The sequence below is a fragment of the Ectopseudomonas khazarica genome, from assembly GCF_017915135.1.
Classification (GTDB): Bacteria; Pseudomonadota; Gammaproteobacteria; order Pseudomonadales; family Pseudomonadaceae; genus Aquipseudomonas; species Aquipseudomonas khazarica.
Genome location: NZ_CP068551.1, coordinates 1,916,664 through 2,144,963, shown reverse-complemented (window position 1 = coordinate 2,144,963; position 228,300 = coordinate 1,916,664). Strand labels below are relative to the sequence as shown.

The 228,300-nt window shown below is 65.4% G+C and carries 208 protein-coding genes, 5 tRNA genes and 1 riboswitch (2 of these 214 running past the window's edge); of the genes, 77 read left to right on the top strand and 136 right to left on the bottom strand.

The features are described from left to right. The 3 genes from JLK41_RS10115 to JLK41_RS10105 all read right to left on the bottom strand — a co-directional run. Positions 1-21, bottom strand: a tRNA-Ala gene (locus tag JLK41_RS10115); it reaches 55 nt to the left of the window's first position. A gap of 171 nt (positions 22-192) precedes the next feature. Further along, the gene (gene gltX / locus JLK41_RS10110; RefSeq protein WP_210390939.1) at positions 193-1,674 is read right to left on the bottom strand and encodes a glutamate--tRNA ligase; all 1,482 of its coding nucleotides are present in this window, start codon (positions 1,672-1,674) and stop codon (positions 193-195) included. A 35-nt stretch (positions 1,675-1,709) separates the two neighbouring features. Then, positions 1,710-2,630 carry a LysR family transcriptional regulator gene (locus tag JLK41_RS10105; RefSeq protein WP_037054083.1) on the bottom strand — a complete coding sequence of 307 codons (921 nt, stop codon included), beginning with the start codon at positions 2,628-2,630 and terminating at the stop codon, positions 1,710-1,712. Between the two features lie 107 nt (positions 2,631-2,737). On the opposite strand from JLK41_RS10105, the gene JLK41_RS10100 reads away from it, so the two are divergent. After that, positions 2,738-3,787, top strand: a complete 1,050-nt coding sequence (locus tag JLK41_RS10100; protein WP_037054086.1) for an HlyD family secretion protein — start codon at positions 2,738-2,740, stop codon at positions 3,785-3,787. Next, complete coding sequence (locus JLK41_RS10095; RefSeq protein WP_037054089.1) at positions 3,777-5,330, top strand: MDR family MFS transporter; 1,554 nt, start codon at positions 3,777-3,779, stop codon at positions 5,328-5,330. The genes JLK41_RS10100 and JLK41_RS10095 overlap by 11 nt, the downstream gene beginning before the upstream one ends. A 471-nt stretch (positions 5,331-5,801) precedes the next feature. On the opposite strand, the gene uvrB is transcribed toward JLK41_RS10095, so the two are convergent. Further along, a complete protein-coding gene (uvrB, locus tag JLK41_RS10090; RefSeq protein WP_210390938.1) occupies positions 5,802-7,817 on the bottom strand; it encodes an excinuclease ABC subunit UvrB in 2,016 nt (671 codons plus the stop codon). 246 nt (positions 7,818-8,063) lie between these two features. Here uvrB and JLK41_RS10085 point away from each other — a divergent pair, with 246 nt between their 5' ends. Together JLK41_RS10085 and JLK41_RS10080 are read left to right on the top strand one after the other, a co-directional pair. Next, positions 8,064-9,260: an amino acid aminotransferase gene (locus JLK41_RS10085; protein WP_047584219.1), complete on the top strand. Its 1,197-nt coding sequence runs from the start codon at positions 8,064-8,066 to the stop codon at positions 9,258-9,260. 215 nt (positions 9,261-9,475) lie between these two features. Further along, positions 9,476-9,551 (top strand) — tRNA-Asn (locus JLK41_RS10080). 615 nt (positions 9,552-10,166) lie between these two features. Here JLK41_RS10080 and JLK41_RS10075 read toward each other — a convergent pair. The 12 genes from JLK41_RS10075 to mtnA all read right to left on the bottom strand — a co-directional run bounded on the left by JLK41_RS10075 (position 10,167) and on the right by mtnA (position 27,324). After that, positions 10,167-10,490 (bottom strand): ComEA family DNA-binding protein, encoded by a 324-nt coding sequence (locus JLK41_RS10075; RefSeq protein WP_210390937.1) that lies wholly within the window; start codon positions 10,488-10,490, stop codon positions 10,167-10,169. An 89-nt stretch (positions 10,491-10,579) separates the two neighbouring features. Next, on the bottom strand, positions 10,580-12,565 hold the full coding sequence (locus tag JLK41_RS10070; RefSeq protein WP_210391211.1) for a polysaccharide biosynthesis protein: 1,986 nt from the start codon (positions 12,563-12,565) through the stop codon (positions 10,580-10,582). A gap of 20 nt (positions 12,566-12,585) precedes the next feature. Beyond that, positions 12,586-13,635: an MraY family glycosyltransferase gene (locus JLK41_RS10065; RefSeq protein ID WP_210390936.1), complete on the bottom strand. Its 1,050-nt coding sequence runs from the start codon at positions 13,633-13,635 to the stop codon at positions 12,586-12,588. Positions 13,636-14,472: 837 nt separating this feature from the next. Next, entirely contained in the window at positions 14,473-14,757 is a 285-nt protein-coding gene (ihfB, locus tag JLK41_RS10060; RefSeq protein WP_003243558.1) for an integration host factor subunit beta, read from the bottom strand. Between the two features lie 266 nt (positions 14,758-15,023). Further along, a complete protein-coding gene (gene rpsA, locus JLK41_RS10055) occupies positions 15,024-16,706 on the bottom strand; it encodes a 30S ribosomal protein S1 (protein ID WP_012018329.1) in 1,683 nt (560 codons plus the stop codon). Positions 16,707-16,854: 148 nt separating this feature from the next. Next, a complete protein-coding gene (gene cmk, locus JLK41_RS10050) occupies positions 16,855-17,520 on the bottom strand; it encodes a (d)CMP kinase (RefSeq protein WP_037054123.1) in 666 nt (221 codons plus the stop codon). After that, positions 17,517-19,757 (bottom strand): bifunctional prephenate dehydrogenase/3-phosphoshikimate 1-carboxyvinyltransferase, encoded by a 2,241-nt coding sequence (locus tag JLK41_RS10045; RefSeq protein WP_210390935.1) that lies wholly within the window; start codon positions 19,755-19,757, stop codon positions 17,517-17,519. The genes cmk and JLK41_RS10045 overlap by 4 nt, the downstream gene beginning before the upstream one ends. After that, positions 19,754-20,863 (bottom strand): histidinol-phosphate transaminase, encoded by a 1,110-nt coding sequence (hisC, locus tag JLK41_RS10040; protein ID WP_134678181.1) that lies wholly within the window; start codon positions 20,861-20,863, stop codon positions 19,754-19,756. Before hisC ends, JLK41_RS10045 begins: the two co-directional genes overlap by 4 nt. Before the next feature lie 87 nt (positions 20,864-20,950). After that, positions 20,951-22,045 carry a prephenate dehydratase gene (gene pheA / locus JLK41_RS10035; protein ID WP_037054127.1) on the bottom strand — a complete coding sequence of 365 codons (1,095 nt, stop codon included), beginning with the start codon at positions 22,043-22,045 and terminating at the stop codon, positions 20,951-20,953. Between the two features lies 1 nt (position 22,046). Continuing rightward, positions 22,047-23,132 (bottom strand): 3-phosphoserine/phosphohydroxythreonine transaminase, encoded by a 1,086-nt coding sequence (serC, locus tag JLK41_RS10030; protein ID WP_210390934.1) that lies wholly within the window; start codon positions 23,130-23,132, stop codon positions 22,047-22,049. A 119-nt stretch (positions 23,133-23,251) separates the two neighbouring features. Continuing rightward, positions 23,252-26,023: a DNA gyrase subunit A gene (gyrA, locus tag JLK41_RS10025; RefSeq protein WP_037054131.1), complete on the bottom strand. Its 2,772-nt coding sequence runs from the start codon at positions 26,021-26,023 to the stop codon at positions 23,252-23,254. A 224-nt stretch (positions 26,024-26,247) separates the two neighbouring features. Then, positions 26,248-27,324 (bottom strand): S-methyl-5-thioribose-1-phosphate isomerase, encoded by a 1,077-nt coding sequence (gene mtnA, locus JLK41_RS10020; RefSeq protein WP_134678183.1) that lies wholly within the window; start codon positions 27,322-27,324, stop codon positions 26,248-26,250. 159 nt (positions 27,325-27,483) lie between these two features. On the opposite strand from mtnA, the gene JLK41_RS10015 reads away from it, so the two are divergent. The 5 genes from JLK41_RS10015 to JLK41_RS09995 all read left to right on the top strand — a co-directional run bounded on the left by JLK41_RS10015 (position 27,484) and on the right by JLK41_RS09995 (position 32,299). Continuing rightward, a complete protein-coding gene (locus JLK41_RS10015; protein ID WP_210390933.1) occupies positions 27,484-28,824 on the top strand; it encodes a TRZ/ATZ family hydrolase in 1,341 nt (446 codons plus the stop codon). Positions 28,825-28,915: 91 nt separating this feature from the next. Then, positions 28,916-29,614, top strand: a complete 699-nt coding sequence (ubiG, locus tag JLK41_RS10010; protein ID WP_037054140.1) for a bifunctional 2-polyprenyl-6-hydroxyphenol methylase/3-demethylubiquinol 3-O-methyltransferase UbiG — start codon at positions 28,916-28,918, stop codon at positions 29,612-29,614. Beyond that, the gene (gene mupP / locus JLK41_RS10005; RefSeq protein ID WP_037054143.1) at positions 29,614-30,285 is read left to right on the top strand and encodes an N-acetylmuramic acid 6-phosphate phosphatase MupP; all 672 of its coding nucleotides are present in this window, start codon (positions 29,614-29,616) and stop codon (positions 30,283-30,285) included. Before ubiG ends, mupP begins: the two co-directional genes overlap by 1 nt. Positions 30,286-30,390: 105 nt before the next feature. Then, on the top strand, positions 30,391-31,131 hold the full coding sequence (locus tag JLK41_RS10000; protein ID WP_037054145.1) for a YciK family oxidoreductase: 741 nt from the start codon (positions 30,391-30,393) through the stop codon (positions 31,129-31,131). A gap of 241 nt (positions 31,132-31,372) precedes the next feature. Continuing rightward, complete coding sequence (locus tag JLK41_RS09995; RefSeq protein ID WP_037054148.1) at positions 31,373-32,299, top strand: GGDEF domain-containing protein; 927 nt, start codon at positions 31,373-31,375, stop codon at positions 32,297-32,299. A gap of 55 nt (positions 32,300-32,354) precedes the next feature. Here JLK41_RS09995 and rluB read toward each other — a convergent pair whose 3' ends face one another. Then, on the bottom strand, positions 32,355-33,470 hold the full coding sequence (rluB, locus tag JLK41_RS09990) for a 23S rRNA pseudouridine(2605) synthase RluB (protein ID WP_037054151.1): 1,116 nt from the start codon (positions 33,468-33,470) through the stop codon (positions 32,355-32,357). 164 nt (positions 33,471-33,634) lie between these two features. On the opposite strand from rluB, the gene JLK41_RS09985 reads away from it, so the two are divergent. From JLK41_RS09985 to gltS, 3 genes are read left to right on the top strand one after another with little or no spacing between them, the layout of a single operon-like run. Further along, entirely contained in the window at positions 33,635-34,360 is a 726-nt protein-coding gene (locus JLK41_RS09985) for an IclR family transcriptional regulator (protein WP_134678186.1), read from the top strand. A gap of 20 nt (positions 34,361-34,380) precedes the next feature. After that, positions 34,381-35,322: a formimidoylglutamase gene (gene hutG / locus JLK41_RS09980; protein WP_210390932.1), complete on the top strand. Its 942-nt coding sequence runs from the start codon at positions 34,381-34,383 to the stop codon at positions 35,320-35,322. Between the two features lie 35 nt (positions 35,323-35,357). Beyond that, positions 35,358-36,569 (top strand): sodium/glutamate symporter, encoded by a 1,212-nt coding sequence (gltS, locus tag JLK41_RS09975; protein WP_134678188.1) that lies wholly within the window; start codon positions 35,358-35,360, stop codon positions 36,567-36,569. A gap of 18 nt (positions 36,570-36,587) precedes the next feature. Here the strand turns inward: gltS and scpB are convergent, their stop codons facing one another. The 6 genes from scpB to JLK41_RS09945 all read right to left on the bottom strand — a co-directional run bounded on the left by scpB (position 36,588) and on the right by JLK41_RS09945 (position 42,060). Then, a complete protein-coding gene (gene scpB / locus JLK41_RS09970; RefSeq protein WP_134678189.1) occupies positions 36,588-37,385 on the bottom strand; it encodes an SMC-Scp complex subunit ScpB in 798 nt (265 codons plus the stop codon). An 81-nt stretch (positions 37,386-37,466) separates the two neighbouring features. Further along, entirely contained in the window at positions 37,467-38,360 is an 894-nt protein-coding gene (locus JLK41_RS09965; protein WP_037054166.1) for a DUF4261 domain-containing protein, read from the bottom strand. Positions 38,361-38,403: 43 nt separating this feature from the next. Beyond that, positions 38,404-39,219: a segregation and condensation protein A gene (locus JLK41_RS09960; RefSeq protein WP_037054168.1), complete on the bottom strand. Its 816-nt coding sequence runs from the start codon at positions 39,217-39,219 to the stop codon at positions 38,404-38,406. Between the two features lie 37 nt (positions 39,220-39,256). Further along, a complete protein-coding gene (locus JLK41_RS09955; RefSeq protein WP_210390931.1) occupies positions 39,257-40,471 on the bottom strand; it encodes a tryptophan--tRNA ligase in 1,215 nt (404 codons plus the stop codon). An 82-nt stretch (positions 40,472-40,553) separates the two neighbouring features. Then, a complete protein-coding gene (locus tag JLK41_RS09950) occupies positions 40,554-41,180 on the bottom strand; it encodes an L-threonylcarbamoyladenylate synthase (protein WP_037054172.1) in 627 nt (208 codons plus the stop codon). 13 nt (positions 41,181-41,193) lie between these two features. Next, positions 41,194-42,060 (bottom strand): PHP domain-containing protein, encoded by an 867-nt coding sequence (locus JLK41_RS09945; RefSeq protein ID WP_037054174.1) that lies wholly within the window; start codon positions 42,058-42,060, stop codon positions 41,194-41,196. Between the two features lie 119 nt (positions 42,061-42,179). Here JLK41_RS09945 and JLK41_RS09940 point away from each other — a divergent pair, with 119 nt between their 5' ends. From JLK41_RS09940 to JLK41_RS09920, 5 genes are all read left to right on the top strand, one after another. Then, the gene (locus tag JLK41_RS09940) at positions 42,180-42,479 is read left to right on the top strand and encodes a YciI family protein (protein ID WP_037054175.1); all 300 of its coding nucleotides are present in this window, start codon (positions 42,180-42,182) and stop codon (positions 42,477-42,479) included. Positions 42,480-42,520: 41 nt separating this feature from the next. Continuing rightward, positions 42,521-42,904: a translation initiation factor 2 (IF-2, GTPase) gene (locus JLK41_RS09935; RefSeq protein ID WP_210390930.1), complete on the top strand. Its 384-nt coding sequence runs from the start codon at positions 42,521-42,523 to the stop codon at positions 42,902-42,904. 3 nt (positions 42,905-42,907) lie between these two features. Then, positions 42,908-43,585 carry a response regulator transcription factor gene (locus tag JLK41_RS09930; RefSeq protein WP_037054180.1) on the top strand — a complete coding sequence of 226 codons (678 nt, stop codon included), beginning with the start codon at positions 42,908-42,910 and terminating at the stop codon, positions 43,583-43,585. Between the two features lie 138 nt (positions 43,586-43,723). Next, positions 43,724-44,137: a Spy/CpxP family protein refolding chaperone gene (locus tag JLK41_RS09925; RefSeq protein ID WP_037054182.1), complete on the top strand. Its 414-nt coding sequence runs from the start codon at positions 43,724-43,726 to the stop codon at positions 44,135-44,137. A gap of 65 nt (positions 44,138-44,202) precedes the next feature. Continuing rightward, a complete protein-coding gene (locus JLK41_RS09920) occupies positions 44,203-45,531 on the top strand; it encodes a sensor histidine kinase (protein ID WP_210390929.1) in 1,329 nt (442 codons plus the stop codon). A 12-nt stretch (positions 45,532-45,543) separates the two neighbouring features. Here JLK41_RS09920 and JLK41_RS09915 read toward each other — a convergent pair whose 3' ends face one another. Continuing rightward, entirely contained in the window at positions 45,544-46,104 is a 561-nt protein-coding gene (locus tag JLK41_RS09915; protein WP_037054187.1) for a nitroreductase family protein, read from the bottom strand. A gap of 116 nt (positions 46,105-46,220) precedes the next feature. Continuing rightward, a complete protein-coding gene (locus JLK41_RS09910; protein ID WP_037054189.1) occupies positions 46,221-46,592 on the bottom strand; it encodes a YkgJ family cysteine cluster protein in 372 nt (123 codons plus the stop codon). A 298-nt stretch (positions 46,593-46,890) separates the two neighbouring features. Here JLK41_RS09910 and JLK41_RS09905 point away from each other — a divergent pair, with 298 nt between their 5' ends. Next, a complete protein-coding gene (locus JLK41_RS09905; protein ID WP_037054192.1) occupies positions 46,891-48,345 on the top strand; it encodes a TrkH family potassium uptake protein in 1,455 nt (484 codons plus the stop codon). A gap of 3 nt (positions 48,346-48,348) precedes the next feature. Further along, the gene (locus tag JLK41_RS09900) at positions 48,349-49,803 is read left to right on the top strand and encodes a TrkH family potassium uptake protein (RefSeq protein ID WP_210390928.1); all 1,455 of its coding nucleotides are present in this window, start codon (positions 48,349-48,351) and stop codon (positions 49,801-49,803) included. An 18-nt stretch (positions 49,804-49,821) separates the two neighbouring features. On the opposite strand, the gene JLK41_RS09895 is transcribed toward JLK41_RS09900, so the two are convergent. Continuing rightward, on the bottom strand, positions 49,822-50,835 hold the full coding sequence (locus JLK41_RS09895; RefSeq protein WP_037054198.1) for an AraC family transcriptional regulator: 1,014 nt from the start codon (positions 50,833-50,835) through the stop codon (positions 49,822-49,824). Between the two features lie 133 nt (positions 50,836-50,968). Between JLK41_RS09895 and JLK41_RS09890 the strand changes: the two genes are divergently transcribed. The 3 genes from JLK41_RS09890 (at position 50,969) to JLK41_RS09880 (ending at position 53,461) form a co-directional block, all read left to right on the top strand. After that, positions 50,969-51,286 (top strand): Mpo1-like protein, encoded by a 318-nt coding sequence (locus tag JLK41_RS09890; RefSeq protein ID WP_037054201.1) that lies wholly within the window; start codon positions 50,969-50,971, stop codon positions 51,284-51,286. Between the two features lie 39 nt (positions 51,287-51,325). Then, positions 51,326-51,913 carry an HD domain-containing protein gene (locus JLK41_RS09885; protein ID WP_210390927.1) on the top strand — a complete coding sequence of 196 codons (588 nt, stop codon included), beginning with the start codon at positions 51,326-51,328 and terminating at the stop codon, positions 51,911-51,913. Between the two features lie 159 nt (positions 51,914-52,072). Next, complete coding sequence (locus JLK41_RS09880; RefSeq protein ID WP_047584563.1) at positions 52,073-53,461, top strand: adenylate/guanylate cyclase domain-containing protein; 1,389 nt, start codon at positions 52,073-52,075, stop codon at positions 53,459-53,461. A gap of 55 nt (positions 53,462-53,516) precedes the next feature. Here JLK41_RS09880 and JLK41_RS09875 read toward each other — a convergent pair whose 3' ends face one another. Both JLK41_RS09875 and JLK41_RS09870 read right to left on the bottom strand, forming a co-directional pair. After that, positions 53,517-54,557 (bottom strand): glycosyltransferase family 4 protein, encoded by a 1,041-nt coding sequence (locus JLK41_RS09875; protein WP_037054208.1) that lies wholly within the window; start codon positions 54,555-54,557, stop codon positions 53,517-53,519. Continuing rightward, the gene (locus JLK41_RS09870) at positions 54,554-55,372 is read right to left on the bottom strand and encodes a UDP-2,3-diacylglucosamine diphosphatase (protein ID WP_037054210.1); all 819 of its coding nucleotides are present in this window, start codon (positions 55,370-55,372) and stop codon (positions 54,554-54,556) included. Before JLK41_RS09870 ends, JLK41_RS09875 begins: the two co-directional genes overlap by 4 nt. 134 nt (positions 55,373-55,506) lie before the next feature. Between JLK41_RS09870 and JLK41_RS09865 the strand changes: the two genes are divergently transcribed. From JLK41_RS09865 to JLK41_RS09855, 3 genes are all read left to right on the top strand, one after another. Beyond that, positions 55,507-56,271: an AraC family transcriptional regulator gene (locus JLK41_RS09865; RefSeq protein ID WP_037054212.1), complete on the top strand. Its 765-nt coding sequence runs from the start codon at positions 55,507-55,509 to the stop codon at positions 56,269-56,271. An 86-nt stretch (positions 56,272-56,357) separates the two neighbouring features. After that, entirely contained in the window at positions 56,358-56,693 is a 336-nt protein-coding gene (locus JLK41_RS09860) for a tRNA-binding protein (protein ID WP_150609202.1), read from the top strand. Then, complete coding sequence (locus JLK41_RS09855) at positions 56,690-57,541, top strand: DMT family transporter (RefSeq protein ID WP_210390926.1); 852 nt, start codon at positions 56,690-56,692, stop codon at positions 57,539-57,541. The genes JLK41_RS09860 and JLK41_RS09855 overlap by 4 nt, the downstream gene beginning before the upstream one ends. Before the next feature lie 54 nt (positions 57,542-57,595). Here JLK41_RS09855 and JLK41_RS09850 read toward each other — a convergent pair whose 3' ends face one another. Then, positions 57,596-58,096 carry a hypothetical protein gene (locus JLK41_RS09850; RefSeq protein WP_210390925.1) on the bottom strand — a complete coding sequence of 167 codons (501 nt, stop codon included), beginning with the start codon at positions 58,094-58,096 and terminating at the stop codon, positions 57,596-57,598. A gap of 114 nt (positions 58,097-58,210) precedes the next feature. After that, complete coding sequence (locus JLK41_RS09845; protein ID WP_134678199.1) at positions 58,211-58,495, bottom strand: Rdx family protein; 285 nt, start codon at positions 58,493-58,495, stop codon at positions 58,211-58,213. A 72-nt stretch (positions 58,496-58,567) separates the two neighbouring features. On the opposite strand from JLK41_RS09845, the gene JLK41_RS09840 reads away from it, so the two are divergent. After that, on the top strand, positions 58,568-60,754 hold the full coding sequence (locus tag JLK41_RS09840) for a patatin-like phospholipase family protein (protein ID WP_210390924.1): 2,187 nt from the start codon (positions 58,568-58,570) through the stop codon (positions 60,752-60,754). A 60-nt stretch (positions 60,755-60,814) separates the two neighbouring features. On the opposite strand, the gene JLK41_RS09835 is transcribed toward JLK41_RS09840, so the two are convergent. The 4 genes from JLK41_RS09835 to recQ all read right to left on the bottom strand — a co-directional run bounded on the left by JLK41_RS09835 (position 60,815) and on the right by recQ (position 67,107). Next, positions 60,815-62,851: a FimV/HubP family polar landmark protein gene (locus JLK41_RS09835; RefSeq protein ID WP_210391210.1), complete on the bottom strand. Its 2,037-nt coding sequence runs from the start codon at positions 62,849-62,851 to the stop codon at positions 60,815-60,817. Between the two features lie 334 nt (positions 62,852-63,185). Beyond that, positions 63,186-63,617 carry a MarR family transcriptional regulator gene (locus JLK41_RS09830; RefSeq protein WP_037054223.1) on the bottom strand — a complete coding sequence of 144 codons (432 nt, stop codon included), beginning with the start codon at positions 63,615-63,617 and terminating at the stop codon, positions 63,186-63,188. A gap of 122 nt (positions 63,618-63,739) precedes the next feature. Further along, positions 63,740-64,900 carry a GGDEF domain-containing protein gene (locus JLK41_RS09825; protein ID WP_210390923.1) on the bottom strand — a complete coding sequence of 387 codons (1,161 nt, stop codon included), beginning with the start codon at positions 64,898-64,900 and terminating at the stop codon, positions 63,740-63,742. A gap of 74 nt (positions 64,901-64,974) precedes the next feature. Beyond that, complete coding sequence (gene recQ / locus JLK41_RS09820; RefSeq protein ID WP_047587487.1) at positions 64,975-67,107, bottom strand: DNA helicase RecQ; 2,133 nt, start codon at positions 67,105-67,107, stop codon at positions 64,975-64,977. Positions 67,108-67,274: 167 nt separating this feature from the next. On the opposite strand from recQ, the gene JLK41_RS09815 reads away from it, so the two are divergent. From JLK41_RS09815 to lapD, 4 genes are all read left to right on the top strand, one after another. Beyond that, positions 67,275-67,859 carry a UPF0149 family protein gene (locus JLK41_RS09815; RefSeq protein ID WP_037054229.1) on the top strand — a complete coding sequence of 195 codons (585 nt, stop codon included), beginning with the start codon at positions 67,275-67,277 and terminating at the stop codon, positions 67,857-67,859. 37 nt (positions 67,860-67,896) lie between these two features. After that, positions 67,897-68,295, top strand: coding sequence for a YbaN family protein (locus tag JLK41_RS09810; protein ID WP_037054230.1), 399 nt, complete (start codon positions 67,897-67,899; stop codon positions 68,293-68,295). 72 nt (positions 68,296-68,367) lie between these two features. Further along, a complete protein-coding gene (gene lapG / locus JLK41_RS09805) occupies positions 68,368-69,048 on the top strand; it encodes a cysteine protease LapG (RefSeq protein WP_037054232.1) in 681 nt (226 codons plus the stop codon). Between the two features lie 10 nt (positions 69,049-69,058). After that, positions 69,059-71,005: a cyclic di-GMP receptor LapD gene (gene lapD, locus JLK41_RS09800; RefSeq protein ID WP_175254248.1), complete on the top strand. Its 1,947-nt coding sequence runs from the start codon at positions 69,059-69,061 to the stop codon at positions 71,003-71,005. A gap of 72 nt (positions 71,006-71,077) precedes the next feature. On the opposite strand, the gene JLK41_RS09795 is transcribed toward lapD, so the two are convergent. Together JLK41_RS09795 and JLK41_RS09790 are read right to left on the bottom strand one after the other, a co-directional pair. Beyond that, entirely contained in the window at positions 71,078-71,419 is a 342-nt protein-coding gene (locus JLK41_RS09795; RefSeq protein ID WP_047587477.1) for a hypothetical protein, read from the bottom strand. A gap of 108 nt (positions 71,420-71,527) precedes the next feature. Next, positions 71,528-79,816: a retention module-containing protein gene (locus tag JLK41_RS09790; RefSeq protein ID WP_210390922.1), complete on the bottom strand. Its 8,289-nt coding sequence runs from the start codon at positions 79,814-79,816 to the stop codon at positions 71,528-71,530. A gap of 447 nt (positions 79,817-80,263) precedes the next feature. On the opposite strand from JLK41_RS09790, the gene JLK41_RS09785 reads away from it, so the two are divergent. From JLK41_RS09785 to JLK41_RS09775, 3 genes are read left to right on the top strand one after another with little or no spacing between them, the layout of a single operon-like run. After that, positions 80,264-81,619, top strand: coding sequence for a TolC family outer membrane protein (locus tag JLK41_RS09785; RefSeq protein ID WP_047585354.1), 1,356 nt, complete (start codon positions 80,264-80,266; stop codon positions 81,617-81,619). Between the two features lie 22 nt (positions 81,620-81,641). Then, positions 81,642-83,801, top strand: coding sequence for a type I secretion system permease/ATPase (locus JLK41_RS09780; RefSeq protein WP_134677990.1), 2,160 nt, complete (start codon positions 81,642-81,644; stop codon positions 83,799-83,801). Positions 83,802-83,813: 12 nt separating this feature from the next. Next, the gene (locus JLK41_RS09775; RefSeq protein WP_150609190.1) at positions 83,814-85,172 is read left to right on the top strand and encodes an HlyD family type I secretion periplasmic adaptor subunit; all 1,359 of its coding nucleotides are present in this window, start codon (positions 83,814-83,816) and stop codon (positions 85,170-85,172) included. A gap of 87 nt (positions 85,173-85,259) precedes the next feature. Here JLK41_RS09775 and JLK41_RS09770 read toward each other — a convergent pair whose 3' ends face one another. The 3 genes from JLK41_RS09770 to JLK41_RS09760 form a co-directional block, all read right to left on the bottom strand. Beyond that, positions 85,260-85,853: a tRNA-uridine aminocarboxypropyltransferase gene (locus tag JLK41_RS09770; RefSeq protein WP_210390921.1), complete on the bottom strand. Its 594-nt coding sequence runs from the start codon at positions 85,851-85,853 to the stop codon at positions 85,260-85,262. A 72-nt stretch (positions 85,854-85,925) separates the two neighbouring features. Beyond that, positions 85,926-87,491, bottom strand: coding sequence for a methyl-accepting chemotaxis protein (locus tag JLK41_RS09765; RefSeq protein ID WP_210390920.1), 1,566 nt, complete (start codon positions 87,489-87,491; stop codon positions 85,926-85,928). A 118-nt stretch (positions 87,492-87,609) separates the two neighbouring features. Then, positions 87,610-88,503 carry a LysR family transcriptional regulator gene (locus tag JLK41_RS09760; protein WP_175253589.1) on the bottom strand — a complete coding sequence of 298 codons (894 nt, stop codon included), beginning with the start codon at positions 88,501-88,503 and terminating at the stop codon, positions 87,610-87,612. A 246-nt stretch (positions 88,504-88,749) separates the two neighbouring features. On the opposite strand from JLK41_RS09760, the gene JLK41_RS09755 reads away from it, so the two are divergent. The 10 genes from JLK41_RS09755 (at position 88,750) to JLK41_RS09710 (ending at position 100,352) form a co-directional block, all read left to right on the top strand. Further along, entirely contained in the window at positions 88,750-89,592 is an 843-nt protein-coding gene (locus JLK41_RS09755; protein ID WP_037053427.1) for a sugar phosphate isomerase/epimerase family protein, read from the top strand. Positions 89,593-89,601: 9 nt separating this feature from the next. Next, on the top strand, positions 89,602-90,636 hold the full coding sequence (locus JLK41_RS09750; RefSeq protein ID WP_210390919.1) for an isopenicillin N synthase family dioxygenase: 1,035 nt from the start codon (positions 89,602-89,604) through the stop codon (positions 90,634-90,636). A 42-nt stretch (positions 90,637-90,678) separates the two neighbouring features. Further along, entirely contained in the window at positions 90,679-91,479 is an 801-nt protein-coding gene (locus JLK41_RS09745) for an ABC transporter substrate-binding protein (RefSeq protein ID WP_047584812.1), read from the top strand. Between the two features lie 48 nt (positions 91,480-91,527). After that, positions 91,528-93,042: an amino acid ABC transporter permease/ATP-binding protein gene (locus tag JLK41_RS09740; RefSeq protein WP_210390918.1), complete on the top strand. Its 1,515-nt coding sequence runs from the start codon at positions 91,528-91,530 to the stop codon at positions 93,040-93,042. Continuing rightward, complete coding sequence (locus tag JLK41_RS09735; protein ID WP_210390917.1) at positions 93,039-93,761, top strand: class II aldolase/adducin family protein; 723 nt, start codon at positions 93,039-93,041, stop codon at positions 93,759-93,761. Before JLK41_RS09740 ends, JLK41_RS09735 begins: the two co-directional genes overlap by 4 nt. 159 nt (positions 93,762-93,920) lie before the next feature. After that, positions 93,921-94,880: an agmatinase gene (speB, locus tag JLK41_RS09730; protein ID WP_037053439.1), complete on the top strand. Its 960-nt coding sequence runs from the start codon at positions 93,921-93,923 to the stop codon at positions 94,878-94,880. Between the two features lie 66 nt (positions 94,881-94,946). Next, complete coding sequence (locus JLK41_RS09725; protein ID WP_152488449.1) at positions 94,947-96,341, top strand: YjiH family protein; 1,395 nt, start codon at positions 94,947-94,949, stop codon at positions 96,339-96,341. Between the two features lie 16 nt (positions 96,342-96,357). Beyond that, the gene (locus JLK41_RS09720) at positions 96,358-97,965 is read left to right on the top strand and encodes a 5-guanidino-2-oxopentanoate decarboxylase (RefSeq protein WP_210390916.1); all 1,608 of its coding nucleotides are present in this window, start codon (positions 96,358-96,360) and stop codon (positions 97,963-97,965) included. Positions 97,966-98,187: 222 nt separating this feature from the next. Further along, entirely contained in the window at positions 98,188-99,528 is a 1,341-nt protein-coding gene (locus JLK41_RS09715) for a purine-cytosine permease family protein (protein WP_210390915.1), read from the top strand. Between the two features lie 92 nt (positions 99,529-99,620). Further along, entirely contained in the window at positions 99,621-100,352 is a 732-nt protein-coding gene (locus tag JLK41_RS09710) for an MBL fold metallo-hydrolase (RefSeq protein ID WP_152488446.1), read from the top strand. A gap of 18 nt (positions 100,353-100,370) precedes the next feature. Here the strand turns inward: JLK41_RS09710 and JLK41_RS25450 are convergent, their stop codons facing one another. Both JLK41_RS25450 and aceK read right to left on the bottom strand, forming a co-directional pair. After that, positions 100,371-100,502: a PA1414 family protein gene (locus JLK41_RS25450; protein ID WP_256663112.1), complete on the bottom strand. Its 132-nt coding sequence runs from the start codon at positions 100,500-100,502 to the stop codon at positions 100,371-100,373. 92 nt (positions 100,503-100,594) lie between these two features. Next, positions 100,595-102,313, bottom strand: coding sequence for a bifunctional isocitrate dehydrogenase kinase/phosphatase (gene aceK / locus JLK41_RS09705; protein WP_210390914.1), 1,719 nt, complete (start codon positions 102,311-102,313; stop codon positions 100,595-100,597). Between the two features lie 194 nt (positions 102,314-102,507). Here aceK and JLK41_RS09700 point away from each other — a divergent pair, with 194 nt between their 5' ends. Further along, complete coding sequence (locus JLK41_RS09700; RefSeq protein WP_047586597.1) at positions 102,508-103,398, top strand: DMT family transporter; 891 nt, start codon at positions 102,508-102,510, stop codon at positions 103,396-103,398. Between the two features lie 171 nt (positions 103,399-103,569). Here JLK41_RS09700 and cysK read toward each other — a convergent pair whose 3' ends face one another. Then, positions 103,570-104,541: a cysteine synthase A gene (gene cysK, locus JLK41_RS09695; RefSeq protein WP_037053461.1), complete on the bottom strand. Its 972-nt coding sequence runs from the start codon at positions 104,539-104,541 to the stop codon at positions 103,570-103,572. A gap of 204 nt (positions 104,542-104,745) precedes the next feature. Between cysK and JLK41_RS09690 the strand changes: the two genes are divergently transcribed. Further along, positions 104,746-105,591 carry an AAA family ATPase gene (locus JLK41_RS09690; protein ID WP_047586601.1) on the top strand — a complete coding sequence of 282 codons (846 nt, stop codon included), beginning with the start codon at positions 104,746-104,748 and terminating at the stop codon, positions 105,589-105,591. Positions 105,592-105,756: 165 nt separating this feature from the next. Then, positions 105,757-106,935, top strand: a complete 1,179-nt coding sequence (locus tag JLK41_RS09685) for a vWA domain-containing protein (RefSeq protein ID WP_037053464.1) — start codon at positions 105,757-105,759, stop codon at positions 106,933-106,935. Between the two features lie 87 nt (positions 106,936-107,022). On the opposite strand, the gene JLK41_RS09680 is transcribed toward JLK41_RS09685, so the two are convergent. From JLK41_RS09680 to JLK41_RS09660, 5 genes are all read right to left on the bottom strand, one after another. After that, on the bottom strand, positions 107,023-108,078 hold the full coding sequence (locus tag JLK41_RS09680; RefSeq protein WP_210390913.1) for a DUF2167 domain-containing protein: 1,056 nt from the start codon (positions 108,076-108,078) through the stop codon (positions 107,023-107,025). 142 nt (positions 108,079-108,220) lie between these two features. Then, positions 108,221-108,745, bottom strand: coding sequence for a DUF2937 family protein (locus JLK41_RS09675; RefSeq protein WP_037053466.1), 525 nt, complete (start codon positions 108,743-108,745; stop codon positions 108,221-108,223). Positions 108,746-108,761: 16 nt separating this feature from the next. Then, positions 108,762-109,535, bottom strand: a complete 774-nt coding sequence (locus tag JLK41_RS09670; RefSeq protein ID WP_037053469.1) for a class II glutamine amidotransferase — start codon at positions 109,533-109,535, stop codon at positions 108,762-108,764. Between the two features lie 4 nt (positions 109,536-109,539). Then, positions 109,540-109,986 carry an HIT family protein gene (locus tag JLK41_RS09665; RefSeq protein ID WP_210390912.1) on the bottom strand — a complete coding sequence of 149 codons (447 nt, stop codon included), beginning with the start codon at positions 109,984-109,986 and terminating at the stop codon, positions 109,540-109,542. Positions 109,987-110,048: 62 nt separating this feature from the next. Beyond that, positions 110,049-110,522 carry a hypothetical protein gene (locus JLK41_RS09660; protein WP_037053471.1) on the bottom strand — a complete coding sequence of 158 codons (474 nt, stop codon included), beginning with the start codon at positions 110,520-110,522 and terminating at the stop codon, positions 110,049-110,051. A gap of 101 nt (positions 110,523-110,623) precedes the next feature. Between JLK41_RS09660 and JLK41_RS09655 the strand changes: the two genes are divergently transcribed. The 4 genes from JLK41_RS09655 (at position 110,624) to JLK41_RS09640 (ending at position 116,500) form a co-directional block, all read left to right on the top strand. After that, positions 110,624-112,660: a S9 family peptidase gene (locus tag JLK41_RS09655; protein ID WP_210390911.1), complete on the top strand. Its 2,037-nt coding sequence runs from the start codon at positions 110,624-110,626 to the stop codon at positions 112,658-112,660. Next, positions 112,660-114,024 carry a TIGR01777 family oxidoreductase gene (locus JLK41_RS09650; protein WP_210390910.1) on the top strand — a complete coding sequence of 455 codons (1,365 nt, stop codon included), beginning with the start codon at positions 112,660-112,662 and terminating at the stop codon, positions 114,022-114,024. Before JLK41_RS09655 ends, JLK41_RS09650 begins: the two co-directional genes overlap by 1 nt. 240 nt (positions 114,025-114,264) lie before the next feature. Further along, positions 114,265-115,887: a methyl-accepting chemotaxis protein gene (locus JLK41_RS09645; RefSeq protein WP_210390909.1), complete on the top strand. Its 1,623-nt coding sequence runs from the start codon at positions 114,265-114,267 to the stop codon at positions 115,885-115,887. Positions 115,888-116,029: 142 nt separating this feature from the next. Further along, on the top strand, positions 116,030-116,500 hold the full coding sequence (locus JLK41_RS09640) for a Crp/Fnr family transcriptional regulator (RefSeq protein ID WP_037053474.1): 471 nt from the start codon (positions 116,030-116,032) through the stop codon (positions 116,498-116,500). Here the strand turns inward: JLK41_RS09640 and JLK41_RS09635 are convergent. Next, positions 116,497-116,805, bottom strand: coding sequence for a hypothetical protein (locus JLK41_RS09635; protein ID WP_210390908.1), 309 nt, complete (start codon positions 116,803-116,805; stop codon positions 116,497-116,499). The genes JLK41_RS09640 and JLK41_RS09635 overlap by 4 nt on opposite strands. 75 nt (positions 116,806-116,880) lie before the next feature. On the opposite strand from JLK41_RS09635, the gene JLK41_RS09630 reads away from it, so the two are divergent. Then, on the top strand, positions 116,881-117,231 hold the full coding sequence (locus tag JLK41_RS09630) for a YajD family HNH nuclease (protein WP_037053485.1): 351 nt from the start codon (positions 116,881-116,883) through the stop codon (positions 117,229-117,231). 3 nt (positions 117,232-117,234) lie between these two features. On the opposite strand, the gene JLK41_RS09625 is transcribed toward JLK41_RS09630, so the two are convergent. The 8 genes from JLK41_RS09625 to rnd form a co-directional block, all read right to left on the bottom strand. Then, on the bottom strand, positions 117,235-119,772 hold the full coding sequence (locus JLK41_RS09625) for a TonB-dependent receptor (RefSeq protein WP_210390907.1): 2,538 nt from the start codon (positions 119,770-119,772) through the stop codon (positions 117,235-117,237). A 97-nt stretch (positions 119,773-119,869) separates the two neighbouring features. Then, positions 119,870-120,829 (bottom strand): FecR family protein, encoded by a 960-nt coding sequence (locus JLK41_RS09620; RefSeq protein ID WP_210390906.1) that lies wholly within the window; start codon positions 120,827-120,829, stop codon positions 119,870-119,872. Continuing rightward, a complete protein-coding gene (locus JLK41_RS09615) occupies positions 120,826-121,350 on the bottom strand; it encodes an RNA polymerase sigma factor (protein WP_037053494.1) in 525 nt (174 codons plus the stop codon). Before JLK41_RS09615 ends, JLK41_RS09620 begins: the two co-directional genes overlap by 4 nt. 127 nt (positions 121,351-121,477) lie before the next feature. Continuing rightward, complete coding sequence (locus tag JLK41_RS09610) at positions 121,478-122,704, bottom strand: hypothetical protein (RefSeq protein ID WP_134677967.1); 1,227 nt, start codon at positions 122,702-122,704, stop codon at positions 121,478-121,480. Positions 122,705-122,804: 100 nt separating this feature from the next. After that, a complete protein-coding gene (locus JLK41_RS09605) occupies positions 122,805-123,254 on the bottom strand; it encodes a YcgN family cysteine cluster protein (RefSeq protein ID WP_037053499.1) in 450 nt (149 codons plus the stop codon). Positions 123,255-123,340: 86 nt separating this feature from the next. Further along, complete coding sequence (locus JLK41_RS09600; protein WP_210390905.1) at positions 123,341-124,273, bottom strand: D-2-hydroxyacid dehydrogenase; 933 nt, start codon at positions 124,271-124,273, stop codon at positions 123,341-123,343. Positions 124,274-124,276: 3 nt separating this feature from the next. Continuing rightward, positions 124,277-124,570 (bottom strand): YcgL domain-containing protein, encoded by a 294-nt coding sequence (locus JLK41_RS09595; RefSeq protein ID WP_047589720.1) that lies wholly within the window; start codon positions 124,568-124,570, stop codon positions 124,277-124,279. Further along, positions 124,567-125,700 (bottom strand): ribonuclease D, encoded by a 1,134-nt coding sequence (rnd, locus tag JLK41_RS09590; RefSeq protein ID WP_134677964.1) that lies wholly within the window; start codon positions 125,698-125,700, stop codon positions 124,567-124,569. The genes JLK41_RS09595 and rnd overlap by 4 nt, the downstream gene beginning before the upstream one ends. A gap of 131 nt (positions 125,701-125,831) precedes the next feature. Between rnd and JLK41_RS09585 the strand changes: the two genes are divergently transcribed. Beyond that, complete coding sequence (locus JLK41_RS09585; RefSeq protein ID WP_175253593.1) at positions 125,832-126,893, top strand: SMP-30/gluconolactonase/LRE family protein; 1,062 nt, start codon at positions 125,832-125,834, stop codon at positions 126,891-126,893. A gap of 42 nt (positions 126,894-126,935) precedes the next feature. Here JLK41_RS09585 and JLK41_RS09580 read toward each other — a convergent pair whose 3' ends face one another. Beyond that, positions 126,936-127,616, bottom strand: coding sequence for a spermidine synthase (locus tag JLK41_RS09580; protein ID WP_150609132.1), 681 nt, complete (start codon positions 127,614-127,616; stop codon positions 126,936-126,938). Between the two features lie 92 nt (positions 127,617-127,708). Next, a complete protein-coding gene (gene gdhA / locus JLK41_RS09575) occupies positions 127,709-129,046 on the bottom strand; it encodes an NADP-specific glutamate dehydrogenase (RefSeq protein ID WP_134677962.1) in 1,338 nt (445 codons plus the stop codon). 358 nt (positions 129,047-129,404) lie between these two features. Between gdhA and JLK41_RS09570 the strand changes: the two genes are divergently transcribed. The 4 genes from JLK41_RS09570 to JLK41_RS09555 all read left to right on the top strand — a co-directional run bounded on the left by JLK41_RS09570 (position 129,405) and on the right by JLK41_RS09555 (position 133,041). Next, positions 129,405-130,259 carry a sulfurtransferase gene (locus JLK41_RS09570; protein ID WP_210390904.1) on the top strand — a complete coding sequence of 285 codons (855 nt, stop codon included), beginning with the start codon at positions 129,405-129,407 and terminating at the stop codon, positions 130,257-130,259. Positions 130,260-130,458: 199 nt separating this feature from the next. Further along, positions 130,459-130,938 (top strand): hypothetical protein, encoded by a 480-nt coding sequence (locus JLK41_RS09565; protein ID WP_037053528.1) that lies wholly within the window; start codon positions 130,459-130,461, stop codon positions 130,936-130,938. 153 nt (positions 130,939-131,091) lie between these two features. Then, entirely contained in the window at positions 131,092-132,366 is a 1,275-nt protein-coding gene (locus tag JLK41_RS09560) for an OmpP1/FadL family transporter (protein ID WP_210390903.1), read from the top strand. Positions 132,367-132,429: 63 nt separating this feature from the next. Then, on the top strand, positions 132,430-133,041 hold the full coding sequence (locus JLK41_RS09555; protein WP_210390902.1) for a response regulator transcription factor: 612 nt from the start codon (positions 132,430-132,432) through the stop codon (positions 133,039-133,041). On the opposite strand, the gene JLK41_RS09550 is transcribed toward JLK41_RS09555, so the two are convergent. The 22 genes from JLK41_RS09550 to moaB all read right to left on the bottom strand — a co-directional run bounded on the left by JLK41_RS09550 (position 133,042) and on the right by moaB (position 152,182). Beyond that, positions 133,042-134,790, bottom strand: coding sequence for a hybrid sensor histidine kinase/response regulator (locus tag JLK41_RS09550; RefSeq protein ID WP_210390900.1), 1,749 nt, complete (start codon positions 134,788-134,790; stop codon positions 133,042-133,044). A 12-nt stretch (positions 134,791-134,802) separates the two neighbouring features. Then, the gene (locus JLK41_RS09545) at positions 134,803-135,864 is read right to left on the bottom strand and encodes a lipase secretion chaperone (RefSeq protein WP_210390899.1); all 1,062 of its coding nucleotides are present in this window, start codon (positions 135,862-135,864) and stop codon (positions 134,803-134,805) included. 45 nt (positions 135,865-135,909) lie between these two features. Then, a complete protein-coding gene (locus tag JLK41_RS09540; protein WP_210390897.1) occupies positions 135,910-136,839 on the bottom strand; it encodes an esterase/lipase family protein in 930 nt (309 codons plus the stop codon). Between the two features lie 126 nt (positions 136,840-136,965). Further along, on the bottom strand, positions 136,966-137,517 hold the full coding sequence (locus tag JLK41_RS09535; protein ID WP_037053543.1) for a glutathione peroxidase: 552 nt from the start codon (positions 137,515-137,517) through the stop codon (positions 136,966-136,968). A 62-nt stretch (positions 137,518-137,579) separates the two neighbouring features. Continuing rightward, the gene (locus JLK41_RS25445) at positions 137,580-137,705 is read right to left on the bottom strand and encodes a hypothetical protein (protein WP_256663111.1); all 126 of its coding nucleotides are present in this window, start codon (positions 137,703-137,705) and stop codon (positions 137,580-137,582) included. Continuing rightward, positions 137,702-138,907: an MFS transporter gene (locus tag JLK41_RS09530; RefSeq protein ID WP_134677957.1), complete on the bottom strand. Its 1,206-nt coding sequence runs from the start codon at positions 138,905-138,907 to the stop codon at positions 137,702-137,704. The genes JLK41_RS25445 and JLK41_RS09530 overlap by 4 nt, the downstream gene beginning before the upstream one ends. 58 nt (positions 138,908-138,965) lie before the next feature. Continuing rightward, the gene (locus JLK41_RS09525; RefSeq protein ID WP_037053548.1) at positions 138,966-139,370 is read right to left on the bottom strand and encodes a MarR family winged helix-turn-helix transcriptional regulator; all 405 of its coding nucleotides are present in this window, start codon (positions 139,368-139,370) and stop codon (positions 138,966-138,968) included. A gap of 73 nt (positions 139,371-139,443) precedes the next feature. Next, complete coding sequence (locus tag JLK41_RS09520; protein ID WP_210390895.1) at positions 139,444-140,175, bottom strand: adenosylcobinamide-GDP ribazoletransferase; 732 nt, start codon at positions 140,173-140,175, stop codon at positions 139,444-139,446. Beyond that, a complete protein-coding gene (locus JLK41_RS09515) occupies positions 140,172-140,744 on the bottom strand; it encodes a histidine phosphatase family protein (RefSeq protein WP_134677955.1) in 573 nt (190 codons plus the stop codon). The genes JLK41_RS09520 and JLK41_RS09515 overlap by 4 nt, the downstream gene beginning before the upstream one ends. Continuing rightward, entirely contained in the window at positions 140,744-141,799 is a 1,056-nt protein-coding gene (cobT, locus tag JLK41_RS09510; RefSeq protein WP_179553932.1) for a nicotinate-nucleotide--dimethylbenzimidazole phosphoribosyltransferase, read from the bottom strand. The genes JLK41_RS09515 and cobT overlap by 1 nt, the downstream gene beginning before the upstream one ends. After that, positions 141,796-142,317 carry a bifunctional adenosylcobinamide kinase/adenosylcobinamide-phosphate guanylyltransferase gene (gene cobU / locus JLK41_RS09505; protein WP_150609118.1) on the bottom strand — a complete coding sequence of 174 codons (522 nt, stop codon included), beginning with the start codon at positions 142,315-142,317 and terminating at the stop codon, positions 141,796-141,798. The genes cobT and cobU overlap by 4 nt, the downstream gene beginning before the upstream one ends. A 54-nt stretch (positions 142,318-142,371) precedes the next feature. Next, positions 142,372-143,823 carry a cobyric acid synthase gene (locus JLK41_RS09500; protein ID WP_210390894.1) on the bottom strand — a complete coding sequence of 484 codons (1,452 nt, stop codon included), beginning with the start codon at positions 143,821-143,823 and terminating at the stop codon, positions 142,372-142,374. After that, positions 143,823-144,833 carry a threonine-phosphate decarboxylase CobD gene (gene cobD / locus JLK41_RS09495; RefSeq protein ID WP_210390892.1) on the bottom strand — a complete coding sequence of 337 codons (1,011 nt, stop codon included), beginning with the start codon at positions 144,831-144,833 and terminating at the stop codon, positions 143,823-143,825. The genes JLK41_RS09500 and cobD overlap by 1 nt, the downstream gene beginning before the upstream one ends. Beyond that, positions 144,826-145,734 carry an adenosylcobinamide-phosphate synthase CbiB gene (gene cbiB, locus JLK41_RS09490; RefSeq protein ID WP_210390890.1) on the bottom strand — a complete coding sequence of 303 codons (909 nt, stop codon included), beginning with the start codon at positions 145,732-145,734 and terminating at the stop codon, positions 144,826-144,828. The genes cobD and cbiB overlap by 8 nt, the downstream gene beginning before the upstream one ends. 3 nt (positions 145,735-145,737) lie before the next feature. Next, positions 145,738-146,391: a 5,6-dimethylbenzimidazole synthase gene (gene bluB, locus JLK41_RS09485; RefSeq protein ID WP_210390888.1), complete on the bottom strand. Its 654-nt coding sequence runs from the start codon at positions 146,389-146,391 to the stop codon at positions 145,738-145,740. Further along, positions 146,388-147,680, bottom strand: coding sequence for a cobyrinic acid a,c-diamide synthase CobB (locus tag JLK41_RS09480; RefSeq protein WP_210390886.1), 1,293 nt, complete (start codon positions 147,678-147,680; stop codon positions 146,388-146,390). Before JLK41_RS09480 ends, bluB begins: the two co-directional genes overlap by 4 nt. Next, a complete protein-coding gene (gene cobO / locus JLK41_RS09475) occupies positions 147,680-148,291 on the bottom strand; it encodes a cob(I)yrinic acid a,c-diamide adenosyltransferase (protein ID WP_134677947.1) in 612 nt (203 codons plus the stop codon). Before cobO ends, JLK41_RS09480 begins: the two co-directional genes overlap by 1 nt. Positions 148,292-148,471: 180 nt before the next feature. Continuing rightward, positions 148,472-148,681: riboswitch (cobalamin riboswitch) on the bottom strand. A 39-nt stretch (positions 148,682-148,720) separates the two neighbouring features. Then, positions 148,721-149,041, bottom strand: coding sequence for a hypothetical protein (locus JLK41_RS09470; RefSeq protein ID WP_037053569.1), 321 nt, complete (start codon positions 149,039-149,041; stop codon positions 148,721-148,723). A gap of 9 nt (positions 149,042-149,050) precedes the next feature. Beyond that, on the bottom strand, positions 149,051-149,575 hold the full coding sequence (locus tag JLK41_RS09465) for a C40 family peptidase (RefSeq protein WP_150609100.1): 525 nt from the start codon (positions 149,573-149,575) through the stop codon (positions 149,051-149,053). 82 nt (positions 149,576-149,657) lie between these two features. Further along, positions 149,658-150,281 (bottom strand): C40 family peptidase, encoded by a 624-nt coding sequence (locus tag JLK41_RS09460; RefSeq protein WP_175253558.1) that lies wholly within the window; start codon positions 150,279-150,281, stop codon positions 149,658-149,660. 150 nt (positions 150,282-150,431) lie between these two features. Beyond that, positions 150,432-151,646, bottom strand: a complete 1,215-nt coding sequence (locus JLK41_RS09455) for a molybdopterin molybdotransferase MoeA (RefSeq protein ID WP_210390884.1) — start codon at positions 151,644-151,646, stop codon at positions 150,432-150,434. After that, a complete protein-coding gene (gene moaB / locus JLK41_RS09450) occupies positions 151,643-152,182 on the bottom strand; it encodes a molybdenum cofactor biosynthesis protein B (protein ID WP_037053578.1) in 540 nt (179 codons plus the stop codon). Before moaB ends, JLK41_RS09455 begins: the two co-directional genes overlap by 4 nt. A 66-nt stretch (positions 152,183-152,248) precedes the next feature. On the opposite strand from moaB, the gene mobA reads away from it, so the two are divergent. The 3 genes from mobA (at position 152,249) to JLK41_RS09435 (ending at position 153,345) form a co-directional block, all read left to right on the top strand. Then, a complete protein-coding gene (gene mobA / locus JLK41_RS09445) occupies positions 152,249-152,833 on the top strand; it encodes a molybdenum cofactor guanylyltransferase MobA (protein ID WP_210390882.1) in 585 nt (194 codons plus the stop codon). Positions 152,834-152,924: 91 nt separating this feature from the next. Beyond that, complete coding sequence (locus tag JLK41_RS09440) at positions 152,925-153,146, top strand: YgdI/YgdR family lipoprotein (protein ID WP_037053581.1); 222 nt, start codon at positions 152,925-152,927, stop codon at positions 153,144-153,146. A 122-nt stretch (positions 153,147-153,268) separates the two neighbouring features. Then, positions 153,269-153,345, top strand: a tRNA-Pro gene (locus tag JLK41_RS09435). A gap of 84 nt (positions 153,346-153,429) precedes the next feature. On the opposite strand, the gene JLK41_RS09430 is transcribed toward JLK41_RS09435, so the two are convergent. Beyond that, positions 153,430-153,666, bottom strand: a complete 237-nt coding sequence (locus JLK41_RS09430; protein WP_047592840.1) for a glutaredoxin family protein — start codon at positions 153,664-153,666, stop codon at positions 153,430-153,432. Between the two features lie 48 nt (positions 153,667-153,714). Then, complete coding sequence (locus tag JLK41_RS09425) at positions 153,715-154,857, bottom strand: DUF5610 domain-containing protein (RefSeq protein ID WP_210390881.1); 1,143 nt, start codon at positions 154,855-154,857, stop codon at positions 153,715-153,717. Positions 154,858-155,178: 321 nt separating this feature from the next. Between JLK41_RS09425 and JLK41_RS09420 the strand changes: the two genes are divergently transcribed. Together JLK41_RS09420 and JLK41_RS09415 are read left to right on the top strand one after the other, a co-directional pair. Then, positions 155,179-156,426, top strand: a complete 1,248-nt coding sequence (locus JLK41_RS09420) for an OprD family porin (protein ID WP_037053585.1) — start codon at positions 155,179-155,181, stop codon at positions 156,424-156,426. A gap of 130 nt (positions 156,427-156,556) precedes the next feature. Then, complete coding sequence (locus tag JLK41_RS09415) at positions 156,557-156,829, top strand: Rho-binding antiterminator (protein ID WP_210390879.1); 273 nt, start codon at positions 156,557-156,559, stop codon at positions 156,827-156,829. A gap of 18 nt (positions 156,830-156,847) precedes the next feature. On the opposite strand, the gene JLK41_RS09410 is transcribed toward JLK41_RS09415, so the two are convergent. From JLK41_RS09410 to JLK41_RS09385, 6 genes are all read right to left on the bottom strand, one after another. After that, on the bottom strand, positions 156,848-157,387 hold the full coding sequence (locus JLK41_RS09410; RefSeq protein WP_037053587.1) for a DUF2058 domain-containing protein: 540 nt from the start codon (positions 157,385-157,387) through the stop codon (positions 156,848-156,850). 126 nt (positions 157,388-157,513) lie between these two features. After that, entirely contained in the window at positions 157,514-158,344 is an 831-nt protein-coding gene (gene mazG / locus JLK41_RS09405; protein ID WP_210390877.1) for a nucleoside triphosphate pyrophosphohydrolase, read from the bottom strand. A gap of 93 nt (positions 158,345-158,437) precedes the next feature. Then, positions 158,438-160,681, bottom strand: coding sequence for a GTP diphosphokinase (gene relA / locus JLK41_RS09400; RefSeq protein WP_210390875.1), 2,244 nt, complete (start codon positions 160,679-160,681; stop codon positions 158,438-158,440). A gap of 133 nt (positions 160,682-160,814) precedes the next feature. Continuing rightward, the gene (gene rlmD, locus JLK41_RS09395) at positions 160,815-162,173 is read right to left on the bottom strand and encodes a 23S rRNA (uracil(1939)-C(5))-methyltransferase RlmD (RefSeq protein ID WP_210390873.1); all 1,359 of its coding nucleotides are present in this window, start codon (positions 162,171-162,173) and stop codon (positions 160,815-160,817) included. Then, positions 162,173-163,078 (bottom strand): cysteine synthase CysM, encoded by a 906-nt coding sequence (cysM, locus tag JLK41_RS09390; protein WP_037053597.1) that lies wholly within the window; start codon positions 163,076-163,078, stop codon positions 162,173-162,175. The genes rlmD and cysM overlap by 1 nt, the downstream gene beginning before the upstream one ends. Positions 163,079-163,200: 122 nt before the next feature. Then, positions 163,201-164,163: a siderophore ABC transporter substrate-binding protein gene (locus tag JLK41_RS09385; protein ID WP_210390871.1), complete on the bottom strand. Its 963-nt coding sequence runs from the start codon at positions 164,161-164,163 to the stop codon at positions 163,201-163,203. Between the two features lie 467 nt (positions 164,164-164,630). On the opposite strand from JLK41_RS09385, the gene JLK41_RS09380 reads away from it, so the two are divergent. Then, positions 164,631-166,715, top strand: a complete 2,085-nt coding sequence (locus JLK41_RS09380; protein ID WP_210390870.1) for a TonB-dependent receptor domain-containing protein — start codon at positions 164,631-164,633, stop codon at positions 166,713-166,715. A 129-nt stretch (positions 166,716-166,844) separates the two neighbouring features. Here the strand turns inward: JLK41_RS09380 and JLK41_RS09375 are convergent, their stop codons facing one another. Next, positions 166,845-168,245 (bottom strand): sensor histidine kinase, encoded by a 1,401-nt coding sequence (locus JLK41_RS09375; RefSeq protein WP_210390868.1) that lies wholly within the window; start codon positions 168,243-168,245, stop codon positions 166,845-166,847. Further along, positions 168,242-168,952 carry a response regulator transcription factor gene (locus JLK41_RS09370; RefSeq protein WP_210390866.1) on the bottom strand — a complete coding sequence of 237 codons (711 nt, stop codon included), beginning with the start codon at positions 168,950-168,952 and terminating at the stop codon, positions 168,242-168,244. The genes JLK41_RS09375 and JLK41_RS09370 overlap by 4 nt, the downstream gene beginning before the upstream one ends. A gap of 115 nt (positions 168,953-169,067) precedes the next feature. On the opposite strand from JLK41_RS09370, the gene JLK41_RS09365 reads away from it, so the two are divergent. The 4 genes from JLK41_RS09365 to JLK41_RS09350 are packed head-to-tail and all read left to right on the top strand — an operon-like array spanning position 169,068 to position 173,683. Next, on the top strand, positions 169,068-171,818 hold the full coding sequence (locus tag JLK41_RS09365) for a response regulator (protein WP_210390864.1): 2,751 nt from the start codon (positions 169,068-169,070) through the stop codon (positions 171,816-171,818). A 9-nt stretch (positions 171,819-171,827) separates the two neighbouring features. Continuing rightward, positions 171,828-172,823 carry a 2-hydroxyacid dehydrogenase gene (locus JLK41_RS09360; protein WP_037053606.1) on the top strand — a complete coding sequence of 332 codons (996 nt, stop codon included), beginning with the start codon at positions 171,828-171,830 and terminating at the stop codon, positions 172,821-172,823. Positions 172,824-172,850: 27 nt separating this feature from the next. Continuing rightward, positions 172,851-173,282, top strand: a complete 432-nt coding sequence (locus tag JLK41_RS09355; RefSeq protein ID WP_047590002.1) for a hypothetical protein — start codon at positions 172,851-172,853, stop codon at positions 173,280-173,282. Positions 173,283-173,284: 2 nt separating this feature from the next. Then, entirely contained in the window at positions 173,285-173,683 is a 399-nt protein-coding gene (locus JLK41_RS09350) for an META domain-containing protein (protein ID WP_037053611.1), read from the top strand. 58 nt (positions 173,684-173,741) lie between these two features. Here the strand turns inward: JLK41_RS09350 and dinB are convergent, their stop codons facing one another. Further along, on the bottom strand, positions 173,742-174,800 hold the full coding sequence (gene dinB, locus JLK41_RS09345; protein ID WP_037053613.1) for a DNA polymerase IV: 1,059 nt from the start codon (positions 174,798-174,800) through the stop codon (positions 173,742-173,744). 81 nt (positions 174,801-174,881) lie between these two features. After that, a complete protein-coding gene (locus JLK41_RS09340; protein ID WP_210390863.1) occupies positions 174,882-175,478 on the bottom strand; it encodes a TetR/AcrR family transcriptional regulator in 597 nt (198 codons plus the stop codon). Positions 175,479-175,672: 194 nt separating this feature from the next. Between JLK41_RS09340 and JLK41_RS09335 the strand changes: the two genes are divergently transcribed. The 3 genes from JLK41_RS09335 to JLK41_RS09325 are packed head-to-tail and all read left to right on the top strand — an operon-like array spanning position 175,673 to position 179,828. Beyond that, complete coding sequence (locus JLK41_RS09335) at positions 175,673-177,130, top strand: efflux transporter outer membrane subunit (protein WP_210390861.1); 1,458 nt, start codon at positions 175,673-175,675, stop codon at positions 177,128-177,130. Beyond that, positions 177,130-178,278 (top strand): HlyD family secretion protein, encoded by a 1,149-nt coding sequence (locus tag JLK41_RS09330; RefSeq protein WP_210390859.1) that lies wholly within the window; start codon positions 177,130-177,132, stop codon positions 178,276-178,278. The genes JLK41_RS09335 and JLK41_RS09330 overlap by 1 nt, the downstream gene beginning before the upstream one ends. 2 nt (positions 178,279-178,280) lie before the next feature. Beyond that, positions 178,281-179,828 (top strand): DHA2 family efflux MFS transporter permease subunit, encoded by a 1,548-nt coding sequence (locus tag JLK41_RS09325; RefSeq protein WP_244976491.1) that lies wholly within the window; start codon positions 178,281-178,283, stop codon positions 179,826-179,828. A gap of 120 nt (positions 179,829-179,948) precedes the next feature. Here JLK41_RS09325 and maiA read toward each other — a convergent pair whose 3' ends face one another. The 4 genes from maiA to JLK41_RS09305 all read right to left on the bottom strand — a co-directional run bounded on the left by maiA (position 179,949) and on the right by JLK41_RS09305 (position 184,695). Then, a complete protein-coding gene (gene maiA, locus JLK41_RS09320; protein WP_210390857.1) occupies positions 179,949-180,596 on the bottom strand; it encodes a maleylacetoacetate isomerase in 648 nt (215 codons plus the stop codon). Between the two features lie 18 nt (positions 180,597-180,614). Then, a complete protein-coding gene (gene fahA / locus JLK41_RS09315) occupies positions 180,615-181,925 on the bottom strand; it encodes a fumarylacetoacetase (RefSeq protein WP_210390855.1) in 1,311 nt (436 codons plus the stop codon). 18 nt (positions 181,926-181,943) lie between these two features. Then, entirely contained in the window at positions 181,944-183,251 is a 1,308-nt protein-coding gene (gene hmgA / locus JLK41_RS09310) for a homogentisate 1,2-dioxygenase (protein WP_150609059.1), read from the bottom strand. Positions 183,252-183,333: 82 nt separating this feature from the next. Next, positions 183,334-184,695 (bottom strand): MFS transporter, encoded by a 1,362-nt coding sequence (locus JLK41_RS09305; RefSeq protein ID WP_244976490.1) that lies wholly within the window; start codon positions 184,693-184,695, stop codon positions 183,334-183,336. 208 nt (positions 184,696-184,903) lie between these two features. Here JLK41_RS09305 and JLK41_RS09300 point away from each other — a divergent pair, with 208 nt between their 5' ends. Next, entirely contained in the window at positions 184,904-185,818 is a 915-nt protein-coding gene (locus JLK41_RS09300) for a LysR family transcriptional regulator (RefSeq protein ID WP_210390853.1), read from the top strand. A gap of 47 nt (positions 185,819-185,865) precedes the next feature. Here JLK41_RS09300 and JLK41_RS09295 read toward each other — a convergent pair whose 3' ends face one another. The 4 genes from JLK41_RS09295 to JLK41_RS09280 are packed head-to-tail and all read right to left on the bottom strand — an operon-like array spanning position 185,866 to position 191,928. Then, on the bottom strand, positions 185,866-187,263 hold the full coding sequence (locus JLK41_RS09295; protein WP_210390852.1) for a DUF1254 domain-containing protein: 1,398 nt from the start codon (positions 187,261-187,263) through the stop codon (positions 185,866-185,868). Between the two features lie 25 nt (positions 187,264-187,288). Continuing rightward, positions 187,289-188,680: a DUF1254 domain-containing protein gene (locus JLK41_RS09290; protein WP_210390851.1), complete on the bottom strand. Its 1,392-nt coding sequence runs from the start codon at positions 188,678-188,680 to the stop codon at positions 187,289-187,291. Positions 188,681-188,693: 13 nt separating this feature from the next. Next, complete coding sequence (locus JLK41_RS09285) at positions 188,694-190,052, bottom strand: DUF1329 domain-containing protein (protein ID WP_210390850.1); 1,359 nt, start codon at positions 190,050-190,052, stop codon at positions 188,694-188,696. A gap of 13 nt (positions 190,053-190,065) precedes the next feature. Further along, complete coding sequence (locus JLK41_RS09280; protein ID WP_210390849.1) at positions 190,066-191,928, bottom strand: DUF1302 domain-containing protein; 1,863 nt, start codon at positions 191,926-191,928, stop codon at positions 190,066-190,068. Between the two features lie 286 nt (positions 191,929-192,214). Between JLK41_RS09280 and JLK41_RS09275 the strand changes: the two genes are divergently transcribed. Further along, positions 192,215-193,162, top strand: a complete 948-nt coding sequence (locus tag JLK41_RS09275) for an AraC family transcriptional regulator ligand-binding domain-containing protein (protein ID WP_175253533.1) — start codon at positions 192,215-192,217, stop codon at positions 193,160-193,162. Between the two features lie 13 nt (positions 193,163-193,175). Here the strand turns inward: JLK41_RS09275 and JLK41_RS09270 are convergent, their stop codons facing one another. The 5 genes from JLK41_RS09270 to JLK41_RS09250 all read right to left on the bottom strand — a co-directional run bounded on the left by JLK41_RS09270 (position 193,176) and on the right by JLK41_RS09250 (position 200,914). Beyond that, on the bottom strand, positions 193,176-194,138 hold the full coding sequence (locus JLK41_RS09270; RefSeq protein WP_210390848.1) for a LysR family transcriptional regulator: 963 nt from the start codon (positions 194,136-194,138) through the stop codon (positions 193,176-193,178). Positions 194,139-194,184: 46 nt separating this feature from the next. Beyond that, on the bottom strand, positions 194,185-195,138 hold the full coding sequence (locus JLK41_RS09265; protein WP_244976489.1) for a LysR family transcriptional regulator: 954 nt from the start codon (positions 195,136-195,138) through the stop codon (positions 194,185-194,187). A gap of 207 nt (positions 195,139-195,345) precedes the next feature. Next, positions 195,346-196,272, bottom strand: a complete 927-nt coding sequence (locus tag JLK41_RS09260) for a hypothetical protein (RefSeq protein WP_210390847.1) — start codon at positions 196,270-196,272, stop codon at positions 195,346-195,348. A 62-nt stretch (positions 196,273-196,334) separates the two neighbouring features. Further along, the gene (locus JLK41_RS09255; protein ID WP_210390846.1) at positions 196,335-199,418 is read right to left on the bottom strand and encodes a YadA-like family protein; all 3,084 of its coding nucleotides are present in this window, start codon (positions 199,416-199,418) and stop codon (positions 196,335-196,337) included. Positions 199,419-199,693: 275 nt separating this feature from the next. Continuing rightward, the gene (locus JLK41_RS09250) at positions 199,694-200,914 is read right to left on the bottom strand and encodes an EAL domain-containing protein (protein WP_210390845.1); all 1,221 of its coding nucleotides are present in this window, start codon (positions 200,912-200,914) and stop codon (positions 199,694-199,696) included. Between the two features lie 592 nt (positions 200,915-201,506). Here JLK41_RS09250 and JLK41_RS09245 point away from each other — a divergent pair. The 3 genes from JLK41_RS09245 (at position 201,507) to JLK41_RS09235 (ending at position 202,458) form a co-directional block, all read left to right on the top strand. Further along, positions 201,507-201,583 (top strand) — tRNA-Met (locus tag JLK41_RS09245). 115 nt (positions 201,584-201,698) lie between these two features. Beyond that, positions 201,699-201,775 (top strand) — tRNA-Met (locus JLK41_RS09240). 134 nt (positions 201,776-201,909) lie between these two features. Continuing rightward, positions 201,910-202,458 carry a cytochrome b gene (locus JLK41_RS09235; protein WP_047587813.1) on the top strand — a complete coding sequence of 183 codons (549 nt, stop codon included), beginning with the start codon at positions 201,910-201,912 and terminating at the stop codon, positions 202,456-202,458. A 215-nt stretch (positions 202,459-202,673) separates the two neighbouring features. Here JLK41_RS09235 and JLK41_RS09230 read toward each other — a convergent pair whose 3' ends face one another. Then, positions 202,674-203,663, bottom strand: coding sequence for a hypothetical protein (locus JLK41_RS09230; RefSeq protein WP_210390844.1), 990 nt, complete (start codon positions 203,661-203,663; stop codon positions 202,674-202,676). A 221-nt stretch (positions 203,664-203,884) separates the two neighbouring features. Between JLK41_RS09230 and JLK41_RS09225 the strand changes: the two genes are divergently transcribed. Together JLK41_RS09225 and JLK41_RS09220 are read left to right on the top strand one after the other, a co-directional pair. After that, positions 203,885-204,391, top strand: coding sequence for a hypothetical protein (locus JLK41_RS09225; protein WP_210390843.1), 507 nt, complete (start codon positions 203,885-203,887; stop codon positions 204,389-204,391). A gap of 16 nt (positions 204,392-204,407) precedes the next feature. Then, a complete protein-coding gene (locus JLK41_RS09220) occupies positions 204,408-205,103 on the top strand; it encodes an SOS response-associated peptidase (protein ID WP_210390842.1) in 696 nt (231 codons plus the stop codon). Between the two features lie 7 nt (positions 205,104-205,110). Here the strand turns inward: JLK41_RS09220 and JLK41_RS09215 are convergent, their stop codons facing one another. Beyond that, positions 205,111-205,326, bottom strand: a complete 216-nt coding sequence (locus JLK41_RS09215) for a hypothetical protein (RefSeq protein WP_244976488.1) — start codon at positions 205,324-205,326, stop codon at positions 205,111-205,113. 587 nt (positions 205,327-205,913) lie between these two features. Here JLK41_RS09215 and JLK41_RS09210 point away from each other — a divergent pair. Further along, a complete protein-coding gene (locus JLK41_RS09210) occupies positions 205,914-206,324 on the top strand; it encodes a hypothetical protein (protein ID WP_210390840.1) in 411 nt (136 codons plus the stop codon). A 7-nt stretch (positions 206,325-206,331) separates the two neighbouring features. On the opposite strand, the gene JLK41_RS09205 is transcribed toward JLK41_RS09210, so the two are convergent. The 29 genes from JLK41_RS09205 to JLK41_RS09065 form a co-directional block, all read right to left on the bottom strand. Then, entirely contained in the window at positions 206,332-206,598 is a 267-nt protein-coding gene (locus JLK41_RS09205) for a hypothetical protein (RefSeq protein ID WP_210390839.1), read from the bottom strand. Continuing rightward, positions 206,595-207,014, bottom strand: a complete 420-nt coding sequence (locus tag JLK41_RS09200) for a hypothetical protein (protein WP_210390838.1) — start codon at positions 207,012-207,014, stop codon at positions 206,595-206,597. Before JLK41_RS09200 ends, JLK41_RS09205 begins: the two co-directional genes overlap by 4 nt. Further along, a complete protein-coding gene (locus tag JLK41_RS09195; protein WP_047586687.1) occupies positions 207,014-207,451 on the bottom strand; it encodes a cell wall hydrolase in 438 nt (145 codons plus the stop codon). The genes JLK41_RS09200 and JLK41_RS09195 overlap by 1 nt, the downstream gene beginning before the upstream one ends. Positions 207,452-207,516: 65 nt before the next feature. After that, entirely contained in the window at positions 207,517-207,972 is a 456-nt protein-coding gene (locus JLK41_RS09190) for a hypothetical protein (protein ID WP_210390837.1), read from the bottom strand. Then, the gene (locus JLK41_RS09185; RefSeq protein WP_210390836.1) at positions 207,969-208,553 is read right to left on the bottom strand and encodes a hypothetical protein; all 585 of its coding nucleotides are present in this window, start codon (positions 208,551-208,553) and stop codon (positions 207,969-207,971) included. Before JLK41_RS09185 ends, JLK41_RS09190 begins: the two co-directional genes overlap by 4 nt. After that, entirely contained in the window at positions 208,550-209,323 is a 774-nt protein-coding gene (locus tag JLK41_RS09180) for a glycine-rich domain-containing protein (RefSeq protein ID WP_210390835.1), read from the bottom strand. The genes JLK41_RS09185 and JLK41_RS09180 overlap by 4 nt, the downstream gene beginning before the upstream one ends. 12 nt (positions 209,324-209,335) lie before the next feature. Beyond that, a complete protein-coding gene (locus JLK41_RS09175; protein ID WP_210390834.1) occupies positions 209,336-209,797 on the bottom strand; it encodes a hypothetical protein in 462 nt (153 codons plus the stop codon). A gap of 10 nt (positions 209,798-209,807) precedes the next feature. Further along, the gene (locus tag JLK41_RS09170; protein WP_210390833.1) at positions 209,808-210,077 is read right to left on the bottom strand and encodes a hypothetical protein; all 270 of its coding nucleotides are present in this window, start codon (positions 210,075-210,077) and stop codon (positions 209,808-209,810) included. Continuing rightward, positions 210,061-210,648, bottom strand: a complete 588-nt coding sequence (locus tag JLK41_RS09165) for a hypothetical protein (protein WP_210390832.1) — start codon at positions 210,646-210,648, stop codon at positions 210,061-210,063. Before JLK41_RS09165 ends, JLK41_RS09170 begins: the two co-directional genes overlap by 17 nt. A gap of 41 nt (positions 210,649-210,689) precedes the next feature. Beyond that, on the bottom strand, positions 210,690-211,325 hold the full coding sequence (locus tag JLK41_RS09160) for a hypothetical protein (protein WP_210390831.1): 636 nt from the start codon (positions 211,323-211,325) through the stop codon (positions 210,690-210,692). Between the two features lie 7 nt (positions 211,326-211,332). Continuing rightward, positions 211,333-213,069, bottom strand: coding sequence for a hypothetical protein (locus tag JLK41_RS09155; protein WP_210390830.1), 1,737 nt, complete (start codon positions 213,067-213,069; stop codon positions 211,333-211,335). After that, positions 213,062-213,514 carry a hypothetical protein gene (locus tag JLK41_RS09150; RefSeq protein WP_210390829.1) on the bottom strand — a complete coding sequence of 151 codons (453 nt, stop codon included), beginning with the start codon at positions 213,512-213,514 and terminating at the stop codon, positions 213,062-213,064. The genes JLK41_RS09155 and JLK41_RS09150 overlap by 8 nt, the downstream gene beginning before the upstream one ends. Before the next feature lie 2 nt (positions 213,515-213,516). Beyond that, positions 213,517-215,241, bottom strand: coding sequence for a hypothetical protein (locus JLK41_RS09145; RefSeq protein WP_244976487.1), 1,725 nt, complete (start codon positions 215,239-215,241; stop codon positions 213,517-213,519). Positions 215,242-215,244: 3 nt separating this feature from the next. Beyond that, positions 215,245-215,754: a hypothetical protein gene (locus JLK41_RS09140; protein ID WP_210390828.1), complete on the bottom strand. Its 510-nt coding sequence runs from the start codon at positions 215,752-215,754 to the stop codon at positions 215,245-215,247. Between the two features lie 40 nt (positions 215,755-215,794). Next, the gene (locus tag JLK41_RS09135) at positions 215,795-219,172 is read right to left on the bottom strand and encodes a tape measure protein (protein ID WP_210390827.1); all 3,378 of its coding nucleotides are present in this window, start codon (positions 219,170-219,172) and stop codon (positions 215,795-215,797) included. Between the two features lie 101 nt (positions 219,173-219,273). Next, positions 219,274-219,585: a hypothetical protein gene (locus JLK41_RS09130; RefSeq protein WP_210390826.1), complete on the bottom strand. Its 312-nt coding sequence runs from the start codon at positions 219,583-219,585 to the stop codon at positions 219,274-219,276. 55 nt (positions 219,586-219,640) lie between these two features. Continuing rightward, positions 219,641-220,006, bottom strand: coding sequence for a hypothetical protein (locus JLK41_RS09125; protein ID WP_210390825.1), 366 nt, complete (start codon positions 220,004-220,006; stop codon positions 219,641-219,643). 77 nt (positions 220,007-220,083) lie between these two features. Further along, on the bottom strand, positions 220,084-220,827 hold the full coding sequence (locus tag JLK41_RS09120; RefSeq protein WP_210390824.1) for a phage tail tube protein: 744 nt from the start codon (positions 220,825-220,827) through the stop codon (positions 220,084-220,086). Next, positions 220,820-221,008 (bottom strand): DUF7210 family protein, encoded by a 189-nt coding sequence (locus tag JLK41_RS09115; RefSeq protein WP_210390823.1) that lies wholly within the window; start codon positions 221,006-221,008, stop codon positions 220,820-220,822. Before JLK41_RS09115 ends, JLK41_RS09120 begins: the two co-directional genes overlap by 8 nt. Continuing rightward, positions 221,005-221,469, bottom strand: coding sequence for a hypothetical protein (locus tag JLK41_RS09110; RefSeq protein ID WP_210390822.1), 465 nt, complete (start codon positions 221,467-221,469; stop codon positions 221,005-221,007). Before JLK41_RS09110 ends, JLK41_RS09115 begins: the two co-directional genes overlap by 4 nt. Beyond that, the gene (locus JLK41_RS09105; RefSeq protein ID WP_210390821.1) at positions 221,466-222,026 is read right to left on the bottom strand and encodes a phage tail protein; all 561 of its coding nucleotides are present in this window, start codon (positions 222,024-222,026) and stop codon (positions 221,466-221,468) included. Before JLK41_RS09105 ends, JLK41_RS09110 begins: the two co-directional genes overlap by 4 nt. Continuing rightward, on the bottom strand, positions 222,026-222,352 hold the full coding sequence (locus JLK41_RS09100; protein WP_210390820.1) for a hypothetical protein: 327 nt from the start codon (positions 222,350-222,352) through the stop codon (positions 222,026-222,028). Before JLK41_RS09100 ends, JLK41_RS09105 begins: the two co-directional genes overlap by 1 nt. Positions 222,353-222,354: 2 nt before the next feature. Next, positions 222,355-222,579, bottom strand: coding sequence for a hypothetical protein (locus JLK41_RS09095; protein WP_210390819.1), 225 nt, complete (start codon positions 222,577-222,579; stop codon positions 222,355-222,357). Between the two features lie 54 nt (positions 222,580-222,633). Next, a complete protein-coding gene (locus tag JLK41_RS09090) occupies positions 222,634-223,659 on the bottom strand; it encodes a major capsid protein (protein WP_210390818.1) in 1,026 nt (341 codons plus the stop codon). 62 nt (positions 223,660-223,721) lie between these two features. After that, complete coding sequence (locus JLK41_RS09085) at positions 223,722-224,072, bottom strand: head decoration protein (protein ID WP_210390817.1); 351 nt, start codon at positions 224,070-224,072, stop codon at positions 223,722-223,724. Then, positions 224,069-225,319, bottom strand: coding sequence for a S49 family peptidase (locus tag JLK41_RS09080; protein WP_210390816.1), 1,251 nt, complete (start codon positions 225,317-225,319; stop codon positions 224,069-224,071). The genes JLK41_RS09085 and JLK41_RS09080 overlap by 4 nt, the downstream gene beginning before the upstream one ends. 77 nt (positions 225,320-225,396) lie before the next feature. After that, the gene (locus tag JLK41_RS09075; protein WP_210390815.1) at positions 225,397-226,977 is read right to left on the bottom strand and encodes a phage portal protein; all 1,581 of its coding nucleotides are present in this window, start codon (positions 226,975-226,977) and stop codon (positions 225,397-225,399) included. Next, on the bottom strand, positions 226,974-227,183 hold the full coding sequence (gene gpW / locus JLK41_RS09070) for a gpW family head-tail joining protein (RefSeq protein WP_210390814.1): 210 nt from the start codon (positions 227,181-227,183) through the stop codon (positions 226,974-226,976). The genes JLK41_RS09075 and gpW overlap by 4 nt, the downstream gene beginning before the upstream one ends. After that, a protein-coding gene (locus JLK41_RS09065; RefSeq protein ID WP_210390813.1) for a phage terminase large subunit family protein crosses the window boundary here: on the bottom strand, positions 227,183-228,300 show its 3' portion. It continues 907 nt past the right edge of the window; 1,118 of the gene's 2,025 nt are visible here — the last part of the coding sequence; its start codon lies off the right edge, out of view — the gene reads right to left on this strand; it ends in the stop codon at positions 227,183-227,185. The genes gpW and JLK41_RS09065 overlap by 1 nt, the downstream gene beginning before the upstream one ends.

The window sequence follows — 228,300 nt, the reverse complement described above, 5'->3', positions numbered from 1 at the left end:
TCCCAGCTGAGCTATAGCCCCATCTCGAGGACGGGGCGCATGTTAAGAGCGCCCCGATTGCCTGTCAACAACATTTTTCCTTCCGGCCCAAAGTTTTTGCCACTAGAACAACTACTTAGAGCCCACACAGGGTAAAACCGAGCGTGACAGGCGCTTTGGCGACGGCAGCAGCAGGCAGGCTCGCGCCACAACTCAGTTGATGGCCGCCAGCAGCTTCTCCCACTCCTTGGTCTCTTTCTTCGAGGTGCCACCGAGCAGCTCCAGGGCCTGGCGCAGGCGGAAGCGGGTCAGGTCCGGGCCGAGAATCTCCATGGCGTCGAGCACCGACACCGAGCTGGCCTGGCCGGTGATGGCGGCGAACATCAGCGGCATGGCATCGCGCAGCTTCAGCTCGAGGTGCTCGACCACGGCCTGGATGCAGCCGGTGATGCGCTCCTTCTCCCACTGCCGCAGCGACTCCAGCTTCCACAGGATCAGCTGCATCAGCTGGCGAACCTGGTCAGGCGACAGCTTCTTGTGCTCGAACAGCTTGGCATCGAGGTTCAGGCCACCGGAGAAGAAGAAGCCGGCCAGCGGTGCGATCTGGCTGAAGGTTTCCACCCTGCCCTGCACGTGCGGCGCGATCTTCATCAGGTACTCGGGGTTGAGCGCCCACTTCTGCACTTCGGCGGCGAAGGTTTCCACCGGCAGCTCACGCAGCCACTGGCCGTTGAGCCAGGACAGCTTCTCCAGGTCGAAGATCGGCCCACCGAGCGACACCCGGTTGATGTCGAAATGCTCGATCATCTCAGCCAGGGAGAACTTCTCGCGCTCGTCCGGCATCGACCAGCCCATGCGCCCCAGGTAGTTGAGCATGGCCTGCGGCAGGTAGCCCATGCGCTCGTAGAAGGTGATGCTGGTGGGGTTCTTGCGCTTGGACAGCTTGCTCTTGTCCGGATTGCGCAGCAGCGGCATGTAGCACAGCGCCGGCTGCTCCCAGCCGAAGTATTCGTACAGCTTGATCAGCTTGGGCGCCGACGGCAGCCACTCCTCGCCACGCAGCACGTGGGTGATGCCCATCAGGTGGTCGTCGACCACGTTGGCCAGGAAATAGGTCGGCAGGCCATCGGCCTTCATCAGCACCTGCATGTCCATGCGATCCCAGGGGATCTCGACATCGCCACGCAGCATGTCCGGCACCACGCAGACACCCTCACTGGGCACCTTCATGCGCACCACGTGCGACTCGCCGGCGGCGATGCGCGCTTGCGCCTCGGCGGGCTGCAGATGCATGCAGTGGCCGTCGTAACGCGGGGTTTCCTTGTTGGCCATCTGCTGCGTGCGCACTTCATCGAGGCGCTCGGCGGAACAGAAGCACGGGAAGGCATGGCCCTTGCTGACCAGCTCGTCGGAATATTTCTTGTAGATCTCGCCACGCTCGCTCTGCCGGTACGGGCCGTGCGGACCACCGACGTCCGGGCCCTCGTCCCACTCGATACCCAGCCAGCGCAGTGCGTCGAAGATCTGCTGCTCGGACTCGCGGGTCGAACGCAGCTGGTCGGTGTCTTCGATACGCAGGATGAACTGGCCACCGTGCTGGCGAGCGAAGCACAGGTTGAACAATGCGATGTAGGCGGTGCCGACATGGGGGTCGCCGGTCGGCGATGGCGCGATACGGGTACGAACGGTGGTCATGAATGCTCTCGGAAGGAAGACACGAGGTGTATTGATCAAGCGGGCGATGTTATCAGGCCTGCCGCCCCCGGCTCCAGCGACCCGCCACGGGTGATCGGCAAGCTGGCGATGAGGAAGTCGAGGAAGGTCTTGACCTTCATGGCCTGGAAGCGTCGTGACGGGTAGATGGCGTAGACCTCGCCCACCGGCAGGCGCGCCTCCGGCAGCAGCTCGACCAGGCGCCCGCTGCGCACCGCCTCCTCGCTGATCATGACCGGCAACCCGCAGATCCCGGCGCCAGCCAGTGCCGCCTCACGCGCGAAGGTGATGTTGTTGCAGGTCATCACCCGCTGGCAGGGCAGGTTCTCGCCCAGCAGTGGCCAATAACGCGGCGCATCGTGCTGCAGGAGGATCGCCCGATGCCCCTCCAGCTCGGCCACGCTGCGCGGCACACCGTGCGCGGCCAGATAGGACGGACTGGCGCAGAGGCGCCGGCCACTCTCGAACAGTTTGCGCGCGATCAGGGTCGAGTCCTGCGGCTGCCCAACCTGGATGGCGATGTCCACGCCCTCCTCCAGCGGGTCGACCAGGCGCGAGGTCAGCTCCACCTCGGCGTTGATCTGCGGGTACTGGCGCATGAACTCCCCCAGCACTCGCCCGAGGAACAACTGACCGAACTCGATCGGCGTGGTGATGCGCAACAGCCCGGAAGGCTCACGCTGCAACTGCATGACGGCCTGCTCGGCCTCGGCGAAGTCGAGCATGATCTGCCGGCAGCGCTCGTAGTAGGCCTGCCCCACCTCGGTCAGGCGCAGCTTGCGCGTGGTGCGATTGAGCAGGCGCACACCGAGGCGCTCCTCGAGCAAGGCGATGCGCCGGCTCACGGTGGACTTCTGCATGCCCAGGCTGGTCGCCGCCTGGGTGAAACTGTGGCACTCCACCACTCGGGTAAAGATCAGTGCGTCATCAAGCCCCATGATTGTTCCTCATAAGCAACAAAGCATGCCAAGTCTAGAGTCTACTAGCGCAAAGGGAACACTGTTAAATTCGCTTACATTTCTCCGCCGCTTCCCGAGCCTCACGCATGCCCGCCAAACTGCAACGCCGTCTTCTCGTCTTCGTGACCCTGCTGGTGCTGATCGCCGGCGCCCTGCTCATCCAGTGGCTGTTGATCGGCCGCTACCAGGAAAGCACCGACAACGCCTACGTGCAGGGTGAAATCACCCGCGTCTCCAGCCAGCTCAATGCGCGCATCGAAAAGGTGCTGGTGCGCGACAACCAGCACGTGGAAGCCGGCCAGTTGCTGGTCGAACTGGAGAACAGCGATTTCCGCCTGGCCCGCCAGCGCGCCCTCGCCGCCCTGGAGACCCACCAGGCCGAACGCGCCCAGGCACAGAGCAAGCTCGACCAGCAAGGCAGCCTGATCGCCGCCAGCCAGGCGGACGTCGCCGCCAGCCAGGCCACCCTGGAACGCGCGCAGATCGACCTTGGCCGCGCACAGACGCTGCGCAAGCCGGGCTACGTCTCCGAAGAACGCGTGACCACGCTGGCCGCCGACAACCGCGTGGCCCGCTCGCAACTGGCCAAGGCCCAGGCGGACCTGCAGGCCCAGCGCCAGCAGGTGGCCAGCCTCGAAGCCGAACTCAAGCGCCTGGATGCCCTGATCCTTTCCGCCCAGGCCGATCTGGAACAGGCCGACCTCAACCTGTCGCGTACACAGATTCATGCGCCGATCAGCGGCATGGTCGGCCAGCGCTCGGCCCGCGAAGGCCAGGTGGTACAGAACGGCGCCTACCTGCTCTCGCTGGTACCCGATCAGGACATCTGGGTGCAGGCCAACTTCAAGGAAACCCAGATTGGCCGCATGCGTCCGGGGCAGAAGGCCGAGCTGCTGTTCGACAGCTATCCCGACACCCCCGTCGAGGGCCACATCGACAGCCTGTTTGCCGCCTCCGGCGCCCAGTTCAGCCTGCTGCCGCCCGACAACGCCACCGGCAACTTCACCAAGGTGGTGCAGCGCATCCCGGTCAAACTGACCTTCTCCGCCGACAACCCGTTGCACGGCCTGATCCGCCCCGGTATGTCGGTGGAGGTCACCATCGACCTGCGCAGCGACGAACACCATGGCGGGTGATGCACTGATCCGCCCCACCGAGGAGCCCAGCCGCCGCGACTGGATCGCGGTGATGAGCGCGATGCTCGGCGCCTTCATGGCGGTGCTGGACATCCAGATCACCAACTCCTCACTGAAGGACATCCAGGGCGCGCTGTCCGCCACCCTGGAGGAAGGCTCGTGGATCTCCACCTCCTACCTGGTGGCCGAGATCATCATGATCCCGCTGACGGCCTGGTTGGTGCAGCTGCTGTCGGCACGGCGCCTGGCCGTCTGGGTCTCGGTCGGATTCCTGATCGCCTCGCTGCTCTGCTCCATGGCCTGGAGCCTGGAGAGCATGATCGTGTTCCGCGCGCTGCAGGGCTTCACCGGTGGCGCACTGATCCCGCTGGCGTTCACCATGACGCTGATCAAGCTGCCCGAGCATCACCGCGCCAAGGGCATGGCGCTGTTCGCCATCACCGCCACCTTCGCGCCCTCCATCGGCCCCACGCTTGGCGGCTGGCTGACCGAGAACTGGGGCTGGGAATACATCTTCTACATCAACGTGCCGCCCGGCCTGATCATGATCGCCGGCCTGCTCTATGGCCTGGAGAAGAAGGCGCCGCACTGGGAACTGCTGAAGACCACGGACTACGCCGGCATCGTCACCCTGGGCATGGGCCTGGGCTGCCTGCAGGTGTTTCTCGAAGAAGGTCATCGCAAGGACTGGCTGGAGTCGCAGCTGATCGTCGGCCTCGGCAGCGTGGCACTGGTCAGCCTGATCCTGTTCGTCATCCTGCAGATCTCACGCCCCAATCCGCTGATCAACCTCGGCGTCCTGCGCGAGCGCAACTTCGGCCTGGCGAGCATCTCCAGCGTGGGGCTTGGCGTGGGGCTGTACGGTTCGATCTACGTGCTGCCGCTGTACCTGGCGCAGATCCAGGGCTACAACGCCATGCAGATCGGCGAAGTGATCATGTGGATGGGTGTGCCGCAGCTGTTCCTGATCCCGCTGGTGCCCAAGCTGATGAAGATCATCTCGCCGAAATGGCTGTGCGCCCTGGGCTTCGCCCTGTTCGGTGCGGCGAGCTTCTTTTCCGGCGTGCTCAACCCGGACTTCGCCGGCCCGCAGTTCAACCATATCCAGATCGTGCGCGCGCTTGGCCAGCCACTGGTGATGGTCACCGTCTCGCTGATCGCCACGGCCTACATCCTGCCGCAGGACGCCGGCTCGGCCTCGAGCCTGTTCAACATCCTGCGCAACCTCGGCGGCGCCATCGGCATCGCCCTGCTCGCCACCCTGCTCGACGCACGCGCCAAGGTCTACTTCGATTACCTGCGCGAATCCATTGTGCCGACCAACCCGCAGGTGGAACAGCGCCTGCAACTGCTGACGCAGACGCTGGGCAGCGAGCAGGCCGCGCTGGCCAGGCTGAGTCAGATCGTCCACGAACAGGCGACGATCATGGCCTACAACGACGCCTTCCACTTCATCGGCATTGCCCTCGCCGTGAGCATGCTGGCGATTCTGCTGACCCGAAAACTGCCGCAGAACATGGCAGGCGCTGGCGCAGCACATTGAGCCCCGCCCGCCGTAGGGTGGATGCCGCTTGTTACATCTACCAGGCACGGTGGATCGACAAAGCGCGATCCACCCTACGCCAACACCTCCCCCGTAGGAGCGGCTTCAGCCGCGAATCCAGCCGTAGGGTGGATGCCGCCTTTTGCATCCACCGGGGACGGTGGATCGATGAAGCGCGATCCACCCTACGCCGACACCTCACCCGTAGGAGCGGCTTCAGCCGCGAACCCAGCCGTAGGGTGGATGCCGCCTTTTGCATCCACCGGGGACGGTGGATCGATGAAGGGTAATCCACCCACGCCGACACCTCACCCGCAGGAGCGGCTTCAGCCGCGAATCCCAGCCGTAGAGTGGACGCCGCTCCATCCGTCCACCACCTACGCACGCAACGGTGGATGAGAAGAGCGTCATCCACCCTACGCGACACGCAGAGGCGTAGCCCGGATGCAATCCGGGGGCGACCGCCCGAGATCAGACCTGCAACAGCCGATCCCGCAGTTTCTGAATCTCGTCACGCAGCTGCGCCGCGGCCTCGAACTCCAGGTCGCGCGCCAGGGCGTACATCTTCTCTTCCAGCTGGCGAATGCGCTTGGTGATCTCGCTCGGCGAGCGCAGCTCGGCCTCGTAACGCGCGCTCTCCTCCGCCGACTTGGCCATGCCCTTGCGCTTGTTGCTGCGCGCCCCCGGCACCACCGCGCCTTCGAGGATGTCCTTGACGTCCTTCTGCACGCCCCTGGGCACGATGCCGTTGGCCTCGTTGAAGGCGATCTGCTTGGCGCGACGTCGCTCGGTCTCGCCGATGGCGCGCTGCATCGAGCCCGTCATGTTGTCGGCATAGAGAATGGCCTTGCCGTTGAGATTACGCGCCGCACGGCCGATGGTCTGGATCAACGAGCGCTCGCTGCGCAGGAAGCCCTCCTTGTCCGCATCGAGAATCGCCACCAGCGACACCTCGGGCATGTCCAGGCCCTCACGCAGCAGGTTGATGCCCACCAGCACGTCGAAGGTGCCCAGGCGCAGGTCACGGATGATCTCCACCCGCTCCACCGTGTCGATGTCCGAGTGCAGGTAACGCACCTTGACGTCGTGATCGCCCAGGTAGTCGGTCAGGTCTTCCGCCATGCGCTTGGTCAGGGTGGTGACCAGCACACGATCGCCCGTCGCCACACGCAGACGAATCTCCGACAGCAGGTCGTCGACCTGGGTACGCGCTGGCCGCACCTCGACCTCGGGGTCGACCAGCCCGGTCGGCCTCACCACCTGCTCCACCACGCGCCCGGCATGCTCGCCTTCATAGGGGCCGGGCGTCGCGGAAACGAAGATGGTCTGCGGGCAGGCCGACTCCCACTCCTCGAAGCGCATCGGCCGGTTGTCCAGCGCCGACGGCAGGCGGAAACCGTACTCCACCAGCGTTTCCTTGCGCGAGCGGTCACCCTTGTACATGGCGCCGACCTGCGGCACCGAGACGTGGGATTCGTCGATCACCAGCAGCGCCTCGTCCGGCAGGTAGTCGTACAGGGTCGGCGGCGGTGCACCCGCCGGGCGCCCCGACAGGTAGCGCGAGTAGTTCTCGATGCCGTTGCAGTAGCCCAGCTCGAGGATCATCTCCAGGTCGAAGCGGGTGCGCTGCTCCAGGCGCTGCGCCTCGACCAGCTTGTTCGCGCCGCGCAGGTACTCCAGGCGCTGCTGCAACTCGACCTTGATGTGCTCCACGGCCTCCAGCAGCGTTTCGCGCGGGGTGACGTAGTGGCTCTTGGGGTAGAAGGTGAAGCGCGGCAGCTTCTGGATCACCTCGCCGGTGAGCGGATCGAAGGCACTGATACTCTCCACCTCGTCGTCGAACAGCTCGACGCGAATGGCCTCGAGATCCGACTCCGCCGGGAAGATGTCGATCACATCGCCACGCACCCGGAAGGTGGCGCGGGCAAAATCCATGTCGTTGCGCGTGTACTGCAGCTCGGCCAGCCGGCGCAACAGGGCGCGCTGGTCCATCTTGTCGCCCCGGTCGAGGTGCAGCACCATCTTCAGGTACTCCTCGGGGCTGCCCAGGCCGTAGATCGAGGACACGGTGCAGACCACGATGACATCCTGGCGCTCGATCAGCGCCTTGGTCGCCGACAGGCGCATCTGCTCGATATGGTCGTTGATCGAGGCGTCCTTCTCGATGAAGGTGTCCGACGACGGCACATAGGCTTCCGGCTGGTAGTAGTCGTAGTAGGAAACGAAGTACTCCACCGCATTGTTCGGGAAGAACGCCTTGAACTCGCCATAGAGCTGTGCCGCCAGCGTCTTGTTCGGCGCCAGGACCAGGGTCGGCCGCTGCACCTGGGCGATCACGTTGGCGACGGAGAAGGTCTTGCCCGAACCGGTCACCCCCAGCAGCGTCTGGTGCGACAGGCCGGCCTCCAGCCCCTCGACCATCTGCCGAATCGCCTCGGGCTGATCACCGGCAGGCTTGAAGCGGGTCACCAATTGAAAATCGGACATGCAGCACCTCGACAAATTAGCTGTGACGCATCCCATCGGACGGCGTCAAAAGCCATGAATTGCGGGGCGAGTTGGCAATAGCGCCAAGTAGAGTCGAATTACCTGGCAAAAGGCCTTAATTCAGGGCTTTGCGCTGTCGCCCCCTGGATTCAGGGTCGTTATACTAACGCCCCGTTTACGCGCTCCCTAGCGCTTTCGTTGGGGACGCCTGGCCACCCACCCCTCACTCGAGCTGCCGCACCCATCATGAGTCTCTTCTCCGCCGTCGAAATGGCTCCGCGCGATCCCATCCTGGGCCTCAACGAAGCATTCAACGCAGACACCCGCACCACCAAGGTCAACCTTGGCGTAGGCGTCTACTACAACGAGGAGGGGCGAATTCCGCTGCTGCGCGCTGTCGCAGAAGCCGAAAAAGCGCGCATCGAGGCCCACGCCCCGCGTGGCTACCTGCCGATCGAAGGCATCGCAGCCTACGACAAGGCGGTACAGGAACTGCTGTTCGGCAAGGGCGCAGCCCTGATCGAGGACGGCCGCGTCATCACCACCCAGGCCCTGGGCGGCACCGGCGCACTGAAGACCGGCGCCGACTTCCTCAAGCGTCTGCTGCCGGAAGCCACCGTCGCCATCAGCGATCCGAGCTGGGAAAACCACCGCGCGCTGTTCGAGTCCGCCGGTTTCCCGGTGCAGAACTACCGCTACTACGATCCGTTCAGCAATGGCGTGAACCGTGGCGGCATGCTCGAAGACCTGCGCAACCTGCCGGCCCGCTCCATCGTCGTACTGCACGCCTGCTGCCACAACCCGACCGGCGTCGACCTGCAGCTGGAAGACTGGAAAGCCGTGCTGGACGTACTGCGCGAGCGCGAGCACGTACCCTTCCTCGATATCGCCTACCAGGGTTTCGGTGACGGCATCGAGCAGGACGCCGAGGCCGTGCGCCTGTTCGCCGAGTCGGGCCTGGAGTTCTTCGTCTCCAGCTCCTTCTCCAAGTCGTTCTCGCTGTATGGCGAGCGCGTCGGCGCCCTGTCGCTGGTCACTAGCAGCCGTGAAGAGTCGACTCGCGTGCTGTCGCAGCTCAAGCGCGTGATCCGCACCAACTACTCCAACCCGCCGACCCACGGCGCCACCGTGGTCGCCAACGTGCTCAACAGCCCTGAACTGCGCGCCATGTGGGAAGCCGAACTCGGCGAAATGCGCGATCGCATCCGCAGCATGCGCCTGGCCATGGTCGAGCAACTGGCGGCGCTGGGCGCCAAGCGTGACTTCGGCTTCGTCGCCGAGCAGCGCGGCATGTTCTCCTACTCCGGCCTGACCGTGGAACAGGTGGAGCGCCTGAAGAACGAGTTCGGCATCTACGCCGTCGGCACCGGTCGCATCTGCGTCGCTGCGCTGAACCATGGCAACCTGGATAGCGTGACCCGCGCGATTCACGCCGTACTCTAAGCCTCGGCAGTACTGCAAAAACGCCGGCTTGCAAGCCGGTGTTTTTGTATGCACCACAACCGCATCCGCAGGAGGGGCTTTAGCCGCGATCGGCTGCCGTCGCGGCTAAAGCCCCTCCCACGGGACCAGCGCCGCACAGACTACATCGCAGTGAAGCCGAAGCCAGAGCAAAGTGTTGACTTCCCCTTTTTAATCAGTAAGATACGCTCCGTTGTTCCGCGATAGCTCAGTCGGTAGAGCAAATGACTGTTAATCATTGGGTCCCTGGTTCGAGTCCAGGTCGCGGAGCCAAATTCAAGAACCCAGCCTAGCGCTGGGTTTTTTATTGCCTGCCGGACTCTCACCAGGGACTACGTCCCAGGTTATTCGCTTCGCTCACCCCTCCGAGGCCGCGCTGAAGCGCGTTCAGCTACGCTGTCGAGTCCAGGTCGCGGAGCCAAATTCAAGAACCCAGCCTAGCGCTGGGTTTTTTATTGCCTGCCGGACTCTCACCAGGGACTACGTCCCAGGTTATTCGCTTCGCTCACCCCTCCGGGGCCGCGCTGAAGCGCGTTCAGCTACGCTGTCGAGTCCAGGTCGCGCTTCCAGAATTCCGGGAATGCCCCGGATGAACAACCTACTGAGAGATCACACCTAGCGCTGGGTTTTTTATTGCCTGCGGACTCTCACCAGGGACTGCGTCCCAGGTTATTCGCTTCGCTCACCCCTTCGGGGCCGCGCTGAAGCGCGTTCAGCTGCGCTGTCGAGTCTAGGTCGCGGAGCCAAGTTCAAAAGCCTCGAGGGCCGCGTGAATCGCCACCTGGTTGGTGCCTTCCCGCTTCCTGCCCCAGAACTGGCCCCGGTCAGCACCCACAAAAACGCAAAAGGCCGGTCAAGGACCGGCCTGGGCAGGGACGCCCGCAAGCGTCATTTCACACTCAGCTTGTCGCGATTCTTCTCCAGCGTCGCCTTGCCAATTCCCTTCACCTCCAGCAACTCATCGACCGTGGCGAAATCACCGTGCTCCTCACGGTACGCGACGATCGCCTGAGCCTTGGTCACACCGATGCCGGCCAACTCACGTTGCAGCGTTGCCACATCAGCGGTATTCAGATTGACCAGACCGGTTTGCGCCACCTGAGCGGCTGCCGCTTTCGCGGGCTCGGCCTTTGGGGTTTCAGCTGCAGTCGCAGCCAGGGGAAGGGAAACGAGGACAGCCAAAAGCAGTGAAGAAAGACGGACTTTCAACATGGGAAACACTCCTTGTAAATGAAAAAGCGAAGCCTTCTTGGCTTCGCCCTCCAAACTACACCTTATCCCCCGGCTGTCAAATCCTCGCCTCAGCGCTCCCGGTTCCGCAGGTGGATCCAGTCGACGATCTCACCCTCAGGCACGTAGCCATGCACCGTTTCGCGCAGCAACATGCGCACACGCGCGTAGTCATCCTCGTCGACGGCTGCCAGCAGCGCCTGAAGACGCACCTTGAGCTCCTCCCAGGGCAGCATGTCCTCCTCGGCACGCATGATCATCGGATGCTCGGTCGGCTTCACATCCTCGCCAATCAGCAGCTCCTCATAAAGCTTCTCGCCAGGGCGCAAGCCCGTGAACTCGATGGCGATGTCGCCATGCGGCGTGCTCTCGTCGCGGACGGAAAGCCCGGAGAGGCGAATCATCTTCTCGGCCAGATCGGCAATCTTCACCGGTGAGCCCATGTCGAGCACGAACACGTCGCCGCCCTGCCCCATCGACCCCGCCTGGATCACCAACTGCGCCGCCTCGGGAATGGTCATGAAATAGCGCGTGATGTTCGGATGCGTCACCGTCACCGGCCCGCCCTGCTTGATCTGCTCCCTGAACAGCGGAATGACCGAACCGGAAGAACCCAGCACGTTACCGAAGCGCACCATGGTAAAGCGCGTCTTGTTGACCTGGTGGACGCCCCGCTCCTGGCCGAAGAGCAACGGCGCCGACTCACGACTCAGCGCCTGCAGCACCATCTCGGCCAGGCGCTTGGTGCTGCCCATGACATTGGTGGGACGCACGGCCTTGTCCGTGGAAATCAGCACGAAGTTGGCGACACCCGCCTTGATCGAGGCCTGCGCAGCATTGGTGGTACCGACCAGATTGTTCAGCACGCCTTCGGCAATATTGTGCTCGACCATCGGCACATGCTTGTAGGCCGCTGCATGATAGACAGTGTTGACCCTCCAGGTCTGCAGAATGTCGAACAGGCGTCCGAAGTTCCGAATAGAGCCCAGGATCGGCACCAGTTTGATAAATAGCGACTCCCGTTCGATCCGCTGCTGCAACTCGCTATGAATGCTGTAGAGATTGAACTCGCTGTGCTCGAAGAGCAACAGGGTGCGCGCACCACTAGCCAGTATCTGCCGGCACAACTCGGAACCGATAGAGCCACCGGCCCCTGTCACCAGGACGATCTGATCCTTGATACAGTGCTCGAACAGGTCCTGCCGGGGCGGCACTGCATCGCGCCCCAGAAGGTCAGCGATATCGACCTCCTGGATATCCTCGACCTTCACGCGCCCACTGGCCAGGTCGGCGAAACCAGGAACACTGCGCACATGCAGGGAATAAGGCGCCAGCGCATCGAGAATCTCTCGTCGGAGCGCACGGGTGATCGAGGGCATTGCCAACAGAATCTCGGTCGCCCCCGTTTCATTGATCATTTGCTGAATATGCTTGAAAGAGTAGACACGCAGCCCCGCGATAGTGCGAGTCGCAATGCCGGAGTCATCATCAATGAATGCAACCGGACGCATCGCTTTACCCAGACGCAAAGCAGCTACCAGTTGGTTACCAGCCGCACCGGCCCCATAGATAGCAACTTTGGAAGTGCCGTACTCGATATCGCGGCGGCGAGCAATCGGTTCAAACCAGTCCCCGATGAAGAATTGGCGCATGACCAAGCGCAAACCGCCCAGCAGCAGCAGACTCAACCACCAATAATTAAAGATCATGGACCTTGGCACGAGCGCCGTCGGTCCGCGATACCAATAAACTGCCAGGGACAATACCAACGTAGCCAAGGTCACCGCCTTGACTATGGTGATAAGCGCATCGTTGCCTACGTAGCGCATCACCGCCCGATACATTCCCAGTCGAATGAATATCGGCAGTGCAATGGCAGGCGCGATCAAAAACAACCAGCCATGCCCATCAAAGGGCTTTGCCGCCTGCCAATCCCCCAAGCGAACTGCAAAGGACAACCAAAGAGCCAACCATATCAGAAATGTGTCTGCCAACAGTTGCAATAGACGCTTCTGACGCCTCGGTAGCGCGACCAGAAACTGACGCAAACCATCCATATAAAATCCCAAGTCATCCATCACTTTGCGCCCGACTGATCTTTAGCAACGCTGTTTTCCGGCATACCCGCGCGCAAACGCCAGGCAAGCAGGCACAAGGGACTGTAGGCGAGCAGAAGCCCAAGGACGCCTTCCAGCCAGCCGGTGACGACCAACATAGCGATTGGCAGCAACCAGAACAGATTGATCGCAATCACCGCCAATGTCACCGGCAGATGCCTACGATAGTGACGTGAGGCGAATTGATAAGCGTGACTACGATGCGCCTCGTATACACGCTCCCCCCTGAACAAGCGACGCAACAATGTATAGGTTGCATCGACGATAAAAACCCCGAGCAGGATCAACCAGCCCCACAGCAACTCCGGCCTCATCCACCCGGCCTGAAGGGATAAAATTCCCAATATGAGCCCAAGAAAGCCGCTGCCAGCATCGCCCATGAAGATCTTCGCCGGAGGAAAATTCCACAACAAGAACCCCAATACGGAAGCGGCAAGCAGCAATGGCAACACGATGTTCCCGGACGGCATTCCAGATGCTGCACAAAGCAAGGCAGCAGAAACACACACACAGATCGCCTCGCAACTGGCAAGTCCGTCGATACCGTCCATGAAATTATAGAGATTGAGCATCCATACGAGGTAGAACGCCGCCACTACATGACCCAACCAGCCGAGCCGCCACTCACTACCGAGAAAGACCAGAGGCGGCAGTCCACCCAACCAGTAGAGTGCCCAAATGGCCGCTGCGAAGTGTCCGAGCAGACGTAAGCGTGCAGCGATGTGCCCATGATCGTCGAGAAACCCCAGCAACGCAGTAAAACCGCCAGCACCTACCAGCGCCCAGAGCACATCGCTAGCAACTGCCAGATCCGACTCACGAGCAATAAAAAGTCCCAACACGTACACCAACACAATCGCCACACCACCGCCTCTCGGCGTAGGGGCACTGTGCGAGCTACGTTCGTTTGGTACATCCATCAAGCTGTAGACCAGAGCATACCGGCGCAGCAATTCCGTCAAAACAAAAGCCAGAACAGCCAGCAAAGCAGCAAGAAACAGGAGCGTCATGATTTCGAACCAACCAAATAATGCATCACAGTCCAGACCAGCGGCATTCGTTGCTAACAACCACGCAAGCCAATCGACTCTACCGCTGAGGGGACTTTATGGACGGCAGAGCAAGTCATCATTGCCCTCCACCCATGAACTGTACGGAACCACAAGCGCGTAATGCCATTCCGGCACAGCGCGCCAGGACTGAACGGGCCTAGGCAGCAACTCCAGACCTCTTTGATAGGCCGCCATCAAGTGGATTGCCAGCCGATTTCTTCCGATCCCAACAAACCGTAGAGAGTTCGGATGTACAGGGTATTCTTGCAAAAAAAATGGCAACGCCTCTTTGGCAGTCCTTGGCAACGCAGGGTCTTCCTGGCAAGCCTGGCCGACCTGTCGCTCTCGCAATGCGTAAGCCTACGCACGTTATAACTGAATTGTCGCCCTGCACTTTGTAAATTTCATTCCGAGTATTCCATCTGGACAACTCTTGATGAACCCTATAGCGGAATATCCCTACGCGCTCTGGCCAGGGGCGATGGCTAACGCTGGCGGATGAGTTCAAAGAATTGGGCGCAATTCTGGAAGACACGCCCCACCAACATGCCTCCCTCTTACAGGCTAAGTTTGGTGTCGCTCCTCGATAGTAGCGCCCCTGATTTCGGTAGCTGAGACAGTCCTGAGAGACGGAGAAGTCAAGCTTCGCAGGCAGCGCTATACGGCGCTAGCTCACTGAAGGATCGGGCCATCGGTGGGAGGCGTCAGCCCTGATGCGTTTGAAAGCGCCTCGCTAGGAGGCCAGGAAATCTCTGACGGCCTGGGCCAGTTCAGCGAGCCAGTTGGAAAATACAGCTATTCGTCTTCATTGACCCGATCCCGCAGCTCCTTGCCTGGCTTGAAATGCGGCACGAACTTGCCGTCCAGACGCACCGACTGGCCGGTTTTCGGGTTGCGCCCTACGCGCGGGGCGCGGTAGTGCAGGGAGAAGCTGCCGAAGCCACGGATCTCGATGCGATCCCCTGTCGCCAGCGCCTGGGACATCTGCTCCAGCATGGTCTTGATGGCCAGCTCGACATCCTTGGAGGAGAGCTGACCCTGGTGAGTGACGATTCGTTCGATCAACTCCGACTTGGTCATGGTTTTCCCTTCTTTTTCAAGCGGCTAGAAGACTCGATGGATCGGTTTTAGCACGCTGGTCAGCTTTTGAACAGCCCAAAAAACAAGGTGTTAGCGCAATATCCGGATTGAGAGTTGATGACTCAGGCATAAGCGCCGCATCACGCACACATTCAGCGGGCGCGGCGAGTGCCGCCAGCCGCTGCATGTCAACGGACCGATGAGAGCCGCAGAAACGAAAAAGGGCGACCCGAGGGCCGCCCTTTTCTTCGATGAATTACCTGAACTTAGTTCTGGTTTTCCATCTGAGCACGGATCAGATCACCAATGGTGGTCGGGCCGGTGCTTTCAACGTCTTGCTTGTTACGCAGTTCCTTCATCGCGTCCTTCTCGTCCTCGACGTCTTTCGACTTGATGGACAGGCTGATAACGCGGGACTTGCGGTCAACGCTGATGATCTTGGCTTCTACTTCGTCGCCTTCCTTCAGGACGTTGCGCGCGTCTTCAACGCGGTCACGGCTGATTTCGGAAGCTTTCAGAGTGGCTTCGATCTCGTTGCCCAGGTCGATGATGGCGCCCTTGGCATCCACCTCCTTCACAACGCCGCGGACGATGGTGCCCTTGTCGTTGAGGGAGACGTAATTGCTGAACGGATCGTCTTCCAGCTGCTTGATGCCCAGGGAGATGCGCTCGCGCTCCGGGTCGACCGACAGGATGACGGTTTCCAGCTCGTCGCCCTTCTTGAAGCGACGCACGGCTTCTTCGCCGGCTTCGTTCCAGGAGATGTCGGACAGGTGAACCAGGCCGTCGATGCCGCCGTCCAGACCAATGAAGATACCGAAATCGGTGATCGACTTGATGGTGCCGGAGATCTTGTCACCCTTGTTGAACTGACCGGAGAAGTCTTCCCACGGGTTGGTCTTGCACTGCTTGATACCCAGGGAGATACGACGACGCTCTTCGTCGATGTCCAGAACCATGACTTCCACTTCGTCGCCGACGTTGACGACTTTCGACGGGTGGATGTTCTTGTTGGTCCAGTCCATTTCGGAAACGTGCACCAGACCTTCAACGCCTTCTTCCAGCTCAGCGAAGCAGCCGTAGTCGGTCAGGTTGGTGACGCGCGCCATGACGCGGGTGTTTTCCGGGTAACGGGCTTTGATGGCAACCCATGGGTCTTCGCCCAGTTGCTTCAGGCCCAGGGATACGCGGTTGCGCTCGCGGTCGTACTTCAGAACCTTGACGTCGATCTCGTCGCCAACGTTGACGATTTCGGACGGGTGCTTGATGCGCTTCCAGGCCATGTCGGTGATATGCAGCAGACCATCTACGCCGCCCAGGTCAACGAACGCACCGTAGTCGGTGAGGTTCTTGACGATACCTTTGACCTGCTGGCCTTCCTGCAGGGATTCCAGCAGAGCTTCGCGCTCGGCGCTGTTCTCGGCTTCCAGGACACTGCGACGGGAAACGACAACGTTGTTGCGCTTCTGGTCCAGCTTGATGACCTTGAATTCCAGCTCTTTGCCTTCCAGGTGAGTGGTATCACGCACCGGACGGACGTCGACCAGGGAACCCGGCAGGAACGCGCGGATGCCGTTGACGTCAACGGTGAAGCCGCCTTTGACCTTGCCGTTGATAACGCCCTTGACCACTTCTTCAGCGTTGAACGCAGCTTCCAGAACCAGCCAGGATTCAGCGCGCTTGGCTTTCTCGCGGGACAGCTTGGTTTCACCGAAGCCATCTTCAACCGCGTCCAGCGCAACGTGGACTTCGTCACCGACCTTGATGGTCAGCTCGCCTTGTTCGTTGAAGAACTGGTCGAGCGGGATGACGCCCTCGGACTTCAGGCCGGCGTGTACGGTAACCCAGTCACCGTCGATGTCGACCACGATACCGGTGATGATGGCACCCGGCTGCATGTCGAGGGATTTCAGGCTTTCTTCAAATAGTTCTGCAAAGCTTTCGCTCATGTTGATTCCTGTTGATCAAGGGCGGGGATTCGCCCAAACCACATTCCAGACCATGTGGGTTCGTTCATGTAAAAAGAGGCCTGCGGGACAAGGACTGGTCTCCCGCATGCCTCCTTGCGAGCTTTCCGACTTAGGACAGCCGGAGCTCTTACCCGGCGAGATCGCGCTCAGCGACCTCACGCAGAATTCGTTCTAGCACTTGCTCGATGGAAAGCTCGGTCGAATCCAGCAGGATTGCGTCTGCGGCAGGCTTCAGCGGTGCCACTGCGCGCTGGGTATCGCGCTCATCGCGTGCCCGAATCTCATCGAGAAGACTCGCGAGATTAACATCATCGCCCTTGGCCTTCAACTGCAGGTAGCGGCGGCGAGCACGCTCCTCGGCGCTGGCCGTGAGAAAAACCTTCAGCGGCGCCTCGGTGAACACCACCGTTCCCATGTCGCGGCCATCGGCGACCAGGCCCGGCATTTCCTGGAACGCGCGCTGACGCTGCAGCAGCGCTTCACGCACCGCCGGCAGCGAGGCGACCATGGAAGCGCCCGCCCCCACCTGTTCGTTGCGGATGGCGTCGGTGACTTCCTCGCCTTCGAGAATGATGCGCTTGTCGATGAACTGCACATCCAGATGCGCCGCCAGTTGCTTGAGCGCTTCCTCGTTGGTCAGGTCGATGCCGTGATTACCGGCGGCGAAGGCCAACAGGCGATACAGGGCGCCGGAGTCGAGCAGGTTCCAGCCCAGCTGCTTGGCCAGCAGCGCGCAGAGCGTGCCCTTGCCCGAGCCGCTCGGCCCGTCGACGGTGATGACCGGGGCGCTCATGCCTTGCCCTCTTCTGCCACGTTGATGCCCACTTCGGCCGCCAGGGCGAGGAAGTTGGGGAAGGAAGTGGCGACGTTGGCGCAGTCGTGAATGCGGATCGGCGCGCTGGCGCGCAGCGAGGCGACGCTGAAGGACATGGCGATGCGGTGATCGCCATGCGCCCAGACCTCACCACCACCGATGGCGCCGCCTTCGATGACGATACCGTCCGGGGTCGGCTCGGCCTTGACGCCCAGCGCAACCAGGCCATCGGCCATGACCTGGATACGGTCGGACTCCTTGACCCGCAGCTCTTCGGCGCCGCGCAGCACGGTGCGGCCTTCGGCGCAGGCAGCAGCCACGAACAGTACGGGGAACTCGTCGATGGCCAGCGGCACCAGGTCTTCCGGGATATCGATGCCCTTGAGCCTGGCCGCGCGTACACGGATGTCCGCAACCGGCTCGCCGCCGACTTCACGCTGGTTCTCCAGGTTGATGTCGCCGCCCATCAGCTTGAGGATGTCGATCACACCGGTGCGGGTCGGGTTGATGCCCACATGCTCGAGCACCAGCTCGGAACCCTCGGCGATGCTGGCAGCGACCAGGAAGAAGGCCGCCGAGGAAATGTCGGCGGGCACCTCGATACGGGTCGCACTGAGCTTGTGCCCGGACTCGACGCACGCCGTGGCGCCCTCGACGCTGACGGGATAGCCGAAGCCGCGCAGCATGCGCTCGGTGTGGTCGCGAGTCGGCGCCGGCTCGGTCACCGAGGTGCTGCCAGCGGCGTACAGGCCGGCCAGCAGCAGGCAGGATTTGACCTGGGCACTGGCCATCGGCATCTCGTACGCCATGCCGGTCAGGCGCTGGCCACCCTTGATGGTCAGCGGCGGACGACCTTCCGGAGCAGTCTCGATCACCGCGCCCATTTCCCGCAGCGGCTTGGCCACGCGATTCATCGGGCGCTTGGACAGCGAGGCATCGCCGGTCAGGGTGGTATCGAACGGCTGCGCGGCCAGCAGCCCCGAGAGCAGGCGCATGGAGGTACCGGAGTTACCCATGTACAGCGGGCCGGCCGGCGCCTTCAGGCCATTGAGCCCGACACCATGGATGGTCACGCGGCCATGATGCGGGCCTTCGATGACCACGCCCATGTCGCGAAATGCCTGCAGGGTAGCCAGGGCATCTTCACCCTCGAGGAAACCTTCGACCTCGGTCGTGCCTTCGGCCAGCGAACCCAGCATGATCGAACGATGCGAGATGGATTTGTCACCGGGTACGCGAATACGGCCGGCCAGTGAGCTACCGGGTTTTGCCAGGAAAATCAGATCGGTCGAGTGCATAGCGTCCACATAGGCCCTGCGGGCCAGAATTTTGCTGAAATGTTCGCGGGCCACACGGGCGCGGGTGAACACGCCCAGCAGTTGATGCCCATCCCCAGCGTCGACCGCGTCGCGCAGGGCGTCGAGGTCGTCGCGAAACGTGTCCAGCGTACGCAGCACGGCCTCGCGATTGGCGAGGAAGATATCGTGCCACATCACCGGATCACTGCCGGCGATCCGCGTGAAATCGCGGAAACCACCAGCGGCGTAACGGAAAATCTCCAGGTTCTCGCTGCGCTTGGCCAGCGAGTCGACCAGGGTGAAAGCCAGCAGATGCGGGAGATGACTGGTCGCGGCGAGCACCTGATCATGATGCTCCACCTCCATCACCTCGACAGCCGCCCCCAGCTCGCGCCACAGGCTCTCGACCAGTGCCACGGCTGACTCATCGCTGTGCTCGCAAGGCGTGAGGATGACCTTGTGCCGGCGGAACAAGCCGGCGTTGGCAGCCTCCACCCCGCTCTGCTCGGAACCGGCGATCGGGTGCCCGGGCACCAGGCGCACGTGCTTGCCGGCGAAGGCCAGGCGCGCGGCACGCACGACATTGCCCTTGGCACTGCCGACATCGGTCAGAACCGCCGTGCCGAGATCGAGCTTCGCCAGCTCGGCGAGCAGCTTCTCCATGGCCAGGATAGGCACTGCCAGCTGGATGACATCGGCACCCTGACAGGCGGTGGCCAGGTCAGACTCGCAGTGATCGACCACCCCCAGCTGCACGGCCAGTCGCCGCGACTCGGCATCCAGGTCGACACCCACCACTTCGCGACACAGGCCACGCTCACGCAGCCCCTTGGCGAAGGAGCCACCGATCAACCCGAGGCCCACCACCACGAGGCGGCCGATCTTAGGGGCATTCGATTGCACGGCCGTTACAGTCACGCCGAGAGCACCTTGGCCAGCGCCTCGAGGAAGCGCGCATTCTCCCTCGGCAAACCGATGGAAACGCGCAGGAAGTTCGGCATGCGGTAGCCCGCCATCGGCCGCACGATCACCCCTTCGCGCAGCAGCGCCTGGTTGATCGCGGCCGTGTCGCGCCCGAAGTCGACGGCAATGAAGTTGCCCTTGGACGGAATCCAGCCGAGCCCCAGGGCGCGCAAGCCGTCTTCCAGCTGCTGCATGCCGGCGTCATTGAGACGACGGCTCTCGGCCAGGTAGTCGCTATCGGCCAGGGCCGCGCAGGCGGCGGCCAGCGCCAGGCTGTTGACGTTGAACGGCTGCCGCACCCGGTTGAGCACGTCGGCGATGGCCGGCGAGCTGATCGCGTAGCCAACTCGCAGCGACGCCAGGCCATAAGCCTTGGAGAAGGTACGCGAGACCAGCAGATTGGGATAACGCGCCAGGTAGTCCAGACCATCCGGCAGCTCATCACCCTCGGCGTACTCGATGTAGGCCTCGTCCAGCACCACCAGTACCGACTCCGGCACCTTGGCCAGGAAGGCTTCCAGCGCCTCGGGGCCGAACCAGGTACCGGTCGGGTTGTTGGGGTTGGCGATGAACACGACGCGGGTGTCGTCGTCGATCGCAGCGAGCATCGCGTCCAGGTCGTGACCGTAGTCCCGGGCCGGCACGATCTTGCCCTGGGCACCGACAGCCTGGGTGGCAATGGGGTACACGGCGAAGGCGTAGTCGCTGAACACGGCATTGAGGCCCGGCGCCAGGTAGGCGCGAGCGACCAGCTCAAGGATGTCGTTGGAACCATTGCCCAGGGTGACCTGCGCCGCATCGACGGCGTAGCGGCTGGCCAGGGCAGCCTTGAGGGTGAAACCGTTGCCATCCGGATAGCGGGTCAGCTCATCCAGTTCGGCACGAATCGCCGCCAGCACCTTGTCGCTGGGGCCCAGCGGGTTCTCGTTGCTGGCCAGCTTGACGATACCGGCCGGATCGAGCCCCAACTCGCGGGCCAGCTCATCGACCGGCTTGCCTGGCACGTAGGGGGAAAGCTTCTGCACGCCTGGCTGGGCCAGGGTCAGGAAATCACAAGTCATAGCTGCAAGCCTCAAGCTCTAAGCCACAAGCCAGGAGCCAGAGCGCCGCTCACTTGCAGCCTGTGGCTCGCAGCTTGTGGCTGCAGTTTAAAGTACCGCCTTCGGATAGGAACCCAGCACCTTCAGCGCCACGGCCTCCTGAGCCAGTTTTTCCAGCACGTCCTTGATCAGCGGATCGCGATGGTGGCCGATGAAGTCGATGAAGAACACATAGGTCCACTTGCCGCTGCGCGACGGACGGGTCTCGATGCGGGTCAGGTCGATGCCGTTGTTATGGAACGGCACCAGCAGCTCGTGCAAGGCACCCGGCTTGTTGCGCATGGAGACGATGATCGACGTCTTGTCGTCGCCGGTCGGCGGCACTTCCTGGCTGCCGATGATGAGGAAGCGCGTGGAGTTGTCCGGGCGATCCTCGATCTTCTCGGCCAGCTTGGTCAGGCCATACAGGTTGGCAGCCATGTCACCGGCGATGGCCGCGCTGTTCCACTCGCTCTTCACGCGCTTGGCCGCATCGGCATTGCTGGAAACCGCCACGCGCTCGACGTTGGGGTAATGCGCATCCAGCCACTTGCGGCACTGCGCCAGCGACTGGGCATGGGAATAGATACGGGTGATCTTGTCGGTCTTGGTGGTCTCGCCCACCAGCAGGTGGTGGTGAATGCGCAGCTCCACCTCACCGCAGATGACCATGTCGTGTTCGAGAAAGCTGTCCAGCGTGTGGTTGATCGCCCCTTCGGTGGAGTTCTCCACCGGCACCACGCCGAAGTTCACCGCGCCGGCGGCGACCTCGCGGAACACCTCGTCGATGGCGGCCATCGGCACGCTGACCACCGCATGGCCGAAGTGCTTCATCGCCGCCGCCTGGCTGAAGGTGCCTTCCGGGCCGAGGTAGGCGACTTTCAGCGGGTTCTCCAGGGCCAGACAGGAGGACATGATTTCGCGGAACAGCCGCGCCATCTCCTCGTTGCCCAACGGCCCCTGGTTGCGTTCCATCACGCGCTTGAGCACCTGAGCTTCACGCTCGGGACGGTAGAAGACGGGCGACTCGCCCTCCTTCAGCTCCTTCATCTTCACCCGCGCGACTTCTTCGGCGCAGCGCGCACGGTCGCTGATCAGCTCGAGGATACGCTCGTCCAGATTGTCGATGCGAACCCGCAGCGCCTGCAGTTCCTGCTCGGACATGTCAGCCATGCTCCTTCTCGAACTCGACCATGTAGGCCACCAGCGCCTCGACCGCATCCAGGCCGACGGCGTTGTAGATGGAGGCACGCATGCCCCCCACCGAGCGGTGCCCCTTGAGGTTGAGCAGGCCACGCTCGTCGGCGCCGGCCAGGAACACCTTGTCCAGCTTCTCGTCGGCCAGACGGAACGGCACGTTCATCCAGGAACGCGCATTGTGCGCGACCGGGTTGCTGTAGAAGTCGCTGTCGTCGATGGTCTTGTACAGCAGGTCTTTCTTGGCGCGGTTGATGCGCTCCATGGCCTCGACGCCGCCCTGCTCCTTCAGCCACTGGAACACCAGGCCGGAGAGGTACCAGGAATAGGTCGCCGGGGTGTTGTACATCGAGCCGTTGTCCGCCGAGACCTTGTAGTCGAGCATGGTCGGGCAGCTCGAACGAGCGCGGCCGAGCAGGTCTTCGCGGACGATCACCACCACCAGGCCGCTGGGGCCGATGTTCTTCTGCGCACCGGCGTAGATCAGGCCGAACTGCGAGACATCCAGCGGACGCGAGAGGATGTCCGAGGACATGTCCGCCACCAGGGGCGTGTCGCCCACCTGCGGAATCCAGTCGAACTGCAGGCCGCCGATGGTTTCGTTGCTGCAGTAATGCACGTAGGCGGCATCTTTCGACAGCTGCCAGTCGTTCTGCCCGGGAATGGCGAAATAGTCGTGCGCCTTGGCGCTGGCGGCGACATTGATGGCGCCATAGCGACGCGCCTCTTCGATGGCCTTCTTCGACCAGATACCGGTCTCGACGTAATCCGCCACGCCGTCTTCCGGCAGCAGGTTCAGCGGGATCTCGGCGAACTGCTGGCTGGCACCGCCCTGCAGGAACAGCACCTTGTAATCACTGGGCACAGCGAGCAGATCGCGCAGGTCCTGTTCGGCCTGGCTGGCGATGGCCACGTACTCCTCGCTACGGTGACTCATCTCCATGACCGACAGGCCCTGGCCCTGCCAGTCGAGCATTTCGGCCTGGGCACGTTGCAGTACAGCGGTCGGCAGCGCGGCCGGGCCGGCGCAGAAGTTAAAAGCTCGCTTGCTCACTTCTCTTCTCTCAATTCATTTCGATGGGTTCACCCCATCCTATGACCTGAACCTGCGATCTGTGGGAGGGGCTTCAGCGGCGACAGTCGCGGCTGAAGCCCCTCCCACGAGGCGCGTATTTATTCCTCGCTGCCTTCCTCGGCGTCGGTGACCGGTGCCTCGGCGCCTTCTTCGGCGACCTCGACGCCCTCCTCACCTTCGAGCAGTTCGTCGTCCTCGACCGGCGTAGGCTCCTGCACACGCTCCAGACCGACCAGGGTTTCATCCTTGGCCAGCTTGATCAGCGTCACGCCCTGGGTGTTACGACCCGAGCTGGAGACTTCGTCGACGCGGGTACGCACCAGCGTGCCCTGGTCGGAGATCAGCATGATTTCCTCGCCGTCCTGCACCTGGATGGCACCGACCAGCTTGCCGTTGCGCTCGCTGGTCACCATGCCGATGACGCCCTGGCCACCACGGCCACGACGCGGGAACTTGCCCAGGCCGGTGCGCTTGCCGAAGCCGCGCTCGGATGCCGTGAGGATCTGCGCACCGGACTCGGGAATGAGCATGGAGATCAGCTCCTGATCCTTGCCCAGGCGCATGCCACGCACACCGCGCGCAGTACGACCCATGGTGCGTACCTTGCTTTCGGCGAAACGCAGCACCTTGCCAGCGTCGGAGAACAGCATGACTTCCTTGGCGCCATCGGTGATCGCGGCGGCGATCAGGGTGTCACCCTCTTCCAGGCGCAGTGCGATCAGGCCGGCGCTGCGCGGACGGCTGAACTGCACCAGCGGCGTCTTCTTCACGGTACCGAAGGCGGTGGCCATGAAGATGTAGGCGCCCGTCGGCTCGGCGACCAGCTCGGGGGTTTCGCCCTCGACTTCCTCGACTTCCTCGACCTCGGCGACTTCGACGGCTTCGCCTTCGATCACCACGCCTTCTTCGTCCAGGTCCTCATCGGCACCGGCGCTCTGCTGCAGGGCCTCGAGGTCGATCTGCAGCATGGCGGTGATGCGCTCACCCTCGTCCAGCGGCAGCAGGTTGACCAGCGGACGGCCGCGCGCGGTGCGCGACGCCTCGGGGATCTCGAACGTGCGCAGCCAGTACACCTTGCCCTTGCTGGAGAACAGCAGCAGGGTGGCATGGCTGTTGGCGACCAGCAGGTGCTCGACGTAGTCCTCGTCCTTCACCCCGGTGGCCGACTTGCCCTTGCCGCCACGGCGCTGGGCCTCGTAGGCCGCCAGCGGCTGGCTCTTGGCATAACCGCCATGGGAGATGGTGACGACGCGCTCTTCCTCGGTGATCAGGTCGGCGATGGTCAGGTCCTGACGCGAGGCGATGATCTCGGTACGACGGGCATCACCGAACTCGGCCTTGACCTTCTCCAGCTCCTCGCGGATGACTTCCATCAGGCGCTCGGGGCTGGTCAGGATACGGATCAGCTCACCGATCAGGGCGAGAATTTCCTGGTACTCGGCCAGCAGCTTCTCGTGCTCCAGGCCGGTCAGGCGGTGCAGACGCAGCTCCAGAATGGCCTGTGCCTGTTCCGGCGACAGGTAGTACTTGCCGTCACGCAGACCGTATTGCTCGTCCAGCCCTTCCGGGCGGCAGGAGTCGGCGCCGGCGCGCTCGACCATGGCTTCCACCGCGCTGGATTCCCAGGCCGTGGCAAGCAGACGCTCCTTGGCCTCGGCCGGCGTCGGCGACGCCTTGATCAGCTCGATCACCGGATCGATGTTGGACAGCGCCACGGCCTGGCCTTCGAGGATGTGGCCACGCTCGCGGGCCTTGCGCAGCTCGTAGACGGTCCGACGGGTCACCACTTCACGGCGGTGACGGACGAACACCTCGAGCATGTCCTTGAGGTTCATGGTCTTCGGCTGACCGTCGACCAGCGCCACCACGTTGATACCGAACACGCTCTGCATCTGGGTCTGGGCGTAAAGGTTGTTCAGCACCACGTCCGGCACTTCGCCACGACGCAGCTCGATCACCACGCGCATGCCGTCCTTGTCGGACTCGTCACGCAGCTCGGTGATGCCTTCGATCTTCTTCTCCTTGACCAGCTCGGCGATCTTCTCGATCAGACGCGCCTTGTTCAGCTGGTACGGCAGCTCGGTGACCACCAGCTGCTGGCGGTTGCCGGACTTGTCGATGTCCTCGACCTCGACGCGGGCACGGATGTAGATGCGCCCGCGACCGGTACGGTAGGCCTCGATGATCCCGGCACGGCCGTTGATGATGCCGGCAGTGGGGAAGTCCGGGCCCGGGATGTACTGCATCAGGTCATCGACGGTCAGCTCGGCGTTGTCGATCAGCGCCAGGCAGCCATCGATCACCTCGGTGAGGTTGTGCGGCGGGATGTTGGTGGCCATGCCCACGGCGATACCCGACGAGCCGTTGACCAGCAGGTTCGGCACCTTGGTCGGCATCACCGCCGGAATCTGCTCGGTGCCGTCGTAGTTCGGCACCCAGTCCACGGTTTCCTTGTCCAGGTCGGCCAGCAGCTCGTGGGCCAGCTTGGTCATGCGCACTTCGGTGTAACGCATGGCGGCGGCGTTGTCGCCGTCCACCGAACCGAAGTTGCCCTGACCGTCGACCAGCAGGTAACGCAGGGAGAAGTCCTGCGCCATCCGCACGATGGTGTCGTACACCGCAGTGTCGCCGTGCGGGTGGTATTTACCGATCACGTCACCGACCACACGGGCGGATTTCTTGTAGGGCTTGTTCCAGTCGTTGCCCAGTTCGCTCATGGCGTACAGCACACGACGGTGGACGGGCTTCAAGCCATCGCGCGCATCCGGCAGCGCACGCCCGACGATCACGCTCATCGCGTAGTCGAGGTAGGACTGTTTCAGCTCGTCTTCGATATTGACCGGGAGGATTTCTTTGGCCAGTTCGCCCATGAGAAGCCTGGTTCCTTTTTCTGGTGAAACTCCGCGTCATTCTTCCTGAACGCCATGGAGCACGTCGCGATAGCTTCGAGCCATCAGCGACTCACGACAAATCAACGAGTTATGTCACGATTCGATGCAGTGAAGGCGGCTGTGACCAGCCCCCCTGAAAACTGCCGGAGATTACCACAAAGCGTGCCGCACACCTACCCCGCGACAGGGAGTGCGCGGCGCACTTAGTGCAGGCGCTTGCGGCACATCAGTTGCGTCATCTTCGCGCTGTCCGGGCGCTCGACCACGCCTTTTTCGGTCACGATGTAGTCGACCAGGTCAGCTGGCGTCACGTCGAACACCGGATTGACCGCATGCACATCCGCTGCCATCCGGTGCCCGGCAACGTCCAGCAGCTCACGCCCATCGCGCTCCTCGAGCAGGATGTCCTCGCCGCTTTCCAGGTTCATGTCGATGGTCGAACTGGGTGCCACCACCATCAGCCGCACGCCATGGTGCATGGCGTTGACCGCCAGCTGATAGGTCCCGATCTTGTTGGCCACGTCGCCATTGGCAGTGATGCGATCGGCGCCGACTATCACCCAGGTGATGCCCTTGGTCTTCATCAGGTGCGCGGCCGCCGCATCGGCGTTGAGACTGACCGGCACGCCGTCGCCGGCCAGCTCCCAAGCGGTCAGGCGCGCGCCCTGCAACCAGGGACGGGTCTCGTCGACGTAGACATGCTCGACCAGCCCTTCCAGGTGCGCAGCGCGGATGACCCCGAGCGCGGTGCCAAAACCGCCGGTGGCCAGCGCCCCGGCATTGCAATGGGTCAGCAGCACCTGCGGATTGCCCTGGTGCTTGCGAATCAGCTCCATGCCGAGCTGCGCCATGGTCAGGTTGGCCTCACGGTCACTGGCGTGAATGCCGATCGCCTCGGCCTCCAGCTGCTGCAGCGCCTGCTCGTCATCCTTGAGCCGCGCCAGGCGCTCGCGCATGCGCTGCAGGGCCCAGGACAGGTTCACCGCAGTAGGACGCGACTGTTCCAGGCGAGCGAAGTCGACCTCCAGTGCAGCGCGCCAGTCACCGCCCGCCTGCAGCCTGGAGCGCGCCGCCAGCACCAGGCCATAGGCCGCCGCGATCCCGATCGCCGGCGCACCGCGCACCACCATGTCGCGAATCGCATCCGCCACCGCTGCCGCGGAGTCGTAGCGCAACCAGGTCTGCCGATGCGGCAACAGGCGCTGGTCGAGCAGATAAAGCGCACCATCGCGCCACTCGATCGCCTGGACCTTCTCCACCGCCAGCAATTGCTCGCGCATCGCGCACCCCACCCTTAACCATCAAAAAATCGCGGATTATACGCAGAGAAGCAGGCGCCAACCGAACAATCCAGCAGCCCCGGCGACTTCAAGCAACGCGCGTTCATCTATACACTGGCGGCCTTCCATGCAGCCTTCAAGCCAGACGGACACGCTCCCATGCCCCAAGCCCCTCTCGACCTTCTGCTCCTGCCGACCTGGCTGGTGCCCGTGGAGCCGGCTGGCGTGGTGCTGCGCGAGCACGGCCTGGGCATTCGCGACGGGCACATCGTGCTGATCGCCCCGCGCGCCGAAGCCCTGCGCCATCCCGCCAGCGAGGTGCGCGAACTGCCGGACTGCCTGCTCGCCCCCGGCCTGATCAACGCCCACGGCCATGCGGCGATGACCCTGCTGCGCGGCATCGCCGACGACCTGCCGCTGATGACCTGGCTGCACGAGCACATCTGGCCGGCCGAGGGCAAATGGGTCGACGAGGCCTTCGTCCGCGACGGCACCGACCTGGCCATCGCCGAACAGATCAAGGGCGGCATCAGCTGCTTCTCCGACATGTACTTCTACCCGCAGACGGCCGTCGAGTGCGTGCACAAGGCGGGCGTACGCGCGCAGATCACCGTACCCGTGCTGGACTTCCCCGTCCCCGGCGCGCTCAACGCCGCCGAGGCGCTGCGCAAGGGCCTGCAACTGTTCGACGACCTCAAGCAGCACCCGCGCATCCGCATCGCCTTCGGCCCGCACGCACCCTACACGGTCAGTGACGACAAGCTCGAACAGGTGCGCATGCTGGCCGACGAGCTGGATGCCGGCATTCACATGCATGCGCATGAAACCGCCCAGGAAGTGGCCGAGGCCGTCGCCAAGCACGGCGAGCGCCCCCTGGCCCGCCTGGCCCGCCTGGGCCTGCTCGGCCCGCGCTTCCAGGCCGTGCACATGACCCAGATCGACGACGACGACCTGGCCCTGCTGGTCGAGCACAACTGCAGCATCGTCCATTGCCCGGAGTCCAACCTCAAGCTGGCCAGCGGCTTCTGCCCGGTCGAGCGCCTGTGGCAGGCCGGCGTCAACGTCGCCATCGGCACCGACGGCGCCGCCAGCAACAACGACCTGGACCTGCTCGGTGAAACGCGCACCGCCGCCCTGCTGGCCAAGGCCGTATCGGGCTCGGCCACGGCCCTGAACGCCCACAGCGCGCTGCGCATGGCCACGCTCAACGGCGCCCGCGCCCTCGGCCTGGACGCCCAGGTCGGCTCGCTGGAAACCGGCAAGCTGGCCGACCTCGTCGCCTTCGACCTCTCCGGCCTGGCCCAGCAACCGGTCTACGACCCGGTATCGCAGCTTGTCTACGCCAGCGCTCGCGACTGCGTGAAACACCTCTGGGTGGGCGGCAAGCAATTGCTGGACGAGGGCCGCCTGACCCGCATGGACGAGCGCGAACTGATCGCCAGGGCCAGGGACTGGGGCAGGAAAATCGGCAGAGGCTCGCCCGAACCTGCGACAAACTGACATACATTGAACGAACCCGCGCCGCCCCACGCCAGGACTTAAACTGGCAACATGACGGCGATACGCTTTCCATGCTTTGAAAGAGATGCTTATGAGCAACGTCGACCGCGCCGAAATCGCCAAATTCGAGGCCCTGGCACACCGCTGGTGGGACCGCGAGAGCGAGTTCAAACCCCTGCACGACATCAACCCGCTGCGGGTCAACTGGATCGATGAACGCGTCAGCCTGGCCGGCAAGCGCGTGCTGGACGTCGGTTGCGGCGGTGGCATCCTCAGCGAGGCCATGGCCCAGCGCGGCGCGACGGTCACCGGCATCGACATGGGCGAAGCCCCGCTCTCCGTCGCCCAGCTGCACCAGCTGGAGTCTGGCGTCGAGGTCGAATACCGGCAGATCACCGCCGAAGCCATGGCCGAGGAGATGCCCGGCCAGTTCGACGTGGTCACCTGCCTGGAGATGCTCGAGCACGTGCCGGACCCCTCCTCGGTGATCCGCGCCTGCCACAAGCTGGTCAAGCCGGGCGGCCAGGTGTTCTTCTCCACCATCAACCGCAACCCCAAGGCCTACCTGTTCGCCGTCATCGGCGCCGAGTACATCCTGCGCCTGCTGCCACGCGGCACCCACGACTTCAAGAAGTTCATCCGCCCCTCCGAGCTCGGCGCCTGGAGCCGCGCGGCGGGCCTCGAGGTCAAGGACATCATCGGCCTGACCTACAACCCGCTGACCAAGCACTACAAGCTGGAAGCGGATGTCGACGTCAACTACATGATCCAGACGCTGAGGAAAGACTGATGCGTTTGCGCGCAGTTCTGTTCGACATGGACGGCACCCTCCTCGATTCGGCGCCGGACTTCATCGCCATCACCCAGGCCATGCGCGCCGCTCGTGGCCTGCCGCCGCTGGCGGACAAGGCCATTCGTGACCAGGTTTCCGGCGGTGCTCGCGCCATGGTCGCCTGCGCCTTCGACGAGGACCCGGATTCCGCGGCCTTCGAGACCCTGCGCCAGGAGTTTCTCGAGCGCTACCAGGAACACTGCGCGGTCCTGACGCGCCCGTTCGACGGCATCGAGGCACTGCTCGGCGACATCGAGCTGGCCCGCCTGCAGTGGGGCGTCGCCACCAACAAGCCGGTGCGCTACGCCGAGCCGATCATGCAACGCCTGAATCTCGCCGAGCGTTCGGCGGTGCTGGTCTGCCCGGATCACGTCAAGCAGAGCAAGCCGGCCCCGGACATGCTGCTGCTCGCCTGCCAGCAGATGAACGTCAAGCCCGAGGAAGTGCTGTTCATCGGCGACGACGCCCGCGACATCGAGTCGGGTCGCGCCGCCGGCTGCCGGACCGCCGCCGTGACCTACGGCTATATCCACCCCGAAGACAACCCGCGCAACTGGGGGGCCGACGTCGTGGTCGACCACCCGCAGGAACTGCGCGCGGTGCTCGACCGCGCCCTGTGCGGCTGCTGACGCAGCAGCCGCACGCGCCACACCAGGCATGCTGCCTGCCCCCGTCTTTCGCTTTATCTTGAGACTTGCAGCCCGAGGCTTGCAGCTCGCCGAAGGAGATTGTTCATGTTCGATTACAGCGCCCGCCCAGACCTGCTCAAGGATCGCGTCATCCTGATCACCGGCGCCGGCCGGGGTATCGGTGCCGCCGCCGCCAAGAGCTTCGCGGCCCACGGCGCGACCGTACTGCTGCTGGGCAAGACCGAGGCCAACCTGAGCCAGGTCTATGACGAGATCGAGGCGGCCGGTCACCCGCAGCCGGTGGTGATCCCCTTCAACCTGGAAACCGCCCTGCCGCACCAGTACGACGAGCTGGCGGTGATGATCGAGAACGAGTTCGGGCGCCTCGACGGCCTGCTGCACAACGCCTCGGTCCTCGGCCCGCGCACGCCGCTGGAACAACTCTCCGGCGACAATTTCATGCGCGTGATGCACATCAACGTCAACGCCATGTTCATGCTCAGCAGCACCCTGCTGCCTCTGCTCAAGCTGTCGCAGGACGCCTCCGTCGCCTTCACCTCCAGCAGCGTCGGCCGCAAGGGGCGCGCCTACTGGGGCGCCTACGCGGTCTCCAAGTTCGCCACCGAAGGGCTGATGCAGGTGATGGCCGACGAACTGGACGGTATCAGCAACGTGCGCGCCAACAGCATCAACCCCGGCGCTACGCGCACCGCCATGCGTGCCCAGGCCTATCCGGGGGAAAACCCGGCCACCCGCCCGCTGCCCGAAGACATCATGCCGCTGTACCTCTACCTGATGGGACCGGACAGCAAAGGGGTCAACGGTCAGGCCTTCGACGCCCAGTGACCCGCCCACTGCGGGCCGCAGGCAGCTGCGGCCCGCCGCATGACAGAAATATGCCACCACCCTGCCCTGGCGGCAGCACATTGCCAGCATTGGCGTCAGACAACCGGCAAACGCTTGCCACGTGACATTTTTTCAACCGGCTAAGTGACTGACTTCACAGGAGTTTCAGCTCACTTGAACCACTTGGCATGATATTCGCTCTAACCCTCTCGTCGCACCATCGCGCCAGAGGTTCTGCTCCATGGTCCCCCCCAGCCGTTCCAACACCATCGATTTCGACGCGGCCAAGCTGCAGCGTCTCGGCTTCGCCGGCAATCGCAACCTGCCGCTCAAGCCCGCCAGCCTTGTGGAGCTGTACCATCAGCTGAGCCTGCAACTGCAGACCAGCCTGGATGCGGAGCGCATCCTCAACCTGTTCTTCCGCGAAGTGCAGCGCCTGGTGCCACTCGACGCCCTGGCCTTCCAGCACCCGTCGCAGGACCTGCGCCTGGAACTGGGGGAACGCGCGCCGCACTCGGCCGGCTATCGCCTGAGCCATGAGGGGGAATACCTGGGCGAACTGATCTTCAGGCGCAAGCAGCGCTTCTCCGAAGAGGAACTGGTGCAACTGGAGGCGCTGCTGGCTTGCCTGCTGTTCCCGCTGCGCAATGCGCTGCTCTACCGCACGGCCCTGCAGAGCGCGCTGCGCGACCCGCTGACCGACACCGGCAACCGCATCGCCATGGACCAGGTGCTGCAGCGCGAGGTGGATCTGGCCCGCCGCAACCTGCAGCCGCTGTCCCTGCTGATGCTGGACATCGACCACTTCAAGTCGATCAACGACAACCATGGCCACGCACTGGGCGACGAAGTGCTCAAGGCCGTGGCCCAGACCCTGAAGAATCAGCTGCGCAACATCGACATGGTGTTCCGCTTCGGCGGCGAGGAATTCCTGGTCGTGCTCTCGGGCACCAGTCGTGAGGGCGCAGCCCTGGTCGGCGAACGCCTGCGCTTCGCGGTGATGGAGCTGCAATGCCTGGACGCCGGCCGCCCCATCGACGTGTCGATCAGCCTTGGCTGCGCCTGCCTGCTGCCCGGCGAGTCGAGTGACAGCCTGTTGCGCCGCGCCGACAACGCCCTCTACGTGGCCAAGCGCGAAGGACGCAACCGCCTGTCGATGGCAGGCTGAAAGCGCACCACGCCGGCAATGAAAAAGGGACTCCATGGAGTCCCTTTTTCATCACTCAGCGCTTGCGGCCAAAGCCTGGGCGCTGACCATCGCCAGTGGGCGAACGCTTGTCCGGCCCTGCCGGACGCGGCTTGCGGGCGGGGCGATCGGCGAGTTCGACCGCCGGGCGCGGCTGGCGCTTCTTGGTATCGCTCGGACGCTCGGCGACCGGCGTACCACGCCCACCCTCACGGCGTTCATCGGCACCCTTGCGCGGCGCACGCCCCGGACGGGCCTCGCCAGCGGCTTCGTCCTTGGCCGGACGCAGCACGCGCTTGCCGCGCACGTCCACCGGCTTGGCCGACTTGCGCTGCAGGCGGTCGAGCTTCTCGCGGGTCTTTTCCTTCATCGCCGGCAACGCCTGCGGGGTGAGCCCGACTTCGGCGCTGAGGATGTCGACCTCGCGCTGATCCATCTCGCGCCAGCGCCCCATGGTCAGGTTGGAGGTCAGGAACACCGGGCCGAAGCGCACGCGCTTCAGACGGCTGACCACCAGCCCCTGGGATTCCCACAGACGGCGCACCTCGCGGTTGCGGCCTTCCATCACCACGCAGTGGTACCAGTGGTTGAAGCCTTCACCGCCAGGCGCTTCCTTGATGTCGGTGAACTTGGCCGGACCGTCCTCGAGCATGACGCCCTTCTTCAGGTTCTCGAGCATTTCCTCGGTCACCTCGCCGCGTACCCGCACCGCGTATTCGCGGTCCATCTGGTAGGACGGGTGCATCAGGCGGTTGGCCAGCTCACCGTCGGTGGTGAACAGCAGCAGGCCGGTGGTGTTGATGTCGAGGCGGCCGATGTTGATCCAGCGGCCTTCCTTCGGTCGCGGCAAGCGGTCGAAGACGGTCGGACGGCCTTCCGGATCGTCGCGGGTGCAGATCTCGCCATCGGGCTTGTTGTAGATCAGCACGCGGCGTACCGAGCCGGCGATCTCTTCGCGCTTGAGCAGGCGCCCATCGAGCGCGATGGCGTCGTGACTGTCGACGCGCTGACCGAGGGTCGCGGCAACGCCATTGACCTTGACGCGGCCTTCGCCGATCCAGGTCTCGATCTCACGACGTGAGGCCAGCCCCATGCGGGCCAGGACTTTCTGCAGTTTCTCGCCTGCAGGGCGTGGTTGTTCGTGTTCGTTCATCTGGGCACCTCCCGGTGTGACAAGGGTAGAAACGGGCGCGAATCATACGCGTGTGGGCTCCTGAAGCCTAGCAGGCCAGGCGCAAGCGGGGAAAATCGCTAAAAATTCCCACCCAGCGGGAACCCGATTTCACTAGACGAAAAAAATCATCAAGGATGCCGAGCATGAACTATTCGAACCCCACCGACCGCCTGCTGCAGATTCTCGTCACCCTGGGCCGCTCGCCACAGGCGCTGTCGGCCAAGGAACTGTCGGCCAGCCTGGGCCAGCCGCTGAGCAGCACCTACCGGCACCTCAACACCCTGCTGCGCTGGGGCCTGGCCGAAGACCAGGGCCACGGCCGCTACCTGCCGGGACCGGCCTGCCTGCTGCTGGCCAAGCGCTTCGACCGCGACTCGACCCTGGTCAGCCTGGCCAAGCCCGAGCTGCGGCGCCTGGCCGAGCTGAGCAAGGAAAGCGTAGGGCTGATGCTGCCGAGCAACGGCCAGGTGATCTGCGTGGAGCTGATCGACAGCCCGCAGCCGCTGCGCTGCTGCTACCAGAAAGGCCTGGCCCAGCCGCTGCTGCACGGCGCCTCGGCCAAGACCCTGCTGGCTCACCTGGAGCCCAGCGAGCTCGAGGCGCTGCTGACCCAGCAGGGGCTGGGCGCCAGTCAACACGCAGCGCTGCGCGAAGAGCTGGAGCAGATTCGCGCCTGCGGCTACAGCACCAGCCTGGGCGAAATCGACGAGGGCGTGTGGGGCGTGAGCGCCGCCCTGCTCGACAGCCGTGGCCGCCTGCACGGCGCGCTGAGCCTGATGGGCCCGGCCAGCCGCGTGCAGGCGCGCGCAGAGCAGCTGCAACGCTGGACCCTGGAGAGCGCCGCGCGAGTCAGCGCGCGCCTGGACTGAGACGAGAGAGAACGAACCCCATGCACGCACACCTGGACATGACCCCCTGGCAAGGCCGCATCGACGCCGGCGAAGGCAGCGACGCCCGGCGCTGGCACCAGTGGGTACAGCCACTGGACCACGCGCCGCAGCCCCCAGGCGTGGCCCTGCTGGGCTTCGCCTGCGACGAGGGCGTGCAGCGCAACCAGGGTCGCCCCGGTGCCTGCGAAGGCCCGCAGGCCCTGCGCCGGGCCCTGGCCAATCTCGCCTGGCACGCGCCCCATGCCCTCTACGATGCCGGTGACGTGCGCTGCGAGGATGCCGACCTGGAGCAGGCCCAGCAGTGCTTTGCCGCCGATATCCGCCACCTGCTCGACGCCGGCCACCTGCCACTGGGCCTCGGCGGCGGCCATGAGATCGCCTTCGCCAGCTACAGCGGCCTGGCCGATCACCTGGCCGAGCACGCCCCTGAGGCACGCATCGGCATCCTCAACTTCGACGCCCATTTCGACCTGCGCCACGCCGAGCGGGCCTCCTCGGGCACGCCGTTTCGCCAGATCGCCGAGCGCTGCGCGCGCCAGGGCCAGCCTTTCCACTACTGCTGCCTGGGTGTCAGCCGGCCCAACAACACCGCCGCGCTGTTCGCCGAGGCCGAGCGCCTCGAGGTGCGCTACCTGCTCGACCACCAGATGCACGCCGGCAACCAGGCGCAGATCGAGCAGACCCTGGAGCGTTTTCTCGGCGAGATCGACCAGCTCTACCTGACCCTGTGCCTGGACGTGCTGCCCGCCGCCCAGGCGCCCGGCGTCAGCGCCCCGTCCGCGCATGGCGTGGAGCTGGCGCTGGTGGAACGCCTGCTGCGCCTGGTCAAGGCCAGCGGCAAGCTGCGCCTGGCCGACATCGCCGAACTCAACCCGCGTCTGGACATCGACGCCCATACCGCTCGCTGCGCCGCACGCCTGGCCGCCTGCCTGCTCGAGTGACCCCTGCCACCGCCCACCCCTAGAGAACAATGACAATGATGACTCTGAACCTCGACGCCCTGACCACCACGGCGCTCGCCTTGCTGCTGCTCGGCGGCGGCGTGCTGCTCAAGCGCCACAGCCGCGTGCTGACCTTCCTCTGCGTACCGGCACCGGTAGTCGCCGGTTTCGGCTTCGCCCTGGTGATCTGGCTGCTGCGCAAGCTCGACGTGCTCGAGCTGACCCTCGACACCGCCCTGCAAGGTCCGCTGATGGTGGCCTTCTTCACCACCGTCGGCCTCGGCGGCAGCCTCGGCCTGCTGCGCCACGGCGGCAAGACGCTGTTCATCTACCTCGGCGCCTGCTGGGCGCTGGCCATCCTGCAGAACCTGGTCGGCGTCGGCGCCGCCGGGCTGTTCAACCTCGACCCGCTGCTGGGCCTGATGGCCGGCGCGGTGTCGCTCGAAGGCGGCTTCGGCGCGGCGGCGGCATTCGGCCCGGTGGCCGAAGGGCTCGGCGCCCAGGGCGCGGCCACGGCGGCGCTGGCCGCGGCCACCTTCGGCATGGTCGCTGGCGGCCTGCTCGGCACACCGGTGGCGCGCTGGCTGATCAGCCGCCACCAGCTGCGCCTGGACAGCCACAACAGCGCCGAGCTGAGCCAGCTCGAACGCGCCAGCCAGGGCAGCGTGGGCACGCTCGACAGCGCCACCCTGCTGCGCCTGCTGACCTGCATCCTGGTGATCATGGTGCTGGGTTTCTGGCTCGGCGGCGCGCTCGACGCGCACCTGGGCGTGGTCCTGCCGAGCTACGTCGGCGCCATGTTCGTGGCCATCATCGTGCGCAACCTGAATGACCGCATGCGCCTGCTGGAACTGCCCGACAGCGCCATCAGCACCCTGGGTGACGTCAGCCTCGGGCTGTTCCTGACCATGGCGATGATGAGCCTGAAATTCTGGGAACTGGAACAGCTCGGCCTGCCGCTGCTGGGCGTGCTGTTGATCCAGGTGGTGATCATGCTGCTGCTGACCCTGTTCGTGCTGTTCCGCCTGCTCGGCCGCGACTACGACGCCGCCGTGCTCTGCGCCGGCTTCATGGGCCACGGCCTCGGCGCCACGCCCAACGCGGTGGCGAACATGGGCGCGGTCTGCGAACACTACAAGGTGTTTTCCTACAAGGCGTTCATCATCGTGCCGCTGTGCGGCGCCGTGCTGATCGATATCGTCGCGCTGCCGGCGATCACCTGGTTCATCAACGCCTTCGCCGGTTGATACAGCGGGCGGCGGACCTCAGTCGTCCGCCGCCGGCCGTGGCTCGGGCTCGTCCGCTTCCAGCGCCTCGGGTTCGGGCTCGGACTCCGGCTCGGGCAAGTCGTCGAAATCGGTCTTGAGCCCCAGCTCCATGGTGTCGAGTTCGGCCAGCAGGCTGCGGAAACTGGTTTCCTCCCGTGGCTCGGCGGCCTCGCCCTCCTCCTGCAGCGCCAGATCGGCGCGCGCCTGCAGCCCTTCCGGCACTTCCGCCTCGTCATCCAGCGCCAGTTGCGGCTCGGGCTCCAGCTCCCGCAGCGCGGCCAGCGGCGGCAGTTCGTCGAGGCTCCTGAGGTTGAAGTGATCGAGAAAGCCCTTGGTGGTGGCGAACATCGCCGGCCGCCCCGGGACGTCGCGATAGCCCACCACGCGAATCCACTCGCGCTCGAGCAGGGTCTTGGTGATGTTGCTGTTGACCGCCACGCCGCGTACATCCTCGATCTCGCCACGGGTGATCGGCTGCCGATAGGCGATCAGCGCCAGGGTTTCCAGCAGCGCGCGCGAGTAGCGCTGCGGCCGCTCCTCCCACAGCCGTCCGACCCAGGGGGCGAAGCGCTCACGCACTTGCAGGCGGTAGCCCGAGGCGACTTCCTTCAGTTCGAATGCACGCCCCTCGCAGCTGCGCGCCAGGATGCCCAGGGCCTCGCGAAAGACGCCGCTGTCCGGACGCTCGTGCTCCTCGAACAGCTCGAACAGGCGCTCCAGGGACATGGGCTTGCCCGCCGCCAGGAGCAGGCCTTCGAGCACGGTGGCAAGCTGGTGCGGATCGGACAGCGTCATGATCAGGTAAACCTGGGGGCAAGAAGTGAAAGGGGCCACATTAAATGCGGCCCGGCAGTCTAGCAAATGCCGAGGGGCGCTTCAGGCCGGATTGGCCTCGTGCGCCGCGATGATCTCGGCGACCAGCAGCGGGTCCGGCCCGTCGAGAAAGTATTCCTCGGCCAGCGGCGCCCGCAGGCGCATGAAGGCGTCCTCGCCGACCTGCAGGGTGTGCCCGGGGGCCATCTGCGCGCCGCTGCTCAGCAGGTAGCTCATCACGTTGTCGAACAGCTCCGAGTAGCGTTCGCCCTCATGATGCCCCTCGGCCAGCACGGCGAAGTCGGCGATACCGAACACGCCACCGCCGTAGGTACGCATCCAGGTGCCCTGCACGCCTTCGACGTCGTATTTGACGAAGCCGCAGTAGAGCGCGGTCAGCGGCATGCCGCGCAGCACGTCCAGGCTCTCGCGTCCCAGTCCCTGGTCATTGAAGATCGCTGCGGGCAAGGAGGTCCTGCCACTCTCGTTGAGCACCGCGATGGCACCGAAATGCGCCAGCGCACCGGCGACCGCGGCCAGCACCACGTATTGCTCCAGGGGGTCGTCGTCATGCCCGGCGTAGTACAGCAGGACATGGCTGGCATGGGCGCGCACCTCATCCTTGAGTGCCTGCGGGTAATGCGCGGGGGCCACGCAGGACTCCAGCGATTGCGCAGGGAACGGCGCATCGAAGCCGAGCAGTCGCACCACGTGCTCTCCCCAGCCGGCCAGGGCGAAGAACTGTTCGACTTCGTCGGACACCTCGCAGCTCGCTGCGGCCATTTCCGGGTGATAGGCACGCAGGACGCGGGTCAGCTCATCCTGATCCAGCTGCAGCGCAGCCGGGAACAGCACCTGCAGGCTGACTCGCCCTTCGCTGGCGGGATTGGCGACCAGACGGGCCGGCTCTGCGGCAGCGTCGTCGCGGCGACCGAAGAAACGCGAAAAGATACTCACCTGAAACTCCCTTTGTTCAACGCTTCCCAGGACGACTCGCGCGTTACGCCTCCACATCCTGCTCGATGCGGGCTCGTACATGGATGGCGGCAAACGGCGCATTCTGCACCAGTTCGACCAGCGATTCCTTGATCAACTCGAGAATTGCCATGAAGGTCACAACCACGCCGAGCCGCCCTTCCTCCGCAGCGAACAGCTCGACGAAGGGCACGAACGCGCCGCCCTTGAGACGCTCCAGCACCTCGCTCATGCGCTCGCGGGTAGACAGCGCCTCACGGGTGACCTGATGGCTTTCGAACATGTCGGCGCGGCGCAGCACCTCGGCCATCGACAGCAGCACCTCTTCCAGGCTGACGTCCGGCAACAGCTTGCGCGCCCTGGCCTCGGGGGCATCCAGCCGGGGCACGATGACGTCGCGGCCGACTCGCGGCAGCTCGTCTAGGTCTTCGGCGGCCGCCTTGAAACGCTCGTACTCCTGCAGGCGGCGGATCAGCTCCGCACGCGGGTCATCCTCTTCGTCCTCGGTCTCGGTCGAGCGCGGCAGCAGCATGCGCGACTTGATCTCGGCGAGCATGGCAGCCATCACCAGGTACTCGGCGGCCAGCTCCAGGCGCACCGACTTCATCAGCTCGACATAGCCCATGTACTGCTTGGTGATTTCCGCGACGGGGATGTCGAGGATGTCGATGTTCTGCTTGCGGATCAGATAGAGCAGCAGGTCCAGCGGCCCCTCGAACGCTTCGAGAAACACCTCCAGGGCGTCCGGGGGGATGTACAGGTCCAGCGGCAGTTCGGTGACCGCTTCGCCATACACCAGGGCGAACGGCAGCTCCTGCTGGGCACCAGCCTGGTTGTCCATCGACGGCGTGACGGGTTCACTCACGGCGAGCGCTCCTTCAGCGGTAGTTCAGGCCCATGGCCATGCGCACCTCGGCCAGGGTGTCGCGTGCCTCGTCACGTGCGCGCTCGGCCCCTTCGGCGAGGATGCTGCGGACCAGATCCGGGCTGTCCTCGTAGTCGATCGCACGCCGCTGCAAGGGCGCCAGCTCGCTCTGCAGCGAGGAGCACAGGCGGCTCTTGCAGTCGAGGCAGCCGATCGCAGCGCTGCGGCAGCCTTCGATGACCCAGTGCAACTGCTCGTCGCTGGAGTACAGCTGGTGCAGCGACCACACCGGGCAGCGCTGCGGTTCGCCCGGATCGTCGCGGTGCACGCGCGCCGGGTCGGTAGGCATGCGCCGCAGCTTTTCCTCCAGCTCGGCATCACTGTCGCGCAGGAATATCGCATTGCCGCTGGACTTGGCCATTTTCTGCCCGTCCAGCCCCGGCACCCGCGAGAACTCGGCGAGAATCGGCTGCGGCTCGGTCAGGATCACCTTGCCGCCACCCTCCAGATAGCCGAACAGGCGCTCCTGGTCCCCCAGGGTGAGGGTGCTCTGCTCCTTGAGCAGGGCGCGGGCGGTTTCCAGCGCCTGCGCATCGCCCTGCTCCTGGTAGGCCTTGCGCAGATTGCTGTAGAGCTTGCCGAGCTTCTTGCCGAGTTTGCCGACGGCGGCTTCGGCCTTCACCTCGAAGTCCGGCTCGCTGCCATACAGATGGTTGAAACGCCGCGCCACTTCGCGGGCGAATTCGATGTGCGGCAGCTGGTCCGCGCCGACCGGGACCTGGCCGGCGCGGTACAGCAGGATGTCGGCGGCCTGCAGCAGCGGATAACCGAGGAAGCCGTAGGTGGAAAGGTCCTTGCCGGACTGACCGTCCTGCTGCTCCTTGTACGACGGCACGCGTTCCAGCCAGCTCAGCGGGCAGATCATCGACAGCAGCAGGTGCAGCTCGGCGTGCTCGGGCACCTGCGACTGCACGAACAGCGTCGCCGAACTGGGGCTGACGCCGGCCGACAGCCAGTCGACCGCCATGTCCATGACATGCTGGGACAGTTGACCGACCTCCGCGTACTCGGTGGTCAGCGCATGCCAGTCGACGATGCAGAAGAAGCAGTCGTACTCGTGCTGCAACCTGACCCAGTTCTTCAGCACGCCGTGATAGTGCCCGAGGTGCAGACGACCGCTCGGACGCATTCCAGAAAGCACCCGACGTTCGGAGTCGTTAAGGCTCAAACCGTTCTACCCAAAATCCAGACAAGGCCACGGAGTATAGGGCAGCAGCGGTCACAACGGAAAAGGCGCGTGACAGCCCATCTCAGAGATCGTGAAACGGCGCGGGATCGCCGCAGCCGACCCGCACGACTTCAGGGCTGTCGTCCGCCAGATTGACCACGGTGGAGGCCTCCAGCCCGCCGAAGCCGCCGTCGATGATCAGGTCGACATGATGCTCGAGCACCTGGCGCATCTCGTACGGGTCGGACATCGGCAGCTCGTCGCCCGGCATGATCAGGCTGACGCTCATCAGCGGCTCGCCGAGCTGTTCCAGCAGCGCCAGGGCGATGGGATGGCTGGGCACCCGGATACCGATGGTGCGGCGCTTGGGGTGCAGGAGCATGCGCGGCACTTCGCGCGTGGCATTGAGGATGAAGGTATAAGGGCCGGGGGTGTGATTCTTCAGCAGGCGGAAGGCGGCGGTATCGACCTTGGCGAACAGGCCGATCTGCGACAGGTCGCGGCAGACCAGGGTGAAGTTGTGCTTGTCGTCGAGCTGGCGCAGGCGACGAATACGCTCGACCGCATTCTTGTCGCCGATGGCACAACCCAGGGCATAGGACGAGTCGGTCGGATAGACCACCACGCCGCCGCCACGAATGATCTCCACGGCCTGTTTGATCAGGCGTGCCTGGGGGTTTTCCGGGTGCACCTGGAAAAATTGACTCACGCTTGCTCCCTGCTCATTGAGTGACAGCGGATGGCTGTGCATGTTCGAAGCGCTCCCAGAGCGCCGTCAGGTCATCGGGCAACGGGCGGTACATGCCCAGTTCGGACCAGTCGCCCGGCGCATGGAAATCGCTGCCGACACTGGCCATCAAGCCAAATTCACGCGCCAGGATCGCCAGGCCACCGACCTGCTCGGCCGGCTGCATGCCATTCACCACTTCCAGGGCATGCCCACCCAATGCCGCGAAGTCGGCCACCAGGCGTCGACGCTTACTGCGAGTAAAGTCGTACTGCCACGGATGCGCCAGGCTGATCCAGGCCCTGGCCGAACGCAAGGTGGCGAGGGTTTCCTCCAGCGTTGGCCAATGCTGTTTGACATCGCCCAGCTTGCCCGAGCCCAGCCACTTGCGAAACGCCTCGGCGCGGTCACGCACATGGCCGGCACGCACGAGGAATTCGGCGAAATGCGGCCGCGCCGGCGCATTGCCACTGTCGCCCAGCTCCTGCTGCACGGCCCGGGCGCCCTGCAGCGCACCCGGCATGCCCTTGGCCGCCAGGCGCCGGTCGATTTCCTCGGCGCGCTGCCAGCGCCCATGGTGCAGGGCCTCGATGGCATCGCGTAGCGCCGGCGCCTCGCGCTCGAAGGCATAGCCGAGCACGTGGATGGTCGCACCACCCCAGGTGCAGGACAGCTCGATGCCGTTGATCAGGCGCATGTCCAGGGCAGTCGCCGCACGCCGCGCCTCATCGAGGCCTTCCAGGGTGTCGTGATCGGTCAGCGCCAGCACCCGCACGCCACGCTCATGCGCCCGGGCCACCAGTACGGCGGGGGCCAGGGCGCCATCGGAGGCGGTGCTGTGGCAGTGCAGATCGACAATCATGGCGGCGCTTTCGTTGAGATTGATGTTTGTTATTATGCCCCACATCCGCGCCAACGCTGTCGCCGTATGGCGCAAATGCTTCATCCCTCCCCCGCTTCGACCCTGAATTAAGGATTGAGATGCTCTACGCCATCATCGCCACCGACGTCGAAAACTCCCTGGAAAACCGCCTGGCCGCGCGCCCTGCGCACCTCGCCCGCCTGGAACAGCTGAAGCAGGAAGGCCGCCTGCTGCTGGCCGGCCCGCACCCGGCGATCGACAGCAACGATCCGGGCCCGGCAGGTTTCAGCGGCAGCCTGATCGTTGCCGAGTTCGACTCTCTGGAAGCGGCGCAGAGCTGGGCCGACGCCGACCCGTACCGCGCCGCGGGCGTCTATGCCAACGTGCTGGTCAAACCCTTCAAGAAAGTGCTGCCCTGAACGGACAGCCGCCACGCTGCTCGCGCCTACAAGGAATCGCCATGCGCTCGATCCCGTTGTCCCTGCTGGTCGCCCTGGTGCTGATCGGCTCTGCGGCACAGGCAGAAGAGGAAACCGTTCCGCCTGCTCCTGCGCCAGTCAGCGTCGACGCCGACGACCACCAGCTGCTCGAACAGCGCCTGGCGCAAAGCGAACAACTGCGCAGCGAGCAGGAAGCGAGCAGCACCGTGCAGTTGCAGCGCCTGCGCCAGGAGAACCAGCGCCTGCGCATGCAGCTCAAGGAAAGCCAGGCGCAGGTGCAACCCAGCCTGCTGAGCGACACGCAGACCTGGTTCGCCCTGGGCGCCGGGCTCAGCCTGGTCTCGATCTTCGTCGGCGCGTTGCTACGCGGCAATCGCAAGAGCCGCCGCGAGTGGATCAACTGAACCATGAGCCGACTGCTGCTGATCGACGATGACCAGGAACTCTGCGAGCTGCTCGCCAGCTGGCTGACCCAGGAAGGCTTCCAGGTCACCGCCTGCCATGAAGCCGGCAGCGCCCGCCAGGCCCTCGCCTCGCAGGCGCCCGACGCCGTGGTGCTGGACGTGATGCTGCCGGACGGCAGCGGCCTGGAGCTGCTCAAGCAGCTGCGCGGCGAACATGCGGAGCTGCCCGTGCTGATGCTTTCGGCCCGAGGCGAGCCGCTGGACCGCATTCTCGGCCTGGAGCTGGGCGCCGACGACTACCTGGCCAAACCCTGCGACCCACGCGAGCTGACCGCCCGCTTGCGCGCTGTGCTGCGGCGCACGGCGCCCGCACCGGCGAGCAGCCAGCTGGAGCTGGGCGACCTCAGCTTCAGCCCCAATCGCGGCGTGGTCAGCATCGCCGAACATGACGTGCCGCTGACCCTGTCCGAGAGTCGCCTGCTGGAGGCTCTGCTGCGTCAGCCCGGCGAGCCGGTGGACAAGCAGGCCCTGGCGCAGCTCGCCCTGGGCCGCAAGCTGACGCTCTACGACCGCAGCCTGGACATGCACGTCAGCAACCTGCGCAAGAAGCTCGGCCCGCACCCGGATGGCCGCCCGCGCATCGTCGCCCTGCGCAGCCGTGGCTATTACTACGCCCCCTGAAGGCGCTGCCGGCGCTGCGTAAACAGCCTGCAACATCGCCTTTACCCAAGCTTTACCGTCGCCTGACCGCCCTTGACCTTGACCGCCGCATACTGAGCCCATCCGGTCGTTACCGGTTTCGAGACAAGGAGAATCACCATGCGCAAGACCCTCACCGCCCTGCTGTTCGCCGCGACCCTGCCGACCCTGGCTTTCGCCATGCCCATGGAAGACGGCGGCCCGCGTCATCACGACCGTGGCCCCGACATGTTCAAGGAGCTGAACCTGAGCAAGGAGCAGCGCCAGGAGTTCCGCAAGCTGATGGGCGAGCAGATGAAAGCCCATCGCGACATCACCAAGCGCTACCTGGACAAGCTGCCGGAAGCCGAGAAGCAGGCCATGAAGAAAGAGCTGGACAAGGCGCGCGCCGACCAGCACAAGGCCCTGCGTGACCTGCTCAACCCGGAACAGCAGAAGGCGTTCGACGAGCACCAGAAGAAGATGGAGGCACGTCGCGCCGAAATGGCCGAGTTCAAGGCCTGGAAGGCCGACAAGGACAAGAACGCCAACTGACATCCATCTCCATCGATCCGCCGCCGCGCCCTCCGGGCCCGGCGGCTTCTGCATGAGGACATCGCGTGCGTTCATTGTTCTGGCGCATCCTGGCGACATTCTGGCTGGCCATCGCCCTGGTGGCCGGCCTGTCCCTGCTGCTGGGCCGCGCCCTCAACCAGGACGCCTGGGTCCTCAGCATGCACCCGGGCCTGGACGGCCTCGACAGCGAGTGGGTCCGGCGCTACGAGCACGATGGGCAGGAAGCCGCCCAGGACTTCCTCGAACAGCGCAAACGCCGCTACCGCATCGACACCCAGGTGCTCGGCGAAAGCGGACAGTCGCTGGTCAGGGGCACCTTTCCATCACGCGCCGCCGCTTTCGAGGCGCGCCAGCGTGATGAACGACGCCTGCCCTGGCGCCGTCTGACGGCCGAGTACACCAGCCCGGACAGCGGCGAGAGCTACCTGTTCATCTACCGTATCCCGCACCCCGAACTCGCCGCCTGGCACCGGGGCAGCCTGTTCTGGCCGCTCAGCGCGCTGGTGATCGCCCTGGTGGTGCTGACGCTGTTCAGCCTGCTGCTGACGCTGTCGATCACCCGCCCGCTGGACCGCCTGCGCGGCGCCGTGTACGACCTGGGGCAGACCGCCTACCAGCAGAACAGCCTGGCGCGCCTGGCCACGCGCCGCGACGAGCTGGGCCTGCTGGCCAAGGACTTCAACCGCATGGGCGAACGCCTGCAAGGACTGATCGGCAGCCAGCGCCAGTTGTTGCGCGACGTTTCCCACGAGCTGCGCTCGCCCCTGGCCCGCCTGCGCATCGCCCTGGCCCTGGCGGAACGGGCCAGCCCGGCAGAACGGGACAAGCTGTGGCCGCGTCTCAGCCAGGAATGCGATCGCCTGGAAGCGCTGATCAGTGAGATCCTGGCCCTCGCCCGCCTGGATGCCGACACGGGCGCAGCGCAGCCGGTCGACCTCGCCGCCCTGCTCGACAAGCTGCAGGAGGACGCGCGCCTGACCGCTCCCGAACAGCGACTGCAGATCGACCTGGAGCCGGGCATTCAGCTCATGGGCTGGCCGGACATGCTCGAACGTGCGCTCGACAACCTGCTGCGCAATGCCCTGCGCTTCAATCCACCCGAGCAGCCGGTGCTGATCCGGGTGCAGCGCCAGCAACAGCGCCTGCTGCTGAGCGTGCGCGACCACGGCCCGGGCGTTGCCGAGGCGCACCTGCAGCAGTTGGGCAAGCCGTTCTTTCGCGCGCCGGGTCAGAGCGCAGCCGGGCATGGCCTGGGGCTGGCCATCGCCCGCCGCGCGGCACAGCGCCACAGTGGCGAGCTGCTGCTGGCCAATCACCCGGAGGGCGGCTTCATCGCCACCCTCAGCCTGCCGCTCAAGCAGCAGACGAGCTGATCAGCGCAGCGCTCAGCCGTTCCAGGCGCTGACGAAATCCTCGAGCGCCAGCTCCGGCGCGCGACGCAGCTCGCGCTCCGCTGTGCCGAGGTAGAGATAGGCGATGATCTGCTCGTCCGCCGCCAGGCCCAGGCCCTTGCCGACATGCGCGTCGTAGGCCATGTCGCCGGTGCGCCAGACGGCACCGATACCCTGGGCATGAGCGGCCAGCAGCATGCCGTGCGCCGCACACCCGGCGGCGATCACCTGCTCGGACTCGGGAACCTTGGGATGCGCCTGGACCCGTGCGATCACCACCACCAGCAGCGGCGCACGCAGCGGCATGCCACGGGCCTTGCTCAGCGCCTCGGGCGTTGCCTGGGAATCCTTCACCTGCAGCGCCTCGGCGAACAATTCGCCCATGCGCTCACGCGCCTCGCCCTCGATGGTGAGAAAGCGCCACGGACGCAGTTGCCCGTGATCAGGGGCACGCAGGGCGGCGCGGAACAGCAGCTCACGCTGCGCCGCATCCGGCGCCGGGTCGACCAGACGGGGAACGGAAACACGGTTGAGCAGAGCGTCGAGAGCCTCCATCGGCCACCTCCTTGAAACGAAGAACGCGCATTCTCGGTGCTGCACGCTACAGGCTGCAAGCTCAGGCGGAGGCCTGAAGCCCGGCAATGCGGCACCGGCGCTGCTGGAGGCGACGGTCAGGCGACCCGGTCGGGCGATATCACCGGTTTCACCGGTGGCGTCAACGGCGGCAGTCCATGTGCCTTGCGGGCCTCGTCACAACGCGGGTTGTGCACGCCGTTCTCCCAGGAGGCCTGGAAGTCGCGGCAACTGCTCGAACGCTGCTCGTACAGGGTGCAGCGCACGCCGCCGCCGACATCGCCGAGCAGCTGGACACAACGTGCCGGCTTGCTCTCGGTGCCACGCATCGCGACATAGTGAGGGCTGATCTGGATCACCTGTTCATCGGGGACGCTGCCGCCAGCGGATTGGCATTCGCCCCAGAAGAAGGACACACGAAAGAACGCGCAGCAGGCGCCGCACGTGAGGCAGGGATTAGCTTCGGACATTTTGGGGAAGGACTCGGAAACCGACGGACGCCGGCAACGGACGGCTATTCTATGCGCGGCCATGCGCTTGTAAAGCCCCCTCCCCCGGCTCGCGAGAAAAGCGCTGCAAGCGGCCATGGCCGGGCGCTGAGAGGCGCATGCGCGAGCACGCTGGAGAGGCTCGCTTACACTGCCCGCAAAGCGCGTTCTCGCCTGCCAGCGCCACGCCCGCCTGGTTTTCACCCAGCCGGGTTGCAGCGGTTTACAGCCGCCCGTCGGTGGGTAGAATGGCGCATTTCCAACCGCCAGAGCCCCCTACATGGCCTTGCCGACGCTGCGCATCATCGGATTCATCATCGGCATATTCCTGATTACCCTGGCGGTGAGCATGGCCATCCCCATGCTGACCCTGCTGATCTTCGAGCACCCCGAAGACCTCAACGCCTTCCTCTGGTCCAGCCTGATCACCCTGATTGCCGGCCTGGCGCTGGTCATCCCCGGACGTCCGCAGAATGCCCAGCTGCGCCCACGCGACATGTACCTGCTCACCACGGGCAGTTGGAGCGTGGTGTGCAGCTTCGCCGCGCTGCCCATGATGCTGATCGCGCACATCAGCTACACCGACGCGGTTTTCGAGACCATGTCGGGTATCACCACCACCGGTTCCACGGTGCTGACGGGGCTGGATCACCTGTCGCCGGGCATCCTCATCTGGCGCTCCATGCTGCAGTGGCTCGGCGGCATCGGCTTCATCGGCATGGCAGTGGCGATCCTGCCGCTGCTGCGCGTGGGCGGCATGCGCCTGTTCCAGACCGAATCGTCGGACTGGGGCGAGAAGGTGATGCCGCGCTCGCACGTGGCCGCCAAGTACCTGCTGCTGGTTTACGTGGCCCTCACCCTGCTGGGCATTCTGGCCTACTGGGCTGCCGGCATGAACCTGTTCGACGCGGTCAACCATGCCATGACCTCGATTTCCACCGGTGGCTACTCCACCTCGGACTCGTCGCTGGCCAACTGGCCACAACCGGCCGTGCACTGGACGGCCGTCGTCCTGATGCTGCTCGGCGGCATGCCCTTCATGCTCTACGTCGCCTTCGTCCGGGGCAACCGCCAGGCCTTGTTCAAGGATCATCAGGTGCGCGGCTTCATCGGTTTCCTGCTGCTGACCTGGCTGGTGTTCGGCACCTGGCTGTGGATCAACTCGGAATACGCCTGGCTGGACGCCATTCGCATCGTCGCGGTGAACGTCACCTCGGTGGTCACCACCACCGGCTTTGCCCTCGGCGACTACACCACCTGGGGCAGCTTCGCGGTCCTGCTGTTCTTCTACCTGACCTTCATGGGCGGCTGCTCCGGCTCGACCTCCGGCGGCCTGAAGATCTTCCGCTTCCAGGTCGCCTACGTGCTGCTCAAGGCCAACCTGATGCAACTGGTGCACCCACGGGCGGTGATCAAGCAGCAGTACAACAACCACAACCTGGACGAGGAGATCGTGCGCTCGCTGATCACCTTCTCCTTCTTCTTCACCATCACCATCGGCGTCCTCGCCCTGGCACTGACCCTGACCGGCCTGGACTGGGTCACCGCCCTGACCGGCGCCGCCACCGCGGTGTGCAACGTCGGGCCGGGCCTCGGCCCGATCATCGGCCCGGCCGGCAACTTCGCCAGCCTGCCCGACTCGGCCAAATGGCTGCTGTCCATCGGCATGCTGCTGGGCCGCCTGGAAATCCTTACCGTCCTGGTGCTGGTCACCCGCAGCTTCTGGAAACACTGATCGATGCCTCTGTCCAGCCTGCGCATTCTCGCCTTCATCAACGGCATTTTCCTCATCACCCTGGCGCTGAGCATGCTGGTGCCGGTGATCACCCTGCTGATCTTCGAACAGCCACAGGGCATCAATGCCTTCCTCTGGTCCAGCCTGATCACGGCCCTGACCAGCATCGTCATGATCGCCCAGGGCCGACCGCAGCAGACCCAGCTGCGCCCGCGCGACATGTACATGCTGACGGTTTCGAGCTGGGTGATGGTGTCGATCTTCGCCGCCTTGCCGTTCATCTTCGCCGAGCGCGCGAGCATCACCGACGCCTACTTCGAGAGCATGTCCGGCATCACCGCCACCGGCGCGACAGTCTTCAGCGGCCTGGACGACATGTCGCCGGGCACGCTGATCTGGCGCTCGCTGCTGCACTGGCTCGGCGGTATCGGCTTCATCGCCATGGCCGTGGCGATCCTGCCGATGCTGCGCATCGGTGGCATGCGCCTGTTCCAGACCGAGTCCTCGGACCGCTCGGAGAAGGTCATGCCGCGCTCGCACATGGTCGCCAAATACATGGTGCTGGCCTACGTCGGCCTCAGCGCCATCGCCGTACTGGCCTTCTGGCTGGCCGGGATGGGCCTGTTCGATTCGATCAACCACGCCATGTCGGCCATCGCCACCGGCGGTTTCTCCACCTCCGACTCGTCGCTGGGCAAATGGCAGCAGCCCGCCATCCACTGGGTCGCGGTGCTGGTGATGATTCTCGGCAGCCTGCCCTTCGTCCTCTACGTCACGGCGATGCGCGGCAATTACCGGCCCCTGCTGCGGGATGCCCAGGTGCACGGCTTCCTGCTCCTGCTGCTGGGCAGCTGGCTGGTGCTGGCCTGCTGGAAATGGATGACCACCGACCTCTACTGGCTCGATGCCCTGCGCCTGGTGGCGGTGAACATCACCTCGATCATGACCACCACCGGCTTCGCCGTCGGCGACTACCACCTGTGGGGCCCCTTCGCCAGCATGATCTTTTTCTACCTGGGCTTCGTCGGCGGCTGTTCCGGCTCGACCGCCGGCGGTCTCAAGGTGTTCCGTTTCCAGGTGGCCTACATCCTGCTCAAGGCCAACCTCAAGCAGCTGATCCACCCGCGCGCGGTGATCAAGCAGCAGTACAACCGCCACCGCCTGGACGAGGACATCGTTCGCTCGATCCTCGCCTTCGCCTTCTTCTACACCATCACCATCGCGACGCTGGCGCTGGCCGTGGCCATGTGCGGGGTGGACTGGATCACCTCGCTCACCGGCGCCGCCGCCATGGTCTCCGGGGTGGGCCCGGGGATGGGCGAGATGGTCGGCCCGGCAGGCAACTACGCCGGCATACCCGACCTGGCCAAGTGGCTGCTGACCCTGGGCATGCTCCTCGGGCGCCTGGAGATCCTCACCGTGCTGGTGCTGCTGTTCCCCGCCTTCTGGCGCCACTGAGACGGCAGCGCGCCCCTGTCACTGGCCGGGCACACGCCGGCTGCGGTATTCCCCCGGCGTCTCGCCGAACCAGCGGCGAAACGCCCTGAAGAAGTTGCTGGGGTCGGCAAAGCCGAGCAGATAGGCGACTTCCAGCAACGTCAGGTCGACCTGCCCCAGGTACTGCTCGGCCAGCTCGCGGCGGGTGTCGTCGAGCAACTGCTGGTAGCTGGTGCCCTCCTCCTGCAGCCGTCGCTGCAAGGTGCGCTGCGACAGGTGCAGCGCCTGCGCCACCACCTCGCGTCGCGGCTCCCCCTGCGGCAAGAGGCGGCACAGCACCTGGCGCGCCTGATGGGTCACCCGGCTGCTGCAGAAGCGCGCCAGGTACTCCCCGGCAAAGCGGTCGTGCAACTGCGCCAGGGCCTCGTTGGCGCTGGGCAGCGGGGCCTCCAGGTCGGCGCGCTCGAAGATCAGCCCGTAGTGCTCGGCATTGAAGCGCAGCGGCGCCTGGAACACCTGCTGGTAGGGCGCCAGGTCGGCAGGCGCAGGGCCTTGCAGGCGGATTTCACGCGGGCGGATGAGCTTGCCGGTCATCCAGCGACAGAATGCCAGGCAGTAGGCCAGCGAAGCCTCGGCGCTCTGTCGCGCCGGCGGCAGGCGGTCGCCATGGATGGCCAGGGTCAGTGCGTAACCGTCGGGCTGCGCCAGGAAATTCAGGTCGGCCCCTTCGCCGATGATGCGCTGGTAGCGCACCAGCCGGGTGAAGCCGTCGCGCAGGTTGCGGCTGGACATCAGCGCGTAACCCACCACATGGAAGGACGCAGGACGCACCACCTGCGCCATGTTCAGACCGATCGCCGGGTTGCCGGACAGGGCCACGGCGCGCTGCCACAGGCGGGTCATGCCATCCTGCGGAAAGCGCGCATCCGGGTCGTTCAGCGCGGCGTAGTCCATGCCCAGTTCGGCGAACAGCCCGGCACAGTCGACACCGCCCAGCTCCAGCGCCTGCACGATGGCCAAGGCCCAGTTGGAAGATGTGGTTCTTTCACTCATCGTCTTGTTCTTATGTAGATCAGGCCAGCAAGGTCAGAGTTGGCGGCCCAAGGATACTAGACTGGCACCTTAAGTCAGTGGCCCATGGAGACAGCCGCTCTAGACTGACACTGACAATAACAGGAGGTGCGCCATGACCGCCCAGACCACCGAACGCTTCCAGAGCTTCGCCGCGTTCTACCCCTACTACCTGCAGGAACACAGCAACCCGGTGTGCCGTCGCCTGCACTATGTCGGCAGCCTGCTGGTGCTGACGATCCTCGCCTACGCCCTGGCCACCCAGCAATGGCTGTGGCTGCTGGCCATGCCGCTGGCCGGCTATGGCTTCGCCTGGGTCGGCCACTTCGTCTTCGAGAAGAACCGCCCCGCCACCTTCCAGTACCCGCTCTACAGCCTGATGGGCGACTGGGTGATGCTGAAGGACGCCTTCACCGGGCGGATTCGCTTCTGACCCCGGCGCCAATCCAGAACAACAAGAACGAGAACGACCATGAATAGCCGAGCCCGCTTCACCCACATGGAAGACGGCCAGGCCGAGGACTGGGCCATCATCGCCCAGGATTTCGCCGCCTATGCCGCCCAGTTGCCTGCGCGCATTCTCGACCACCTGCGCCTGCTCGATGGCGACTTCGGCGGTTTCCCCGTCGACCGCCTGACCCACTCGCTGCAGACCGCCACCCGCGCGCACCGCGACGGGCGTGACGAGGAATACGTGGTCTGCGCCCTGCTCCACGACATTGGCGATACCCTCGGCAGCTACAACCACCCGGATATCGCGGCGGCGATCCTCAAGCCCTTCGTCAGCGCCGAGAACCACTGGATGGTGGAGAAGCACGGGATCTTCCAGGGCTACTACTTCTTCCATCACCTGGGCATGGATCGTCACCTGCGCGAGCAGTTCAAGGACCACCCGCAGTACCAGGCGACCATCGAGTTCTGCGCCCGCTACGATGCCGCCGCCTTCGATCCGGACTACGAAAGCCTGCCCCTGGGCTACTTCGAACCCATGCTGCAGCGGGTCTTCGCCAGGCCGAAGAACTCCATCTACCTGGCGGCCATGGACGACGCGAACGCCTGACCGCCGGCCACTGTTACGCCACCGTTCGGCGGTCATGCTTGGCTGGCCGCCGTACCCTTGGTTATGATCCCTGCCCTGTAGAGCCTCTGGCTCAGGTCTTGCAGACCAGCCAGGCGTCCAGCAGAGACGCCAGAATTCCAGCAGGGACAGTTCCAGCAGATGAAGTCAGTCACCCTCAGCCGTGCCAACGGGCTGCCGACGCCGCCGTTGCGCGAATACTATTCGCGCGTGCTGGCCTATATAGCCACGGCCGCGGCCATCGCCGCCGGAACCTACGTCGGGCATTTCACCTACGACGTCCTCTGGATGGTGCCCTACGCGCTGCTCTACCCGCACCTGGCGCACAACCTCAGCCGCCGCTTCAAGCGCGACTACCCGCAACAGACCGACCTCACCCTGCTGTTCCTCGATGCCATCCACGCCGGCGCGGCCTGCGTGCTGCTCGGGTTCTCCACGGTACCCAGCCTGATGTTCATGCTGACCCTGTGCTTCAGCGCCCTGGTCATCGGCGGCCTGCGCTATCTGGGGCTGGCGCTGCTGGTCGCCGGCAGCGGCATGGCGCTGTGTGCGGCGCTGGTGGAGATCCACCCCAATACCAGCACGCCGACTCCCGTGGCCCTGGTCAGCATTCTCTTCGCCACCTTCTACATCTGCATCACGGCGTACTTCGTCAACCAGCAGGGGTTGCGCCTGGCGCAGGTGCGCAGCGAGATCAAGCGCGAGCAGGAAAAGGCCGCACGCCTGGCCCGCAACCTGGCCAAGTACCTGTCCCCGCAGGTGTGGGAGTCGATCTTCACCGGCAAGAAGACCGTGCGCCTGGAGACCCAGCGCAAGAAACTCACCGTGTTCTTCTCCGACATCAAGGGTTTCACCGAGCTCTCCGAAGAGCTGGAAGCCGAAGCGCTGACCGACCTGCTCAACACCTACCTCAACGAGATGTCGAAGATCTGCCTGAAGTACGGCGGCACCATCGACAAGTTCATCGGCGACTGCGTCATGGTGTTCTTCGGCGACCCCAGCAGCAACGGCGCCAAGAAGGATGCGGTAGCGGCGGTTTCCATGGCCATCGCCATGCGCAAGCACATGAAGGTGCTGCGCCAGCAATGGCGTGCCCAGGGCATCACCAAGCCGCTGGAAATCCGCATGGGCCTCAACACCGGCTACTGCACGGTAGGCAACTTCGGCGCCGACACGCGCATGGACTACACCATCATCGGCCGCGACGTGAACCTCGCCAGCCGCCTGGAAAGCGCGGCGGAATCCGGCGAGATCCTCATCTCCCACGAGACCTACTCGCTGGTCAAGGACGTGATCATGTGCCGCGACAAGGGCCAGATCACGGTCAAGGGCTTCACCCGTCCGGTACAGATCTACCAGGTGGTGGATTTTCGTCGCGACCTGGGCGCCACCTCCAGCTACGTCGAGCACGAGCTGCCGGGCTTCTCCATGTACCTCGACACCAACGGCATCCAGAACTTCGACAAGGAACGCGTGATCCAGGCGCTCAACCAGGCGGCCGAGAAACTGCGCGACAAGGTCATTCTCTGAGGTGAACCCTCCGGGCAGCTGCGCTGCCCGGCCCCCGGCGTAGCCAGGACAGTGCCTACAGCGCGGTATCCGCCAGGGCCTCGTCCAGCACCACCGGCTCACCGTCGATCAGCGGCTGCAGCGCCAGGAATTCCAGCGCCGAGGCGCGCCAGGACTGTGCCGCCGCCAGCTCGGCGCAACGCCCGCGATCCAGTTCCAGGGCCGCCAGGCAGGCCGCTCCCAGGTCCTCGTCCATCACACCACTGAGCCCCTGCTGCAACACGTCCAGCGGCCCTGCGACGGGGAACGCGGCAACCGGCGTGCCACAGGCCAGTGCCTCCAGCATCACCAGGCCATAGGTATCGGTGCGCGAAGGGAAGACCAGCACCGAGGCGTCCTGATAAGCCTCGGCCAGCGCCTGGCCACGGCGATAGCCGAGAAAGCTCACCTGCGGGTAGCGCAGCTGCAGCGCTTCACGCTGCGGGCCATCGCCTACCACACGCTTCTCGCCGGGCAGCGCCAGGTCGAGAAACGCCTGCAGGTTCTTTTCCGGCGCGATACGCCCCACGTAGAGAAACACCGGCTGCGCCTTCGGCTGGCGCGTCCCGTTCGGGCTGAACAGGCCGGTGTCCACGCCCTTGCGCCACAGTTGCAGGCGCTGCAGGTCCCACCCGGCGAACTCTTCGCGCAGGCGTTCGGTGGTCACCAGCACCGCCTGGCTCGGGCGATGGAAGGCGCGCAGCAGGGCATAGCCCCAGCGCGGCGCGATCCAGGGCCAGCGGGTGCTGACATACTCGGGGAAGCGCGTGTGGATCGCCGTGGAGAAGGCCAGACCACGCTTGACCAGCCAGCGCCGCGCCGCCCAGCCCAGCGGCCCTTCGGTCGCCAGGTGCACGCAGTCGGGGCGAAAGTCGCGAATCAGCGCGCCGACCCTCCAGAGATTCCACACCAGCGGAATCTCCGGGTAGGTCGGGCACGGCACGGAGCGGAAGTCAGCGGGCGACAGCAGCTTGACCTGATGACCGAGGCCGCGCAGCTCGCTGATCAGCGCCGCCAGGCTGGTGACCACGCCATTGACCTGGGGCGCCCAGGCATCGGAGACGATCAGTATTCTCATGCACTGGTCTCGAGCGCCACGGCCTGCGCGTCGCTGGCTTCGCGCGCCTGCGCCTCGGCCAGGCGGTAGAGCTCGATCTGCCCGTCCCAGTGCTCGATCAGTGCCGTGCAGGACTCCACCCAGTCACCGCAGTTCATGTACTCGACACCACTCACCTGGCGGATCTCGGCGTGGTGGATATGGCCGCAGACGACGCCCTGCAGGCCACGCTTGACGCACTCGTGTGCGATGGCTTCCTCGAAGTCGCTGATGAAGTTCACCGCCGTCTTGACCTTGTGCTTGAGGTACGCCGACAGCGACCAGTAGCCGTAGCCCCAGCGGCTGCGCCAGTGGTTCAGCCAGCGGTTGAGGGTCAGGGTGAATTCGTAGGCCGAGTCGCCGAGAAACGCCAGCCAGCGGTGGTAGCGGGTGATCACGTCGAACTGATCGCCATGAATGACCAGCAGCTGGCGGCCATCGGCGGTGACGTGCACGGCCTCGTCCACCAGTTGGATGTTGCCCAGCAGCAGGCTCGAATAGCGGCGCAGGAACTCGTCGTGGTTGCCGGTGACGTAGATCACCTCGGTGCCCCGCTTGCTCATGGTCAGCAGGCGGCGAATGACGTTGGTGTGCGCCTGCGGCCAGTAGATACCGCCACGCAGCTTCCAGCCGTCGATGATGTCGCCCACCAGGTAGATGCGGTCGGCGTGATAGCGCTTGAGGAAGGCCGCCAGGTGCTCGGCCTGACAGTCGCGAGTGCCGAGATGCACGTCGGAGATCCACAGGGTGCGGACACGTTGCTTGCGGGTGGGCTTGGCGAGCTGGGCGCTGGTCATGGGCTGCCTCCGGCTGGGTTTAGACGAGCTTGAGGCGTGGCGGTGAAAGGATTGTGACGGGAAAAAGACCGTTCGATGACGCAGCACGCCGTCACCCCAAGGCGTTACACTCCTGCGTTCACCGAGGAACCGCCATGCTCCCTGCCCTGTCCCTGCGCCACTACAGCCATGAAGTGCTCTGCCACAGCCATGACCACGCCCAGCTGGTGTTCGGCCTGACGGGTGAGCTGCAGTTCGAGGTGGAGGGCCTGGGCAGCCGCGTGCTGCGTCATCACCTGGCGGTGGTACCGGCCGAGGCCCGCCATACCTGCGGCAGCCCGCGTGGCAGCCAGTGCCTGGTGCTGGACCTGCCAGCCAACGACTGGCTCGCACGGCAGCTCGGCCATCACGCGGACAACATCCAGCGCCTGCTCGAACGCCCCGGCGCCCTGCAGCTCGACCCGACCCAGGGCCAGTTGCTCAACTGGCTGGCCAACGGCCCGATCAACGACGCGGTGATCGCCGGTCAGGGCGCCGCCCTGCTGCTCGGCAGCCTGGCGTGCCAGCAGCCCGCCGGCGAAGCGGCACGCTTGCCGCTGTCGGCGCTCGACCACTATATCGAGCAGCATGTCGCCCATCCCTTACAGGTTGCCGACCTGGCCCGACTGGCCGGCCTGTCGGTCGCCCGCTTCCATGCCCGCTTTCTCGCCGATACCGGGCGCACGCCCATGGAGCACATTCGCCAGTTGCGCCTGCAACGGGCCGAACAGCTGCTGCGCGACAGCGAACTGCCCGTCGGCGAGATCGCCGCCCGCGTCGGCTACACCTCGCAAAGTGCATTCACCGCCGCGCTGTCCCGCCACCTGGGCATGACCCCACGGCAACTGCGGCGCGATCGCCAGGCCCTGCGCCACGGCTGAGAGCCTCGCGACAAAAGCCGTCACTCCCGCGACAGACAGCCATCGCCAGCCCCTCTAGACTGCGCGGCATCACCGAGGAGTACCCCATGCAAACCATCGAATGGCAGGATTTCGAAAAAGTGGAGCTGCGCGTCGGCACCATTCGCAGCGCCCGCCCCAACGAAAAAGCGCTGAAACCCGCCTACGTGCTGGAAGTGGATCTTGGCGAGCTGGGCATCAGGACCTCCAGCGCGCAGATCACCGCGCACTATGACTGCGAGGGCCTGATCGGCCGCCAGGTGCTGTGCGTCTGCAACTTCGCCGCCAAGCGTATCGCCGGCGTGCGCTCCGAAGTGCTGGTCACGGGCGTCTACGACAGCGAAAACCGCGTGGTACTCGCCGGCTTCGACAAGCCGCTCGACAACGGTGCGCGTCTGGCATGAAGGAACGTAACGCCCTGCTGGCGATTCACCTGGGCGCCCTGCTGTTCGGCCTGTCGGGCATCTTCGGCAAGCTGGCGGCGACCACACCGGAGATGATTGCCGGCGGTCGCGCCTTCTTCGCCGTGCTTGCCCTCGGCCTCGCGACCCTGCTCTGGCGCCGCACCGACTCGTCTCGCCCCAGCTGGCCCCAACTGGCCCGGCTAGTGCTCGGCGGCCTGCTGCTCGGCAGCCACTGGCTGGCCTTCTTCGAGGCGGTGAAAATCTCCGGCGTGGCCATCGCCACCCTGGGCTTCGCCAGCTTCCCGGCGTTCACCGTACTGCTCGAAGGCACCCTGTTCCGCGAGCGCACACGCCCCATCGAATTCCTCATGGTCGCCCTGGTGTGCCTGGGGCTGATCCTGGTGACTCCCGAGTTCAGCCTGGGCAGCGATGCCACCGTGGGCTTGCTCTGGGCCATCCTGTCGGGCCTGCTGTTCGCCCTGCTGTCGCTGCTCAATCGGGCCAGCACGCATGGCCTCGACCCGATACAGGCGGCCCTGTACCAGAACGTCACCGTGCTCGTCGTGTTCATGCCCCTCGCGGCCCCACTGGTGCCCAGCCTGCGCCCGCTGGACTGGCTCTGGCTGGCGATGCTGGGGATCTTCTGCACGGGCCTGGCGCACAGCCTGTTCGTCGCCAGCCTGCGTGTGCTCAAGGCACGTACCACGGCGGTGATCTTCGCCCTGGAGCCGGTCTACGGCATTCTCTTCGCCTGGTGGCTGTTCAGCGAACAGCCCACCCTGCGCATGCTCGCGGGTGGCTTGCTGATCATCAGCGCCATCTTCGTCTCGGCGCGGATGGCGCGCTGAGCCTGCCGGCATCAGGCTGCAGCGCGCAGCGACCCCGCCAAGGACGTCAGCCGCTCAGTTGACGCTGTAGCCGCGCCCCGTCAGGCAGGCGCCCAGGGCGCGACGGTAACGCTCGGTGGAGTCGGCCCCCACCGGGCGGGTCGCCGTAGCGGGGTCGAAACCGCTCTGCCCCACCGCCCAGCGGTGGCACTCGTAGCGATCACGGCCCTGCAGCTCGGTGCTCTGGCCGTTGGCCGGGTAGGCGATCACTTCATAGCTGGCGACGCTGTTGCCCTGCACCGCAGGTGGCGGCGTGACCACGACGTAGCGCTGGGCATTGGCGTTCCACAGGTAATAGGTACCAGCGGCGACGAAATACAGCGCGCTGCCGATCCACAGTTCACGCGCGCCGTCCGGCAGGCCGTGGCGATGCCCACCACCCGGACCGGGCCCCGCATTGCCCCAGCCCGGCCCGCCAGGGCCACCCGGACCTCCAGGCCCGGGCGGACCGGCCAGGGCCTGGGTAGACAGCGCCAGAGTCATCAAGGCCAGGATCATTGAACGTTGCAGCGACATGTTTCACCTCTTCACGTGACGGCCTGATCGGCCCGAGGCAAATTATTCGCGCGCCGCCGTGGCAGCGGGGTAAGCCCTGTGTAAAGAGGGGGTAAAACTCCTGATACACGGCTCTCAGGGACGGTCGTTGTGGCCCAGGTCACGCGCCGGGTCGATCAGGTCGCGCACCCGCCGCTTGAGCTCCTTGGCTTCGGGAAAACCGCCGTCGGCCTTGCGCTCCCAGACCTGCTGGCCATCGCACAGGATGCGGAACACCCCTCCCGTGCCCGGCTCCAGGCTGACTCGTCCCAGCTCGTCGGAAAAGGTGCTGAGCAGTTCCTGGGCCAGCCAGGCGGCGCGCAGCAGCCATTGGCACTGGGTGCAGTAGGTGATGATGACTTCTGGCTTGTTATCGGACATGGAGAGGCTCTGGGACTGGACGGACGGTGCCTATAATAGCGGCCCTCGAATACGTCTCGCCCGGTATCTGTCATGCGCCGCCTGCTCTGCTCGCTGTTCTGTCTCCTCGCCCTTCACGGCCTGCCCAGCCACGCCGCCGAACGCGTCGGCCTGGTGCTCTCCGGTGGCGCGGCTCGAGGCCTGGCGCACATCGGCGTGCTCAAGGCGCTCGAGGAGCAAGGCATCCGCATCGACGCCATCGCCGGCACCAGCATGGGCGCCATCGTCGGCGGGCTGTACGCCGCCGGCTATTCGGTGGAAGAGCTGGAACGCCTGGCCCTGGAGCTGGATTGGCAGCAGGCGCTGTCCGATTCGCCGCCACGCGAGGACATCCCCTTTCGCCGCAAGCAGGATGACCGCGACTTCCTGATCAAGCAGAAGCTCAGCTTCCGCGACGACGGCAGCCTCGGCCTGCCGCTGGGCGTGATCCAGGGGCAGAACCTGGCGCTGCTGCTGGAAAGCCTGCTGGTGCACCGCAGCGCCACCCGCGACTTCGACAAACTGCCGATTCCCTACCGGGCCGTGGCCACCGACGTGGTCAGCGGCGAGCAGGTGGTCATGCGCAGCGGTCACCTGCCGCAGGTCATGCGCGCCAGTATGTCGATTCCTGCCGTGTTCGCGCCGACGGAAGTCGACGGCCGCCTGCTGGTCGATGGCGGCATGCTCAACAACGTACCGATCGACGTGGCGCGGCAGATGGGGGTGGACCATGTCATCGTGGTCGACCTCGGCATGCCGCTGAAGCCGGCCGACGAACTGCATACCGTGGTCGATGTGATGAACCAGTCGATCAACCTGATGATGCGCAGGAACTCCGAAGAACAGCTGGCCACCCTGGTCGATGACGACGTGCTGATCCAGCCGGCGCTGGCCGGCTTCGGGGTAGCCGATTTCAATCGCGGCGAGCAGATGATCCTCGCCGGCTATCGCGCCACGCAGATCAAGGCCGAAAGCCTCGCCCGCCTGCGCACCAGCAGCGCCGGCAGCCCGGCACTGGCCATGGCGCGCTCGCTCGAGCAGCGCAACCCGGTGATCCGTGAAATCCACGTGGAGAACGATTCCAAGGTCGGCGACGAGGTCATCCGCAGCCACATCCGTCAGCCCCTGGGCGAACCCCTCGACGTGGAGCGTCTGCAGAAGGACATGGGGACGCTGTACGGCCTGGACTACTTCGAGCGCGTGCAGTACCGCGTGGAGGCGCTGGACCAGCGCGGCAGCGCCCTGGTGATCGATGCCCGTGGCAGGCGTACCGGCACCGACTACCTGCGCCTGGGGCTGAACCTGTCCGATGACATGCGCGGCGACAGCGCCTTCAACATCGGTGCCAGCTACCGCGTCAACGGCATCAACACCCTCGGTGCCGAATGGCTCACCCGCCTGCAGCTGGGTGACCGCCAGGAGCTGTACAGCGAGTTCTACCAGCCGCTCGACGCCGGCTCACGCTACTTCGTCGCCCCCTACCTGTTCGGCGAGGCGCAGAACGTCGAGGCGATACTGGATAACGACCCCATCGCCGAATACCGTCTGGAGCGCTATGGCTACGGCCTCAATCTCGGCCGACAGATCGCCAACAATGGCGAGATCCGCTTCGGCATCGGCCAGGCCTGGGGCGAGGCCGACGTGCGCGTGGGCGAGCGTGACCTGCCCAGCTTCAGCTTCAGCGAGGGCTACTACGAACTGAAGTACTCCTTCGACACCCTGGACAACCTCGACTTCCCGATCAAGGGCGAAGACATCGGCCTGCTGTTGCGCCAGTACGACAAGGGCCTGGGCTCGGACGACGAGTACAGGCAGTGGCAGCTGGAGCTGAACAAGGCGCTGACCCACGGCCCCAACACCTGGCTCCTGGGGGGTCGCTACGGACGCACGCTGGACGAAGCCGAGGTGGTGACATCCGGCTTCATCCTCGGTGGTGCCCAGGAACTCTCCGGCTTTCGCCAGGACTCCCTGAGCGGGCAGAACATGGCCCTGGCGCGCATGATCTACTACCGCCGCCTGACGCAGAGTTCGCTGCTGCCCCTGGACCTGCCGCTCTACCTGGGCTTCTCGCTGGAACGGGGCCGCGCCTGGAACAACGACAATGCCTTCGACAGCGGCTACATCAACGCCGCCAGTGTCTTCCTCGGCCTGGACACGCCCCTGGGGCCGCTGAACTTCAGCTACGGCTTCAACGACGAGCGCGAGAAAGCGCTGTACCTCAACCTCGGCAAGAGTTTCTGACGCCAGTAACGACCAGGCCGCGCATGAGCGCGGCCTGGTCGGCTAGCACGGTGAACGGGCTCAGGCGATTTCCGCCAGCAACTGGCGAGCGGCCCGCTTCTGCTCGTCATCGCCCTGATCGATCACCTCGTTGAGGATGTCACACGCGGTGGCGACATCGCCCTGCTTGATGTACGCCAGGGCCTGATTGAGCTTGGCCATGTGCGCGGGGTTGCCGGCCAGGTGGTCGAAATCCCCCTGCAGCGCGGCGGTGGCATCGGCATCGCCGGCGAACGCATCGAGGAAGTTGTCGTCCAGCTGTTCCTCGTCGTCGAGCAGGACCATCTCCATCTCGCCAAACGCGCTCAGTTGCTCATCCTCGTGCGGCAGCTCGAAGACCTCCGGCAGCTCCTGCAGGTTGCTGGAGAACGACGCGTCGAGCTCAGGCTCGGCGGCTGCCTTGGGCTTGGCCTGGACGGTGGTCGAGAACGGGCTGACCAGGTCCCAGTCGGCATCCAGGGACAGATCATCGAGGTTGAGCTGAAAGTCGGGCTCGGTGACCGGCTCGTCCGGTGCTGGCGCCGCTGCCTGAACGACAGGCTCGCTCGGCTCGGGCTGCGCCGTCCGCAGGTTGGGATGCCTGGCTTGCAGGGCGTCGAGACGCGCCTCGTCGAAGCCCTCGGCGCGCAGAACCGCTTCTTCACGGGCGAAGGCCTGGCCATCGCCCTGCTGCGCCAGGACTTCCAGCAGGCGAAAGCGCAGGTCACTGCGTTGCGGCTCCTGCAACAGCGCCTTGTTCAACTCGCCGCGCGCCTCGCTGAGACGGCCATAGGCGATGTAGACGTTGGCCGCCTCCAGCGGATCGGTCGGTGCCTGCGGGCGCTGCACGACCGGGGCCGGCGTCACCCTGACGGCCGGCGCCACGGCGGCGACAGGCGCGGCCTCGACGACCCTGGGGCGAGTCACAGGCTGCGCCTTGGCGGCAACCTGCACCACCGGCGAGGCCCTCTCGCGACGCCGTGCGGCCCAGAACAGCGCACCGAGCAGCAGCAACAGACCTGCGCCACCGGCGAGCAGCGTGGAAAACCAGCCACCTGTTTCCGTGGCCGGTGCCTGCGGCTCGGCCGGCACCTCGGCTGCGGGTTGCACGACAGGCGCTTGCGGCGTGCGCTCGGCGGCGAGCTCGGCCAGTTGCGCGTCTTTCGCCGCCAGCTGGTCCTGCAGTTGCTGAACCTGCAGCTGCAACTCGGCCAGGCCCTGCTGCAGTTGCAGGTTCTCGGCGGCCTGGCTGGCCAGTTCCAGATCGACCTGGCGCTGTTTCTCGGCCAGCAGTTGCAGGCTGTCCGCCTGCTCCGGCGTCGGCTCCAGCGCGGTCAGCGGCGCACTCACCGGCCCCTCGGCACTGAGGCTGCTCTCGGCAACGGGCTCCGCTGCTTGCTCCGCCACGGGCGCAGTCGGCGCGCTGGCCGCAGCAGCGCGCGCGGCATCGGGCAGCAGCAAGTCGGCACCGGCCTGCAGCAGGCCTGCGTCGCCGCTGATGAACGCCCCCGGATTGAGGGCAAGAATGCCTTCCATCAGCGCCTGCTGAGACAGCCCGCTGCCTTCCTCGCGCAGACGCGCCGCGATCGACCACAGGCTGTCGCCGCGCACCACCTGATGACGATGCCCCGCCACGGCAGCCGGCGGCGTCACGCTACGTATCGACGATGCCGGTGCGGCCTGGCGAGGCGCCTGGGCAACGGGCACCGCAGTGGAGGCTGCCACCGAGGAATAGGCGGAGGAACCCGGCGGATCGAGCAGCACGGTGTATTCACGCAGCAACTGGCCGTTGGGCCGTGCCACCTCGACGATGAAGTTCAGATAGGGTTCACGGACCGGGCGACTGGACACCACCCGGATCACGCTGCGCGAACCGCGCAACAGCGGTGTGAAGCGCAGGTCGTTGAGAAAGTACAGGCGCTCGACACCCGAGCGACTGAATACCTCGGCAGGCGCCAGGCCGACGCGTACGTCCTGCGCGCCCAGGTCGCCGACTTCGAGCAACTCGATCTCGGCCTCCAACGGCTGATTCAACGCCGAATGCAGCGTGATATCACCCAACCCAAGCGCCGGTGCCATTCCCGAATAGAGAGCGGAACCCGACGCCAAACCCAACATCAACTGACGCACCCGAGCCATGTGACCTCCAGGGTTATCCAGGCTCGAACGCCGCCTCCTCGACTTCCTGTCCGGGCTTCCCTTGACCGGGAGGCTGGCGCCCTCGAAAAACGCAAAGGACGATCAACAGAGTCCCTGTCCAGACCGTCCTGAATTGCATTATGGCTACTAATTCACAAAGTAGCGGATTAGGCGTCAGTTTGCCGACGAAAGCACAGTGCCATCAACCAACTTCAGTCAAAAGTAAGGCACAAAAAGCGCTTGACCGAGTGGACGGAAAAATGCCAACCAGATCTCATTTCACCAGGTTGGCCAGCACCCGCGCGTGGACCTGCTGGCAGCGCCGCAGGTCGTCTTCGTCGATGCCGGCGAAGACCTCGTGGCGCAGTTGGGTGGAAATCGCTTCGATCTTCTCGATCAGCGGCTGCGCCTTGGGTTGCAGCGCGATCTTCTTGGCGCGACGGTCCTCGGGTACCGCCACGCGGGTCACCAGCTCCTGGCTTTCCAGGCTGTCGAGCAGGCGCGCCAGGGTTGGCCCCTCCACGCCCACGCTCTGCGCGAGCTCGCGCTGAGTAGGCATTTCAGTGAAGCGGGCCAGGTGCAGCAGCACCAGCCAGCGCGCCTGGGACAGCCCCAGGCCGACCAGGCGGCGATCCAGTTCCGAGCGCCACGCGCGTGACAGTTGGGCGACTTGCATGGCAAAGCGATGTTGATCGGGGTAAGACATGGGCAAGCGAACTCATACAAAGGTAAAAAACTAATTATTAGCCAGCTAGCCATAACCCGAGGCGCAGAGCAAGCGCGGATTTCGCCGGTCCGTTGCAGAATACGACGGCAACGCCCTCTGACTCAGGCTACGACCTGATTGCGCCCGAACGCCTTGGCCTCGTAGAGCGCACGGTCCGCCTGCTCGTAGAGTTGCTCCAGTTCGGCCTGGACGCCCGGAGTCAGGCACGCGACGCCGATGGACATGGTCAGCACCTCGGCGCTGTCGGAGCCGCGATGGGCGATGGCCGCCGCTTCCAGCGACTGGCGCAGGGCCTCGGCACGCTGCCGGGCCTCGTCGGCAGCGATGTCGAACAGCAGCAAGGCGAACTCCTCGCCACCCAGGCGCACGCCCATGTCCAGCGGGCGCCGTGCAGCCTGCTCGATGAGCATGCCCACGCGCTGCAGGGCCGCATCGCCGGCCTGGTGGCCGTAGCAGTCGTTGTAGGCCTTGAAGTGGTCGATGTCGCACAGCAGCAGAGCCAGCGGCTTGCCGTCACGTTGCGCCTGGCGCCACAGGCGCTCGAACTGGCGATTGAAGCTGCGCCGGTTGTGCAGGCCGGTGAGGCTGTCGTGATAGGCGAGCAGACGCATCAGGCGACTGACCAGAAAGTGCTCGCGCGATTTGTATTCCAGCAGGTAGCAACCGACGGCGCCGGTGAGATTGCCGAACGCAAGGAACAGCACATTGTTGATCAGCCTCGCCGCCGGCAAGCCGGCGAGCAGTTCCGCCACCACGTAGGCCGTCAGCACGACCAGCGAACAGGCGAGCGCCTCGCTCAGGCGCAATCCCACCAGAAAATAGGCGGCCATGCTCACCAGCAGCAGCCCCTCGTAGGGATAGCCGGAATCGACCTGATGGACGATGCCGACGATCAGCGCGGCCCCCACGCCCAGGGTGAGGATGCACGCCATGCTCAACGGCAGCAGCAGATGGGTGTGGCGACGCTGCAGGATCAGCGCGGCACAGACCAGCAGGATGACCAGCACCACGAACCTCACGCCGAGCACCCAGGCGAGGTGCGACGCGGGCACCACCAGCAGGTCCAGCACCGCCAGTGCCAGCCAGATGACCATGGCGACACTCAGCGCGAAACGCTTGAGTTCGAAGCTGTCGTCGAGCAGGTGGGCGCGGTATTCACGCTCCAGCGCGCGCGCGAAGCGCAGACCACGAAACCCCAGGCTCAGCTGGTCTGCGTAGGGGCTCGGGCGGACTTCATCGAGCCAGGCGTGAAAGTTGGGCACTGCTACCTCGTCGTCAGGCGGCCTGCTCCACACCTTAGCCGCGTCATCGTGATGCCGCCAGAAACAGCCAACCGCTAGAGTTCGAACTCGGCCTGCAGGGCCGCGCGCACGCAGTACAGCACCGCCTCGTCGACCCGCCCGGCGAACAGCGGCGCGATCTCACTGACCGCCGGCAACTCGCCCTCACCGTCGAGGAAGCTCTCCTGGATCTCGCCCAGCAGCTCTTCCGGCAGGTCCAGCGCCTGCTCCAGGCTCAGTTGCTGCTGCGCGATGGCTTCGGCGAGCAGGCTGTAGACATTCTTCTCGCTGCAATTGAGCTGGCCGGCGATCTGCGCCGGGGTCATGCCGGCGCGTGCCAGGCTGACCAGCTCGTGACGCAGGTCCGCGACCGGCGCCGGTGCCTCGTCCTGGGCGTTGCCAGCCAGCACTTCGAGGAAGGCCTGACCATAGCGCTCCAGCTTGCGCGCGCCCACGCCGCTGACCTCGGCCATCTCGCTCAGCGAGCCCGGCTGGCTGCGCAGCATCTCCAGCAGGGTGGCATCGGGGAAGATCACATAGGGCGGCACGCTGTGCTCCTCGGCCAGCTTGCGGCGCAGGCTGCGCAAGGCTTCCCACATCTCCCGCTCATGCCCCTGCACCAGCTGGCTGGCCGCACTGCTGGAGGCCTTGACCGCCTGCGCCGGCTTGGGTTCGCGACGCAGTTGCAGGGTAACCTCGCCTCGCAGCAGCGGCCGGCAGCTCTCGTCCAGGCGCAGGCCACCGAAGCCCTCGAGGTCGACATCGGCCAGGCCACGCGCGACCAACTGGCGGAACAGGGTGCGCCACTCGACCTCGGAGAAGCCCTTGCCCACGCCGAACACCGCCAGGTGCTGATGACCGGAGGCGCGGATCTTCTCGTTGTCACGCCCCAGCAGGATGTCCACCAGGTGGCCGACGCCGTAGCGCTGGCCGCTGCGATAGATGGCCGACAGCGCCTGCCGCGCCGGCTCGGTGGCGTCCCAGGTTTCGACGCCGTCGATGCAGTTGTCGCAATGCCCGCAGGGCTGTTCCAGCACCTCGTCGAAATAGGCCAGCAGCGCTTGGCGCCGGCAGCGGGTCTCCTCGCAGAGGGCCAGCATGGCGTCGAGCTTGTGCTGCTCGATGCGCTTGTGGCGCTCGTCGCCCTCGGAGTTGTTGAGCATCTGCTTGAGGAAGATCACATCCTGCAGGCCGTAGGCCATCCAGGCATCGGCAGGCAGGCCGTCACGCCCGGCACGACCGGTTTCCTGGTAGTAGGCCTCCAGCGACTTGGGCAGATCCAGGTGGCAGACGAAACGCACGTTGGGTTTGTCGATGCCCATGCCGAAGGCGATGGTGGCCACCATGATCAGGCCTTCTTCATTGAGGAAGCGCTTCTGGTGGTAGGCCCGCAGCTCGTTGGGCAAGCCTGCGTGATAAGGCAGCGCCGGGAAGCCCTGGCTGCTGAGGAAATCGGCGACCTCCTCGACCTTCTTGCGCGACAGGCAGTAGACAATGCCGGCATCGCCCTTGCGCGCCGCCAGAAAGCCCAGCAACTGCTTGCGTGGCTGATCCTTGGGCTGGATGCGATAGAAGATGTTGGGCCGGTCGAAGCTGGAGAGAAAGCGCTCGGCATGCTCCAGGTGCAGGCGCTGGACGATCTCCTCGCGGGTACGCTTGTCCGCCGTGGCGGTCAGGGCGATGCGCGGCACCGCCGGGAACAGTTCGGCGAGCTGGCCGAGCTGCAGGTACTCTGGGCGGAAATCATGCCCCCACTGCGACACGCAGTGCGCCTCGTCGATGGCGAACAGGGCGATGTCGAGGCCCTGCAGGAAATTCAGCATCCGCGCCTGCACCAGGCGCTCCGGAGCCAGGTAGAGCATCTTGATCTGGCCACGGCGGATGCGATCGGCGATTTCGCGCTGCTCATCGGGGCTCAGCGTGGAGTTCAGCGCCACGGCCGCCACACCCAGCTCATCCAGCGTCGCGACCTGGTCGTCCATCAGCGCGATCAACGGCGATACCACCACGGCCAGGCCGTCGCGCATCAGCGCGGGAACCTGATAGCACAGCGACTTGCCGCCGCCCGTGGGCATCAGCACCAGGGCATCGCCGCCACCGGCCACGCGCTCGATGATCGCGGATTGATTGCCGCGAAAGGCGTCGTAGCCGAAAACGTCTTTGAGAATGCGCTGGGCGTGGTCGAGCATGAAGGCCTCCGAATGAAGCCGGCTATTATGCCGCACTCTTGCCGGTGACGGTTCCTCACCCCGTCCGAAGCCGTTCTTTTTCTGCCCCCTCGGACTTGCCGCTATGGCCGCAAGGCCCCGTGTAGACTAGAATCCAGCCTCGTTTAATCCTTCAAGGTAGCCCCACGATGTCCTTCGCTGAGCAACTGTCCCGCCTGCAAGCCTTCCTCGATGCCGACGAGCTGCACGAAGAAGCGCTGGACTATGTGGCCGCCCATGGCTACCTCACCGCCCTGTCGATCTGCCCGGACCAGGTGCCCGAGCGCGAGTGGATCGACGCCCTGTTCGCCGAGCCGCCGCACTACCGCAGCGACGCCGAGCGCGAAGAGATCGAAAGCACCCTGGTTCACCTCAAGGCGCATATCGCCCGTCAGCTGGCTGGCGAGGAAGAACCCGAGCTGCCTTGCGACCTGGACCTGGGCGACGAGCCGGACGACTCCGACCTGCGCGGCTGGTGCATCGGTTTCATGGAAGGTGTGTTCCTGCGCGAAGCCGTGTGGTTCGAGGACGCCGAAGACGAAGTCAGCGAGCTGCTGCTGCCGATCATGGTCGGCTCCGGTCTGTTCGACGAGCAGCAGGAATTCGCCGAGATCGCCCGTGACCGCGACCTGGTCGACAGCATGATCGACCAGATCCCGGAACTGCTAACCGCCCTGTTCCTGCTGTGCCAGGCACCGGAAGAAAAGCCGGCGCTGCTCAAGCCCCGCCACTGATTGGCCACGGCCGGGGTCAACCCGGCTGTTTCCGCCCATGCCACGTGATATCCAGCCCAGCCGCCACCGCAGCGTCCGTTACCTGTTGCTGGGCATCGGCTGGCTGAGCGTGGCCCTGGGCGTCATCGGCATCTTCCTGCCGGTGCTGCCCACCACCCCGTTCCTGCTCCTGGCCGCGGCCTGCTTCGTGCGCAGCTCACGGCGTTTCTACATCTGGCTGGTCACCCATCGGCACCTCGGTCCATGGATTCGCGACTACCTCGAAGGCCAGGGCATCCCGCTCAAGGGCAAGGTCTATGCCCTGCTGCTGATGTGGGCGAGCATCGCCCTCTCCTGCTACCTGGTGCCGCTGCCCTGGGCGCGCGCCTTCATGCTGACCAGCGCCGTGCTGGTCAGCCTGTACATCCTCAAGCAGAAAACCCTGCGCACCCGCTGACCGTGTCTTGCGGCCGGCAGATTGCCAGCCCATCGCCTAGACTTCCTCGATCAGACCCAGAGACCCGACCCCATGCGACGGCTACGCGTTCAGGGATGGCGGTGGCGGCTGCTGATCCTCTCGATCGGCGGCGGGTTGCTGGCCGGCCTGTCGCTGGCGGACTGGGATTTCGCGCTGATTCTCAAGAATGCCGAGAGTCGCTACGGCAACCTCGGACCGGCGCGCGAACGCATTCTCGACTGGGAGGCGTTGATCAAGAGCAGCGCAGCGCTGACCGAGGCCGACAAGCTCAACGAGGTCAATCGCTTCTTCAACCGCAAGTTTCGCTTCGTCGACGACATCAAGCTGTGGCGCGAGAACGACTACTGGGCCACGCCGGTCGAGGCGCTGGTCAAGGGTGCCGGTGACTGCGAGGACTACTCCCTGGCCAAGTACTTCACCCTGCGCCGACTCGGCATTCCTAGCGAGAAGCTGCGCATCACCTACGTCAAGGCCCTGAACTACAACCAGGCGCACATGGTGCTGACCTACTACGCCAGCCCGACAGCCGAGCCGCTGGTGCTCGACAACCTGATCAACGACATCCGTCCCGCGTCCCAGCGCAAGGACCTGCTCCCGGTGTACGCCTTCAACGCCGAAGGGCTCTACCTGCCGGGTTCGAACGCCCGCAAGAGCGACTCGAAGAAGCTCTCGCGCTGGCAGGACGTCCTGAAAAAAATGCGTGCCGAGGGCTTCGCCGTGGGCGAAGGCTAGGAGGAAAGACATGTCTCTACTCAAGCAACTGTTCCTGGCCATCTGCCTGTTCCTCGTGGTGGCTTTCACCGGCAGCTTCGTGGCCAGCGTCGAGACCTCGCGCGAGCAACTGCTCAGCCAGCTGCGCTCGCACGCCCAGGACGCCGCCACCGCCCTGGGGCTGTCGATGGCACCGCATGTCGACGACCCGGCGATGCTCGAACTGATGGTCAGTTCGATCTTCGACAGCGGTTATTTCGCCAGCATCCGCGTGGTCGACATCGCCGAAGGCAAGGTGGTGGTCGAACGCAGCAACGACGCCCGGCCGGAGAACGTTCCGGGCTGGTTCATCGATCTGGTGAATCTGCAACCCGAGGGCGGCGATGCGCTGATCATGCGCGGCTGGGAGCAGGCGGCGCGGGTCGAGGTGCTCAGTCATCCGCAGTTCGCCCTGGCCAGGCTCTGGGACAGTGCCATCGGCAGCCTGCTCTGGCTGCTGCTCTGCGGCCTGGTCAGTGCCATCCTCGGCGGCTGGCTGCTGCGCACGCAGCTGCGTCCGCTGGACAACATGGTGCGTCAGGCACAGGCCATCACCCGCCGGGAGTTCCTCACCCTGCCGCGGGTACCACGCACGCCGGAGCTCAAGCGCGTGGTACTGGCGATGAACCAGATGGTCGACAAGCTGAAGACGCTGTTCGCCGAGGAAGCCGCGCGCAGCGAGAAGCTGCGGGCCGAGGCCTACCAGGACAGCCTCACCGGGCTGGCCAACCGCCGCCAGTTCGATATCCGCCTGAACAATCAGCTGGTGCAGAGCGAACAGAACGCCGAGGGTTACCTGCTGCTGCTGCGCGTCAACGATCTCGCCGGTCTCAACCAGCGCCTGGGCGGACAACGCACCGACGCCCTGATCGAGGCGCTGGGCGAACAACTGCGCAACCTGCTGAGCGCTCCGGGGCGCAGCAAGTGGCTGGCATCGCGCAACCGTGGCGGCGAATTCACCCTGCTCGCCCCGGGCCTGAGCGGCGACGATGCGGACCACCTGGCGAACGAGATCAGCGACGCGCTGCACAGCCTGAAGCAGACCGGTGCCAGTGACTGCGAGCCGGTCGCGCACCTGGGCATCGCCGCCTTTCGCCCCGGCGAGCAGGCCACTGCGGTCCTCGGCCGCGCCGATCAGGCCCTGGCCCAGGCGCAGAGCCACACGGACAGATGCTGGGCACGCCTGGACGACTTCACTGCGCAGAGCAACCAGGGCCTGCACGACTGGCGCGGCTGGATCGACGACGCGCTGAACCAGGGCAAGCTGCAGCTGTATTTCCAGCCGGTAGCCGAATGCCACGGCGGCACGGTGATGCAGTACAAGGTACTGGCGCGCCTGCTCGACGCGCAGGGCGAGGCGGTCACTGCCGGCCGCTTCCTGCCCTGGATCGAGCGCCTGGGCTGGTCCGCGCGCTTCGACCTGGCGATGCTCGAACACAGCCTGCAGCACCTGGCGCGACATCCCAGACCGCTGGCCCTGAGCCTTTCTGCGGCCACGCTGCGCAACGCCACGGACAAGGCCCGCCTGCTGGAAGTCCTCGCCCGTCATGCCGAGCTGGCGCACCTGATGACGCTGGAGATCGACGAACACTATCTGCCACCGCCTGCCGAGCTGGAGGCCCTGAGCCAGAGCATTCGGGGGCTTGGTTTCAACCTGGGGCTGCAGCACTTCGGTGGTCGTTTCAGCCTGATCGGCAACCTGACGCACCTGGGCCTGGCCTATCTGAAAATCGACGGCACCTACATCCGGGCCATCGATCAGGAAAGCGACAAGCGGCTGTTCATCGAAGCCATCTATCGCGCGACCAACAGCATCGACCTGCCATTGATCGCCGAGATGGTGGAAACGCAGGGAGAGCTCGCGGTGCTGGCGGAACTTGGCATCCACGGGGCCATGGGCCGACTGATCGGTGCGCCCACCCCCTGGAGCGATCGCTAGAGACCGGCGCCCCGATCAGACGCAGCGGCATGGCCCTCGTGCGCTGCGGGGCAGGCGATGCAGCGCCGGGAGTCAGACCAGATGGTGCTCGTCGTCGCCGAGCAGGCCGCTGAGACCTTCGATTTCGGCACGGGCGATGGCACGCTGGTCGAGCTTCTGGCGCGCCGCTTCAGGCAGGTCCGTGTAGCGAATGACACCGCGCTCCACCAGCACGCTGACGACGTCCTCGAGTACCCGCACCAGCTCCAGGTCGGATTGTTTCAGGCTATCCAGGCGGGCCTTGACCTCCTCCTTGGCGGCCAGCCAGTTGTGCAGTTCTTCGCTTTCGACTGCCAGGGTCTCGGTCATGCCGTCGAACGGTTGATGATCGACTCTCAGCAGGCGCCCTGCCGCATCGCGCTGTACGTATACCATCCGTGCCTCCCGCAACCACACGTAGAAAAGCCCGCTGCCAAGTATGGCAGCGGGCCTACTCTAGTTGAGAGCGCTCGCCAAGGAAACCGTGGTGAGCGCTCGGAGCGGTCAGGCCACCAACTGGTGGTTGGTCAGCATGCTGTCGATTATCTCCACAACGCTACTGCCGGAGCCACCGCCAACGATGCTATCGGCCAGGGTGATGGTCTGGTCGATGGTCGCACTGTCTTCCACCGTGCCCGTACTTGAGATGCTGATCACCGTGCTTCCGGGATCGCTGTCGAAGTCGAAGCTCAGGTAATGGCTAAGCTCGTCGGCATCGCCAGCATCGGTCACCCCGACCAGCAGATCGGATAGATCCAGGGCATCGTCAGCCGCGAAGTCCATGACCACATCGTGATAATTGCCGCTCTGGTCACCGGCATTCCACACGAAGGTGTCACTCCCCCCACCGCCAATCAGCACGTCGTCGCCGGTCGCACCGATCAATACCTCGTCGGCATCGGTCCCCTCCAAGCGGTCGTCGCCGAGCAGCCCCTGCAAGACATTGCCGCCAGCGTCATCGGGTGTATCGTCGGGTACCGTGATCGGCTCGGGCGCCGGTGGCGCGATCGGCAGTACCGGCGTATCGCTGGTGATGGCGATGACCAAGTTGGCCTCGCTCATGTCGCCGTCAGGCTGGGTCAGGCGATAGATGAAGCTGTCCTCCTCGCCGGCATTGTCATGGTCGGCCTCGGGTGTGTAGGTGTAGGCCCCGTCGCTGTCGATTTCCAGGCTGCCCCAACTACCAGCCACCGTGGTCGGTCCCGTCACCTCAATGAAACTGCTGCCATCCCAGATGCTCAGCACTGCCCCTTCGCTGCCCTTGCTGTCGACATTACCCGATGGGCTGGGGTCGGTCAGCACGTTGCCTGAAGCGGCCACAGCGGTGTCGACCAGCATCCCCGCAGCCACCGTCACCAGGGTGATGTTGTCGATGTTGACGCGGTATCTGGATGAGCCGGAACTGACGTCGTTGGCCTCGAAGAGCAGGCGATAGGTACCCTCGCTCAGGTCCAGCAGGCGGATGGTCGAACCATCGATTTCGCTGCTGACACCGCTCACCGCGCTCCAGCCACTGCCGGACTGGCTGTAGAGGCGCCAGCTGAACTGATCGCCGGGATTATCGGCGCCCTGATCGACATCGAACGACAGCGTCCCCATGGCGCCACTGTCGATACTGAACGAAGGCGTGGCGACCAGGGTGCTGTCCCCGGCGCTGCTGTCGGTATCGCGCAGTTGCAGGGTGCCGCTCTGCACCCGGACACCATTGCTGTTGTTGTTGCCGGCGATATCGCTAACGCCCCAGCGGTTTGCCGGCACGCTCAGCACGTCGGTGCTCTCGACCACCGTACGCTCATCACCGAACGGCAGGAAGTCGTTGCTGGCATCGAAGATCCAGGGATTGCCGGGCACTGAGCTGTTGCTACTGGTGGAGAAGTTGGCCAGCACGGTGACGACCGGACTCGGGTCGACCAGTTCCTGATTGACCTCGGCTACGTTGTAGTTGTCGTAGGCCTGCACCTCGCTGCTGTCGGTGATGGTCAGGACCAGGTCTGCGCTGACGCCGTCGCCATCACCGTCGACCAGGGTGTAGCGGAAGGTTTCACTCAGATCCTCAGCCACGTCCTGGTTGAAGCGATAGCTGTAGTCGCCGGTGACCAGGTTGACGCTGAAGGTCGCACCGCCGTCAGTGGTAAAAGTCAGTGTCTGGGTGCTGCCGTCATAGTCTGACGAGCCGCTGCCATAGGTCATGCCGGCATGCACGATGGAGAAGATCGGCTGCGCCGCGTGGCCATCGGCGCCGAAGCCGTTGCCCCCCTCGCTGAGCAGGTTGCCATTGATTTCGCTGCCGCTGACGGTGCCCTGCAGGGTATCGTTGAGCTGGTTCAGGTCAGACACCAGGATGGCGCCGGTGTTGGTACCGGTGATGCCGTCATAGGCGATGGGGTCGAGCAGTGTCTTGTCCAGGGCGCTGCCCAGGCCCATGCCCAGCGAGAAGGCACGGATGTCATTGGTGTCGAGGAAACTGGTCCAGGCCGCCTCTTCGACGGCATCGATACCGTCGCCCAGTTCCGGGTTGTACTGGCCGCCGTCGTTGCCGCTGGGATTGGCATTGGACAGGGTCGGCTGGCCGTCGGAGAGAAAGTAGGCGACGTTCTGCACGCCACTGCCGGTCAGCTTTTCAGCGGAGCCGAAGGCGTCCATGGCCTTGATCAGCGCATCGTCATAGTTGGTCGAACCATTACCGGCATTGTCGCTCAGTGCGCTCAACCAGCTCTGCGCCTCGGCGGCGGTCATCCAGACACCTCCGACAGGGCTGGCACTGGAGTTGAAGGTGACGATCCGCACCATCACATCGCCCAGTCCGTCGTAGCTGTCCACCAGGCGCTGGACCGCGTCCCTGGCCAACGCCAGCTTGGTATCGAAAGCGCTGACGCCGGGCGGTGCATTGTCCATGCTGCCGGACAGATCCAGTATCACCATCAGGTTGGTATCGATGCCCTGCGGCTCACTGGTGGAACGCTCGATATCGTCCGGGCTAGCCGGCGAGTCGTCGTCGACGGTGATGGCCAGGTTGCCGCTGGCCGGAGCCGTCGGCGCGCCGGCATCCCAGACCTGGTAGCCGATGTTCAGCAGCAGGTCGTTTTCATCGGCTGTGCCCGGCACGCTCGGCGCCGGATGGTCCAACGGCTGGAACAGCTCGAAGCGGTACTGGCCGGTCGCCGGATCGGTCAGTTCGAGTTCGAATACCGGGTCGTCGTTCTCGTCGAACGCTGTCAGTGTCTGGTCGTCGTTGCTCAGCTGGTAAGACAGCGCCAGGCCACCGGAACTCAGGCTGCCCAGGGCACTGGGGTCCCAGGCGAAGCTGCCGAAGTTGTCCACTTCGTAGCCGAGCGTACCGCTCGTGCTGGCGTTTTCTCCGTCAGCATCATTGGGGCCATCGGCAATACCGTAGAGCAGCCCGTCCTCGTCGACCAGCCCCTCGCCGTCACCACCTACCGGATCGCCCGCCGCCAGGTTGAGGGTCAGGGTCGCCGTGGCACTGTCGCCATCGCGGTCGTTGATGCGGTAGGTGAAGGTTTCGCTGCCCTGGGTCGCCCCGGCTGCCGCGCTGTAGATCAGGTTGCCAGCGGCATCGATCTCCAGGGAGCCGCCCTGGCTGCCCAGGCCGATGATCTGCACCGGGGTGACATCGGGCCGGCCGTCCTCGCCGAAGCTGTCATTACCGAGCAGGTCGTCGATATGCCCGACCTGCAGGTCCTGCGCAGTACGCGGCACCTCGCCGGCAAGCACGTCATCCTGCGCGCTCGGGCCGTCGTCGCGGAAGCCCATCACCAGCCCCAGGTCGATACTGGCCGAGGCCTCGTCACCGTCGGAATCCGTGATCGTGGCCTGCAGGCCGACCTTGTCGGCGCCAAGCAGCAGCAGTTCATCGGGCTGCGAGGTGGGATGGACGATGGCTCGCAGCTGAGTCAGTGTGACCACCCCGGCACTGTCGACGGCCAGGGTGAACACCAGGTCGCCGCCCACCTGGGTCCGCCCTTCGACCTGGTTGCCGTTGAGCGAAAGCATCACGGCCTGACCTGAGGCCGTGTCGAGCAGCCCGGAGTCCTGGGCGCTGACCACCAAGTCATAGGTCAGATCACCCGGCACGTCAGCGCCATACTCACCGTTGAACGCCGAGCTGAAGTCCACGCTGGCAGTGGCATCAGGGGTGCCGAGCAGGGTCTCGTCGACCTGCAACGCCAGGCCCCAGCTGACATTGGTGCTGACGTCGTTGTAGTCGTAGTCCGGGCTCTCGGTGAGGTCCTCCCAGTTCTGGTTGCCCGGCAAGGCATTGTCTTGCAGGTGCGAACCGCCGGGGTTGAACTCGGCACGGTCAAACAGCACGTTGGCTCCGCCATCACCGACGAGCGGCACGCCGCCCAGCATGGCCTGCCACTGGCCACTGCCATCCAGTTCGAAGGTCACCGGCGAGCCGTTGACCAAGTCGGCATTGAGGCCGCCATTGGGGATGATGAAGAAGCCCACGTTGCTGGGATCGAGCCCGCTCAGGTCGAAGCTGGCGCCCACGCTTTCAAGGTGAACGTCGGACCAGATCACCACACCTTCTAGAGGATTGCCGCTGCCATCGACGCTGTAGTAGCCATAGCTGTTGGAGAAGCCGGCATCACTGCCCAGGTAGGTAACCTGCGACTCGAGCCCCGGCTGCAGGGCCTGCATGGTCGGGGTGTCATCGTCGACAGTGACCTGGAGCTGGCCGGTGGCGCTGTCGCCGTCGCCATCGGTGACGACGTAACCGATCTGCAGATCGATGTCGTTCTCATCCAGCCCGCTGGGGTGCCGCAGCGCCTGGTGCAGCTCGACCTTATACTCGCCGAGCGCCGGATCGGTCAGCGTCACGCTCACTAGCAGGCCACGGCTGCTGTTGATCGACAACGTGTTGGTGGCAGCATTCCAGACCGAGGTAACGGCCTCTGTGCCCAGGACCTCTGGCCCCGTCAGCGCGATGCTGCGCAGGCCGTCGACGCCAGCGTCGAACACCAGGGTGCCACTGACCTGGGTGTTGGTCCCGGAAACGTCGCCGGTGCCGCCATTTATACCGTTGACCAGGCCCTCGTCATCCAGCGCATGGGGCGCGCGAGTGACATCGGCGCGCGGGCCGTCGTCTTGGAACGACAGGTATCCGCCGTTGCTGCTGGCCAGCTCCAGACGACCGGTCGCGCTGATGGCGTCGTCATCGCCATCGGTACGAGTCACCTCATAGACCAGCTCCAGCGCCCCGACGCCGTCGATTCGCAGGTTGGCCACCTCGTCGAAACGCGCATCGTTGTCGTCGTGCACCAGCGCTTCGAACAGGGTGGTCTGCAATTGCGGCCCGTCGCCGGTGTTGATGATGGCGATCGAGAACACCGTCTGCGAGGTACCGTCAAGGCCCAGAATGACGCTGCTGTCGAGAGGATCGACGAACAGCGTGATCGGCCCGCCGTCCACCGCCACCAGCGTCGTGGCCAGCCCGCCGGCCGGCACGCCGGCAAAGCTCAGCGTGCCACTCAGCGCAGCCTGGCCGTCGGCGCCGGCTGCGCCACCGAGGCTGAACAGTGCGCCCAGCCCACCGCTGATCTGCGTGGTCACCTGGCCCAGCGCGCCTGTGACGTCATCGCTGACATAGGGCGTGTCGGTGTCGTCATTGCTGGCATAGCGGTCCGAGGCTCCCACCGTCTCATCCACCACGATGTCCAGCTGCTCCAGCCTCTCGGCATCCAGGCCGACGCTGAGGGTCGGCACGTCGTCTTCTATATCGATCACCAGGCTGCCGGGGGCAAAGCTTCCGCCGACCGGGTCGCCGTCACCGTCGGTGGCCAGCAGCAGTGCCGAAAAGTCCAGCCGCAGGTTGCTGCCACCGAGGGTCTCGGCGTCCGAACCATTGGCCAGCGGGTGATCGACCGGGCCTTGCAGGTTGAAGCTGAAGCTGCCATTGGTATCTACCACCAGGCTGAACACCGGCGCGCCGCCGGCGCCTGTTGCACTCAAGGTGCTGCCATCGGCCGAGACGCTGTAGCTCAGCAGGGCTCCGCCCGAGCTCAGACCCAGCGCCTGCAAGCCGGACAGCGCACCCGGCTCAGTGCTCAGGCTGAAGCCGCCGCGCCCGTCGGCGCCGAAGCTGACCAGCGCATCGAGGGTGCCGGGTTCGCCGCTGACGCTCAGCATCTGGTCGACGCTTTCACGGTTGCCGTTGCCCAACGCGTCTTCATGCACCAGGCCGAATATCCCGCCCTCCTCGGACAGCTCGTTGATCAGCGGCACATCGTCCTCGACGTCGATCACGAAGCTGCCGACCGGGAAACCGCCGGCGAGCGGGTCGCCATCACCATCGGTGGCCACCAGCAGCGCCGAGAAGTCCAGCGCCAGGCCAGTGCTACCGAGGGTCTCGAGGTCCGAGCCGTTGTCCAGCGGGTGATCCAGCGGGCCTTGCAGGGTGAAGCTGTAGCTGCCGTTGCTGCCCACCACCAGGGTGAACACCGGTGCGCCTCCGGCCGTGGCGCTCAGGGTGCTGCCATCGGCCGAGACGCTGTAGCTCAGCGCTACCCCGCCGGAACTCAGGCCCAGCGCCTGCAAGCCGGACAAGGCGCCCGCCGAGCTGCTCAGGGAGAAACTACCGGGGCCGTCGGCGCCAAAGCTGACCAGGGCGCCGAGGCTGCCGACGCTGCCGCTGACGCTCAGCACCTGCGCGGCGCTTTCGGTATTGCCGTTGCCCAGAGCGTCCTCGTGCACCAGGCCGAATACCCCGCCGACCTCGGAGAACGAGTTGCTGATGGGCACGTCATCTTGCACATCGATCACGAAACGTCCTGCGGAGAAACCGCCAACGATCGGGTCACCATCACCGTCGATGGCTACCAGCAGCGCCGAGAAGTCCAGCGCCAGGCCGCTGCTACCGAGACTCTCGATATCCGATCCATTGGCCAGCGGATGATCCAATGGCCCTTGCAGGGTAAAGCTGTAGCTACCATTGCTGCCCACCACCAGGGTGAACACCGGAGCGCCACCGGCCGATGCGCTCAGGGTGCTGCCATCGACCGAGACGCTGTAGCTCAGCGCCACACCGCCAGAACTCAGGCCCAGCCCCTGCAGGCTCGCCAGCGCCGCCGGCGCGCCGCTCAGGGCAAAGCCGCCGCGCCCGTCGGCGCCGAAACTCACCAGTGCGTCGAGCGTGCCCGCACCACCGCTGACGCTCAGCACCTGGCCGCCGCCTTCGGCGTTACCATTGCTCAGCACGTCCTCGTGCACCAGGCCGATCACGGCCTGGCCGGTGGCGCCGGCCTGCGTCGGGACGTCATCCTCGATGTCGATGACGAAACTGCCGGAAGCAAAGCCGCCCGCGACGGCATCACCATCGAAGTCGGTGGCCAGCAGCAGCGCCGAGAAGTCCAGCGCCAGGCTGCTGCCACCGAGAGTTTCGCTATCGGAGCCATTGGCCAGTGGATGATCAAGCGGCCCCTGCAGGGTGAAGCTGTAACTGCCATCGGCACCCACCACCAGGGTGAACACCGGCGCACCAGCGGCGCTGGCGCTCAGGGTGCCGCCATCGGCCGAGACACTGTAGCTCAGCGCCACACCGCCGGAGCTCAGGTTGAGCGCCTGCAGGCCTGACAATGCGCCTGGCTCGGTGCTCAGGCTGAAACTGCCGCGCCCGTCAGCGCCAAAGTCGACCAGCGCATCGAGACTACCAGCGGCACCGGAGAACGCACTGGTCTGCGCCGGCACGCTGCCGGGCTCGGCATTGCCGCCGGGCAGCACATCCTCGTGTACCAGGCCTGCCACCTGCGGGCGGTCGTCGCCAAGAATCTGCTGCGGGCTGTCATCATCGACCAGGATGCTCAGGGTGCCGCCGATCTGCGTACCGCTGCCGTCGGTGATGCTGTAGCCGAGCGAGAGCAGGATATCGTTCTCGTCACTGCCGCCCAGCGTCCCGGCGGGGTGATCGAGCGGAGCGAAGAGTTCGAACTGGTAGGCGCCGCTGACCAGGTCGGTGAGCTGCACCACGAATACCAGGTTACCTCCAGCCTGTGCACTCAGGGTCAGACCATCGTCGCTCACCGTATAGCTCAGCGTCACGCCGCCCGAGCTCAGGTTCTGCTCGACTAGGCCGGTGCTCGACCAGGTGAAGGAGCCGGCGCCATCCGGACCGAAGTCATAGCCCAGCAAGCCGCTGACCTGGGTCGGTTCGCCGTCCAGGTCACCAGGACCACCGACGATTCCTCCAGCCAGCCCCTCTTCATCCACGGCGTTGTTCGCCGTGCTGGTGGTGGGAATACCGTCGGCCGCTGCATCAGCAGTCGCTAGCGGCTCGCCATCGGGGAATTCAGGGCCGCTGTTAAACCCCTCGGTTGGATAACCGATGACCGGATCGAGTGCGCCGCCCACTTCGGTCAGCAGCACGAAAGAGTTGCCACCGCCGGCACCACCCGCGCCACCTGCACCGGCACCCGGACCGGCGGCAGTCGCCTCGCCCTGCAGGGTCGGGTCATCGCCAGCCTCGATCGCGGCCTGCAAGCGCTCGACGTCGGTCAGGTCATCGTCGGTGGGAGGCTGTGGCGCCTCGACCACCGGTGCCTGGGTTTCACCCCGGTACGCGAGCATCTGTGCGTCGAGCGTGATGCTGCTATCGCGGCCAAGGGTCAGTTGCTGACCGTTGGTCATGGAGACTGCCACGGCGCCGGTTGCTCCGGTCACCAGTTGCTCCCCTGCGTAGACGCGATCGCCCTCGCTGACAGGCCGGCGCGATCCGTCGCTCGCTACCGCGAAAACCTCGCCGACAACCTGACTGACGATACCGATGAGAGTAGCCATGATTCCATCCTCACTACAGCTGCCGACCACCGCCGACACGTACCTACCGAAAGGGTCAGAACACCTTTTCGAAGTCGGGGGACAAGCCCTGACAGCTGATTGAAATGGAACGGCGCAAAATCCAGAAAAACGCGACTGACAATAAAATGTCACCACAGCATGCGTCGAACTACTCCATCAGATGAATCCCCGATTTTTGATGCCTGACTGCTCACTGCAGCTGCGCAACCCACGAAAAATGAGCACTTGCGCCGCTAGCACCTTCAAACAATGTGCTGCTTTTCGCAGACTTCATAAGATTTTTTCCGAATAGGGGTTGTGAAAAAATCTTCTTAGGTTCTTCGAAAGTTGTTCTTAGCTCTGATGTTACAAGCCTGAAACGGTTTGACAGGACAAAACGCCATTTTTATGGCGACAGGATAAGAACTTCAGTAAGGAGAAACGCCAATGCGCACCCTAACCCCTCTATGGAGCGCCATGCTTTTGGCGACGGTCTGCAGTCAGGCATACGCCATGAACCTCACGGAAGCGATCCAGAGCACGCTGGACAACCATCCGGAGATTCACGCCGCGACCAACAACCGCCTGGCATCGGATGAGGATGTGAAATTCGCCAAGGGCGGCTACCTGCCGACCGTCGATCTGCTGGTCGGCTACGGCCGGCAGAACACCGACAGCCCCAGCACCCGCGCCCTGGGCGACCACAACACGGAAACTCTCAACTACCGCAACGCGGAGCTGCGCCTGCGGCAGATGCTGTTCGACGGTTTCAACACGCCCAATGAAGTCGCCCGTACCGAGGCCGTGGTCAACTCCCGCGCCTATCGCTTGCTGGGCACCTCCGAAAGCCTCGCCCTGCGTACCGTCGAGGTCTACCTGGATGTGCTGATGCGCCGCGAGATGGTCTCCCTGGCGCGCAACAACCTGCAGGCGCACCAGCGCATCAACGACCAGATCGGACTGCGCAGCCGTCAGGGTGTCGGCAGCACCGCCGACCTCGACCAGTCCGAAGCCCGTCTGGCTCTGGCGCAGAACAACCTCTATACCGAGGAGGTCAACCTGGCCGACGCCGAAGCCAACTTCTTCAGCGCGGTCGGTCGTCTGCCGGATCAGCTAGAGTCGCCCGCCACGATCAAGGGCAACATGCCGGAAGACCTGCTCGCAGCCCGGCAGACGGTGATGGACAACAACCCCTTCCTGAAATCGGCACAAGCCGACGTCCAGGCCGCCGAGAAGCAGTACGAAGTCGCCAAGTCGCCGTTCTACCCGCGCTTCGACGTGGAGCTGGCCACCTCGGCCGACGACAACGTGCAGGGTGACGAAGGCCACTACAGCACCTGGCGGGCCGCCGTGGTGATGAATTACAACCTGTTCAACGGCATGCGCGACAAGGCCCGCCTGCAATCCGCCGCGCACCAGATCAACGAGTCGATGGACATTCGCAACAACGCGCTGCGGGTGCTCAACGAGAACCTCTCGCTGGCCTGGAACGCCATGGAAAACGCGCGCCTGCAAACCCCCAAGGCACGTGACTACGCCGATTACACCGCACGTGTACGCGAGGCCTATCAACAACAGTTCAGCCTGGGACAGCGCACCTTGCTCGACCTGCTCGACAGCGAGAACGAACTGTTCACGGCCAACCGCCGCTACACGGAAGTGCGCTATGGCGAAGAGTTCTCGATGTATCGCGTCGTTGCAGCGATGGGTGATCTGCTGCGTCAGCAGCAGGTCGTGGTCCCGGCGGAAGCGGTAGCCCTCACCGAGGTGAAGAGCGAGGCGCGCCTGCCAGAAATGAAGTAAGCCGTACCGGCAGGAGTAGTAGATGACCACCATGGAACGGCCAGGACCGGCCAGCGATCCGCGGCTCAGCCACGATGATCCCCTGCTCGATGGCCTGCTGATTCTCTGCAGGCTGCATGGCTGCTCCGTCAGCCGCGGCACGCTGAGTGCAGGCTTGCCCCTGCCGGAACAGCGCCTGAGTGCCGACCTGCTGCCGCGCGCTGCGGCGCGGGCCGGCCTGCAGGGGCGTCTGCTGCAGCGCAAGCTGGCCAGCATCTCGCCGCTCAGCCTGCCGGTGCTGCTGTTGCTCAAGGACGGCCGCAGCGCCGTGCTGCGCCAGTGGGGGCCGAAGCAGCAGGCGCAGATCCTGCCCTGCGAGACGGATGGCGGCGAACAGTGGGTCAGCCGCGAACAACTGGCCGCCGAGTACAGCGGCCAGGCGTTCTTCGCCCGCCCGCGGCATGAGCTGGAAGAAGCCCGCACCCCGCTGGTGCCGCGCATCGAGGCCTGGTTCCGCGACACCCTGAAACTGTCACGCTGGCTCTATACGGACGCCGTGCTGGCCAGTCTGCTGATCAACCTGCTGGGCCTGATGGTGCCGCTGTTCGTCATGCAGACCTACGATCGCGTGGTGCCCAACCAGGCCACCGCGACGCTCTGGGTCCTGGCCATCGGCCTGTTGATCGGCACCGGCTTCGAGCTGCTGCTCAAGGTGTTGCGCGCCCACCTGCTGGACACGGCCGGCAAGAAGACCGACGTGGTGCTCTCGGCCACCCTGTTCGAGCGCATCACCGGCATGTCGATGAAAGCCAGGCCGGCCACCGTCGGCGGCTTCGCCCAGAGCATCCACGACTTCCAGGGGCTGCGCGACTTCCTCACCGCCGTGACGCTGACCAGCCTGATCGACCTGCCCTTCTCTCTGCTGATGCTGCTGGTGATCGGCCTGATCGGCGGCCCCCTGGTATTCATCCCGATGCTGGCGTTCCCGCTGACCGCGCTGTTCGCCTTCATCATCCAGGCACGCCTGCGCGACACGGTGCAGAAGAGCCTGCAACTCGGCTCGCAGCGCCAGGCGCTGCTGATCGAGACCCTGGGCGGCCTGGAGATGCTCAAGGCCTGCAGCGCCGAGAGCGAACGCCAGCATCAGTGGGAGCAGACCCACGGCGCCCTCACCCGTCTGGACGCTCACGCCAAGTTCCTCGCCGCGCTGGCCACCAACGGTACGCTGTTCCTGCAACAGTTCGCCGGCATGGCCACCATAGTTGGCGGGGTGTACCTGATCATCGCCGGCAACCTCAGCGTCGGTGCGCTGGTGGCCTGCTACATGCTCGGCAGTCGCATTCTCTCGCCGCTGGGGCAGATCGCCGGGCTGATCACCCGCTACCAGCAGGCGCGCCTGACCATGACCAGCACCGACGCGCTGATGGCCCTGCCGCAGGAACGCCAGGAGAAGCAGCGCCCGCTGGACCGCACCCAGCTCAAGGGGGCACTGGAGCTGCGCCAGATCAGCTTCACCTACCCGGGGCAGAGTGCGCCGGCCCTGAACAACGTCAGCCTGCGCCTCGGCGCCGGCGAGCGCCTCGGCATCATCGGCCGCAGCGGTTCGGGCAAGAGCACCCTCGCCCGTCTGCTGATGGCCTTCTACAGCGCGGACGAGGGGCAGATCCTCCTGGACAACCTCGACCTGCGCCAGCTCGATGTCGCCGACCTGCGCCACCAGATCGGCTACGTGTCCCATGACCTGCCGCTGCTGGCTGGCAGCCTGCGTGACAACCTGACTCTGGGCGCGCGCTACGTCGACGATTCGCGCATGCTCGAAGTGGCGGAGCTGACCGGCGTGGTCGAACTCGCCCGCCAGCATCCCCAGGGCTTCGACCGCCCCGTCGGCGAGCGCGGGCAACTGCTCTCCGGCGGCCAGCGCCAGGCGGTGCTGCTGGCTCGCGCCCTGCTCCTCGATCCGCCGATCCTGGTACTGGACGAGCCCACCAGCGCCATGGACAACACCAGCGAAGACCTGCTGCGCCAGCGTCTGCAGCCCTATGTGCAGGGCAAGACGCTGATCATCATCACCCACCGTGCCTCCATGCTCAGCCTGGTCGAACGCCTCGCGGTCCTGGACAACGGCCGGGTCGTGGCGGATGGACCGAAGGAGTCGGTGATCGAAGCCCTGCGCAAGGGCCGCGTCGGCCCGGCCAGCCTGTAGGAGCGACCCGCGATGCAAGCGACGCAGAATCTCGGCAACTATCTCGGCAGCCTGCGCGAAAAGCGCCAGGACACCGAGTTCATGCCGGAAGTGGAAGGCGCCATTCTCGAGGACTCGCCCTGGCTGACGCGGCTCACCGTATGGTCGGTCTGCGCCTGCCTGCTGGCGGCACTGGTCTGGGCACACTTCGCCGTGCTGGAGGAAGTCACCACCGGTCAGGGCAAGGCCATCCCGTCGAGCAAGGTGCAGGTGATCCAGAACCTGGAGGGCGGCATCGTCAGCGAGATATTCGTCCGCGAAGGCCAGGTGGTGAACAAGGGCGACACGCTGCTGCGCCTCGATGACACCCGGTTTCTCTCCAACCAGGGCGAGACCGAAGCCGACCGCCTGGCCCTGATCGCACGCATCGAACGCCTCACCGCCGAAGCCGAGGGCCGCGCCCCGGCATTGCCGGAAGAGGTAAGCCGCGACGCTCCGCAGCTCGCCGAGGACGAACTGGCGCTGTACCGCTCGCGCCAGCAGCGCCTGGAGAGCGAGCAGCGCACGCTCGGCGAGCAGTACCGGCAGAAGGAGCAGGAGCTTGCCGAGTTCCGCTCCAAGGCCCAGCAGTACCGCTCCAGCCTGGGCCTGCTGCAACAGGAACTGAACATGTCGCAGCCACTGGTGGCCTCGGGCGCCATCTCGCAGGTGGAGCTGCTGCGCCTGCGCCGCAGTCTGGTGGAACAACGTGGCGCCCTGGAAGCGACCAACCTGGCCATTCCACGCGCCGAAGCGGCCATGGCGGAGATCAAGAGCAAGATGCAGGAGTCGCAGCTGGCCTTTCGCTCCGAGGCGTTCAAGGAGCTCAACGAGGTGCGCACCGAGCTGCAGAAGATCAATGCCACCAGCGTCGCGATCCAGGACAAGGTCACCCGCACCACGGTGACCTCACCGGTGCGCGGGGTGATCAAGCAGCTCAAGGTCAACACCATCGGCGGCGTGGTGCAGCCCGGTAGCGACATGCTGGAGATCGTGCCGCTGGACGACAGCCTGCTGATCGAGGCCAAGGTACGGCCGCAGGATGTCGCCTTCCTCCACCCGGGGCAGAAGGCCATGGTCAAGTTCACGGCCTACGACTACACCATCTACGGCGGGCTCAAGGCCAACCTGGAGCTGATCAGCGCCGACACCATCACTGACGAGGAAGGCAACAGCTTCTACCTGATCCAGGTGCGTACCGAGAAGAGCCACCTGGGCAGCGACGAGAACCCGCTGCTGATCATCCCCGGCATGGTTGCCAGCGTGGACATCATCACCGGCGAGAAAAGCGTGCTGGCCTACCTGCTCAAACCGGTGCTGAAGGCCCGCTCCGAAGCCATGCGCGAGCGCTGAGCCCCACATTCACGTAGCCCGGATGCAATCCGGGGCCGAGCGGCAACGTCCCCCGACAGCATCCGGGCAGAGGCTAACCGCTCAGACCTAACGCAGATGGTTGCGGGTAAAGACCTCGTCGCCCATCGCGGCGATCTGCCCGTCGATCAGCGCATCGAAGGGCTTCAGCAGCGCCTCGAAACGCTGCGGTGCCTCCAGCGCGTCCAGCGCCGCGACGATCGCCTCCACGGTCGACAACGCCCCCTCTCCCGGTGCCTTGCGCAGGCGATAGCGTGACGGCGCGACGCTGCCCAGGCTCACCCGTGGCAAGCCGGCCAGCAGCGGATTGAGGTGCAGCAGCTTGCGTGCCTTGCGCCAGGTGCCGTCGGGCACCACCAGCAGCAGCGGCTGCTCAGCGGGTGCATAGGCGGTCAGCGCCACGGCATCGTCGCCGGGAAACAGCAGGCAGGCCCGGTAACCGGGCTGTGCCAGCCACTGCGGCAGATCGCCGAAGACCTCGCCCACGCGCAGTTCGGCATTGGCCAGGCCGAGTGCCGCCAGGCGTGCGGTGTTGAGGGCGTGGCCAGCCTCGCTCGGGTGCTGCAGGATGAGCACGCGCGTACGGCTGTCGAGATCAGGAATCAGCGCGCACAGGCAATGGCCGAGCGGGCGCTGGCAGCGGGAGCAGGTTGGACGGGGCATGCCGCGCAGTGTGCCATGAACGCCACGCGCCGCGCAGCCCGGATGCATACCGGGCTGCACGCGGCCTCTCGCTCAGCGGTTGAAGCGCTCCGCCAGGCTGTGCAGGTAGTCGGCCATCTGCTCCAGCTCGAGGCTGATGGACGCGCCCTGGTGGGCCTGGCCGGCACTGTGATCCGACAGCTGCGCGATCCGCGTGATCTGTCGGCTGATATCGTCGGCGACGTGGCTCTGTTGCTCGGAAGCGGCGGCCATCTGCTGGCTCATCCCGGTGATGCGCGTGACGGCGGAGCTGATGCCCTCCAGCGCATCGCGCACCGACTCCACGCTCTGCACGCTGCCACGGGAAATGTCTTCGCCCTTGCCCGCCGTCACCACCGCGCGCTCGGCTCCCGCACGCAAGCCGGAAATGATCTGGTGAATCTGCTCGGTGGACTGCCGCGTGCGCGAGGCCAGCGAACGCACCTCATCGGCCACCACGGCGAACCCGCGCCCCTGCTCCCCGGCCCGGGCCGCCTCGATGGCCGCGTTGAGCGCCAGCAGGTTGGTCTGTTCGGCGATCGACGTGATCACATCGGCCACGCTGCCAATGGACTGAGTGGAGTTGGCCAGTTCGTTGACCGCCTGGCCGATATCGCTCACCGCCTTGGCCATCTGGCGCATGGACTCCAGGCTCCCCACCGCCAGATCACGCCCCTCGCGCGCCAGGCGATCGGCCTCCTCGGCGGCATGCGAGGTGCTCTGCACATTGTGCGCGACCTCCTGAATGGTCGCGGCCATCTGGTTGATGGCGGTCGCCGACTGATCCGTCTCGGCCCGCTGCTGGTCGAGCAGCTGCGAGCTGGAGCGCGACAGTTCGGCCGACTGCGACGCCCGCTTCTTGACGTTCACCCCGGCGTCTTCCAGCCGCGTGAGCGCCGTCTGCAGGCGCGCTTCCTCGCTGATCATCGCCATGTCCAGCAACGCCTGGGCACCGCGGTTGTCGCTGTAGGTCAGCGCCACCAGGGCACTGGTGAAGGCCTTGGGATGCTCGGCCAGCGTGCGCCGGATCAACTGCCGCTTGCTGTACAGCTGATAGGCGCCGAGGGCGAACAGGGTGACGATGACGAAGCCCATCAGCCAGAATCCCGACAACACCCAGTGGGCCGCCAGCATCAGGGCCGCAGCCAGGATCAGCGGCCAGGAACGCACCAGGTCGTAGGTCCAGTACTCGAGCGCGGAAACCGGCGGCTTGCCCGAGCGCAGACGGGCATAGAGCTTCTCCGCCCGGCGCTTCTGCATCTCGCTCGGCACCGAACGCACCGACTCGTAACCGGACACCCGACCGTTCTCGTAGATCGGCGTGACATAGGCACTGACCCAGTAGTAATCGCCGTTCTTCGCGCGATTCTTGACGATGCCCATCCACGGCTTGCCCTGCTTGATGGTGTCCCACATGTGCCCGAAGACGCCTGGCGGCATGTCCGGATGGCGCACCAGGTTGTGCGGCTGACCGATCAGCTCCTCCCGGGTGAAACCGCTGATCTCGACGAAGGCATCGTTGCAGTAGGTGATCTTGCTGCTGAGATCGGTCGTGGAAATCAGGCGTTCTTCAGCAGGGAAAGTTCTTTCCCGCTGGGTCACGGGTAGGTTCTGGCGCATCGAGGCATCCCTGTTCGCGTTGGAAGTTGGTACAGACGTATGAATAAGTACTAGCACAGCGAAATCCCTGCGCCAGGTGTGGTTTCTACGTCTTTCGGAGAATAGAGGCGACCCTGTTTCAGATCTGATTCAGTTGCGTCTTCAACAGATCACGAAACGTCTGGATCAGCGGCTCGCGCGTACGACCCCGGCGCAGGATCAGCGAGAAAGGTGCCTGATAGCCGAAGGTCGCCGGTGACAGAACCCGCAGCTGATTCTGCTCGACCCAGTGCTGGGCATAGTGCTCCGGCAGGTAGCCGATATAGGCCCCGGACAGCACCAGGATCAGCTGCGCCTCCATCGACTCCACCGTCGCGGCACTGTGCTTGAAGCCATGCCGCGCCAGCTCGGCCTGGCTCCAGTAGCCACGGCCCACCATGCGCTGCTGGGTGATCAGCTCCACCGGAATGCGCCGCTGGCCGAACAGCGCATGCCGCTCGCTGCAATACAGCCAGTGCTGCTCGCGGTACAGCGGCTGGTAGACCAGCCCGTTCATGCGTGTGGAGAAGGCACCGATGGCCAGGTCGAGGCGGTTGTCCAGCACCGCTAGCTGCAGCTCGTACGGACTCATCACCGACAGGTGCAGGTGCACGGCGGGGTGCTCCTGGCTGTAGGCCCCGATCACTTCGGCCAGCGGCAGCGCCGGATCGCTGACGGTGGAGTCCAACACGCCGAGATTGAGGGTGCCGCGCAGCTCGCCCTTGAGCGCCGCCGAGTAGCGTTCGAACCCTTCCAGTTCCCCGAGCAGGCGCAAGGTCTCCTGATGGAACAGCTCGCCCTTGCTGGTCAGGCTGAAACCACCACGCCCACGATGACAGAGCACGATGCCCAGCTGACTTTCCAGCTGACTCATGTAAGTGCTGATGGCCGACGTGGAGAGATTCAGCTCCTGCTGCGCGGCAGCGAAGCCCTGGTGACGGACCACGGCGACGAAGATCTTCAGCAGTTTCAGGTCGGGCAAGGCGAAGGACATGGGCGGCTACGGCAGTCGGTGGGCGGACAGTGTAGCGTCCTGCGCCGTCCAGACACATCCGCGATGACAGCCCATTAGTTCAGCGATTGCTGAACTGATTTTTTGCTCGCAACGATTTAACCGAGCCGAGCCCTGGGCAAACAATGCGGCCCATAACCAGGCGCCGGCTCGAATCGGACGCCACCGGGCACGACTCACGCCCCTTGCCAATCTGCCGCAGACCCTCGCCCTCTCCAGGAGACGGCCATGCGACTGGATATCTTCCGCTCCCTCTGGGGCTATCGCGGCAGTTGGCAACAAGCGCTCGACGAAGCGTTCAGCGCCGGCTTCGACGGCCTCGAGGCGCGAATTCCCGAAACCGCCGCGCAGCGCAGCGCCAATGCCCGCATCCTGCGGGACAACGACGCCCCCTACATCGCCACCCTGTTCACCTCCACGCCCGTACTGCCGCGGCAGAGCGACAGCCCGCAGGTACACCTGGAAGACCTGCGCATGAAGCTCGACTGGGCCGCCGAACTCGGCCCGCGCCTGGTCAACGTGCTGCCCGGCAACGACCGCTGGGCACTCGGCGAACAGGTCGACTTCTTCGCCCGCGCCGTCGAACTGGCAGACGCCAGCGACCTGCATGTCTGCTTCGAGATTCACCGGGGGCGCTCGCTGTACAGCCCCTGGGTCACCCTCGAAGTGATTCGCCAGGTACCCGAACTGCGCTTCACCAGCGACATCAGCCACTGGCTGGTGACCTGCGAGCGTCTGCTCGACGACCCCGCCGATGACCTCTCGGCCTTCGTCGAGCGGGTCGACCATATCCAGGCCCGCGTCGGCTACGACCAGGGGCCGCAGGTGCCGCATCCGGGCGCACCGGAATACGCCGAGCACCTCGCCTTCCATCAGCGCCACTGGGAGCGCATCTGGCGCAGCCAGGAGCAGCGCGGCCGCCAGGTCACCACGCTGACCCCCGAATTCGGCCCCGACGGCTACCTGCACCACCTGCCGTTCACCGACGTGCCGGTGGCCGACCTGTGGCAGCTCAACCAGTGGATGGCGCGCTGCGAGCGCCAGCACTTCCACCGTTTCACCAGCCGCTGAGGGCTCACCATGACCAGCAAGCACTTCACCGAAATTCCCGTGGTCGACATCGCCGGCCTGTTCAGCGGCGACCCTGCCGAGCGCAACGCCGTGGCCGCAGAACTGGGCCGTGCGGCACGCCAGGTGGGCTTCCTCTACATCAGCGGGCACGGCATCGAGCAGTCGCTCATCGATGGCCTGCACCAGGCGGCCGAGGCCTACTTCGCCCAGAGCCTGGACGACAAGATGCGCCATTACATCGGCGCCTCGGACAGTCACAAGGGCTTCGTGCCCGAGGGCGAGGAGCGCTACAGCGTCGGCAAGCCCGACCACAAGGAAGCCTTCGACATCGGCTTCGAAGTCCCGGCCGACAATCCGCTGGTACTGGCCGGCACGCCGCTGCTGGGGCCGAACCACTGGCCCACCCTGCCCGGTTTCAGGGAGGCCGTGCAGGCCTACTATGCGCGCATCTTCCAGCTCGGCCGCACCCTGTTCCGCGGTTTCGCCCTGGCCCTGGGCCTGCCGGAGAACACCTTCGACGAGATGGCCAACTTCCCGCCATCGAAGCTGCGCCTGATCCACTATCCCTACGATGGCGAAGCGCAGGACGCTCCCGGTATCGGTGCGCATACCGATTACGAGTGCTTCACCATCCTGCTCGCCGACCGCCCAGGGCTGGAAGTGATGAACGACCTCGGCCAGTGGATCGACGCACCGCCGAAGCCGGGCACCTTCGTGGTCAACATCGGTGACATGCTCGAAGTCATGAGTGCCGGCACCTTCGTCGCCACCTCGCACCGCGTGCGCAAGGTCAGCCAGGAGCGCTACTCCTTCCCCTTCTTCTATGCCTGCGACTACCACACTCAGATCCGCCCGTTGCCGCAGTTCGAGTCAGCCGGCCAGGCCTACGAGACCATCAGCATCGGCGAGCACATGTGGAGCCAGGCGCTGCAGACCTACCAATACCTGAAGAAGCGCGTCGAGGACGGCCAGCTGCAGCTGCCCGAACGCGCCCGTCGCCCGTCCAGCTTCGGCCATCTGAAGCACCAGCCGAGCGCGCTGTGATTTCCCCCTGCCAACCCAACACCTGATCCGGAGATAACCACAATGGCAATCCGCAACCCGCTGCGCACCACCCTCCTGGCCCTCGCGTGCACCCTCGCCAGCGGCCTGAGCCAGGCCGCCGAAGCACCCAAGACCCTGTCCAGTGGCGAACTGAAGGTAGGCATGGAGATTTCCTACCCACCGTTCGAGTACTACGAAGGCGACAAGGTACTGGGCTTCGACCCGGAAGTGTCCGCTGCCCTGGCCAGACACCTGGGCCTGGAAGCGAGCTTCAGTGACATCAGCTTCCCCAACCTGATCCTCGGTCTCGACGCGGGCCGCTTCGACACCATCATCTCCGGCATGTACATCCTTCCAGAACGCCTGGAAAAGGCCGACGCCATTCCCTACGCCAAGACCGGCGCGGCGATCATGGTGCGCAGCGACGCCGAGAAGAAGCCGGCCACCCCCGAAGACCTCTGCGGCCTGACCGTCGGCCTGCAGCAGGGCACCTCGTGGATTCCGGCACTGCAGAAGGTCTCCGACGGTTACTGCAAGGAGCAAGGCGCCGCCGCCATCACCATCAACCAGTACCCGACCACCGCGGAAACCACCCAGGCCCTGCTCTCCGGCCACATCCAGGCGCACCTGGAGATCGACGCAGCCTCCTTGCGCATCGTCGAGCGCGCCAAGGGCCGCATCGCCATCAGCTCCAGCAGTGCGATCTATCCGCAGGTGCTGGGCATCTACGTGAAGAAGGGCAACGCCCAGCTGCTCGACGCGCTGAAAGCCGCGCTGGACGACTTCAAGGCCAGTGGCGAGTACAGCGCGCTGCTGAAGAAATACAACCTGGAAGAAGCCTGAGAAACAGCCACAGGCGGCAAGCCGCCTGTGGCGCACCGGAGATGACACATGCCGTTCGAATGGAGCTATTTCTTCTCCCTGTTTTCCATGCCGGCCTTCTGGGCGGCATGCTGGACGGTGGTGAAACTCAGCAGCCTGGCCTGGCTGATCGGCCTGCTGCTGGGCTTCGCCCTGGCCAGTGCCAAACAGGCTGCCAGCCGCTGGCTCAGCGCACCGGCATCGCTCTACGTCTGGTTCTTTCGCAGCGTGCCGCTGCTGGTGCTGCTGATCTTCGTCTACAACCTGCCACAGCTGGTGCCCGCCAGCGGCAAGCTGTTGTCCAACCCCTTCTATGCCGGCCTGATCGCCCTGGTCCTGACCGAGGCGGCCTACATGGCGGAAATCCACCGGGGCGGCCTGCTCTCGGTGGCCAAGGGCCAACGCGAAGCGGCTCGCGCACTGGGCATCGGTCGTCTCGGCGCACAGCGCCTGATCGTGGTGCCGCAGGCGTTCCGTATCGCCCTGCCGACCCTGACCAACGAGTACGTCACCATCGTCAAACTGACCTCGCTGGTCTCGGTGATCTCGCTCAGCGAATTGCTGCTGGTCGGCCAGCGCCTCTATGCGCAGAACTTCCTGGTGCTGGAAACCCTGGGCGCGGTAGCCGTGTACTACGTGCTGATCGTCAGCCTGTTCGGCTGGGGCCTGCAGTACCTCGAGCGGCATCTCGACCTCGCCAGACGCAAGCCGGGCACCCTCGGCGAGGAGCAGCTGGCCGGCCTGCGTCGCGACCTGCCGGCGGCCGCCAGCCGCGAGGTCCAGCCCCGGACGCCCGGTACTCCGGCGGCGCTGCACCTGAGCAACATCCACAAACACTACGGCAATCATCACGTGCTCAAGGGCATCGACCTGAGCGTCCAGCCTGGCGAGGTCCTCTCCATCATCGGTCCCTCCGGCTCCGGCAAGACCTCGCTGATCCGCACCATCAACGGCCTGGAAAGCATCGATGAAGGCGAAATCGTGCTGTTCGGCGAGAGCTTCATCCAGGCCGGCGACCGCCCGGACAATCGTCGCCAGCGCGCCGGCGTGCGACGCATCGGCATGGTGTTCCAGAACTTCAACCTGTTCCCGCACCGCACCATCGCCGACAACGTCATGCTCGCCCCGCTCCATCACGGCCTGGGCACTCGCGTCGAACTGCGCAGGCAGGCGCTGGCCCTGCTCGACAAGGTCGGCCTGCTGGCCCATGCCGACAAGTACCCGCACCAGTTGTCCGGTGGCCAGCAGCAACGCGTGGCCATCGCCCGCGCGCTGGCGATGAAACCGCAGGTGATGCTCTTCGACGAACCCACCTCGGCACTCGACCCGGAGCTGGTCGGTGACGTGCTGGCGGTGATCCGCGACCTGGCCCGCGAAGGCATGACCATGCTCATCGTCACCCACGAGATGGACTTCGCCCTGTCCATCTCCGACCGCGTGCTGTTCATGGAAGACGGTCACGTTCAGCTCGACGCCTCGCCCGCTGCCATCCGCACCGGCGACCACCCGCGCGTACGCCGATTCATCGGCCTGGAGAACGCATGAACGATATCGCCACCCTGCGCCGCGACCTCGCCGCGGCCTATCGCCTGGCCGCCCTCTTTGGCTGGGACGACACCCTCTACACGCACTTTTCCGTACGCCTGCCCGGCAGCGGAGAACCGCGCTTTCTGATCAATCCCTTCGGCCTGTTCTTCGAGGAGGTCCGCGCCAGCGACCTGATCGTGGTGGACATGCAGGGCAAGGTGGTCGAGGGCAACGCCGACTACAACGTCGCCGGCTTCACCATTCACAGTGCCGTGCACATGGCCCGTGACGACGCCCATTGCGTGATCCACACCCACACCCTGGCGGGCATGGCCATTGCCGCGCAGGATGCCGGCCTGTTGCAACTCAACCAGATCAGCACCGAATTCCACCAGCGCCTGGGCTACCACGCCTACGAAGGCGTGGCGCTGGACCTGGACGAACGCAGCCGCATCCAGCGCTCGCTGGGCGACAACATCGCCCTGGTGCTGCGCCACCACGGCCTGCTCAGCGTCGGCGCCAGCGTCGCCGATGCCTTCTATGTCATGTACTACCTGAACCGTGCCTGCGAAATCCAGCTCGCCAGCACCGGCGGCGGCCAGGCCTGCAGCGAGATCGCGGAGCCGCTGTCGCGCCACGCCTGCGAACAGTTGCAAGGCGCCGAATGGCAGCGCCAGCTGCTGTGGCAGGCCTGGCTGCGCAAGCTCGATCGCCTCGATCCCGGATACCGCGACTGACGCATCACCGTCGTCCGGGTGCAGCCAAACCCCCATGAATCGGGGAGTCAGGCACTTACTTCAGACAATCCTGAAGTAAGTTTTTGCCCCTGCCGATTCTTCCCGACACCTGGCCGGCCAAGAATCCCGCCACAACCAGAACAAGCCTGAGGCCCTCCCATGGACAAGAAACTCCACCAGCCCCTGGGTGGCAACGAAATGCCACGCTTCGGCGGCATCGCCACCATGATGCGTCTGCCGCACATCCAGAGCGTCGAGGAAAAGCGCCAGCTGGACGCCGCCTTCATCGGCGTACCGCTGGACATCGGCACCTCGCTGCGCTCCGGTACCCGCTTCGGCCCGCGCGAGATCCGCGCCCAGTCGGTGATGATCCGCCCGTACAACATGGCCACCGGTGCCGCACCGTTCGACTCGATCAACGTGGCCGATATCGGTGACGTGGCGATCAACACCTTCAACCTGCTCGACGCCGTGCGCATCATCGAAGAGGCCTACGACGAGATCGTCGAGCTCGGCATCACGCCGCTGACCCTTGGCGGCGACCACACCATCACCCTGCCGATCCTGCGGGCGCTGCACAAGAAGTACGGCAAGATCGGCCTGGTCCACATCGACGCCCATGCCGATGTCAACGACCACATGTTCGGCGAGAAGATCGCCCATGGCACCACCTTCCGCCGCGCCCAGGAAGAAGGCCTGCTCGACAGCCAGCGCGTGGTGCAGATCGGCCTGCGTGCCCAGGGTTACACCGCCGAGGACTTCAACTGGAGCCGCAAGCAGGGCTTCCGCGTGGTGCAGGCCGAAGAATGCTGGCACCAGTCGCTGGCTCCGCTGATGGCCGAAGTGCGGGAAAAGGTCGGCGGCGGCCCGGTCTACCTGTCGTTCGATATCGACGGCATCGACCCGGCCTGGGCGCCGGGCACCGGCACCCCGGAAATCGGCGGTCTGACCACCATCCAGGCCATGGAGATCATCCGTGGCTGCGAGGGCCTGGAGCTGATCGGCGCGGACCTGGTGGAGGTCTCCCCGCCTTACGACACCACCGGCAACACCTCGCTGCTCGGTGCCAACCTGCTTTACGAAATGCTCTGCGTGATGCCTGGCGTCACAAAACGCTGATCGCCGAATCCGGGTGCCCTCGACGGCACCCGGAACATCCATACAACAACAATTCGGATGCCTGCCATGAATCATGATGAATCCATGCCCCTGCTCGACGACCAACCCGGCGCGAGCACGCCCTTCAGCCTGCGTCAGCTGCTGATCTTCCTGATCCCCTCGCTGCTTGGCGTACTGCTGTTTCTCACCCCCATCGTCTACGAGGAAAAGGTCACCATCGGCCTCGGCGTGATGGCCGATGCGCTCAAGGCGGCGTTCAACGACCACCTGCCGGCCATCGCCACCGCCCTGCTGCTGGCATCCGCCGCGCTCGGCCTGCTCGGCAGCCTGTTCAAGCCACGCTGGCTGACCCAGCGCCCGGCGCTCAACGAACTGTTCAACCTGCCGCCGCTGTGGCTCGGCCTGCGTGTGCTCGGTGCGCTGTTCGCGGCGATGACCTTCTGGCAGTTCGGCCCTGAATGGGTCTGGGGCGCCAACACCGGGGGCGTGGTGCTCAAGGACCTGGCGCCGGTGCTGATCACCTTCTTCCTGGTGGCCGGGCTGATCCTGCCGCTGCTTACCGACTACGGCCTGATGGAATTCTGCGGCACCCTGGTGCGCAACGTGTTCCGCAAGATCTTCGGTCTGCCGGGGCGCTCGGCCATCGACGCCATCGCCAGTTGGCTCGGTTCCGGCACCGTCGGCGTGCTGATCACCGCGCAGCAGTACCAGAAGGGCTTCTACAGCGCTCGCGAAGCAGCGGTGATCGCCACCAACTTCTCCATCGCCTCGATCGCCTTCAGCCTGCTGATCACCAGTTTCATGAAGCTCGACCACCTGTTCGTGCCCTTCTACCTCACCGTGGTGGTGGCTGGCCTGGCGGCGGCGATCATCACCCCGCGCATTCCGCCGCTGTCGTGGAAGAAGGAAGAATACGTCGCCGGTGTCGGCAAGCAGATCCGCGAGGAAGTCCCGGCGGGCACCTCGCTGCTGCGCTGGGGTCTGGCCCAGGCCGTGCGTCGCGCCAACGCCAACCCGTCGCCGCTGCAGATGGTACGCATCGGCGTGCACAACGTGGTCGACATCTGGCTCGGCCTGCTGCCGCTGGTGATGGCCATCGGCACCCTGTCGCTGGCCATCGCCGAGTTCACTCCGATCTTCAACTGGCTGTCCTACCCGCTGGTGCCGCTGCTCGAAGCCCTGCAACTGCCGGAAGCGGCCAAGGCCGCGCCGGCCCTGCTGGTAGGCTTCGCCGACATGTTCCTGCCGGCGGTGCTGGGCAAGGGCATCGAGAGCGAGCTGACCCGCTTCGTGGTCGCCTGCATCTCGCTGACCCAGCTGATCTACATGTCCGAGGTCGGCGTGCTGATCCTCAAGGCCAAGCTGCCGCTGAGCCTGCTGGAGCTGTTCGTCATCTTCGTCCTGCGTACCCTGATCACCCTGCCGATCATCGCCCTGATGGCGCACTGGATCGTCGGCTAAGCCACAAGGAGAGAGCATGACCACCTGCGGTGAGTTTCTCGTCAAGCAGCTCCAGGCCTGGGGTGTCGACACCGTGTTCGGCATCCCCGGTGTTCACACCGTCGAGCTGTATCGCGGCCTGCCCGGCAGCGGCATCCGCCACATCACGCCGCGCCACGAACAGGGCGCGGGTTTCATGGCCGACGGCTATGCGCGCGTCTCGGGCAAGCCGGGGGTGTGCTTCATCATCACCGGTCCGGGGATGACCAACATCCTCACCGCCATGGGCCAGGCCTATGCCGACTCGATTCCGATGCTGGTGATTTCCAGCGTCAACGAGCGCGAGCGCCTCGGCCTGGGCAAGGGCTACCTGCACGAGCTGCCCGACCAGCAGGCGATGACCGCGGGTGTCAGCGCCTTCAGCCACACGCTGATGAGCGTCGAGGAACTGCCCGGTGTACTGGCCCGGGCCTTCTCGGTGTTCGAGGGCGAGCGGCCACGCCCGGTACACATCGAGCTGCCACTGGACATCATCACCGCCGACGCCTCGCACATGGCCCTGGCCCCACGTCCGGTGGTGCGCCGTCCGGCGCCCAACCGCACGCTGATCCGCGAAGCCGCCGGGTTGCTCAAGCAAGCCGAGCGTCCGCTGCTGCTGCTCGGTGGCGGCTGCGTCGCCGCCGAGGCCGAGGCCGAGGCCCGCGCCCTGGCCGCCGCCCTGGATGCACCGACGGCCCTGACCATCAACGCCAAGGGGCTGCTGCCGCCTGGCCATCCGCTGCTGCTCGGCAGCAACCAGTCGCTGCGTCCGGTACGCGACCTGGCGCTGGAAGCCGATGTGGTCGTGGCCATCGGCACCGAGCTGGGCGAAACCGACTACGATGTGGTGTTCGATGGCGACTTCCGCCTGCCGGGCCGCCTGATCCGCGTCGACATCGACGCCCAGCAGCTGCACCGCAACTTCACCCCGCACCTGGCCATTCAGGGCGATGCGCGAGTGGCCATGCGCATGCTGCTGGCCGAGTTCAACCCACGCGAGGCCGACCCCGGCAGCCCCGGCGCTCGCCGCGCCCTGGCCGTGCAGGCCCGCCTGAACGACGATTTCAGCGGCTGGACGCACTACCGCCAGCTGTTCGCGACGCTGCTGCAGGCCCTGCCCGAGGCGCGCTTCGTCGGCGACTCGACGCAGACGGTGTACAGCGGCAACCACCTGGTGGAACTGGACGGCGCGCGGCGCTGGTTCAACTCCTCCACCGGCTACGGCACCCTGGGCTACGGCCTGCCGGCGGCCATCGGCGCCAAGCTGGCCGAGCCGAGCCGCCCGGTGATCAGCCTGATGGGCGACGGTGGCATCCAGTTCACCCTGCCCGAACTGGCCAGCGCCGTGGAAGCCGGCGTCGGCATCATCGTGCTGCTGTGGAACAACGCCGGTTACGGCGAGATCAAGCGCTACATGGAGCGCCGTGACATCGAGCCGATCGGCGTCGACATCTACACCCCTGACCTGCTGGCCATCGCCCGGGGCTTCGGTTGCGCCGCCGAGCGCGCCCGTGACCACGCGCACCTGGCCGAGCTGCTGCGCAGCGCGCCGGCAGACCGCCCGCTGATCATCGAAGTGCAGGAGGCAGCGCCCTTTCACCCCTGAGCGGATCGATCGCGGCTGAAGCCGCTCCTGCAGAATGCGACCGCTGCGTAGGGTCCATCCAACTACTGCAACGGCGGATGAGAAAGGCCTCATCCGCCCTGCCCGATTGAGCCAATCCGCGGCCCCGCTTGCATCCGGGCCACGGACATAACAAGAAGATTGCGTTTCCTCACTGACTGCCACCCTACCAACACCAATAATCAAGCACCGGGGAGTCATTCCATGTTCAAGAACCTAAGCCAGCATTTCGGCCAGGATGGCCTCGCCCCCACCGACGCCAGCCACCGCAGCCTCGGCCTCGGTGGCACCATCGCCTTGTGGCTGGGCGCCAACGTCGTGGTCACCACCATCCTCACCGGCATGCTGCTGGTGCCCGACCTGCCGTTCAGCCAGGCCATGCTGATCGTGCTGGTCGGCTCGGGGCTTGGCATTCTGCCGCTGGTACTGGTCGGCCTGATGGGCCAGCGCAGCGGCCTCACCACCATGGTCCTGGCGCGCGGCAGCTATGGCTCGCAGGGCGCCAAGCTGCCCTCGCTGGTCAATCTGCTGACCCTGCTGGCCTGGAGCTGGATCCAGGCACTGCTGGCAGGCATGAGCCTGAACTACGCCGTGGAGCACCTGACCGGCTACTCCAACCTGCCGCTGTTCACCATCCTCTGTGAAACCCTGGTGCTGCTGATCGCCCTGCGCGGCCACCTGGGCATCGAGCGGGTCGAGCGCTGGGCGGCCATCGGCATGCTGTTGCTGGCAGGCGCGGTGTTCTACGTGATGGGGCAGAAGTTCGAGTTCGCCAGCCTCCTGGCCATGCCGGCCGAGCCGCGCAACGACATCACCCTGGGGATCGCCTTCGATATCGTCATCGCCACCGCCTTCTCCTGGATTCCGCTGGCAGCCGACTACAACCGCAACTGCCGCAGCCAGGGCGTGGCCGGCGCCGGCACCTGGGTCGGCTACGTGCTCGCCACCCTGCTGGCCATGGGCCTGGGCGCCACCGTATCGGGCTTCTCGGTGATGACCGGCATGGAACAGACCTACGACCCCGCCGTGCTGCTCGCCGGCTTCGGCTTCGGTCTGCCGGCGGCCATCGTGGTGTTCCTCTCGGTGATGACCACCAACGTCATGTGCGTCTACAGCGCCTCGCTGTCGTACCTCAACATCAGCCCGAAGACCCCGTTCTGGAAACCGGCGCTGTGCATCGGCGTGCTGTCGATCCTCGGCTCGCAGATCCCCGGCATTCTCGACAACTTCCAGAACTTCCTGCTGGTGATCGGCAGTGTGTTCATCCCCGTCTTCGCCGTGCTGATCGCCGACTACTTCCTGATCCACAAGGGCGACTACGCGGTGGACGAACTGCTCAGCGAGGATGGCGGCCGCTACCGTTACCTGGCGGGTTTCAACCCCGCCGCCTTCGTCGCCTACGGCTTCGGCGCCGTGCTGGCCTACTACTGGGGCTGGGTCTCGCCGCTGGCCTGGGGGGCATCGCTGCCGGTGTTCCTGATCACCGCCGCCAGCTATGCCGTGCTGCGCCGCTGGCTGCTGGTGCCTCGCACGCAACTGGCGTAGCGTGATGAATGTCGTGGCGGGTTGCACCCGCCCTACTCGTCATACCAACCTGTAGGGCGGGTGCAACCCGCCAACGAGGCACGTTTCCCGCCATGAAAATCGTCAGTCGCGACCGCTGGTTCGAGGTGGAACACCGCCACGACGGCATCTGCCTGATCCACGAACCCTACGTGCGTCCCTTCTACCGCTGCAACATGTGGCACGTGCAGGGGCGCGAGCATGATGTGCTGATCGACTCCGGCTCCGGCCTGGTCAGCCTGCGCGAGCAGTTGCCCTGGCTGACCGAGAAGCCGCTGCTGGCGGTGGCCAGTCACTGCCACTTCGACCATATCGCCGGACATCACGAGTTCAGCGAGCGTCTGGTGCATCCGGCCGAGGCGGACATCCTCGCCGCACCGGACGGCGCCAATACGCTGGCCACCGACTTCGTCGGCGACGACATGTTCGAGGCGCATCCGGATTGCCCGCTGTGCTACGCCGAGTACCGTGTGCGCGCCGCGCCGGCTACTCGTCTGATCGAGGATGGCGACGTTGTGGATCTGGGCGACAGGGTGTTGCAGGTGCTGCATACGCCCGGTCATTCGCCGGGCGGCATCAGCCTGTGGGAAGCGAGGACGCAGACGCTGTTTTCCGGCGACATCCTCTACGACGGCCCGCTGATCGAGGATGCCTACCATTCCAACCTGGAAGACTACGCACACAGCCTGATGCGCCTGCGCGACCTACCGGTGCGCAGCGTGCATGGCGGACATTTCGCGAGTTTCTCCGGCGAACGCATGCGCGAGCTGATCGACGCCTGGTTCGACGCCCACCGGCTCGCCTGATGCGCTCGGACGCCGCAATCAGCGGCGCTGACGTGCCTCGCGACGCAGGCGCTCCTGCTCGGCCTCGCTGATGCGAATCGGCTGAGGTTGCGGGATGAGGCCAAGGGCCTGCAGCAAGGTATGCAGTTGTTCTTGCAGCTTGGCGAGCATGGGTACGACCTCCTGCCAAGTAGATGGGAGAGCACGCTGGCGTGCTCTCCTATGAGATTAGGCCTGGCAAGGTGGATTTCAACCAGGGCCGATCAAATCACCGGACTTTTGCGCCGATAGGGGAACACATCGATCACCTTGCCGGCACGGATCGCGTCCTGCAGCTGCTTCCAGTAGTCGGCGTCATACAGGTTGCCGTGCAGCCTGCTGAACAGCTGGCGCTGCTTGATATCGGCGAACAGGAAGGGCGGGAACTCCTCGGGGAACACGTCGTTGGGCGCCACCGAGTACCAGGGCTCGGCGCTCATCTCGTCCTCGGGGAAGCGCGGCGGTGGAATCCTGCGGAAGTTCACCTCGGTGAGAAAGCAGATCTCGTCGTAGTCGTAGAACACCACCCGGCCATGACGGGTCACGCCGAAGTTCTTCAGCAGCATGTCACCGGGGAAGATGTTCGCCGCCGCCAGTTGCTTGATGGCCAGGCCGTAATCGTCCAGCGCCTCGCGCACCTGCGCCTCGCTGGCACTCTCCAGATAGAGATTGAGCGGTGTCATGCGCCGCTCGGTCCAGCAGTGGCGCACCAGCACGCTGTCGCCCTCCAGCACCACGGTCGAGGGTGCCACCTCGAGCAACTCGGCCAGGCACTGCGGCTCGAACTTGGCCCTGGGAAAGCGAAAATCGGCGAATTCCTGGGTATCGGCCATGCGCCCGACACGGTCGACGCTCTTCACCAGGCGATACTTCTCGATCACCGTGTTGCGATCCACCGTCTTGGCGTGGGCGAAGCGGTCCTTGATGATCTTGAACACCGTGTTGAAGCCCGGCAGGGTGAACACACTCATGACCATGCCGCGCACGCCAGGCGCCATCACGAAGCGGTCGTCGCTGCTGGCCAGGTGGCCGATGAGCGAGCGGTAGAACTCGCTCTTGCCGTGCTTGTAGAAGCCGATCGAGGTGTACAGCTCGGCAATGTGCTTGCCCGGCAGGATGCGCCGCAGGAAACCGATGAAGTCGGCCGGGATGGCGACGTCGACCATGAAGTAGCTGCGGGTGAAGGAGAAGATGATCGACACCTCCGCCTCGTCGGTGATCGCCGCATCGACCTGAATGCCCTGCCCTTCGCGATGCAGCAGGGGAATCGCCAGCGGCCATTGCTCGTCGCGGGTGTAGATGCGCCCGACCAGGTAGGCGCCCTTGTTGCGATACAGCACCGAGGAAAACAGCTCGACGCACAGCTCCGGGTCCTTGCAGATCCAGTCCGGCAGGCTCGCCCGCAGCTGCTCCTCCAGGCGCTGCAGGTCACGCGGCAGGTCTTCGTAGGCGGCATCGAAGGCGTAGTCCTCGAAGATCGCCCGCAGCGCCTCGTCCAGCGCGCCGTCGGGCCGGTAGCGGCGGGTCTGCGCGGCGCCCGAGCGGCTGCGCAGCGATGGTCGCGTGGTGTGGATGAACATGCAGCCATCGCTGATCAGATCATGGCTGAACAGGCTGCAGAAGATCGAGTTGAACCAGGTCTCCGCCAGCTCGTCGTCGAGGCGCAGGTCGATCAGCGCGATATAGGCGCTCTTCACCAGCGGCCACTGGCTGGCCTCCAGCAGCGCGGCATCGAAGCCCTGCTGCAGACGCTCGCGGGTCTGCGCCACCTTGTCCTCGTAGAGGTTGATGCGCGCGGCCGAGGCCTGTTGCGCCTCCTGCCACAGCGCCTGCTCGAAGCGGGCACGCGCGCCATCGGTGATCTGGCGGAACTGCTCGCGATAATCGTCGAAGCCATCGAGGATCAGGCGGGCGATCCCGTCGGCCGGCCATTGCTGCCCCATGCGCATGCCCTGTCAATGCGGTGAATGAGCCGAGCTTAGCCGACAAACCCGGCCCGGATGCAAGTCGCCATGCCGGCAAGGCGTTTGCCGCTTGCAGCCGACCAGCTACGGCGCACTTCGAAAGCGCGATGCGGATTGCCAGAACGCCGTCCAGCGGCAACACTCTCGCCCCCACCCCTGCCGGATAGTCCATCATGCGCACCGCCGACCTGCTTCGCCTGCTGCTGCTCGCCGCCATCTGGGGCGCCAGCTTCCTCTTCATGCGGGTCGCCGCCCCCGTGCTGGGCAGCATGCCCACTGCCTTCTTCCGTGCCAGCTTCGGCACCCTGGGACTGCTGGCCCTGCTGTTGCTGCTGCGCACCGACTGGGACTTTCGTGGCAAATTCCGCATCTGCCTGGTGCTGGGAATGATCAACGCCGGCTTGCCATCGGCCATGTACTGCCTGGCGGCGCTGATCCTGCCGGCTGGCTACTCGGCGATCTTCAATGCCACGACACCCCTGATGGGCGTGCTGATCGGCGCGCTGTTCTTCCACGAGGGCATCACCCCGAGCAAGGCCGCCGGCGTGTTTCTCGGCCTGCTCGGCGTGGCGGTGCTGACCCGCACCGGCCCGGTCGCCTTCGACATGCAATTGCTGCTGGGTGCGGGCGCCTGCCTGGTGGCCACGACCTGCTACGGCTTCGCCGGCTTCCTCACGCGACGCTGGATCGGCCAGCAAGGCGGCCTGGACAATCGCCTGACCGCCTTCGCCAGCCTGGTCGGGGCCAGCCTGTTCCTGCTGCCGCTGTTCGCCGGCAGCCTCGCGCTGCAGGCACCGGCGAGCTGGGGCGGCATCGAGGTATGGCTGTCCCTGGCCGGGCTCGGCCTGCTCTGCACCGCCTTCGCCTATGTGCTGTATTTCCGCCTGCTCAGCGATATCGGGCCGATCAAGGCCAGCACCACCACCTTCCTGATCCCGCCGTTCGGCGTCCTCTGGGGGGCGCTGCTGCTGGACGAACCACTGAGCTGGGACTACCTGCCGGGCTGCCTGCTGATCGCACTGGCCCTGTGGCTGGTGGTACGGCCAACGACTGCCAGGGCCTAGCGTGGCTCGCGCATCAGCGGTCCAGCACCCGGCAGCTCAGAGCACAGACGTGGAAGCGCCTGAGCGCACAGCCTGAGCGAGCGGATTCAGCCGCATGAAACACCGTGGCCATCAGCACAGGCTGCGCCAATCATCCATGCGCAGCCACGGCAACGGCCCTTGCATGACGCGTTACTGCTGCAGTTCCTGCTCGGTGAACAGGCCGTCGAACAGCATCGAGGTCAGGTAGCGTTCACCGGAGTCCGGCAGGATCACCACGATGGTCTTGCCCTGCATGTCCGGCTTCTGCGCCAGGCGCACGGCAGCCACCATCGCCGCACCGCAGGAGATGCCGCAGAGAATGCCTTCTTCGCGCATCAGCCGCAGGGCCATGGCCTTGGCATCGTCATCGGCGACCTGCTCGACCTGATCGACCATGGCCAGATCGAGGTTCTTCGGCACGAACCCGGCACCGATGCCCTGGATCTTGTGCGGAGCCGGCTTGACCTCGTCACCGGCCAGAGTCTGGCTGATGACCGGCGAGCCCACCGGCTCCACCGCCACCGAGAGGATCGGCTTGCCCTGGGTCTGCTTGATGTAGCGCGATACCCCGGTGATGGTGCCACCCGTACCGACACCGGCCACCAGCACGTCGATGGCGCCGTCGGTGTCCCGCCAGATTTCCGGGCCGGTGGTCTTTTCATGGATGGCCGGGTTGGCCGGGTTCTCGAACTGCTGCGGCAGGTAGTAGTCGGGGTTGGCGGCGGCCAGCTCGTTGGCCTTCTCGATCGCGCCCTTCATGCCCTTGGCCGGTTCGGTCAGCACCAGCTCGGCGCCAAGCGCCTTGAGCACCTTGCGTCGCTCCAGGCTCATCGAGGCAGGCATGGTCAGCACCAGCTTGTAGCCGCGCGCCGCCGCGACGAAGGCCAGGCCGATACCGGTGTTGCCGGAAGTCGGCTCGACGATGGTCATGCCCGGCTTGAGCACGCCGCGTTCCTCGGCATCCCAGATCATGTTGGCGCCGATGCGGCACTTGACCGAGTACGCCGGGTTACGCCCTTCGATCTTGGCCAGGATGGTCACGCCTTTCGGGCCCAGGCGGTTGATCATCACCAGCGGCGTATTGCCGATGGCCTGGGCGTTGTCTGCGAAGATACGACTCATGATGGAAGTCCTTGCGGGCAGGAAAAACCCCAAGCCTATGCCGCCGCCCGCTGGCCGTCCAGCAGGCAGACCGAAAGCCGGGTGACCCGCCATTCAGTGACTGAATACTGCGTCTGCGTTCACAGCCACCAAGGCTGCGCGTTATAGTCGCGCTCTGAATTTCTGCTGCGGGCCGCCCCGCGCTATCGCTCCGAGGATTTTCCGATGAAGTTCGAAGGTACCCAGTCCTACGTCGCCACCGACGACCTCAAGCTGGCGGTCAACGCCGCCATCACCTTGCAGCGCCCGTTGCTGGTCAAGGGCGAGCCGGGCACCGGCAAGACCATGCTCGCCGAGCAACTGGCCGAAGCCTTCGGCGCCCGTCTCATCACCTGGCACATCAAGTCGACCACCAAGGCGCATCAGGGCCTCTACGAGTACGACGCGGTCAGCCGCCTGCGTGACTCGCAGCTCGACTCCGACAAGGTCCACGACGTTCGCAACTACATCAAGAAAGGCAAGCTGTGGGAGGCGTTCGAGTCCGACGAGCGCGTGATCCTGCTGATCGACGAGATCGACAAGGCCGACATCGAGTTCCCCAACGACCTGTTGCAGGAACTCGACAAGATGGAATTCTACGTTTACGAGACCGACGAGACGATCAAGGCCAAGCAGCGCCCGATCATCATCATCACCTCGAACAACGAGAAGGAGCTGCCGGACGCCTTCCTGCGTCGCTGCTTCTTCCACTACATCGCCTTCCCCGATCGCGACACGCTGAAGAAGATCGTCGACGTGCACTACCCCAACATCAGCGGCGAGCTGGTGGCCGAAGCGCTGGACGTGTTCTTCGACGTGCGCAAGGTGCCGGGCCTGAAGAAGAAGCCCTCGACCAGCGAACTGGTGGACTGGCTGAAACTGCTGATGGCCGACAACATCGGCGAAGCCGTACTGCGCGAGCGCGATCCGACCAAGGCCATCCCGCCACTGGCCGGCGCCCTGGTGAAGAACGAGCAGGACGTGCAGTTGCTCGAGCGCCTGGCCTTCATGGCGCGCCGCGCTTCTCGGTAAACATCGGGCGGCTGCGCGTCGGCCAGCGCCTTTGTAGGGTGGGTTAGCGAAGCGTAACCCACCGCCCAGCCGTCAGGCTGGCAAGCATGATGCCGACGGCATCAACGGTGGGTTACGCCGCTACGCGACTAACCCACCCTACGGATTATCCCGAGGGCACAGACAATGCTGCTCAACCTATTCAACGAAATGCGCGCGGCCAAGGTGCCGGTGTCGGTGCGTGAGTTGCTCGACCTGATCAACGCGCTCAAGCACAACGTCGTGTTCGCCGACATGGACGAGTTCTATTACCTGGCGCGGGCGATCCTGGTGAAGGACGAGCGTCACTTCGACAAGTTCGACCGCGCCTTCGGGGCCTACTTCAAGGGCCTGGAAAACCTCAACGAACACATCGAGGCGATGATCCCCGAGGAGTGGCTGCGCAAGGAATTCGAACGCCTGCTGAGCGACGAGGAGAAGGCGCAGATCCAGAGCCTCGGCGGCCTCGACAAGCTCATCGAGGAGTTCAAGAAGCGCCTCGAAGAGCAGAAGGAAAAGCACGCCGGCGGCAACAAGTGGATCGGTACCGGCGGCACCAGCCCGTTCGGCTCCGGTGGCTACAACCCGGAAGGCATCCGCGTCGGCGATGCCGGCAAGCGCCAGGGCAAGGCCGCCAAGGTGTGGGACCAGCGCGAGTACAAGAACCTCGACGACCAGGTCGAACTGGGTACGCGCAACATCAAGGTGGCGCTGCGCCGCCTGCGCAAGTTCGCCCGCCAGGGTGCGGCCGAAGAGCTGGACCTGGACGGCACCATCGACCACACCGCGAAGGACGGCGGCCTGCTCAACATCCAGATGCGCCCGGAGCGCCGCAACACGGTGAAGCTCCTCCTGCTGCTGGACATCGGTGGCTCGATGGACGCCCACGTCAAGGTCTGCGAGGAGCTGTTCTCGGCGTGCAAGACCGAGTTCAAGCACCTGGAGTACTTCTACTTCCACAACTTCATCTACGAGAGCGTGTGGAAGAACAACATGCGCCGCACCAGCGAACGCACCTCGACCCTGGACCTGCTGCACAAGTACGGCGCCGACTACAAGGTGGTGTTCGTCGGCGATGCGGCCATGGCGCCCTACGAGATCACCCAGGCAGGCGGCAGCGTCGAGCACTGGAACGAGGAAGCCGGCTACGTCTGGATGAAGCGCTTCACCGAGAAGTTCAAGAAGATCATCTGGATCAACCCCTACCCCAAGGACACCTGGAACTACACCGCCTCCACCGGCCTGGTACGCGAGCTGATCGAAGAACGCATGTACCCGCTGACCCTGCAGGGCCTGGAAGACGGCATGAAGTACCTGTCCAAATAGTCCGGCCGCAACGAAAACGCCGCGACCCCTTCACAGGTGTCGCGGCGTTTTTCCTTGCCCGGAGTACCTCCGGGCCCGGCGTCGGAGTCAGCGCTTGTCGGCATCGTCCGGCTTGTTCAGATCCATCACCGTCTGCGCTGGTGTCTGCGGCGGTTCCTCCGGCTTGCGCTCGGCAGCCGCAGGCGCGGCCGGGGCGCTCTCCTCCGCGCTCGGCGCAGGGTCTTTCTTGCGCAGGCCCAGGCGCTTGCCCAGCCAGCCGAACAGCACCACCGGGATGAACCAGAACTTCTTCAGCAGCACCAGCAACATGGCCAGCAGGCCGGTCTTGGCCGCCACCTTGCCCGCCACCAGCGCACCCAGGCCGTAGGCCGCAACGGTATCCAGGTCCGGGTTGAACTCGGCGTAACGCTGGCCCGGATTGAACTCGGTAGCCGCCAGCACCGCCGGTACGTTGGCTTCGATCTCCGCCAGCTGGTCCATGTTGGCGACGAAGTTCAGCACCAGCACGCCCTTGCGACCCAGCACACGGATGTTGTAGTTGAGGGTGTTGATGTCGCTGTCGCCGAACTTCAGCTCCTTGGCCCAGTGCAGCTTCTTGCCTTCGGCGTCGTAGCGCGGCTCGGCGGCCCAGCCGACCAGCTGCACCGTCTCGTAGCCGTTTTCCTCGCGCCAGGCGTTGGATTCGCGCATGTCGGACTGCATGTCTTCGAGCATGTCGCCGTAGTCGATATCGGCGGCGTCCTCGTCGGAAACGTAGCCACTGTCCTCGTACTCGACCGTCACACCCCAGGACTCATCGGCCAGCGGCGAGATGCCAGCCGGCAGGATCATCCCCAGTGGCGGCACGTCGTCCGGCGGATTGCCCCAGCCGTCGACCAGCAGGCGCTGGGCATTGTCACTGTCGAGAAACACCAGCGAATCGGGCAGGTTCAGCGTCGCCAGGTCATCGCCCAGCACCACGCGACCGGTCTTGAACTCCAGGCTGGCGACGAACGCTTCGGGACTGCTCCATTGCCCGTCTTCATCGACTTCGGCAACCGCAGCGGCAGGCTCCGGCTCAGCCGTGGAATCGGCATGGGCAACGGACAGGAAAGGCAGGACGGCAGCCAGCGCGGCTGCCAGGATCGAATCCTTGATCGGCATGGAAACTCCAGAGATACACTGAGGCGATTAAATGTAACGCCGTATTACATTAACACGCGCCACCCGCCGCGCAGGCGAACCAGTGCAAATTTCTGCGCGATGCCAGCCAGGGACAGCCGCCCTGCGCCCGTCCCTGTCCCGCTCAGCGCCAGTGTCGCTGCTGCGTCTGCCGGGTTCGTCCAGCGCCGGACATCCAGCCGAGCGTGAGGATCAGCAACTCGACCAGCCAGGCCAGCAGCAAGGCGCAGACCAGGCCCCAGAGAATCGCCTCCGGGGTGAACAGCACCTGGTAGCGGTACGCCTGCAGCGTCTCCTCGAACAGCCCGCGGTCGGCCCCCGTGGCCAGGTGCCAGGCCTGTTCGTACCAGGCCCCCTGCATGGCCTGCCATTCGCGCTCGAGCAGGGCCGCGCGCTGTACCAGATGGGCGACGCTCTGCGCATCGCTGCGCATCACCGGGTCGTCACTGACGCGGTAGTGCGCCACCAGCGCGTCCATGTCGCCCTTGAAGAACTTGCTGGCGGTGTCCTGAAAGCCCTTGAGACTCTGTTGCGACTCCAGACGATGCGCCTCGACGCGCTTGGCGTAATCGTCGACGAACCCCGGTACCTGCACACCCAGCAGCAGGCCGAAGGCGAACAGCGTCAGCCGCAGATAGCTTCTCAACATGCCTCGTTCCCCTCTCTCAGGCCTTGCCGCTGGCGACGCACTCGCCACGACGCCACAACCGCCACTCGCCCGGTTCGTAGCGTGACCATTGCTCATTGTCGGTCAGCGGTTCGGTGGCGATCACCGTGACCACGTCGTCAGGCGTGGTTTCCGCCTGGAAATCCACCTTCAGGTCGGCATCCTTGAGCTGTGCAGGGCCGAAGGGCGCACGCCGGGTGATGTGCGCCAGCTTGCTCGAACAGAAGCTGAACAGCCAGTCGCCATCGCTGAGCAGGCAGTTGAACACGCCGAGCTGACGATAGCTGGAACAGGCCGCGACCAGCACGGGCAGCAGCACCTCGACCGACACCGGCTCGGGAAAGGCCCGGCGCACACGATTGAGCAGGTCGCAGAAGGCGGCTTCGCTGTCGGTATCGCCGACCGGGCGATAGAAGCTGCTGGAGCCGGTGAGCCCCGCCAGTTGGCCATTGTGCGCAAAGCACCAGTTGCGCCCCCACAGCTCGCGACTGAACGGATGGGTGTTGACCAGGCACACCTTGCCGACGTTGGCCTGGCGAATGTGGCCGATCACCACCTCGCTCTTGATCGGATAGCGCTGCACCAGCTGCGCCACCTCCGACTCGCTGCTCGCCTGCGGGTCCTGGAAGATGCGCAGGCCCCGGCCCTCGTAGAAGCCGATGCCCCAGCCATCGCGATGCGGCCCGGTACGGCCACCGCGCTGCATGAGGCCGGTGAAGCTGAACACGATATCGGTCGGAACGTTGGCGCTCATGCCGAGCAATTCGCACATCGAATCAATTCTCCTTGGCGAGGATCAGGCGCAGGCGATCGGCTTCATCCTGCAGGCGCGCTTCGATGCGCTTGCGCCCCAGCGGCAGAAAACGCGTCAGCAGCCGCCAGAGCAGTGCCAGCAGGTCACCCGGCCGGCGCGGAATCAGGTGCAGATGAAGATGGGGGACATGCTGATTGGCGTCCGGGCCGTCGTTGAGCAACAGGTTGATGCCCTGGCTACCGTAGCCTGCCTGGCGCAGCGCCGCAGCCACCCGCTCGGCCAGGGGCAGCAGGCGCTCAGCGAGCGCAGGCGGCAGATCGTGCAGAAAAGGCGCATGCCGGCGACTGACGATCAACACATGGGCCGGACGCATGGGGAAGATATCCAGCAGCACGATGAAATCATCGTCCTCGTACAGGCGGTGAGCCGGCAGCCGTCGCTCGGCAATGGCGCAGAACACGCAATCCATCGAGCCTCCCTTGCACTGGGCCAGCCGGCCTTGCGTCTGCTGCGACAGGCGCAGGCGGCAGATCAGATACGCGGTTCCAGACGACCGGAGCGGTCGTGGCCGTAGTCACGCAGCGGCAGGTCGTCGTCCTCTTCCATCCGCTCGCGCAGCGTACGCGAATCTTCGTCGACCTCGCTCACCTGCTCCTCGCGACGACCTTGCCACCAGCGTTCGATGGGCCAGCGAATGGCGACGAAGAGCAGGTACAGGGCGAAGGCGATCAATCCATAAAGCGACAGGTCGGCCACCGCACGCCAGGCGTTGTTGCCGACCTTGAGCAACAGGTCCATGGCGGTGACGGCAATCGCCGGGGCGAACAGCTCACGCGCCGGGTCGACGATGGTCGGACTGAACAGCAGCACGGCCACCAGCACCCGCAGCGGCTCACGCGCATAGCGCCACATCCAGGTGGTCATGCGCATCCACACCAGCAGGCAGCCCAGGGCGGCAACACCGTATGCGGCCCAGGCCATGAGGTAGTCGTTTTCGTTCATCATAAGCAGTCGCCGGCGTGGCAGGTGTGGCAAAGGGGCGCTTATGATAACGGCTTTTGCTCGCCCCGGCGCCCCTGTCGGGCACCCAGTTCTGGAGTTTCAGCATGTCCACTGCCCCTCGTGCCCGCCAGGAAGCCGGCACAGATCCCTACCGCTGGCTGGAAAACCGCGACAGCGAGGAGGTGCTGGCCTACCTGCAAGCGGAAAACGCCTACCTGGAAAGCACCCTGGCTCCGCAGCATGCCCTGCGCGAGCAGTTGTTCGAGGAGATCAAGGGGCGCATCCGCGAAACCGATCTGTCGCTGCCCACGCCCTGGGGGGACTATCTCTATTACCAGCGCACCACGGCTGGCGACGAGTACCCGCGCCACTACCGCTGCGCCCGTCCGGCGGGCGCTTCGCTCGAGGTCGACGCGGCCAGCGAGACACTGCTGCTGGACCCCAACGAACTGGCTGCCGGCGGTTTTCTCTCGGTGGGCGCGTTCAGCATCAGCCCCGACCAGCGGCGCCTGGCCTACAGCCTGGACAGCAGCGGTGACGAGATCTACCGCCTGTTCGTGAAGGAACTCGACAGCGGCGCGATACGCGAGCTGCCCTTCGACGACTGCGACGGCAGCATGACCTGGGCGAACGACAGCCAGACCCTGTTCTTCACCGAACTGGACGACACCCACCGCCCGTACAGGCTGCACCGCCACCGCCTCGGCGATGAAGCCGCCGAAGCGGTGTTCGAGGAAGCCGACGGCCGCTTCTTCCTGCACTGCTACCGGTCCAGCTCCGAACGTCAGCTGATCCTGCAACTGGGCAGCAAGACCACCAGCGAAGTCTGGGTGCTGGACGCCGACACGCCGCACGCAGCATTCGCCTGCCTGGCGCCGCGCGAGGAAGGCCACGAGTACGACGCCGACCACGGCATGCTCGACGGCCAGTGGTGCTGGCTGATCCGCAGCAACCAGAGCGGCATCAACTTCGCCCTGTACCGCGCCGCCGAAGACCAGCCAAAACGCCCGCACTGGCAGCAGATTCGCGCGCACGATGCGCAGGTGATGCTCGAAGGCGCGACCCTGAATCAGAGCGCCATCGTCCTCGCCTTGCGCGAAGGCGGCCTGCCCGTGCTCGAGGTGCAGCCGCAGGGAGCAGTCAGCTACCGCGTCGCCCTGCCGGATGCCGCCTACAGCCTCTACGTACAGGACGGCCTGGAGTTCCACAGCACGGTGATCCGCCTGCGCTACGAGGCCCTCGGCCGCCCTGCCCAGGTACGCCAGCTGGAACTGGCCAGCGGCGAGCAGCAGGTGCTCAAGCAAACGCCGGTGGAAGGTCCGTTCGACGCCGACGCCTACGAGAGTCGCCGCCTCTGGGCCACCGCGGGTGACGGTACATTGGTGCCGATCAGCCTGGTGGCGCGCCGCGAGGTCTTCGCCGCCGGCCAGCCGGCGCCGCTCTATCTCTATGGCTACGGCGCCTACGGCGCGAGCCTCGACCCCTGGTTCTCCCACGCCCGCCTGAGCCTGCTGGAGCGCGGCTTCATCTTCGCCATCGCCCACGTGCGCGGCGGCGGCGAGATGGGCGAAGCCTGGTACCGTGCCGGCAAGCTCGAGCACAAGCAGAACACCTTCGACGACTTCATCGCCTGCGCCGAACGCCTGATCGCCGAGGGCCTGACCAGCCCCGCACGCCTGGCGATCAGCGGCGGCAGCGCCGGTGGCCTGCTGATCGGCGCGGTGCTCAACCAGCGCCCAGAGCTGTTCGCCGCCGCCATCGCCGAGGTGCCCTTCGTCGACGTGCTCAACACCATGCTCAACCCGGACCTGCCGCTGACCGTCACCGAGTACGACGAATGGGGCGACCCCAACCAGCCCGAGGTCTTCGCCCGGCTGCAGGGCTATGCCCCCTACGAGAACGTCCGCGCCCAGGCCTACCCGGCCATCCTCGCCGTCGCCGGCTACAACGACAGCCGCGTGCAGTACTGGGAAGCCGCCAAATGGGTGGCCAGGCTGCGCGAGCGCAAGACCGACGACAACCTGCTGCTGCTCAAGACCGACCTGGACGCCGGCCACGGCGGCATGAGCGGTCGCTATCAGGGGATCCGCGACGTGGCGCTGGAATACGCCTTCCTCTTGCGCGTACTGGATATCCGCTGATGCAGGGCCTGCTGTATCGCTGGCTGTTGCTGATGGGCGCGGGGCACGTGCTGCTGGGCATCGTGCTGGCCTTTGCCGCCCACCTGCCGCTGACCCAGGGGTACTTCGACTACCTGCACGCCGCCCGTGGCCTGCCCCTGCCGAGCCCCGAGCAGCAGGTGCCGCTGCGCACCCTGGTCGGCCTGTTCGGGCCCACCGTGGCCAGCTGGGGCCTGCTGTTCTGCGCGCTGTTGGTGATCTACCGCCGCCACGGCCTGGGCCTGATCAAACCCGTGCTGATCGCCGCCCTGCTGCTGTGGAGCCTGCTCGACAGCGCCTTCTCCATCGCCTTCGGCTTCACCCTGCACGCCTACCTCAACGGCGCGGCCGCACTGGCCATGGGCATCCCGTTGCTGGCCCTGAGGCCCGCCACCCGGCCACGTCCGCCGGCGCTGACACTGCGCCATGACAGCGGGCGGCGCCTGCGTGTGCTGATCACCGGCGGCAGTGGTTTCATCGGCAGCCCGCTGGCCACGGCGCTGAGCCAGGCCGGCCATGAGGTACTGATCCTGACCCGCGACCTGGCCAGTCTCGGCCAGGTGCGCGGGCGCATCAGTGCGCTGACCGACCTGGCGCAGATCGCCAGCGATGAGCGCATCGACTGCCTGATCAACCTGGCCGGCGAGCCATTGGCCGGGCAGCGCTGGAACCCTGCGCGCAAGCAACGCTTCCTGAGCAGCCGGCTCGACACCACCGACGCACTGCTGCAACTGGTGCAGCGCCTGGAGCACAAGCCCGAGCTGCTGCTCAGCGGCTCCGCCGTCGGCTACTACGGGCACTGGCAGGACGAGCCGCTCGATGAAGACAGCGAGGCGCACGACGGCTTCTCCCATCGGCTGTGCGCTCAATGGGAGGCCAGAGCCCTGCAGATGCAGGCGCTTGGCCTGCGCGTGTGCCTGCTGCGTATCGGCATCGTCCTGGGTCGCGATGGCGGCCCACTGGCCGAGTTCAAGCGCCCCTTCGAACTGGGTGTGGCCAGCCAGCTGGGCGACGGCCGGCAATGGATGCCCTGGATACACCTGGACGATGTTCTGGATATCTGCAGCTACCTGATGCGCACGCCACTCAGCGGCCCGATCAACCTCACCGCCCCCGAACCGGTCAGCCACCGGGACTTCTGCCAGGCGTTGCAGCGCCAGGTGCCCTGGGCGCGCCTGCGACTGAAGGTACCGGCCGCGCTGGTACGCCTGCTGCTGGGCGAGATGGCCGACGAAGTCCTGCTCACCGGCCAGCGCGTGGTGCCGGCCCGCCTGCTGCAGAGCGGCTACCGTTTCCGCTACCCGCAGCTGCAACCCGCACTCCAGCAACTGCTCGCCAGGCGCTAGCCGCGCGCAGCGGCGGCCAAGGCTCGGCCAGCCCCCTGAAGCGGGTGCTGGCGCGGCACTCTCTCTGGCGTCAAAGCCCCGCCATACCTGGCCTGCTGCCACTTTTCAGCGACGAACGGTAACAAACCTGACCGTTCGACCAACTCGCCGCGCTGGCGGCGAAATCTGATCTAGGCTGAACGCACGGCGCTTGGCGATGGCCATGAGCCACCCTTTCCTGCTGCCAAGGAAGACCCTGCCATGAAGAGTTGGAAGATACGCACTCACCTGTTGCTGCTCGCCGGCGTTCTGCTCACCGCGCTGCTGGCCGTCGGCCTGCTCGGCCTGCATGGCCTCAAGACCACCGTCGGCGGCCTGCAGACCGTCTACCTGGACCGCGTGGTACCGCTGCGCGACCTCAAGCAGATTGCCGACCTCTACGCGGTGAACATCGTCGACGCCACGCAGAAGGCGCGCAGCGGCACCCTCAGCGGCAACGCCGCGCAACAGATGATCGAGCAGGCCCAGCAGCGTATCGCCGAGATCTGGAAAGCCTACCTGGCCACCCAGCTGATCGCCGACGAGCGGCGCCTGATCGACGAGATCCCCCCCCTGATGAGCAAGGCACAGCAGCCCCTTGAGCAGCTGCAGAGCCAGCTCATCCGGGGTGACCGGGGCGAAATCGAGCGCTTCGCCAGCAACGACCTGTACCCGTTGATCGACCCGCTGTCGGCCAAGTTTTCCGAGCTGATCGAAGTCCAGCTCGGCGAGGCCAAGCGCCAGTACCTGCTGGGTGAGGCGGCCTACGCCAGGAGCCTGCGCCTGAGCCTGTTGCTGCTGGTGGTCGCGCTGCTGCTGGGTAGCGTGCACGTGCTCTACTTCAGCCGCCTGCTCGGCCGCCAGCTGGGTGCCGAACCCGGTGAGCTGGAGGCGATCAGCGCCCGCATCGCCTCCGGCCGCCTCGACGGCGCGCAGCAGGACGGCGGTGGCAGCAGCGGCGTGATGAAGTCGGTGCAGGCGATGCGCCACGGCCTGCACGACGTGATCGGCAACATCGGCGAAGCCTCCGAGGAAATCGAGTGCGCCACCCTGCAGCTGGCCGCCTCCTCCGAGCAGGTGCTCAACAGCGCCAATATCCAGAGCGACACCGCAGCGGCGATGGCCGCCACGGTCGAGCAACTGGCGGTGAGCATCAACCACATCGCGGAGAGCGCCCAGCACACCCACGACCGCGCCCGCCAGGCCGGCGAGCTGACCGACAGCGGCCTGCAGGTGACCACCCAGGCCATCGAGGAAATCCGCCGCATCGCCTCGCTGGTGACGCAGTGCTCCGGCGACGTCGAGCAACTCGCCGCACAGTCCGGCAACATCGGCGCCATCGTCGACGTGATCCGTGGCATCGCCGAACAGACCAACCTGCTCGCCCTCAACGCCGCCATCGAGGCCGCCCGCGCCGGTGAACAGGGCCGTGGCTTCGCCGTGGTGGCCGACGAGGTGCGCAGCCTGGCCGCGCGCACCGCGCAGTCCACCACCGAGATCGTCGCCCTGGTCGAGGCCATCCACAATGGCGTGTGCCAGGCCCGCGACAGCATGTCCGCGACCTGCTCGCGGGTGGACACCGGCCTGCAACTGGTGGAGAACAGCGCCACCACCATGGGCGAGATCCGCGTGGCACTGGACGAGTCGCTGCAGTCGGTGGGGCTCATCGCCACCGCCCTGCAGCAGCAACGCGCCGCCAGCGAACAGGTGGCGCAGAACGTCGAACAGGTCGCGCAGATCGTCGAGGAAAACTCCGCCGCGCAAGGCGGCATCGTCCAGGCCATTCGTGCCTTGCAGGGCATGTCCGAGCGCTTGCAGGGGGTGATGCGCCGCTTCAGTTTCTAGGGTACCAGCGGGCGGCGCCGGTGAACGCGACGCCGCCCTGCCGGGTTTGCCTGCTGCCCGTCACATCGGCAGGAAGACGGGATTGGCAACGCCGATTGCAGACGCTAAGGTCGCCAGCTCGTTCTTTCAGCGTGACGCCCCAATGTCCGATACCTCCCACCTGATCGACGCGATCCGCGACATGCTGCTCGACTGCGGCCTGTTCGACACCCTGGATCGCAGCGACGTGCAGACCGCCGCCGGCTACTTCAACCTCAATCGCATCAACGAGGGGACGGCGATCTTCAGCGAAGGCGACGCCGGTACCTTCATGTGCATCCTGGTCCAGGGCAGCGTCTCGATCCGCAAGAGCAATGCCAGCGGCGACGAGGTCGAGGTGACCCGCCTGCGCCGTGGCCGCGCCTTCGGCGAGATGGCCGTGCTCGACGGTGAACGCCGCTCGGCCAGTTGCGTGGCCACCTGCGACTGCGTGCTGCTGTCGCTGGGCAAGGACGCGCTGGACAAGATGCTGCAGGAAAGCCCGAGGACGGCCGCCCAGGTGATCCGCGCCATCGCCGTGGGCATGTCCAGGCGCCTGCGCATGGCCGACGGGCGCCTGGTCAACCAGCCCTAGTCGGTCTTCCGCGTCTCGCTCGCGCCAGGGCTGCGGCGCTCGTCGCCACCCTGCTGATTGCGCCGCAACTGCTGCTGCAGCGACTCCAGCGGCAGGTCCTTCGCCGGTGCGGAGCGCGGCGCCGGCAACAGCGGCGCCAACTCCGAGCGCCCGGCAGGCGTCTGTGCCGGCCGGGCATAAGGCTGGCTGGTGGTGGGCTGCGTCGGCGCTTCCGGCATGCGCAGCAGCGGTGCGGATTGCCCCTCGGCCAGGGCCTGCCCCGCGAGCAAAAGCAGAGTGGCCAGCCAGGGCCTGACATGCTTCATCGAAGACCTCCTGCGCGATGCGCTTTCGTTCTATTCTGGCAACACCCACCCACGAACGTTCCAGTGAAACGACTCATGACCACCAGCAAGCTCGACAAGATTCTCGCCGAGGCCCAGCAGCGCCGCGAAACCAGCTACCGGGAAAAGGCGCTGCGCATGTACCCGCACTTCTGTGGCCGTTGCGGTCGCGAGTTCAGCGGCAAGCGCCTGAGCGAGCTGACCGTGCACCACCGCGACCACAATCACGACAACAACCCGGAAGACGGCTCCAACTGGGAGCTGCTGTGCCTGTACTGCCACGACAACGAGCACCAGCGCCAGGTCGACCTGCACTACCAGAAAGAGGAAGCGGCCAGCGCCGGCTCTGGCAGCAAGGTCACGCACAAGGGCCTGGCCGGCCTGGCGGATCTGCTGAAGAAGTCCTGATCGTCAGAAGAAGCGCGTCACGCTGATCTTGGCATTGCGCCCCTGGCTGTAGGCACCGTCGCCGCTCAGCGCCGGTCGATAGAAGCGGTTGAACAGGTTGTCCACGGTCAGGTTGACCCGCGTGCCCTTGAGCCCCTTCATCGTCGGCGCCCACTCCGCAAACAGCCGGTGGGTGTCGTAGCTGTCGTTGTCGTGCTGATCCCACACGCTCTCGCCGGAGACATCGTAGAAGTCGCTGGGCAAGCGGTCGGTCTTGCGCACGAACTCGCCCTGCCAGCCCATCAGCAGGTCCGCCTCGGGCACCTTCAGGCCCAGCGTCGCGACCCACTTCGCCGGCGGCACGTCGCGGGCCCAGACGTCCGGCCCCCAGGGATTGCTGTAGGCACCGTCGTGCTTGCCGCTGACCCAGGCATAGGTGAGGCTGCCGAACAGGCGGTCGCTGTCGTAGTAGGTCTCCACCTCGAACCCCTTGAGCGTCACGCCTGGCAGGTTGCGGTAGTTGGACAACGGCAGGTATTCGCCGCACTTCGCGGAAATGGAGCCCCCCTCCGCAGCCTGGCGCTCGCAGGCGATGCTGCGCAGCTTGAAGATCTCGTCCTCGATCCGGTGGTGGAACACCGTCGTGCGGACCTGCAGGCTGTCGCCCTCGCGCAGCAGGTTGCCGAGGCTGACCACGCTGCCTGCACGCAAGGCGCGGATACGCTCGGCGTCCAGGCCGCGACTGGTTCCGCCGATGGTCGTGCTGTTCTGCAGTTCGTACTGCTCGTCGATCACCGGCGCGCGCCAGGTCCGGGCGTAGTCGGCGAACAGGGCGAACTCGTCGGTGACCCGCCAGAACAGCGACAGACGCGGCGACCAGCCCGTGTAGGTCTGCGCCCGATAGTCATGCCCGCGCTCGGGGTTGTTGTAGTTCGACGCCAGGTTTTCCTTGCCCTGGTTGCGCACCGTGTCGAAGCGCAATGACGGAGTGATGGTGAGGTCGCCCAGGGTGATCGCGTCCTGAAGGTAGGCGCTGCGCGACGTCTGCGAGCCGCGCGGCATGAAGTAAGGCTGGAACCAGCCATAGTTGTACTGCGGACGATTGTAGGTGGAGCCCGGCAGGTACATCAGCACGTCCCGCTTGTGGCCGTGCCAGGCCACCCCTGCGGTCAGCTCGTGGCCGAGTACGCCGGTGTCGAAGCGACTGGTGTTGCGCATCTCGACGACCCGGTCCTGATAGTCCGTGCGCATCCACTTGCCACCGGTGGCCAGCGAGTAGCTGGCATCCTCGCCGCGCTCGTCGATCTGCTCGGTTTCGGACCACGAAGCCTTCAGCTCGAGGTCGATCCAGGGGTTGTCCAGTGGCTGGTAGCGATAGCGGCCGGCCCAGGTGGTGTCGGTCACCTCGCGATCGGCCATCAGCCGGCGCATGGCCGCCTCCAGGCTGCCGTAGCGGTCGATACTGTACTTGCTCGGCAGCAGGAAGCTGGCCGCGCTGAAGGGGACGAACTCGTCACTGCGCGAACGCATGAACGTCAGGCCGAAGCTGTGCTCGTCGTTCGGCCGGAAGTTGCCCTTGAGCAAGGCGCCATCGAGTTTCTTGTCGGTGAACGGATAGCGCTGCGGGTACTCGTACTCGGGTTCGAGCTGGATGTTCCCGGCCAGCTTCATGTCGCGGCCATCGCGTGTGGTCAGGTAGGCCAGGCCGTCGAAGCGGGCATCCTCGCTGCGGCCGTAGACCGCGCCGCTGTAGAGCTTCTGCTGGTCGTTGCTGTGATAGCCGTACTTGAGCATGGCGCCCAGGTCACGTCCCTCCTCGAGCAGGTCCGGGGCATCCTTGGTCTCCATGTGCACGGTACCGCCGAAGCCGCCGTTGCCGGTGAACACCGAATAGGGCCCCTTCTCGACCTCGATGCGCTTGATCAGCTCGGGTTCGATGAACACCGTGCCCTGCTGGTAGCGCTCGAAGCCGCTCTTGGACGCGCCGTCGAGGCTGAACGGGACGTCCTCGGCATCACCCAGCCCCCAGATGTTGACCGTCTGCCCACCCTGCTTGGACGACCCGCCCATGCTCACGCCCGGCAGCGTCTGCAGCAGGCTGGGAATGTTCTCCGCCTGCTGACGCTCGATCTCCTTGCGCGTCAGCGTCGAGCGCCCGACGCTGGCCGAGTCGACCTGGCGGCCGTCGCCCACGATGCTGACGGAGCCCAGTTCGATGGCGTTGGCCTCGGTCGTCGAGACCGGCATGCGGCGCACCACGAAGCTCCCCGCGGCCTCCACCAGTTCCAGGCCGCTGCCGCGCAGCAACTGCCGCAGCGCCTCGACGGGTTCGTAGCGCCCGCGCAGCGCGGGCCCCTGCAGCCCCTGGACCTGATCGCTCTCGAAGAAGATCTGCAGCTGCCCTTGCCGGGCCAGGGCCGTCAGCGCGCTGCCCAGGGGCTGCGCGGCCAGATCGAAATCACGTGGCTGCGCCTGGGCGGTTGCCCCCATCAGGCAACCGATCATCAGGGCGGCACCGGTGCGGGAACGCCACCAGGCACTGGGCGAAATGCGGGTTTTCATGCGGGTCTCCACTGCTTGCAACACCACCACGGCATGAGGTGGTTGGCATGGAAGACGCTTAAATGAAAAATACCCGCATATGAGAATGAAAATATTTTTACTCAGGCGCACTGATGAGCCGAACGCTGCCATCGTCCAGCGACTCGACCTTCACCGGCAGGAGCACCGGCAAGGCGCTGAGGAAGTCGTCGGGCCGCGCCAGATCGACGCTGCCGGACACCTGCCTGGCGGCCAGCGCGGCATCGCCGAACGACACCGGCGTCGCGCCGTACTGCGACAGCTCATCGAGCAGCTGTGCCAGTGGCCATTGCTGGAAGACCAGCCGCCCGGAGCGCCAGCTGGCCACTTCACCGTCGGCGACCCGCGAGCGCAGCAAGGTGCCCCGGTTGCCGTCGTAGACCGCGCGATCCCCTGCCAGCAGCTCGACCAGCGGGGCATCCGCGCGTGGCTGCAGGGCGACCCGCCCGCTCTCCACACTCACGGTCAGCAGCTCGCGGCCACGGCGCACGTCGAAGCGCGTACCGAGCACCTGCACGCTCCCCTCCCCGGCCTGCACCCGGAACGGCCGTTGCACATCCCGGGCCACCTCGAAGAACGCCTGCCCCTGCACCAGTTCGACCTCGCGCCGCTCCGCCAGCAGGCGCACCTCCAGGCGCGTGTTGCGATTGAGATGGATACGGCTGCCATCCTCCAGGGTCACCTCGCGGGGCGTCTGCGGCCCGCTGACCAGGGTAAGTGCCCCATCCGGCGAGACATCCAGCCAGGCCGGCAGCAGCGCCAGCAGCACCAGGCAGGCGGCTGCCGCCAGCGAACGCCAGCGCCGCCAGCGCCGCCGGGGCGCCGGGCGTTCAGCCGGAATCGGCGGCCTGGGCAGCTGGGCCATGTCCTGCCAGAGCAGCTGCAGGTCGGCGTACGCCTCGGCATGGGCGGGGTCGGCCGCCAGCCAGGCCTGCAGGTCGGCTTCGTCGCGGGCGCCGAAGGCATCGCCATGGCGCCGGGCGAACCAGAGGGCGGCCTGCTCGTCAGGCGACGTCGGGTCGACTCGAAGTTCGCTCATTGCTCATCCTTCCCTGTGTCAGGCGTCAGTTGCTGCCGGCAATGCAGCAGGGCGGCGGCGATGTGCTTTTCCACCATGCTCAGCGAGATGCCCATGCGCTCAGCCACCTGGCTCTGCGACAGGCCCTCGAAGCGGTGCAGGATCAGCGCCTCGCGCCGTCGCGGTGGCAGGCCCTCCAGGGCACGGGCCAGCTGTCGCAGGCGCTGCTGCTGGTCAAGACGTTCCAGTGGACTCGCTTGCGTGGCGGCGGTATCCGCGATCGCTTCCAGCGGCTCGCGCTGGCCCTGGCGCTGCTGGCGACGCCAGTGGTCACGCAGCAGGTTGCGGGCGATGTGAAAGAGAAAGGCGCGCGGCTGCTCGACGCCTGCGCGATCCCGCCAGCCCAGCCACTGGGCGAATGCGTCCTGAGCCAGATCGGCGGCATCGGCCTGGCTTTCCAGGCGTTTGCGGAAGAAGCGCGTCAGTTCCGTGTGGACGCTGCGGTAGACCGACGAGAAGGTGCCGCGAAACTGCTCATCCACGGACGGCACCAGCGGGCGCGGTGCAACAGACTGCCTGCACGAGGCCCCCTAACTGCATGAGGCGCCCGAAGGCGCCAATTAATGATAATAACTATCATTTAATAGCAGTTATCGTATGCAGGTCAACTCAACGCAGCAGGCGCGTATCCAGCGTCTTCGACGGACCACCGATGACATTCTCGGTGATGTCGATGAAATCCTGGGTACTGACCCGGTCCAGGCGCATGAGCCCGCGGGTCACGTCGTCCAGTGACAGGTTGCCCTTGTCCTTGGTCTTCTGCCGAATCTCGCGATCCAGTTCCTGCAGCAGCAGCACCGCACGCGCCGTCACCGGCCCGGTGGCGTGATCGGTGCGCAGGCTGTTGACCGGCTTGCTCCAGTCGATCAGCTGCTCGCGGATCTTCTGGTAACGCTCCTCGCTGATGCCGCCCGCGCGGCGCACCAGTTCGATGGCGTAGTACTCGGCCAGGCCCTCGGCGATCCAGTCGCTGCGCTCGCGCCCGTAGATGCGCCCGAAGACATGCACCAGCTCGTGCACCAGGGAGCTGGTGCCATTCTCGCTGACCAGCGGGCGATCGGCGTGCATGTAGTAGGAATTGGCCGCCGACAGGCCGCCACGCCACATCGGATCGCCGGCACCGACGATCAGCAGCTTGCTCGGATCACGCGGGAATACCTGCTGCAACTGCGGCCAGACGAAGGTGAGGAAGGTCATGATATCCATGCGCCGCATGCCCTCGCCCACCGGCGCGGAGATGGCGACTTCGGTATCGCCCAGGCGCGTGCGCCGGGTGCCGAGCTTGCCGGCGAGCATCCAGCCGGTCGGACGGTCGAACTTGCGCTGCGCATTGTCGACGCGAAAACGGTTCTTGCCGATGCGTGGCCAGCCGGTTTCCACGCTCTTCCAGCCCTTGGGCAGGTCGAACTGCAGGCGCGACACCAGTTCGGTCTTGTCCTGCTGATCGAGCTTGGCCGCCGGCACCAGGTCGTCGCCACGCAGCAGCACCCAGTCCTTGGTCATCCGCGCGTCATAGCGCCCCGACTTGCGCTCATGGTCGATCTGCACCCGGTAGCTGAGCACGCTCTTGCCCTTGCCCGGCTGCCACTTGCCGCGCCCGGCGACCTCCTGTGACCACTGGCCGTCGGTCTCGAAGTCGCTGTAGCGCCCGTCGTCACCCAGGTTGAAATCCAGACTGCGGACGCGCTCCCCCTTCTCCAGGGTGATGCTGACCTCGGCCTGATCGCTGTCCGGCAGGAAGCGCACGCGATAATCCAGATCGACCTTCTGGGTCGCGGCGAAGGCCGGCAGGCTCAGAAGCAGCAGAGACGATAACAACGGCAAGCGAAGGGACATCGAGCAACACTCCTGGTGCGGGAACTGGCGGCATATGACCGCGACACCCCGGGGCAATTCCATGGGCGCCCGACAGATTTGCCACGAAGTGGCGAGGCGATCAACCCGCGCGGAAGATCAGGTGCTCTTCCCAGTCGTCCTCGGCGACGCTGTTCTCGCTGAGCATGCGTCCAGCCTGGGAGATGCGCTCGATATGCACCGCCTCCGGGTCACCGCATACCAGGTGATGCCACAGGGGCAGGTCCTTGCCCTCGCTGACCAGGCGATAGGCGCAGGTCGGTGGCAGCCACTGGAACTGGTCGGCCTGCGCCGGCGTGAGCTGGATGCAGTCGGGCACGTGCTTGACCCGATTGGCGTAGTCGCTGCAACGGCAGGTCTTCAGGTCCAGCAACTTGCAGGCGATGCGCGTGTAGTAGACGGCGCCGTCGTCTTCATCCTCGAGTTTCTGCAGGCAGCACAGGCCGCAACCGTCGCACAGTGATTCCCACTCGTCCTGGTCGAGTTGGGCGAGGGTCTTGCGTTTCCAGAAGGGTTCGACTTTGGCGGCCATGACGGCAGTATGGACTCGGCGGAGAAAAGCGCGGCAGTCTAGCTCGTGCGCCCGCCCGGGCCAAGCCGCGCGGGGCGAACGGCAGGTCAATAGCCGCGACTGAAGTCCACCTCACCGCGCAGGGGCGCTGCGGCCTGCCAGCGCGACAGGTTGTCGAGGAACAGCGCGCTCATCAGCAACGGGTCGGTCGGTGCCGAACTGTGCCCGGTCAGCAACAGGCGCGGTGCCGCCCAGAACGGATGCCCGGCCGGCAAGGGCTCCTCGCGGCATACGTCGATCACCGCCCCCGCCAGTTGCTGCCGTTCCAGCGCGGCCACCAGGTCGGCATCGACCACCGCCGTGCCGCGTCCGGCGTTGATCAGCAGCGCCTGCGGGCGGAAACGGGCGAACAGCGACGCGTCGTAGAGGTCACGGGTCGCGGGCGTGTCCGGCAGCAGATTGACCACGTAGTCGGCCCAGGCGCTCAAGCGGGGCAGCTCGTCCAGCGCCGCCACCTCGAGGAAGGGTGCCTGCTCGCGCGCCTGACTGGCCAGGCCACGCAGTTCCACGCCGAACGGCGCGAGAAACTCGGCCACGGCCTGGCCGATGTCACCGCAGCCGACCACCAGCACCCGGCGCCCGCGCAGGCTGCGTGGCTGGCCGTTGTCCCACTGCTGCGCGACCTGCGCCGCCAGCCGGGCGAACAAGCGGCGCTCATGCGCCAGCATGTGCCCGAGCACATACTCGGCCATGACCTGGCCGAAGATGCCGACGGCGCGGGTCAGGCGGTAATCACGAGGCAGGTCGGTCGCCAGCAGCGGCGTGATGCCAGCCCAGGTCGACTGCAACCAGTGCGGGCACAAACCCTCGCGCAGCAGCGGCGTGAGCAGGTCCGGCTGGCCCAGCCAGACTTCGCACTGCCCGGCGGCCTCGCGCAAACGCGCCGGCTCGGCGCTCGCCACCAGCTGCAGACCGGGGCACGCACGGCGGACCTGCTCGGCATACAGCGCGTGCTTGTCTTCGGCGATCAGCAGGCGCATGACTCAGACCGGATCGTTACGGCACAGCAGCTCATCGGGCAGGTGCTGGATGTAATCCTCTTCGGGCGGCGGCATCTGCAGGTGATAGCCCTGCTTCTCGAGGTTCTCCAGTACCTGGGCGATGTCCTCGCGCGCCAGCTGACGCTCGGGGCTGAGCACCAGGTCGAAGGCATGCGCGGGTGGGCCGAACACGGCGAGCAGACCTTCGGGCACGCGGGTCAGGGCATCGGCCTTGAGCACGTAGAGGTACATCTCGTTCTTGCGCGGGCTTTTGTAGATCGAGCAGATGCGTTTCACGCGGATTCTCCTTCGCTGGCCAGGCAGTCGAGCAGCGCCTGGCCCATCAACTCCCGGCGCCAGCCGCGCAGGGAATCGGGCAGTTGATACGGACCGTTGGGGAAACCCGTTTTCAACAGGGCTTCCAGGGTTTTCTTGCGCAGCATCAGCTCCGGCACGATATCCAGGCGCTCGCCCTCGCGCTGGCCGACGGCGCGCAGTTTCTTCAGCAGTGCCGAGGCCTCGATTGGCAGCGGCTCGGGCAACGCCTCGGGCCATTGCTCGGGCGGCAGTGCCGCCGCATCGCGGATCAGCTGCAGCAGGGTTTCACCATCCTGACGCACGGTCTTCGGATGCATGTCTTCGATGCGCGCCAGGGCGACCAGGTTGTCGGGCTGCGTACGCGCCAGCGGCCACAGCGAATGCTCGCGCAACACACGGTTGCGCGGCTGGTTGCGCGCACGCGCCTGCCGCTCGCGCCAGGCACACAGGGCGCGCAGCACCGCCTGCTGCTGACGGGAAAGCTTCCAGGCCAGCTTGGCATCGCGCCAGGCGTCTTCCGGATCGACTTCGCGGTGCAGGTTGCCCACCAGTTCGGCACCGTCCTCCAGCACCCACTCGACCTTCTGCGGTGCCAGGCGGGCGGACAGGGCGCGGTACACCTCCACCAGATGCAGCACATCCTCGGCGGCATAGCGCACCTGCAACGCCGACAGCGGCCGCTGCAGCCAGTCGGAACGGGTCTCGCCCTTGGGCAGCTCGATGTCGAGCAAGGCCAGGACCAGGCGCGAATAGCCCATGGAGAAACCGAGGTTGAGGTAACCGGCCGCCAGTTGCGTGTCGAACAGCGGCGCCGGCAGGCTACCGGTCAGGCGCAGGAACACTTCCAGGTCCTCGCTGCACGAATGCAGCACCTTGACCACGCTGGGCGCTTCGAGCAGCGCGGCGAATGGCGCCCAGTCGCTGATGCGCAGCGGGTCGATCAGGTAGGCGCCGTCGCCGCCGCTGACCTGCAGCAGCCCGGCGATGGGATAGAAGGTGTCGACGCGCATGAACTCGGTGTCCAGCGCGACGAAGGGCAGCGTCTGCCAGACGGCGCAGTGCTCGGCCAGGCTGGCGTCGTCGAGAATCCAGTGAATGTCGTTAGCCACGCGGCTCTCCCATGAACAATGGCGCGCAGTATATATGCCCTGGCCACTCGACGGGCAGCGAGCTGCCGCCGGAGGCTCGATCTGTGTAACCTGTGCCGCGCATCGCCCTCCGACACGGAAGAACAACAATGCTGAAGAAACTGCTCGCCCTGCCCGTCCTGCTGTTGCTCGCGGCAGCGCTCTACCTGGCGCTCACGCCCAGCCCCATCGATCCCCTGCCCTGGGAAGCGCCCGAGGCACCACCGATGACCGCTGTGCTGGAGCCCAACGACACCCTGATGAAAGCCGAGCTGCTGGCGCGCGGTCAGATCCACGGCCCGGAGGACACCGCAGTCGATGCCCAGGGCCGGGTGTACGCAGGCCTGCATGATGGCCGCGTCGTCCGCGTGCTGGCCGACGACAGCGTGGAAACCTTCGCCGATACCGGAGGCCGCCCGCTGGGCATGGACTTCGATGCCGCCGGCAACCTGATCCTCGCGGATGCCTACAAGGGCCTGCTGCGCATCGATCCGCAGGGCCGCATCGAGGTGCTGAGCACAGAGGCCGACGGCCTGCCCTTCGCCTTCACCGACGACCTGGACATCGCCAGCGACGGCATCATCTACTTCAGCGACGCCTCATCGCGCTTCCAGCAACCGGACTACCTGCTCGACCTGCTCGAAGCGCGCCCGCATGGACGCCTGCTCAGCTATGACCCGAGCACCGGCGAGACCCGCGTGCTGCTCGATGGCCTGTACTTCGCCAACGGCGTGGCGCTGTCGGCCAACGAGGACTTCGTGCTGGTCAACGAAACCTATCGCTATCGCATCACCCGTTACTGGCTCAAGGGCGAGCGGGCCGGTCAGCATGAGGTGTTCATCGACAACCTGCCGGGCCTGCCGGACAACCTGCAAGGCGACCGCAAGGGCACCTTCTGGGTGGCCCTGCCGACGCCGCGCAAGGCGGACGCCGACTTCCTCCATCGCCACCCCTGGCTCAAGGCGCAACTGGCCAAGCTGCCGCGCGCACTGTGGCCGAAGGCGATTCCTTATGGCTTCGCCATCGCACTCGACGAGAACGGCAAGATCGTCCGCAGCCTGCATGACACCAGCGGCACGCACCTGCGCATGGTCACGTCGGTGAAACCGGTGGGTGACTACCTGTACTTCGGCAGCCTGGACAACGACCGCATCGGCAAGCTGCCGCTTCACTGAGCGACGAAGCGGCCCTGCCCGTTGCAGGCACGGGCCGCTTGTTCAGACCTTCCGGGCGATCCAGATGGTGTGCCGCGTGCCGCGATTGCCGTGGGCATAGACCTGCACCGCCTCACCCTTGAAGCCCGCCTTGCGCACTTTCTCCGAGAAGGCCCGGTCGGCGCTGGACGACCACACCGCCAGCATGCCCCCAGGGCGCAGCGCCCTGGCGCACTGATACAGTCCGGGCATGCTGTACAGCCAGTCATTGCCCTTCTGGGTCAGCCCTTCCGGGCCGTTGTCGACATCCAGCATGATCGCGTCGTAGCGTTGCTCGGCAGCCTGCAGCAGCTTGGCGACGTCCTCCTGAATGATCAGCGCACGCGGGTCGCGCAGCGGATGACCGGCTTTCGCGCCCAGCGCGCCACGGTTCCACTCGACCACTCCCGGCACCAGCTCGGCGACCTCGACCTCGGCGTCAGCCCCCAGGTGCTGCAGAGCCGAGGCCAGGGTAAACCCCATGCCCAGGCCGCCAATCAGCACCCGCGCCTGCGGGCGCCCGGCAATCTGCTTGCAGGGAATCGCGGCCAGAGCATCTTCCGAGCCGTGCATGCGTGTATTCATCAGTTGCCCGCCATCGCCGCCGGCAATCTTGATGACGAAATCGTCCCCGTATTCGAACAGGTTCAATGCACCGTCCGTACCCGGGATCGGAGCGGTGTCGAGCAAAACGAAGCGTTTCATGCGGAGCGCAAACCTGCGTGACGAGCGATAAGGCAGGCAGCATGCCTGAATCGCCCGCCCGACACAGCAACGTCATCTGCAGCGGGGGTCGCTCAGACCACACCCTGCGCCAGCATGGCATCGGCGACCTTGACGAAGCCGGCGACATTGGCGCCCTTGACGTAGTTGATCCGGCCATTCTCCTCGCCGTGGTGCACGCAGGCATGGTGGATGTTCTGCATGATGCCGTGCAGGCGCTCGTCCACCTCACCGGCACTCCAGTGCAGGCGCATGGCGTTCTGGCTCATTTCCAGGCCGCTGGTGGCCACGCCGCCGGCGTTGGAGGCCTTGCCCGGCGCGTAGCAGATGCCGGCCTCGACGAACAGGTCCACGGCCTCCAGGGTCGAGGGCATGTTGGCGCCTTCGGCCACGCAGATGCAGCCGTTGCCCAGCAAGGCACGGGCATCCGTGCCGTTCAGCTCGTTCTGCGTCGCGCAGGGCAGCGCGATGTCGCACGCCAGGTTCCATGGGCGCTGCCCCGCGAGGAACTGCAGGCCATAGTGCTCGGCCATCTCGCGCAGCCGACCGCGACGCACGTTCTTCAGCTCCATCAGGTAGTGCCACTGCTCGGCGCTCAGGCCGGCCTCGGCATACAGCGTGCCCTCGGAGTCGGACAGCGAAATGACCCGACCGCCCAGGTCCATGACCTTCTGCGCCGCGTACTGGGCGACGTTGCCGGAGCCGGAGATGGCCACCCGCTTGTCGGCGAAACCCTGCCCGATGCGCTTGAGCATCTCCTGGGCGAAGTACACGCAGCCGTAGCCCGTGGCCTCCGGGCGGATCAGGCTGCCGCCGTAGCTCAGGCCCTTGCCCGTCAGCACCGAGCTGAACTGGTTGGAGAGACGCTTGTACTGGCCGAACAGATAGCCGATCTCACGAGCGCCGACACCGATGTCACCGGCCGGCACATCCAGGTCGGCGCCGATGTGGCGGTACAGCTCGCTCATGAACGACTGGCAGAAGCGCATCACCTCGCCTTCGCTGCGGCCCTTGGGGTCGAAGTCCGCACCGCCCTTGCCGCCACCCATGGGCAACGAGGTCAGGGAGTTCTTGAACACCTGCTCGAACGCGAGGAACTTGAGCACGCCGAGGTTCACCGAAGGGTGAAAGCGCAGGCCACCCTTGTAGGGCCCGATGGCGCTGCTCATCTGGATGCGGAAGCCGCGATTGACCTGCACCTGGCCGCGATCATCCACCCAGGGCACACGGAACAGGATGGCCCGCTCCGGCTCGACCATGCGCTCGAGAATGCCGGCATCGCGATAACGCGGGTTGGCTTCGAGGAAGGGCCACAGGCTGCGCACCACCTCCTCCACCGCCTGATGGAATTCTGGCTGATCAGGATCGCGCTGCTTCAGGCGCGCCAGGAAAGAATCGACGGACAACGACATGCGGCACCTCGACGCCACGCAGACAAAGTGGCCGGCACTCTATCAGGCGAAAAGGCACCAAAACAGATCAAAATGTCGCCTTGATGAAACTTTCAGGTGCACGGCGACATGAAACAGCAATGAATCACTGGTTTACAGAGGCCCGCAGCGCCCTGATACGCACCAAAAATACACATCAGGTTGCACTATTTTTGCCCGAAGACTCACGAGGCGGCGTAACGGAGCAGGTTCGCACCTTGCGCGATGGGTTGCCGACCCGGCATGAAATGGCGCCTTCCTGGCGAGACATCGAACTGCGTGCGCCGGATTGGCCAGGCGGTATGATGCCGGCAAACGCGTACACGACACCGGAGGCTCCATGCCACTCGCTCAACTGATCAGCGCGCAACAGCTTCGCCAACGTCTGGGCCAGGAGAACCTGCTGCTCCTGGACTGCCGCTTCGCCCTCGAAGACCCGAGCTACGGGCGCCGCAGCTACCTCGACGGGCATCTGCCCGAGGCGCATTTCGTCGACCTGGAGCAGGACCTGTCCGCACCGGTGGTCAAGGGCGTCACCGGTCGCCATCCGCTGCCGGACCCCAGCACCCTGGTCGAACGTCTGCGCGCCTGCGGCCTGCGCAGCGACAGCCAGGTGGTGCTGTATGACGATGGCCCCGGTGCCTACGCCGCACGCGCCTGGTGGCTGCTGCTCTGGCTCGGCAAGCGCGATCACCTGTACCTGCTTGATGGCGGTCTCAAGGCCTGGCGCGAGGCCGGCTTCGAGCTGACCACGGCGCAGCCGGACAGCACCCCCGGCGATTTCCCCGCGCAACCCGACAGCAGCCTGCTGCTGAGCGCCGAACAACTGGCGGCACGCCTGGACAGTCCCGACCTGACCCTGCTCGATGCCCGCGCGCTGCCGCGCTTTCGCGGTGAAGTCGAGCCGCTCGACCCGGTTGCCGGGCACATTCCACGGGCCCAGTGCGCGGCCTTCACCGACAACCTCGGGGCCGATGGCCGCTTCCTGCCCGCCGCGGCGCTGCGCGAACGCTTCGACGCGCTGCGCGGCGAGCGCCCGCTGGACGACCTGGTGGCCTACTGCGGTTCCGGCGTCACCGCCTGCCACAACCTGTTCGCCATGAGCCTCGCCGGCTACCCGCTGGCCGCGCTGTATGCCGGTTCCTGGAGCGAGTGGATCACCAACCCGGCGCATCCGATCGCCACCGGCGACTGAGCCCTGGCGCTAAGCACCAAAGGAAATATGCCCAATAACTGAAATCCGGAATCAATTTAAAAACAGCCCTTTACGGCTGAAATATCGCACTAGACTTGAAAATGAGCGGCTAACCCCGCTCCCGGTGGGGCCTTTATCGAAGAACCATTAGAACAGCTGCCACGCGCCCGGCCCCACCGGCACCTTTCGCGAGGATGCCATGGGAATAGCCGCCTGCGACCTCAGCCAGCATGTGATCCGCCCTACCCTGCTCTACCTGCAACGTCACAGCGCAACGGCCGAAGCCCTGCTGCTGGGTGCCGCGGCCTGTCAGTCGGACCTCGGCAGCGCACTCGACACCCCGCACGGCCATGGTCTCTATCGCATCAGCGAGCAACGCCACCTGGCGCTCTGGGACCAGCACCTGGCCCGTGACCCGGAGCTGGCCAGCCGGGTACGCGGCCTGGCCAGCCAGCATGCCTTCCTCGAAGCCCCGCACCTGGAACTGACGGTCAACCTGCGCTACGCCACGGCCATCGCCTGGCTGCTGGTGGAAGCCGAGCAACTGGAGTTGCCGGCGGCCGACGACGTACCCGCCCTGGGGCGAATCTGGTGCAAGGTGTTCCAGCCCTGCGGGCGCCAGACCGACTTTCTCGATGCCTGGCACCGGCACATCGACCAGGTCAGCCAGGTAGCCTGACCGATCGGACATGAAAGCATTGCGCCCATATCTGCGCAAAATTCAGACAATTGTCCGACAATACGCTCTATTTCGGGAACTTAAGCGCCTTGGCACTGGTCAGGAAAAACTGTAGCGTGCGCCCCCCTCGCCCCACCACAGGAGCTTCCCCCCGTGAGCAAACGCCTTCTCAAGACAGGCCTGGCCGTCGCCATCACCGCCACGTCGAGCCATGGCTTCGCCAGTGGCTTCACACTCAACGAGCAAAGCATTTCCGGTATGGGCACCTCGTTCGCAGGGCGCTCGTCGTCCGCCGATGACGCCAGCACCGTATTCGGCAACCCGGCCGGCATGTCGCGCCTCAAGCGCAGCGAGGTGTACTTCGGCGCCGCAGCCATTCATGCCAAGACCGATATCAGCCATGCCAGCGCCAGCGCCGGCCCGCTCTCCCTGTCGGGCAGCAACGACGGCGACATGGTGCCGACCACCGGCGTGCCCATGGGTTACTTCGTCAAGCCACTGGATGACAAGGTCGCATTCGGCCTCGGCATCTATGCGCCCTTCGGCCTGATGACCGACTACGAGAACGGCTTCCAGGGGCGCTACTACGCCAACAAGAGCTACGTGCGCGTGATCACCATCCAGCCGACGCTGAGCTATCGCTTCAACGACCAGCTGTCGGTCGGTTTCGGCCCGACCTTCAACCATATCGAAGGCGAACTCAGCTCTTCCCTGCTCAACCCGCTGAGCCCCGGCCGCAACGATGGCGAGGTGAGGGTCAAGGGCGACGATACCGCCGTCGGCTTCAATGCCGGCGTGCTCTACGAGTTCAGCCCCCGCACCCGCGCCGGCCTGACCTATCACTCGCGCGTGAAGTACGAGCTGGAAGGCGACACCCGGGTCTCCGCCAGCGGCGCGCTGGCCGGCCTGTCCGGCAAGTACGACGCCAGCCTTGACCTGACCACGCCCGAGTCGGTGGACCTGTCGATCACCCATGACCTCACCGACGCCCTGACGCTGCACCTGGGCAGTACCTGGACGCGTTGGAGCCGCTTCAAGGAAATCCGTGTGGAGAACGATGCCGCCACGCTGCCGGCGAACCTCTCCACCATCGTCGAGGAGCAGAACTGGCACGACACCTGGGCCCACGCGATCGGCCTGTCGTACCGGGTCAGCCCGCAATGGACGCTGCGCACCGGTATCGCCGTCGACCAGTCGCCGATCAACAACACCGACCGCTCGCCGCGCGTGCCGTCCGGCGACCGCACCATCTTCAGCCTTGGCGCCGGCTGGAGCCCGACCCCGGACATGACCATCGACGTGGCCTATTCCTACCTGCAGGAAGAGACGGTGGACGTGAACCACCAGAGCTCGACCCGCGGCAGCTACAGCGCGCGCTACAAGAACAGCGCTCACGGCCTGGGGGCATCGCTCAGCTACCGCTTCTAATCGACGCCCGGCATTGGCTACACTCACGCGGCAGAACAACAAGAAAAGCCGCGTGAGTACATCATGACTGCCCTCTGCACCACCCTGCCCGAACACCTCCGCCTGTTGCTGGTCGACGACCACCGCATCTTCCTCGATGGCCTGTCCCTGGCCCTGTCGCCCCTCAGCCAGAACCTGCTGATCCACACCGCGCACAGCGCCGCGAAGGCGGAACAATGCCTGCGCCAGCATGCATACGACCTGATCCTGCTCGACCTGCGCCTGCCTGACGAACCGGGCCTGGAGCTGTTGCAGCGCTGGCTGTCCCGGGGCGAAAGCACACCGGTGGCCATCCTCAGCGCCAGCGACTCGTCGCTGGATGCCCAGGCCGCGCTGGCCGCCGGCGCCCTCGGCTTCATTCCCAAGAGTGCCGACGGCAATGCCCTGCGCCAGGCGGTGACGCGCGTTCTGCTCGGTGAAACGCTGCCGGCGCCGAGCAATGCCTCTCCGCTCACCCCGCGCCAGCTGGAAATCCTCCAGCTGCTGGCCGAAGGCCTGCCGAACAAGGCCATCAGCCGCCAGCTGGGCCTGGCCGAAGACACGGTGAAGACCCACCTCAAGACGCTGTTCGAAACCTTCGCCGTGCACACTCGTACCGCCTGCGTCAGCGCCGCCCGGCAACGCGGCTGGCTGTGATCAGCTGACGGCCTGGCGCGCCTGCAACTGGGTCGCCAGCACCTGACGCAGACGAGCCGGCAGCAGCGGCTTGGCCAGCGGCATAACATGCGCCGGCAGGCAGCGCTCATGCAGCTCGGGGCTCAGGTCCGCGCTGATCAGCAAGGCCGGCAGCATCTGCCCGGCCGCCTCGCGCAAGCGCTCGATGGCCTGCAGGCCATCCTCCCCGCCGCCAAGGCGGTAGTCGCTGATCACCAGCTGCGGCGCTTCCCGGCTCGCCGCCTGCAACGCCGTCGTCAGGTCGGCACAGGCCTGTACCTCGCAGCCCCAGCGGCGCAGCAGGCCGGCCAGCGCCTCGCGCCCGGTGGCGTCGTCCTCGAGCAGCAGGACCCGCCCGCGCAACGCCGTCGCACCCTCACCGCGCGCGACCGGCAGCGGGATCCCGGCAAGCGGCAGACGCAGAACGAAGCGCGCCCCAGCGCCAGGCCGTGAATCCAGGCGCAGCGGGTGATCCAGTACCTGCGCCAGCTGCCTGACGATCGCCAGGCCAAGCCCCAGCCCGCGCTCGGCGTTGCGCCCGGGGTTGTCCAGCTGACGAAACTCTTCGAACACCTGCGCCTGCTCGGCCTCGCTCAGGCCCCGACCATCGTCCGCTATCTGCAGCGCCACGGCATCGCCGTCAGCCCGTGCGGTCACCTGCAGGTGCCGGGCCTGCGCGTGCAGCAGCGCGTTGTTGAGCAGGTTGCGCAGCAGGCGTTCCAGCAGCAGCGGGTCACTGCACACCCCCAGCTCAGCGCACTGCAGGTCGAGTTGCAGCCCCTGCTGGCGTGCCTCCGGGGCCACCTCGGCGAGCAGACGTTCGAGCAGCGGGCGCAGCGCGAAGGCATGTGGCCGCGCCTGCACACCACCCGGCAAGGTCAGCCGGGTGTAGTCGAGCAACGACTGCAGCAGGCGCCCGAGCTGCTCCACCGATGCGGCCAGGCGCGCACTGATGCGCCGGGTCTGCTGGTCACCGCCCTGCTCCACCAGGTGTTCGGCATACAGGCCCATGGCATTGAGTGGCTGGCGCAGATCGTGACTGGCCGCCGCCAGCAGCCGCAGCTTGCGTGCGTCATCGGCCTCTGCCCGCTGGCGCGCCAGATCCAGCAGACGCAGGTTGAGCCAGGCGCCGCGCTGGCCATGTTCCTGCATGTAGGCGCCGACCGTACCGATCAGGTTGGCGCAGAACAGGAACAGCCCCTGATAGGCCAGTGCGCCACCGCTTTCGCCGAACACCGCGCCAAGGCCGGCGAACAGAAGGCAGAAGCTCCAGCTGCACAGGCTGATCGCGCGAAACGACAGCCCCAGCAGCGCATAGCCGAACAGCAGGATGAGAAACAGGCCGTCATAGGGCATCGCCACGCCCTGCAGCCAGCACAGGTGCACGATCAGCGCGACGCTGACGCCATTGACCCAGTAAGCCGCCGCATAGACCGGCGGCACCCGGGCGAGTGGCGCAGCGGCACGACGGCAGTAGAGAAACGACAGCAGGACCGCCGTCAGCGCCAGCACCCGCAACGGCAGGACCGACAGGCTGACCGACAGCGGCATGAGCAGGAAGTCCAGCAGCGCATAGATCACCTGGAACAGCGCGGCAGTGGCGGCGATCAGCGGCAGGCGCCGGCGAATGCGCTGCATCCGGTGTTCGGCGAAGCCCGCCTCCAGCGGTGCGACGAAGCACAGCGAACGATAGCCACGGCGCTGCTGGGCCAGCAGCTGCTGCTCGCTCAACGCAGGCGCTCCTCAGGGCGCGCCCGACGACTCCAGCTGTTTGGCGGCGATGGCGTCATAGGTTTCCACACGGTATCGGTCTTCACTGGCGAACAGCCGCTCACGCAACTGGCGCTGCAGTTGCTCGCCATCCGTCGCACTCAGCCCCTGGCCCTGCAGGCCAGCCAGTTCGCTGCGGTAGGCCTGGTAGCGCTGCTGCCAGTCACGCTCGCGACGCTGCTCGGCCAGCAGGCGCTGCACGGTATCCGGATCATAGGTCATCGCCAGGAACTCGCGCACCTGTTGCTCGTCCGCCCCGTCGCGCCACAGCTGCTCGCTGTGCTGCAGCTGCTGCAACGCCAGTTGCTGGCGCTGTTCGCTCTCGCGCAGCGCCGTCGGCAGGCGCTCGCGCAACTGCTCGAGCAGTTGCGCACGCTGCCCCGCGTCGAGGTCGTCGCGCTGCTGCAGCGCCAGGCTGTCCAGGGTGTAGCGGGCGTAGGCCTGCTCCGCACCGAACAGCGCCTCCTGCGCCGCCGCAGAAAAATGGCCGCGGCGCAGCTCGTCGAGCTGAGCGAGGGCCGCCTGCAGCACCTGCAACTGCGCCTGCGGATCGGCTTGCTGCCTGCTCTGCAGCGGCTGCTGCAGCAACGCCATGCTGGCGCGCTTGTAGTCCAGGTAGTCACCCAGCAGGCCGATCAGCTGGCCGAGGGCCGGTTCCTCCAGGCGAGCGCCGGCGTCGGCCAGCAGCACCTCGATCACCGCATCGAGACCGGACTGGTCGACGGCACTGAGGAAGTAGTCGAAGTAATCGCGCACGGCCAGGTCCAGCACCAGGTTGCCGGCCGCGTCGCTGCGCAGCTGGCCATCCACCGTGGTGCCGGCCAGGCTCGGCAGCGCCGTGGCGGCAGGTGCCTGGGCCATGCCGGAAACCCGCGCGGGGGCCACCGGCACCTCAGGCGACTGCACCGGCACAGCGCCGGGCTCAGCGCGCGCGGCAGCTGTTGCTGGCGGCAACGGGGCGGGCCAGCGCCAGTAGAACGTGAGGCCGCCGGCCAGGAGCACGGCGGCCAGGGAAAAACCGAGGAATCTGGACATGTCGCCTCGCTGCGGCGGAGCCAGGCCCCGCCGCACTCTTCAGGATCAGACGCCCTTGTTCTTCAGGCGGTTGGCATGCTGGCGATACAGCGACACCGGTTCGGTCCAGCCGCGAATACCGAACAGGTGGTTGATCGCGTCGACGTGATTCATGTTGTAGCTGTCGCCGATCACCTGCCCCAGGTAGGTCGAGCAGACGCCGACCAGGCCGTCGTTCTTCTCGCTGCCGAAGACCAGGCCGGTAAACGCCAGGAACGGGTCGGCCGCGTCGAACACGTTGGTGTAGGCCGAGTTCCCCGTCCACGAGTAGTAGCGGATGCTGTGGCCACGAACGTTCTGCACTTCACTGGACTTGGCGCAGTAGCTGCTGCTGTTCACGCCCCAGGGATGGCGCGCATTGAGCGCGTTGGTCCCGGCCGTGGTCAGCGTGGCCAGGGCGTCGATGCCGCTCTGCGGATTGCTTGAGCCGGAGAGCAGGTTGATCAGGGCGCCCAGCGCGTTGGCGATGGCATTGGCGCCACCTTCGATGCCGCTGCCAGGCGGGATCACGCCACGCACCACATCGGCCACCTTGGAGCCCTTGTTGACCCCGTTGACCGAGGTGACCGACGCCACCAGGTCCGGGCGCAGCGACGCCGCCACCCGTGAGGTCGGCGAGCCCTGGCTGTGGCCGATCAGGTTGACCTTGCCACCACCGGCCGCCGCCCAGGGCACGATCTGCCGCGCCAGCTCGGCGCCACGTTGCTCGCTGTCGTTGAACGCGGCGACGCTGGCGACATAGACCCGGGCACCGTCACGTTCGAGGTTCCAGGGGATGGTGTGGAAGTAGTTGACCAGGCCGCCGATGGTGTTGAAGCCGGTCACGCCGTGCACCAGCACGATCGGGTACCTGGTCTTGGTGTAGTCGCCCGCCTGGGCCTCGACGGCGCCGAGCAGAGCGAGGGTGGCGATGGCAGCGGTATAGACGCGACGCATGGGTGCCTCCTTATTGTTCTTGTGGGCACGCCGGGGAACTGCGTCCGGCGCCTGGCCAGTCTAGGCAGGCGAGCGGATGCGGCCCATCGCCCAGATGGGTGAAGGGCCGTACAGCGAAGAGTGGGCTCAGGGTTGCGAGGCGATGGCCTTTTCCACGGCGGCGATCAGCTCGGGATCATCCGGCTTGGTCAGGCTGGAGAAACTTGCCACCACCTTGCCCTGACGGTCGACCACGTACTTGAAGAAGTTCCAGCGTGGCTGCCGGCTCTGCTCGGCGAGGCCCTTGAACAGGGCGATGGCGTCATCACCGGACACCGGCTGCGGTTCGGTCATGGTGAAGGTGACGCCGTAGTTGACGTAGCAGACGGTGGCGGTTTCCGCGCTATCGTCCGACTCCTGGCGGAAGTCATCGGAGGGCACGCCGAGCACTTCCAGGCCCTGGTCCTGGTAACGCTGGTACAGCGCTTCGAGACCTTTGAACTGCGGCGTGAAACCGCAGAAGCTGGCGGTGTTGACCACCACCAGCGGCTTGCCGGCGAACTGACAGAGATCGACGCTGGCGCCCTTGCTGCGCAGCTTGGGCAGTTCGCCCTGCAGCAGCGCCGGGCATTCGGCGGCCAGCAGGGGCAGCGCGAGGCTGGAGAGCAGCAGGGAACAGGCGATGTGACGCAGTGACATGGCAGGAATCTCGGACGATGATGCGATCCGCTCACGCTACTCGCAGGCCACGCCTCAGGCAACTAGCAGATGCCGACGCCCAGTTGCAGCAGGGCCAGGCCACCCTGGCGCCAGCCCCACCAGGCCAGGGCCAGGAGCGCCCCCAGGCCCAGTGCCACGGCCGCGCAGAGCGTGACCTTGCTGCTCACGCCGGCACCGCCTGCAGGCGGGCCACCGGCACCTCGCGCACCGGCCAGTTCAGCGCGGCAGCCATCACGCTCAGGCCGATGGAAATCTGCCAGACCAGGTCGTAGCTGCCGGTATGGTCGTACAGATAGCCCCCCAGCCAGCCGCCCAGGAACGAGCCGATCTGGTGGAACAGGAAGACAATACCGCCCAGCATCGACAGGTTGCGCACACCGAACAGCGTCGCCACGGTGCCGTTGGTCAGCGGCACCGTCGACAGCCACAGCAGGCCCATCGCGATGCCGAACAGGTAGGCGCTCCACTGCGTCAGCGGTGCCACCAGGAACAGGCTGATGACCACCCCGCGCAGCAGGTACAGGGCACTGAGCAGACGCGGCTTGGCCATGCGCCCGCCGAGCCAGCCGGCGATGTAGGTACCGAAGATGTTGAACAGCCCGACCAGGGCCAGCACGGTGGTGCCAGTCAGCGCCGGCAGGCCGTGATCCACCAGATAGGCCGGCAGGTGCACGGCGACGAACACCACCTGGAAGCCGCAGACGAAGAAGCCCAGTGCCAGCAGCCAGAAGCCGGAGTGGCTGGTGGCTTCACGCAGCGCCTCGACCAGCGTCTGCTCCGGACCATTGCTGGCCGGCGGCGGGGTCTCCCGGATCATGGCCGCCAGCGGAATCATCAACGCCACCAGCAGCCCCAGCGCCAGCAGGGCGGACGACCAGCCCAGCCAGCCGATCAGGCCCAGGGTGCCCGGCAGCATGGCGAACTGGCCGAAGGAGCCGGCCGCGGCGGCAATGCCCATGGCCATGCTGCGTTTTTCCACCGGTACGGCGCGGCCCACCACGCCGAGAATCACCGAGAACGAGGTGCCGGACAGGCCGATACCGATCAGCAGGCCGGCGCTGAGCGACAGGCTCAGCGGCGAATCGGCCATGCCCATGAATATCAGCCCGAGCATGTACAGCACACCGCCGATGACCACGGCCTTGCGTGCCCCGAAGCGATCGGCCAGCGCCCCGGTGATCGGCTGCGCCAGACCCCAGATCAGGTTCTGCAGGGCGATGGCGAAGGCGAACACTTCACGTCCCCAGCCGAACTCGGCGCTCATCGGCGGCAGGAACAGGCCGAAGCCATGCCGGGTGCCGAGCGACAACGCGAGAATCAGCGATGCGCCGAGCAACAGCCAGGTGGAAGAACGCCATGCAGTTGTCATTGTTATCTCCAGCGAGCGGCCGTCAGTGGCCGCATGGGCAGTAAAAATCAGTCGACCCTCAGGCCAGGGCTTCCAGCAGTTGCATCAGTTCGGCACGCCGGCCCTCACCCAACTGCAGGTTCAACTCCTGCTGCACCTGCTCCCAGAGCGGCAGCGCCTGGGCGATGCGTCGCTCTCCGGCATCGGTGAGGCTGACCTCACGGGCACGCAGATCGCGCGCCTCGCTCAGCTGCAGCAACGCCTGCTCCTCGAGCACCCGCAGGTTGCGCCCCAGGGTGCTGCGGTCCAGCCCCATGGCCTCGGCCAATGCGGAAATGCTCGGCTGGCCGAGGCGCTGGACATGCCGCAGCAGGGAAAACTGTGCGGCGCCCAGGCCGACGGCAGCGAGTGCGTCGTCATAGCGGCGGGTCACGCCGCGACTGGCGCGGCGCAATTGGGTACAGAGGCAAGAGGTCGGCAACATGGATACAGGTATATACCCGCATCACCGATTCGCACTCATACAGTTGCAGGGCGTGTCGGCATAACAGTTGCGCTCAGAGGCTCAACGCGAGGACCAGCAGCATGCCGCACTCGGCCAGCTCGACCAGCGCGCCGGCGGTGTCCCCCGTCGTGCCGCCCAGGCGACGCAGCAACGCGCGACGCGTCCAGGCGAACAGCAACAAGGCGCTGGCCACGGCAAGCAGCGCCGGCCAGCCGAACGCCAGCATCAGCAGCAGATGCACGGCCAGCACCCAGGGCAGTTGCTGGCGCGGTGCATGCTCGACCAGCGCCTGCCCCAGGCCGCCGGCGCGCACGTAGGGCGTGGTCACCAGCAGCAGCGGCAGCAGGCTGCGCCCCAGCCAGGGCAGCAGAATCAGGCAGGCGCCCTGCCCGGCCTGCAACAGCGTCAGCAGCGCGGCGTACTTGAGCAACAGCAGCAGCACCAGCACGACCACGGCAATCGGTCCGCTGCGCGGGTCCTTCATGATCGCCAGGGTCCGCTCGCGGTCGCCGAAACCACCCACCCAGGCGTCGGCGGTATCGGCCAGGCCGTCCAGGTGCAGCCCGCCACTGAGGCCGACCCAGAGGGCCAGAATGATCGCTGCCTGCAGCGCCATCGAGGTCTGCCCCAGCAGCAGGTGCGCGCCCCACAGCAACACGCCGAGGAGCAGCCCCACCAGTGGATAGCAGAGCAGCGAGCGCCCCACCTGCGCGGGCGTCGGCATGCCGGGAAGGCTGACCGGCAGGCGGGTCAGGAACTGCAGCGCGATCAGGAATGCGCTCATGGCAACTCCAGCCACTGGCCATCGGCAGCGAGGCGCAGGCGGAAACGCTCGGCATAGCCGACGTTGACCTGCAGCAGATCCTTTCTCGGCAAACCGCGCGCCCGCGCCAGCAGCAGGCGCATCACCCCGCCGTGGGTCACCAGCAGCAGGCGCTGACCGTCATGCGCCTGCGCCAGGCGCTGCAGGCTGCCCAGCACCCGCGCCTCGAAGCGCGACAGGGGTTCGCCATTGGGCGGCGTGAAGGCATAGGGGTCGGCCCAGAACTGCCCGAGAGCCTCGGCGTCGCTGTGCATCAGCTCGGCGGCACTGCGCCCTTCCCAGTCGCCGAAGTGCAGCTCCTGCAGGTCGCGCTCGTAGTCCAACGGCAGCGCCCGGGCCGCCGCCAGCTCTTCGGCGAAACGCGCACAGCGTTGCAGCGGCGAACTGATCAGGCGATCCCAGGGCCCCGCCTCCTGCACGGACCTGCGCAACTGCGCCCAGCCCTGCTCGGTCAGGGCATCGTCGAGGCTGCCACGCAGCCCGCCGCCCTGCTCGGTCTCGCCGTGGCGCAACAGCTCCAGGTACAGCATCAGGCCGGTTTCTCCGCCACGGCCGCTTCGGCGAAGGTGGCCATCTGGCCATGCAGCGCGCAGGCCATACGCAGCAGCGGCACCGCCAGCGCCGCACCACTGCCCTCGCCGAGACGCAGGCCCAGCTCCAGCAGGGGCTCGGCACCCAGCGCCTGCAGCACACGCACGTGCCCCGGCTCGGCGCCATGGTGAGCGAACAGCAGCCAGTCACGGCACCCCGGATTCAGACGCACCGCCAGCAGGGCCGCGACGCTGCAGATGAAGCCGTCGACCAGCACCACCACGCCCTGCTGCGCCGCCGCGACATAGGCACCGACCAGCGCGGCGATCTCGAAACCGCCGAGGTGCAGCAAGGCCTCCAGCGGCCCGTCGAGTCGCTGCCGATGCAGCGCCAGCGCCGCATCGATGACCCGCGCCTTGTGCGCCACACCGGCAGGGTCCAGTCCGGTACCGGGGCCGGCCAGTTCGCTCGCCGGGCACTCCAGCAGCCAGCAGGCCAGCGCCGCCGCCGCCGTGGTGTTGCCGATGCCCATCTCGCCACCGACGAACAGGTCGCAGCCGGCGCTGCGCGCACGCTCGATGCTGTCGCGGCCGGCCTCCAGGCAGATCAGCGCCTGGGCCAGGGTCATGGCCGGCTCACGCGCGAAGTTCTGCGTACCAGCGCCGACGTGCAGGTGGCGCACGCCAGGCAGTTGCGCCAGCGGCTCGGCAGTGCCCAGGTCGATCACCTCCAGCGCCGCGTCCAGCTCACGCGCCAGCACGCTGATCGCTGCGCCGCCGCCGACGAAGTTGGCCAGCATCTGCCCGGTCACCGCCTGCGGATAGGCGGAAACCCCTTCTGCCACCACGCCATGGTCGCCGGCGAAGATGGCGATCCACAGTTTTTCCAGGCCCGGCCGCTCGCGGCCCTGCAACGCGGCCAGATGAATGGCGATGTGTTCCAGCCGACCCAGCGAGCCCGTGGGCTTGGTCAATTGCTGTTGCCGTGCTTCGGCCTTGCTTCGCGCAACCCGATCACTGGGCTGACAAGGCCCCTGCCACCAGTGCAGACTCATAGCGCTTCCCCCTTCAGAACCATGGGCAGGCCAGCCACGGTGAAGACCACGCGCTGGCTGCGCTCGGCCAGCGCCTGATGCAACCAGCCGGCCTCATCGACATAACGGCGGGTCAGCTCACCCAGCGGCACCACCCCCAATCCGCTTTCGTTGCTGACCAGCAGGATGCGCCCAGGCAACTGCCCGACGCAGGCCAGCAGCGCCTCGCGCTCGGCCGTCAGCCGCTGCGTATCCTCGAGCAGCAGCAGGTTGGTCAGCCACAGCGTCAGGCAATCCACCAGCAGGCAACGATTCGGCGCCGCCTGCTCGCGCAGCACGCGGGCCAGCGCCAGCGGCTCCTCGACCAGGGCCCAGTGCCCAGGCCGACGCGCCCGGTGCTCGGCGACGCGCGCCGTCATCTCGCCATCGAGCGCCTGGCTGGTGGCGACGTAGACCACCTCCAGGCCCGACTCGTCGGCCAGTTTCTCGGCCAGGCGGCTCTTGCCGGACCGGGCGCCGCCGAGGATCAGTTCAAGCATTTCCACTCCGTAAGGTGCGCGCTGCGCACCGTTCAATAGCTCTGCCGCGCGGCCCTACTCCAGGCCGCACAATGCCCTGAGCCTGGCGCTATCCAGGTGCTGCTCCACCTGGTCGGCCAGGCGTTCGATGTCACGCTCGCGCAGGGCCTGGTAATCCACGTGCTGCACCTCGCGCAGGCCGGCCCAGCGCAACAGCGCCGCGAATGCCGCCGGCTGTTCGAACAGGCCATGCAGGTAGGTGCCGAGGACTTGTCCATCGGCGCTCAGGCCCCCGTCGTCGCGCCCGTCCTCGAGCCGCACGGCACCGTTGAGTCCCGGCCCCCGGCTGACCCCGGCATGGATTTCGTAGCCACTGACCTCGGCCTGCTCCAGGCACAGCTGGCCACGTACGTTGCGCAGCTGTTTCTCCGGCTCCAGCAGCGTCTCGAAATCCAGCAGGGCGAGGCCGTCGCTGCTGCCAGCGGCGCCCTCGAGGCCATGCGGGTCATGGATCTGCCGGCCGAGCATCTGCAACCCGCCGCAGATGCCCAGCAGCTTGCCGCCGTAGCGCAGGTGCCGGGCGATGGCCGCATCCCAACCCTGATCGCGCAACCGCGCCAGATCGGCGCGCACGCTCTTGGAGCCGGGCAGGATGATCAGGTCGGCCGGCGGTATCGCCTGCCCCGGCCCGACGAAGTTCAGCTGCACCTGCGGATGCAGGCGCAACGGATCGAAATCGGTGTGATTGCTGATGCGCGGCAGCACCGGCACCACGACGCGCAGGGCCTGTTCGTCCTTGCGCTGCTGGCGGGTGTCGACGGCGTCCTCGGCTTCCAGGTGGAAGTCCATCAGGTACGGCAGCACGCCGAGCACCGGTTTGCCGGTGCGCTGCTCCAGCCAGTCCAGCCCCGGCTTGAGCAAGGCGATGTCGCCACGGAAACGATTGATCACGAAGCCCTTGACCCGCGCCTGCTCGCTGGCACTGAGCAGCTCCAGGGTGCCGACCAGATGGGCGAACACGCCGCCCTTGTCGATATCGGCGATGAGGATCACCGGGCAATCCACCGCTTCGGCAAAGCCCATGTTGGCGATGTCACCGGCACGCAGGTTGATTTCCGCCGGCGAGCCGGCGCCCTCGACCAGTACCAGTCGGTAGCCCTCGACCAGCCGCGCATGGGACTCCAGTACCGCCGCCATGGCCACCGGCTTGTAGCCGTGGTAGCTCAGCGCCTGCATGTTGCCGATGGCACGCCCGTGGATGATCACCTGGGCGCCCATGTCGCTGTTGGGCTTGAGCAACACCGGATTCATGTCGGTATGCGGCGCCAACCCGGCGGCCTGGGCCTGCACGGCCTGCGCCCGGCCGATCTCGCCACCGTCGGCGGTCACCGCCGAGTTGAGCGCCATGTTCTGCGGCTTGAACGGCACCACGGCGACGCCCTGACGCCGCGCCCAGCGGCACAGGGCGGTGACCAGCGTGCTCTTGCCGGCATCGGACGTGGTGCCCTGCACCATCAGCGTGGTCATCAGGGCGTCTCCTCGAGATTGGCCAGCATCGGCGCGCACTCCAGCAGGCCCTGCTCCAGGCGCTGCCAGCCACACTCGTCCGCCGGCAGACCGAAGCGCAGGCTGTCCAGCTCGGCGAACAGGCGCACCAGGATGCCGCGCCGCGCCAGCAGCTCGGCACAGGGCACCGCCCGCCGCGTGCAGCAGAACTGGAACAGCGCCGAGCCGCCGGTTGGCGGCATGCCGCAATCGCGTAGCAACGCGGCCAGGCGCTCGCCGTCGACCTGCAGGCGTTCGCGCTGGCGGCGCTGGCCCTCATGGTCGTTGAGCAGCGTCAGGGCCACGCTGCGCGCCGGGCCGCTGACCGCCCAGGGACCGAGCAGGCTTTCCAGCTCATCCAACAGCGCCTGCGCCGCGAGCACGAACCCCAGGCGCAGGCCGGCCAGGCCGAAGAACTTGCCGAACGAGCGCAACACGATCAGCCCCGGCATGTCGCTGTACGCCGCCAGGCTGTGCTGCGGGGTGCAATCCATGAAGGCTTCGTCGACCACCAGCCAGCCGCCGCGCTCGGCCAGTTGGTCATGCCAGTCGAGCAGGCGCGCCGGTTCGATCAGGCGCCCCGTCGGGTTGTTCGGGTTGACCAGCAGCAGCACGTCGAGCTGCGGCAAGGCACGATGCACCGAACCCTCGCTGAGCCTGGTGATGCGATGCCCTTCGCGTCGCCAGGCCGCCGCATGCTCGGCATAGGTGGGGGCCAGAATGCCGACATTGCCTGGCTTGCGCAGACGCGGCAGGGCCTGGATCGCCGCCTGCGACCCCGCCACCGGCAGCAGGCTGGCGGCACCGTAGTAGTCGCGCGCCGCCTGCTCCAGGCCATCGTTCACCTCAGGCAGCCGCGCCCAGGCAGAACCGGGCACGGCGGGCAGCTCCCAGCCGTAGGGCGCCACACCGGTCGACAGGTCCAGCCAGTCTTCCAGGGCAATCCCGTAACGCTGCGCCGCGGCGCGCAGCCGACCACCATGCTCAAGCAATCCCTACCTCCCACAGCGTCAGGCACAGCAGCCACAGCGCTACGCCGGCAACGACCCGATTCATCGCCCGCTCGATATCTCGCGCTCGCGGAGCCGGCCCCTCGCCCAGTCGTGGACGCTCGTGCACCTCGCCGTGATACTCCGCCGCACCACCCAGGCTGACGCCCAGGCTGCCGGCCCCCGACGCCATCACCGGGCCAGCATTGGGACTGTCCCACATCGGCGCCTGTCGACGCCAGCAGCGCAGCGCCAGGGCCACGTTGCCGAGCAGTGCATAGGTCAGCGCCACCAGGCGCGCCGGGATGTAGTTGAGGACGTCGTCGATCTTCGCGGCGGCCCAGCCGAAACGCTCGAAGCGCTCGTTGCGATAGCCCCACATGGCATCGAGCGTATTGCTCAGGCGATACAGCACGACGCCGGGTGCCCCCGCGACGATGAACCAGAACAGGGCGGCGAAGACTGCGTCGGAACCATTCTCCAGGACCGATTCGGTACCGGCGCGCGCCACGCCCGTCGCATCCAGCGCGGCGGTGTTGCGGCTGACCATCCAGCCGACGCGTTCACGCGCGAGCGGCAGGTTACCCAGGCGCAGCGCCTGCGCCACCGGCCGCGCATGCTCGTACAGGCTGCGCAGCCCGAGGGCGAAGTACAGCGCGAAGATATCCACCGCCCAGGTCAGGGAGGTCACCTGGGTCAGCAGCCAGGTGAGCAGTGTCAACGGCAGCACCGCCAGGCACCAGGCCGTGACACCGTGACTGCGCCAGCCGCCGCCGGCCGGATTGAAACGCTGTTCGAGGCGGCTGGCCAGGCGCCCGAAGGCAACCAGCGGATGCGCCCGGCGCGGCTCGCCCAGGGCGGCATCCAGGGCGACGCCCGCGCAGGTGATCAGGGCCAGGCTCATCGCTCAGTCACCACGGACACCCCAACGGTTCTCGAACAACAGCTCCGCCAGTGGTCGCGGCGTCGCCCAGCCCTGCTCCACCAGCATGGGCTTTTCATAGAACGCCTCGACCGGCCCCAGGCACAGCAGCGCGACCGGCTTGCTGCCTGCGGGCATGCCCAGCAGCTCGGCCAGCGCAACGGGATCGAACAGCGACACCCAGCCCAGCCCCAGGCCTTCGGCGCGTGCCGCCAGCCACAGGTTCTGAATGGCGCAGGCGACCGAGGCCATGTCCATCTCCGGCAAGGTGCGCCGCCCGAAGATGTGCTTCTCGCGGCCGTCCATCAGCGCCACCGCGAGCAGCTCGGCACAGTCACGAATGCCCTCGACCTTCAGGCGCATGAACGCGTCCGAGCGCTCGCCCAGGGCTTCGGCGGTACGCACCCGCTCCGCCTCCACCAGCTCATGCGCCTGCTGGCGCAGCTGCGGATCGCTGATGCGCAGGAAGCGCCAGGGCTGCATCAGGCCGACGCTGGGCGCGTGGTGCGCGGCCTCCAGCAGGCGTGCCAGCACCTCGGGCGGCACCTGGCCACCGGCGAAGTGGCGCATGTCACGGCGCTCGCCAATGGCGCGGTACACCGCCGCACGCTCCAGCGCAGAGAAGGCGTGATCGCTCATGGACGCAACAGCGCGGCGGCCGCCTCCGGATTGGATGGCAGGTAGAAATGGATGTAGCTGGCGGTGAGCCGGCCGAGCCGATAGACCGCCTCGGCCACCGGCTTGCCGTTCGGGCAGCGCGCCTGCGCGTGCGGCGTGAGCGGGCTGTCCAGTCGTGAGTGGTGATAGGTGTGGCCACGCAGCAGGCCTTCCGCCAGCTCGACTTCCTGCAACGCCAGCGCGGTCAGGCGCGGCTGCAGGGTCGCGCTGCCGGCAAGCAGGCCGAGCATGCGGCCACTGGCGCCCTGCTTGTCATGCAGCTCGTCGAGCAGGTAGAGCATGCCGCCGCATTCGGCGAGCAGCGGCTTGCCGGCCTGGTGATGGGCACGAATCGCCGCCGCCATGGCCTGGTTGGCTTCCAGCTCGGCCAGGTACAGCTCGGGGTAGCCACCTGGCAGGTAGAGGCTGTCCACCTCGGGCAAGGCGCTGTCGGCGAGCGGCGAGAAGTAGCGCAGCTCGGCGCCCAGGGCCTGCAACAGGTCGAGGTTGGCCTGGTAGAGGAAGGCGAATGCCGCGTCCCGCGCTACGCCGATGCGCACGCCGGCAAGCAGGGAGCCTGGCTCATCGATCACTGGTGCGGCGAAGCTCACTGATGGCGGCAGATCGACGTCGGCACTGGCCGCCAGGGCATCAGCGGCGGCATCCAGCCGGGCATCGAGGTCGGCCAGTTCGGCCGCCTGCACCAACCCCAGGTGGCGGCTGGGCAGTTCCACCGCCGCACTGCGTGGCAGGGCACCGAACCAGCGGATCGTCTCCGGCAGGGCATCACGCAGGATCTCGCCGTGGCGCGTGCTGGCGACGCGGTTGCCGAGCACGCCGGCAAACGGCAGGTCCGGTTGGAAGGTGGCCAGGCCATGGGCCAGCGCGCCGAAGGTCTGCGCCATGGCGGCGCCATCGATCACCGCCAGCACCGCTACGCCGAAGTGACGCGCCAGGTCGGCCGCCGAGGGCTTGCCGTCGAACAGGCCCATCACCCCTTCGATCAGGATCAGGTCGGCTTCGCCAGCGGCCTGCCACAACAGGCGGCGACTCTCGGCCTCGCCGACCATGGCCAGGTCGAGCTGGTACACCGGCGCGCCGCTGGCACGGGCATGGATCATCGGGTCGAGGAAGTCCGGGCCGCACTTGAACACCCGCACCCGCCGCCCCTGGCGCGTATGCAGGCGCGCCAGCGCAGCGGTGACGGTGGTCTTGCCCTGACCGGAGGCCGGCGCGGCGATCAACAGCGCCGGACATTGACGTGCGCTCATCAGAATTCGATGCCCTTCTGCGCCTTCACCCCGGCCTTGAACGCATGCTTGACCAGGTTCATCTCGGTGACCGTATCGGCGGCCTCGATCATCTCCGGCAAGGCGCCCCGCCCCGTCACCACTACATGCTGCAGCAGTGGCCGGGCTTCGATATCGGCCAGTACCGTGGGCAGGTCGAGATAACCGTGCTTGAGGGCGATGTTCAGCTCGTCCAGCACCACCAGGCCGACGGACTCGTCGGCGAGCAGGCGCCGCGCCACGTTCCAGGCGTCCTGCGCCTTGGCGATGTCACGCTGACGGTCCTGGGTCTCCCAGGTGAACCCCTCGCCCATCACGTGGTAGCTGACTTCCTCGGGGAAACGGCGGAAGAAGGTTTCCTCCCCGGTGCTGGCTGCGCCCTTGATGAACTGCACCACGCCGACCCTGATGCCATGCCCGAGGGCCCGGGCGACCATGCCGAAGGCGCTGCTGCTCTTGCCCTTGCCGTTGCCGCTGTGCACCAGCAGCAGACCGTACTCGTCCTGGGCCTGGGCGATCTTCTCGTCGATCAGGGCTTTCTTGCGCTGCATGCGCGCCTTGTGGCGCTCATCACGTTCGACGGACTCGCTCATGCTCTGCTCCTGTACATCACGCGCCGGCAAGGTCGTGCGCGGCGCGAACGGCAACCAGAAGAAGAGACGACGATGCGCACGTCCCATCCAGGCGCCAATGGCTGGTCGGGCATGCGGAAGACAGAAAACACGAACGCCCCGGTGCAACCGGAGCGCTGGCCGGACAACGCCCTCCGCGATGCCGTGAAACTGCGACAGGCCGGTCTCCGGGCTCGTGAGCGAACCAAAGGTTCAACGCCGCGCCTTCCCGTGCACTGCACAGTGGCCTATGGCGGCGTACGACTCACCTACCGTTGCGGGGGCAGCGCCGGCATTGGAACCGGCTTCCCTGTTTCACCCTCTCGACCGCCGCTGGCGGCGATTCAGGGCACCTGAAGCAAGGCGCGCAGAGTAGAGGCTGGCCACCCTGCGCGTCAACGCCGAAGCTGCTCAGTGCCTGGGCGTGAAGCCTGCCGGCTTGCGCGCCAACCACTCGACGAAGGTGCGCAAGCGCTCGTCGCCCAGCAACGCTTCCCGAGTGTTATAGGTCAGTGCCAGCTCCTTTTCGCTGAACAGGCGGTGAATCTGGTTATGGCAGGCGCGACAGACCCACAGCGTGGCGCTGATGCGCTCATGCCGGGGATAGCGTTTCTGTACGTAGGCCTTGTCATGCAGCGCCCGGGGAATCAGATGATGGCGCGTCAAGGCCACAGGGCGAGCGCAAAGCTCGCACGCTTCAGGCTGCGGCGGCAGACGAATGGGATCGGCCATCGGCAGGGGTCAGGGGTTGTGCGCCAGCTCCGGCGTGATGACCCGCTTGGCATCGAGATAGACACGCTGCCAGTAGACGTTGTCGAGGCTGTCCAGGCGCACGGTGCCGCCGCTGGACGGCGCATGCACGAAGCGACCCTCGCCGACATAGATGCCGGCGTGACTGACGCTGCGCCCGCCGCTGGTGGCGAAGAACACCAGGTCGCCACTTTGCAGGGCATCACGACGGACATCCGGGGTGCGCATGGCACTGAGCTCACGCGTCGAGCGAGGCAGGCTGATACCGGCGGCGTCGCGGTAGACATAGCCGATCAGGCCACTGCAATCGAAGCCGCCCTCGGGTGTGTTGCCGCCATAACGGTAAGGCGTACCGACCAGGCCGAGCGCACGAAACAGGACATCCTCGGTTCCGCCCTGATAGGCCGAGGAAGCGCTTGGCGGTATGTAGACGGGCTGGGGAGCGGGAGCGTGGCTGCTGCAGGCACTCAGCAGCAGCGCGAGGGAAACGAGGGCAACACGGGTCGTGACGGGCATGAGCGAGGCGATCCTGAGCCTGGACAGGCTCTACTCTGCCGCCTCGGGCGTGGTGGCGCAACCCTGCGGTTACGCCGTCCCCTCAGGGATGGGCCTTGGCCGAGGCCTGTTCGTCTTCTGTCGAAGCCAGCGCCAGCACGCGCTTGGCCTCCATGTAGCTGCGCTTCCAGTAGCTGTCGTCCAGGCTGTCGATGCGCACGCCACCGCTGCGGCTGCTGCTGGAGTGGATGAACTGGTCATCGCCCAGGTAGATGCCGGCATGGCTGACGCGACCACGACCCCGGTTGTTGAACAGGATCAGGTCACCCGGCTCCAGGTCGGCACGCGCCACCTTGGGCGCATCCAGCTTGATCAGCTCGCGGGTGGAGCGCGGCAGCTCCAGACCCACTTCCTCGCGGAACAGGTAGCCGACGAAGCCGCTGCAATCGAAACCGGACTGCACCGAGGTGCCGCCGTAGCGATAGCGGGTGCCGATCAGCGAACGCCCGAGATCGAGCAGGCTGTCGGCCAACTGCGGCATTTCATAGGGTTTGTCGTCGACCAGTGCGGCGACGTCATCCTCTGCCGGCTCGCTCTGCTGAGCCTGTACAGGGGCGGCGGGCCGGGCCGAGGTTTCGCCGCTCTGCGGCTGCGGCGCATGGCCCGCGCAGGCGGCGAGAAACAGGGTGAGTGCAACAGGCACGAGGGGTGCGAAGCGCTTCAGCATGGGCACGACCGTGTCGAGGGAATTCATATTAAGTGCGCGACTATGCCCTCTATATGACCCATTTGCAAATTCTATCGTTGCAATTGTGACTCCGTAGTCTCGCCACACCATCTAACGCGCCCAGCCAGGCAATGGCCGGGCGCGTGTCGCTCAGCCCAGAATCTCGCTCAGCGGGATGAAACGCAGCATGTCCCCTTCGGCGAGGGTGCTGCCCTCCATGACTTCCGCCAGGCCCTCGGCCCAGGCCGCACTGCGCAGCACGCCGGAACTCTGATTGGCGTAAGGCACCACCCGGCCGTGCTCCAACCGCGCCCGCAGGTACTCGCGGCGCATGCCCGGCTTGCTCCAGGTGAAGCCCGCCGGCAGCGGGAAGCCCAGCGGCTCGACCCGCTGAACGCCAAGGCGGCGCAGCATGTAGGGGCGTGCGAGCAGGCCGAAGGTGACCAGCGTCGAGGCCGGATTGCCCGGCAGACCAATTACCGGCACGCCCTGGTAATGACCGAAGGTCAGCGGCTTGCCCGGCTTGATCGCCAGCTTCCACAGCGCCAGCTCGCCCGCCTCGCGCAGGGCCAGGCCGAGGAAGTCAGCCTCCCCGACGGAAACGCCACCGGTGGACAGGATCAGGTCGACCTCGCCCAGGGCAGCCAGCGCCGCGCGGGTACGCGGCAGGTCGTCCGGCAGAATCCCGGCGTCGGTCACCGCACAGCCCAGGCGCTGCAACCAGGCGATCAACAGGCGTCGGTTGCTGTTGTAGATCTGCCCCGGCCCCAGTGCCTGGCCTGGCTCCACCAGTTCATCGCCGGTGGAGAGCACCGCCACGCGCAGACGCCGGCGCACCGGCAGTTGCGCCACGCCAAGCGATGCCGCCAGCCCCAGTTCGACGGGCCCCAGGCGGGTGCCTGGCGGCAGCACGCACTCGCCCCTGCGCGTCTCCTGACCTTGCGCACGCACGTTCTGGCCGACCCTCAGCGTTTCGCGGAACACGGCCCGCCCGGCATCGTCCAGGTCGACGTTCTCCTGCATTTCCACCGTGTCGGCGCCCTGCGGCAGCGGCGCACCGGTGAAGATCCGCGCACAGCTGCCCGGCTGCAGCGGCGCGGGCGCCGACCCGGCCTGAATGCGTTGACTCACGGGCAGCGCCTGGCCGTTCCAGTCGGCCAGGCACAGGGCATAGCCGTCCATGGCGCTGTTGGCCCAGGGTGGCAGATCCAGCGCCGCGATCAGCGGCTCGGCCAGCACGCGGCCATCCGCCTCGGCCAGCGCGACCGACTCGATCTGTTCCACCGGCGCCGCGTCGGCCAGCGCCAGAAGGCGCTCCAGTGCCGCCTCCATGGGCAGCAGGCCGGGCTTGTCGCCAGCACTCATCCGCGAGTCTCGCAGGCGCCGACCTCTTTCAGGTGCGGCACGAAGTTGCACGGACGATGACGCGCATCCAGCTGCTCGGCGAGGATGCCGTCCCATGCGGTACGACAGGCGTTGGTCGAACCCGGCAGGCAACAGACCAGCGTACCGTTGGCCAGGCCGGCCAGCGCGCGCGACTGGATGGTGGAGGTGCCGATATCGGCCACGGATATCTGCCGGAACAGCTCGCCAAAACCATCGACCTGCTTGTCCAGCAGACAGGCGACGGCCTCGGGAGTACTGTCACGCCCAGTGAAACCGGTGCCGCCGGTGATCACCACGACCTGCACCTGATCCTCGGCGATCCAGGTCGCGACCTGGGCGCGAATGCGGTACAGATCGTCCTTGAGCAGGACGCGCGCCGCCAACTGGTGCCCGGCAGCGCTCAGGCGATCGACCAGCAATTGCCCGGAGGTATCGGTATCCAGAGTGCGCGTGTCGCTGACGGTCAGTACGGCAATGTTCAGCGGCACGAAAACCGCGTCGGCCTTGTGGTTCATGGCAGGCATCCAATTGGTAGACAATGGGCGACGTTATATCACACCGCCCGCCCCGGAGACCGCCGCATGCCTACGCCCAATGCCCTTGCCAACTGTTCGGTGCTGTTGCTCTCCGGTGGTCGCGGGCAACGCATGGGCGGGCAGGACAAAGGCCTGCTGCACTGGCACGGCCGCCCGCTGATCGCCTGGCTGCATGACCTGGCCAGGCCGCTCAGCGACGACCTGATCATTTCCTGCAACCGCAACAACGAGCGCTATGCCCCCTATGCCGACCAGCTGGTGGCCGATCAGGAGCAGGATTTCCAGGGCCCCCTGGCGGGCATCCGCGCCGGCATGGCCGCCGCTCGCCATCCACAGATGCTGGTACTGCCCTGCGACGCCCCCCTCGTCGACGCAGCGCTGCTCGACGCCCTGCTCGCGCAGGCGGGCAGCCGGCCGGTGGTCGTCCGCCAGGGCGCGTACTGGCAACCGCTGTTCTGCCTGCTCCCCACTCACCTGCGGGACGACCTCGAGCGCGCCTGGCAGTCGGGTGAGCGCAGCCCCCAGCGCTGGTTCGGCAGGCTCGACCCCATTGCCGTCGACTGCCCGCTGGACGACCCACGCCTGGCCAACCTCAACACGCCGGAAATTCTTGCCGCCACCGCACGCTGACGCTGAAACCGACGCCCTCAGCGGAACTCATGCGGCCGTTTCACGTCAGAGCGAAGGTATGGCACCCCATTCGTACCCAAGGAGACAGACCATGACCAAACGGACCCTTCCCGCCCTGCTGCTGGTGATCGGTTTCGCGGCCCTCGCCGGTTGCGCCTCGCCGTCGGTGATCACCCTCAACGATGGCCGTGAGATCCAGACCGTGGACAAGCCGACATATGACGAAGAGTCGGGCTTCTACGAGTTCGAACAGCTCGATGGCAAGCGCGCCACGATCAACAAGGATCAGGTTCAGACGGTCAAGGAACTCTGAGGCGAGGCGCTACCGACACGCACCTGGCGCCAAGCCTGAACGGATGATGGCCATGCAGGCCGGAAGTTTTTTCAGGCTAACCCCTTGTGCAGTAAAAGTTTTTCGGTAGAATACGCCTCATTCGGAGTGTAGCGCAGCTTGGTAGCGCGTCTCGTTCGGGACGAGAAGGTCGCAGGTTCGAATCCTGTCTCTCCGACCAAATCAAAAACCCGCCTGTCAAGGCGGGTTTTTTTATGCCTGGCATTCCTGCCAGCCGCAGATCGGCACGGCGGCCAGCGGGCCTTCAGCGCAGAAAGGCCACCACTTCCTCGGCATCGAACGGCCAGTTCAGCTCAGCGCCGGTATCGCAGCGGCGCAGCACCGGAATGCGCAGGCCGTACGACTCGACCAGCCCTTCATGCTCGGCGATATCGATCAGCTCGACCAGCAGGCCGTTCTCGACGAACGGCATGAGCAGCGCCTCGGCCACCTCGCACAGATGGCAACCCAGGGTTCCGAAAAGTTGGCATTCAGGCTTCATGAGCGCACCTCACTGTCAGCAAGGTGCGCAGTCTAGCACCGCGCGGCATCAGCTCGCGTCGTCGCCACGCTCGCCAGCCTCGCCGGCGAGCAGCGACTGCAGGCCGTCGAGCAGGTTGCGGTTGAGACTGTCGGCCTTCTCCAGGCGCGGCAGGTCGAAGCGCTCGTCGAGCGAGAAGCCACCCTTGAGCAGATCCTTGAGCATGCCACCGGCATCCTGAGCCAGGTCGCCAGCGCTGCGCAGTGCATCGAGCAGGCCCTGGGCGTAGTCCTGCAAGCCGCTGTTGACCGCACTGGCGCCCTGCCCGCCCACGGCGCCGTAGGCATCGGTGGCCTGGCGCACGCTGGTCTGGGTCAGGCGCAACGACATCGATGCCAGCTGCTCGCCGTCCATGTCCAGCGCCATGGCGCGGTCGAAGGCTCCAGACAGATCACCGGCATAGAACTTGTCGGAGAGGTCCTGCACCTGGCTGAACAGCTTTTCCAGGGCCTTGATCTCGTCATCGTCCAGCTCACCTTCCACACTGACCTGCCAGCCGCCGATCTGCAGGCTGCCGGACTGACTGCTGGCCACCAGGCTGCTGGAACTGCCGTCGCTCGCCGCGGCGAAGCTGCTTTGCGACCAGCTGGCCGACGCCTGCGCCACGGAGACGCGCAGGCGATCGCCATCGCGCGTGGTGATGGCCAGGTCGAAGGTTTCCGCCTGCGCGCTGAAACGCTCGCTGTAACCAGCGACCGCAACGCTGTCCGCGGTGCCCGGGGTTGCCGCGCCAAAGCGCTTGTCGAGATCGCCCAGGCCATCCTGGATACGCGAGTAGGTGTCATCGATGTCACTGGCCACCTGGCCACCCAGCACACCCATGCCATCGAGAATCTTGCGCGCATCGGCGAAGCCCTTCTCGATACCTTCGCGCGCCTGCGCCAGCAGTTGCTCCAGCCGGGCCGGATCAGCCCCGGCCGCGGCCTCGCTCTGCAGGCGCTGCTCGACGAAGCCAAGCACGCGCCCCGCTACCTTCTCCGGCGTGTAGTCGTCACGCTTACCATTGAGCGCACCGGGCTGCAGCCCCAGCTTGTCGGCAAGACGGTTGGCCAGCGTCGCCTGTGCATCGGCGGCGTTGTTGCGCGCAGCGGCCGACTGGCTGGCATGCGCGGTGCGTGAAGCGGCGGAGTTGAAGGAGCTCAGAGGATTCATGGCCGGGTACCCAGGCAGGTGATCTGCCGAACTTAACGGCCGCGCAGCAGCAAGCTTTAGGGCTGATCGACCAACGGTTGGCGGTTTTTTCTCGCTGCCCGTGCACTCAGCGGCGCTTTCCCGATCGGCGGTCGAAGCGCGAAAGGCGCCCGTCACCACGCGCTAGAGCCTCGCAGCCCTGAAAGCCCCGGCAGGCCCCAGGCCCCGCCAGACTAAAGTCTTACAGTCGCCGAATACCCGAAGTGCTTTATTTCATGGCGCCGTAACGGGTCGGTCACAGAGTGGCCGCCCGCTAATAACAACAACGAGGAGACAACAATAATGAGCAAAACTCCCCTCGCCCGCGCCGTGGCCCTCGCCACGCTGGGCGCCAGCCTCACACTTCCCGGCCTGGCACAGGCCGACTTCATCGGTGACAGCAAGGCCACACTCGAACTGCGCAACTTCTACATGAACCGCGACCTGCGCGACACCACCGCCGCGCAGCAGTCCAAGCGCGAAGAATGGGCGCAAGGCTTCATTCTCAAGGCCGAATCAGGCTTTACCGAAGGCACCGTGGGTTTCGGTCTGGACGCTTATGCCGGCCTGGGTCTGAAGCTCGACTCCTCGGACGAACGTGCCGGCACCAACCTGCTGCCCAACGGTTTCGGCGATGAAGGCCCGGACGAATATTCCGAGGCGACCGGCGCGGTCAAGGTGCGCATCTCCAAGACCATCGGCAAGGTCGGCGGCCTGATGCCCAAGCTGCCGATCGTCTCCTCCGGTGATTCGCGCCTGCTGCCACAGGTGTTCACCGGCGGCATGATCACCTCGCAGGAACTCGCCGGGCTGACCCTCAACGGCGGCCAGCTGCGTGAAGTGAACTTCCGCAACTCCACCGACAGCCAGGACATCACCGCGAGCAACGTCGGCGGCAAGAGCGACCGCTACAACTTCGCCGGCGGCGACTACAAGTTCAACGGCGGCAATACCACCGTCGGCCTGTGGTACGGCGAGCTGGAAGACATCTACGACCAGAAGCTCTACAACCTGATCCACGTGCAGCCCATCGGCGACTGGAAGCTGGGCGCCAACCTGGCCTACTTCGACTCCCAGGACAACGGCCGCAAGCTCGGCGGCGACGTGGACAACGACCTGACCTCGGTCAACCTCTGGGCCGGCATCGGTGCGCACACCTTCCGCCTGGGCTACCAGAAGGTCGGCGGCGACAACGCCTTCCCCTTCCTCTCCGAAACCGATCCGTACATCGTCAACTACCTGCAGATCCTCGACTTCACCCGCAAGGACGAGAAATCCTGGCAGGCCCGCTATGACATCAACTTCGCCAGCTATGGCGTCCCGGGGCTGAGCGCTTTCGTCCGCTACGTGACCGGCGACGGCTTCGATGGCGTGGGTGGCGCGAGCGGCAAGGAATGGGAACGCGACGTGGACATCAGCTACATCATCCAGGAAGGTCCGCTGAAGAACCTGGGCGTGCGCTGGCGTAACGCGATGGTGCGCTCCAACGCGAGCATCGGCGACCTCGACGAGAACCGCCTGATCGTCAGCTACACCATTCCCCTGCTGTAACCGCCCCGGCACCGACGGAGCGCCGCGACCTGCTGCAGGTCGCGGCGTTTTTCATGGCGAAGAAGGTGGCAGAGCGTGCTGCCCGGGCGGTTCCCGGCTAGGCTCAGCGCAGAGCACGAGGAGTGACGCGATGGACGACTACCAACCGCTGGCCTGCGACCTCTACGACTACCTGGAAATCGCCTGCCTGCATGGCTATCAGCTGGACGTGGAGCTGGTCGACGGCACGCGCCTGCAAGGCCGCGCTCTGACCACGGAAACCGCGGCGAGCAAGGAAGAGATCCTGCTCCTGCGCACGGCCGACGGCGAACAGCGCCTGCGCATGGATCGCCTGCTGGCGATCACACCGCAGGACGCAGGCGCCAGCTTCGGCCGCGTGCTGCTGGGCGGCAAGCGCTGCTGAGCGCTACGCGCCGAAGCGTCACCACATCAGATCGTCAGGAATCTGGTAGGCCGCGTAGGGATCGTCGGCATCCGGCTCTTCGACATGGGTATTGAGCAGGACGATGCGCGAGGCATCGCGCTCCTGGATCTTCAGCGCCGCCTCGCGCGGGATGACTTCATAACCGCCGCCGTGGCGCACGATGGCCAGCCAGCCGTTGGACAGCTTGTTGCGCACCATGTTGTTGACCGGCAGGCGCTTGACCTTCTTGTCGTCGACGAAGTTGTAGTAGTCCTCGCCATCGAGCTTGGGCAGGCGCGAGCGCTCGATCAGTTGCTTGACCTGCGCCACGCGGGCCTTCTGCTCGGCCTTCTCCTGCTGCTGACGATTCAGCTCCTGGTCGCGTGCCGCCTTCTCCGCCTGCGCCTGCAGGGCCGCCTGGCGGGTGCTGTCATCCAGCTCAGCCTGCCCCTTGTGCGCCAGACGTTTCTGCTTCTGCTGCTGCTTGCCAACCTGCTTGGCCTGTTTTTCATTGACCAGCCCGGCTTTGAGCAGCTGGTCGCGCAGGGAAAGACCCATGACTAAAGATCCCGAACATGATGTTGTTGCAGCGGCGCGCGGCACCGCCATTTCGAAGCGCCCAGCATAATGGCTAACCGGCCCTGGCTCCAGCCGCACGGGCCGGATGCATGCCGGGATACCCGATCAGCAACCGGGCGCCAGCTTCTCCAGCTTCTTCGCTTCGCCCCAGAGCGCGTCCAGCTCCTCCAGCGAGCAGCCATCCAGACACCGTCCGGCTTCGCGCACGCTCTGCTCGATGAAGCGGAAGCGCCGCTCGAACTTGCCATTGGCGGCGCGCAGCGCAGCCTCGGGATCGACCTTGAGGTGACGCGCCAGGTTGGTGACGACGAAAAGCAGATCGCCGATTTCCTCGGCCACCGCCTCGGCATCGTTCTCGCTCATGGCCTCCAGCACTTCGTCCAGCTCCTCGCGCACCTTGTCCACCACCGGCAGGGCCTCGGGCCAGTCGAAGCCGACCTGCGCCGCACGCTTCTGCAGCTTGGCCGCGCGGCTCAGCGCCGGCAACGCGGTCGGCACGTCATCGAGCAGGGACAGCTGCTCGGGCACGGCGGCCTTCTCGGCGCGCTCCTCGGCCTTGAGCTCCTCCCAGCGCTGCTTGACCGCCGCCTCCTGCAGCCTGGCTGCATCCGGCGCGCCATACAGGTCGCCGTCGGGAAACACGTGCGGGTGCCGGCGGATCAGCTTGGCGGTGATGCCATCGACCACCCTGGCGAAGTCGAAACGCCCCTCCTCCTGCGCCAGCTGGCTGTAGTAGACCACCTGGAACAACAGGTCGCCGAGTTCACCCGGCAGATGCGCGAAGTCGCCGCGCTCGATGGCATCGGCGACTTCGTAGGCCTCTTCCAGGGTGTAGGGCACGATGCTCGCGTAGCTCTGCTTGAGGTCCCAGGGGCAGCCGTGTTGTGGGTCACGCAGGCGCGCCATGAGGTGCAGCAGGTCGTCGAGTTGGTACATGGAAACTCCTGGGCGGCAAGCTGAAAGCTTCAAGCCACAAGAGAAAGCGGCGGACCACCTTTCACTTGCGGCTTGTTGCTCGAGGCCTGCCGCTCAATTGGCGCGGTGACGGCGCGCCTCGATGATGTTGGGCAACTGGCCGATACGCGCCAGCAGGCGGCCGAGCGCATCCAGGCCGGGGATCTCCACGGTGATCGACATGGAGGCGGTGTTGTCCTCCTTGTTCGAACGGGTGTTGACCGCCAGCACGTTGAGCTTCTCGTTGAGCAGCACCTGGGTCACGTCCCGCAGCAGACCGGAGCGGTCGTAGGCCTTGATGACGATCTCCACCGGGTAGGTCTGCACCGGCACCGGGCCCCAGCTCACCTGGATCATCCGTTCCGGCTCGCGCCCGGCCTGTTGCAGCGCCGTCGGGCAGTCCTGGCGGTGAATGGTGACGCCGCGCCCCAGGGTGATGTAGCCGACGATGGGATCGCCCGGCAGTGGCTGGCAGCAACCGGCCATCTGCGTCAGCAGGTTGCCGACCCCCTGGATCTGGATGTCGCCACGCTTGCCCGGCTTGAAGCCCTGGGCCTTGCGCGGGATCAGCTCGAGCTGCTCGCTGCTGCGCTCCGGCTCGACCAGCTGCTGGGCCAGGTTGACCGCATGGGCCAGGCGCACATCGCCTGCGCCCATGGCCGCGAACAGGTCCTCGGCGGTCTTCAGGTTGGCCTTTTCCGCCAGCTTGTCGAAGTCCACGCCGAGCAGCGCCAGGCGTGCCAGCTCGCGTTCGAGCAGTTGCTTGCCGGCGGCAACGTTCTGGTCGCGGTCCTGCAGCTTGAACCAGTGCACGATCTTCGCCCGCGCCCGGCTGGTAGTAACGTAGCCCAGGTTGGGGTTGAGCCAGTCGCGGCTCGGCGAGCCCTGCTTGCTGGTGATGATCTCCACCTGCTCGCCGGTCTGCAGGCTGTAGGTCAGCGGCACGATGCGCCCGTTGATCTTGGCTCCACGGCAGTTGTGGCCGATCTCGGTGTGCACGCGGTAGGCGAAATCCAGTGGCGTGGCGCCCTTGGGCAGGTCGATGGCATGGCCGTCGGGCGTGAACACGTAGACCCGATCCGGCTCGATGTCGACGCGCAGCTGCTCGGCCAGGCCGCCGATGTCGCCCAGTTCCTCGTGCCACTCGATGACCTGACGCAGCCAGGAAATCTTCTCTTCGTAGTGGTTGGAGCCGGATTTGACGTCGGTGCCCTTGTAGCGCCAGTGCGCGCAGACGCCCAGCTCGGCTTCCTCGTGCATGGCGTGGGTGCGGATCTGCACCTCCAGCACCTTGCCTTCCGGGCCGAGCACGGCGGTGTGCAGCGAGCGGTAGCCGTTCTCCTTGGGGTTGGCGATGTAGTCGTCGAACTCCTTGGGAATGTGCCGCCACAGGGTGTGCACGATACCCAGCGTGGTGTAGCAGTCACGCACCTCCGGCACCAGCACGCGCACCGCACGTACGTCGTAGATCTGGCTGAACTGCAGGCCCTTGCGCTGCATCTTGCGCCAGATCGAATAGATATGTTTCGCCCGGCCACTGATGTCGGCCTTGATGCCGGTGGCTTCCAGCTCCTGACGCAGGTGATCCATGGCGTCGTTGATGTACTGCTCGCGATCCAGACGACGCTCGTGCAGCAGCTTGGCGATCTGCTTGTACTGCTCGGGCTCCAGGTAACGGAAGGACAGGTCCTCCAGCTCCCACTTGATATGGCCGATGCCGAGGCGATGGGCCAGCGGCGCATAGATGTCGAACACCTCGCGCGCCACCCGCTGGCGCTTCTCTTCGTCGGCTTCCTTGACCGCGCGAATCGCGCAGGTGCGCTCGGCCAGCTTGATCAGTGCCACGCGCACGTCGTCGACCATGGCTACGAGCATCTTGCGCAGGTTCTCCACCTGCGTCTGCGAGCCGACCACCACCGATTCGCGCGGGTTGATACTGGCGCTGATCGCCGCCATGCGCAGCACGCCTTCGATCAGCTTGGCCACCACCGGGCCGAAGCGCTGGTGCACTGCGGCCAGGGTGATCTTGCCCTCGCGTACGCCGCGATAGATGATCGCGGCGACCAGGGAATCCTGATCGAGCTTGAGATCGGCGAGGATTTCCGCGATGTCGAGGCCGGCACGGAAGGTCGAGCCGCCTTCGCTCCAGTGATGCGGGGTGGTGTTGGCCTGCTGCTCCAGATCGCGGGCGAACTCGCAGGCCTCGTGCAGTGCCTGACGATCCAGCGCCGGGTCGACGCTGGCGACATGATCCAACCAGGCCTCGAGATTGATGCTGCCGTCATCGTTGACTGGCTGATGCGCTCTCACCTGAACCATCGTCTTACCTTCCCTACGGTGCGCATACGCCGCACCGAGCAGTCGCCGGCCTTCTCTGAGCCGGTCGGATTAACTGAAAGAACGTGCATCCTGCACATCCCTGCGACACCGAACGTGCCGCCTTGTCCCGAACCTAAGGCTCGGCTATCTCGAATAACGCCATCGCCTCGACATGCGCGGTCTGCGCGAACATGTCGAGAATCCCGGCACGTCGCAGGCGGTATCCCTGCCGGACCAGTTCGGCGGCATCGCGCGCCAGGGTGGTCGGGTTGCAGGATACATAGACCAGGCGCCGGGCGCCCAGCTCGCGCATGCCGCGCACGACCTGCAGCGCACCGTCGCGCGGCGGGTCGAGCAGCACCGCGGAGAAACCGCCGCGCGCCCAGGCCTCGTCGGCCAGCGGCTTGGACAGGTCGGCACGGAAAAAGTGCGCATTGCCCAGGCCATTGCTCGCGGCGTTGGCGGCGGCTCGCGCCACCATCGCCTCGACCCCTTCCACGGCCACCACCTCGGCAGCCTGACGCGCCAGCGGCAGAGCGAAATTGCCCAGCCCGCAGAACAGATCCAGCACGCGTTCATCCGCCTGCACTGCCAACCAGTCTAGCGCCTGCGCGACCATCGCCTCGTTGACCGGACCGTTGACCTGCACGAAATCCCCGGGGCGATAGGCCAGTCGCAGCTGCCAGCGCGGCAGTTCGAAGCCCAGTTCGGCGGCCGCGTCGTCCGCCTGTGGCTGCCCGTCACCCTGCAACCAGAGCTGCGCGGCATGCTCGTGACAGAAGCGGCGCAGACGGGCCAGATCGGCATCGGTCAGCGCTGCGGTATGCCGCAGCAGGACGGCTTCGGCGGTGCCACTGAACAGCTCGACGTGACCGACTGCCTGGGGTTTCTCCAGGCTGTGCAGCAGCCCCGGCAATGCCTGGAAAATGGGTTGCAAGGGCTGTACCAGTACCGGACAGTCGTCGATGGCGACGATCTCCTGGCTGGCCTCGGCACGGAACCCGACCTGCAGCTGACGCGCCTTGGCATCCCAGCGCACGGCAACGCGTGCCCGGCGCCGGTAGCCCAGCTCGGGACCGACCAGCGGCGCCGCCCACTCCTCCGGCTGCACGCCACCCAGGCGCGACAGCTGCTCGGCCAGCGTGCGCTGTTTCAGGGCAAGCTGCTCGGCATGAGGCAGGTGCTGCAGGTTGCAGCCGCCGCAGCGCTCGGCATGCGCACAGGGCGCGACGCGTCGTTCGCTGCTGGCGGCGATGATGCGTTCGGCACGTGCCTCGACGGTCTGGCTGCGCGCGCTCAGCACCCGCGCCTCGACCTCTTCGCCAGCCAGGGCACCGCTGACGAACCAGGTGCGCCCGGCCTCGAAGGCGATGCCGCGACCGTCACCCGCCAGCCGCTCGATGGTGAGTTTCTGCTTCTTGCCGACCGGTACCTGCGTCGCCCGACTGCCGCCGCTGGGCTGGAAGCGCAGGTTGGAGCTGCGTCTGGCCATCAGTTCGTCGGTTCTTCGTAAACGCCAGTGGACAGGTAGCGGTCGCCGCGGTCGCAGATGATCGCCACCAGCACAGCGTTCTCCACCTGCTGCGACAGGCGGAGCATGCCGGCCACCGAACCGCCGGAGGAAACGCCGCAGAAGATGCCTTCTTCACGCGCCAGACGCCGCATCACGTGCTCGGCCTCGGCCTGGCCCATGTCCATCACCTGATCGACACGCTCGGCCTGGTAGATCTTCGGCAGGTATTCCTGCGGCCAGCGACGGATGCCGGGAATGGCCGAGCCTTCCTGCGGTTGCAGGCCGACGATCTGGATCGCCGGGTTCTGCTCCTTGAGGTAGCGCGAGGTCCCCATGATGGTGCCGGTGGTGCCCATCGAGCTGATGAAGTGGGTGATGGTTCCGCCGGTCTGGCGCCAAATTTCCGGGCCGGTGCCGCTGTAGTGCGCCTCGGGGTTGTCGCCGTTGGCGAACTGGTCGAGCACCTTGCCACGGCCTTCGGCCTGCAGTTTCTCCGCCAGGTCACGCGCGCCCTCCATGCCCTCCTCCTTGCTGACCAGAATCAGCTCGGCGCCGTAGGCGGTCATCGCCCACTTGCGCTCGGCGGTGGAGTTGTCGGGCATGATCAGGATCATCTTGTAACCCTTGATCGCCGCCGCCATCGCCAGGGCGATGCCGGTGTTGCCGCTGGTGGCTTCGATCAGGGTGTCGCCTGGCTGGATGTCGCCACGCAGCTCGGCACGGTTGATCATCGACAGCGCCGGGCGATCCTTGACCGACCCGGCCGGGTTGTTGCCTTCCAGCTTGACCAGCAGGGTGTTGCTGGTCTCACCAGCCAGGCGTTGCAGGCGCACCAGAGGCGTATTGCCGATGCAGTCGGCGATGGTGGGGAATTGCAGGCTCATGGGGTGTGCGAATCCAGACTGACGCAAAGGGGCGTCATGATACGCCGAACCCGTGGCTTCATCACGCCATGATCCATGTCATGGCGTGATGAAGCCGATGGCCGCAGCGGCAGGCGCTGGCTTCACGGCGCCGCCGCGAAATCCTCCAGGGTCTTCATCAGTCCCTGATAACCACCCGTGGCGATGTACCAGGTGGCCGGATCGAGATAGAACACCCGGCCCTGGGTCCAGGCCGTGCTGGCGGCGATACCCGGGTGCGCGGCGAGCGTCTGCGCCGCCTTGCCCTCGCCACCGGTCGCGGCACCGCGATCCAGGATCACCAGCCAGTCCGGCTCGGCCTGCAGGGCGGCAGCCAGGCGCGCCTTGTGCCGTTCGCGCAGCTGCATGGCCTCCGGCGAACCGGGCGCTGGGCGGCCCTGCGGCAGGGATGCCGGGTCGACTGGCGGGGCAACGGACGTCGTGCCCAGCACCTCGGCGAGCATGCCGAAACGCTCGCCTGGCGCATGCACCATCAGCGCATCGTTGACGGTGAACAGCGTCAGCGTAGCGAGCCCCTGGCTCTTCTTGTGCGTCGCCGCCAGCGCCTGTTGCAGCTCGGCATCCAGCCGGGCAGCCCGCGCCTGGCGGTCGAAGATGTCGCCCAGCAGCCGCAGGTTCTGCCGCACCCCGGCGACGAAGGCATCCGGCGCGATGCTCAGGTCGAGGGTCGGCGCCAGCTGCGCGAGTTTCGCGTAAGCGCCACTGGAACGCCCGGCAATGATGATCAGGTCCGGGCGGAGGGCTTCCAGCGCGGCATAGTCCGGCTCGAACAGGGTGCCGACATTGACCGCCTCAAGCCCCGCGTAGGTGTCTTTCAGGTACTCGGGGCCGGCCATCTTCGGCACCCCGGCCGCCGACACGCCGAGTGCATCCAGCGTGTCCAGGGTGGCCAGGTCGAACACGGCAACCCGTTTGGGAACCTCGTTCAGCGTCAGGCCACCCTGCGCATGATTGACCGTCAGTGGGTAGGCGCCATGGGCAGACGCCAGGGCCAGCAGGGCGAACGCGGCGACCAGGTGGGTCACGGCGGAGCGAAGCGACGACATTTCACTCTCCTCGTTGCAATGGACAGGTAGCAGGCGCGTACGCCGCATGCGGGCGTCGCCTCGGCTGCATGCGCCCCGCCCAGGCGCCGTCGAGGGTACAGCAGCGATTGCGCAATTGATATTGAGCCGCATTCGGATTTACACCTCGCCGGAACCAGGCCCACGGGCCCTCTGCCGTGCAGGGCTGCCGGGGTGCGCAGAATTTACAAAGTGCAAATGTATAGTTTGTAAATAACATTTACTCGCAGATGAGTATTCATATCATTTGCAACCTGTCCGCAGCTTACCGGCAGATTGCCAGCAGCAAGACCTGCCCGGACATGGGCGCCCCAAGCAGCACTCGCCCGTATCGCGTCACGCCTCCGAACAGCCGCCGGGACGATCTGCCCTGCGCCGCCGGAGCCGCGCCGTCGTTCTGCAAGCACGCCGACACCTGGGCCATCCTGATTTCCGTAGGAGCTATTCGCATGTCACGCACACGCCCCCCGTTCACTGCTCGTTGCAACCCACAGTTCCAGAAAACCCTGCTGGCCGTCGCACTGACCTCGGTCGCCTCCACGACCGCCGCCGCGCAGGCATCCGATCAGGTGAAGCTCAATGACGTGGTGGTGACCGCCTCGGGCTTCGAGCAGAGCATCAAGGATGCGCCGGCCAGCATCAGCGTGATCTCGGCCGAAGAGCTGAAAAAGCGCTCCTATACCGATGTCACCGATGCGCTGAAGAATGTCGCCGGCGTGCAGATCGCCGGGGGTGGCGTCGAGCGCTCGGTCATGATCCGCGGCATGACGGCCGGCTACACCCTGTTCCTGATCGATGGCCGGCCGGTGCAGGGCAACGACGCCTTCGGCCTGAACGGCACCCAGGCGGGCACGCCGATCAACTTCCTGCCGCCGATCGAGGCCATCGAGCGTATCGAGGTCATCCGCGGCCCGGCATCCTCGCTCTATGGCTCCGACGCCATGGGCGGCGTGGTCAACATCATCACCAAGCGGATCCACAACGAGTTCGGTGGCAGCATCACCGCCGAATACTCGATGGCCGACAGCAAGAACGACGTCAACGAGGATGGCTACCAGACCAGCGCCTACCTGAATGCGCCGCTGATCCGCGACGTGCTGTCCCTGCAGCTCAATGGCTCGTTCCTGCACCAGGATGAGAGCCACCTCATCGGGGAGGACGACAGCGGCGCCACCGACCCGCGCTACAGACGCAGCAACGCTGGCGGCAAGCTGGGCTGGAACATCGATGAACAGAACCTCGTCACCTTCAACTACAACGAGGGCCGCCAACGGCGCTGGGCCAACCCCGGCAAGAGCCTGCCCCAGGCGGACGACGCCACCTTCACCGACTCCATCCAGCGCACGTACGCGATCACCCACGAAGGCCGCTACGGCAACCTGCTGAGCGACAGCTACATCAATTACGACCACTCCGAGAACCTCAGCCGCCTGAACGCCACGACCGGTGAAGGCATCGAGTACAGCGTGCTGACGGCCAATACCCAGGCGACCTACTTCGCCGGCTCGCACGCCCTCACCGCGGGCCTGACGCACAAGTACGAGAAGCTCGAGGACGGCGCCAGCAGCGGGCTGCGCGAGCCGGTGGTGGCGGACGCCAACGCGGTGGTGGAGATGGATCGCTACCAGAACTCCCTGTTCCTGGAGGACAACTGGAGCCTGACCGATGCCCTGACCCTGACCCTGAGCGGCCGTTTCGATGACAACCAGGCCTATGGCAGCGAGTTCAGCCCGAAGGTCTACGCGGTCTATCGCCTGAATGACAACTTCACCCTCAAGGGCGGCGTGACCACCGGCTACAAGGCGCCGGCCCTGCGCCAGAGCGCCACCGACTACGGCGCCACCTCGAGGGGCGGGGTGATCATCGGCAACCCCGATCTGATCCCGGAAACCAGCGTCAACCGCGAACTGGGGATCGGCTACGAGAACTTCGACCTGGGCCTCAGCAGCACCCTGACCGTCTACCAGATCGACTACGAGGACAAGATCAACCGCACCGGCCGCATCTGCGCCCAGAACGTCGCCTGCACCTACAACGGCACCACCTATCCCGCCCACCAGTACGGTTACACCGCCTACGAGAACGTCGACGAGGCCGAGCTGAGAGGCGTCGAGTTCACCCTCGACTACCAGATTCTCGACAACCTCACCTACCGCCACAGCTACACCTACACCAGCACCGAGCAGAAGTCCGGGCAGTACAAGGGAGAGCCGCTCAACGACGTGGCCAAGCACATGTTCAATGCCTCGCTGGACTGGCAGGCGAGCGAGAAACTGAACCTGTGGACCCAGATCAACTACCGTGGCGAGACCTCCGGCCGCTGGCAGACCGGCACCAGCGGCTCCAGCAGCAACGGCGTGACCTACCCCGCCTACACCTTCGCCGACGTCGGCCTGGTGTACAAACCCAGCCGCGACCTGAGCCTCAAGTTCGGTATCTACAACGTCACCAACAAAGAGGTCACCACCGAAGAGGACTTCGCCTACAACCTCGATGGCCGACGCTACGTGTTCGGCCTGACGCAGAACTTCTGAGGCGACGGGACCCGCCCTGCACGCAGGGCGGACGTCCATGCACAGACGCATCGTCAAGCCGTCACCGGGTTCGCGTGGCGGTCGCCGTATTCAGGTCGACAACCGGCCGGCGCAGCCCAGTCAGGTGAGTCAACCGAGCGCCGAATCGGCCCGGGCCGCCACTGGCGCCTGCTGCTGAGGTGCGGACTCGCCAGGGTCCGCCGGCAGGCGCAGATGGATGCGCAACCCCGCTTCCGGGCTCTTTGCCCACAACTGGCCGCCCTGCAGCTGCACCATGCTGCGCGCGATGGCCAGACCGAGGCCGTAGCCATCGCCACCTGGGCGCGCCGCGTTGAGGCGGGTGAAGGGACGAAAGATCGCTTCCAGCGCCTGTTGCGGCACGCCTGGCCCCTGGTCCTCGACGCACAGCCACCAATAATCCCCTTCGCGCCGGCCGCTCAGGCGTACCACCCCACCCTCGGGGGAGTGGCGAATCGCGTTGCGCAACACGTTCTCCAGCGCCTGCGCCAGGCCGTTGAGGTGCCCGCGCACGACGCAGTCGGCTGGCAGATCGCAGGGCAAGCGCTGGATGTCCCAGCCCGACTCGAAGCCGGCATTCTCGCGCAGCACTTCCCAGAGCCGGCCGATATCGATCGGCTCCAGCGGCAGGCTGGGCCGTTCGGTATCCAGCCAGACCAGTTCGAGGGTGTCGCCGATCAGCTTCTCCATGCCGTCGACCTCGCGCTCCAGGCGCTGGCGCAGGGCGACGATATCCTGCTCGTGCTCGCCGGCGACACGCAGCCGGCTCAGCGGCGTGCGCAGCTCGTGCGACAGGTCACGCAGCAGCTGACGCTGAAAGGTCAGCGTATTCTGCAGGCGCCCGGCCATGTGATCGAAGGTCCGCGCCAGCTCTCCCAGCTCGTCCTGGCGCCCGCCCACCCCGGGACCGACCCGGGCATCCAGGTTGCCGGCACTCAATGCCACCGCCTGGCGGCGCAGGATCGCCAGCGGCGCGATCAGCACGCGGTACAACAGCAGGCCGAGCAATACCGCGAGCACGGCCGGCAGCACCCGCTGCAGCAGGACTTCCCAGATGTCGTTGTAGCGACGCGGGTTCAGACGCTGCGGCAGCTCCATGATCAGGCGCGCCTGGTCGTCGCTGAACGGAATGGAAAACGCCGGTGTGCCCCCGGGGCGTCCGACGGAGAAATCCAGCGCACGCACGAAATCCAGGCGCTGCCGCGCTTCCCCGTCCAGCGGCTGCGAGGACAGCGAACGCAGCTCGGCGTCGACCACCACCGCCCAGACCTGCTCGCGTTCGCGCAATTCCCGCAGAAAACCATCGACGCCCTCGGCCCCGTCTTCACGCCAGGCACGCTCGGCGGCGTGCGCGTAATCGCCGAGCACCGCCTTGGTCGAGTCAGACAGGTAGGAAGTGTTCTGCAGCAGGAGGCGACCGATATCGACATGCAGGCTGACCAGCAACAGGCAGAACAGCGCCAGTGCACCGCTCAGTTTCCACAGCAGCGAGTGCCGCCCCGGCAGGCTCATGGGCTGACCTGCACCATCACGTAGCCCTTGCCCCAGGCGGTGTCCACCCGCGCATCGGCATAGCCGATGGCCTGCAGCTTGCGGCGCACGTGGCTGACATGCATGTCCAGGCTGCGATCATGCTGGGCATAGGCGCGACGCAACGCCTGCTGATAGAGGAAGGGTTTGCTCAGGACTTCCTCGCGGTTGCGCCAGAGCAGTTCCAGCACACGGTACTCGCTGGGCGTCAGCCCGGCCCACTGCCCGGCATGCGAGACATCGCTGCGTCCCTCGTCGAAGCTCAGCCCCTCGTCGCTCCCGGGGGCCTGCTGCTCGTGCCGTTCGTAGGCCACGCGGCGCAGGATCGCTTCGATCCGCACGCTCAGCTCCCCCAGGCTGAACGGCTTGGGCAAATAGTCGTCCGCCCCCTGGCTGAAGCCGGCGATGCGGTTCTGCTCGTCGCCCAGCGCCGACATCAGCAACACCGGCACCCGGCGACGCTGGCGCAAACGCTGCAGGGCCTCCAGGCCGTTGGTGCCCGGCAGCATGATGTCCATCAGCACCAGGTCGAAGTCCTCGCGCTCGGCCAGGCTCAGCCCCTCGCTGCCATCGTGGCTCAGGGTCACCTCATAGCCGCGGCGCATCAGGTCGGCCTGCAGGTGGCTGGCCAGCAGGGGGTCATCTTCGACGGCGAGAATGCGGGCGGACACGAGAGAATGAGCCATCATCGGGGACCACGGAATAAAATGAGAATAATTCTACCTCCTAAACGACAACCGCTCACCTGAAGATTCCGTCGCGCCGAATCGCTACACTGCGCGGATGTCATTACGGAGAGACATCGTGTTCAAGGATCTCGGCATCAAAGGGCGTGTACTGCTGCTCACCCTGCTTCCCACCAGCCTGCTGGCTCTGGTCCTGGGCGGCTATTTCACCTGGGTGCAGCTGTCCAACCTGCAGGCGCAACTGCTGCAGCGTGGCGAGATGCTGGTCGAACACCTGGCGCCGTTGGCCGCACCGGCCCTGCAACAACAGAACAAGGCCCTGCTCGAGCGCATCGCCCAGCAGGCGCTGGACCACCCCGACGTGCGCGTGGTCAGCTTCCTCGCAGCGGAGCGCACGCCCCTGGCGCATGCCGGCCCCAGCATGCTCAACCCCGCCCCCGACAGCCAGACCGAGATCAGCCTGCTCAGCGGTCAGGACGCCACGCGGTTCCTGCTTCCGGTCTACGACCAGCACCTGGTGCTCAGCGACGTGAGCGAAACGGAAAAGCCTCCGCAGCTGCTCGGCTGGGTGGAACTGGAGCTGTCGCACCAGGGCACGCTGCTCAGCGGCTACCGCAGCCTGTTCGCCAGCCTGCTGCTGATCGTCGGCGGCCTGGCCGTCACCGCCCTGCTCGCCCTGCGCATGAGCCGCACCATCAATGAACCGCTGCGTGCGATCAAGGCCGGTGTCGCCCAGCTCAAGGACGGCAACCTGGAAACCCGCCTGCCGCCACTGGGCAGCCACGAGATGGACGAGCTGGCAGCCGGCATCAACCGCATGGCCGAAGCCCTGCAGAATGCCCAGGAAGAGCTGCAGCACAGCATCGAACAGGCCACCGAAGACGTCCGGCAGAACCTGGAGACCATCGAGATCCAGAACATCGAACTGGACTTCGCCCGCAAGGAGGCGCTGGAAGCCAGCCGCATCAAGTCGGAATTCCTCGCCAACATGAGCCACGAGATCCGCACGCCGCTCAACGGCATCCTGGGTTTCACCAACCTGCTGCAGAAAAGCGAACTCAGCCCGCGCCAGCAGGACTACCTGACGACCATCGAGAAGTCCGCCGACAGCCTGCTCGGCATCATCAACGAGGTCCTCGACTTCTCCAAGATCGAGGCGGGCAAACTGGCGCTGGAGTCGATTCCCTTCAACCTCCGTGACCTGCTCCAGGACACCCTGACCATCCTCGCGCCCGCCGCCCACGAGAAGCAGCTGGAGCTGGTCAGCCTGATCTATCGCGACACCCCGCTGGCCCTGCGCGGCGACCCGCAGCGCCTCAAGCAGGTGCTCACCAACCTGGTCAGCAACGCGATCAAGTTCACCCGCGAGGGCACCATCGTCATGCGCGCGATGGTCGAGGACGAAAGCCCCGACAGCGCGCAACTGCGCATCAGCGTGATGGACACCGGCATCGGCCTGTCGGACGAGGAGCTGCGCGCGCTGTTCCAGGCCTTCAGCCAGGCCGACAACTCGCTGACCCGGCAGACCGGCGGTACCGGCCTCGGCCTGGTGATCTCCAAGCGCCTGATCGAACAGATGGGTGGCGAGATCGGCGTCGACAGCACCCCGGGCGAAGGCTCGGAATTCTGGATCAGCCTGGCGCTGCCCAAGGCGCGCGACGATGCCGAGGACCTGCCCCGTACTGCGCTGCTCGGTCATCGCGTGGCCATTCTCGAAAGCCATGAACTGGCGCGTCAGGCCCTGGCCCACCAGTTGGAGGACTGCGGCCTGGAAGTGGAGAGCTTCGCCGATGCCGGCGCGCTGTTCGATGCCGTCAGCACCCAGCAGCATCAGACGCGGCCACTGACCCTGGCAGTCCTGGGCATCACCGCCGAGCAGATGCCACCCGACACCCTCGGCCAGCGCATCCAGGAACTCGACCGCCTTGGCTGCAAGGCCCTGGTGCTCTGCCCGACCACGGAGCTGGGGACCTTCCACAGCACGCTGCCGGATGCCTACACCCAGTTGCAGGCCAAGCCGCCCTGCACGCGCAAGCTGCACAAGGCGCTGGTCGAACTGGTCAACCCGCAGCGCCCGCTCAACGAACCGCTGGTGCTCAACGACACGCGCCGGCCGCACATCCTCTGCGTCGACGACAACCCGGCCAACCTGCTGCTGGTGCGCACCCTGCTCGATGACATGGGCGCCCAGGTCACGGCGGTGGACAGCGGCTACGCGGCGATCGATGCGGTCAAGCACGGCAATTTCGACCTGGTGTTCATGGACGTGCAGATGCCCGGCATGGACGGCCGCGAAGCCACGGAAGCCATCCGCTACTGGGAGAACGAACAGGGGCACAGCGCCACCCCGATCATCGCCCTGACCGCCCATGCCCTGGCCAACGAAAAACGCGCCCTGCTGCAGAGCGGCATGGACGACTACCTGACCAAGCCGATCAACGAACGCCAGTTGGCCCAGGTGGTGCTGAAATGGACCGGCCTGAACCTGCGCAACCAGCCGGCCAGCAAGGCCGCCCCGCCGGCGCCGGCGCAATCCCAGAGCAAGGTGCTCGACGCCGAAGAAGGGCTGCGCCTGGCCGCCGGCAAGGCCGACCTGGCCGCAGACATGCTGAGCATGCTGCTGGCCGGCCTGCCGGGTGATCGCCAGGCCATCCGCCAGGCCCGGGAGGCCGGTGAGCGCACGGCGCTGATCGAGCGCGTGCACCGCCTGCACGGCGCGACACGCTACTGCGGCGTGCCGCAACTGCGCGCGGCCTGCCAGCGCAGCGAGACGCTGCTGAAACAGGATGACCCGGAAGCGCAACAGGCCCTGGACGAGCTGGATGCCGCTATCTCCCGCCTGACCGAAGCCGCGGCGCAGAGTGCCTGAGGAACCGCCATGCGTATCTGTCTGTTCAGCAGCAAGCCCTACGACCGGGAATCCTTCCTCGCCGCCGGCGCGCCATCCGACTGGCAGCTGCATTTTCACGAGGCGCGCCTGACTTTGGACAGCTCGGCGCTGGCCGCTGGCAGCGAGGTGGTCTGCGCCTTCATCAACGACGAGCTGTCCGCCCCGGTGCTGGAGCGCCTGGCCGCCCAGGGCACACGCCTGATCGCCCTGCGTTCGGCCGGCTACAACCATGTCGACCTGCAGGCAGCGCAACGCCTGGGGCTGCCGGTGGTGCGGGTGCCGGCCTATTCGCCGCACGCGGTGGCCGAACACGCCGTTGCCCTGGTGCTGGCCCTGAACCGGCGCATCCATCGCGCCTTCAACCGTACCCGCGAAGGTGATTTCTCCCTGCATGGGCTGACCGGTTTCGACCTCCACGGCAAGACCGTGGGCGTGGTCGGGGGCGGCAAGATCGGCCAGGCCTTCGCCCGCATCATGCACGGCTTCGGCTGCCAAGTACTGATCTACGACCCCTACCCGCTGGCCGGGCTCGAGGCCCTCGGCGCCCGTCAGGCCACGCTCGATGAAGTGATCGCCGGCAGCGACATCCTCAGCCTGCACTGCCCGCTGACCGAGGCCAGCCACCACCTGATCGACAGCGCCCGCCTGGCACAGATGAAACCCGGCGTGATGCTGATCAATACCGGCCGTGGTGCGCTGGTCGACGCACCCGCGCTGATCGCCGCGCTGAAGAGCGGCCAGCTCGGCTACCTGGGGCTGGATGTCTATGAAGAGGAATCCGAGCTGTTCTTCGAGGATCACTCCGACCGCCCGCTGCAGGACGACACCCTGGCCCGGCTGCTGACCTTCCCCAACGTCATCATCACCGCGCATCAGGCCTTTCTGACCCGCGAAGCGCTCGGCGCCATCGCCCGCACCACGCTGGACAACATCGCCGCCTGGGTCGCGGGCACGCCGGGCAATGAGGTCAAGGCCGGCGCGTGATAGCATGCCGGCTGATCCGGAGGACCCATGGCCGAACACGATTTCCGCTACACCCTGCTCAACCCGCAACACACCCTCACCGAATGCCGCGCGCTGGCGCCGGGCCGCTACCAGGTCACCGGCAACGGCGGCTCGATCCAGGCCAACGACGTCCTGCTGGTCACCCTCAAGGGCAGCCGTGACCTGCACATGCGCCTGCAGGTGGAGAAGGTCCGTCACCTGATCAATCCGCCCGGCCAATGGCTGGCCGTGTGCAAAGGTCCGCAGTTCAAGGAGCTGGCCATTCACAACTGGCAGGTCAACTGCGATGGCTGCGGCAAGCAGCTGGATTTCGAATTCGCCGTCGACGCGGCGCTTGGCAAGGCCGCCCAGGCCCCGGCTGCCGAGGCGCGCATCGCCGAACTGGGCTGGCGCAACGACGCCGGTCGTCATCTGTGCCGCACCTGCCAGGAGGCCTGACCATGCACCGCGCCCTGCCCCTCGCCCTGCTGACGACGACGCTGGTCGGTTGCGCCAGCGATGCACCGCAACTGGAAACCGAGCACAGCTACCGCGTCGAATGGATCGGTGAACGCCCGCTGATCGACCGCAGCCACCTGACCATCACCTTCGCCGCCGACGGTCGTGCCCACGGCAACGCGGGCTGCAACCACTGGTTCGCCGGTTACACGCTGGATGGTGAACACCTGCGCTTCGAGGCCCCCGGCAGCACACGCAAGTTGTGCGCCCCAGCCCTGATGGAACAGGAGCAGCGCTTCCTCGCCGCATTGGGCCAGGTACAGCGCTGGGACTTCAACGCCATCGGCCAGCTGCAACTGTGGCCGGCCAGCGGCAAGCCGATCCGCCTCTGGGCCGAGTGACGCCACTGTAGGCGGCGCTCAGCGACAATGCCGTTGTCGCTGAGCGCCCCGCTTCCTGTCAGGCGAACAGATCCAGCTGTTCCTGGCGCCCACGCATGTCGTGCAGGCGAACGCCGACCCCAAGCAGACGTACGGGCCTTTCGCCCCGGGCGAAGGCGTTGCTCAGCAGCAGCCGGTAACTGTCCAGATCGAGGCTGGCGCCCGCCTGCTCCAGGGTGGTCTGGGTGAAGTCATGGAACTTGACCTTGACGAAGGGCTTGTCCGGCCGATAGCTGGCATCCAGACGCAGCAGGCGACCGCGCATTTCCTCGAGCAGCGCCGGCAACCTCTGCAGGCAACTCTCCAGGTCCGGCAGGTCCTGATCGAAGGTGTGCTCGACGCTCAATGACTGGCGTCGGCTGTCCACCTGCACGGCGCGCTCGTCGATGCCATGCGCCAGGCGCCACAGGCGCTCGCCGAAACTGCCGAACTCACGCACCAGCGCCAGCTTGTTCCAGTCGCGCAGGTCCATGCAGGTACGGATGCCCAGACGCGTCAGCTTGTCCGCCGTGACCTTGCCGACCCCGTGCAGCTTGTTCACCGGCAACTCGGCGACGAAGTCGTCGACCTGATCCGGCGTGATGACGAACAGCCCGTTGGGCTTGCGCCAGTCACTGGCGATCTTGGCCAGGAACTTGTTCGGCGCCACGCCCGCCGATACGGTGATGTGCAGCTCCTGCGCCACGCGCCGACGGATTTCCTGAGCGATACGCGTGGCACTGCCGGAAAAATGCGGCGAGTCGCTGACATCGAGGTAGGCCTCGTCCAGCGACAGCGGCTCGATCAGATCGGTGAACTGGCGAAAGATGGCGTGGATCTCGCGGGAAACCGCGCGATAGGCCTCGAAACGTGGTTTGACGATCAGCAGGTCAGGACACAGCTTCAGCGCATGTCGCGAGGACATCGCCGAGCGCACGCCATACGCCCGCGCCTCGTAGTTGCAGGTGGCGATCACCCCACGCCGATCCGCAGAACCGCCCACCGCCAGCGGGCGGCTGGCCAGGCTCGGGTCGTCGCGCATCTCGATTGCCGCGTAGAAGCAGTCGCAGTCAACGTGGATAATTTTTCGCTGGCTCATAGGGCGTCGATTTTACGTGCATGCCCCCATGAAAGACGACAGCTGAATACCGCCCTTCATCCGTGCGCAGCAGCCCCCGGCTCAGGCTCGGTACGCGCGCAGGAAGGTATCCACCGCCGCCGCCACCGACTGCCTGAAGTCAACGACGGCCGGTTGCGCACCACACAGCAGCGGGTCCTTGATGCCCGCCTCGAGCAACCCCTTCAGGTGCAGGGCCGCCAGGTCCGGGTCGGCGGCGCGAAGAACCTGCTGCGCCATGAAGCGGGCCAGGTAGGCACTGATGGCGATTTCCGCACGGCGCGGACCATTGTCGAAGAGCGCCTTGTACAGCTCGGGATTTCCGTTCTCCACGATGGTGCAGCGGGTGACTGCCAGGCACTCCGGGGAGGTGATGATGTCGACGTAAGCCTCGCCGAAGCGCTGCAACGACTCAGCGACGTCTGCACTGCCGTCATCCAGGACGCCCAGCAGCGCATCGCATTGTGCCTCGACCGACTCGAGCATCACCGCCGCGAACAGCTCTTCCTTGGATTTGAAGTAGCTGTAGAGAGTCGCCTTGGAGCCACCGACCTTGTTCGAGATCATCGCCATGCTGGTGCGCTCGTAGCCGATCTCCTGGAATATTTCCCGCGACGCGTCGATTATCGACTGACGCCGCTCGTTGGTTTTCACCCTCATTACCACCTCACCGTCAAACTGCTGAACCTGCGCGAGCATCGGGGCTCATGTTCCCCTTGAGGCATCGCTGCCTGGCGACGGGTACCTGTCGCGCAAGGCCTTCCCGCCTTTTCTGAACCGAACTGTACATTCTTATTGACGGCCCAGACCAGCCTCGATATTAATACCGTACAGTTCATTTATAGGAGGCACTCATGAGCCGCCGCCCTTCGCATCCCCTGAGCACGGCATGCGGATCGATAGTCCTGACGGTCGGGCTGGCCGTGCTGCCCGGTTGCGAGAGCATTCCTGATCTGGGCCCCGAGCCCTCGCCGGCGAGCGCATCGGCCTTCGACTCGAACGCAAGCCTGCCCGACGCCGCTGGCGCGTGGCCCGTGGAAGGCTGGTGGAAACGCTTCGATGACGCTCAGTTGAATGCCCTGATTGCGGAGGGACTGGCGGGATCACCCGATATCGCCGTCGCCGCTGCACGAGTGCGGGCGGCGGACGCGCTGGCACAACAGGTCGGGGCCGCACTGCTGCCCAGTGTCGGGGCCGAGGCCAGCGCCGGAGGCGTGCAGCAGAGCGAGAACATGTCGCCTCAGCCGCAATTCGTGCCCAATGGCATCGACGATGTTGGCCAGGTGAATGCGACCTTCAGTTTCGATATCGATCTGTGGGGACGCAACCGCGCCGCACTTGCCGCCGCAACGTCCGAAGCTGAAGCGACGCGCATCGATGCCGCACAGGCTCGGCTGATGCTGAGCACCGAAATAGCCTCCGCCTATACGGATCTCGCCGCCTATCACAATGCGCTGGACGTCGCGAACAGGGCCGTTCAGGTGCGCACCGCCAGCGCGACCCTGACCAGGGACCGCGTGCGCACCGGGCTCGAAAACCGAGCCTCGGAGAAACAGGCTGAAAGCCGCGAAGCCTCTGCGCATGCGGATGTGGAAACCCTGAACGAAGCACTCGCGACGACGCGCAATCGCCTCGCCGCCCTGCTCGGCGCGGGACCTGATCGTGGCCGGCACATCACTCGACCAACCCTCGCGTCACCGCGACTCGCCCTCCCCGCCGACGCCGGGATCGAGCTGATCGGCCGCCGCCCCGACATCACTGCGGCACGTCTGCGTGCCGAAGCGGCCGCGAAGCGGATCAAGGTCGCGCGCACCGAGTTCTATCCAAACGTCAACCTGTCGGCCCTGGTCGGCGTCCAGTCGCTGGGCATTTCGACACTGTTCGGTTCGGGTTCCAGCTACGGCGATGCGGGGCTCGCGATCAGCCTGCCGATCTTCCAGGGCGGGCGATTGCAGGGGCGCTACCGAGGTGCCCGTGCCGACTACGACGTGGCGGTCGCAAGCTACGACGGCACCCTGGTCGCAGCCCTGCGCAGCGTCGCCGACCTCGTCGCCGTGCGTGCGGCAACCGACCGCCAGCTCGCCAGGCGCCACGACGCGGCGCAGGCAGCAAGAGAAGCCGCCAGGCTCACGGGACTGCGTTATCGGGCGGGGCTCGACAACCAGATCGTCCACCTGACGGCAGAAGACAGCATGGTCGCCCTCGACCGCTCGGTGGTCGAGCTCGAGGGCCGCAGGTTACAGCTCGATATCGCTCTGATCCGCGCACTCGGCGGCGGATACCAGGAACCGCAGACGGTAGGAAACAGATGATGACTCATGAAACGACGAACACGCTTGAGGATGCATCGGCAGCGCTGGACGCGCAGAACCTGGCGAAGCGCAGGAAACTGTTCCCGCTGCTATTGCTCGTGATCCTGCTGATCGCCGGGCTCTTTGCCGCCTGGTACGTCATCACCCAGCAAGGACGAGTGCATACCGACAATGCCTATGTGGGTGCCGACTCCGCGCAGATCACCGCCCTGGTCGCGGGTCCCATCCAGGCCGTTCCCGTGGCGGATACGCAGGAGGTCAGGAAGGGCGAGATCCTGGTGGTTCTCGACGATGCCGAATATCAGGTGGCCGTCGCTGAAGCCAGGGCGGCACTGGCGCAGGCCCGCCAGCACTACCGGCAGGCGGAGGCCAGCACCAGTGCGGCGCAGGCCCGCGTAACGGCGAGGGATGCGGAGATACTGCAGGCGAAAGCCCAGCTGCGCGACAGCAAGGCGGCGGTCGAGCGTACACGCGCCGAACTCGCCCGGCGAGAGAGCATCGCCGGAACCGGGGCGGTCTCTGCCGAAGACCTGACGGCGGCGCGCACGGCGTACCAGTCGGCACTGGCCGCACGTGACCTTGCCGAGGCGGCGATCAATTCCGCACAGGCGGTTCGCGGCTCCGCCGACGGCGACTTCGGTGCGGCCGAGGTCCTCACGCTCGGGCTGACCATCGACACCTCGCCGAATGTCGCCATGGCCAAAGCACGGCTCGACAGAGCGGAGCTCGATCTGTCACGGACCGTCATCCGCGCGCCGTTCGACGGCGTCGTCACCAACAAGCAGGTGCAGGTTGGCGAGCGTGTTGCTGCAGGCGCACCGCTGATGATCGTGGTGCCGGTGGCCAGCGTCTATGTCGACGCCAACTTCAAGGAAAGCCAGTTCGAGCACCTGCGCATCGGGCAGCCCGCCGAGCTGACCTCGGACTACCACGGCAGCGGGGTCACCTACCGGGGCACTGTCGTCGGCTTCAACGGTGGCACGGGAGCGGCCTTCGCGCTGATCCCTGCACAGAATGCGACCGGCAACTGGATCAAGGTGGTGCAACGCCTGCCCGTGCGAATCGCCCTGGAACCCGATGACCTGAAGGCGTATCCGCTGCGCGTGGGGTTGTCGATGGACGTCACTGTCGATACCCGCGGAGAGTAGCCATGAGCAGCACTGCATCTGCCGAAGCCATGGCCATCACGCCCCAACCGCTGCAAGGCATACGCCTCGCGGCTGCGGCTTTCGCGCTCGGGCTGGCCAACTTCGTCGTCGTCCTCGACACCACCATTGCCAACGTCGCGGTGCCGCATATCGCCGGTGGGCTGGCCGCCTCCGCGACGCAGGGAACCTGGGTGATCACCAGCTATGCGGTTGCCGACGCCATCGCCGTTCCCCTCACCGGCTGGCTCGCCATGCGCTTCGGCACGGTTCGCTGGTTCCTGTTCTCCATCATTGGCTTCGGCCTTTTCTCGCTGTTGTGCGGCCTTGCCCAGTCGATCGAGCAACTGCTCGCGTTCCGTGTCCTGCAGGGGTTTGCCGGTGGCCCGCTGATGCCGCTCTCGCAGATTCTGCTGATGCAGATATTTCCCAAGGAGAAGGCTGGAGCGGGCCTGGGCATCTGGGCGATGACCACCACCACCGCGCCGATTCTGGGGCCCATTCTCGGCGGCACGCTCAGCGACAACTGGTCCTGGCCCTGGATCTTCTTCATCAACCTTCCGGTGGTCGCCATCGTCGTCATGGGTTGCCTGGCGTTCATGAAGCCGTTCGAGACCCGACGCATCAAGGCACGGATCGACGTCATCGGGCTGATCCTGCTCGTCCTGTCGGTGGGCTCGTTCCAGATCATGATCGATGAAGGTCGCCTGCAGGACTGGTTCAGCTCGAACCTGATCATCGTGCTCGCCATCGTCGCCGCCATCTCCTTCGCTGCGTTCGTACTCTGGGAGTTGACCGCGAGCAACCCGGTGGTCGACCTGCGCGTGTTCCGCCATCGCGGTTTCACCTTCGCCGCGCTCGCCATGTCGCTGGGGTTCGCCGCCTTCTTCTCGCAGGTGGTACTGACGCCACTCTGGCTGCAGCAGACGGCAGGCTATACCGCGACGCATGCCGGCTATGTCGTCGGTTGGCTGGGCTTCTTCGCCGTCCTGACCTCGCCCATCGCCGCAGGTCTGATCGGCAAGGTCGATCCACGCCTCACGATCTCGATCGGCCTGCTCTGGATGGCGTTCGTCTCGACCCTGCGGGCGGACTGGAACACCGATGTCGGCTACTGGACGCTGGTCATGCCCCACCTTCTGCACGGTCTGGGCATGTCCCTGTTCTTCGTCGGGCTCAGTGCCCTCGCCGTCAGCAGCGTTCCGGAAAGGGAGCAGACATCCGCCGCTGGCCTGCTCAGCTTTCTCCGCACGCTCGCCAGTGCCATCGGCACGGCGCTGGCGATGACCGCCTGGGATTGGCAGGGCCGCACGTCCCGCTCCGAGCTGACTGCGAGTCTGAACGACCCTGAAGTGGCGATGAGTCTGCTGCAGCAGGCGGGTCTGAGCTTCGAGCAGGCACGTGTAACGCTCGAACAGCTGGTCGAAGTGCAGGCTGCGACGCTGGGCGTGCTCAACCTGTCCATGGCCGCCGCCGTCGGCTTCGTGCTGGCCGCCATCGCGGTGTGGCTGGCGCCCAAGCCCAGGAGCGTGACACTGGGCAGCGGCCACTGAGGCAAGCCGCCGAGCGTCGCGTCAGAAGTGGTAACCGATGTTCAGGTTGGTCCGCAGTATCCATTCGTCACGGTGCGTGGCGATGGTGCCGGTGCCACGTTTTCCTCGCCGGATGGCCGCTCACTCGGCGTCCGGCTGCGCCTCGGGGGCGGCCGACTGGAAGGGCTCCAGCTGCCGGCACTGCTCGACGATCCGCCGTATCGTCGGATAGCCGCTCAGCGGCACCCTAAAACGCTCGGCATTGAAGACCTGCGGCAGCAGGCAGCAATCCGCCAGCGAGGGCGTGTCGCCATGGCAGAAGCGACCGGTGTCGGGAGACTCGGCCAGCATGCGTTCCACGGCGCTGAAGCCACGCTCGACCCAGTGCCGATACCAGGCGTTGCGGCCGTCGGCGTCGATATCGAGTTGCCGCTCCAGATAGCGCAACACCCGCAGGTTGTTCAGCGGGTGGACCTCGCAGGCGATCGTCTGGGCCAGCGCCCGCACGCGCGCGCGCCCCAGCGGATCTGCCGGGAACAGTGGCGGCTGAGGATGGCATTCGTCCAGGTACTCGATGATGGCCAGCGACTGCACCAGGATCGCATCGCCATCGCTCAGAACAGGCACCAGCTCATTCGGGTTGAGCGCAGCGAAATCGGGCACATGCTGCTGGCCACCGTCCTTCAGCAGGTGCACAGGCACGGCATCCCAGGCCAGGCCCTTGAGGTTGAGCGCGATACGCACGCGGTACGACGCCGAACTGCGGAAATAGGTGTAGAGCTTGAGCACGTTTCAGGCCCCCATCGCTCAGGCCAGCGCCGGCAGCAAGGTGGCCGCGCACTCGCCAAAGCCGATGCGCGCAGCGCCAGCCCTCTCACACCAGCCGCGCAGTTCCATGCGATCGCCATCCTCCACGAAGGTACGCTGCTCACCATTGGGCAGCACGACAGGCTGCTTGCCGCCCACAGTGAGTTCGATCAGCGCGGCCGCCTGGTCGAGCGTCGGGCCGGACAGCGTGCCGGTGCCCAGGATGTCGCCCGCGCGCAGGTTGCAGCCATTGGCCGTGTGATGCGCGACCATCTGCCCCAGGGTCCAGTAGGCGTGGCGGTAGTTGGTGGCGCTCAGCCGCGTGGCAGCCTGCTCTTCGGCGCGCATCCGCGCCGTCTGCATCAGGACTTCCAGCTGGATGTCGAGCGCGCCTTCCTCACGGTCGCCAGGGGCGTTCAGGTAAGGCAGCAGCTCCGGGTCCTCGGCGTCACGCACCGGTGGTGCGGTGCGGTATGGGGCCAGCGCCTCCAGGGTGACGATCCATGGCGACAGCGTGGACGCGAAGTTCTTCGCCAGGAACGGACCGAGCGGCTGGTATTCCCAGGCCTGGATGTCACGCGCCGACCAGTCGTTGAGCAGCGACACGCCAAACACATGGTTTTCGGCCTCGGCCAGGGGAATGGCCTGGCCATGGGCGTTGCCCCGCCCGACGTACACCGCCAGCTCCAGTTCGATGTCCAGCTTCCTGCTGGCCGCGAAGACCGGTGCGCTGGCGCCTGGCGGCAGGATCTGCCCGCAGGGACGACGGAAGTTCTCGCCGGACACGATCAGGCTGGAGGCACGCCCGTGGTAGCCGATGGGAATCCATTTGTAGTTGGGCATCAGCGGGTTGTCGGGGCGGAACAGCCGCCCGATGTTGGTCGCATGGTGCACCGAGGTATAGAAATCGGTGTAGTCGCCAACCTGCGCCGGCAGGCTGTACTCGGCATCGGCCTGCGCGACCAGGCAGCGATGCAGCACAACGGCCTCGCGCGCACCGGGACGCAGCGCCCGCGACAGAGCCAGACGCAGGTCGGACCACGCCGCCGGCCCCATGTCCATCAGGCGGTTCAGGCTGGCCTCGCCTGCGGCGGCGGCCGCATCACCGCTGAAGATGCCGGCGGCGAAGGCGGCGTGCATATCGAGAATCTGCTCGCCGATGGCGACGCCGCCGCGCCAGGGTTCGTCGCTGCCGCGGCGGCGGAAAACCGCGAACGGCAGATTCTGGATAGGGAAGTCGCTGCCCTTCAGGTTGGCGGACTCGACCCAGCTGACGAGCGAAGGGTCATGGGTTTCGTTCAAGGTAGCCATGTGTCGATTGTCCTGCGCTTACTTGCGGTCCGGGTTGAAGTGCTTTTTCAGGCCCTGCCAGCACTGTGCGTAGTCGCGCTGCAGGTGCGGCGACTGCATGGCGTAGGGCGTGGGGATCAGGGGCATCGGCGTCTCGAACATGAAGGCCATCGTGTCCTTGATGTAGTCCGGCTGATCGATGTTGCGCGTGGATGAACTCTCGAAGGTCTCGGCGTCGGGTCCATGGCCGGTGAAGCGGTTGTGCAGGCTGCTGCCGCCCGGGGCGAAGCCCCCGGCCTTGGCGTCGTAGACACCGTGAATCAGGCCCATGAACTCGGACGCCACATTGCGGTGGAACCAGGGGGCACGGAAGGTATGCGCCATCGCCAGGGTACGCGGCGGGAAGATCACGAAGTCCAGGGTGCCCAGCCCCGGCACGGCAGTGGGCGCGGACAGGACCAGGAAGATGCTCGGGTCCGGATGGTCGTAGCTGATCGAACCGATTGCGTTGAAGCGCCGCAGGTCGTACTTGTACGGTACATGGCTGCCTTGCCAGGCCACGACATCGAACGGCGAGTGGCCCATCTTCGCGCGCCACAGGTTGCCGCTGAACTTGGCGATCAGCTCGTGCTCGCCCTCGACGTCCTCGTACCAGGCGACAGGCGCCTGGAAATGCCGCGCCGCAGCCAGGCCATTGGAGCCGATCACCCCCAGGTCCGGCAGCCTCAGGTCCGCGCCGAAGTTCTCGCAAATGTAGCCGCGCGCGCTGCCATCCGGCAGGCCGACACGAAAACGGACGCCGCGCGGGATCAGCACGACCTCCTGCGGCTCGGCGTCGATCAGGCCGAACTCCGTGGTGATGTGCAGGCGGCCTTGCTCCGGCACGATCAGCATCTGCGCATCCGCGTTGTAGAAGGCACGCCGGCCCATGGACTGGTTCGCCGCATACAGATGCACCGCGATATCGACGTTGCCGGCCATCGTGACCATGCCCTGGAGGAAGTCCGTCGGCTCGCTCGGCAGCGGCAACGGGTTCCAGCGGAACTGGTTGGGCGAAGCCTCGGTGTCACTGAAATCACTGACCAGTTGGCCGTTGTCGATGCGCTCGAATGGCTGGTGCATCGACGACGGCCGGATGCGGTACAGCCAGGAGCGCCTGTTGAGATGGCGCTGCGCCGTGAATGCCGTCCCCGAGAACTGCTCGGCGTACAGCCCATAGGGGCACTGCTGCGGCGAGTTCTGTTCGCTTGGCAGTGCACCTGCCAGCGCCTCGCTGCTGAACTCGTTGCCGAAGCCGTGCAGGTAGCACAGGTCGTCACGGGTTGCGGAATCAGGTTTGACGGTCATGATTTCACTCCTTCAATGCGAGATGACGACCTGCCCCGCCAGGCGGCCGTCAGGAACGTGGAGCAGAGGCTGGCTCCGGCCATCAGTGCACGATGTCGCCGTCGACCCGTGCTGCAGGTGCAGACGCAGTACCTCCCGTATGGGCGAACAGGAACAGCATCAGCGCGGCGATCACCGTGGGGACGGCCATCGCCAGGAAAATCTCGCTGTTGCTCCACTCGAACTGGATCAGCAGGCCGCCGAGCACGGGACCGGCGATGGAGCCCCAGCGCCCGATGCCCAGGCTCCAGCCCAGGCCGGTGGAACGCAGCGCGGTCGGGTAGTAGGTCGCGGCCAGGGCGTTGACCGCCGGCTGGCCGCCGATGATGCAGAAACCGGTCACCGTCACCACGAGGAACAGCAGGGGCAAGCCGATGCCCGGCTGCCCGATCAGCGCGATGCTGAGTGCGGCAAGGGCGAAGCACGGCACCAGTACCTTGAAGAAGCCGATGCGGTCGATCACCGGCCCCATCAGCAAGGTGCCGAGCACACCCCCGACCTGCAGCGTGGTGCCCACCATGACGGCCGTCGAGGTGGACAGGCCGGCACTGGTGGCGATGGTCGGCAACCAGCTCGACAGGAAGTACAGGTTCAGCAGGTTCATGAAGTTCACCACCCACAGCAGGACCGTCGCCACGCCGCGTCCCTCGCGAAAAAGCTCCACCACCGGGGCGCCACCCTGCGCGGTCTCCGCCAGGGCATAGCGGGTACTGCCATCCACTTTCAGCGAGGGGTCGATCCTGCGCAGCGTCCTGCCCACTTCATCCAGGCGTCGGCCCTTGACCACCAGAAACTGCATGGATTCGGGCACGTACACGTACATCAGCGCCGCGATCAGCAGCGGGAAGATGCCGCCGAGATAGAACACCGACTGCCAACCCCACAGGGGAATCATCCAGGCCGACACCAGGCCTCCCAGCACAGCGCCGATGGTGTAACCGCAGGACACCAGCATCATCAGGGTGACGCGCTTGTGCCGGGGGCTGAACTCGCCCACCAGCGCCAGCGCGTTCGGCATGATGGCGCCGAGGCCAAGGCCGGTGACGAAGCGGATCACCTGCAACTGGCCAATGCTCGTCACGTGGGCCGTCACCAGCATGCACAGCGAGAAGAACACCGTGGCCCAGATGAGTACGGGGCGGCGGCCGATCCTGTCGGCCAGCACGCTCAGCGTGAGCGAACCCACCAGCATGCCGAAGAGCCCTGCGCCGAACACCGGCCCCAGCTCGGCCTTGCTCACGCCCCAGTCGGCAATGATGGCCGGGGCCACGTAGCCCATCGACTGCACGTCGAAGCCATCCATGACCACGGTGAGCCCCACCATGACCAGGATCCAGAGCTGGCTGCGGCTGAGCCTGTTGCTGTCGATGACCGAAGGAATGTCGATGGTCTGCACGGCGCTCATACGCGAGGTCCTTGTGCAGATGGCGCGTGCTCGAGGAACGGCGATGGGCCGCCAGCGTCACGGCGACCAGGGCGTGCGCGCCCTGCATTGCCCGGCGTTGGATCATTGAACATGACTTGTCTCCGCTTGACCGAGATACGTGTACATTGGATGACCGATGCACTTATTGAACAAATGGTATTTTTCGATCAACTTATCGGGACAAACGATGAATGTTACCTTGCGCCAGTTGCGCGCCTTCGTCACGCTGGCCAAGCTCGGGAGCTTCACCGAAGCCGCCACGGCCCTGCACATCACCCAACCCACGCTCAGTGGCCTGATCAAGGAGCTCGAGCAGGCGCTGGGGGTGCAGATCGTCAACCGCACGACGCGCAAGGTAGAGCTGTCCAGCGTCGGCAAAGAGTTCCTGCCGCTGACCGCACGCATCCTTCAGGACCTCGACGAAGCACTTCGGGCCATCACGGATATCAAGGAATTCAAGTCGGGCACCGTGCGTGTCGCGGCGCCGCAACTGATGGCCTGCACGCTGCTCACCGATGTCGTCAGCTCGTTCTCGCAGCTGTACCCAGGGGTCGACGTGCGCCTGTCCGACAGCCTGGTCGAGGACGTGCTGCCGAGGGTACAGGGTGGTGAAGTGGATTTCGGGATCGGCCCGGAGCGCACGGAAAACCGGGATATCACGGCGCACCTGCTGTTCGACATGCCCTTCGTCGCCGTGCTGCCACAACAGCATCCGCTTACCCGGCATGAGCACCTGACCTGGGCGGAGTTTCTGGGCCACCCGCTCATCTCTCTGGAAGGCGAGTACACGCAGATCCTCCGCCGGGAACTGCACGCGGCGTCGGACCAGCTCAACTACGCGCCGACGAAGGAAGTCTCCTTCATGACCACGGCGCTGAGCATGGCCAGCGCCGGCCTGGGTGTAACGGTATGCCTGCCCTATGCGCGTTCCCTGCTCAGCCTCTACCAGCTGCAGACCCGGACCTTGAGCGAGCCCACGGTGCGCCGCAAGTTCCACCTGCTGGTACGCAAGGATCGTGTGATCTCACCCGCCGCCCAGGCTTTTTTCGACTACCTGCTGGCCTACGTCGCGCAACAGAAATGGGGCTCCATGGCGCAGTAATGACGCCACTGTGCCCGCGCGATGCGGCGCTGCCGGCGTGTCGGGCCTCATAGGCGCTCGATAGCCGGCATGTGCCACTGACCGTCGAGCAGGCGCCGCTCCGGCAGGTAGATGCGCCCGGTCAGGCTGAACGGCCCGCTGGGCGGAATCGGCAACCAGTTGCCCTGCTGCTCGGCGGCCGGCGCCTCGCGCTGCAACCACAGGTCGAGCGAGCCGTCGGCGTTGTAGCGCAGCGGGTCGCGGTCACCCAGCGCATAGCGACCCTGCGGGTTGGCGATCAGGTAACCGTCACCGTCATAGGCCGTCACCGACCAGAACGCCCTGGCCGGCGGCAGCTCGCCGGCGGCGAAATGCAGACGGTAGCGTCGTCCCCCCTGCAGCGGCTGGCCCTGGCCATCGAGATTGGCGTTCGGGTAGATCGCGTCGGCTGCCAGGTTCGCACCGAAGCCCGCCATCGCCACCACCGCGCGCAGCCCGTAATCCGTGCCGTAGTCGCCGATATGCAGCGGTGGCTCACGCCAGCCGTTGACCAGCCCTTGCGTGTCCTGCAGCGCCCGCTGCATCTCGCGCCCGGCCAGCCAGATACCCAGGCGCACGGCCTGTCGCTGCAGCCAGTTCCACTGCGGCGCTGCGCCAGCGTGTACGCCAAGCTGGCGCAGCTCGGCGACGGCGGCGCTGTCGGCAGGCGCAGCGGGGTTGTCCTGCAGCAGGGTGGCCAGGCGAGCGAAGAAGTCCTGCGCGCTCAGCCCCCGCATCTGGTACAGCGGAGCTGGCCTGGAACTCTGCGGCATGGCGAATGGCAGCGCCGGGCTGGCGCTGCCCTGCTGCCAGTCCTGCAGGCTGCGCAAGCGCACGCCGGCCTGGATCGCGTGCACGCTCGGGTAGTCAGCCTTGCCGTTGGTCTGGATCCGTCCCAGCAACCAGGCGAGACGCGTCGGTGAACGCAGCAGGGTCAGCCCTGCCGGCACCTGCCCGTCCCAGTGCGGGCCGACCAGCAGGAAGCTTCCGCCCTGGCTGCCGAGTGTGCGACTGCCAAGGCTGGCGAAGACGTTGCTCCAGGCATCGAGAAACTGCATCAGCAAGTAGCGCTGGCTGGCCGGCACTTCGAACACCCAGGGCCCGGCATCCAGGTCCAGCCAGGCCTGGGTGTAGAGGGTGTCCACGTTGGGCCGCACGAACACGCGGTAATCCGCGTCGGGAAAGGCCGGCATGTGCACCAGGCGATTGGCCGGCGCGATGTCGCTGACGAAGTCGTGCCGGGTAAGGTCAGCCAGCACCAGCGGATAGCCGAACACATAGCCCCGAGCCGCCAGGCCCAGGGTTTCGCGCTGGCTCCACGCCAGACCGCCGCTCAGCAGCGCAGCCAGCACGCCCAGAAGCAGCAGGCGACGCCATAGCGTACGCGGTTTGCGCAGCAGGCAGGGGGACAGCTTCAGGTCGTTCATGAACGTTTTTCCGTATTCAGGTTGCTCATGGCAAACGCTGGATGGCCGGCGGCACCCACTGCTTGTCCAGCACCGCTTTCCTGGGCCAGTACAGGCGCAGGAACAGGCTGAAATCCTCCGCCGGGGCCGGCAGCCAGTTGCTCAGCTGCTCGGGCGCCTGGGGCTGCTCGTGCTGCACATACAGATCGAGCGAACCATCGGCGTTGTAGCGCAGGTCGCTGTCACCGCTGAGGGCATAGCGCTTGAGCGCATTGGCACTGAGAAACTGCTGGCCGTTGTAGAGGGTCAGCGACCAGAAGGCGCGCACCGGCGGCAGTTGCTCCTTGCCGAAGTGCAGCACGTAGCGATGCGCGCCCGTGAGCGGCTGGCCCTGCTGGTCATTCCACAGGTTGGGGTAGATCGCGTCCGCCGCCAGGTTGGCACCCAGGGCGACCTTCGCCACGATCGCCCGCTGCTCGTAGCGGGTACCGTAGTCGCCCAGGTCATAACCGATCCGCCAGCCGTTGAAGGTCGGCAATTGCTCCAGCACTTGCTTGCTGTTGGCCATCACCTCCAGCACCTTCTCGTAACCAAGGGCACTGCCGAGCCGCTGCAAGGGTGACAGGCGCGCCAGGCAACCCGGGCCGAGCAGACCGGTCGCCCGGATGCGCTGCATCATCGGCGCGTCGGCGGCGCTCGGCGGGTTGTCCTTGAGCAACTGGCAGAAGGTGGCGAAGAACTCGTCCTGGCTCCAGCTGGCGACCTGGCGATCCGGTGACGGGCTCAGCGCCAGTCGCGGCAGCTCGACCATGGCCACCGGCGTCGCTGCTCCAGCCGGCTGTCCCTGCCAGGTGCTCAGCGGCATCAGCCTGAAACGCTCCTGCAACTGGGTGACCGCCTGGTACTCCTGCTGATTGGCGCTTCTGATGCGGCCGATCAGCCAGGCCAGCTGAGTCGGCACCCGGATCAGTTCCAGCCCTGCGGGCGTCTCGCCCTGCCAATCCGGCCCGGCCACCAGATAGCGCCTGGCGGCCGTGCCGATGGTGCGGGTGCCGGGGCTGGTCACCACATTGCTCCAGGCATCCATGATCTGCATCATGTAGAAATGCCCACGGGTGTCGGGAATCTCCATCACCAGCGGCTCGCGGCGCAGGTCGAAGTGGCTGATGCTGTAGAGCGTGTCGATGTTCGGCGACACCACGCCATTGAACTCCGGATCAGGGAAGCGCTTGGCGTGGTTGAAGCGGTTCATCGCACTGGTGCCGATCAGCATCTGGTGCTGCTTGGTGACCTCCATCATCACCAGAGGGAAACCGAACAGGTAGGCCTGCGCGGTGTCCCTGGCCTGCTGGATCAGGTTGTAGCCAGCCAGACCCACGCCCCCCAGCACAGCGGCAGCGATGCCCAAGCCCAGGCGCCATTTCTTGTTCAGTGACATGTCAGGCTCTCCTTCAGCGGACGCCGGCATTGCGCAGCGCGGTGGGGGTGTACTCGGCTGCCAGCGCTTCGAAACCGAACTCCAGGCCGCCACGCTCCTCGTTGCGCATGCCCGAGGCGATGTAGCGGCCATTGAGCAGGTCATACAGCGCCTCGACGCCCATCCAGGGAATCTGCTGGTCGTAGCGGTAGCTGCTGTAGCCCTCACCGACGCGCCACAGCGTACCGCGTGCGTCGTAATGGTCGACCAGGGCGATCTGCCAGGTGTCTTCGTCGATATACAGCTCGCGCTTGGCATAGATGTGGCGCTGCCCGTCCTTGAGCGTGGCCTGCACCACCCAGACGCGGTGTTTCTCGTAGCGGGTCAGGTCGGAGTTGATGTGCCCGGGCTTGACCAGGTCGGCGTACTTCAGCTGCGGCGAGTCGAGCTGGTAGTTGTTGTAGGGGATGTAGATTTCCTTCTTGCCCAGCAGCTTCCAGTCGTAGCGATCCGGCGCGCCGTTGAACATGTCCAGGTTGTCCGCCACGCGCTGGCCTTCGGAGGCCGGATAGGGGCCGTCGTAGGCCACCTGCGGGGCACGCCGCACACGCCGTTGGCCGGCACTGTAAAGCCAGGCCATGCGCGGCTCCCTGACCTGATCGAGGGTCTCGTGAACCAGCACCACGTCACCGGAAAGACGCGCCGGCGCGGTCACCGTCTGCTTGTAGTAGAACAGCACGTTGCCCGGGTTCTGCGGGTCATAGCCCTTGATCTTGTCGCGGTAGCTGAGCTGCTGCCGGAAGTGCACCGGGGTGAAGGTGCCGCTGGCCAGCGGAGTGGCCTGCACGTGGCTGCGCCGGGTACTGCCACCGCGGTAGCGGGTAATGTGGTTCCATAGCACTTCCAGCCCGCTCTGCGGGATCGGGAAGGGATAGGCGGTGTCGAGGTCCTGCAGACCATTGCCCCCCTCCACCAGCCTGGCCAGGCGCGCGTTGCGGGCGATGGCCTGGTAGACCTGGTCCGGCAGCGCGGCACTGCGGTGGGTGGGAAAAACCCGCAGGCGATAGCTGTCCGGGTAGCGCTTGAGCATCGCCATCTGCCCCGCACTCAACTGCTCGCGATGCTGCTCGGCGTTCTGCGCCGTGATGACCAACAGCGGCTGCTCGGCCTCGAATGGATTGCTCAGGAAGCCGGCGGCATCGAGGCGGCCGGCTTCCTTCGGCAGGCCACCCGTCCATTCGGGAATCGAACCGTCGGCATTGCCGGCGCGCTCCGCGCCGACCGGGGTCAGGCGGGTGCCGAGCGTGGCGGCTGCTTCGGCGGAGACGGCTGCCTGAGCGTTGCCACAGATCAGGGCAGCCAGGGCAGTAAGGATCAGAGGTGTCTTGTGCATGTTCGCTCTCCGCTCAGAATGACACGCCAACGCTCAGCGCCACGAAATCGCGGTCCACGTTGACGTTGTAATCACCGCCGAAATAGTCGGTGTACGACAGGCTGGCGCTGTAGGTGCTGAGGTAGCTGGCGTCGAGGCCCAGGCTGATGGCCTTGGCCCCTTCGTTGAAACCCGGCTCCGGGCCGTAGCCGCTGACATCGTGGGACCAGGCCAGATTGGGGTTGAGCTGTACACCGGGGATCAGGTTGCTGAACTCCCAGATCGCCCGTACCCGATAGCCCCAGGCATGGCGCGTGGTGAAGCCTTCGTCGGTGCAGTTGCCTGGCGAACTGGCGTTGGTGGCACCGGTGCAGAGGGCATTGTCGGGGTACAGCTCGCCCGGCCCGTAGAGCGTGCTGCGGCCATAGCGCACGCCTCCCTTGCCCTCCAGTCCGCCGACCCAGGTGCTGGCAACCTCACCGACCAGTATCAGCCGGTCGGCACCCATCACCTGATCGAAGAAATGCGTGGCCGTGATCTGCGCCTGGGTGACCTCCTTGCGGCGGTAGCCATAGATGTCCATGTCATTGCCCAGTGCCGTGTCGCCGGAGCTCACCAGCGGCGTGGCGGCGCCCGTCCCGAGCACTGCCAGCACCTGGTCCAGCGGGTTGATCTGCACCGGCATGTTCGGCCGGTAGCTGATCTCGCCCGCCAGCGTGGTACCACTGTCCAGGCTGGTATTGAAGCTCAGGCCATAAAGGCGGATGTCCTCCGGAAAGGCGGCGAAGTAACGCGCGCTTCCCAGACGGTATGCCTGCACCAGGCCCTGCCCGGCAGCACTGCCGATGAAACCGGCGCAACCCGGCCTGGGAATGCCGAGGTGGGCGCACAGCTGCGGAGCGAAATCGAGATTGCGGGTATTCGGCCCGGTCGTGGTACTGAAATAAGGCTGACGGCTGTGGTAATTGATGAAGTAGCCGGCGAATTCACTGTTCAACTGCGGGGCGAACCAGCGCAACGCCACTCCCCACTGACCGCTGTCACGCGCATCGCGGTCGGCACTGCGCGGCACCTTGACGCCCTCCCCCGTCAGCTCGATGCCGAACGGGGCAAGCGCCGTCTGGGCGGTAGCGCTCCGATCGAGAGCCGGCCCCGTGCGCAGTTGATCGCAGCCCTCGGCGATCACATCGGTCTGGGAGAAGAAGGTGCCGCAGTTGTCGACCACCGTCTGATCCCACTCCAGCTGATAGAAGCCCTCCACGGAGAGGTCGTCGGTGATGTTCTGCGACAGGTAGAACAGGTTCACCGGTATCAGGCCTTCCTTGATTTCCGCGCCCGGGCGGCGGAGGGCGGCAACGTCCAGCGGATTGATGCTGTTGATGCCGCCCTGGATGAAGGTGCTCTCGCCCCAGCTCACCACCTGCTTGCCAAGGCGCACGGCGCCCGGCAGCTCACCGATCAGGTAGTTGTGATAGATGAAGGCATCGAGCACCTGGGCGCCGGCGGACTTGGCCCCCTCCTTCGCTTCGCGGTCGTCGATCGCCTTGTACTCACGATGCTCGTCCTTGAGCTCGACGTCGTACCAGTACTTGCCGCGCAGGAACACGCCGCTGTCGCCATACCTGAGCTCCAGGTCGTGAATGCCCTTGAAGATCTTCGAGAAGGTCTTGCCCTGCTCGAAGTTGCGCCGACCATCGTCGCCGCTGTGGTAGACGATCAGTTCTGGCTTGGGGTTGCGCAGCGCCCAAGCCGCGCCGACCGAGAGGTTCGAGTCTAACTGGCCTTCGATTTCGCCGAGCTGGAAGGTCAGCGCCGATGACGGCACACAAGCGAAACTGGCAAGGCTGGCGGCAACGGCAAGGCGTGCCTGCCGCCAGGGCAGATGATGGGCGTTCATGGGATGAGTACCTCTTCTCTTGTTCTTGTAGGTTGCAACAGACGGTTTTTTGCGGATCGCAGCTCGAGCTGTGCTCGATCGCTCGACCCGCAAGCCGTGACGCCCCGACGACTTCGCCCGACTGAAGAGCGTCGCCATTGCTGTCGTCGGGAGGCTGGGCCACGACGACACGTGTTGAGCTGTCGGTGAGTAGGTGCGCGCTCCTGGCTGCTTCTTATCGGTTTGCCCAACTGGGCGATACACGGATAATGAAAGCCTGTAGAGCTCACTCAGTGGCAGGCGCGAAATGGACAGAATCCCCTTAGGAGTGGCCAATCTGCAGCGCTATCACCGCGGTGCTCTGGGGGAGGTACTGGAACGCTACCTGCGTGGCACTCAGCGCTGCCGCGAGGGCGACTACAGCATGTTCAGCCTGGAGCAACTGCTGACCGAAGCGCAGCAGCACGACCCCGCCATCGGCCTGAACCTGTTCGCCCACTTCAGCGCACAGGATCGCCACATGCTGGCGCACGCCAGCAAGTACTGCGCGAACGTCGACGAGGCGCTGCGTTTCTGGGCCCGCTATGCGCGTCTGGCGTCGGACATGGACCATGTGAACTATGTCGAGGAGCAGGCCGGCGCCGCGATAGAGGTGTGGGTGGAGGCGCCGGAAATGCTGGCACGCTTCATCATCGAGCACTATTTCACCATGTGCATGACGCTGACCAACGAGGCCAACTCGGGCCAGCTGCAACCCATGCGGATCGACTTCGCCCACCCTCGCCCGAGCTACCACGAACACTACGGGAGGGTCTTCGGTGAATCCGTGCGTTTCGGCTGCCCAAGCAACCGGCTGGTCTATTCACATGCCGACCGCAAGGTGCCGTTGCAGACTCGCCATGCCGGCATGTTCGAGGTGGTCTGCCAGGAGCTGGATCGCTGCCTGGCTCGTCAACATCAGCTCAGTGGCTGGGCGGGAAAGGCAGCCCAGGGCATGCGCCGTGTGCTGAGTGAGGGTCGCGTACCCGGGCTGGAGGAGCAAGCCAGCGCCTTGCACCTGAGCTCGCGGACATTGCGTCGACGCCTGGAGGAGCAGGGACTGAGTTTCCGCCAGTTGCTCGATCTGGTACGTCTGGAGCTGGAGCAGCAGCTGCAGTTGCAGGGCGTGGTGCCTGCGGAGATTGCCACCCGTCTGGGCTACAGCGATCTCGATGCCTACCAGCATGCGCGGCGGCGTTGGCGAGGGGATGACTGAGGCCAGCACCGGCCTAAGGGGTCGAGGCAGCTGCCCCGGCATGGCTGATCACCACGAGGTCGTGCGGACGCAGGTGCAGCTTGGCGTCGTTGCTCATCATCTGAAAGGCCCAATCGACAAAGGCCCGGACCCTGGCCGACAGGAAGCGGTTGGCCGGATAGACGATGTGCACGGGCTGCGGTCGCAGGTGCCACTGAGGCAATACCGGAACCAGCCGACCCTGCCTCACCAGGTGTTCCACGGCAAACGGGGAAGCAGGCGTGATACCTGCGCCCATCGTGGCGGCGGCAACCGCGGACTCAGGGTCATCCAGCAGCAGCCTCGGCGGACGCTTCAGATCGTACGCGGATGCGCCCGAACGCAGGAACCAGGGCCTCGGCGTGTTGGTTCTCGGGTCGAACCAGCCCACCAGATCGGCCCGCTCGAGCATCTCTGGCTCTGCAGTGGGCCCGAAATCCTGCATGTAGCCCGGGCTGGCATAAAGGCCGGCATGCACATCCATCACGTGGAGCGCACTGAGCGAAGAGTCATCGACAGGGCCTCCGCGGATGGCACAATCTATTCCATCTTCGAGCAGGTTTCTCACTTGATGGTGGGCACCGAGCAATACCTGGATCTGCGGATAGCGATCGCGAAACTCGATCAGTTTCGGAGACAGTATCCATCGGCTGAACGCCGTCTGCGTCTCCACTCGCAAGCGCCCCCTGGGCGAGCTCGTCCCCCCTGCGAGGCGCGCCTCGAGTTCCTCGATGCTGTCCAGGACCTGCCGGCACTGTTCGGCATACACCAGGCCATCGGCAGTCAGGCTGACGGCACGGGTGGTACGGTGCAGCAAGCGCACACCCAGCACTTTCTCCAGATCGGCGACCCGTTGGGATACCCGGGCCTTGGGTATACCGAGCACATCGGCAGCCCGGCTGAACGATCCATGCTCGACCACGCAACTGAAGGTCCTCATCGCACTCAACTTGTCCATATGAGTCACCTTGAACGACAACGATAGACAGGCCAGGGACGCCGCATCATCCAGGGCGCCGGTCCGGCGCCTGTTGGGAGCGCGCCAGGGCGGGCCGGGGAAATGCCCCGTCCGGGCACATCACTTCAACGGCCCAATCGGCGAACGCCCGAACCCGGGCCGAAAGGTGGCGGCTGGTCGGGTAGACGATATGCACCGGCTGCGCCATGAAATGCCATGCCGGAAGCACGGGGACCAGCTGTCCCTGGGCGATATGGCTGTCCAAGGCAAAGCGCGGAGAAAGGGTTATCCCGCCCCCCTCCAGCGCCGCAGAAACCGCAGACTCGGGGTCGTCGAACACCAGCCCGGGGGACTTCTTCAGGTCGTACTCGACGTCTTCCGAGTACAGACACCAGGGCTTCGCAGCATTCGACTCGGAGTTGAACCAGCCAAGCAAATCGGCCTGTTCGAGGCGCCCCGGTGAATCCAGCACACCGAAGCGCTCCAGGTATCCCGGGCTTGCATACAGCTGGAACGACACATCCATGAGGTGACGGGCGATGAGCGATGAGTCATTCAGATGACCACTGCGTATGGCGCAGTCGATACCGTTCTCCAGCAGATGCCGAGCCCGGTCATAGACACCCAGATGAAGCTGGATCATGGGGTAGCGACGGCGAAACTCGGTCAGGCGGGGCGCGAGAATCCAGCGGCAGATCGAGGTCTGGGCATCCACCCGCAGGTAGCCTTTCGGTGCACTGACCGCACCGCTCATGCTCGCTTCGAGTTCATCGACATCGTCCAGGATCTGCCGGCAGCGCTCCACGTAGGCCGCACCGTCGACGGTCAGCTTCATGACCCGCGTACTTCGCTGCAGAAGCCGTACTCCCAGCTCGCTCTCCAGATCGGATACGAGCTGTGAAATCCGCGTACTGGGAACGCCGAGGGAGTTGGCGGCCTGACTGAACGACCCCAGGTCCACCACCCGGCAGAGGATTCGCATCGCGCCAAACTTATCCATAGAAGCCACTCCACGCGCTCAAGGGTCAGGGTTAGGCGGCCTTGCCTACAGTGGGGTGATACTTCCTCAGGTCAAGCGTAGTCCAGGTGCAAAGCGGGGATGACAAGCGGAGCGAGGCGTGTCAGGTACGGCCTGGATACGCAGCTGCCTGATGATTTCCGCGGTGACACCGGCTCATCTCGGGACAAGGCACCACACAGGAGTATCTCAAGGCTGTTGCTCGACACTCGGGGCCAGCAAACCGTCGATCGCCGGCTCGAAATAGGCCACCTGCAACGGATAGGCCTGCCCCATCAGCTCACCCTGGCCGTACCAGATCACGCCATTCTGGCGCAGGGTCATGCCGTCACGACCGTACTCGAACAGACTGCCCACCGAGCTGCTGAAGGCGAAGCGATCAGTGTCCATCTGCAGCAGCTTGTACGTGGAGCCTGCCGGCGGCAGCTGCGCCTCGATGCACTCGAGATAGACCGACGCGAGCTTCTCGAACAACTGCGTCGCCTGCTCGCGGTACTCGTTGACCGTGAGACCGGGGCGACGCTGCAACTCGGCGGCGATCAGAACAAACACATCGGCGTTGGCGCGTGCTGCTGCCAGCTTGAGCGGCAACACGTTGGCAAGGCGGGCATTGTCGACCTGCAAGACCGGCTGGTTACCCTGTTCGGGCGCCTTGCTCTGCGTCTCACCCTGAGGGACGGCCACCGTCAGCTCGGACACATCCACCGGCGACAGCACCGTGGTCGCCAGGTATGCGGCACAGGCAGTGGCCTGCGCTGGGCGGTCAGAATTGACCAGCAACGACAGGTCGTGACCGTGCTTGGGAACATGGGCAACATCGACATTCTGTTGAACGAGAAATGCGTTGACCTGCTCCTGCTTGGCCTGTCCACGAGCCAGTCCGCACACCTGCATCATCACGGCGTGGTTGCGCTGCCCCGCGAAGGTCGGCGACAACGAAAACACGGCATCCTGAATGATCGGCAGCGCCGGAATATTCACCCAGTTGCGCGGAACGGTCGGCGTGGCGGGTTGCTCGCTCCGGCAGCCAGCCAGACTTGTCAGCATCACGAAAAGGGTGATGCCGAAGGGGCGCAGCAGCGGTTTTTTCCCGCTCGGAACGGTCATGTTCAGCATAGGTGCCTCTGGTTCTTCGAATGTTGGAAATGCCGGCTACATCTGCTCTCGGGAAAGAAGGGTCACCACTGGTAGCCGATACCGACCGACAGCCCCAGGTCGCCCTGGCTGTTGGTGTTGCCCTGCAGCTTGGTCACCCACCTGCCGCTGTCGGAAATGCGTGACACACCAATGGCCAGGGCGGACTGGCCGCGATAGCTGCTCAGCCCCGCCGCAGTCATGCTGGCGCCCGGGGCATAGGGCTGCGGCAGACTGGCCATCGCCATGGCACCGGCAATCCCGGCGCTGAGGATGTCGTCCTGCTCGTGCAGGTCGCTCTTCAGTTCGGCAAAACGTTGATCGGTGTAACTGTTGGCGTTGCTGGTGATGCCGTTGACGCTGCTGTTCAGCTGAGCGAGGTTGACTGCATCGGTGTCCTGAGTGCCGGCCGCGACGTTGGTGATCTGGCGCTCCGCGCCGGCACTGCCGACCGAGACGCTGTTGTCACGATCCGCTACCGCGTTGGCCCCCAGGGCGACGGAGTTTTCCCGGGTGGCACTGGCTCTGGTGCCGATGGCCACGCTGCTGCCAGCCGAGGCCACGGCTCCCGAGCCACCAGCGACCGAGTCCAGCCCCCCGGCCTGAGGCGCGACCGGTGCATTGCCCTGATTGACCCGAAACATGCCGGCATCACCACGCTCGACCTGGGTGACACGCGCATCGACGACCTTCACCTCGTTCGTCACCTGGCTCACATCGCCGCTGACCGCGGCGATCTTCTGGTCGACGCCCTTGAGCTGGGCGACTTTCACGGCATCGCTGTCCTCGGAGCCGGCAGCCACCCCGGTGATCTGCCGATTCCCTGCGGCAGTGCCGACACCGACTTCACCCACGGAAGTCTGCGTTTCGCTCAGCGCGAAGGCGGTGTAGTTCGCCTGTGCCCCGCGATCGGCCACCGAGTCTGCGCCCAGCGCCACCGAATTGGCCTGGCTGGCACTGGCATTGGCGCCAATGGCCACGCTCCTGTCGCCAGTCGCCCTGGCCTGCTCACCCAAGGCCAGCGCGCTGGAGCCCGTGGCCTGGGCATCGGCCCCCACAGCGACCGAGTCCGTACCGCTCGCCACCGCGTCGGCCTTGTTCGAGCTGGCGCGAAAGTACTTGATACCGCCGCCATTGTTGAGCGTGGCCAGCGATCCCTCGAGCGTGCTGACCCGGCCATCGATCAGGGTGATCTGCTCGTTGGTCTCGTTGAGCTGGGACAGGTTCACCGCATCGCCGCCATTCACGCCTGCCGCGACGTTCAGGATGCGGGTGCCGGCAGCGTCGATGCCGCTGGCGGTGAGGCTCGGCCCTCCCACGATGGTCAGGCCATTGCCATTGAGCAGGGCGTTCCCGGCGGACAGCGATGTCACCGAAAGGTCATCGCTCAGGTCGAAGGTCACCTCCTCACGGCCGTTGCGGGTCGCCTGGCCGATGACCAGGTTGCCATCGGCGTTGCGCAGATTGACCTCACCACCCGGGGCCAGGTTAATCGCCCCGCCGCCTCCGGTACTCAGTCCCCATCCCGCATAGGCCGCCGTACTCACACTGCGCAACTGCGCCACGTTGACCGCGTCGCTGTCTTCGGTACCGGCAGCCACACCGGTGATCTGACGAAAGACCGCACTCCCGGCATCCCCCACCGCCAACGCCCCCGTGGTGCTTTCGGTCGCGACGATGCGCGCATCCAGGCGGTCGATGGCGTTGCTGGCCGGGTTGTAGCCCGCCATCCCCATGCCGGTATCGGCGATGGAGCCATTACCCAGGGCCACGCCTCCGGCCACCGTGACATCCGCCACGTTGCCGATCACGAAAGCATCGGTCACATCCAGGTCGTTACCGTTACCGATGATGCGACTGCCGGTAGCCGTTGCCCGCAACGTACTGCCGTTGCCAAACACCCCCGCATCGTCGGCGCTGATGCTGTTGTCGTTGCCCAGCGAATAGGACCCAGTCCCGGAAACGGTCGTCGGGTCGCCAATGGCGCCGGACTTGTTGCCACTGACCCTGTTGCCGAAGCCGATACTGATCGCTTGAATGCCTGACGCCTGGGCATTGCTGCCGATGGCGATGGCATCCGTCGCGGATGCCCTGGCCTGATAGCCGATCGAGACGGAGTTCGACGTCTCGATCGTCGAGCCAGCCCTAACGCCCAGCGCGATATTGGCGGCACCGATGACACTGCTGCCAGCAGATAACCCGATGGCAACGTTGTTGTCGCCATTCACGGTCCGCCCCGCCTGATAGCCCGTCGCGACGTTGGCACTGCCACTGGAATCCCTGCCGGCATCGGCTCCCCCGGCAAAGTTGTAAGACCCCGTCAGATCGATTCCGGCGTCCAGACCGATGGCCGTATTGGCAGTGCCTGTAACGTTGTGCCCCGCCCAGGCCCCGAACGCCGAGTTGTAATCACCCTGCACATTGTTCGAGGTGAAATGCCCCATGCCGGTATTGCTTTGTCCTTCGCTGTAGGAGCCCGCGTCGAAGCCGACGAACGCATTGTCGATACCCTGTATCTGTTGGCCCGCGCTCTGTCCAACCATCAGGTTCCGCTCGCCCATCGCCCCCGATCCGGCCAGTGAGCCGATGACGATCATGCCGCTCGACTGAGCTTGCGCGCCGCCCCCCAGCGCCAGGCTGTAGGAACCAACGGCATTGGCGTAGGCGCCAAGGGCCACGGAAGACTCGCCCAATGCCTGGGACTCGCCCCCCAGGGCCATTGCGTTCAGCGCCATGGCCTGAGCGTTGGTCCCGAGGTAGATGGCGTTGCCAGCCGCCGCCTGGCCTTGCATGCCGATGCCAATCGAGTTGGCACCAGAAGACAGGCTGAAGTTGCCCCCGATATTGATCGCATTGATATCGCTGGCCTGGGACTGCGAACCGATGGCGATGCCGTCCATACCGGTGACCGTAGCGGCGCTACCAATGGCGATGGCCGCGTTCTCGCAAGCGCTGGCGCCGTCCCCGATCGCGATGCGGTCATCGGCAGCGACCACGCAATCGGTACCACCGGCCACCTCATAGGCCTCAACCGAAGAGAGCGATGCGACGCCGCCAATCAGCCCGACGGCCAGCAGGCCACGCCGCACAACAACCGAACGGGACGTGCCGTAACGCGTTCTCCACACGGATACAACCCTGACGGGGCCGCGAAAGATATCCCGGACTAAGCAATCAATCGGACTCATAAGTTCCCTTATCGAGAGAAACTCTCTATCAATCTGCAACACCAATAAGGGTCACTCCAACCAACATGAACGCGCGCATTGAAACCCGAGGCGAACAGGCACCTTGATTCATATGACGACGAGCCATTCGACTTGCAGCACCATCAACTAGCAGCCTGCAAACTTGAACGTTGTGCAGGCGGTATCGCGCAGGATTTGCTAACTTCCAGAGGCGCTCATAACGACGAACTCCGAATAAAAAGAGGATGGCGTGACCAACTCGGCCACAACTGGGGAGCCTTGAATAGGTTCCCCTGCGCCCAGTTCGCGGAAGTTCCTCTGGCCAAGACGAGGTCTTCTTCGCTCTCGACTCCCTCGATAACAACATTGGGGGCGAACCGTGATGAAATACCGACCAGGTTACTAAGTACCTCTACGGATTGTTCACTTTCACGCGCCCGATGGAGATAACCCGCGTGAATCTTTATGATGTCCGGCTGAACGCGCCTGACGAAATCCAGCGTCGTGAATCCAGAACCGAAATCATCTATTGCGATCCTGCAGCCCAGCGTCTGCAGGCGTCGAACGAAATCAACAGCCGTCTCAGGATGGAGCATCGGCAGATACTCGGTAATTTCCACCGTCAGCCTGGACGCCAGATCAGGTCGCAGCGCCAGCAACTCCAGAATGGATATCCACCAGGCATCATCCACTGCACTGCTCGAAGATATGTTGCAGCCAAGCTTCACCTGAGGTTCCTGCCGCAACATGCCCAGCAGGCTCAGCACCACGCTGCGATCAAGACGACGAATCAAACCCAGCTTCTCGAGCGTGCTGATCGTGTCTTCCCCAGCAGTCGTTCTATGCGCCAGGTTCTCGACTGAACGCAGCAGGCCCTCCTCGTACAGCGTCTCCCCAGCCTCGCCAAGCGACACGATCGGCTGAAAGGCGAGCGCAAAATCCTGCCTGCCCAGGCCCCGGTAGAAGCAAGCCGCAAACTCCATGTCACTCTCATAGGAGAGGCGCCAGTCGGTGGAGCAATGCACCTCCGGCAACGGCATCGGTGCGGGCGGAGTTATCTGGTTGATTTCCGCAAGAGATGGAGCACCAAACAGATCGAGCGTGACAAAACCGACCGAGAGTACCGGGAATATCGGAGTACCCTCTATCTCAAAGGGTGGCGCGCTCAAGACCAACTGCCAGCGCTCGAGTTCCTGCAGGGCAAGGTTGTAACTGGTTGGAAAGCCCACATGCATGTGCATGAGAAAAGCGCCCTCACCCACCATGGAAATGATGGCGCCCCGACTATGCCCCCGAAACGAAATCTCCTTAACCAGCGCATGCACGAAATCGTCACCATAGACCGTGCGAACATGTTCGAGATTTCGCAACATGACGAAGATATGTGTAAACCCGGCAAAACCAGTCTCGATGCAAGCATCACCCAACTTTGACATACATGGCCTCCGTGGCTGCGCCGGTGTCTTCTCCCTTTGAAGTTCGACTCGTCATTACCACCCGCTGCAAACTTTCGCTCATACAGGGCAATACCTTCCACGACCGGCAAAACATGAGTGGCGACACTCGATATTCAGCCAGGCATCACTAAAACTTGTTTCAGCTCACGGTAATTATTTTCAAATTCACCATCAATATCGAAAATCGAGAATCACCGTTAAACATTGTTGAACAAACGACCAGCGCTTGCGCCAAGTTCGACTTCGTACTGCTTTGAACGGGTTTGCTGCCCCGCCGCGGGAGGACTTGGAGCCAGAAGCGCCTCGGCAAGGTTCTGGTGATCCGCACCGGCAAGCCACCTTTTGACTTCAGCGTCACCGGGGGCTGCCGACCGTAGACTGGGGGGCCCACGCATCGGGGTCGAGCAACCCCATGGATTCGCTGCGCAGCCCCCCCTCGCGGCCTTGCCCAGCCTGGCCTGGCCCCTGAAGTCCAACGAGCGTTTGACGCTAAGCATCTGAGTTGAAAACAGTTTTCTAGCAAATAGCGGTTGACAGGAAGATATCTGTCGGTAGAATGCCGACCCACAGACGCGGGATGGAGCAGTCTGGTAGCTCGTCGGGCTCATAACCCGAAGGTCGTAGGTTCAAATCCTGCTCCCGCAACCAGCTTCACGAAAAGGCCACTCAATGAGTGGCCTTTTTGCTTTGGCGAAAAATTAACTTTTTCGATCAAGAGCAACAAATCGATTGACAACGTTTCAAGCAAGCGTAGAATTGCCGGCGCGGGATGGAGCAGTCTGGTAGCTCGTCGGGCTCATAACCCGAAGGTCGTAGGTTCAAATCCTGCTCCCGCAACCACCTTCAGAAAAAGGCCACTCATCGAGTGGCCTTTTTCGTTTCCGGCATTGACCTCCCTCAGCTTCGCTTAAGGCAATCGGCCTATTCTTGGCGTACCTGCCACAGACGCAGGACATTGACCGAGGAAAGCCTGAATGAACTGGAAGAACACCCCACCACGCTATGGAAGCCTGTCCATTGGCCTGCACTGGCTGATGCTGATCCTGATCGCCGCCGTCTACGCCTGCATCGAACTCAAGGGCAACTTTCCCAAGGGCAGCGATACCCGCGAACTGCTCAAGCAATGGCACTTCATGCTCGGCCTCGGCGTTTTCGCTCTGGTCTGGCTGCGCCTGCTGGCCCGGGCCCTGGGCAGCACGCCGGCGATCGTACCGCCGCAGCCATCCTGGCAGGCGCTGGCCGCGAAGCTGATGCACCTGGCGCTGTACGCCCTGATGATCGGCGCACCGCTGGCCGGCTGGCTGATCCTCAGCGCCGCCGGCAAACCCATCCCCTTCTTCGGCCTCGAGCTTCCCGCACTGATCGGCCCGGACAAGGCGCTGGCCGGGCAGATCAAGGAGCTGCACGAGCTGGCCGGTACCGCCGGCTACTGGCTGATCGGCCTGCATGCCGTCGCGGGTCTGTACCATCACTATGTGATGCGCGACAACACCCTGACCCGCATGCTGCCCGGACGCAATTGAGGTGAAGACGCCTCTGGTCAAGCGCCCTGAGCGCCGCTAGAATTGCGCACTTTTTGATCAGAGGCGCCCGCAGGCGCCCGTAGAGGTTAGCCCGCATGTCCACCGCCACACCCAAAGTCGGTTTCGTCTCTCTTGGCTGCCCATGAGGCACATTTAGTAAACTTTTTCTGTAAGCCAAAAAAGGCCTGGGCATAGCTGTCCAGGCCTTTTCATTCCTAGTCCCGGGCGGGGACAGGAGCAACGATTAAACCGGTATCACTGGAGGCGCCCTTTCTCAGATTTATCTCCAAAGCCTCCTCCCTCGTTTCAAGCAGGTGTGGCTGCGCCATCGGCCTGAGTGCCTCAATAACATCAAGGATTGGAAACTCCCGGCGCTCTTCAAGGAAACGGCACACTTGACGATCCGGTGGGCGAGGCAAAGCAACCTCTCGCGGGACTCTTGCATCAGCATGGATGAACTGCTGCACAATCTGCCACCCTTGGTAGAAGACCTCCATGAAAGAAGCATCATAGGGAACAGGAGCAACAATTAGATTACGCTGATCGTCGAATCGAATCGCATCATTGCGGCCTTGCTGTGAAGGCACTATCGCCAGGCGCAAACCTTTAGCCCCCTCAAGCTGCCTAGGGTTGATCTTCACTGTGGTCCCCACCCACTGGTCGGGATCAGCCCGCCCAACGAACAAGTCAGCCTTCCATAGGCCATTGATTGACGCTGGCAGCAGCTCCCTCTCTGCTCGCTTACGGAAAGCAGACGCAACAGAATCAATGTGCTTCTTGAGCTTAACCGGCCGGCCCTTACTGCCTGAAAGCAAGGATGAATCGTCCGTTAGGATCTCTCTGGCAGTTTGGATTAGCTGCACAGCACCCGTTTTTTCGGCACCAAAGAGAATGGAGTCTGGATTCCCACCACGAATGCGACAGTGCTGGCTCAGCGCGGTATCTATTCGGTCCAAGATCAGCTGATTACCATTAGAGATGGCATCATGAATCGCGTACTCAAAGCAGATGCCGCAATCTCCGTCACCGGGACGATAGAGCCGCGGCAGCTGCCGGAGCCTAATGCTTGGCAATCCCCCCGCATCAGCAATCGCCTCCTGCTTGATCGCGAATAGCACACCCTGAAGGATCGGTATAACCACCGCAATTAGTGCCTGAACCTCATCTGCCACAGGATTACGCTGAATTTCCTTCCTTAAGTCCATCTGATCTTCCTAGGATGTATTTTGGCCAGGTATAGCGAAACGCCATCTAGAAAGCAATCCAGGTCCACCAGGGCCAGATCTAGTCCATATCACTCGCCGCTATCATTACCTAAGCCTTCCCACAGGCACAAAAAAAGGCCCGGCGCCGCAGGGACTCCCCCACGGCGCCGGGCCTTTTTCATGGATAGACAAAATACACTGTATGCAAATACAGTAATTACATGGACCTCTACGACCTCCAACACAGGCGGCCCAGCCTCACAAACTGGATCACCTCCTACCGCTACGACGCCGCCTGGCGGAACCTCGCGGATGAGCACTATGCCTATCTGCGCGACCGCGCCAATGCGTTGCTGCAGTTCAGCGAAATCTCGCTGGATATCCGCAACCACCTCGTCACCGAGGCGTATGCCAAGTACCAGGCTTTCACCCGCCTCAACGCTGATGCCGAGCAAGCCTGGACCCTGAACTACGAATATGACGTGCACGAAGGCGACACCATCGTCGCCAAGATCGGCGAGGGCGGCCACCTGACAGCGCCAGATTTATCGTTGCTGGGCTGTGTCAGCCAAACGCCTGGCGTCGTTCCACGGATCATCCAGTATGTCGACTATTCTCCAGTCGTCATCGGCACCCTCGACGGCCTTGTGATTCACCGCCCAACAGGTGAGCCATGGCGGATGACCCTGCGGCGCAACCTCGACTTGCGACGCTGGGTGGCCAGCTAGACCAACAGGAGGCGTCATGTGTGGTCGCTACGTGTCACCAGATGATCGCGCCATTGAGCAGTACTGGCACATTGGCGCCCGAGATTCATGGCAGTGGATACGCCGCTACAACGTGGCACCCTCTACCCAGGTGCCGCTCCTGCGCCTCAACGAACAAGGCCAGCTCGAACTCGACGGCGCCCGCTGGGGGCTGGTCCCGCACTGGTGGAATAAGCCGGCCCTCCCCTCGCTCAGTTTCAACGCCCGCAGCGAGGAAGCCGCGAACAAGCCGATGTGGCGCCAGGCGATCCGCTCGCAACGCTGCATCATGCCGGCGCTCGGGTGGTATGAGTGGAACGAGAAAGAGAAAGTGCGCAACCGCGCCGGCCGGCAGGTCAATCAGCCCTACTACCACCACGCCGCAGACGACAGCATGCTGGCCATCGCCGGGCTGTGGTCAATCTGGACGAGCACCGAAGGCAACCAGGTGCTGTCGTGCGCCCTGCTCACAAAGGACGCGGCCGGACCGGTTGCGGCGGTGCATCACCGCATGCCGGTGATCCTTGAACCCCAACAGTTCGAGCTATGGCTTTCGCCGTCCAGCAGCGCCGAGGCGGTGCATACCGCAATCGCAACCAGCCGCGAGGACTTCGAGGTCTATCCGGTCACGACCGATGTCGGCAACAACCGCAACGACTACCCCGAGCTGCTGGAGCCCATCGAGGTAGCGTGACACTGGATCAACTGTCCGATTCGTAAGCCGCGACGCCTTCACCAAATGCGATCCACTCAGACTCCGGCGCCGATGCATCGCGCAGAATGAACAGCTCGACGGGCTTACCCGCTGCCGGTTCTGCTGGCTTAATGCGCGCGAGACGGTGCGTCTTCACACCGAGCGTGTAAGAGCTTTCGGCCCGATGGAAATCCCAAAGCCCCCAGCCACCCGACTCGCTCAACTTCCGTTCAAGCTTGATCGGCCGCTTGCCAACTACCCGGACTACTAGCACGCCACCACCCCGCAAAGAAGAAAGACCGCAGTCTACCTCAGACCGCATCGCGAAGACGGGCGCGCCCAAATAATAGGCGCATTGCGCCTAAATAATGCTTTACACATAGGCGCAATGCGCCTAATATCTATTCCGTTGGTGGCACGCAGAGAGCCACTCGACCCGAGGGGGCTAGTCGTTGCCACCGAGAGGAACGAGATGAATCTCTCAGATGTGGCGACCATCCGCACGAACTACCCCGAGGCGCATTTCTGGATAGTTCGGCGGGGCTCAGCAGAGCGATGCGGCGAGCCGGTCCGAGTGTTCAACCCTGAACACATTGGAGTCCGGGTAGACCGAACTGACATCCTCTTGCCTGACTACCTCTTCTACGCGCTGACGAGCATTCACCAGCGAGGCCACTGGAAAGAGATAGCGACAGGGACACTGAGCTTGGTCAACATCCGTGTTTCAGACGTTCGCTCGATTGAGCTGTCACCACGGTGAGACGGGGGCCGAAAGGCCCCCTACTCTCAACCACAACCCAGGGACATGACATGAAGATCGATCTACCCGGCATTGCAGATCAGCAGGCGCTGGTATTCACCGCAGCGACCGAGGCGGCCATTGAACAGTTGCGCCAGAACCTGGCAGCGCCACGGGTGCCGCCACAGCAGGAGGTGGACGAGAGCCAGTATCCGCGCACGCACCTGCTACGCGAGGCCGAAGGCTGGCACGCACCGCACCCCGATATCGTCGGCGCCTACTTTCGCCACTTCCAGCACCACTTCCCCGAGTACAACACCGACCGCAAGCTGGCCCAGCTGCTGGGCCTGTCGGGTGATCGGCGCGTACGCGAGTTCAAGCAGGGCGAGCGGAAGGTGCCCTACGGCGTGTGGCGGCACTTCCTTGTCATCACCGGGCGGGCGCCACAGGACGTACTGCCCGTGCTGGCCTACATGGCATGAGAACGGACTAGCGGCACGCCTCGACAGCAGCCTCCAGCCTCAGCTCGTACCCCTTCCGCTGCAGGCGATCAGCACGCAGCGCGCGCATCTGCTCGGCAATCGTGGCGCCGATGGGCAGCACGTCGACGGCGAACACCGGCCGCTGTACGCGCTCGGTGCGGCACGGGATCTGCACCGGCACCTCGACGCGCACCACCTGTGGTTCGGGCGTCTCAGCCACCTGGCCGGCACAACCAGCCAGAGCCAGGCACAGGACAGCTATCAGTCGCTTCATTGCGCACGCTCCCGCCGTAGCTCATCGTCGAATGCCTGGCTTGCAGCAGTGCAGGCATCGACGCCGGCCGGCGTGCGTTCCTGCAGCACCTGCTGCGCCAGCTGGTCGGCCTGCTGTGCCAAGCCCTCGGCCTGCTGCTGGATGGCCCGCACCTCAGCAGCACGCGCTTGCGCCGCGCCGCGCAGGTCCGCCAGCGCGGCATTCTGCTCAATGACCTGGCCGAGCAGTGTGGTGCGAGTCGATCTGCAGGCCCCCAGCTTGCCAGCGTCATCAAGACGCGCCGTGCGCTCGTCCTGCAGGTCGGCCTGCAGGCTGATGACGCGGATCTGCTGGCCGGCGCCAACAACCAAGGCCAGTACCGCACCAGCAATCCAGGGCCAGGCCCAGGACGGGACCAGCTTCAGCCAAGCAGCCATCACGGCACCTCCTTGAAGAAGATGTGCCGACCGATCTTGCAGGTGCGGGTGGCTCCCGCCACCCAGGCCGGCGGCTTCTTCAGCGTGGTGGAGTAGTAGTGAGTGGCACCGCCAGTCGGGTCGGGCTCATGGCCATCGATCACCGCCAGGGCAGCCTCACGGCACTGCATGAACTGGCCGGCCGGGATCTGCTTTTCACCGCGCAAGTAGGCCGAGTTCGGGTCGTTCTGGTTCCAGCAGCTGAACTGCCAGGGTGCCTTGCACACGCCTTCGTACCCTTCACCCCACCAGTCGGGCTTGCCGTCGTTGTGCAGGTCCATCTCTACCCTGTTGCGGATGCACCAGCCTACGGCGATCTGCCCTGCCAGGCCTTCGCCACGCGCCTCGCCCCAGATGGTGCGGGCCAGCACGTCGATGTCTTGTTCACGTTGCGTCATGGGTTTCTCCAGGCACAAAAAAGCCCGCACGGGGCGGGCATCGAGGTAGAGCGATCGCTGCTGGATCAAGGGCCGGTGTGGCGCTCGCTCAGCCAGCCGCACAGTCCGCCTATCGTGTGCGGGCTGTAGCTGGCTGGGTTGGGCAGGCCCAGGGCGGCGGCGCACCACTCGCTGCAGAACGCTGCGTGCTCAACCTGGCGGTTGCGGTTGAACACCTGGCTCATGATCAGCGATGGCCAGCCATAGGAATCCGGATCGGTGCGCAGGAAGTGCTCGATCACGGCAGCAGAATCAGCCGCCGGCAGCGGGATCAGGTCCCAGTGTTCGGCGCTGAGTGAAATTTCATCCTCCCCTGTGCCGATGCGCTTGCGGCGCACCCCTTTGTCCATGACCGAGCTACTGTAGCAGTAGCCGCCGAGCACCAGCTCGCAATGGCTGTAGGGGCTGCGGGTCCACCAGCGGATCAACGCGTTGCCGATCTGCCCTTTGCCCTTGTACAGCGCCAGTTGTACTTGCGTCATGCCAACTCCTCCCGCAGCTGCGCCGTTGGCGCAGTCATCACTGTTTGCTGAATCGCCTGCAGCTCCAGCAGCACCTCCTGCGGGAGCTGGTAGTCGAGGGCAGGCGCACCACCGCCCTTGATGGCATCCTCATAACCCTGCCGGCGCCCGGTAAGCCAGGCGGACATGATCACGAACTGGCGGGCCTTCACCAGGGTTCGGCGCAGGTACTCCTCACGATCCAGGCCGCGCACCTGAGCAGCTCTGTCGACCCATGGCGTTTGAGCACCAAGCGGGTCCTGCAACCACGCCGACGCCTCCTGGTCCTGCGTAGGCCAGGTGTCTTTCTCCAGTTGCGGATAGTCAGCAGTCAACTGACCGGTAGCGGCTTCATAGGCGGCATTGTTCTCGCGCAGGCGCTCCGCCATCGGCGGCTCGGCCGGCGCCGGGGGCATGAACTGGCCATCGGCGTACAGCCAGCCAGGTGCGACTGGGGAGGCCTCCGGGAGTTCTATCAGAATGATGTTCGGGGCGAACACCGGCAGAGCCTCGTACTCGGGCGTGCTGTGAACCCGGCCGGAAACGATCAGTGCATATTTCATGGGGTTACAGCCTCCCACCACTCAACAAGAATCATGCCGTTCTGCCCCTCTTGGTAGCCGGCAGACGCATCACGCCATGCCCCGCCACCAGCTCCGTAGCCCTGAGCACCTGTCATTACCCCTGCGAAGGCTGCGAGCTGGATCGGGGCAGTGCGCAGCATAAGTCCGGCCGCACCGGTCGCCCTCGCAGTCCCCGAGACGGTTAAGCGACCAGCAAGCGCATAGTTCGTGTCAGTGCCCTGCGCGGTCGCTGCTGCCGTCGTCGACGTTGTGAAACCGCCCGGAGCCGCACCTATCAACGAGGTTGTCGAGCCACCCAGCACGCTGAGATACGCCCCGAAGGACGTAGTGCCGCCAGGACTCGGCGCAGTGTTGAGGCCGGTGGCGGACGCGCCGCCAGTGCCTACCGTGCAAGTCACCGATGTGGCAGCCCCAATGTCCACAGGAGCTTCTACGGCAAACTGCGCACTCCATCCGCCCAGCACGTTGCCGCCGCTATACCCACCAGAGCAGCCACCACCGACCAGGGTCACATCGACCACATCGCCGATCTGGTTCGGAGACCTGAGCCACGTCCCGCTCGAAGTGATCAACTGTGATTTCCGAATCGCTACCACGCCGCCTCCCAACTCCATAACAGAGCCATTCGCCAACTTGATGAATAGCTTCCCGTCAGCGGTGTTCACCGCCAACTCACCCACCAGCAAGTCGGCAGCAGCCGGCACCCTGCCAGGGACATCAGAGCGCTTGAGCTGGATACGATCTGACATGCTGGCCCCCGATCAGTAGGTGCCGCCGTCGATACCGTCGACGAACTCCAGCCCCGATGCGCCGGCGTTGACCTTCACGAAGCGCCCCGCAGCCCCCGTGAAGTTCGCCGGCGTATCGCTCAGTGCAATGAAGGTCGTGACGCCGCTGGGGATGGCCTCCATCTCGAACATGCCGTCGCGGTAGATCAGCACCTGGCCATTCGCGGCGTCGGTCAGGTCAACATCGGCCAGGGCGCCGATGCTGGCGGCAGCGATGACGGTACCCACCGCCGACGCGAAGTCGCTCAGGTCGCTCGAGCTGAGGCTATCCAGCTTGTCCTTCAGCGCCTTGCCGCCGATGATCACCGGCGCCCCATCGCTGATGCGGCCGTAGTACAGGTAGCCAGAGACCTCCGAGTAGGCCAGTTCGCCTGCGGCCAGACTGGCCGGAGCGGAGGTGGCGTCAGAGCGTTTGATGCGGATGATATCGGCCATGGTTGGCTCCTCAGAAGTGGCCGCCATCTGGCGACACAGGTTCGAATTCGTTGTTGTGGCAGACCTTGAGCTGCAGGGTCAGCGGGTTCCACCAGGTTTCGCTTTCACTCGCGCCGGTGGGCGCGTGGTCCTGGATGTAGGTGACGCCACCCGCGCCAACCCCGTTGCGCCCGGGCGGCCCCTGCGTGCCCGGTGCCACCACAATCGCAGCGGGCGCAGCAGGCTGGTGCACCAGCACGAAGGGTTGGCCAGCTACGATCACATCAGGTGCAGCAGCCATGGCCACCCCCTCGACGCACAGTCACCGGGCCATCCAGCCAGCGGTCGACGTCACCGTTGCTCCATGTGATGTCCAAGGCGTAGGTCACGCCCTCGAGTGGGATGGCCGCGCTCTGAGTGGGCGTCAGCACGATGTTCAGGCGCCCCACTCCCAGCACCTGCAGCCCGTCGTTTGCCGTAGTCAGCTCCAGGCTGTAGCCAGGGCCGGTCAAGGTGAGCTTGGCCGTGGCATCGGTGAGGTCGACGCCCGGCTGATACACCAGCCAGCCGCCACGGGCGTTCTGCTCGGCGCCGTTCAGCGCGTTGATCTCCACCGTGGCGGCATCGATCACGCCCACCATCCAGGGCGCCTGCTGGGGCGGTTGGCGGTTGAGGGCACTCCAGCCAGAAACGCCTTCCACCCAGCACGGCCACTCGGCCGGCAGGCCATGGGCCGGCACGGTGAGCTGTAGCGACGGGGTTTTCAGGATCTCGCTGATGGCCTTGCGCTCGAAGCGCGGCTGCAGCAGGTAGAGCGGTTTTCGGTTCGTTGCGCCCGGAATGACGGGCAAGTCGAGGCAGGCCGGCTGCATGGCTGGCTACTCCTAATTTTCGGGATAGAACAGGGCGGCTATCAGCCCACCGGGAACGACATGCCGTCGAATGCCAGAGCCCCGGCGCCTGCTTCGCCAGTCCAGCTCGGAAAGCCGTAGATGAACTGCCCGGCCGGGGTGATCGAGAAATTCTGATCAACGTCTCTGTTCGACGTGTACAGCACCAACTCTGCAGCGGGCTCCCAGCCAGAGGGCAACTGCGCAATGGCGGTGTCGACGAATGCCGATGCCGGGCTGAAGGACACTTCGCCACGCAGATAGACAACGCTGCCGATCTTCCGCCCGGAGATTACGCCGGAAACGCCCGCAGCCGTGCTGAGAGTGATCCAGCCGCTATCGCTCGGCCCTGTACCGAACGATGACAGGTGCCCTGCAGTTACGGGCGCATAGATGAGGGTACCGGCCGGCCATTGTGCAGCGGTGGTCCCCTCCTCGCCGCGCTGCAGCGTGTAGCTGCCACCGGCACCGCCGACGATGCGCACGACCTCGAAACTCCCCGCCACCTGCTGCGGCGGAGCGCCCGCGAGAACAACCAGGTACTCAACCCCTTCAGCCAGGCCAAGCCGCTCAATTGCTCCCAGCGGCAGGGGCAAAGCTGGCGCGTCGACGGCCAGCACGCCCTCCAGCTGATAGGTCCAATTGTTGATGAACTGCATGGGTACCTCAGATGTAAGTGATGGGCGTGCTGGTGTCGCGTAGCGTCTGGCCTGTAACCGGGTTGTGGCTGCCGAAGTAGCCCTTGGCAGGCAGCGGGCCGGTGCGCCGACCCGCGACGGTAAGGCCCCGGCACGCAACGGTGCTCAGCGTGTTTGTGATGTTGTAGGGCTTGGCGTTGTTGACGTCCCACACCGTGAAGCCGAGGCAATGCATCTGCAACGTGTAGTGCTGCGGAATGATCGACATACGTCGGGTCTGATAGCCGGGGTTCGCATCAAGCTCGAACTCGGCTCCCCACCCACCGCTCCAGGCGTTCGACTGGGATAGATTCACGGGGCTTACGTCCCGGATAGCGGTGTTCCAGTTGCTACCCGATGCGCTCCCGCTGACACTATCGACAACCTCGCCATCGAACTCCGTTGTTCGCTCCCAGCTTCCGGCAACCTGCCTTGTTCCCGTTAGAGATGTGAAAGCGTTCCCATCGTCGCCGGCCTCAACCTCGACAGTTGTCACCATGTGTCGCTCGCTTGTCGAAGAGCCGGTACTGGTGATACTTGAAACAGAAACGCCATCATCAATAAGTGATGCGGTAAGCGATGAAGTGATCTGACGCTGCTCTGTCACCGTGTGCTCGTGATACCCAGGCGAGATCAAGCGAATGCCGAAAACCGGGCCTCCCTGACCCTCACCAATGGCTGGCTGGCTAGCGCCGCCATAGCTGGTGTCGTAGACCATGTCCGAGCTTAAGGCGTACTGGTAGACGATTCGGCGGATGCTCTTATCAGGCCCGTAGTACATTGAAACGACGCGGGTCTGCTCTTCCCGCCTGATCAAGCTTCCACTTTCGTACCAGGCCGCGCCAGAGAACGATCCCGCGTCATCGAGGGGGAATGTCGCGCTAGAGATCGCCGTCTCCCCAGCCGCGTATGTCGACCACTCGAAGCCTGTAGCGACAATGGCCGTCCACCGCCCCAGCGCATTCGTCTCTGAATACGAATAGCCGGCCTCTATATCTGCCTTGCCGTACAGCAGGTCGACAACAGCGGTTGGCGCAGAGCCGGGACCTGAGACACGCAGCTCATAGAACGCAACAGCTTCCCAGCGCTCATTACGCTGCTTCCACTCGTTGTCGCTCCCCCCGGCACGCACCGCCATCTTTGCAAGCAGCACGCGCGATCCATCTGGTAGCGCATCGATCACCACTACCGATCCCGAGCCAAAAACCGTGATTGGTGACTGGTCTGCACCGGGCTCAAATGTGCGGGTTGCCGAAACGCTGGCCCGCTCAGTCTCAGCGTCACCTCGCTTGATCACGGGCGTTGATTGGAAGTTGATGCTCAGCGACGCAGAAACAGATGCAATCCAGTTCTTTTCACCATCGTGGTAAACGAACCAAGTCAGTGGATCAGCCCTGTGCTGAACACCGCCAGCAATCTGAAGCTCGTTGATGATGACCTCTGGCTGCCAAACCGCACCTGCGGCTTCGGCTTGCTCCGCTTCCGTCTCACTCAGCTCTACGGCAATGGCCCGCGGGTCTCTAAACGCGAATGTACTGCCGGACTGCCAGCGCCCCACGCTTGAGGCCGAAGGCACATATGGCAGTTGCATTACGGCCCCATTCGGCAGTTGCAGCCGCGCAGGCAGCCCGGTGAAATTTGTATCAAGCTCAACCTTGCCATGCCACGGAAAGCCCACTCGCAAAAGCTTGCCGGGGCGCCAGTCATTAAGCGGGCTGTCATACATCGCCGGGCACTCCGAACACGAACGGCACTTCTGCGCCGTCAGCATCGATCATTGTGAGGGTGTGCAGCGGCTGAATCTGCACAGCCAGCATGTAGTCATTGCTATAGAACGTTACACCGTCCGGGTAATACGCCCGATCGGCCTTACCTCCGGCGCGCAATCGTTCTGTTAACGGTGCGGCAATACCACCGCCCGTGCTCTGCGGTGCGGCGTAGTTGCCACGCCCGCGTTGCGCGGGCACGCTCCCACGCGGATCAACAGCAGGCAGCGAGCGCCGCTGCCTGGGCTGGCTGACCAGCGCATTGATGTCGTCAACCTCATTGCGCCCGGTGCGGCGCGCAACCATGGCCTCTCCGGCAGCGCGGCGGCTGGCCTCGCTCGTGCCCTGGCGGCTGCGCTGCAGGGCTTCCGCCGTGGCGCGGCGCTGATCAGCAGGTGTCGGCATAGCTACAGCTCCAGCAGGTCGTTGGGGATGGCGACGCGGTAGTGGGCCGTTACTTCGCCGGTCATTTCATCGCGGTAGATCTCGGGGATTTCCACGGCCTCAACCTCGAAGCGCCTGGGGAACTGCTCGGCGGTGAGGTCGTCGGCCACGGTCCAGTTACCCGAGAAGCCCAGCCGCGAGTCGTCATACGGCGGGATCGACGCACCGGTGATGGGGTTGTTCAACCGCCCCCCCAGCTGCGTACTCAGAATCGGCGAACCTGTGATCGGCGGCAGACTGGTGTCCGGCCGGGCAGGCGTTGTCAGCGCATCGCCCTCGCCTCCACCACGGCTGATCGCAACGCTGATCGTGGTGATGGCCGTGCCGGCTGCGATGTCGATGCGATGCTGGATGCGCCGGCACTTGCCCTGCGCCATGGCGCGATCCTCGAGGCGCAGGGTGTGGACCAGGTCCACGCCCAAGGCCAGGTCGGTCGGCGTCTGCCAGCTCAACGTGGTGCCACGGTGTGCGCTCAGCAGTTGCACCGCCCCGCCATGGATCAACGTACGCAGCGCATCGGTGCGCCGCGCTTCATCGGTCAGGTCCGTAGCCGCCGGCAGGCCCGCCACCGGCCTGTTCGACTCCCATTCGTCAGCCTGGCTGCTCTCGATGGCCACGCTGCCGCTGTCACGGGCGATCACCTGTGTGGCTTCGTCTTCGCCACCGGCAGCGGTGAGCAACAGCTTGTAGTTCTCGGTTACCTGCTGCACCCAGCGCCGCGCACCGGTCGCCGTGGCGCTGAGCCAGAGATTGTCGAAACTGTTCTGCCATGGCTGCCCATCACCACATGGGTCGGCCATGTTCAGCGGCAACTTGAAGCCACCGACCCCGCCAATCAACGTCAGCCCGGCGCCGTTGATGGCATCGGTGATCATCTCCGTCGTCGGCAGCTCGCTGGTCCATGCTCGCCACTGGCAGAATCCAGAGATGCCGGTGCTGCCGTACTCCGGGTGCGACCAGCCGAAGCCCTGAACGTGCTGCCACAGCCGGGGGAATCGGTAAGCGGCCTCGATTTCCAGGCGGTTGGTGACCTCATCCAGATCGCTTGGGTCGAGCTGCACGCTCTCGTGCAACGTCGTGCCCAGCCCGAACACAAAGTGCGGCGTACTGGCTGCCCGCCATGCGGTCACCCGCAGCGACCCATCAGTTGCGCAATCGAGGCTGGCTGCGCGGCTTTCCATGCGTTCCTGGGCATACTCCCAGTGGCTGCGCCCCGTCGTGGGTTCGAACAAGTCCGACGACCACACACCACCTGTGAGTGCATCAATCTCATCGATCGCCATGGCCTCGACGCGCTGCTGTAGCCGATCGCTGCACTCGCAGGCCAACAGGTTCCAGGTCAGGTCTAGGGCCGGCAGTTTGAGGGCGCCGGTGAATAGGCGCACCTCAGTCACCACGCCATAGCGGTCGCGGCTGATGTAGTCCAGGGTAACGGCCCTGCCCTTCCAGTCCTCCGGATTGATCGGTTCCTCTGGCATCAGCAGGACGAAGCCGGCAGCGGCGGCGGCGCCCTCCTCGCGATCCACGTCCAGCTCACCGGTTACCCGGTCGGTGAAATCCTCACCGTCGATCAGCAGGCGCACGCGGGCGTTGAAGCTCTGGCCTCGCACCACGTTCACCGGCTCGTAGGCGTCACCCAGGGCGACAGCAAGCGGGCCGCTGGCCAGCGGCTGTGCTCCGATCAACATGGGTCAGTTCTCCAGCCAGGTCAGTTGCCAGCTGTGCGTATTGCCGGCGCTGTTCTGCGTCTCAGATGGGCGGTCACAGAACACCGAAAATACGGGCATCCAGCACACGCGGTAGGCGGTTGCGCCTTCCACTTCCGTGAGCGTGGCGACTCCATCGACCACGCTGCAGGGCGTCCTCACCCAATCGCGCCCCACCAAAGCCAGGCCCCACGCGGGGAAGTCAGGGCGCGGAGTTCCGAGCAGCGCGTAAACCAGTCCAGGCCCGCCGACGGCCTGTACCTTGGTACTCCGCAACTCCAGCGGTCCGCTGTAGTCGAGGCCGTCGAGGCCTGGCGGCATCCAGCCTTCTGCGCTGATGGTGCCCTGGTACTTCTGCCACAGCGTCTGCTTGACCAACGCACCGTCGCTCATGCGGTGCAAGGTGCCGCCGCCGGCTGGTTCGAGCGTTTCGACCGGCACACCAGCATGCAGCTCAAGCGGCAGACCGCCGAGCATGATCCGTGGGTTGCTCATTGATGGGGCTCCAGAAAAAACAAAGCCCGCACTGGGCGGGCTATCGACGGCGCATGCTTGGGCCGAACTTGTTGGCGAGGCGCTGCAGGTTCAGTGCCTCCTGTGGCGAGGCATAGACCGTCGCCTCATGCCCGCCCAGTTCCAACAGCAGACGCCCCAGGTCAGGGAACACAGGGCCATCCAGCTGCTGCTGAAGCTCAGGGGCCAGAGAGGGAATCGACGGCACCGGCACGTTCCCCATCACCCCGCCCGTGGCGAAGCGCGGGGTGCGCAGGTTGTTGAGCTGGTGGATCAGGTCCGCGCCGTAGTACTGCACAGCTCGAGCATTGATGACGCCCTCCCCGGTGGAGAGGCGCGCCAGGATGCTGTCGCTGGTGCCGGTGCCCGGGCCGCGCAGGATCCCGCCAGTGGCGAACTGTGGCACCTGCAGATCACGAATGACCGTGTCCTGAGGCGCTACCAGATCTTTGATGATCGGCCCGTCAGGGCTGACCACGCGCACCGGGATCACCACCTCTTTCTGGCTCAACTGCGCAACCAGGGTTTCAATGGTCGAGCGCACCTGCTCGACGGTAGCGTCATCGGTTTTCACCGATACCGGCAGGTCCTTCAGCTGCGCCGCCTGGTCCTTCAGCTGCTGCATTTCGTCGCGGATGCTGGCCAGCTTGTCCTCGGCGTTGCTCTGCTCCAGGTCGTTTGCCGCCAGTTCGATCTGCTGCAGCTCCTTGATGAAGCCAGTGAACCCGTAGGTGTTCTCGCCGGCGGCGGCCAGGTCCTGCAGCATCTTCAGCGCTTGCTGTGCCAGGCGCTGGGCGCCCTCCACATCACCATTGGCCAGCGCGTTGCGCGCCCCGATCTTCAGGTCCTGTGCAGAGCTGTAGCTGGCCTCACCGGTACCACCCAAGCCGGCCAGCGCCTCCTGGTACCGCTGCTCGATCTTCAGGCGATCGTCGCGCACCTTCTGCAGGTCGGTGAGCGCTTTTTTCTCGGCGCTTACCAGGGCCTTTGCTCCCTTCTCAGCTGCCTTGATCTGGCTCTTACGAAGGGATTCGATGTTGGCGATGTAGGTGGCGTAGTCAGCTCGCTCTTGGCTTCGCGCCGCCTCAGCCGCGTCAGCTGCTTCTTTGGCCAAGGCCTCTACTTCAGCATTGAGCCCAGACTGCTGCTCAACGATTGAAGCTCGAAACGCGACCAGCGAATCTCGCTTCGCCTGCAGCTCCTCTTTGCTGTAGAGCAAACCGTCGATGGTCGTACTCAAACCAGTACCGGCAAGGCTCCGATCAAGATCAGCGATCTGCTGGTCGACCTTGTCCAGCTCAGTAACCAAGCCTTGAGAGTTCGCAGCAATGAAGGCGATGCGCTTTCCGAAGTCGGCGAACTCGGAGGCCCCCTCAACCACGGTACCCGCCAGAGATGCGAGTGCGGACGCCAACTTCACCAGGTTATCGACCACAACGGGATCGCTCAGCGTCCGGCCAAGACTGTTGATGCTATCGATTAGAGGCTGAACATTTGCCTGCCCGATTCCTTCACGCCAGCGATCACCCAGCTTGGTCATCGCGCCACCTACTGTATCAGGCAGCGTCTCCGCTTCCTGCCGCAGCGTATCAAGCTGCCCAGTCAGGGCATCCGTCACTACCTGGGCAGTAAGCTCGCCTTGCGCCGCCATCTCTTTCAGCGCGCCAACAGGCACACCAATGCCATCGGCCAGGGCCTGCATCAAACGCGGCGCTTGCTCAGCGACGCTGTTGAACTCTTCGCCCCGCAACGCACCCGCCCCCAACGCCTGGGCAAACTGGATGACGCCGTTCTCAGCCTCCTGCGCCGTGGCACCGGATACCCGGAATGATGTCGAAACCGCCTCGGTAACAGCGAGGATGTCCTGCTGGCTGCGACCGGCCTCACGCAGTGGCCGACTGATACGCCCGTAGAGCGTGATCAGCGACTGAACTGGCGCCTCGGTTTCCTGGGCAATGCGGCTAAGCTCGCGCTGGGCGACGTTGAACTCATCCTGGCTGGTTGTGGCAAGGCGCAGACGGGCGTTCATCAGGTTGTAGGCATCGGCGGCACGGGAAACCGCAGATATGGCAGAGACCGCTGCATAGCCGGCGCCCACCGCACCAATCGCCCCACCCATGCCGCCAGCCAAGCGTGACACTCCGCTTGCCTGGCGCTGCTCGGCGTTCATCTCGCGCAAGGCGCGCTGAGTTTCACGCACACGCTCGGTCATCGAGCGCTGAGCAATGGCCAACTCTTGCGTGGTCAGCTTGCCAGAGGAGCGCAACAACTGGTACTGCGTGCGAACCCGGCCGATCTCGCCCTGCAGCTCACGATACCGGGTTACGCCAAGGTTCTGCCGAGCTGCCTCCAAGCCGGCAGCACGCTGTTCACGGACCAACTGAGCCAGTGCGGCAGACTGAGCACGGATGCCTTGCCGTGCCGCCTGGCTACGCTGCAGTTCAGCAGCGGCCGCCCGCTGCGCCTGGGTGCCTTGGTCGGCAATCGCGGCGCGCATGTTGCGCAGCTCGGTCAGGGTCTGGCGGACTCGCTGGTGATAAACCGTTTCTGCCTCCGATCGCTCACGACCAGACAGGCTGGCATCCGCCATCACTTCACGGTACTGGGCACGAAGCGAAACCAGTGACTGCTGGGTTTGCTCGATCCGCCCCACCCCGAGGGTACGCTGTGCATCCAGGCGGCGCTGTTGTTCGGCAGCATCGGCGGCAGCTGCCGCTTCAGCCTGAAGGGCAGCTTGTGCATCGTTGCGGGTTGGCCCAGGCGCCGAGGCAGCACGCAACTGCCGCAGCGCAGCGAGGGTTTGCGTGACGCTGCGTCGGTAGTTGGCCTCAGCCTCGGCGCGCTGCTTGGCGGACAAGTCACCTTCAGCCATGACCAGGCGATATTCGTTGCGCAGCTCCACCAGCTGCCGCTGGGTCTGCTCGATCTCGCCAACACCAAGGCTGGACTGCGCCGAGCGTAGCCGCTGATCCGCCTGCCCTGCACCAAGCGCGCCCTGCAGCTCCTGCCCCAAACGGCGCTGTTCGGCGACCAGATTGCGGGTATCAACTCCAGCAGCTTGTAGCTCGCGTCGACGGCGGGCCAGCTGCTGTTGGGCCGAGCCCTCCGCGCGCTCCAGCCGACGCAGCTCATTCACTGCATCTCGGTACTGCGCCGTTAGCTGCTTGCTCGGCTCAGCAGTCCGCGCAAGCTCATCACCCAGCTCGCGCACGCGGTCACGCGCCGACCGTGTTTGCCGCTCAGTGCCTTCCAGGCTGCTCTCCAACTCACGGAAGGCATTCACCTGGCGCAGGGGCTTCGCCAGTTGGTTCACCAGCCCCTGATACTCCTTGCTCAGGCTGCCGATGCCCTTCACGGCGTTATCGACGTCCGCAACCAATCTCAGCTCAACGTCAGCCATACATCACCCCTTGATTGCGTTCAGAAACAAAGACCACGGGTAGGCCCAAACGCCGTGATGACCAAGCCGAACCAGCTGGCAAGCCAACTTATCCAGGTCTCTCAGGCTTGCTTCAGCAGGCTGGCCGCCTTGGCCAGCAGCCGAAAAAAACTGGGGTTTGCCTCCTTGCAGCCGTCCACCAACTGTTCCAGGTCACTGGGCAGCATCTGCTCCAGTTCCTCGACTTTCAGGCCGGTGAACAATGGCAGGTCCGGCAGGCGCAGATCCTCGAGCAACAGCTCGTCTACCACGTCGCCGCCTGGCCTTGGCTGCAGCAGCCCCCGCACCTGGGAAACGGTCAATTCCATGCAGCAAACGCGCACACCGCCGCTAATGGTTTTGATGACGGACCTACCAATAGCGCCTTCGCTCATATCAATCTCCGGGCAATAAAAAACCCGCCGAAGCGGGTTGCGTGTTCTTGCGGGCTCAGCCCTTGAACTTGATCAGTTTATTGAGGGCTCGATCCGTACAGATGAGCCGCACCGAGTTGCCGTCGTCGAACTCGACCTCTGCGGCGTTATGCTTCTCAGAGGCGAAGCCGCCGAGACCGCCGAGGAACACCCCAGCAAGCAGCCCCAACGGCCCAGCTACGAGAGCAAGCAACAGCCCGAGCAAGCCAGCGCCGAGCAGGGCCCGACCAAGGCTGAACTGCCTGTCGGATACTTCGCCCGCCTCAACCCGGCGGATTTGCTCAGGCCTGTAACTGGCCTTCTTCGATGACTCAACGTGCAGCCTTCCGCCGCCGATGAACGCCGAGCCTTTGATTCCGAATGTCCCTGATGTGATTCTCATGATCCCTCCCATTGCTATGGCAGGGACTCTAGCCCATTAGAGCCAACGCCGAAACCAGGCCATCCTTGGCCGGGCGATCACTCCACGTCCTTGATCACCATGTACTGCGACAGGCCGGTGCCGACCTTGGTGGCGTCCTTCTCCACCTTGGCGGTGAACTCCATGCCCTGGAACTCGTCGCCGATGAAGCTCAGGCTGGCCGGAGAGTGGTTGACGCGGTAGCACTCGATCACCACCGGCTTGCCGCTACGCGCTTCGTTGAGGCCAACGAACACATGGCGAAAGCGCTTGCCAGAGCGCACCAGGGCCTGGATGGTAGCGTGCTTGGCGTACGAGTAGTCCACCTCTACGGCCATCCCTGCATCGGTCACCGCGCCGCCCTCGATGATGACCGGGAAACCGGCCGGGTCCAGCGTGTAGTCGGTATCCAGCACCAGCGCGGCGCCGCCTGCTTCCGGGGTGACCACAACGTCGGTGGCGCCGGGGTTGGCCAGCATCAGCAGCGCGCCAGGGTAGGCAGTGTGGGGCTCGGCGGTGACGGTGCCGGCGGCCACGTCGGCGGTACTGCCGAACATGGCGCGCGCCATGTTCGCAGCCTTGAAGTGGCGGGCATTGTAGGAGACCGTCAGTGACTGAATGCGCTGCACCGACGCGTCCAGGCCGCCACCTGGCGTGGTGTAGTCCTGCTCTTCGATCTCCTGCACCTGCGCTTCATAGCTGAGGCTGTTGCAGTTGCCGATGAAAATCAGGCCCTTCGGGTCGTCGAGGTCCTCGATGTACTGTTTGCCTGCGCCGAGGAAGGCGCCGCGGAGATCAGCCATTGGTCACTTCCTCCTGCTGACCGCCGATCACACCCTGCTTTTCCAGCCAGGCCTTCTGTTCAGCGGTAACCTTGATTTTGTCGCCAGCCTTCAAACGCTGACGACCATGGGTGTGGGCCTTGCCGAGGATTACCTCGACCTTTTCCATCTGGCCGCTCTCGGCCGCTTTGGTCTTACTCATGTGTCACTACCTCTGATGACGATGTGAAGTTGCAGGGGGAACAGCAGGGTGCCGGCTGCTAGGCCGTCACCAGGGGGGAACAGCTGGGCGGGCTCGAAGCTGACCTTGTACGGGCCAGGCCGACCCCACGGGTTGGGCGTGCCGCCGCCGACCATCACGCAACGGGCGATGTCGCAATACAGCTCCTCGAGTAGTTGGCGGTAGTTGTCGCCGCCCTGCACTGCGCCGACTACCCGCCGCCCGATGCGCAGCTCCCGCGCATCTCCCGCGTCATCGCCCGGCACATACAGGCCGGGCTGCAGGGCGATGAAAGGGAACACCAGGTCATCGTCTTTCATCAGGTCGCTGAGCCAGCCTTCCTTGATGCGCGTGCCCGCGTCCGTCAGGTAGCCATTGGCAGGCGTGATCTGCCCGAGGCGGTCGACCAGGGACTGGTCCGCCTGCTTGATGGGGTTGCTCATAGGTCAATGCGCCTCAGTTGGCGTTCGGTCTCGGCTTCGAGCTTGCGCTCAGCGTCGGCGCCGATGTCTTCCAGCTTGGTGTTGAGGACCTGCGAAGGCGACGGGCCGTGCAGCACGTCCAGCGGCAACCGGGGCTTGCCGATACGCTCGGCAATCAGCCCGCCCTTGGGGCCGATGGGCGCGATGAAGGCGCCCTCGTTCAGCTCCGTCCAGCCTTTGCCAACATCCACCCGCACGCCGGCCGCTACGCGCTTGCCGTTCTTCCCTTGCCGCCACAGCTGGCGGTGCGGGAACTGGCTGAGCGTTACGCCACGCGAGCGGGCGTAGATGATCACGCGCAGGTCTTCCGGCGTGGCGGGTATGAAGTTGACTTCCTTCTGGATGTAGCTGGGCTTGAGGTTGATTTCGTCGCGGATCTCGCGCCAACTCTGGGTGCGCGTGCTGCGGCCTACGGTGTTGAGTGCCAGCTGGATGGCTCGCCGCAGCTTGTCCGGCGCGCCATCGAAGCGGGCGGCATCACCACGGAACTCGACCCGCACACTGTCATAACCGGCCATCAGGTCACCTCCAGCAGCTCCCAGCGCTCGACAATGCCGTCGGTGTCAATGAAGTCGTGCAGCTTGAACCGGCCTTCGGCCAGCTCCAGCAGTCCGCCGCGCTTGCCGCGCACCTGGTGGGTACGCAGCGAAGCAACGATCTTCACCGAGCGAAACATGCCGTCGGCACCGGTCACCGCTACGTCGCGGCCCAGCATCACCTCGCAACCAAACGCCGCGCCATTGGGCGGCGTGTAGGTCGGTTTGCCCTGGCAGCGATCCTCCCCGAACACGCGGAAGAGGCTGTCATCAGCGCGCCGCATGAGTCGGTCGAAGTCGCTGCTCATGGTCAGTCGCCCGGGTTTTCATCACCAGTGCCGTCGCCAGCACCTGGTGCAGCAGGTTCAGCGCCGGATTTCGCGCTACCAGTGCCGGACTCGACGATCAGGCCCTTACCGAGCAGTTCCTTCACCAGAGCCTTGGGCACTTCCTGTGGCTCGGCACTGGGCTTGATGACGAGTTTCTTGCCCTTCTCCAGGGTCTGGATCGTGGCTTTTACGATGTACTTGGCCATGCGTGCATGCTCCATGGGCCGCCTGATCAGGCGGCCTGTTCAGATGGCGGCCGGTCAGGCCACGGTGATGACGACGAACTCATCGGCGTCGAACAGCGCCGGTACCGGCGCAGCCTGCGTCTGCAGCCACTCGACGCTCGGGTTGTCGGTGAACCAGTTGCTCGGGTAGCGAGTGGTTTCCACGATGCCCATGGCGTTAGCCTTGGCATCCTGAATACCGCCGTAGGCGATGACGTTGTCCGCGCTGGCGGGTGCCATCAGCAGTGTGTTGTCGGGCATGTAGTTGATCTTGTCGCCCTCGCCGTCCTCGTACTTGCCCGTGTAGACGATGATCTCGTACTCGCCGAAGAAGCCCTTGCGCATGACTTCCTTTTCCAGCTGTGGGCCCAGCTCGAGCTGGGAGGTGCTGCCGCGCCGCGTATCCAGCTTTTCCTTCACCGCCTTGAAGCGACTGAAAAGGCGCCAGGCCTTTTTGTCCATCACCAAAGCGCTGACGGTGCCGTTGGCTTCGGCTGCCCAGTCTTCCAGGTCGTCGGTCGGGTCGTAGGTCTCCGGGTCGACGGTGTCCCACTTGGCAGCACCGGCCAGCACCACCTGGTTTTCCGGGCTGCGGCCGTAGTCGACCTCCTGGGACTCGTAGTCCTCGCCCTCGACCACGACCTTACCGGTGAGCACCGCCTGAACGGCCATCCATTCCTCACGAGCAACGATCTCCTGCTCGTGGTCGTTGAGGATGTCGGCACGGATCGCGTCCATGCGCTGGGCAGGGCTCAACTCGCCGTTCAGGGCTTCACCTGGGCGGCGCTTGAGCGTGCGGCTTGGTTTCACCGGGTCGGTCGGCTTGACGTAAGCCGGCGTGAAGGTCAGCAGCTGACCGCCACGCTCGCGCCGTGCCCGGCCCGAGGCCATTGGCGAAACGAACGGCGCCAGACGCACGCCTTTCTTGATTTTGTCGAAGGCCACTTCTTCGGTACCGAAGGTGGCCACGGTGGGGAAAAACATCTGGATGAACAGCGGGGTGAACTTCGGCAGGATCTGCTTCACACCCAGCAGAGTGGTCGTATCGTAGCCAGCGGCCATGGTTCGGTTCTCCTGAAACGAAAAAGGCCGCTTAGCGGCCTTGGGAAAGGTGTTGCCCGCCGTTAAACGGGCAGCTGCAGGACGATGGGGGTGCCGACAAATGCAGCGAGTTTCTGCGCGGCGGTGACACCGTCAGGCCACACCACCAGCTCGGGATTGAAGCTGCCACCATCGATCAGCTGCGCCTCGGCATCAGCAGCACTGGCATCGACGGCGTACAGGCTCAGGCGCACCGCTTTTTCAGAGCCGTCAGTGGCGGCAGGGTCCCAGGCCACGAACTTGCCGCTGGCGGTAACCTGACCGAGCGGAGTCCGCGCGGCCAGGGTTTCGCCACTGGCGATGGTCCCCAGCGCCGTGTGGTACGGGTGAGAGCCGGTGATCCAGTTGTCAGTTGGTTCGTTGACGATGCTCATGCGAGTTTCGCTCCCGTGGCTTGGGCCCAGCTGCCTGCGATGGATTGGGCCAGGTTGGGTTTGCCATCACCACCACCCGAGGTGAGGTTCGGCTGTTCTTCTTGGGCCATCATCTTGTCCAGCGCGGTGCTGGCATCGAGGGTGGCGCCCTGTTCTTTTTCAGCCGCAGCCAACATCGCGCCGGCTTCTTCAACCGACATCGAGGTGCTGAAGGCCAGATGGTTGGCCAGCTTGCCGCGCCCTTCGGCTTCGGCGTGCTGCAGGATGCCCTGCACGCGAGTGCGCTCGGCACTTGCAGCAGCGGCGGTATCGCCGGCGGCCGGTGCCTCGCTGCCCGCCTGGGCGGGCAGCGCAGCTTCGGCAGTCGGCGCGGGATTGGTACCGGTCATGCGATTGACTCCTAGGGTTGTGACCCTGCCCTGGCTGGACAGGTATTCAGAGAACTCGGCGACCGCCTCATGCCCGTTGACCAGGGCATCGGCGAAGCCGACGTCGATTGCCGCCTGGCCACGGAACACCGCAGCTTCGGTGGCCAGCACGGCCTCGCTGGTAATGCCCAAATTGCGGGCTACCAGCTCGGCGAACTGTTGGCGGAGCGCGTCGGTGTCGGCCTGGAAACGGCTCAGCACCTCGTCGGGCAGATCCTCGTAGGGGTTACCGTCGACCTTGCGCGCACCGGAGTGGATGAGCGTGACCTTGATGCCCTCCTGCTCAAGGTAATCCTCGTAACTGGCATGGGCCATCACCACACCAACCGAACCCACATACCCGGTCTGGGTGATCAGCCTGCGGTCCGCCGCGCTGGCCAACGCCATGCCGGCAGAGCACGCCGAGTCACAGGCCATGGCCCACAGCGGCTTCCCAGCCTGTTGGGCAAGCTGCCGCAGGCGATCTGCCGTGTCGAAGCAGCCGGACACCTCGCCGCCAGGCGTGTGCATGTCCATCAACACGCCCTTGACGTCGCTCTCGGCGAGCATCATTGCGAAGCGGTTGATGATGCCGTCGTAACCGGTCATACCGCTGTACGGCTTGAGGTAGCCGGACTTGTGGGCCAGGGTGCCCTTCACATCCAACAGGGCGATGCCATCCACCACCTGAAACAGAATCTCTTCTTCACCCCAGCCGTTGACCCGGGTCTTGTTGTAGGTGCGGGCATCCACACGCAGCTTCTGCCCCATGTCGATGGCGCCCTGCTCGTCTTTCAGCTCGGCGATGTTCAGCCGGCTCCCCAGCGCGCTGAAGAACACGCGGGCATACGCCGGCTCCAGCAACAGAGGTGTGTTCAGCACCCGGCTGGCGATTTGCGGATAGTTCATGGTGTGCCCTACTCGGTCGGCTCGGTCTGATCCGGCGCCAGTTCTTGCGTAAGCATCCAGCTCGGCGGCGGCAGGCCTGCCTCGCGGCGCTCGTTCATCTCGCGCACTTGCTGCGCGAAGGTTTCCTGATAGTCCTCACCCAGCAGAGCAAGCTCCTTCTCGTAGGTGCTCAGGCCGGACTCGATGCGCAGCACCGCTTCCTTCACCTCCTTGAGCCCGTCGATGGCCAGGCGGCCGGAGCCAATCCACTCGCAGTTGCACCACGAGGCGCGCGCCTCGTAGAAACCACGGCTCGCCTTGCGAGGCAGAGTCAACAGGCGGCGTTGCAGGGCCTCCTCGAACGCCAGCACGAACAGGTGCGTGGCGAAACGAGCAGCAATGACCTTGCGCCGGCCCATGTAGTAGCGCCACCCCTCCATCATCGAGGCGCGCGCGCTGCTGTAGGTGCTCTGCCGATAGTCCCTGGCAAACGGCTCATACGGCAGATTCAGCCCTGCCGCCATCCAGCGCAGGATGCTCGACTCAAACTCGGCATAGCCGTTGTCGACGTTGCCGCTGGTCTGCAAGTGCAGCTTCTCGCCAGGCCACAGGTGCGGAATCTTCACCCCGTTCAGGGCCAGCTTGCTGCCGCTGTTGAAGCTGTTCACCGCCATCATGTACTTGGCGATCTTGTCGACGTGCTCATCACCCGCGCCGATCAGCTCCATGGCCGCGTCGTTGCCCAGCTCGCTCTCGATGGTCGCCGCGTACATGGCGTTCACGATGGCGTTCTGCAACTTGGTGTGCTGCAGCTTGGGCAGCATGTGGCTCTGCTCCAGCACCGTGAGAAACTGGTTGGCGCCACGGGCCTGGCCGTCCTCGCTTGGCTCGAACACGTGGATGAACTTGATGCGCCCATTGGCTGCCTCGCGTTCAACGCGCCGCCACTCACCGCCGTACCCAGTGCCCAACCCAAGGCCGCCTGGACTGAGCTGGCGGATGTGGTAGGCGATCGCCACGCCGTTCCGGTCAAACTCGACCCCGGCGCGCAGGCTAGCGGTGTCCGCCCGCTCACCCGGGTTACCGATGCGCTTGGGGCTGACCATGCGCACGGCGGTGCGCATCGGCGTGCCTCGGCGCTCGATCCACTCAGCGGCCGCCGACACTTCGCCGAGCCGGGTGTGAGTGCCGATTGCCTCGCGCACCATCATGGTCGCGGTGCGCTTGCGCTCAACATCGAGCCAGCAGCCAACCGGGTCTTCTGCGAACTCGAACCACCAAGCCTCGACATCCTGCGCAAACGCACGGGCGTCGGCGTCGGTGATGCCGAGCATTCGCCAGCGCGGCTTGTAGCTGAGCCGGAAGAGGTGCCCGACGATGTTGTCGATGTGCAGCTGTACCCCGTTCGCCGCGAAAGCGTTATTGCGGGTGACGTCCTCGGAGCGGGCGTTGCCCAGCTTGAGGTTGGGCAAAAGTGCGGCGTCTACCGTCTGCAAGCGCGGTTGCCAGCGCTCTAGCTGGCCACCGAACCCGCCGCCCGCACCCTGCCAGGTACTGAGCTGTTCGCGTGCCGGCAACCCGTTGGGCGCCAGGATCTGGACCTTGCTCATACGATCACTCGCGCCGGCCGGCGCCGGCCTTGCGCGCCGACGCCCAGCTGGCCCTCCAGTTGGGCGATGTAGTTCTCAAGGTCACGCCGGTTGGTTTGTTGAAACCAGACGATCTTGCCGTCTCGCTGCACGCTGACAGTGCTGCGACCGGTAACAAGCAGGTGCAGCGCTTCGCGTGCCTCATTGAGTTGCTGCAGGGTAGCCATCAGTCGTCTCCGTTCATCAGCCGACCCAAGTCGGCCAGGCTGACTGCCTTCTTGGCAGCAGCAGGTTGAGTTGCTTCCGGCTCCAAGGTCACCGGCACCTGGTCATCGGCCTCGGCCAATAGGTCGACCTGCATCAAGCCGGCCTCGATGTCGTCCCAGTCCTCAGGCTTCTTCAGGTGCAAGCGCATGTAGCGCGCCAGGTGAATCTGGTACTGCTCGCAGTCCAGCGCTTCGTTGGCCGCGCCGGCCTTCTTCTGGTAGACCTTCTTGCCGCCGTGCTTGCGGCTCGGCGCCTTGACCTCGGCCAGCAGCTGGTCGAAGTAGTCCGCTCGCACGCCCTTGTACGCATGCATGCGACCTGGGCCGCTGCCCGTCAGCTTCAGTCGCTCGAACAACAGGTCTTTCGCTTTGGTGCCCCCGACCATGTACACCTGCAGGCCATAACGCGAAGCTTTGGTGCTACTGGTGTTGAGGTCGATCTTGCGCGGAGCCGTGAGGATCTCGGCATCGACGTTGGTGCTGCCCTTGATGGCCAGCAGCTTGGCGAGGCGCTTCTTGCGAGTGCGCACGTAGTGATACACCGCATCGTTGGTTTGCCCGTCCGATGAGTCGATGCTGGCCGCGCTGATATGCAGGCGGTAACCCTTGGCATGCGAGTACGAGCCAAACAGAATGCGGTCCAGCTCCGCCCACACCGGGTCGGTTTTGTCTGAGGTGCCGCTCTGCGCAGCGATCTCAGTCCACAGCACCAGCCAGCTTTCCTCGCCTCGCCCCCACGCCCGCAAGATCAACGCAATGCGGTCGTGCTGAACGTCGACGGTGAGGAACAGAATCAAGCCGCCGCCAGGCACCACCAGTTCGCGGTATTCCTCGCAACGCTCCCGCAGCTTGTCGGCTTCGGGCAGATCGGTGCGGTACTCGTAAGGACGCCCCTGCTTCTGGTTGACGAACTTGATCAGTTGCTTCGGGTCGCCGGCGTCGGCCAGCTTCTCGGCGGCCAGCTGCTCGCGCACTAGGTCGGCGAGCGACGTTCCCGGCAGGCAGGCATACAGCTCACTGAGTTCCATGAAGCCGGCCTTGCCGTAGAACGGCGCCGTAGCCACCCAGCCGCACATGG

Bases quoted from the DNA above. Each gene is read 5' to 3' on its own strand.
- gltX (WP_210390939.1), bottom strand. From the start codon at position 1,674: ATGACCACCGTTCGTACCCGTATCGCGCCATCGCCGACCGGCGACCCC.
- JLK41_RS10105 (WP_037054083.1), bottom strand. From the start codon at position 2,630: ATGGGGCTTGATGACGCACTGATCTTTACCCGAGTGGTGGAGTGCCAC.
- JLK41_RS10100 (WP_037054086.1), top strand. From the start codon at position 2,738: ATGCCCGCCAAACTGCAACGCCGTCTTCTCGTCTTCGTGACCCTGCTG.
- JLK41_RS10095 (WP_037054089.1), top strand. From the start codon at position 3,777: ATGGCGGGTGATGCACTGATCCGCCCCACCGAGGAGCCCAGCCGCCGC.
- uvrB (WP_210390938.1), bottom strand. From the start codon at position 7,817: ATGTCCGATTTTCAATTGGTGACCCGCTTCAAGCCTGCCGGTGATCAG.
- JLK41_RS10085 (WP_047584219.1), top strand. From the start codon at position 8,064: ATGAGTCTCTTCTCCGCCGTCGAAATGGCTCCGCGCGATCCCATCCTG.
- JLK41_RS10075 (WP_210390937.1), bottom strand. From the start codon at position 10,490: ATGTTGAAAGTCCGTCTTTCTTCACTGCTTTTGGCTGTCCTCGTTTCC.
- JLK41_RS10070 (WP_210391211.1), bottom strand. From the start codon at position 12,565: ATGGATGGTTTGCGTCAGTTTCTGGTCGCGCTACCGAGGCGTCAGAAG.
- JLK41_RS10065 (WP_210390936.1), bottom strand. From the start codon at position 13,635: ATGACGCTCCTGTTTCTTGCTGCTTTGCTGGCTGTTCTGGCTTTTGTT.
- ihfB (WP_003243558.1), bottom strand. From the start codon at position 14,757: ATGACCAAGTCGGAGTTGATCGAACGAATCGTCACTCACCAGGGTCAG.
- rpsA (WP_012018329.1), bottom strand. From the start codon at position 16,706: ATGAGCGAAAGCTTTGCAGAACTATTTGAAGAAAGCCTGAAATCCCTC.
- cmk (WP_037054123.1), bottom strand. From the start codon at position 17,520: ATGAGCGCCCCGGTCATCACCGTCGACGGGCCGAGCGGCTCGGGCAAG.
- hisC (WP_134678181.1), bottom strand. From the start codon at position 20,863: ATGACTTGTGATTTCCTGACCCTGGCCCAGCCAGGCGTGCAGAAGCTT.
- pheA (WP_037054127.1), bottom strand. From the start codon at position 22,045: ATGTCCGAGCAGGAACTGCAGGCGCTGCGGGTTCGCATCGACAATCTG.
- gyrA (WP_037054131.1), bottom strand. From the start codon at position 26,023: ATGGGCGAACTGGCCAAAGAAATCCTCCCGGTCAATATCGAAGACGAG.
- mtnA (WP_134678183.1), bottom strand. From the start codon at position 27,324: ATGCGCGAGCAATTGCTGGCGGTGGAGAAGGTCCAGGCGATCGAGTGG.
- JLK41_RS10015 (WP_210390933.1), top strand. From the start codon at position 27,484: ATGCCCCAAGCCCCTCTCGACCTTCTGCTCCTGCCGACCTGGCTGGTG.
- ubiG (WP_037054140.1), top strand. From the start codon at position 28,916: ATGAGCAACGTCGACCGCGCCGAAATCGCCAAATTCGAGGCCCTGGCA.
- mupP (WP_037054143.1), top strand. From the start codon at position 29,614: ATGCGTTTGCGCGCAGTTCTGTTCGACATGGACGGCACCCTCCTCGAT.
- JLK41_RS10000 (WP_037054145.1), top strand. From the start codon at position 30,391: ATGTTCGATTACAGCGCCCGCCCAGACCTGCTCAAGGATCGCGTCATC.
- JLK41_RS09995 (WP_037054148.1), top strand. From the start codon at position 31,373: ATGGTCCCCCCCAGCCGTTCCAACACCATCGATTTCGACGCGGCCAAG.
- rluB (WP_037054151.1), bottom strand. From the start codon at position 33,470: ATGAACGAACACGAACAACCACGCCCTGCAGGCGAGAAACTGCAGAAA.
- JLK41_RS09985 (WP_134678186.1), top strand. From the start codon at position 33,635: ATGAACTATTCGAACCCCACCGACCGCCTGCTGCAGATTCTCGTCACC.
- hutG (WP_210390932.1), top strand. From the start codon at position 34,381: ATGCACGCACACCTGGACATGACCCCCTGGCAAGGCCGCATCGACGCC.
- gltS (WP_134678188.1), top strand. From the start codon at position 35,358: ATGATGACTCTGAACCTCGACGCCCTGACCACCACGGCGCTCGCCTTG.
- scpB (WP_134678189.1), bottom strand. From the start codon at position 37,385: ATGACGCTGTCCGATCCGCACCAGCTTGCCACCGTGCTCGAAGGCCTG.
- JLK41_RS09960 (WP_037054168.1), bottom strand. From the start codon at position 39,219: ATGGACAACCAGGCTGGTGCCCAGCAGGAGCTGCCGTTCGCCCTGGTG.
- JLK41_RS09945 (WP_037054174.1), bottom strand. From the start codon at position 42,060: ATGATTGTCGATCTGCACTGCCACAGCACCGCCTCCGATGGCGCCCTG.
- JLK41_RS09940 (WP_037054175.1), top strand. From the start codon at position 42,180: ATGCTCTACGCCATCATCGCCACCGACGTCGAAAACTCCCTGGAAAAC.
- JLK41_RS09935 (WP_210390930.1), top strand. From the start codon at position 42,521: ATGCGCTCGATCCCGTTGTCCCTGCTGGTCGCCCTGGTGCTGATCGGC.
- JLK41_RS09930 (WP_037054180.1), top strand. From the start codon at position 42,908: ATGAGCCGACTGCTGCTGATCGACGATGACCAGGAACTCTGCGAGCTG.
- JLK41_RS09925 (WP_037054182.1), top strand. From the start codon at position 43,724: ATGCGCAAGACCCTCACCGCCCTGCTGTTCGCCGCGACCCTGCCGACC.
- JLK41_RS09915 (WP_037054187.1), bottom strand. From the start codon at position 46,104: ATGGAGGCTCTCGACGCTCTGCTCAACCGTGTTTCCGTTCCCCGTCTG.
- JLK41_RS09910 (WP_037054189.1), bottom strand. From the start codon at position 46,592: ATGTCCGAAGCTAATCCCTGCCTCACGTGCGGCGCCTGCTGCGCGTTC.
- JLK41_RS09905 (WP_037054192.1), top strand. From the start codon at position 46,891: ATGGCCTTGCCGACGCTGCGCATCATCGGATTCATCATCGGCATATTC.
- JLK41_RS09900 (WP_210390928.1), top strand. From the start codon at position 48,349: ATGCCTCTGTCCAGCCTGCGCATTCTCGCCTTCATCAACGGCATTTTC.
- JLK41_RS09895 (WP_037054198.1), bottom strand. From the start codon at position 50,835: ATGAGTGAAAGAACCACATCTTCCAACTGGGCCTTGGCCATCGTGCAG.
- JLK41_RS09890 (WP_037054201.1), top strand. From the start codon at position 50,969: ATGACCGCCCAGACCACCGAACGCTTCCAGAGCTTCGCCGCGTTCTAC.
- JLK41_RS09885 (WP_210390927.1), top strand. From the start codon at position 51,326: ATGAATAGCCGAGCCCGCTTCACCCACATGGAAGACGGCCAGGCCGAG.
- JLK41_RS09880 (WP_047584563.1), top strand. From the start codon at position 52,073: ATGAAGTCAGTCACCCTCAGCCGTGCCAACGGGCTGCCGACGCCGCCG.
- JLK41_RS09875 (WP_037054208.1), bottom strand. From the start codon at position 54,557: ATGAGAATACTGATCGTCTCCGATGCCTGGGCGCCCCAGGTCAATGGC.
- JLK41_RS09870 (WP_037054210.1), bottom strand. From the start codon at position 55,372: ATGACCAGCGCCCAGCTCGCCAAGCCCACCCGCAAGCAACGTGTCCGC.
- JLK41_RS09865 (WP_037054212.1), top strand. From the start codon at position 55,507: ATGCTCCCTGCCCTGTCCCTGCGCCACTACAGCCATGAAGTGCTCTGC.
- JLK41_RS09860 (WP_150609202.1), top strand. From the start codon at position 56,358: ATGCAAACCATCGAATGGCAGGATTTCGAAAAAGTGGAGCTGCGCGTC.
- JLK41_RS09855 (WP_210390926.1), top strand. From the start codon at position 56,690: ATGAAGGAACGTAACGCCCTGCTGGCGATTCACCTGGGCGCCCTGCTG.
- JLK41_RS09850 (WP_210390925.1), bottom strand. From the start codon at position 58,096: ATGTCGCTGCAACGTTCAATGATCCTGGCCTTGATGACTCTGGCGCTG.
- JLK41_RS09845 (WP_134678199.1), bottom strand. From the start codon at position 58,495: ATGTCCGATAACAAGCCAGAAGTCATCATCACCTACTGCACCCAGTGC.
- JLK41_RS09840 (WP_210390924.1), top strand. From the start codon at position 58,568: ATGCGCCGCCTGCTCTGCTCGCTGTTCTGTCTCCTCGCCCTTCACGGC.
- JLK41_RS09835 (WP_210391210.1), bottom strand. From the start codon at position 62,851: ATGGCACCGGCGCTTGGGTTGGGTGATATCACGCTGCATTCGGCGTTG.
- JLK41_RS09830 (WP_037054223.1), bottom strand. From the start codon at position 63,617: ATGTCTTACCCCGATCAACATCGCTTTGCCATGCAAGTCGCCCAACTG.
- recQ (WP_047587487.1), bottom strand. From the start codon at position 67,107: ATGCTCGACCACGCCCAGCGCATTCTCAAAGACGTTTTCGGCTACGAC.
- JLK41_RS09815 (WP_037054229.1), top strand. From the start codon at position 67,275: ATGTCCTTCGCTGAGCAACTGTCCCGCCTGCAAGCCTTCCTCGATGCC.
- JLK41_RS09810 (WP_037054230.1), top strand. From the start codon at position 67,897: ATGCCACGTGATATCCAGCCCAGCCGCCACCGCAGCGTCCGTTACCTG.
- lapG (WP_037054232.1), top strand. From the start codon at position 68,368: ATGCGACGGCTACGCGTTCAGGGATGGCGGTGGCGGCTGCTGATCCTC.
- lapD (WP_175254248.1), top strand. From the start codon at position 69,059: ATGTCTCTACTCAAGCAACTGTTCCTGGCCATCTGCCTGTTCCTCGTG.
- JLK41_RS09795 (WP_047587477.1), bottom strand. From the start codon at position 71,419: ATGGTATACGTACAGCGCGATGCGGCAGGGCGCCTGCTGAGAGTCGAT.
- JLK41_RS09790 (WP_210390922.1), bottom strand. From the start codon at position 79,816: ATGGCTACTCTCATCGGTATCGTCAGTCAGGTTGTCGGCGAGGTTTTC.
- JLK41_RS09785 (WP_047585354.1), top strand. From the start codon at position 80,264: ATGCGCACCCTAACCCCTCTATGGAGCGCCATGCTTTTGGCGACGGTC.
- JLK41_RS09780 (WP_134677990.1), top strand. From the start codon at position 81,642: ATGACCACCATGGAACGGCCAGGACCGGCCAGCGATCCGCGGCTCAGC.
- JLK41_RS09775 (WP_150609190.1), top strand. From the start codon at position 83,814: ATGCAAGCGACGCAGAATCTCGGCAACTATCTCGGCAGCCTGCGCGAA.
- JLK41_RS09770 (WP_210390921.1), bottom strand. From the start codon at position 85,853: ATGCCCCGTCCAACCTGCTCCCGCTGCCAGCGCCCGCTCGGCCATTGC.
- JLK41_RS09765 (WP_210390920.1), bottom strand. From the start codon at position 87,491: ATGCGCCAGAACCTACCCGTGACCCAGCGGGAAAGAACTTTCCCTGCT.
- JLK41_RS09760 (WP_175253589.1), bottom strand. From the start codon at position 88,503: ATGTCCTTCGCCTTGCCCGACCTGAAACTGCTGAAGATCTTCGTCGCC.
- JLK41_RS09755 (WP_037053427.1), top strand. From the start codon at position 88,750: ATGCGACTGGATATCTTCCGCTCCCTCTGGGGCTATCGCGGCAGTTGG.
- JLK41_RS09750 (WP_210390919.1), top strand. From the start codon at position 89,602: ATGACCAGCAAGCACTTCACCGAAATTCCCGTGGTCGACATCGCCGGC.
- JLK41_RS09745 (WP_047584812.1), top strand. From the start codon at position 90,679: ATGGCAATCCGCAACCCGCTGCGCACCACCCTCCTGGCCCTCGCGTGC.
- JLK41_RS09740 (WP_210390918.1), top strand. From the start codon at position 91,528: ATGCCGTTCGAATGGAGCTATTTCTTCTCCCTGTTTTCCATGCCGGCC.
- JLK41_RS09735 (WP_210390917.1), top strand. From the start codon at position 93,039: ATGAACGATATCGCCACCCTGCGCCGCGACCTCGCCGCGGCCTATCGC.
- speB (WP_037053439.1), top strand. From the start codon at position 93,921: ATGGACAAGAAACTCCACCAGCCCCTGGGTGGCAACGAAATGCCACGC.
- JLK41_RS09725 (WP_152488449.1), top strand. From the start codon at position 94,947: ATGAATCATGATGAATCCATGCCCCTGCTCGACGACCAACCCGGCGCG.
- JLK41_RS09720 (WP_210390916.1), top strand. From the start codon at position 96,358: ATGACCACCTGCGGTGAGTTTCTCGTCAAGCAGCTCCAGGCCTGGGGT.
- JLK41_RS09715 (WP_210390915.1), top strand. From the start codon at position 98,188: ATGTTCAAGAACCTAAGCCAGCATTTCGGCCAGGATGGCCTCGCCCCC.
- JLK41_RS09710 (WP_152488446.1), top strand. From the start codon at position 99,621: ATGAAAATCGTCAGTCGCGACCGCTGGTTCGAGGTGGAACACCGCCAC.
- JLK41_RS25450 (WP_256663112.1), bottom strand. From the start codon at position 100,502: ATGCTCGCCAAGCTGCAAGAACAACTGCATACCTTGCTGCAGGCCCTT.
- aceK (WP_210390914.1), bottom strand. From the start codon at position 102,313: ATGGGGCAGCAATGGCCGGCCGACGGGATCGCCCGCCTGATCCTCGAT.
- JLK41_RS09700 (WP_047586597.1), top strand. From the start codon at position 102,508: ATGCGCACCGCCGACCTGCTTCGCCTGCTGCTGCTCGCCGCCATCTGG.
- cysK (WP_037053461.1), bottom strand. From the start codon at position 104,541: ATGAGTCGTATCTTCGCAGACAACGCCCAGGCCATCGGCAATACGCCG.
- JLK41_RS09690 (WP_047586601.1), top strand. From the start codon at position 104,746: ATGAAGTTCGAAGGTACCCAGTCCTACGTCGCCACCGACGACCTCAAG.
- JLK41_RS09685 (WP_037053464.1), top strand. From the start codon at position 105,757: ATGCTGCTCAACCTATTCAACGAAATGCGCGCGGCCAAGGTGCCGGTG.
- JLK41_RS09680 (WP_210390913.1), bottom strand. From the start codon at position 108,078: ATGCCGATCAAGGATTCGATCCTGGCAGCCGCGCTGGCTGCCGTCCTG.
- JLK41_RS09675 (WP_037053466.1), bottom strand. From the start codon at position 108,745: ATGTTGAGAAGCTATCTGCGGCTGACGCTGTTCGCCTTCGGCCTGCTG.
- JLK41_RS09670 (WP_037053469.1), bottom strand. From the start codon at position 109,535: ATGTGCGAATTGCTCGGCATGAGCGCCAACGTTCCGACCGATATCGTG.
- JLK41_RS09665 (WP_210390912.1), bottom strand. From the start codon at position 109,986: ATGGATTGCGTGTTCTGCGCCATTGCCGAGCGACGGCTGCCGGCTCAC.
- JLK41_RS09660 (WP_037053471.1), bottom strand. From the start codon at position 110,522: ATGATGAACGAAAACGACTACCTCATGGCCTGGGCCGCATACGGTGTT.
- JLK41_RS09655 (WP_210390911.1), top strand. From the start codon at position 110,624: ATGTCCACTGCCCCTCGTGCCCGCCAGGAAGCCGGCACAGATCCCTAC.
- JLK41_RS09650 (WP_210390910.1), top strand. From the start codon at position 112,660: ATGCAGGGCCTGCTGTATCGCTGGCTGTTGCTGATGGGCGCGGGGCAC.
- JLK41_RS09645 (WP_210390909.1), top strand. From the start codon at position 114,265: ATGAAGAGTTGGAAGATACGCACTCACCTGTTGCTGCTCGCCGGCGTT.
- JLK41_RS09640 (WP_037053474.1), top strand. From the start codon at position 116,030: ATGTCCGATACCTCCCACCTGATCGACGCGATCCGCGACATGCTGCTC.
- JLK41_RS09635 (WP_210390908.1), bottom strand. From the start codon at position 116,805: ATGAAGCATGTCAGGCCCTGGCTGGCCACTCTGCTTTTGCTCGCGGGG.
- JLK41_RS09630 (WP_037053485.1), top strand. From the start codon at position 116,881: ATGACCACCAGCAAGCTCGACAAGATTCTCGCCGAGGCCCAGCAGCGC.
- JLK41_RS09625 (WP_210390907.1), bottom strand. From the start codon at position 119,772: ATGAAAACCCGCATTTCGCCCAGTGCCTGGTGGCGTTCCCGCACCGGT.
- JLK41_RS09620 (WP_210390906.1), bottom strand. From the start codon at position 120,829: ATGAGCGAACTTCGAGTCGACCCGACGTCGCCTGACGAGCAGGCCGCC.
- JLK41_RS09610 (WP_134677967.1), bottom strand. From the start codon at position 122,704: ATGTCCCTTCGCTTGCCGTTGTTATCGTCTCTGCTGCTTCTGAGCCTG.
- JLK41_RS09605 (WP_037053499.1), bottom strand. From the start codon at position 123,254: ATGGCCGCCAAAGTCGAACCCTTCTGGAAACGCAAGACCCTCGCCCAA.
- JLK41_RS09600 (WP_210390905.1), bottom strand. From the start codon at position 124,273: ATGCGCCTGCTGATCGCCGAAGACAAGCACGCGCTGTATGCCGAGCAG.
- JLK41_RS09580 (WP_150609132.1), bottom strand. From the start codon at position 127,616: ATGAAACGCTTCGTTTTGCTCGACACCGCTCCGATCCCGGGTACGGAC.
- gdhA (WP_134677962.1), bottom strand. From the start codon at position 129,046: ATGTCGTTGTCCGTCGATTCTTTCCTGGCGCGCCTGAAGCAGCGCGAT.
- JLK41_RS09570 (WP_210390904.1), top strand. From the start codon at position 129,405: ATGCCACTCGCTCAACTGATCAGCGCGCAACAGCTTCGCCAACGTCTG.
- JLK41_RS09565 (WP_037053528.1), top strand. From the start codon at position 130,459: ATGGGAATAGCCGCCTGCGACCTCAGCCAGCATGTGATCCGCCCTACC.
- JLK41_RS09555 (WP_210390902.1), top strand. From the start codon at position 132,430: ATGACTGCCCTCTGCACCACCCTGCCCGAACACCTCCGCCTGTTGCTG.
- JLK41_RS09545 (WP_210390899.1), bottom strand. From the start codon at position 135,864: ATGTCCAGATTCCTCGGTTTTTCCCTGGCCGCCGTGCTCCTGGCCGGC.
- JLK41_RS09540 (WP_210390897.1), bottom strand. From the start codon at position 136,839: ATGCGTCGCGTCTATACCGCTGCCATCGCCACCCTCGCTCTGCTCGGC.
- JLK41_RS09535 (WP_037053543.1), bottom strand. From the start codon at position 137,517: ATGTCACTGCGTCACATCGCCTGTTCCCTGCTGCTCTCCAGCCTCGCG.
- JLK41_RS09530 (WP_134677957.1), bottom strand. From the start codon at position 138,907: ATGACAACTGCATGGCGTTCTTCCACCTGGCTGTTGCTCGGCGCATCG.
- JLK41_RS09525 (WP_037053548.1), bottom strand. From the start codon at position 139,370: ATGTTGCCGACCTCTTGCCTCTGTACCCAATTGCGCCGCGCCAGTCGC.
- JLK41_RS09520 (WP_210390895.1), bottom strand. From the start codon at position 140,175: ATGAGCGCATTCCTGATCGCGCTGCAGTTCCTGACCCGCCTGCCGGTC.
- JLK41_RS09515 (WP_134677955.1), bottom strand. From the start codon at position 140,744: ATGCTGTACCTGGAGCTGTTGCGCCACGGCGAGACCGAGCAGGGCGGC.
- cobT (WP_179553932.1), bottom strand. From the start codon at position 141,799: ATGAGTCTGCACTGGTGGCAGGGGCCTTGTCAGCCCAGTGATCGGGTT.
- cobU (WP_150609118.1), bottom strand. From the start codon at position 142,317: ATGCTTGAACTGATCCTCGGCGGCGCCCGGTCCGGCAAGAGCCGCCTG.
- JLK41_RS09500 (WP_210390894.1), bottom strand. From the start codon at position 143,823: ATGACCACGCTGATGGTGCAGGGCACCACGTCCGATGCCGGCAAGAGC.
- cbiB (WP_210390890.1), bottom strand. From the start codon at position 145,734: ATGAGCCTGGCCCTGATCACCTGCGCGGGCGTCGCCCTGGATGCCGCC.
- bluB (WP_210390888.1), bottom strand. From the start codon at position 146,391: ATGAGCGATCACGCCTTCTCTGCGCTGGAGCGTGCGGCGGTGTACCGC.
- JLK41_RS09480 (WP_210390886.1), bottom strand. From the start codon at position 147,680: ATGAGCGCACGTCAATGTCCGGCGCTGTTGATCGCCGCGCCGGCCTCC.
- cobO (WP_134677947.1), bottom strand. From the start codon at position 148,291: ATGAGCGAGTCCGTCGAACGTGATGAGCGCCACAAGGCGCGCATGCAG.
- JLK41_RS09470 (WP_037053569.1), bottom strand. From the start codon at position 149,041: ATGGCCGATCCCATTCGTCTGCCGCCGCAGCCTGAAGCGTGCGAGCTT.
- JLK41_RS09465 (WP_150609100.1), bottom strand. From the start codon at position 149,575: ATGCCCGTCACGACCCGTGTTGCCCTCGTTTCCCTCGCGCTGCTGCTG.
- JLK41_RS09460 (WP_175253558.1), bottom strand. From the start codon at position 150,281: ATGCTGAAGCGCTTCGCACCCCTCGTGCCTGTTGCACTCACCCTGTTT.
- JLK41_RS09455 (WP_210390884.1), bottom strand. From the start codon at position 151,646: ATGAGTGCTGGCGACAAGCCCGGCCTGCTGCCCATGGAGGCGGCACTG.
- moaB (WP_037053578.1), bottom strand. From the start codon at position 152,182: ATGAACCACAAGGCCGACGCGGTTTTCGTGCCGCTGAACATTGCCGTA.
- mobA (WP_210390882.1), top strand. From the start codon at position 152,249: ATGCCTACGCCCAATGCCCTTGCCAACTGTTCGGTGCTGTTGCTCTCC.
- JLK41_RS09440 (WP_037053581.1), top strand. From the start codon at position 152,925: ATGACCAAACGGACCCTTCCCGCCCTGCTGCTGGTGATCGGTTTCGCG.
- JLK41_RS09430 (WP_047592840.1), bottom strand. From the start codon at position 153,666: ATGAAGCCTGAATGCCAACTTTTCGGAACCCTGGGTTGCCATCTGTGC.
- JLK41_RS09425 (WP_210390881.1), bottom strand. From the start codon at position 154,857: ATGAATCCTCTGAGCTCCTTCAACTCCGCCGCTTCACGCACCGCGCAT.
- JLK41_RS09420 (WP_037053585.1), top strand. From the start codon at position 155,179: ATGAGCAAAACTCCCCTCGCCCGCGCCGTGGCCCTCGCCACGCTGGGC.
- JLK41_RS09415 (WP_210390879.1), top strand. From the start codon at position 156,557: ATGGACGACTACCAACCGCTGGCCTGCGACCTCTACGACTACCTGGAA.
- JLK41_RS09410 (WP_037053587.1), bottom strand. From the start codon at position 157,387: ATGGGTCTTTCCCTGCGCGACCAGCTGCTCAAAGCCGGGCTGGTCAAT.
- mazG (WP_210390877.1), bottom strand. From the start codon at position 158,344: ATGTACCAACTCGACGACCTGCTGCACCTCATGGCGCGCCTGCGTGAC.
- relA (WP_210390875.1), bottom strand. From the start codon at position 160,681: ATGGTTCAGGTGAGAGCGCATCAGCCAGTCAACGATGACGGCAGCATC.
- rlmD (WP_210390873.1), bottom strand. From the start codon at position 162,173: ATGGCCAGACGCAGCTCCAACCTGCGCTTCCAGCCCAGCGGCGGCAGT.
- cysM (WP_037053597.1), bottom strand. From the start codon at position 163,078: ATGAGCCTGCAATTCCCCACCATCGCCGACTGCATCGGCAATACGCCT.
- JLK41_RS09385 (WP_210390871.1), bottom strand. From the start codon at position 164,163: ATGTCGTCGCTTCGCTCCGCCGTGACCCACCTGGTCGCCGCGTTCGCC.
- JLK41_RS09380 (WP_210390870.1), top strand. From the start codon at position 164,631: ATGTCACGCACACGCCCCCCGTTCACTGCTCGTTGCAACCCACAGTTC.
- JLK41_RS09375 (WP_210390868.1), bottom strand. From the start codon at position 168,245: ATGAGCCTGCCGGGGCGGCACTCGCTGCTGTGGAAACTGAGCGGTGCA.
- JLK41_RS09370 (WP_210390866.1), bottom strand. From the start codon at position 168,952: ATGATGGCTCATTCTCTCGTGTCCGCCCGCATTCTCGCCGTCGAAGAT.
- JLK41_RS09360 (WP_037053606.1), top strand. From the start codon at position 171,828: ATGCGTATCTGTCTGTTCAGCAGCAAGCCCTACGACCGGGAATCCTTC.
- JLK41_RS09355 (WP_047590002.1), top strand. From the start codon at position 172,851: ATGGCCGAACACGATTTCCGCTACACCCTGCTCAACCCGCAACACACC.
- JLK41_RS09350 (WP_037053611.1), top strand. From the start codon at position 173,285: ATGCACCGCGCCCTGCCCCTCGCCCTGCTGACGACGACGCTGGTCGGT.
- dinB (WP_037053613.1), bottom strand. From the start codon at position 174,800: ATGAGCCAGCGAAAAATTATCCACGTTGACTGCGACTGCTTCTACGCG.
- JLK41_RS09340 (WP_210390863.1), bottom strand. From the start codon at position 175,478: ATGAGGGTGAAAACCAACGAGCGGCGTCAGTCGATAATCGACGCGTCG.
- JLK41_RS09335 (WP_210390861.1), top strand. From the start codon at position 175,673: ATGAGCCGCCGCCCTTCGCATCCCCTGAGCACGGCATGCGGATCGATA.
- JLK41_RS09330 (WP_210390859.1), top strand. From the start codon at position 177,130: ATGACTCATGAAACGACGAACACGCTTGAGGATGCATCGGCAGCGCTG.
- JLK41_RS09325 (WP_244976491.1), top strand. From the start codon at position 178,281: ATGAGCAGCACTGCATCTGCCGAAGCCATGGCCATCACGCCCCAACCG.
- fahA (WP_210390855.1), bottom strand. From the start codon at position 181,925: ATGGCTACCTTGAACGAAACCCATGACCCTTCGCTCGTCAGCTGGGTC.
- hmgA (WP_150609059.1), bottom strand. From the start codon at position 183,251: ATGACCGTCAAACCTGATTCCGCAACCCGTGACGACCTGTGCTACCTG.
- JLK41_RS09305 (WP_244976490.1), bottom strand. From the start codon at position 184,695: ATGAGCGCCGTGCAGACCATCGACATTCCTTCGGTCATCGACAGCAAC.
- JLK41_RS09300 (WP_210390853.1), top strand. From the start codon at position 184,904: ATGAATGTTACCTTGCGCCAGTTGCGCGCCTTCGTCACGCTGGCCAAG.
- JLK41_RS09295 (WP_210390852.1), bottom strand. From the start codon at position 187,263: ATGAACGACCTGAAGCTGTCCCCCTGCCTGCTGCGCAAACCGCGTACG.
- JLK41_RS09290 (WP_210390851.1), bottom strand. From the start codon at position 188,680: ATGTCACTGAACAAGAAATGGCGCCTGGGCTTGGGCATCGCTGCCGCT.
- JLK41_RS09285 (WP_210390850.1), bottom strand. From the start codon at position 190,052: ATGCACAAGACACCTCTGATCCTTACTGCCCTGGCTGCCCTGATCTGT.
- JLK41_RS09280 (WP_210390849.1), bottom strand. From the start codon at position 191,928: ATGAACGCCCATCATCTGCCCTGGCGGCAGGCACGCCTTGCCGTTGCC.
- JLK41_RS09275 (WP_175253533.1), top strand. From the start codon at position 192,215: ATGGACAGAATCCCCTTAGGAGTGGCCAATCTGCAGCGCTATCACCGC.
- JLK41_RS09270 (WP_210390848.1), bottom strand. From the start codon at position 194,138: ATGGACAAGTTGAGTGCGATGAGGACCTTCAGTTGCGTGGTCGAGCAT.
- JLK41_RS09265 (WP_244976489.1), bottom strand. From the start codon at position 195,138: ATGGATAAGTTTGGCGCGATGCGAATCCTCTGCCGGGTGGTGGACCTG.
- JLK41_RS09260 (WP_210390847.1), bottom strand. From the start codon at position 196,272: ATGCTGAACATGACCGTTCCGAGCGGGAAAAAACCGCTGCTGCGCCCC.
- JLK41_RS09250 (WP_210390845.1), bottom strand. From the start codon at position 200,914: ATGTCAAAGTTGGGTGATGCTTGCATCGAGACTGGTTTTGCCGGGTTT.
- JLK41_RS09235 (WP_047587813.1), top strand. From the start codon at position 201,910: ATGAACTGGAAGAACACCCCACCACGCTATGGAAGCCTGTCCATTGGC.
- JLK41_RS09230 (WP_210390844.1), bottom strand. From the start codon at position 203,663: ATGGACTTAAGGAAGGAAATTCAGCGTAATCCTGTGGCAGATGAGGTT.
- JLK41_RS09225 (WP_210390843.1), top strand. From the start codon at position 203,885: ATGGACCTCTACGACCTCCAACACAGGCGGCCCAGCCTCACAAACTGG.
- JLK41_RS09220 (WP_210390842.1), top strand. From the start codon at position 204,408: ATGTGTGGTCGCTACGTGTCACCAGATGATCGCGCCATTGAGCAGTAC.
- JLK41_RS09210 (WP_210390840.1), top strand. From the start codon at position 205,914: ATGAAGATCGATCTACCCGGCATTGCAGATCAGCAGGCGCTGGTATTC.
- JLK41_RS09205 (WP_210390839.1), bottom strand. From the start codon at position 206,598: ATGAAGCGACTGATAGCTGTCCTGTGCCTGGCTCTGGCTGGTTGTGCC.
- JLK41_RS09200 (WP_210390838.1), bottom strand. From the start codon at position 207,014: ATGGCTGCTTGGCTGAAGCTGGTCCCGTCCTGGGCCTGGCCCTGGATT.
- JLK41_RS09195 (WP_047586687.1), bottom strand. From the start codon at position 207,451: ATGACGCAACGTGAACAAGACATCGACGTGCTGGCCCGCACCATCTGG.
- JLK41_RS09190 (WP_210390837.1), bottom strand. From the start codon at position 207,972: ATGACGCAAGTACAACTGGCGCTGTACAAGGGCAAAGGGCAGATCGGC.
- JLK41_RS09185 (WP_210390836.1), bottom strand. From the start codon at position 208,553: ATGAAATATGCACTGATCGTTTCCGGCCGGGTTCACAGCACGCCCGAG.
- JLK41_RS09180 (WP_210390835.1), bottom strand. From the start codon at position 209,323: ATGTCAGATCGTATCCAGCTCAAGCGCTCTGATGTCCCTGGCAGGGTG.
- JLK41_RS09175 (WP_210390834.1), bottom strand. From the start codon at position 209,797: ATGGCCGATATCATCCGCATCAAACGCTCTGACGCCACCTCCGCTCCG.
- JLK41_RS09170 (WP_210390833.1), bottom strand. From the start codon at position 210,077: ATGGCTGCTGCACCTGATGTGATCGTAGCTGGCCAACCCTTCGTGCTG.
- JLK41_RS09165 (WP_210390832.1), bottom strand. From the start codon at position 210,648: ATGCAGCCGGCCTGCCTCGACTTGCCCGTCATTCCGGGCGCAACGAAC.
- JLK41_RS09160 (WP_210390831.1), bottom strand. From the start codon at position 211,325: ATGCAGTTCATCAACAATTGGACCTATCAGCTGGAGGGCGTGCTGGCC.
- JLK41_RS09155 (WP_210390830.1), bottom strand. From the start codon at position 213,069: ATGTATGACAGCCCGCTTAATGACTGGCGCCCCGGCAAGCTTTTGCGA.
- JLK41_RS09150 (WP_210390829.1), bottom strand. From the start codon at position 213,514: ATGCCGACACCTGCTGATCAGCGCCGCGCCACGGCGGAAGCCCTGCAG.
- JLK41_RS09145 (WP_244976487.1), bottom strand. From the start codon at position 215,241: ATGTTGATCGGAGCACAGCCGCTGGCCAGCGGCCCGCTTGCTGTCGCC.
- JLK41_RS09140 (WP_210390828.1), bottom strand. From the start codon at position 215,754: ATGAGCAACCCACGGATCATGCTCGGCGGTCTGCCGCTTGAGCTGCAT.
- JLK41_RS09135 (WP_210390827.1), bottom strand. From the start codon at position 219,172: ATGGCTGACGTTGAGCTGAGATTGGTTGCGGACGTCGATAACGCCGTG.
- JLK41_RS09130 (WP_210390826.1), bottom strand. From the start codon at position 219,585: ATGAGCGAAGGCGCTATTGGTAGGTCCGTCATCAAAACCATTAGCGGC.
- JLK41_RS09125 (WP_210390825.1), bottom strand. From the start codon at position 220,006: ATGAGAATCACATCAGGGACATTCGGAATCAAAGGCTCGGCGTTCATC.
- JLK41_RS09120 (WP_210390824.1), bottom strand. From the start codon at position 220,827: ATGGCTGATCTCCGCGGCGCCTTCCTCGGCGCAGGCAAACAGTACATC.
- JLK41_RS09115 (WP_210390823.1), bottom strand. From the start codon at position 221,008: ATGAGTAAGACCAAAGCGGCCGAGAGCGGCCAGATGGAAAAGGTCGAG.
- JLK41_RS09110 (WP_210390822.1), bottom strand. From the start codon at position 221,469: ATGAGCAACCCCATCAAGCAGGCGGACCAGTCCCTGGTCGACCGCCTC.
- JLK41_RS09105 (WP_210390821.1), bottom strand. From the start codon at position 222,026: ATGGCCGGTTATGACAGTGTGCGGGTCGAGTTCCGTGGTGATGCCGCC.
- JLK41_RS09100 (WP_210390820.1), bottom strand. From the start codon at position 222,352: ATGAGCAGCGACTTCGACCGACTCATGCGGCGCGCTGATGACAGCCTC.
- JLK41_RS09095 (WP_210390819.1), bottom strand. From the start codon at position 222,579: ATGGCCAAGTACATCGTAAAAGCCACGATCCAGACCCTGGAGAAGGGC.
- JLK41_RS09090 (WP_210390818.1), bottom strand. From the start codon at position 223,659: ATGGCCGCTGGCTACGATACGACCACTCTGCTGGGTGTGAAGCAGATC.
- JLK41_RS09085 (WP_210390817.1), bottom strand. From the start codon at position 224,072: ATGAGCATCGTCAACGAACCAACTGACAACTGGATCACCGGCTCTCAC.
- JLK41_RS09075 (WP_210390815.1), bottom strand. From the start codon at position 226,977: ATGAGCAAGGTCCAGATCCTGGCGCCCAACGGGTTGCCGGCACGCGAA.
- gpW (WP_210390814.1), bottom strand. From the start codon at position 227,183: ATGGCTACCCTGCAGCAACTCAATGAGGCACGCGAAGCGCTGCACCTG.